The 230,686-nt window shown below is 71.7% G+C and carries 193 protein-coding genes and 2 pseudogenes; 100 read left to right on the forward strand and 95 right to left on the reverse strand.

Translation table 11 applies throughout. From position 1 onward, the window contains the following. Window positions 1-319: pseudogene (locus tag ACIO3O_RS09085) on the reverse strand (hypothetical protein); the annotation flags it as partial. Window positions 320-438: 119 nt separating this feature from the next. Beyond that, window positions 439-4,227: a S8 family peptidase gene (locus ACIO3O_RS09090; RefSeq protein ID WP_401743827.1), complete on the reverse strand. Its 3,789-nt coding sequence runs from the start codon at window positions 4,225-4,227 to the stop codon at window positions 439-441. A 156-nt stretch (window positions 4,228-4,383) separates the two neighbouring features. On the opposite strand from ACIO3O_RS09090, the gene ACIO3O_RS09095 reads away from it, so the two are divergent. Next, a complete protein-coding gene (locus ACIO3O_RS09095; protein WP_401743830.1) occupies window positions 4,384-5,379 on the forward strand; it encodes a helix-turn-helix domain-containing protein in 996 nt (331 codons plus the stop codon). A gap of 136 nt (window positions 5,380-5,515) precedes the next feature. Here the strand turns inward: ACIO3O_RS09095 and ACIO3O_RS09100 are convergent, their stop codons facing one another. Next, window positions 5,516-6,448, reverse strand: a complete 933-nt coding sequence (locus tag ACIO3O_RS09100) for a LysR substrate-binding domain-containing protein (RefSeq protein ID WP_401743831.1) — start codon at window positions 6,446-6,448, stop codon at window positions 5,516-5,518. Window positions 6,449-6,614: 166 nt separating this feature from the next. Here ACIO3O_RS09100 and ACIO3O_RS09105 point away from each other — a divergent pair, with 166 nt between their 5' ends. The 15 genes from ACIO3O_RS09105 to ACIO3O_RS09175 all read left to right on the forward strand — a co-directional run bounded on the left by ACIO3O_RS09105 (window position 6,615) and on the right by ACIO3O_RS09175 (window position 22,273). After that, complete coding sequence (locus ACIO3O_RS09105; protein WP_401743833.1) at window positions 6,615-8,057, forward strand: 2-hydroxymuconic semialdehyde dehydrogenase; 1,443 nt, start codon at window positions 6,615-6,617, stop codon at window positions 8,055-8,057. Beyond that, entirely contained in the window at window positions 8,054-8,872 is an 819-nt protein-coding gene (locus ACIO3O_RS09110) for a 2-keto-4-pentenoate hydratase (protein WP_401743835.1), read from the forward strand. The genes ACIO3O_RS09105 and ACIO3O_RS09110 overlap by 4 nt, the downstream gene beginning before the upstream one ends. After that, entirely contained in the window at window positions 8,869-9,642 is a 774-nt protein-coding gene (locus ACIO3O_RS09115) for a 2-keto-4-pentenoate hydratase (RefSeq protein ID WP_401743838.1), read from the forward strand. Before ACIO3O_RS09110 ends, ACIO3O_RS09115 begins: the two co-directional genes overlap by 4 nt. Further along, window positions 9,639-10,067: a RidA family protein gene (locus ACIO3O_RS09120; RefSeq protein WP_401743840.1), complete on the forward strand. Its 429-nt coding sequence runs from the start codon at window positions 9,639-9,641 to the stop codon at window positions 10,065-10,067. The genes ACIO3O_RS09115 and ACIO3O_RS09120 overlap by 4 nt, the downstream gene beginning before the upstream one ends. After that, window positions 10,064-10,681 (forward strand): 3-hydroxyanthranilate 3,4-dioxygenase, encoded by a 618-nt coding sequence (locus tag ACIO3O_RS09125; RefSeq protein WP_401743843.1) that lies wholly within the window; start codon window positions 10,064-10,066, stop codon window positions 10,679-10,681. The genes ACIO3O_RS09120 and ACIO3O_RS09125 overlap by 4 nt, the downstream gene beginning before the upstream one ends. Next, entirely contained in the window at window positions 10,678-11,727 is a 1,050-nt protein-coding gene (locus ACIO3O_RS09130; RefSeq protein ID WP_401743845.1) for an amidohydrolase family protein, read from the forward strand. The genes ACIO3O_RS09125 and ACIO3O_RS09130 overlap by 4 nt, the downstream gene beginning before the upstream one ends. A gap of 5 nt (window positions 11,728-11,732) precedes the next feature. Next, complete coding sequence (locus ACIO3O_RS09135; protein ID WP_401744464.1) at window positions 11,733-12,665, forward strand: acetaldehyde dehydrogenase (acetylating); 933 nt, start codon at window positions 11,733-11,735, stop codon at window positions 12,663-12,665. Continuing rightward, window positions 12,662-13,678, forward strand: coding sequence for a 4-hydroxy-2-oxovalerate aldolase (dmpG, locus tag ACIO3O_RS09140; protein WP_401743848.1), 1,017 nt, complete (start codon window positions 12,662-12,664; stop codon window positions 13,676-13,678). Before ACIO3O_RS09135 ends, dmpG begins: the two co-directional genes overlap by 4 nt. Beyond that, window positions 13,678-14,937, forward strand: a complete 1,260-nt coding sequence (gene kynU, locus ACIO3O_RS09145) for a kynureninase (RefSeq protein WP_401743850.1) — start codon at window positions 13,678-13,680, stop codon at window positions 14,935-14,937. The genes dmpG and kynU overlap by 1 nt, the downstream gene beginning before the upstream one ends. Window positions 14,938-15,055: 118 nt before the next feature. Further along, entirely contained in the window at window positions 15,056-16,828 is a 1,773-nt protein-coding gene (locus ACIO3O_RS09150) for a hypothetical protein (RefSeq protein ID WP_401743852.1), read from the forward strand. Window positions 16,829-16,860: 32 nt separating this feature from the next. After that, window positions 16,861-18,099: a branched-chain amino acid ABC transporter substrate-binding protein gene (locus ACIO3O_RS09155; protein ID WP_401743855.1), complete on the forward strand. Its 1,239-nt coding sequence runs from the start codon at window positions 16,861-16,863 to the stop codon at window positions 18,097-18,099. A gap of 52 nt (window positions 18,100-18,151) precedes the next feature. Then, complete coding sequence (locus tag ACIO3O_RS09160; protein WP_401743857.1) at window positions 18,152-19,081, forward strand: branched-chain amino acid ABC transporter permease; 930 nt, start codon at window positions 18,152-18,154, stop codon at window positions 19,079-19,081. Window positions 19,082-19,086: 5 nt separating this feature from the next. Then, window positions 19,087-20,784, forward strand: coding sequence for a branched-chain amino acid ABC transporter permease (locus ACIO3O_RS09165; RefSeq protein WP_401743859.1), 1,698 nt, complete (start codon window positions 19,087-19,089; stop codon window positions 20,782-20,784). Beyond that, window positions 20,781-21,560 carry an ABC transporter ATP-binding protein gene (locus tag ACIO3O_RS09170; protein ID WP_401743860.1) on the forward strand — a complete coding sequence of 260 codons (780 nt, stop codon included), beginning with the start codon at window positions 20,781-20,783 and terminating at the stop codon, window positions 21,558-21,560. Before ACIO3O_RS09165 ends, ACIO3O_RS09170 begins: the two co-directional genes overlap by 4 nt. Beyond that, the gene (locus ACIO3O_RS09175) at window positions 21,557-22,273 is read left to right on the forward strand and encodes an ABC transporter ATP-binding protein (RefSeq protein ID WP_401743863.1); all 717 of its coding nucleotides are present in this window, start codon (window positions 21,557-21,559) and stop codon (window positions 22,271-22,273) included. The genes ACIO3O_RS09170 and ACIO3O_RS09175 overlap by 4 nt, the downstream gene beginning before the upstream one ends. Here the strand turns inward: ACIO3O_RS09175 and ACIO3O_RS09180 are convergent. After that, window positions 22,255-22,812, reverse strand: a complete 558-nt coding sequence (locus ACIO3O_RS09180; protein WP_401743866.1) for a CGNR zinc finger domain-containing protein — start codon at window positions 22,810-22,812, stop codon at window positions 22,255-22,257. The two genes, ACIO3O_RS09175 and ACIO3O_RS09180, sit on opposite strands and share 19 nt — an antisense overlap. Before the next feature lie 56 nt (window positions 22,813-22,868). Between ACIO3O_RS09180 and ACIO3O_RS09185 the strand changes: the two genes are divergently transcribed. Next, window positions 22,869-23,612 carry an AzlC family ABC transporter permease gene (locus ACIO3O_RS09185; RefSeq protein WP_401743869.1) on the forward strand — a complete coding sequence of 248 codons (744 nt, stop codon included), beginning with the start codon at window positions 22,869-22,871 and terminating at the stop codon, window positions 23,610-23,612. Continuing rightward, window positions 23,609-23,926, forward strand: coding sequence for an AzlD domain-containing protein (locus tag ACIO3O_RS09190; protein WP_401743871.1), 318 nt, complete (start codon window positions 23,609-23,611; stop codon window positions 23,924-23,926). Before ACIO3O_RS09185 ends, ACIO3O_RS09190 begins: the two co-directional genes overlap by 4 nt. Here ACIO3O_RS09190 and ACIO3O_RS09195 read toward each other — a convergent pair. The 10 genes from ACIO3O_RS09195 to ACIO3O_RS09240 form a co-directional block, all read right to left on the reverse strand. Next, complete coding sequence (locus tag ACIO3O_RS09195; protein ID WP_401743873.1) at window positions 23,895-25,328, reverse strand: bifunctional transcriptional activator/DNA repair enzyme AdaA; 1,434 nt, start codon at window positions 25,326-25,328, stop codon at window positions 23,895-23,897. The genes ACIO3O_RS09190 and ACIO3O_RS09195 overlap by 32 nt on opposite strands. A 121-nt stretch (window positions 25,329-25,449) precedes the next feature. After that, window positions 25,450-27,303, reverse strand: coding sequence for a glycoside hydrolase (locus ACIO3O_RS09200; protein WP_401743876.1), 1,854 nt, complete (start codon window positions 27,301-27,303; stop codon window positions 25,450-25,452). Then, window positions 27,300-28,739, reverse strand: a complete 1,440-nt coding sequence (locus ACIO3O_RS09205; protein ID WP_401743879.1) for a sulfatase — start codon at window positions 28,737-28,739, stop codon at window positions 27,300-27,302. Before ACIO3O_RS09205 ends, ACIO3O_RS09200 begins: the two co-directional genes overlap by 4 nt. Before the next feature lie 118 nt (window positions 28,740-28,857). Beyond that, entirely contained in the window at window positions 28,858-31,221 is a 2,364-nt protein-coding gene (locus ACIO3O_RS09210) for an alpha-L-fucosidase (RefSeq protein ID WP_401743881.1), read from the reverse strand. Then, complete coding sequence (locus ACIO3O_RS09215) at window positions 31,218-34,274, reverse strand: glucoamylase family protein (protein ID WP_401743883.1); 3,057 nt, start codon at window positions 34,272-34,274, stop codon at window positions 31,218-31,220. Before ACIO3O_RS09215 ends, ACIO3O_RS09210 begins: the two co-directional genes overlap by 4 nt. Further along, window positions 34,271-35,158 (reverse strand): carbohydrate ABC transporter permease, encoded by an 888-nt coding sequence (locus tag ACIO3O_RS09220; RefSeq protein WP_401743886.1) that lies wholly within the window; start codon window positions 35,156-35,158, stop codon window positions 34,271-34,273. Before ACIO3O_RS09220 ends, ACIO3O_RS09215 begins: the two co-directional genes overlap by 4 nt. After that, window positions 35,155-36,123 (reverse strand): carbohydrate ABC transporter permease, encoded by a 969-nt coding sequence (locus ACIO3O_RS09225; RefSeq protein WP_401743889.1) that lies wholly within the window; start codon window positions 36,121-36,123, stop codon window positions 35,155-35,157. The genes ACIO3O_RS09220 and ACIO3O_RS09225 overlap by 4 nt, the downstream gene beginning before the upstream one ends. A gap of 2 nt (window positions 36,124-36,125) precedes the next feature. Next, window positions 36,126-37,400 carry an extracellular solute-binding protein gene (locus ACIO3O_RS09230; RefSeq protein ID WP_401743891.1) on the reverse strand — a complete coding sequence of 425 codons (1,275 nt, stop codon included), beginning with the start codon at window positions 37,398-37,400 and terminating at the stop codon, window positions 36,126-36,128. 342 nt (window positions 37,401-37,742) lie between these two features. Continuing rightward, on the reverse strand, window positions 37,743-38,825 hold the full coding sequence (rsgA, locus tag ACIO3O_RS09235) for a ribosome small subunit-dependent GTPase A (protein WP_401743894.1): 1,083 nt from the start codon (window positions 38,823-38,825) through the stop codon (window positions 37,743-37,745). Between the two features lie 331 nt (window positions 38,826-39,156). Continuing rightward, on the reverse strand, window positions 39,157-39,699 hold the full coding sequence (locus tag ACIO3O_RS09240) for a CGNR zinc finger domain-containing protein (protein WP_401743895.1): 543 nt from the start codon (window positions 39,697-39,699) through the stop codon (window positions 39,157-39,159). 56 nt (window positions 39,700-39,755) lie between these two features. On the opposite strand from ACIO3O_RS09240, the gene ACIO3O_RS09245 reads away from it, so the two are divergent. Then, window positions 39,756-40,970, forward strand: coding sequence for an MFS transporter (locus ACIO3O_RS09245; protein WP_401743898.1), 1,215 nt, complete (start codon window positions 39,756-39,758; stop codon window positions 40,968-40,970). Here ACIO3O_RS09245 and ACIO3O_RS09250 read toward each other — a convergent pair. The 3 genes from ACIO3O_RS09250 to ACIO3O_RS09260 form a co-directional block, all read right to left on the reverse strand. Continuing rightward, the gene (locus ACIO3O_RS09250; RefSeq protein ID WP_401743901.1) at window positions 40,954-41,700 is read right to left on the reverse strand and encodes a hypothetical protein; all 747 of its coding nucleotides are present in this window, start codon (window positions 41,698-41,700) and stop codon (window positions 40,954-40,956) included. The two genes, ACIO3O_RS09245 and ACIO3O_RS09250, sit on opposite strands and share 17 nt — an antisense overlap. 538 nt (window positions 41,701-42,238) lie before the next feature. Then, on the reverse strand, window positions 42,239-43,501 hold the full coding sequence (gene dhbC, locus ACIO3O_RS09255; protein WP_401744466.1) for an isochorismate synthase DhbC: 1,263 nt from the start codon (window positions 43,499-43,501) through the stop codon (window positions 42,239-42,241). Window positions 43,502-43,577: 76 nt separating this feature from the next. Then, window positions 43,578-44,417 (reverse strand): 2,3-dihydro-2,3-dihydroxybenzoate dehydrogenase, encoded by an 840-nt coding sequence (locus tag ACIO3O_RS09260; protein WP_401743902.1) that lies wholly within the window; start codon window positions 44,415-44,417, stop codon window positions 43,578-43,580. 99 nt (window positions 44,418-44,516) lie between these two features. Here ACIO3O_RS09260 and ACIO3O_RS09265 point away from each other — a divergent pair, with 99 nt between their 5' ends. The 3 genes from ACIO3O_RS09265 to ACIO3O_RS09275 all read left to right on the forward strand — a co-directional run bounded on the left by ACIO3O_RS09265 (window position 44,517) and on the right by ACIO3O_RS09275 (window position 46,575). Beyond that, complete coding sequence (locus tag ACIO3O_RS09265; protein ID WP_401743904.1) at window positions 44,517-44,951, forward strand: hypothetical protein; 435 nt, start codon at window positions 44,517-44,519, stop codon at window positions 44,949-44,951. A 116-nt stretch (window positions 44,952-45,067) separates the two neighbouring features. Continuing rightward, on the forward strand, window positions 45,068-45,727 hold the full coding sequence (locus tag ACIO3O_RS09270; RefSeq protein ID WP_401743905.1) for an SAM-dependent methyltransferase: 660 nt from the start codon (window positions 45,068-45,070) through the stop codon (window positions 45,725-45,727). Window positions 45,728-45,912: 185 nt separating this feature from the next. Then, window positions 45,913-46,575 (forward strand): phosphotransferase family protein, encoded by a 663-nt coding sequence (locus tag ACIO3O_RS09275; RefSeq protein ID WP_401743906.1) that lies wholly within the window; start codon window positions 45,913-45,915, stop codon window positions 46,573-46,575. A 19-nt stretch (window positions 46,576-46,594) separates the two neighbouring features. Here ACIO3O_RS09275 and ACIO3O_RS09280 read toward each other — a convergent pair whose 3' ends face one another. Continuing rightward, window positions 46,595-47,590, reverse strand: coding sequence for an NAD-dependent epimerase/dehydratase family protein (locus ACIO3O_RS09280; RefSeq protein ID WP_401743908.1), 996 nt, complete (start codon window positions 47,588-47,590; stop codon window positions 46,595-46,597). A 273-nt stretch (window positions 47,591-47,863) separates the two neighbouring features. Between ACIO3O_RS09280 and ACIO3O_RS09285 the strand changes: the two genes are divergently transcribed. Further along, window positions 47,864-48,259, forward strand: coding sequence for a VOC family protein (locus ACIO3O_RS09285; protein ID WP_401743911.1), 396 nt, complete (start codon window positions 47,864-47,866; stop codon window positions 48,257-48,259). Here the strand turns inward: ACIO3O_RS09285 and ACIO3O_RS09290 are convergent. Then, window positions 48,196-48,978, reverse strand: a complete 783-nt coding sequence (locus ACIO3O_RS09290) for a helix-turn-helix domain-containing protein (protein ID WP_401743913.1) — start codon at window positions 48,976-48,978, stop codon at window positions 48,196-48,198. The genes ACIO3O_RS09285 and ACIO3O_RS09290 overlap by 64 nt on opposite strands. A gap of 129 nt (window positions 48,979-49,107) precedes the next feature. Here ACIO3O_RS09290 and ACIO3O_RS09295 point away from each other — a divergent pair, with 129 nt between their 5' ends. Then, window positions 49,108-49,506, forward strand: coding sequence for a CU044_2847 family protein (locus ACIO3O_RS09295; protein WP_401743915.1), 399 nt, complete (start codon window positions 49,108-49,110; stop codon window positions 49,504-49,506). Between the two features lie 344 nt (window positions 49,507-49,850). On the opposite strand, the gene ACIO3O_RS09300 is transcribed toward ACIO3O_RS09295, so the two are convergent. Together ACIO3O_RS09300 and ACIO3O_RS09305 are read right to left on the reverse strand one after the other, a co-directional pair. Beyond that, window positions 49,851-50,054, reverse strand: coding sequence for a hypothetical protein (locus tag ACIO3O_RS09300; protein ID WP_401743918.1), 204 nt, complete (start codon window positions 50,052-50,054; stop codon window positions 49,851-49,853). A gap of 561 nt (window positions 50,055-50,615) precedes the next feature. Continuing rightward, window positions 50,616-51,830, reverse strand: coding sequence for a YihY/virulence factor BrkB family protein (locus ACIO3O_RS09305; RefSeq protein WP_401743920.1), 1,215 nt, complete (start codon window positions 51,828-51,830; stop codon window positions 50,616-50,618). 17 nt (window positions 51,831-51,847) lie between these two features. Between ACIO3O_RS09305 and ACIO3O_RS09310 the strand changes: the two genes are divergently transcribed. Beyond that, window positions 51,848-53,482 (forward strand): acyl-CoA dehydrogenase family protein, encoded by a 1,635-nt coding sequence (locus ACIO3O_RS09310; protein WP_401743921.1) that lies wholly within the window; start codon window positions 51,848-51,850, stop codon window positions 53,480-53,482. A 43-nt stretch (window positions 53,483-53,525) separates the two neighbouring features. Then, the gene (locus ACIO3O_RS09315) at window positions 53,526-54,104 is read left to right on the forward strand and encodes a GNAT family N-acetyltransferase (protein ID WP_401743924.1); all 579 of its coding nucleotides are present in this window, start codon (window positions 53,526-53,528) and stop codon (window positions 54,102-54,104) included. 9 nt (window positions 54,105-54,113) lie between these two features. On the opposite strand, the gene ACIO3O_RS09320 is transcribed toward ACIO3O_RS09315, so the two are convergent. Continuing rightward, window positions 54,114-54,365 carry a hypothetical protein gene (locus tag ACIO3O_RS09320; protein WP_401743926.1) on the reverse strand — a complete coding sequence of 84 codons (252 nt, stop codon included), beginning with the start codon at window positions 54,363-54,365 and terminating at the stop codon, window positions 54,114-54,116. Window positions 54,366-54,501: 136 nt separating this feature from the next. On the opposite strand from ACIO3O_RS09320, the gene ACIO3O_RS09325 reads away from it, so the two are divergent. The 12 genes from ACIO3O_RS09325 (at window position 54,502) to ACIO3O_RS09380 (ending at window position 65,604) form a co-directional block, all read left to right on the forward strand. Further along, the gene (locus ACIO3O_RS09325; protein WP_318299652.1) at window positions 54,502-54,585 is read left to right on the forward strand and encodes a putative leader peptide; all 84 of its coding nucleotides are present in this window, start codon (window positions 54,502-54,504) and stop codon (window positions 54,583-54,585) included. Between the two features lie 154 nt (window positions 54,586-54,739). Continuing rightward, window positions 54,740-56,446: a nitrite/sulfite reductase gene (locus ACIO3O_RS09330; RefSeq protein ID WP_401743929.1), complete on the forward strand. Its 1,707-nt coding sequence runs from the start codon at window positions 54,740-54,742 to the stop codon at window positions 56,444-56,446. Continuing rightward, window positions 56,443-56,625: a hypothetical protein gene (locus ACIO3O_RS09335; protein ID WP_401743932.1), complete on the forward strand. Its 183-nt coding sequence runs from the start codon at window positions 56,443-56,445 to the stop codon at window positions 56,623-56,625. Before ACIO3O_RS09330 ends, ACIO3O_RS09335 begins: the two co-directional genes overlap by 4 nt. Beyond that, window positions 56,622-57,329 carry a phosphoadenylyl-sulfate reductase gene (locus ACIO3O_RS09340; protein WP_401743935.1) on the forward strand — a complete coding sequence of 236 codons (708 nt, stop codon included), beginning with the start codon at window positions 56,622-56,624 and terminating at the stop codon, window positions 57,327-57,329. Before ACIO3O_RS09335 ends, ACIO3O_RS09340 begins: the two co-directional genes overlap by 4 nt. Continuing rightward, the gene (cysC, locus tag ACIO3O_RS09345; protein WP_401743937.1) at window positions 57,311-57,901 is read left to right on the forward strand and encodes an adenylyl-sulfate kinase; all 591 of its coding nucleotides are present in this window, start codon (window positions 57,311-57,313) and stop codon (window positions 57,899-57,901) included. Before ACIO3O_RS09340 ends, cysC begins: the two co-directional genes overlap by 19 nt. Next, window positions 57,898-58,833, forward strand: coding sequence for a sulfate adenylyltransferase subunit CysD (gene cysD, locus ACIO3O_RS09350; RefSeq protein WP_401743939.1), 936 nt, complete (start codon window positions 57,898-57,900; stop codon window positions 58,831-58,833). The genes cysC and cysD overlap by 4 nt, the downstream gene beginning before the upstream one ends. 2 nt (window positions 58,834-58,835) lie before the next feature. Continuing rightward, window positions 58,836-60,167, forward strand: coding sequence for a sulfate adenylyltransferase subunit 1 (locus ACIO3O_RS09355; RefSeq protein ID WP_401743941.1), 1,332 nt, complete (start codon window positions 58,836-58,838; stop codon window positions 60,165-60,167). 213 nt (window positions 60,168-60,380) lie between these two features. Continuing rightward, window positions 60,381-61,499 (forward strand): aliphatic sulfonate ABC transporter substrate-binding protein, encoded by a 1,119-nt coding sequence (locus ACIO3O_RS09360; protein ID WP_401743944.1) that lies wholly within the window; start codon window positions 60,381-60,383, stop codon window positions 61,497-61,499. Window positions 61,500-61,557: 58 nt separating this feature from the next. Next, window positions 61,558-62,379 carry an ABC transporter ATP-binding protein gene (locus tag ACIO3O_RS09365; RefSeq protein ID WP_401743946.1) on the forward strand — a complete coding sequence of 274 codons (822 nt, stop codon included), beginning with the start codon at window positions 61,558-61,560 and terminating at the stop codon, window positions 62,377-62,379. Between the two features lie 349 nt (window positions 62,380-62,728). Beyond that, window positions 62,729-63,607: an ABC transporter permease gene (locus ACIO3O_RS09370; protein ID WP_401744468.1), complete on the forward strand. Its 879-nt coding sequence runs from the start codon at window positions 62,729-62,731 to the stop codon at window positions 63,605-63,607. Between the two features lie 7 nt (window positions 63,608-63,614). After that, window positions 63,615-64,379, forward strand: a complete 765-nt coding sequence (locus tag ACIO3O_RS09375) for a sirohydrochlorin chelatase (RefSeq protein ID WP_401743949.1) — start codon at window positions 63,615-63,617, stop codon at window positions 64,377-64,379. Window positions 64,380-64,710: 331 nt separating this feature from the next. Beyond that, window positions 64,711-65,604 carry a GyrI-like domain-containing protein gene (locus ACIO3O_RS09380; protein WP_401743951.1) on the forward strand — a complete coding sequence of 298 codons (894 nt, stop codon included), beginning with the start codon at window positions 64,711-64,713 and terminating at the stop codon, window positions 65,602-65,604. Here ACIO3O_RS09380 and ACIO3O_RS09385 read toward each other — a convergent pair. The 6 genes from ACIO3O_RS09385 to ACIO3O_RS09410 form a co-directional block, all read right to left on the reverse strand. Further along, window positions 65,594-66,145: a DUF1697 domain-containing protein gene (locus ACIO3O_RS09385; RefSeq protein ID WP_401743953.1), complete on the reverse strand. Its 552-nt coding sequence runs from the start codon at window positions 66,143-66,145 to the stop codon at window positions 65,594-65,596. The genes ACIO3O_RS09380 and ACIO3O_RS09385 overlap by 11 nt on opposite strands. A 162-nt stretch (window positions 66,146-66,307) precedes the next feature. Continuing rightward, window positions 66,308-67,492: a S8 family serine peptidase gene (locus ACIO3O_RS09390; RefSeq protein ID WP_401743955.1), complete on the reverse strand. Its 1,185-nt coding sequence runs from the start codon at window positions 67,490-67,492 to the stop codon at window positions 66,308-66,310. A 302-nt stretch (window positions 67,493-67,794) separates the two neighbouring features. After that, window positions 67,795-69,036 (reverse strand): macrolide family glycosyltransferase, encoded by a 1,242-nt coding sequence (locus ACIO3O_RS09395; protein WP_401743957.1) that lies wholly within the window; start codon window positions 69,034-69,036, stop codon window positions 67,795-67,797. A gap of 77 nt (window positions 69,037-69,113) precedes the next feature. Next, window positions 69,114-70,433, reverse strand: coding sequence for an ABC transporter substrate-binding protein (locus ACIO3O_RS09400; protein WP_401743959.1), 1,320 nt, complete (start codon window positions 70,431-70,433; stop codon window positions 69,114-69,116). Beyond that, window positions 70,433-71,266: a carbohydrate ABC transporter permease gene (locus ACIO3O_RS09405; protein WP_401744470.1), complete on the reverse strand. Its 834-nt coding sequence runs from the start codon at window positions 71,264-71,266 to the stop codon at window positions 70,433-70,435. The genes ACIO3O_RS09400 and ACIO3O_RS09405 overlap by 1 nt, the downstream gene beginning before the upstream one ends. Before the next feature lie 17 nt (window positions 71,267-71,283). After that, the gene (locus ACIO3O_RS09410; protein WP_401743962.1) at window positions 71,284-72,234 is read right to left on the reverse strand and encodes a carbohydrate ABC transporter permease; all 951 of its coding nucleotides are present in this window, start codon (window positions 72,232-72,234) and stop codon (window positions 71,284-71,286) included. A 195-nt stretch (window positions 72,235-72,429) separates the two neighbouring features. On the opposite strand from ACIO3O_RS09410, the gene ACIO3O_RS09415 reads away from it, so the two are divergent. Continuing rightward, window positions 72,430-73,296 carry a phosphotransferase enzyme family protein gene (locus ACIO3O_RS09415; protein ID WP_401743965.1) on the forward strand — a complete coding sequence of 289 codons (867 nt, stop codon included), beginning with the start codon at window positions 72,430-72,432 and terminating at the stop codon, window positions 73,294-73,296. Between the two features lie 79 nt (window positions 73,297-73,375). Here ACIO3O_RS09415 and ACIO3O_RS09420 read toward each other — a convergent pair whose 3' ends face one another. Together ACIO3O_RS09420 and ACIO3O_RS09425 are read right to left on the reverse strand one after the other, a co-directional pair. Next, entirely contained in the window at window positions 73,376-74,116 is a 741-nt protein-coding gene (locus ACIO3O_RS09420; protein ID WP_401743967.1) for a 3'-5' exonuclease, read from the reverse strand. 114 nt (window positions 74,117-74,230) lie between these two features. Then, window positions 74,231-75,475 carry an SAV2148 family HEPN domain-containing protein gene (locus tag ACIO3O_RS09425; protein WP_401743968.1) on the reverse strand — a complete coding sequence of 415 codons (1,245 nt, stop codon included), beginning with the start codon at window positions 75,473-75,475 and terminating at the stop codon, window positions 74,231-74,233. Between the two features lie 308 nt (window positions 75,476-75,783). Here ACIO3O_RS09425 and glgX point away from each other — a divergent pair, with 308 nt between their 5' ends. Next, window positions 75,784-77,916 (forward strand): glycogen debranching protein GlgX, encoded by a 2,133-nt coding sequence (gene glgX, locus ACIO3O_RS09430; protein ID WP_401743971.1) that lies wholly within the window; start codon window positions 75,784-75,786, stop codon window positions 77,914-77,916. Here the strand turns inward: glgX and ACIO3O_RS09435 are convergent. Next, a complete protein-coding gene (locus ACIO3O_RS09435; protein WP_401744471.1) occupies window positions 77,876-79,102 on the reverse strand; it encodes an MFS transporter in 1,227 nt (408 codons plus the stop codon). The genes glgX and ACIO3O_RS09435 overlap by 41 nt on opposite strands. Before the next feature lie 162 nt (window positions 79,103-79,264). On the opposite strand from ACIO3O_RS09435, the gene treY reads away from it, so the two are divergent. Further along, entirely contained in the window at window positions 79,265-81,670 is a 2,406-nt protein-coding gene (gene treY / locus ACIO3O_RS09440) for a malto-oligosyltrehalose synthase (protein ID WP_401743973.1), read from the forward strand. Window positions 81,671-81,775: 105 nt separating this feature from the next. Here the strand turns inward: treY and ACIO3O_RS09445 are convergent, their stop codons facing one another. Both ACIO3O_RS09445 and ACIO3O_RS09450 read right to left on the reverse strand, forming a co-directional pair. Continuing rightward, window positions 81,776-82,216, reverse strand: coding sequence for an SSI family serine proteinase inhibitor (locus ACIO3O_RS09445; RefSeq protein ID WP_401743975.1), 441 nt, complete (start codon window positions 82,214-82,216; stop codon window positions 81,776-81,778). A 150-nt stretch (window positions 82,217-82,366) separates the two neighbouring features. Next, complete coding sequence (locus tag ACIO3O_RS09450) at window positions 82,367-82,915, reverse strand: DUF1707 and FHA domain-containing protein (protein WP_401743978.1); 549 nt, start codon at window positions 82,913-82,915, stop codon at window positions 82,367-82,369. A 113-nt stretch (window positions 82,916-83,028) separates the two neighbouring features. Here ACIO3O_RS09450 and ACIO3O_RS09455 point away from each other — a divergent pair, with 113 nt between their 5' ends. The 3 genes from ACIO3O_RS09455 (at window position 83,029) to ACIO3O_RS09465 (ending at window position 86,889) form a co-directional block, all read left to right on the forward strand. Continuing rightward, window positions 83,029-83,973: a GNAT family N-acetyltransferase gene (locus ACIO3O_RS09455; RefSeq protein WP_401743980.1), complete on the forward strand. Its 945-nt coding sequence runs from the start codon at window positions 83,029-83,031 to the stop codon at window positions 83,971-83,973. 62 nt (window positions 83,974-84,035) lie between these two features. Beyond that, window positions 84,036-85,799 carry a malto-oligosyltrehalose trehalohydrolase gene (gene treZ, locus ACIO3O_RS09460; RefSeq protein WP_401743982.1) on the forward strand — a complete coding sequence of 588 codons (1,764 nt, stop codon included), beginning with the start codon at window positions 84,036-84,038 and terminating at the stop codon, window positions 85,797-85,799. Between the two features lie 85 nt (window positions 85,800-85,884). Continuing rightward, window positions 85,885-86,889, forward strand: coding sequence for an aldo/keto reductase (locus ACIO3O_RS09465; RefSeq protein ID WP_401743985.1), 1,005 nt, complete (start codon window positions 85,885-85,887; stop codon window positions 86,887-86,889). Between the two features lie 48 nt (window positions 86,890-86,937). Here ACIO3O_RS09465 and ACIO3O_RS09470 read toward each other — a convergent pair whose 3' ends face one another. Together ACIO3O_RS09470 and ACIO3O_RS09475 are read right to left on the reverse strand one after the other, a co-directional pair. Further along, window positions 86,938-88,032: a LacI family DNA-binding transcriptional regulator gene (locus ACIO3O_RS09470; RefSeq protein ID WP_401743987.1), complete on the reverse strand. Its 1,095-nt coding sequence runs from the start codon at window positions 88,030-88,032 to the stop codon at window positions 86,938-86,940. Further along, on the reverse strand, window positions 88,029-92,351 hold the full coding sequence (locus tag ACIO3O_RS09475) for an NEW3 domain-containing protein (protein WP_401743990.1): 4,323 nt from the start codon (window positions 92,349-92,351) through the stop codon (window positions 88,029-88,031). The genes ACIO3O_RS09470 and ACIO3O_RS09475 overlap by 4 nt, the downstream gene beginning before the upstream one ends. A gap of 299 nt (window positions 92,352-92,650) precedes the next feature. On the opposite strand from ACIO3O_RS09475, the gene ACIO3O_RS09480 reads away from it, so the two are divergent. The 5 genes from ACIO3O_RS09480 to ACIO3O_RS09500 all read left to right on the forward strand — a co-directional run bounded on the left by ACIO3O_RS09480 (window position 92,651) and on the right by ACIO3O_RS09500 (window position 100,437). Next, window positions 92,651-93,997: an ABC transporter substrate-binding protein gene (locus tag ACIO3O_RS09480; RefSeq protein ID WP_401743992.1), complete on the forward strand. Its 1,347-nt coding sequence runs from the start codon at window positions 92,651-92,653 to the stop codon at window positions 93,995-93,997. A 14-nt stretch (window positions 93,998-94,011) separates the two neighbouring features. Beyond that, window positions 94,012-95,013 (forward strand): carbohydrate ABC transporter permease, encoded by a 1,002-nt coding sequence (locus ACIO3O_RS09485; RefSeq protein WP_401743995.1) that lies wholly within the window; start codon window positions 94,012-94,014, stop codon window positions 95,011-95,013. Beyond that, entirely contained in the window at window positions 95,010-95,894 is an 885-nt protein-coding gene (locus tag ACIO3O_RS09490; protein ID WP_401743998.1) for a carbohydrate ABC transporter permease, read from the forward strand. Before ACIO3O_RS09485 ends, ACIO3O_RS09490 begins: the two co-directional genes overlap by 4 nt. Before the next feature lie 87 nt (window positions 95,895-95,981). Next, window positions 95,982-97,259, forward strand: a complete 1,278-nt coding sequence (locus ACIO3O_RS09495) for a glycosyl hydrolase (protein WP_401744001.1) — start codon at window positions 95,982-95,984, stop codon at window positions 97,257-97,259. Between the two features lie 148 nt (window positions 97,260-97,407). Continuing rightward, the gene (locus ACIO3O_RS09500; RefSeq protein WP_401744004.1) at window positions 97,408-100,437 is read left to right on the forward strand and encodes an alpha-mannosidase; all 3,030 of its coding nucleotides are present in this window, start codon (window positions 97,408-97,410) and stop codon (window positions 100,435-100,437) included. Window positions 100,438-100,511: 74 nt separating this feature from the next. Here the strand turns inward: ACIO3O_RS09500 and ACIO3O_RS09505 are convergent, their stop codons facing one another. The 4 genes from ACIO3O_RS09505 to ACIO3O_RS09520 all read right to left on the reverse strand — a co-directional run bounded on the left by ACIO3O_RS09505 (window position 100,512) and on the right by ACIO3O_RS09520 (window position 104,547). Continuing rightward, window positions 100,512-101,240 (reverse strand): HEAT repeat domain-containing protein, encoded by a 729-nt coding sequence (locus ACIO3O_RS09505; protein ID WP_401744007.1) that lies wholly within the window; start codon window positions 101,238-101,240, stop codon window positions 100,512-100,514. Between the two features lie 49 nt (window positions 101,241-101,289). Beyond that, window positions 101,290-101,847, reverse strand: coding sequence for a chloramphenicol phosphotransferase CPT (cpt, locus tag ACIO3O_RS09510; RefSeq protein WP_401744010.1), 558 nt, complete (start codon window positions 101,845-101,847; stop codon window positions 101,290-101,292). A gap of 92 nt (window positions 101,848-101,939) precedes the next feature. Continuing rightward, window positions 101,940-103,199 carry a cytochrome P450 gene (locus ACIO3O_RS09515; protein ID WP_401744012.1) on the reverse strand — a complete coding sequence of 420 codons (1,260 nt, stop codon included), beginning with the start codon at window positions 103,197-103,199 and terminating at the stop codon, window positions 101,940-101,942. A gap of 19 nt (window positions 103,200-103,218) precedes the next feature. Continuing rightward, entirely contained in the window at window positions 103,219-104,547 is a 1,329-nt protein-coding gene (locus ACIO3O_RS09520) for a glutamine synthetase family protein (protein WP_401744473.1), read from the reverse strand. A gap of 376 nt (window positions 104,548-104,923) precedes the next feature. Here ACIO3O_RS09520 and ACIO3O_RS09525 point away from each other — a divergent pair, with 376 nt between their 5' ends. The 8 genes from ACIO3O_RS09525 to ACIO3O_RS09560 all read left to right on the forward strand — a co-directional run bounded on the left by ACIO3O_RS09525 (window position 104,924) and on the right by ACIO3O_RS09560 (window position 112,673). After that, complete coding sequence (locus tag ACIO3O_RS09525; RefSeq protein WP_189823314.1) at window positions 104,924-105,112, forward strand: ferredoxin; 189 nt, start codon at window positions 104,924-104,926, stop codon at window positions 105,110-105,112. 7 nt (window positions 105,113-105,119) lie between these two features. Then, entirely contained in the window at window positions 105,120-106,379 is a 1,260-nt protein-coding gene (locus ACIO3O_RS09530) for an NAD(P)/FAD-dependent oxidoreductase (RefSeq protein WP_401744014.1), read from the forward strand. Further along, the gene (locus ACIO3O_RS09535; RefSeq protein ID WP_401744016.1) at window positions 106,376-107,182 is read left to right on the forward strand and encodes an acetoacetate decarboxylase family protein; all 807 of its coding nucleotides are present in this window, start codon (window positions 106,376-106,378) and stop codon (window positions 107,180-107,182) included. Before ACIO3O_RS09530 ends, ACIO3O_RS09535 begins: the two co-directional genes overlap by 4 nt. A 63-nt stretch (window positions 107,183-107,245) precedes the next feature. Next, a complete protein-coding gene (locus ACIO3O_RS09540) occupies window positions 107,246-108,718 on the forward strand; it encodes an aldehyde dehydrogenase (protein WP_401744017.1) in 1,473 nt (490 codons plus the stop codon). A gap of 2 nt (window positions 108,719-108,720) precedes the next feature. Then, window positions 108,721-109,659: a 3,4-dihydroxyphenylacetate 2,3-dioxygenase gene (locus ACIO3O_RS09545; RefSeq protein ID WP_401744019.1), complete on the forward strand. Its 939-nt coding sequence runs from the start codon at window positions 108,721-108,723 to the stop codon at window positions 109,657-109,659. Further along, window positions 109,652-110,500: a fumarylacetoacetate hydrolase family protein gene (locus ACIO3O_RS09550; protein ID WP_401744020.1), complete on the forward strand. Its 849-nt coding sequence runs from the start codon at window positions 109,652-109,654 to the stop codon at window positions 110,498-110,500. Before ACIO3O_RS09545 ends, ACIO3O_RS09550 begins: the two co-directional genes overlap by 8 nt. A 6-nt stretch (window positions 110,501-110,506) precedes the next feature. After that, on the forward strand, window positions 110,507-111,970 hold the full coding sequence (locus ACIO3O_RS09555) for an APC family permease (protein ID WP_401744021.1): 1,464 nt from the start codon (window positions 110,507-110,509) through the stop codon (window positions 111,968-111,970). Between the two features lie 127 nt (window positions 111,971-112,097). Further along, complete coding sequence (locus ACIO3O_RS09560) at window positions 112,098-112,673, forward strand: MarR family winged helix-turn-helix transcriptional regulator (RefSeq protein ID WP_401744023.1); 576 nt, start codon at window positions 112,098-112,100, stop codon at window positions 112,671-112,673. A gap of 22 nt (window positions 112,674-112,695) precedes the next feature. Here the strand turns inward: ACIO3O_RS09560 and ACIO3O_RS09565 are convergent, their stop codons facing one another. Both ACIO3O_RS09565 and ACIO3O_RS09570 read right to left on the reverse strand, forming a co-directional pair. Next, window positions 112,696-114,231 (reverse strand): FAD-dependent monooxygenase, encoded by a 1,536-nt coding sequence (locus ACIO3O_RS09565; RefSeq protein WP_401744025.1) that lies wholly within the window; start codon window positions 114,229-114,231, stop codon window positions 112,696-112,698. Window positions 114,232-114,720: 489 nt separating this feature from the next. After that, window positions 114,721-115,620: an NAD(P)-dependent oxidoreductase gene (locus ACIO3O_RS09570; RefSeq protein WP_401744027.1), complete on the reverse strand. Its 900-nt coding sequence runs from the start codon at window positions 115,618-115,620 to the stop codon at window positions 114,721-114,723. A gap of 136 nt (window positions 115,621-115,756) precedes the next feature. Here ACIO3O_RS09570 and ACIO3O_RS09575 point away from each other — a divergent pair, with 136 nt between their 5' ends. After that, complete coding sequence (locus tag ACIO3O_RS09575; protein WP_401744029.1) at window positions 115,757-116,074, forward strand: ArsR/SmtB family transcription factor; 318 nt, start codon at window positions 115,757-115,759, stop codon at window positions 116,072-116,074. Window positions 116,075-116,081: 7 nt separating this feature from the next. Here the strand turns inward: ACIO3O_RS09575 and ACIO3O_RS09580 are convergent, their stop codons facing one another. Beyond that, on the reverse strand, window positions 116,082-116,672 hold the full coding sequence (locus tag ACIO3O_RS09580) for a TetR/AcrR family transcriptional regulator (protein WP_401744031.1): 591 nt from the start codon (window positions 116,670-116,672) through the stop codon (window positions 116,082-116,084). A 316-nt stretch (window positions 116,673-116,988) separates the two neighbouring features. Between ACIO3O_RS09580 and ACIO3O_RS09585 the strand changes: the two genes are divergently transcribed. From ACIO3O_RS09585 to ACIO3O_RS09605, 5 genes are all read left to right on the forward strand, one after another. After that, complete coding sequence (locus ACIO3O_RS09585; RefSeq protein ID WP_401744474.1) at window positions 116,989-120,903, forward strand: amino acid adenylation domain-containing protein; 3,915 nt, start codon at window positions 116,989-116,991, stop codon at window positions 120,901-120,903. A gap of 37 nt (window positions 120,904-120,940) precedes the next feature. Beyond that, the gene (locus ACIO3O_RS09590; protein ID WP_401744033.1) at window positions 120,941-121,174 is read left to right on the forward strand and encodes a tautomerase family protein; all 234 of its coding nucleotides are present in this window, start codon (window positions 120,941-120,943) and stop codon (window positions 121,172-121,174) included. A 306-nt stretch (window positions 121,175-121,480) separates the two neighbouring features. Beyond that, on the forward strand, window positions 121,481-122,227 hold the full coding sequence (locus ACIO3O_RS09595) for an arylmalonate decarboxylase (RefSeq protein ID WP_401744034.1): 747 nt from the start codon (window positions 121,481-121,483) through the stop codon (window positions 122,225-122,227). A gap of 57 nt (window positions 122,228-122,284) precedes the next feature. Beyond that, the gene (locus ACIO3O_RS09600) at window positions 122,285-123,520 is read left to right on the forward strand and encodes an MFS transporter (RefSeq protein ID WP_401744035.1); all 1,236 of its coding nucleotides are present in this window, start codon (window positions 122,285-122,287) and stop codon (window positions 123,518-123,520) included. 226 nt (window positions 123,521-123,746) lie between these two features. Then, complete coding sequence (locus tag ACIO3O_RS09605) at window positions 123,747-124,937, forward strand: serine hydrolase domain-containing protein (protein WP_401744036.1); 1,191 nt, start codon at window positions 123,747-123,749, stop codon at window positions 124,935-124,937. A gap of 98 nt (window positions 124,938-125,035) precedes the next feature. On the opposite strand, the gene ACIO3O_RS09610 is transcribed toward ACIO3O_RS09605, so the two are convergent. From ACIO3O_RS09610 to ACIO3O_RS09620, 3 genes are all read right to left on the reverse strand, one after another. After that, window positions 125,036-126,304, reverse strand: a complete 1,269-nt coding sequence (locus tag ACIO3O_RS09610) for an MFS transporter (protein WP_401744037.1) — start codon at window positions 126,302-126,304, stop codon at window positions 125,036-125,038. Window positions 126,305-126,382: 78 nt separating this feature from the next. Then, window positions 126,383-127,120, reverse strand: coding sequence for a gamma-glutamyl-gamma-aminobutyrate hydrolase family protein (locus tag ACIO3O_RS09615; protein ID WP_401744039.1), 738 nt, complete (start codon window positions 127,118-127,120; stop codon window positions 126,383-126,385). Next, window positions 127,117-128,604, reverse strand: coding sequence for an aldehyde dehydrogenase (locus tag ACIO3O_RS09620; protein ID WP_401744040.1), 1,488 nt, complete (start codon window positions 128,602-128,604; stop codon window positions 127,117-127,119). Before ACIO3O_RS09620 ends, ACIO3O_RS09615 begins: the two co-directional genes overlap by 4 nt. 339 nt (window positions 128,605-128,943) lie before the next feature. Here ACIO3O_RS09620 and ACIO3O_RS09625 point away from each other — a divergent pair, with 339 nt between their 5' ends. Next, the gene (locus ACIO3O_RS09625; protein WP_401744041.1) at window positions 128,944-131,109 is read left to right on the forward strand and encodes a GTPase-associated protein 1-related protein; all 2,166 of its coding nucleotides are present in this window, start codon (window positions 128,944-128,946) and stop codon (window positions 131,107-131,109) included. A gap of 165 nt (window positions 131,110-131,274) precedes the next feature. Next, window positions 131,275-137,220, forward strand: coding sequence for a DUF5979 domain-containing protein (locus tag ACIO3O_RS09630; RefSeq protein WP_401744043.1), 5,946 nt, complete (start codon window positions 131,275-131,277; stop codon window positions 137,218-137,220). A gap of 77 nt (window positions 137,221-137,297) precedes the next feature. Here the strand turns inward: ACIO3O_RS09630 and ACIO3O_RS09635 are convergent, their stop codons facing one another. The 5 genes from ACIO3O_RS09635 to ACIO3O_RS09655 all read right to left on the reverse strand — a co-directional run bounded on the left by ACIO3O_RS09635 (window position 137,298) and on the right by ACIO3O_RS09655 (window position 139,701). Beyond that, on the reverse strand, window positions 137,298-137,801 hold the full coding sequence (locus tag ACIO3O_RS09635; RefSeq protein ID WP_401744044.1) for a lamin tail domain-containing protein: 504 nt from the start codon (window positions 137,799-137,801) through the stop codon (window positions 137,298-137,300). A gap of 182 nt (window positions 137,802-137,983) precedes the next feature. After that, on the reverse strand, window positions 137,984-138,499 hold the full coding sequence (locus tag ACIO3O_RS09640; protein ID WP_401744045.1) for a stress protein: 516 nt from the start codon (window positions 138,497-138,499) through the stop codon (window positions 137,984-137,986). Window positions 138,500-138,550: 51 nt separating this feature from the next. Then, window positions 138,551-139,072 carry a stress protein gene (locus tag ACIO3O_RS09645; protein ID WP_401744047.1) on the reverse strand — a complete coding sequence of 174 codons (522 nt, stop codon included), beginning with the start codon at window positions 139,070-139,072 and terminating at the stop codon, window positions 138,551-138,553. 218 nt (window positions 139,073-139,290) lie between these two features. After that, entirely contained in the window at window positions 139,291-139,422 is a 132-nt protein-coding gene (locus ACIO3O_RS09650; protein WP_401744049.1) for a hypothetical protein, read from the reverse strand. Window positions 139,423-139,491: 69 nt separating this feature from the next. Further along, entirely contained in the window at window positions 139,492-139,701 is a 210-nt protein-coding gene (locus ACIO3O_RS09655; protein ID WP_401744051.1) for a hypothetical protein, read from the reverse strand. 159 nt (window positions 139,702-139,860) lie between these two features. On the opposite strand from ACIO3O_RS09655, the gene ACIO3O_RS09660 reads away from it, so the two are divergent. After that, window positions 139,861-140,928, forward strand: a complete 1,068-nt coding sequence (locus tag ACIO3O_RS09660; RefSeq protein ID WP_401744053.1) for a LuxR family transcriptional regulator — start codon at window positions 139,861-139,863, stop codon at window positions 140,926-140,928. Between the two features lie 39 nt (window positions 140,929-140,967). On the opposite strand, the gene ACIO3O_RS09665 is transcribed toward ACIO3O_RS09660, so the two are convergent. The 4 genes from ACIO3O_RS09665 to ACIO3O_RS09680 form a co-directional block, all read right to left on the reverse strand. Beyond that, a complete protein-coding gene (locus ACIO3O_RS09665; protein ID WP_401744054.1) occupies window positions 140,968-141,834 on the reverse strand; it encodes a biotin-dependent carboxyltransferase family protein in 867 nt (288 codons plus the stop codon). Continuing rightward, a complete protein-coding gene (locus ACIO3O_RS09670; protein WP_401744056.1) occupies window positions 141,831-142,508 on the reverse strand; it encodes an allophanate hydrolase subunit 1 in 678 nt (225 codons plus the stop codon). The genes ACIO3O_RS09665 and ACIO3O_RS09670 overlap by 4 nt, the downstream gene beginning before the upstream one ends. A 59-nt stretch (window positions 142,509-142,567) precedes the next feature. Beyond that, a complete protein-coding gene (locus ACIO3O_RS09675; protein WP_401744476.1) occupies window positions 142,568-143,317 on the reverse strand; it encodes a LamB/YcsF family protein in 750 nt (249 codons plus the stop codon). A 101-nt stretch (window positions 143,318-143,418) separates the two neighbouring features. Further along, complete coding sequence (locus tag ACIO3O_RS09680; protein ID WP_401744057.1) at window positions 143,419-144,090, reverse strand: GntR family transcriptional regulator; 672 nt, start codon at window positions 144,088-144,090, stop codon at window positions 143,419-143,421. Window positions 144,091-144,316: 226 nt separating this feature from the next. On the opposite strand from ACIO3O_RS09680, the gene ACIO3O_RS09685 reads away from it, so the two are divergent. Beyond that, complete coding sequence (locus tag ACIO3O_RS09685) at window positions 144,317-145,021, forward strand: hypothetical protein (protein ID WP_401744059.1); 705 nt, start codon at window positions 144,317-144,319, stop codon at window positions 145,019-145,021. 56 nt (window positions 145,022-145,077) lie between these two features. Continuing rightward, window positions 145,078-146,628 (forward strand): protein kinase, encoded by a 1,551-nt coding sequence (locus ACIO3O_RS09690; RefSeq protein ID WP_401744061.1) that lies wholly within the window; start codon window positions 145,078-145,080, stop codon window positions 146,626-146,628. Here ACIO3O_RS09690 and ACIO3O_RS09695 read toward each other — a convergent pair. The 6 genes from ACIO3O_RS09695 to ACIO3O_RS09720 all read right to left on the reverse strand — a co-directional run bounded on the left by ACIO3O_RS09695 (window position 146,603) and on the right by ACIO3O_RS09720 (window position 151,262). Further along, window positions 146,603-147,421 (reverse strand): alpha/beta fold hydrolase, encoded by an 819-nt coding sequence (locus ACIO3O_RS09695; RefSeq protein ID WP_401744062.1) that lies wholly within the window; start codon window positions 147,419-147,421, stop codon window positions 146,603-146,605. The genes ACIO3O_RS09690 and ACIO3O_RS09695 overlap by 26 nt on opposite strands. A 196-nt stretch (window positions 147,422-147,617) precedes the next feature. Beyond that, the gene (locus tag ACIO3O_RS09700; protein WP_401744063.1) at window positions 147,618-147,872 is read right to left on the reverse strand and encodes a Rieske (2Fe-2S) protein; all 255 of its coding nucleotides are present in this window, start codon (window positions 147,870-147,872) and stop codon (window positions 147,618-147,620) included. Then, entirely contained in the window at window positions 147,873-148,712 is an 840-nt protein-coding gene (locus ACIO3O_RS09705) for an iron-containing redox enzyme family protein (RefSeq protein ID WP_401744065.1), read from the reverse strand. A 70-nt stretch (window positions 148,713-148,782) separates the two neighbouring features. Beyond that, on the reverse strand, window positions 148,783-149,619 hold the full coding sequence (locus tag ACIO3O_RS09710; RefSeq protein ID WP_401744067.1) for a dihydrodipicolinate synthase family protein: 837 nt from the start codon (window positions 149,617-149,619) through the stop codon (window positions 148,783-148,785). Next, a complete protein-coding gene (locus tag ACIO3O_RS09715; protein WP_401744069.1) occupies window positions 149,606-150,118 on the reverse strand; it encodes a DUF6190 family protein in 513 nt (170 codons plus the stop codon). The genes ACIO3O_RS09710 and ACIO3O_RS09715 overlap by 14 nt, the downstream gene beginning before the upstream one ends. After that, a complete protein-coding gene (locus tag ACIO3O_RS09720; protein ID WP_401744070.1) occupies window positions 150,108-151,262 on the reverse strand; it encodes an aminotransferase class I/II-fold pyridoxal phosphate-dependent enzyme in 1,155 nt (384 codons plus the stop codon). The genes ACIO3O_RS09715 and ACIO3O_RS09720 overlap by 11 nt, the downstream gene beginning before the upstream one ends. Before the next feature lie 297 nt (window positions 151,263-151,559). Here ACIO3O_RS09720 and ACIO3O_RS09725 point away from each other — a divergent pair, with 297 nt between their 5' ends. The 4 genes and pseudogenes from ACIO3O_RS09725 to sucB form a co-directional block, all read left to right on the forward strand. Continuing rightward, a complete protein-coding gene (locus ACIO3O_RS09725; RefSeq protein ID WP_401744072.1) occupies window positions 151,560-152,231 on the forward strand; it encodes a GntR family transcriptional regulator in 672 nt (223 codons plus the stop codon). Beyond that, window positions 152,228-152,971 (forward strand): DsbA family protein, encoded by a 744-nt coding sequence (locus ACIO3O_RS09730; RefSeq protein WP_401744073.1) that lies wholly within the window; start codon window positions 152,228-152,230, stop codon window positions 152,969-152,971. The genes ACIO3O_RS09725 and ACIO3O_RS09730 overlap by 4 nt, the downstream gene beginning before the upstream one ends. 259 nt (window positions 152,972-153,230) lie before the next feature. Next, the gene (gene aceE / locus ACIO3O_RS09735; RefSeq protein WP_401744075.1) at window positions 153,231-155,912 is read left to right on the forward strand and encodes a pyruvate dehydrogenase (acetyl-transferring), homodimeric type; all 2,682 of its coding nucleotides are present in this window, start codon (window positions 153,231-153,233) and stop codon (window positions 155,910-155,912) included. Between the two features lie 17 nt (window positions 155,913-155,929). Then, window positions 155,930-157,318 (forward strand): annotated as a pseudogene (gene sucB / locus ACIO3O_RS09740) (2-oxoglutarate dehydrogenase, E2 component, dihydrolipoamide succinyltransferase); the annotation flags it as partial. Between the two features lie 106 nt (window positions 157,319-157,424). On the opposite strand, the gene msrB reads toward sucB, so the two are convergent. The 4 genes from msrB to ACIO3O_RS09760 all read right to left on the reverse strand — a co-directional run bounded on the left by msrB (window position 157,425) and on the right by ACIO3O_RS09760 (window position 160,746). Then, window positions 157,425-157,832: a peptide-methionine (R)-S-oxide reductase MsrB gene (msrB, locus tag ACIO3O_RS09745; RefSeq protein WP_401744077.1), complete on the reverse strand. Its 408-nt coding sequence runs from the start codon at window positions 157,830-157,832 to the stop codon at window positions 157,425-157,427. Between the two features lie 23 nt (window positions 157,833-157,855). Continuing rightward, window positions 157,856-159,253 (reverse strand): UDP-N-acetylmuramate--L-alanine ligase, encoded by a 1,398-nt coding sequence (gene murC, locus ACIO3O_RS09750; RefSeq protein ID WP_401744079.1) that lies wholly within the window; start codon window positions 159,251-159,253, stop codon window positions 157,856-157,858. Between the two features lie 46 nt (window positions 159,254-159,299). After that, a complete protein-coding gene (locus ACIO3O_RS09755; protein WP_401744081.1) occupies window positions 159,300-159,770 on the reverse strand; it encodes an indole-3-glycerol phosphate synthase in 471 nt (156 codons plus the stop codon). 202 nt (window positions 159,771-159,972) lie between these two features. Beyond that, window positions 159,973-160,746 carry a pyrimidine reductase family protein gene (locus ACIO3O_RS09760; RefSeq protein ID WP_401744083.1) on the reverse strand — a complete coding sequence of 258 codons (774 nt, stop codon included), beginning with the start codon at window positions 160,744-160,746 and terminating at the stop codon, window positions 159,973-159,975. A 36-nt stretch (window positions 160,747-160,782) separates the two neighbouring features. Here ACIO3O_RS09760 and zapE point away from each other — a divergent pair, with 36 nt between their 5' ends. From zapE to ACIO3O_RS09790, 6 genes are all read left to right on the forward strand, one after another. Next, the gene (gene zapE / locus ACIO3O_RS09765; RefSeq protein ID WP_401744084.1) at window positions 160,783-161,892 is read left to right on the forward strand and encodes a cell division protein ZapE; all 1,110 of its coding nucleotides are present in this window, start codon (window positions 160,783-160,785) and stop codon (window positions 161,890-161,892) included. Between the two features lie 41 nt (window positions 161,893-161,933). Further along, window positions 161,934-162,359, forward strand: coding sequence for an OsmC family protein (locus tag ACIO3O_RS09770; RefSeq protein ID WP_401744085.1), 426 nt, complete (start codon window positions 161,934-161,936; stop codon window positions 162,357-162,359). Between the two features lie 123 nt (window positions 162,360-162,482). Continuing rightward, entirely contained in the window at window positions 162,483-163,889 is a 1,407-nt protein-coding gene (locus tag ACIO3O_RS09775) for an alkaline phosphatase PhoX (RefSeq protein WP_401744087.1), read from the forward strand. A 174-nt stretch (window positions 163,890-164,063) separates the two neighbouring features. Further along, window positions 164,064-164,297: a hypothetical protein gene (locus ACIO3O_RS09780; RefSeq protein WP_401744089.1), complete on the forward strand. Its 234-nt coding sequence runs from the start codon at window positions 164,064-164,066 to the stop codon at window positions 164,295-164,297. Window positions 164,298-164,327: 30 nt separating this feature from the next. Beyond that, on the forward strand, window positions 164,328-165,509 hold the full coding sequence (locus ACIO3O_RS09785) for an SPFH domain-containing protein (RefSeq protein WP_401744091.1): 1,182 nt from the start codon (window positions 164,328-164,330) through the stop codon (window positions 165,507-165,509). A gap of 292 nt (window positions 165,510-165,801) precedes the next feature. Further along, window positions 165,802-166,692 carry a polyphosphate kinase 2 family protein gene (locus ACIO3O_RS09790; protein WP_401744092.1) on the forward strand — a complete coding sequence of 297 codons (891 nt, stop codon included), beginning with the start codon at window positions 165,802-165,804 and terminating at the stop codon, window positions 166,690-166,692. On the opposite strand, the gene ACIO3O_RS09795 is transcribed toward ACIO3O_RS09790, so the two are convergent. Then, complete coding sequence (locus ACIO3O_RS09795; protein WP_401744094.1) at window positions 166,679-167,149, reverse strand: GNAT family N-acetyltransferase; 471 nt, start codon at window positions 167,147-167,149, stop codon at window positions 166,679-166,681. The two genes, ACIO3O_RS09790 and ACIO3O_RS09795, sit on opposite strands and share 14 nt — an antisense overlap. Window positions 167,150-167,224: 75 nt before the next feature. Between ACIO3O_RS09795 and ACIO3O_RS09800 the strand changes: the two genes are divergently transcribed. Continuing rightward, window positions 167,225-168,124 carry a polysaccharide deacetylase family protein gene (locus tag ACIO3O_RS09800; RefSeq protein ID WP_401744096.1) on the forward strand — a complete coding sequence of 300 codons (900 nt, stop codon included), beginning with the start codon at window positions 167,225-167,227 and terminating at the stop codon, window positions 168,122-168,124. Between the two features lie 18 nt (window positions 168,125-168,142). Here ACIO3O_RS09800 and ACIO3O_RS09805 read toward each other — a convergent pair whose 3' ends face one another. Genes ACIO3O_RS09805 through ACIO3O_RS09820 form a run of 4 tightly spaced genes read right to left on the reverse strand, consistent with a single transcriptional unit; the run spans window position 168,143 to window position 170,590 of the window. Then, window positions 168,143-168,295 carry a hypothetical protein gene (locus tag ACIO3O_RS09805; RefSeq protein ID WP_401744097.1) on the reverse strand — a complete coding sequence of 51 codons (153 nt, stop codon included), beginning with the start codon at window positions 168,293-168,295 and terminating at the stop codon, window positions 168,143-168,145. A 32-nt stretch (window positions 168,296-168,327) separates the two neighbouring features. Then, the gene (locus ACIO3O_RS09810) at window positions 168,328-169,011 is read right to left on the reverse strand and encodes an ABC transporter (RefSeq protein ID WP_401744099.1); all 684 of its coding nucleotides are present in this window, start codon (window positions 169,009-169,011) and stop codon (window positions 168,328-168,330) included. After that, window positions 169,008-169,901, reverse strand: coding sequence for an ATP-binding cassette domain-containing protein (locus ACIO3O_RS09815; protein ID WP_401744100.1), 894 nt, complete (start codon window positions 169,899-169,901; stop codon window positions 169,008-169,010). Before ACIO3O_RS09815 ends, ACIO3O_RS09810 begins: the two co-directional genes overlap by 4 nt. An 11-nt stretch (window positions 169,902-169,912) precedes the next feature. Beyond that, complete coding sequence (locus ACIO3O_RS09820) at window positions 169,913-170,590, reverse strand: AIM24 family protein (protein ID WP_401744102.1); 678 nt, start codon at window positions 170,588-170,590, stop codon at window positions 169,913-169,915. A 72-nt stretch (window positions 170,591-170,662) separates the two neighbouring features. On the opposite strand from ACIO3O_RS09820, the gene ACIO3O_RS09825 reads away from it, so the two are divergent. Beyond that, window positions 170,663-171,382, forward strand: coding sequence for an aminoacyl-tRNA hydrolase (locus tag ACIO3O_RS09825; RefSeq protein WP_401744104.1), 720 nt, complete (start codon window positions 170,663-170,665; stop codon window positions 171,380-171,382). Here the strand turns inward: ACIO3O_RS09825 and ACIO3O_RS09830 are convergent. Beyond that, on the reverse strand, window positions 171,372-172,424 hold the full coding sequence (locus ACIO3O_RS09830) for a hypothetical protein (protein ID WP_401744106.1): 1,053 nt from the start codon (window positions 172,422-172,424) through the stop codon (window positions 171,372-171,374). The two genes, ACIO3O_RS09825 and ACIO3O_RS09830, sit on opposite strands and share 11 nt — an antisense overlap. A 213-nt stretch (window positions 172,425-172,637) precedes the next feature. On the opposite strand from ACIO3O_RS09830, the gene ACIO3O_RS09835 reads away from it, so the two are divergent. From ACIO3O_RS09835 to ACIO3O_RS09855, 5 genes are all read left to right on the forward strand, one after another. Further along, entirely contained in the window at window positions 172,638-173,402 is a 765-nt protein-coding gene (locus tag ACIO3O_RS09835; RefSeq protein WP_401744477.1) for a DUF4142 domain-containing protein, read from the forward strand. Window positions 173,403-173,511: 109 nt separating this feature from the next. Beyond that, a complete protein-coding gene (locus ACIO3O_RS09840) occupies window positions 173,512-175,020 on the forward strand; it encodes a DUF692 domain-containing protein (RefSeq protein ID WP_401744108.1) in 1,509 nt (502 codons plus the stop codon). A gap of 7 nt (window positions 175,021-175,027) precedes the next feature. Further along, window positions 175,028-176,116, forward strand: coding sequence for a TIGR04222 domain-containing membrane protein (locus ACIO3O_RS09845; RefSeq protein WP_401744110.1), 1,089 nt, complete (start codon window positions 175,028-175,030; stop codon window positions 176,114-176,116). A 215-nt stretch (window positions 176,117-176,331) separates the two neighbouring features. Next, a complete protein-coding gene (locus tag ACIO3O_RS09850) occupies window positions 176,332-177,102 on the forward strand; it encodes a TIGR04222 domain-containing membrane protein (protein WP_401744112.1) in 771 nt (256 codons plus the stop codon). Between the two features lie 165 nt (window positions 177,103-177,267). Then, entirely contained in the window at window positions 177,268-178,893 is a 1,626-nt protein-coding gene (locus ACIO3O_RS09855; RefSeq protein ID WP_401744113.1) for an alpha/beta hydrolase, read from the forward strand. 91 nt (window positions 178,894-178,984) lie between these two features. On the opposite strand, the gene hemQ is transcribed toward ACIO3O_RS09855, so the two are convergent. Continuing rightward, window positions 178,985-179,731, reverse strand: coding sequence for a hydrogen peroxide-dependent heme synthase (gene hemQ / locus ACIO3O_RS09860; RefSeq protein ID WP_401744115.1), 747 nt, complete (start codon window positions 179,729-179,731; stop codon window positions 178,985-178,987). 4 nt (window positions 179,732-179,735) lie between these two features. Then, window positions 179,736-181,199: a protoporphyrinogen oxidase gene (gene hemG, locus ACIO3O_RS09865; protein WP_401744116.1), complete on the reverse strand. Its 1,464-nt coding sequence runs from the start codon at window positions 181,197-181,199 to the stop codon at window positions 179,736-179,738. A 214-nt stretch (window positions 181,200-181,413) separates the two neighbouring features. Here hemG and ACIO3O_RS09870 point away from each other — a divergent pair, with 214 nt between their 5' ends. The 4 genes from ACIO3O_RS09870 (at window position 181,414) to ACIO3O_RS09885 (ending at window position 187,054) form a co-directional block, all read left to right on the forward strand. Beyond that, entirely contained in the window at window positions 181,414-182,439 is a 1,026-nt protein-coding gene (locus ACIO3O_RS09870; RefSeq protein ID WP_401744118.1) for a DUF4349 domain-containing protein, read from the forward strand. 333 nt (window positions 182,440-182,772) lie between these two features. After that, window positions 182,773-184,302 carry an alpha/beta hydrolase gene (locus ACIO3O_RS09875; RefSeq protein WP_401744119.1) on the forward strand — a complete coding sequence of 510 codons (1,530 nt, stop codon included), beginning with the start codon at window positions 182,773-182,775 and terminating at the stop codon, window positions 184,300-184,302. Between the two features lie 9 nt (window positions 184,303-184,311). Continuing rightward, window positions 184,312-185,700 (forward strand): FAD-dependent oxidoreductase, encoded by a 1,389-nt coding sequence (locus ACIO3O_RS09880; protein ID WP_401744120.1) that lies wholly within the window; start codon window positions 184,312-184,314, stop codon window positions 185,698-185,700. A 211-nt stretch (window positions 185,701-185,911) separates the two neighbouring features. Continuing rightward, entirely contained in the window at window positions 185,912-187,054 is a 1,143-nt protein-coding gene (locus ACIO3O_RS09885; protein WP_401744121.1) for an abortive phage infection protein, read from the forward strand. Here ACIO3O_RS09885 and hemE read toward each other — a convergent pair. Then, complete coding sequence (gene hemE / locus ACIO3O_RS09890) at window positions 187,051-188,118, reverse strand: uroporphyrinogen decarboxylase (RefSeq protein ID WP_401744123.1); 1,068 nt, start codon at window positions 188,116-188,118, stop codon at window positions 187,051-187,053. The two genes, ACIO3O_RS09885 and hemE, sit on opposite strands and share 4 nt — an antisense overlap. A gap of 91 nt (window positions 188,119-188,209) precedes the next feature. Between hemE and ACIO3O_RS09895 the strand changes: the two genes are divergently transcribed. From ACIO3O_RS09895 to ACIO3O_RS09905, 3 genes are all read left to right on the forward strand, one after another. Continuing rightward, window positions 188,210-188,905, forward strand: a complete 696-nt coding sequence (locus ACIO3O_RS09895) for a DUF3000 domain-containing protein (RefSeq protein ID WP_401744124.1) — start codon at window positions 188,210-188,212, stop codon at window positions 188,903-188,905. 276 nt (window positions 188,906-189,181) lie between these two features. Further along, a complete protein-coding gene (locus ACIO3O_RS09900) occupies window positions 189,182-189,847 on the forward strand; it encodes a response regulator transcription factor (protein ID WP_189823049.1) in 666 nt (221 codons plus the stop codon). Window positions 189,848-190,094: 247 nt separating this feature from the next. Then, window positions 190,095-191,384: an HRDC domain-containing protein gene (locus tag ACIO3O_RS09905; protein WP_401744126.1), complete on the forward strand. Its 1,290-nt coding sequence runs from the start codon at window positions 190,095-190,097 to the stop codon at window positions 191,382-191,384. Between the two features lie 119 nt (window positions 191,385-191,503). Here the strand turns inward: ACIO3O_RS09905 and ACIO3O_RS09910 are convergent, their stop codons facing one another. The 6 genes from ACIO3O_RS09910 to ACIO3O_RS09935 all read right to left on the reverse strand — a co-directional run bounded on the left by ACIO3O_RS09910 (window position 191,504) and on the right by ACIO3O_RS09935 (window position 198,533). Beyond that, window positions 191,504-192,370: an ABC transporter permease gene (locus tag ACIO3O_RS09910; RefSeq protein ID WP_401744127.1), complete on the reverse strand. Its 867-nt coding sequence runs from the start codon at window positions 192,368-192,370 to the stop codon at window positions 191,504-191,506. Further along, the gene (locus ACIO3O_RS09915; RefSeq protein ID WP_401744128.1) at window positions 192,367-193,170 is read right to left on the reverse strand and encodes an ABC transporter ATP-binding protein; all 804 of its coding nucleotides are present in this window, start codon (window positions 193,168-193,170) and stop codon (window positions 192,367-192,369) included. Before ACIO3O_RS09915 ends, ACIO3O_RS09910 begins: the two co-directional genes overlap by 4 nt. Continuing rightward, on the reverse strand, window positions 193,164-193,916 hold the full coding sequence (locus ACIO3O_RS09920; protein ID WP_401744130.1) for a PIG-L deacetylase family protein: 753 nt from the start codon (window positions 193,914-193,916) through the stop codon (window positions 193,164-193,166). The genes ACIO3O_RS09915 and ACIO3O_RS09920 overlap by 7 nt, the downstream gene beginning before the upstream one ends. A gap of 26 nt (window positions 193,917-193,942) precedes the next feature. Beyond that, window positions 193,943-194,584: a papain-like cysteine peptidase gene (locus ACIO3O_RS09925; protein ID WP_401744131.1), complete on the reverse strand. Its 642-nt coding sequence runs from the start codon at window positions 194,582-194,584 to the stop codon at window positions 193,943-193,945. A 510-nt stretch (window positions 194,585-195,094) separates the two neighbouring features. Next, window positions 195,095-196,594 (reverse strand): glycoside hydrolase family 3 protein, encoded by a 1,500-nt coding sequence (locus ACIO3O_RS09930; RefSeq protein ID WP_401744132.1) that lies wholly within the window; start codon window positions 196,592-196,594, stop codon window positions 195,095-195,097. 727 nt (window positions 196,595-197,321) lie between these two features. Continuing rightward, window positions 197,322-198,533, reverse strand: a complete 1,212-nt coding sequence (locus ACIO3O_RS09935) for a hypothetical protein (RefSeq protein ID WP_401744133.1) — start codon at window positions 198,531-198,533, stop codon at window positions 197,322-197,324. 456 nt (window positions 198,534-198,989) lie between these two features. Here ACIO3O_RS09935 and ACIO3O_RS09940 point away from each other — a divergent pair, with 456 nt between their 5' ends. After that, window positions 198,990-200,213, forward strand: coding sequence for a thiolase family protein (locus ACIO3O_RS09940; protein ID WP_401744134.1), 1,224 nt, complete (start codon window positions 198,990-198,992; stop codon window positions 200,211-200,213). Next, window positions 200,210-202,342 (forward strand): 3-hydroxyacyl-CoA dehydrogenase NAD-binding domain-containing protein, encoded by a 2,133-nt coding sequence (locus ACIO3O_RS09945; protein WP_401744136.1) that lies wholly within the window; start codon window positions 200,210-200,212, stop codon window positions 202,340-202,342. Before ACIO3O_RS09940 ends, ACIO3O_RS09945 begins: the two co-directional genes overlap by 4 nt. 84 nt (window positions 202,343-202,426) lie before the next feature. Here the strand turns inward: ACIO3O_RS09945 and ACIO3O_RS09950 are convergent, their stop codons facing one another. Both ACIO3O_RS09950 and ACIO3O_RS09955 read right to left on the reverse strand, forming a co-directional pair. Then, window positions 202,427-203,161, reverse strand: a complete 735-nt coding sequence (locus ACIO3O_RS09950) for a polyprenol monophosphomannose synthase (RefSeq protein WP_401744479.1) — start codon at window positions 203,159-203,161, stop codon at window positions 202,427-202,429. Between the two features lie 167 nt (window positions 203,162-203,328). Beyond that, window positions 203,329-204,411, reverse strand: coding sequence for a sugar phosphate nucleotidyltransferase (locus ACIO3O_RS09955; RefSeq protein WP_401744138.1), 1,083 nt, complete (start codon window positions 204,409-204,411; stop codon window positions 203,329-203,331). Between the two features lie 211 nt (window positions 204,412-204,622). Here ACIO3O_RS09955 and ACIO3O_RS09960 point away from each other — a divergent pair, with 211 nt between their 5' ends. The 5 genes from ACIO3O_RS09960 to ACIO3O_RS09980 all read left to right on the forward strand — a co-directional run bounded on the left by ACIO3O_RS09960 (window position 204,623) and on the right by ACIO3O_RS09980 (window position 210,916). Next, window positions 204,623-205,081 (forward strand): GtrA family protein, encoded by a 459-nt coding sequence (locus tag ACIO3O_RS09960; RefSeq protein ID WP_401744140.1) that lies wholly within the window; start codon window positions 204,623-204,625, stop codon window positions 205,079-205,081. A 100-nt stretch (window positions 205,082-205,181) separates the two neighbouring features. Then, complete coding sequence (locus tag ACIO3O_RS09965) at window positions 205,182-206,792, forward strand: glycosyltransferase family 2 protein (protein WP_401744141.1); 1,611 nt, start codon at window positions 205,182-205,184, stop codon at window positions 206,790-206,792. A 4-nt stretch (window positions 206,793-206,796) separates the two neighbouring features. Beyond that, window positions 206,797-207,831, forward strand: a complete 1,035-nt coding sequence (locus ACIO3O_RS09970) for a glycoside hydrolase family 26 protein (protein ID WP_401744142.1) — start codon at window positions 206,797-206,799, stop codon at window positions 207,829-207,831. After that, on the forward strand, window positions 207,828-209,345 hold the full coding sequence (locus ACIO3O_RS09975) for a hypothetical protein (protein WP_401744144.1): 1,518 nt from the start codon (window positions 207,828-207,830) through the stop codon (window positions 209,343-209,345). Before ACIO3O_RS09970 ends, ACIO3O_RS09975 begins: the two co-directional genes overlap by 4 nt. After that, window positions 209,342-210,916, forward strand: coding sequence for a glycosyltransferase family 39 protein (locus ACIO3O_RS09980; protein WP_401744145.1), 1,575 nt, complete (start codon window positions 209,342-209,344; stop codon window positions 210,914-210,916). Before ACIO3O_RS09975 ends, ACIO3O_RS09980 begins: the two co-directional genes overlap by 4 nt. A gap of 10 nt (window positions 210,917-210,926) precedes the next feature. Here ACIO3O_RS09980 and ACIO3O_RS09985 read toward each other — a convergent pair whose 3' ends face one another. After that, a complete protein-coding gene (locus tag ACIO3O_RS09985; RefSeq protein WP_401744147.1) occupies window positions 210,927-212,087 on the reverse strand; it encodes a hypothetical protein in 1,161 nt (386 codons plus the stop codon). Window positions 212,088-212,146: 59 nt separating this feature from the next. Here ACIO3O_RS09985 and ACIO3O_RS09990 point away from each other — a divergent pair, with 59 nt between their 5' ends. Next, window positions 212,147-212,551: an NTP pyrophosphohydrolase gene (locus ACIO3O_RS09990; RefSeq protein WP_401744149.1), complete on the forward strand. Its 405-nt coding sequence runs from the start codon at window positions 212,147-212,149 to the stop codon at window positions 212,549-212,551. 38 nt (window positions 212,552-212,589) lie between these two features. Here the strand turns inward: ACIO3O_RS09990 and ACIO3O_RS09995 are convergent, their stop codons facing one another. The 13 genes from ACIO3O_RS09995 to ngcE form a co-directional block, all read right to left on the reverse strand. Next, on the reverse strand, window positions 212,590-214,020 hold the full coding sequence (locus tag ACIO3O_RS09995; RefSeq protein WP_401744151.1) for a glycosyltransferase family 39 protein: 1,431 nt from the start codon (window positions 214,018-214,020) through the stop codon (window positions 212,590-212,592). 427 nt (window positions 214,021-214,447) lie between these two features. Next, on the reverse strand, window positions 214,448-215,893 hold the full coding sequence (locus ACIO3O_RS10000; RefSeq protein WP_401744481.1) for an amino acid permease: 1,446 nt from the start codon (window positions 215,891-215,893) through the stop codon (window positions 214,448-214,450). 301 nt (window positions 215,894-216,194) lie between these two features. After that, entirely contained in the window at window positions 216,195-218,120 is a 1,926-nt protein-coding gene (gene dxs, locus ACIO3O_RS10005) for a 1-deoxy-D-xylulose-5-phosphate synthase (protein ID WP_401744153.1), read from the reverse strand. Between the two features lie 252 nt (window positions 218,121-218,372). Then, on the reverse strand, window positions 218,373-219,689 hold the full coding sequence (locus tag ACIO3O_RS10010; RefSeq protein WP_401744155.1) for a sugar ABC transporter permease: 1,317 nt from the start codon (window positions 219,687-219,689) through the stop codon (window positions 218,373-218,375). Beyond that, complete coding sequence (locus tag ACIO3O_RS10015; protein WP_401744157.1) at window positions 219,686-220,465, reverse strand: ATP-binding cassette domain-containing protein; 780 nt, start codon at window positions 220,463-220,465, stop codon at window positions 219,686-219,688. The genes ACIO3O_RS10010 and ACIO3O_RS10015 overlap by 4 nt, the downstream gene beginning before the upstream one ends. Window positions 220,466-221,010: 545 nt before the next feature. Next, window positions 221,011-222,096, reverse strand: coding sequence for a sugar ABC transporter substrate-binding protein (locus ACIO3O_RS10020; RefSeq protein WP_401744159.1), 1,086 nt, complete (start codon window positions 222,094-222,096; stop codon window positions 221,011-221,013). 120 nt (window positions 222,097-222,216) lie between these two features. Further along, window positions 222,217-223,449, reverse strand: coding sequence for an ROK family protein (locus tag ACIO3O_RS10025; RefSeq protein WP_401744160.1), 1,233 nt, complete (start codon window positions 223,447-223,449; stop codon window positions 222,217-222,219). Window positions 223,450-223,682: 233 nt separating this feature from the next. After that, window positions 223,683-224,561, reverse strand: coding sequence for a carbohydrate ABC transporter permease (locus tag ACIO3O_RS10030; protein WP_401744162.1), 879 nt, complete (start codon window positions 224,559-224,561; stop codon window positions 223,683-223,685). After that, the gene (locus tag ACIO3O_RS10035; protein WP_401744163.1) at window positions 224,561-225,508 is read right to left on the reverse strand and encodes a carbohydrate ABC transporter permease; all 948 of its coding nucleotides are present in this window, start codon (window positions 225,506-225,508) and stop codon (window positions 224,561-224,563) included. Before ACIO3O_RS10035 ends, ACIO3O_RS10030 begins: the two co-directional genes overlap by 1 nt. 95 nt (window positions 225,509-225,603) lie before the next feature. Continuing rightward, on the reverse strand, window positions 225,604-226,887 hold the full coding sequence (locus ACIO3O_RS10040) for an extracellular solute-binding protein (RefSeq protein ID WP_401744165.1): 1,284 nt from the start codon (window positions 226,885-226,887) through the stop codon (window positions 225,604-225,606). 270 nt (window positions 226,888-227,157) lie between these two features. Next, window positions 227,158-228,048, reverse strand: a complete 891-nt coding sequence (locus tag ACIO3O_RS10045) for a carbohydrate ABC transporter permease (RefSeq protein ID WP_401744166.1) — start codon at window positions 228,046-228,048, stop codon at window positions 227,158-227,160. Between the two features lie 19 nt (window positions 228,049-228,067). Next, a complete protein-coding gene (locus tag ACIO3O_RS10050) occupies window positions 228,068-229,072 on the reverse strand; it encodes a carbohydrate ABC transporter permease (protein WP_401744168.1) in 1,005 nt (334 codons plus the stop codon). 63 nt (window positions 229,073-229,135) lie between these two features. Then, the gene (gene ngcE / locus ACIO3O_RS10055; protein ID WP_401744170.1) at window positions 229,136-230,572 is read right to left on the reverse strand and encodes an N-acetylglucosamine/diacetylchitobiose ABC transporter substrate-binding protein; all 1,437 of its coding nucleotides are present in this window, start codon (window positions 230,570-230,572) and stop codon (window positions 229,136-229,138) included. Window positions 230,573-230,686: the final 114 nt, after the last annotated feature.

The following is a 230,686-nucleotide window of genomic DNA, read 5'->3' on the forward strand; positions in this document are numbered from 1 at the left end:
GAACGTCCGGCGAGGCGTCCCGGGGGACGACCGGGGGGACCTCCGGCGAGGTGGCTTGTGGGGGCGCGTCCGGGGGCGGCGGTGCCGCAAGGGGTTCCGGGGGTTCCCAAGGGGCCCTGGCCCTGGGTTCCTTGGGGACCGGGCGGGGCGGCTCGGGCTCCGCGGCGTCCCGCGCCGGACCAGCGCCCGGGGTCGAGTCGAAGTGGTCGTCCACGGTGTGGCCCGTCGGTGCCGGGCCGGTGTCCGGAGCTGCCTCGTCGTACAGCCGGTCCCACCAGTCGTCCTCGGCGCCGGTGCGCCGCTCCCCCTGCTGACTCATGCCCCTATTGTCCACCGCTGAGGCGATTCGGAAACGGGGCAGGGCGAAAAAAGGGGTCCGCCGGGCAACCCCACCCCCCACGGGAAGGATGCCCGGCGGACCGTTCTCGGCCCGGCGCGCTAGCGCACGTCGTAGGCGCGGGTCACGAGCTGGGTGACGGAGTTGCCGCGTGCGTCCGTCAGTTCGGTCTTGAGGGTGACCTGCTTGCCGGTGGCCCCGGCGTGGTCGACCACGGCCGTCCAACTCCCGCCGGAGCGCGAGGTCTTGGCCTTGGTCCAGGTCTTGCCCTCGTCGTACGAGTAGGACAGCGCGGCCGAGGTGAGCGCGCCCGGGGTGTAGCCCGCGTGGCCGGAGGCGGTGAGGGCGATCCGCTGCCCGTTCGCGGCGGGGAGCGTTTTCAGGGCGTCCTCGGGGATGCCGTAGCGCGGGAAGATGATCGGCAGCGGCACCGAGTAGGCGCTCTCGTCCAGCTGGGAGGTGAACTTCCAGGTGGTCTCGACGGCCGTCGAGCGCTGCCACACGTCGGCGGGCATCCCGAACTTCATGCCCTGCTGGCTGAGTTCGTACGTCCCCTTGGCCGCCGGGATCTCGAAGACGCCGCTCGGCCAGCCGGACTCGCCGATGACCTCACCGTCGCGCTTGAGCCGCAGCGAGCCGATGTCGCCGAACCCGCCCTGGATCGCCCAGTGTTCACGGTCGCCCCACATGGCGTCGGCGAACCCGATGAGGTTGCCCTGCCGTTCGGCGACCAGCACCTCCTTGCCCGCGTCGTCGCGGGGCGCGGTCGGGGCGACGACCCCTCCGTACCAGGACTCGGTGAGCTTCTGGCCGGAGCGCAGCACCCGGTGCGGGGAGACCATCAGTTCACCGAACGGGAAGCTGCTCATCACCGTGCGGCCCCAGCCGGAGCCGTCCGCGCTGTAGAGCTCGGTGCGGGTGCCGGGGGCGGGCACCGGGTCGGCCATCGAGGAGGTGAAGATGCGGGTGCCGTTGGGGCGCAGCGCGTCGACGGAGTCGATGAAGTCGCTCCGGACGCCCATGGACCCGGTGGTGTTCTGCACGGTGGCCAGCTCGCGGTCCGACGTGCGGTAGTTCCGGGTGGAGTTGAGCGGGCCCTTCTCCTGGAAGGCGAGGTTGTAGACGTACGGGCTGCGGGCGGTGCCCTGCCAGTCGAGCGTGACCGCGCCCTGGACGAGACGGCCCCTGAGGTCCTTGGCCTCGGTCGTGGAAACCGCGAGGACGGGGACGGCCGTGCCTCCGCCGAGACCCACGCCCGGGTACCAGGTGCCGGGCGACGGCCGGTGCGCCAGGACGGCGACGGCCCCCGCGGCCCGGGCGTCCTCGGCGAGGGCGGTCAGGTTGGGGCTGTCGTCGGGGACCTCGACCAGGGCGATGCGGCCCTTGACGCCGGCCGCCTTCAGCTCCTCGGGCGTGCCCTTGCCCGCGTCGACCAGGGCCGCGCTGCCCCGGCCGTCGAGGTTGCCTGAGCCGACGCCGCCGGTGACGGCGTGCAGGGCGGGGCCGCCCCTGACCTTGAGGCTGTTCAGCAGCGGCGCGTACAGCCGCCAGTAGCTGCCGAACTCGAAGTCGCCCTTGGTGGCGCGGCCCTGGATGTCGGCGTAGTAGGCGGGGACGTTGCGTCCGGCGCTGAGGGTGCCGGAGTGCCGCCAGGTGTTCTTCCAGGAGCGGTCGAAGGCGAGGGTGGTGCCGCGCCGCTCGCCGGGCCGGTCGGTCGCCACCTTCAACTGGTGGGCCTTGCGGGCGTCGAGGACGACGGTGGTGTCCTTCTTCAGCTCCAGTTGCGGGTGGGAGAGGTAGCTGAGCGAGCCGATGCCCTGGCCGGTGGCGTCACCGGCGTCGGGGGTGGCGACGTAGGAGGAGAGGAAGTACGAGCCGGGGCGGACCTCGTAGCGCTGTTCCGCCTGGCCGTCGTTGTAGCGGATCTCGCCGCTCTCGTCGTCGGTGCCGATGACGTCGAGGGTGCTCGGCCCGGTGGCGGGCTTGCCGCTGCGGTCGATGACCTTGACGCGCAGGGTGACCGTCTCGGGCTGGACGTGCAGGGCGAACGGGGTCGAGACGCGGACGCCGCCGCGTGCGGTGGCCAGGACGCGGCCCACGACGTCGCCGTACTGGCCGCGCTCCAGGCGGGCCGACGGGTCGAGGGTCAGCGGGACGGTGACGGTGGCCTTGGCGGGGACGGTGATCCGGTCCTTGCCGAGGCGGGCGACCCGGGAGGTGATGCGGGTGCCGTCGTTGCCGGTGGGCGCCTGGACGGCGAGGTCCAGGGTGACCGGCTTGTCGGTGACGTTGGTGTACGGGACGTCGACGGTGGTGCGGTCGCTGCTGTCCTGCGGCCAGTTGAAGGTGCCGCCCTGGAGGGCGGGCGCGCCGGTGACTCCCGGGTTCAGGGCCGCCTTCACGTCGAGGCGGCCGCCGCCGGTCTCGCGGGCGTCGCCCTTGCCGACCTCGGCCGAGGAGACGAGCGCGGCCTTGATCTGCTGGGCGGTCCAGTCCGGGTGGGCCTGCTTGAGGATGGCGGCGGCGCCCGCGACATGCGGGGTGGCCATCGACGTACCGGACATGGACTGGTACGCGTACACGCCCCGGCCTCCGGCCGCCGCGGCGGAGATCGCGACGCCGGGGGCGGCGATCTCCGGCTTCAGGGTGTGGCCGGCGACGGTCGGGCCGCGGCTGGAGAAGGGGGCGGTGGAGTCGTCGCGGTCGACGGCGCCGACGGTGAGGACGCCGGGGGCGCAGCCGGGCGAGGAGACCGAGTTGCGGCGCGGGCCGAGGTTGCCCGCGGCAACCACGAAGAGTGTCTGCGTGCTCTTCGCGAGCTCTTCGGCGGCGATGCTCAACGGGTCGGTGCAGTCGGTGGGTTCGGGGCTGCCGAGGCTCATGGAGACGACGTCGGCCTGCTGGTCGACGGCCCACTGCATGCCCGCGATGATCCACGACTCGGCGCCGGAGCCGCCGTCGTTGAGGACCTTGCCGTTGAGGAGCTGAGTGCCGGGGGCGACGCCCTTCTTCTTGCCGCCGCTCGCCGTGCCCGAGCCGCCGACGGTGGAGCTGGTGTGGGTGCCGTGGCCCTGGACGTCGCCGGTGTCGGGCGAGTCGGTGAAGTTCTGGGCGGCGGCGATCCGGCCCTTGAGGTCCGGGTGCTCGGCGTCCGCGCCGGTGTCGAGGACGGCGACCTTGGTGCCCTTGCCGTCGAACCCGGCGGCCCAGGCGGCGGGGGCGTTCACCTGCTTCGTCGACCGGTCGAGGGTCGCCTCGACCTTGCGGTCGAGCCAGAGCTTGGTCAGGTCGGAGGCGGCCCGGGAGCGGGTGTTGGTGACGTCCGCCCAGAAGTCGGCGGCCTTGGCCTTGTCGGCCTTGAGGGCGACGCCGCCGACGGCGGGCAGGGCCGGGCCGCGGGTGGCGGCGCGGGGGGTCGCGGGGAGCGCGCGGGCGACGTTCACGGACTTGTCATAGACGGCGATCAGCGGCAGGACCTTGGCGTGCGCGTCGTCGTAGCCCTGGCGGATCAGCCCGGAGACGTTGAAGAGCTCCCGGTCGACGCGGCCGGAGGCGAGGGCCTCGGCGGCGGACTCGGGGAACACGTACAGGTCCTTGTCCGGGCCTGTCGTACGGGTCTGGACGAGCGGGGTGCTGCCGTCGGGGCGGGGCAGCGCGGTCGCCGCGCCGGACCCCGAACTCCCTTGCCGCACCAGGATCTTGTCGCCGGTGACGAGGGTGACGACGGCGGACGCGTCCTTGCCTCCGCCCGCCTTCGCACTGCCGGTGATCGGTCTCTTGCCGGACGCCGGGTCCGTGGGCGCCGGGGCGGCCACGGACGGGGCGACCGCGGTGACGGCGAGGACGGCGGCGGTCGCCGCGCCCAGGGCCGTGCGCGATATCGGACGCATTGTGCTCCCCAAGTCGGTCCGGCCCCGGGGGTGATGGCCGGTGGCGACAGGTTGGCAGAGGGGCAGGTGGTGCAGGGATGATGTGGTGAGGCGGGTTTGTGCCGTGGCTCATTCCCGCCAGACGAGTCATGGAAGGTGCGAAGGGGGACTGCTGAGGTGCTGGGTGCGATAGGGCTGGACGAGGCGCAGGAGGCGACGTACCGGACGCTGGTCGCGGTGGGTGCGGCCGAGGTCGGGGACCTGGCGCACCGGCTGGGGGTCGGCGAGGCGGCGGCGGAGCGGGCGCTGCGGCATCTGGAACGGCAGGGGCTCGCCGCGCAGGCCTCCTCCTCCGGTTCCTCCGGTACGCAGCGGTGGGTGGCGGCACCGCCCGGGGTGGCGCTGGGCGCCCTCCTGACGCAGCAGCGGCACGAGCTGGAGCAGGCGGAGCTGGCGGCGGTGCTGCTGGCGGAGGAGTATCGGGCGGAGGCGGCCGAGCCCGCGGTGCACGACCTGGTGGAGGTCGTGACGGGGGCGAGCGCGGTGACGCACCGGTTCGCGCAGTTGCAGCTGGGGGCGGTGGAGGAGGTGTGCGCGCTGGTCACCGGGCGGCCGGTGGCGGTCACGGGGTACGACAACGCCGCCGAGGAACGGGCGACGGCGCGTGGGGTGACGTATCGCGTGGTCATCGAGCGGGAGGTGCTCACTCTGCCCCGGGGCCTGGTCGAGCTGACGGCAGCGCTGGCCCGGGACGAGCAGGTGCGGGTGGTGGACCGCGTCCCGACCAAGCTGGTGATCGCGGACCGGTCGCTGGCGATGGTGCCGCTGACGGGGCGGGACGCGGAGCCCGCGGCGCTGGTGGTGCACGCGAGCGGGCTGCTGGAGTCGCTGATGGGGCTGTTCGAGGCGGTGTGGCGGGACGCGCGGCCGGTGCGGCTGGGGATGGGGGCGGGGACGGACGTGGAGGTGGTGGCTCCCGGGCCGGACGGGACGGACCTGCAGATTCTGTCGCTGCTGCTGGCGGGGATGACCGATGCGAGTGTCGCCAAGCAGTTGGAGCTGGGGTTGCGGACGGTGCAGCGGAGGGTGAAGGGGTTGATGGAGGTGGCGGGGGTGACGACGAGGTTGCAGCTGGGGTGGCATGCGTACGAGAGGGGCTGGGTGGGGCGGTAGGTGCAGGTGGGTGGGTGGTTGCTGTTCATGCCGGGGCAGGCCCCGAACCCCTGCACGGGCTGCGCCCGCGCGTCCTCGAACGCCGGACGGGCTCAACTGCCTCCCCGAGCACCGGACGGGCTGAATTCCGGCTGAGTCACCGCCCCGCCAGTGCCAGCCGCAGGGCGCCCGCCTCCACGTCGAGGGCGGTGAGCAGGGCCACCAGGCCCGGGGTGCGGATGCGGGCGGCGGCCTCCGTGGTGCCCACCGTGCGTCCCACCGAGGGGAGTTCGACCGGGAGGGCGACCAGGCGGTCGTCGTCGCGGAGGACGAGTTCCGGGAGGGCGGCGACCATGTCCGTGGAGACGAGGAGGGTGCGCATCGTCAGGATGGAGGTGCATTCGACCCGGTTCGGAGGGAGTTCCAGGCCCTGGGTCTCGAAGACGGCTGCCAGCTCCTGACGGAGGGCCGTCTGTTCGAGGGGGAGGATCCAGGGGTGGCCGACTGTGTCGGCGAGCGTGCCGGCCGGGCCCCGCAGCAGGGGGTGGCCGGTGCGTACCGCCAGGCGGATCGGCTCCCGGTAGAGGGCCCGTTGGCGCAGGCGGCCCGGTTCCGGGGTGGGGCCGACCCGGCCCACGATCACGTCCAGGTCGCCCGCCAGCAGCGCCGGGTGCAGCACGTCGAAGGTTCCCTCGCGGACGACGACGGTGAGGTGCGGGCGTTCCGCCTTCAGGCGGGCGACGGCGCGCGGCAACAACAGGTTCGCGCCCGCGAGCAGCGTGCCCACCGTCACCGTGCCCGCCTGGCCGTCCCGCAGGCCCGTCAGGTGGTCGCCCGCGCGCCGGACCTCCGCGATGACGGCGCGGGCGTGGCCGACCAGCGCGTCCCCGTACACCGTCGGGCGCATTCCGCGCGGTTCGCGGTGGAAGAGTGCGACGTCCGCCAGCTTCTCCAGCTCGCGCAGGGTGCGGGTGGCGGCGGGCTGGGTGAGGTGCAGGGATTCGGCCGCCCTGACCATCGTGCCGTGCTCGGCTATCGCGGCGAGAAGTACCAGATGCCGGAATTTCAGCCGGCCGTCGAGCAGGTCCATCTGTCGGCTCCTCGTCCCCTCACCTGGTGTCATACCCGTTCTGGTATGGCAGTTGCCCGTTCCGGCATTGGCTCGGCATATGTGACCTGGCTCATGATGCACACGCAAGGAACCGGACACCAGAGGCAGGTTTGCCGGGAACGCCAGGAACAGGGAGGTCACGACGGTGAGTTCACCCGCAGGGCAGGTGCGGAGGGTGCGGCACTACACGGCCGGACGGTTCCACTCCGAGGGAGCGTCCTTCCCGCTGGTCGACCCGGTGGACGGGCGCGAGGTCGGACAGGTCCCGGAGGCGGACGCCGCGACCGTCGACGCGGCGGTACGGGCCGCCCGCGAGGCCCTGGCCGGGCCGTGGGGCGGGTGCTCCCCCGCCGACCGGTCCCGGGTCCTGCACCGGATCGCGGACGGGATCGAGGCCCGCTTCGAGGAGTTCGTCGCGGCGGAGTGTTCCGACACCGGCAAGCCGCACGAGCTGGCGGCCTCCGTCGACATCCCGCGCGGCATCGCCAACTTCCGTGCCTACGCGGACCTTTCGGCGTCCCGCAGCGAGCAGTCCTGGCACACCGAGACCCCCGACGGGCGGGGCGCGCTCAACTACACCGTGCACAAGCCACTGGGTGTCGTCGCGGTCGTCGCCCCGTGGAACCTGCCGCTGCTGCTGCTGACGTGGAAGGTCGCCCCGGCGCTGGCGACGGGCAACACCGTCGTCGCCAAGCCCTCCGAACTCACGCCCTCCACCGCCGAGTTGCTCGCCGAGGTGATCGACGCGGCAGGAGTCCCCGCCGGGGTGTTCAACCTCGTGCACGGGCACGGCGCGGACGCCGCCGGGGCCTGGCTGACCGCGCACCCCGGGGTGGACGCCATCGCCTTCACCGGCGAGTCCCGGACCGGTAGCGCGATCATGCGGGCAGCCGCCGATCACCTCACCCCGGTCTCCTTCGAGTTGGGCGGCAAGAACGCGGGGCTCGTGTTCGCCGACGCCGATCTGGAGCAGGCCGTCGAGGGGACGCTGCGGTCCGCCTTCACCAACAGCGGCCAGGTGTGCCTGTGCACCGAGCGCGTGTACGTGGAGCGGCCCGTCTTCGAGGAGTTCGCCGCCGCACTCGCCAAGGGCGCCGAGTCCGTGGCGTACGGACCCATGGTCTCGGCCGAGCACCGCGACAAGGTGACGGGGTACCTCGCGCAGGCCGCCGCGGACGGTGTCGTACGGGCGGGTGGTGACGCCCCCGTCTTCGGGGACGCGCGCGACGGCGGGTTCTGGGTGCGGCCGACCGTGCTGACCGGGCTGCCGGAGGACCATCCGGCGGTACGGGAGGAGATCTTCGGGCCTGTCGTCCACCTGGCCCCCTTCGACACCGAGGAGGAGGCCCTCGCCCTGGCCAATGCCGGACCGTACGGGCTGGCCGCCACCGTGTGGACCGGCGACCTGAGCCGCGCCCACCGGGTCGCGCCCCGTCTGGACGTCGGCATCGCCTGGGTCAACACCTGGAACCTGCGGGACCTGCGCACCCCCTTCGGCGGGGTGAAGGCCTCCGGGATCGGCCGCGAGGGCGGCCACCACTCCCTCGACTTCTTCTCCGAGCCGATGAATGTGTGCGTGAAGATATGAGTGACCACGAGCCCGCGAAGGAGATCGTCGAGGCCGCCGACCGGCTGGAGGAGGCCCGTCGCACGGGTGTTCCGGCCGCTCCGGTGCGGGACCTCCTCCCGGCCGGTGACGTCGGTGCCGCCTACGCCGTGCAGAGCCTGACCACCGAGCGGCGGCTCGCCGCCGGGCGTCGGATCACCGGGTGGAAGATCGGGCTCACGTCCGCCGCCGTGCAGCGCCAACTCGGTGTGGGTTCGCCGGACTTCGGGGCTCTCTTCGACGACACGGCGTTCCCCGACGGCGCGGACATCCCGGTCGGCGCGGTGCTCCAGCCGCGTGCCGAGGTGGAAGTCGCGCTGGTGCTCGGCGCGGACCTGCCGCACGAGCGGAACACCGTCGCGGACCTGCTGCGGGCGACCGCGTTCGCGCTGCCCGCGATCGAGGTCGTCGGCAGTCGCATCCGCGACTGGGACATCAGCCTGGTCGACACCGTCGCCGACAACGCGTCCAGCGGCGTGTACGTCCTGGGCACCCGGCCGGTCGGCCTGGACGCCCTGGACCTGCGGACCGCCGGTGCGGTCCTGGAGCGGCGCGGGGAGCCCGTGTCGGTCGGGGCGGGGGCCGCCTGCCTGGGCAATCCACTGAACGCCGCGCTCTGGCTGGCCGACACCCTGGCCGGGCTGGGGCGTCCGCTGCGGGCCGGGGACACCCTGCTGACCGGGGCGCTCGGGCCGGTCGTGGACGTGATGCCGGGCGATGTGGTGGAGGCCCGGATCGAGGGCCTGGGCACGGTACGGGCCGCGTTCGCGGCGAAGCCGGAAGGAGAGGGCGCATGAGCGGCACCCGGCTGAAGGAGTTCGCGGCGGCGCTGGACGAGGCCGCCCTCACCCGCAGCACCCTCGCGAGCGGCAGCAGCGGTCTCACCGGGGTGGACGAGGCGTACGAGGCCCAAGAGGCCCTGGTCGCACGACAGTTGGGACGCGGTGCCCGGCTCACCGGGTTCAAGCTGGGCTTCACCAGCACGGCGAAGATGCGGCAGATGGGGGTGCACGACCTCATCCACGGCCGGATCACCGACCGGATGCGGATCGCCGACGGCGGGACGTTCGACGCGGGGACGCTGATCCACCCGCGGGTCGAGCCCGAGGTGGCGTTCCTGCTCGGCGGGCCGCTGGGACCCGACACCGTCGACCCGCTGAGCGCCGTCGCGGCCGTCGCCCCGGCGCTGGAGGTCATCGACTCGCGGTACGACGGGTTCACGTTCTCGCTGCCCGAGGTGATCGCGGACAACACCTCCGCCGCCGGATACGTCCTCGGACCGTGGCGCGAGCCACTCGAACTCGCCGACCGGGGCGTCCTGTTGGAGATCGACGGCCGTCTCGTGGAGGCCGGTTCGACCGCCGCGATCCTCGGCCACCCGCTGCGCGCCCTGGCGGCCGCCGCCCGGCTGGCCCCGCGCGGCGTCCTCGACGCCGGGACGGTGGTCCTGGCGGGCGCGGCCACCGCCGCCGCCCCGCTGCCGCCCGGCGTGCACGTCCGGGCGACGGTGTCCGGGCTGGGCACGGTCGGCTTCAGCACCGTACGCACACCTCGGGAGGAAGCGTGATCGTCGACGGCGCCCCCGTCCCCCGGGGCAGCTTCCCGCACCTGCGCCGCGCCGGTGACTTGGTCTTCGTCTCGGGTACGAGTTCCCGGCGGCCCGACGGCACCTTCGCCGGGGCCCGGATCGACCCGATGGGCGTCACGGACCTCGACATCCGCGAGCAGACGCGGGCGGTGCTCGACAACATCGGGCGGCTGCTCCGGGCCGCCGGAGGAAGCCTGCGCGACCTGGTCTCCGTCACCACCTACCTCGTGAACATGAACGACTTCGGCGGCTACAACGAGGTCTACGCCGAGTACTTCGACGCGTCGGGCCCGGCCCGCACCACCGTCGCCGTCCACCAACTCCCGCACCCGCAGCTGCTGATCGAGATCAGCGCCGTGGCCCACCTGCCCCGCACCTCACTCCCCGAGGAGTCCCCCGCATGAGCAGCAGCAGCCCGATGAGGAAGTCGCCGTCCGCGCCGTTCAACTTCCGCTCCTGGATCGACGAGCACCAGCACCTGCTGAAGCCGCCGGTCGGCAACGTCCAGGTGTGGCAGGACGCCGACCTGATGGTCACCGTCGTCGGCGGCCCCAACCGCCGTACGGACTTCCACGACGACCCGATCGAGGAGTTCTTCTACCAGCTCAAGGGCAACATGGTGCTGCGCGTGATGGAGGAGGAGGGGGCGCCGCCGCGCGACATCCACATCCGCGAGGGCGACGTGTACCTGGCCCCCGCGCACCTGCGGCACTCGCCGCAGCGGCCCGAGGAGGGCTCGATCGGCCTGGTGGTCGAATTCGCCCGCCCCGAGGGCTCGTTGGACGCCTTCGAGTGGTACTGCATGAACTGCCACCACCTGGTGCACCGCAGCGAGGTGCAGCTGAAGTCGATCGTGGACGACCTGCCGCCGGTCTTCAACGCCTTCTACGGCGACGACGCGGCCCGCACCTGCCCGCACTGCTCGGCCGTGCACCCCGGCAAGGACTGGCCGGACGCCCTGCGCCCCACCACCGCCCTGCCCGGTGGCGGTCTCCCCGACTCCGAAGAGCGCGCATGACGACCGCCCACGGGGGGCCCGTGGTCGACGTGCACGCCCACGTCTTCCCGCAGATCTCCCGCACCGAGTCCCGCCTCCTCCAGGACACCGAAGGACCCTGGCTGCGGTCCGACGGCACCGACGGCCCCGGCCAGGGCATGATGATGCGCGGCTCGCACGAGTACCGGCCCGTCCGGCGCACCCTGTGGGACCCGGCGACCCGCGTCGCCGACCTGGACCGGCTCGGCGTCGACATCCAGGTGCTGTCCAGCACACCGCTGCTCTTCGGGTACGACGCGGACGCGGACCGGGCGGCCGACTGGTGCCGCATGGTCAACGCGCGGCTGCTGGAGTTCAGTTCGTACGATCCCCAGCGGCTGCCCGCACTGTGCCAGGTGCCGCTCCAGGACACCGAGGCGGCCTGCGCGCTGGTCACCGAGGCGATGGCGCAGGGCTTCCACGGCGTGCACATCGGCAACCACATCGGCGAACGCGACCTGGACGACGGCGCGGTCGTGGAGTTCCTCACCCACTGCGCGCACGAGAACGCGGCCGTCCTCGTGCACCCCTGGGACATGCCGGGCGGGCCGCGCGTGGAGCGGTACATGCTCCAGTGGCTGGTCGGCATGGCCGCCGAGACCCACCTCACCATCCTGTCGATGATGCTGTCGGGGACCTTCGAGCAACTGCCCACCTCCCTGCGGCTGTTGTTCGCGCACGGCGGCGGCAGCTTCCCGTACCTGCTGGGCCGGGCGGACAACGCCTGGCAGCGCAGGGACCTGGTGCGGGCGGACAGCCCGCAGCCCCCGTCGGCGTACACCGACCGCTTCAGCGTCGACTCGGCGGTCTTCGACCAGCGGGCGCTGGAGCACCTGGTCCAGGTGATGGGCGCGGAGCAGGTGCTGCTCGGCTCCGACCACCCGTTCCCCCTCGGCGAGGCCGAGATCGGCAGGCTGGTGCGGGAGAGCACGCTCAGCGACGCCGAGAAGGCGGCCGTGCTGGGCGGGAACGCGGTGCGCTTCTTCGATCTCGTACGTCATCGGGTGGGACAGGAGGCCGTACGGTGACCGCACTGCAAGCCGCCGTCATCGGCTCCGGCAACATCGGCACCGACCTCCTCATCAAGATGATCCGGGGGTCGGGGGCGGTGACCGCCGCCGCGATGATCGGCATCGACCCGGAGTCCGACGGGCTCGCCCGCGCCGCCCGGCTGGGGGTCGCGACCAGCGCGGACGGTGTCCGGGGGCTCATCGCCCTGGACGGCTTCGACCGGATCGACGTCGTCTTCGACGCGACCTCCGCCGGGGCGCACCACCACAACGCCGCCGCGCTCGCCCCGTACGGGAAGCGGCTGATCGACCTCACCCCGGCCGCCATCGGCCCGTACGTGGTGCCGTCGGTGAACCTCGACGCCCACCTCGGCGCGCCGAACCTGAACATGGTGACGTGCGGCGGGCAGGCCACCGTGCCGGTCGTCGCGGCCGTCTCCGCGGTGACCCCGGTGGCGTACGCGGAGATCGTCGCCTCGATCGCCTCGCGGTCGGCGGGGCCCGGCACCCGGGCCAACATCGACGAGTTCACCGAGACGACCGCGCGGGCGCTGGAGCAGGTCGGCGGGGCGGTGCGGGGCAAGGCGATCATCGTGCTGAACCCGGCGGAGCCGCCGCTGATGATGCGCGACACCGTGCACTGCGTGGTCGGCGACTGCGACACGGACGCGGTGGCGGACTCGGTGCGGGCGAAGGCGGCGGAGGTCGCCGCGTACGTGCCCGGGTACCGGCTGAAGCAGGAGCCGCAGTTCCGGAAGCTGGCGGCGGGCGACCCGCTCGCGAAACTGGCGGGGCTCGCCGGGGGCGGGGTGCTGGTCTCCGTGTTCCTGGAGGTGGAGGGCGCCGCCCACTACCTGCCCGCATACGCCGGGAACCTCGACATCATGACGTCCGCCGCACTCCGCACCGCCGAGCGCCTGGCCAGTACGGCCCGCACCACCGGGAGCCCGTCATGACACGCGTGTACGTCCAGGACGTCACCCTGCGGGACGGCATGCACGCCGTGTCGCACCGGTACACCGTGGATCAGGTCCGCACGATCGCCGCCGCGCTGGACGCGGCCGGGGTGGACGCCGTCGAGGTCGCGCACGGCGACGGGCTCTCCGGGGCCTCCGTCACGTACGGGCCCGGGGCGCACACCGACTGGGAGTGGCTGGAGGCCGCCGCGTCCGTCCTCACCCGGGCGAAGCTGACGACGCTGCTGCTGCCGGGCATCGGCACCGCCGACGACCTGCGGCGTGCGCACGGGCTCGGGGTCGCCTCGATCCGTATCGCCACGCACTGCACCGAGGCCGACGTCGCCGCCCAGCACATCGCGCTGGCACGGGAGTTGGGGATGGACGTCTCCGGCTTCCTGATGATGTCGCACATGGCGGAGCCGGTGGAGCTGGCCCGGCAGGCGAAGCTGATGGAGTCGTACGGGGCCGCTTGCGTGTACGTCACGGACTCGGGCGGGCGACTGACCATGGACGGCGTCCGGGAGCGGGTGCGCGCCTACCGGGACGTGCTCGACGACGCGACGCAGATCGGCATCCACGCCCACCACAACCTCGCGCTCGGCGTCGCCAACAGCGTCGTCGCCGTCGAGGCCGGCGCGTACCGCGTCGACGCGTCGCTGGCCGGACAGGGCGCGGGGGCGGGCAACGCCCCGCTGGAGCCGTTCATCGCGGTCGCGGACCTGATGGGGTGGGAGCACGGCTGCGACCTGTTCCCGCTGATGGACGCGGCGGAGGAGCTCGTACGGCCGACGCAGGACCGACCGGTGCGGGTGGACCGGGAGACGCTGACGCTCGGGTACGCCGGGGTGTACTCCAGCTTCCTGCGGCACGCCGAGACCACCGCCGCCCGGTACGGGCTGGACACCCGCTCGCTGCTCGTGGAGGCGGGGGCCCGCCGGATGGTCGGCGGGCAGGAGGACCTCCTGACGGACATCGCACTCGATCTCACAGCGGCCAAGGGAGGCAACTGATGGATGTCACACAGCAGTTGAAGGAGTTCACGGCGCGGGCCGAGGCACTGGACGCGGCCGACCCTCTCGCCCACGTCCGGGAGCGGTTCCTGCTTCCCGAAGGCGTCGTCTACCTCGACGGGAACTCGCTCGGCGCGCTCCCGGCCGCCGTGCCCGAGGCGCTGACGGACGCGGTGCACCGCCAGTGGGGCACCGACCTGATCCGGTCGTGGAACGACAACGACTGGTGGAACGCCCCGCTGCGGGTCGGCGACGCGGTGGGCGCGCTGATCGGGGCGGCCCCGGGGCAGGTCGTGGCGAGCGACTCGACGAGCGTGCAGCTGTACAACGCGCTGGTGGCGGCGGTACGCCTGCGTCCCGGGCGGAGCCTGCTGCTCACCGACCCGGACCACTTCCCCACCGACCAGTACATCGCCGACTCGGTGGCCCGGCTGCTGGGCGTCGAGGTGCGGCGGGTGCCCGCCCGGGAGGCCCGCTCCGTGCTGGCCGCCGAGGGCTTCGACGTGGCGGTGGCCGCGTACGCGCCGGTCGACTACCGGACGGGCGAGGCGTACGACATGGCGGCACTGACCGCCGCCGCCCACGAGGCGGGTGCGCTGATGCTGTGGGACCTGTGCCACGTAGCGGGCGCGCTGCCGGTGCAACTGGACGCGATCGGGGCGGACTTCGCGGTCGGCTGCGGTTACAAGTACCTGTCGGGAGGTCCGGGCGCGCCCGCCTTCCTGTACGTCGCCGAGCGCCACCAGTCCTCCTTCGACCAGCCGCTCACGGGCTGGCACGGGCACGCCGACCCGTTCGGGATGCACGGCTCGTACACCCCCGCGCAGGGCATCGCCCGCGCCCGGATCAGCACGCCGCCGCTGCTGTCGCTGCTGGCCCTGGAGGCGGCGCTGACCGCGTACGACGGGGTGGAGATGGCGGCGGTGCGCACGAAGGGCCTCGCGCTCACCGGGTTCTTCCAGGAGTGCGCGGACGTCCTGCTCGACGGCTTGGGCTTCACCGCGGCGACCCCGCGCGAGCCCGAGCGCCGGGGCAGCCAGATCGCGCTGCGCCACCCGGAGGCGTACCCGCTGGTGGCGGCCCTGGTGGCGCGCGGCGTCATCGGTGACATGCGGGCGCCGGACCTGCTGCGGTTCGGGGTGAACGCGCTGTACGTGTCGTACGCCGACGTCCTCGACTGTGTCCGGCAGTTGCACGAGATCGTCAGCACCGGGGAACACCGGGAGCCGCGCTTCCAGCGGCGCTCCACCGTGACCTGATCCACCCCGTACCGGTCAGGGGAGGCGACCTCGTGCCCCTCCCCCGGCCTTCCGCACCCTCGCACCATCCCTTTCCTCCGCTTTTGTACCCCCTTGGCCTTTCCGGAAGGACCGTCGGATGCGTCTCCCCCGTCACACCCCCGTCAGGGTCGCCCTGGCCGCGACCGCCGCTGCCGCCGTCACGGCGACGCTGCTCGTCCCCACCTCGGGGGACGCGGTCGCCGCCGCCCCCGCCGACCCGAACATCCCCACCGTCTGCGAGGACAAGCGGCCCGAGCCGGTCGACCCCAAGTCGTACGGGATGCAGCTCGACAAGAGCTTCCTGCACCCTGCCCTCACCCCGCTGGACGAGGAGCACCCGCACCCCTTCCCGGGGCGCAACGCCGCGTACGACACCACGTCGTACAGCAAGAACATGAAGGTCGAAGCGGCCTACGAGGGTGCGGACTTCACCCCGGACTACTTCCACACCTGGCAGAACGTGGTGGACTTCCACGGCCGCCGCTACCTCTTCCAGTACGACCGCTCCGAGGGGCGCGTCTACGACGTGACCGACGTCAAGAAGGTCACGGTCGTCGAGAAGCTGACCCGCGCGGACGTCGGCGGCGACGAGTCGAAGGCGAGCAAGGACTGGGCGGCCGGGGACTACTGGGGCGGCTCCACCGTCCAGTGGAACAAGAAGCTGAACGCCTATGTGATGGTGGTGAGCTTCGAGGACAAGCGGCAGATCAGCGAGCTGACGGACGAGCCGGGCCAGGACAAGTACGGGAACCCGGACGGCGTCGCCGAGCTGCGCGCGAAGAAGGGCCTGAAGGGCTTCAAGGTCTACCGGCTCGACGGCCCGCGCAAGAAGGACTGGAAGCTCCTGGCCACCGTCTCGACGGACTCCACCCAGCGCGACCCGCTCAACAGCGACCTCAACAAGCCGCAACAGGGCTCGGGTTCGCTGGACGTGCCGTACTGGACCGGCGGGAAGTACATGTTCCTCGCGGTCGCACCCAATGACGCGTACGCCAACAACGAGTACCCGACGAACCTGCACTCGGCCGGCTACCAGTCCTGGGACATGTCCGACCCGGCTCACCCGAAGCTGCTCGACACCTGGCACCTGCCGGGCCAGGTCACCGGCGAGTCCGCCGCGTACAAGAAGAACCCGCGGTGCGGGAACCGGACGAGCTGGCTGGGCGCGCGGATGCCGCTGTTCGTTCCCAAGTCCCCCGAGCAGGGCGGGCGTTACGCGTTCGCGGTGCAGGGCGGGCTGGGGCTCACCGTGCTCGACATCTCGAACCCGGCGAAGATGAAGACCGTCGGCCATCTGGACCTGCCGCCGTCGGTGGCGGGCACCGAGGGCGACAACGTGGACGTGTCGCAGTACGAGAAGACCGGCATGGTGTACGTCTCCGGCTACCCCCTCACCGAGGACTGTTACGAGCCGTACAAGGAGATCTTCCAGGTCGACGCCAAGGACCCGGCGAACCCCCGGATCGTCGGCCGTCTCCCCCGCCCGACCCCGCCGAAGTCGGCCTCCTTCACCGACTTCTGCCAGCGGCGCGGCAGCTTCGGCCCCAAGCGGACCGGCTACTACACCAACCCGGGCAAGCACGACGCGGGCGTTCTGAGCTACGGCTTCTACAACGCCGGTGTGCAGTTCTTCGACGTGACGAAGCCTCAGAAGCCGGAGATCGAGGCGTACTTCGTGCCGAAGGCATACGGCAAGGACACCCCGGAGTACGCGTACGGCAACCAGACGCACGGCGTGTACGTCGAGTGGGACCGCAACATCGCGTGGGCGCTCACCAACCACGGCATCTACGCCCTGTCCGCCCCGAAGGTGCTCGGCAAGCCGAACCTCGGGCGGCCGGACGCCCCCTTCCGCAACAGCCAGCCGTAACCCTCCTCCTCGTCGACAAGGACGTGACTCCCATGCGCAGAAGCACGGTCGCCCTGCCCGCACTCGCCCTCTGTTCCACCCTGGTTCTCTCCGCCTGCGGCACCCGCTCCGAAGCCGGTGGTGCGGCGGGCGGCGCGTCCGGCGGCACCACCACCGTCGTCATCGGCTTCGACGGCCCGCTGACCGGCGACCTCTCCGCGCTCGCCATCGGCGCGAAGAACGCGGCCCAGCTCGCCGTCGACCAGGCCAACAAGACCCAGGCCGTGCCCGGTGTGACGTTCACCCTGAAGTCGCTGGACGACCAGGGCCAGCCCGGCACGGGCCAGCAGAACGCCACCGCACTGACCGGCGACAAGCAGGTGCTCGGCGTGGTCGGCCCGCTGAACTCGGGCGTCGCCAAGTCGATGCAGATGATCTTCGAGCAGGCGAAGCTGGCCGTCGTCTCCCCGGCGACCACCAGCCCCGGCCTCACCCAGGGCGACAACTGGGCCAAGGGCACCAAGGAGCGCCGCTTCACGACGTACTTCCGCACCGCGACCACGGACGCCGTGCAGGGCCCCTTCGCCGCCCAGCACCTGCACGACACCCTCAAGCTGACGAAGGTCTTTGTCGTCGACGACAAGAAGGCGTACGGGGCGGGCCTGGCGGCGACCTTCACCGACGAGTTCAAGAAGCGCGGCGGGCAGGTCGTGGACACCGACCAGATCAACTCGGGCGAGAAGGACTTCTCCTCGGTGATCAACAAGATCAAGAGCTCGGGCGCCCAGTTCGTCTACTACGGCGGCGAGTACCCGGACGCGGGCCCCCTGACGGGCCAGCTGAAGAAGGCGGGCGTGAAGATCCCGCTGGTCGGCGGCGACGGCATCTCGGACGCCAACTTCATCAAGCTGGCGGGCGGCGGCGCGACGGGCGACTTCTGTACGACGGTGGGCGCACCCCTGGAGTCGGGCGCGGCGGGCAAGACCTTCGCCGAGGCCTACAAGGCGGCGAAGTTCAAGGACCCGTACGGCGCCTACGGCGGCTACGCGTACGACTCGGCGACCACGCTGATCGAGGCCGTGAAGGCGGTCGCCGCGGCGAACGGCGGCAAGGTGCCGGCCGACGCCCGCGCCAAGGTCACCGAGGCGGTGCAGAAGGTCGCCTTCGACGGGGTGACCGGCAAGGTCTCCTTCGACGAGTTCGGCGACACCACGAACAAGCAGTTGACGGTCAATCAGGTGAAGGACGGCGCGTGGGCGCCGGTCACCAGCGGCACCTTCACCGCCAAGTAACGCTCCCTTTCTCCTCGTTCACCTCTCCCACGGATTCCACGGAGGCGTTGCAGTGCACGAACTGCCGCAAACGCTGGCCAACGGCCTTCTGCTCGGCTCGATGTACGGGCTGATCGCGATCGGCTACACGATGGTCTACGGCATCGTCCAGCTCATCAACTTCGCCCACGGCGAGGTCTTCATGACCGGGGGCTTCGGCGCCCTCACCGCGTTCCTGATGCTGCCGAGCGGTGTGTCGTTGTGGCTGGCGCTGCCGGTGATGCTGCTCGCCGCCGTGCTGGTGTCCACGTCGGTGGCGGTCCTCGCGGAGCGCCTCGCCTACCGGCCGCTGCGCGGGTCGTCCCGGCTGGCGCCGCTGATCACGGCGATCGGTCTGTCGATCGCCATCCAGCAGATGGTGTGGGCCTGGTACCCGGACGCCAAGCAGGCCCGGACCTTCCCGCATCTGCCGGGCGGGCCCTACGAGGTGGGTCCGGTCACCGTCCAGACCGGGGACGTGTTCCTGGTGGTGGCGGCCGTCCTGTCGATGCTGGCGCTGATGTGGTTCGTCCGCAGCACCCGCACCGGCCGGGCCATGCAGGCCACCGCGCAGGACCCGGACACCTCGCGGCTGATGGGCATCAACACCGACCGGATCATCGTCACCGCGTTCGCCATCGGGGCCGCCTTCGCCGCGCTGGCGGCCGTCGCGCACGGGCTGCGGTACGGGCAGGTGGACTTCCGGATGGGCTTCATCACCGGGCTGAAGGCGTTCACGGCGGCCGTGCTGGGCGGGATCGGTTCGATCCAGGGCGCGATGCTGGGCGGTCTCGCGCTGGGTCTGGCGGAGGCGCTGGCCGCCGGTTACGTGAAGTTCCTGCCGGGGCTCGATCTCTTCGGGGGCGGGGCGTGGGCGAACGTGTGGGCGTTCGTGCTGCTGATCGTGGTGCTGCTGATCCGGCCGCAGGGCCTGTTCAGCAAGTTGACGGCGGACAGGGCGTGAGGGGGATGAACACGGTGACACGACTGACCGAAACGGCCCCGGCGACCCCGGCGGCCCCCGTCGCGCCGAAGGCCAGGACCGCGGCTTCGGCCCGGGTGCTCACGGGGGCGGGCGGGGTGCTGACCATCGCCTCCACCCTGGTGGCGTGGACCTGGACACCGGCCTTCCCGGGCGACCTCACGGTCAACGGGTGGCCGGGCGGGCTCCAGGTGCTGACGCTGGTGTCCGGGCTCCTCACGGTGCTGGCCTCGCTGGGCGGATACGGGGTGCGGGGCTTCCGGTGGGCGGTTCCCGCCGGGGCGACGACCGCGCTGCGGCTCTTCGCGCTGAGCGGCCTGGCCGTCACGTGGTTCGCCGTCGGGGCGATCTCCTGGACGCTGGGCGGCACGATCAACGTGGAGCCCGGCGGCTGGTTCGCGGCGGTGGCCTCGGCGGTGCCGGTGGCGGGGGCGTTCCTGCTGCCGCAGGACGCACGGGAGCCGTCGAAGCCGCGTCAACTGCCCTCCTGGGTGGAGCTGTTGCTGATCACGGGGGCGGCGGGCGGCGGGCTCCTGGTCTTCACGTACGGGATCGGGACGGACGGCGAGCTGTTCGCCGGGTTCCTGATCACGGCGGGGTTCGCGGCGGCGGGACTGGCCAAGGCCGGTCTCCTCGCCCGGCTGACCGGGCTGACGGCCCGGCACCGTACGGCAGCGGCCGGGGCGACGCTCGTGGCGGCCGTCGCCTTCCCCTTCACGGGCTCCGACGAGACGTACATGTCGGTGGGCGTGAACATCCTGATCTTCGCGACGGTGGCGCTCGGCCTGAACGTGGTCGTGGGCCTGGCCGGACTGCTCGACCTCGGATACGTCGCCTTCCTCGGCGTGGGCGCGTACACGGCGGCGCTGGTGTCCGGCGCGTCGGCCTCCGCGCTCGGCTTCCGTCTGCCCTTCTGGGCTGCGGTGCTGGCGGGCGGCTTCGTCTCGATGCTGTTCGGGCTGCTCATCGGGGCGCCGACGCTGCGGGTGCGCGGCGACTATCTGGCGATCGTGACGCTGGGCTTCGGCGAGATCTTCCGGATCGCCGTGAACAACCTCGACGGGCAGTCCGGCCCCAACATCACCGGCGGCCCCGGCGGCATCCCCAACATTCCCGACCTGTCCCTCTTCGGCTTCGACTTCGGCGCGACGCACATGGTCGCCGGGGTGCAACTCGGCCGGTTCGCCAACTACTTCCTGCTCATGCTGCTGGTCACCGCCGTGGTGGTGGTCGTCTTCCAGCGCGTCGGGGAGTCGCGGACCGGGCGGGCGTGGGTGGCGATCCGGGAGGACGAGACGGCGGCGACCGCGATGGGCATCAACAGCTTCAAGCTGAAGCTGATCGCGTTCGCGCTGGGCGCGGCACTCGCCGGTGTCGCGGGCACGGTGCAGGCGCACGTGTCGTACGCCGTGGTCCCCGACCCGTACCAGTTCGCGGGCGCGGTGCCGCCCAACTCGGCCTTCCTCCTTGCGGCCGTCGTCCTCGGCGGAACGGGCACGGTCGCGGGCCCGCTGATCGGGGCGGCACTGCTCTACCTGATCCCGATGAAGCTGCAATTCATGCAGGACTACCAGCTGATGGCGTTCGGCGTCGCGCTGATCCTGCTGATGCGGTTCCGGCCGGACGGACTGGTCGCGGACCGGCGCAAGCGCATGAACCACGACGCGGCGGGAGCCACGGCATGAGCGACGAACTCGTACTGGACGCGACCGGCGTCACGATGCGCTTCGGCGGGCTGACCGCCGTGCGCGGGGTGGACCTGAAGGTCGGCGGCGGTGAGATCGTGGGCCTGATCGGCCCGAACGGGGCGGGCAAGACCACCTTCTTCAACTGTCTTACCGGCCTGTACGTCCCCACCGAGGGAACGGTCCGCCACCGAGGCACGGTCCTGCCGCCCAAGCCCCACCTGGTGACGAAGGCGGGCATCGCCCGCACCTTCCAGAACATCCGGCTGTTCGCCCACATGACGGTCCTGGAGAACGTCCTGGTCGGCCGCCACACCCGCACCAAGGAGGGCCTGCTGTCGGCCCTGGTACGGGGCCCCGGCTTCCGGCGCGCGGAGGCGGAGTCCCGCGAACGCGCCCTGGAGCTCCTGGAGTTCACGGGTCTGGCCGCCAAGGCGGACCACCTCGCCCGCAACCTCCCCTACGGCGAGCAGCGCAAGCTGGAGATCGCCCGGGCCCTGGCCAGTGACCCGGGGCTGCTCCTCCTGGACGAGCCGACCGCCGGTATGAATCCCCAAGAGACGCGGGTCACCGAGGAGTTGGTGTTCGCCATCCGCGACCGGGGCACCTCGGTCCTGGTCATCGAGCACGACATGCGCTTCATCTTCAACCTCTGCGACCGGGTCGCCTGCCTGGTGCAGGGCGAGAAGCTGGTCGAGGGCACGGCCGACGTCGTACGGGGCGACGAGCGCGTCGTCGCCGCCTACCTGGGCACCACGGAAGGGGCCGCCGCGTGACCGCGCTGCTGGAGGTCGAGGACCTCCGCGTCTCGTACGGCAAGATCGAGGCCGTGAAGGGGATCTCCTTCCGGGTGGACGAGGGCCAGGTCGTCACCCTCATCGGCACCAATGGCGCGGGCAAGACAACCACGCTCCGCACCCTCTCCGGCCTCCTGAGGCCGACCGGCGGCCGCATCGTCTTTGACGGCAAGCCCCTCTCCGGGGTCCCCGCGCACAAGATCGTGGCGCTGGGCCTCGCCCACTCCCCCGAGGGCCGGCACATCTTCCCGCGCCTGACCATCACGGAGAACCTCCAGCTCGGGGCGTTCCTGCGCAACGACAAGGAGGGCATCGCCCGGGACATCCAGCGGGCGTACGACCTCTTCCCGATCCTCGGCGAACGCCGTAAGCAGGCCGCGGGCACCCTCTCCGGCGGGGAGCAGCAGATGCTGGCCATGGGGCGGGCGTTGATGTCCCGCCCCAAGCTCCTGATGCTGGACGAGCCCTCCATGGGCCTCTCCCCGATCATGATGCAGAAGATCATGGAGACGATTCGGGAGCTGAGGTCCACGGGTACGACGATCCTGCTCGTCGAGCAGAACGCGCAGGCGGCGCTCTCCCTCGCCGACCAGGGCCACGTCATGGAGATCGGCAGGGTGGTCCTGTCGGGCACGGGCGAGCGCCTGTTGCACGACGAGTCCGTCCGCAAGGCCTACCTGGGCGAGGACTGAGCGCTCCGGGCGTAGTGGCGGCGCGCCCGGTCCCGGTTGCCGCAGTCGCCGGAACTGCACCAGCGGCGGTTGCCCGCACGGGTCCGGTCCAGGTAGAACCAGCCGCAGCCGGGCCCCTGGCACCGGCCGATCCGTTCGAGGTACGGCCCGGCCAGCAGCTCCTCGGCCAGCAGGGCCAGCGCGTCGTCCAACCCGGCGGGCCGCCACCGCAGGGGCAACTCCGCGGGTACATCCGCCCGTTGACGCGCCCGTACGATCGCCCGGCTCAGCTCCTGCCAGGGGCCGGGCGGCAGCGGGCCGACGCCGTCGACCAGGGCGTCCAGGACCTCCCCGAGCGCACCGCGCAACTCGGTGAGACCGCCGGCCCCCTGGACCGGCGCGTCGATTCCGGCCTTCGCCGCCCACAGTATCCACTCCTCGACGCCCGTCACGCGCTCCACGCGGCGGGCGTCGTCGGTGCGCCAGGCGACGGTGTTGACGAAGTCGAGGGCGGGGTGTCCGGCGATGAACTGGGGTTCGGGGCTGTCGAGTTGGGTCACTTCGTCATGGTATCGCTCTAACAGGCTCGGCGCTATTAGCTTGTTAGGGTGGGGGGATGAGCGATTCACCTCGCAAGGACACTCCACAGCCGGACCCGGCCGCACCCGTCCCCCGGAAGGACCCCGACGCACCGCGCACCCGCTTCCGGGCCGGGGTGCGGGTCGGGGCCGGGTTCGGGGCGGCGTCGTTCCTGCTGGCGCTCAGCTTCGGGGCGGTCACGCAGGCGCAGGGGTGGGGGGTCGTCGTGCCGATCGTCTGTTCGGCGGTGGTGTTCTCCGGCTCGGCCCAGTTCGCCCTGGTGGCGACGCTCGCGAGCGGTGGGCCGGGGTCCGCCGTGGCTGCCGCCGCGATGATCAACAGCCGGTTCCTGCCCATGGGCATCGCCGTCGCGGGCGACCTGCGCGGCGGACGGCTGCGGCGGGCCTTCGAGGGCCAGGCGGTGGTGGACGCGTCGTGGGCGGCGGCCCACCGGGGCGGCGGGCGCTTCGACCGGTCGTTCCTGTTCGGGGCGACGCTCGCGCAGTGGCCGCCGTGGGTGGCGGGCACCGTGCTGGGTGTCGTGCTCGCCCCCGACGCGAGCCTCCAGCACACGCTGGGCCTGGACGTCCTCACCCCCGCGCTCTTCGCCGCGCTCCTCCTGGACGAGCTGCGCAAGGACCGCGACAACCGCCTCCCCGCGCTCGCGGGCGCACTGCTCGCCGCCGTCCTGATCGCGTTCCTGCCCACCGGGCTCGCCCTGATCGGTTCGGGGCTGGCCGCGCTGATGGGCCTGTGGCACCGGAAGGGAGCCCCGGTATGAACCCCACCGTCCTGTGGACCGCCGTCGCGGCGGTCGCCCTGGTGAGCTTCGTCTGCAAGGCGGCGGGCCCCGCCGTCCTCGCGGGCCGCGAACTCCCCGACCGGGCGCGCACGGTGATCGCCCTGCTGGCCCCCGTGCTGCTGGCGGCGTTCGTGGTCGTGGAGATCGCGGGCCCGGGCTGGTCGGGTCTCGACCCCGCGGTGCTGGCGGGCCTGGCCGCCGTGATCGGGCTGCGGCTGTGCCGGGTGCCGTTGGCGCTGGCGCTGGTGGGGGCGGTGGTGGTCACCGCGCTGGTGCGGGCCCTGTGGGGGTGAGGCGGGCGGCGTCCAGGGCGAGGTGCCGGGTGGCGTACGAGCGCCAGGGGCGCCAGGTCCCTTCGTCCGGCGAGTCCGGGAGCGCCACGTCCGGGTCGCCCAGGGCGCGCATCCGGATGAGGGCGGCGGTCCGGGCGTCCAGGTCCGGCACGGCCTCCAGTGCCCGCGCCGTCTCCTCCCGGTCGGCTCCCGGGTCGAGGCGTACGGTCCCGGCCGCGAGCGCGCGGGCGAGCGGCCCCGCGTCGGGCTCGCCGGTCAGGGCGTCCGGCGTCGGGAAGAGCAGGTCGAGAGTGCCGCAGGGGTGCGGGTGCGCCTGACCGTACGCCTCGGCGAGCACGGCGGCCCGCTCCCGGCCGACCCTCAGCCGTACCGCACACTCGTCGGGATCGGCGGCCCCCGGTGAACGGAGACCGGGGCGCGCCTCCACGAGGCGGGTGAGCCGGGGGTCGCTGCCGAGCCGTTCGTCCACGGCGTACGGGTCGGCGTCCAGGTCGAAGAGGCGGCGCAGGCGCTGCACGGCGGTGGTGAGGTCGCGCAGGTCGGAGAGGCTGACCCGGGCGTCGAGCCAGCCGGGGTGCGGGGCCTCGTCGACGGAGACGACGCCGGTGCCGTGCGGCAGGCTGAGGGTGCGGCGGTAGGTGCGGGCGCCGGGCTCGCCCAGCATCTCCTCGACCCGGGGCACGACCTCGGCGGCCAGCAGGTCGAAGGTCTCGCGGGCGGCGTAGGGGCCCCGGTAGGCGAGGCGGAGGGGGATTCCGGCGACGAGGGGGTGCGGGGCGGCGGCAGTGCTTCCGGCCAGCCGGGTGCCCCGCTCGGCGCGCAGTGCGCTCGGGGTGCGGGCGTAGATCCCGCGCACCGTGTCGTTGAACTGGCGCACGCTCGCGAAGCCCGAAGCGAAGGCGATGTCCGTGACCGGCAGCCCGGTCGTCTGGAGGAGGACGCGGGCGGTGTGGGCGCGCTGCGCCCGGGCCAGGGCGATCGGCCCGGCCCCCAGTTCCGCCGTGAGCTGCCGCTGCACCTGGCGGGCGCTGTAGCCCAGGCGGGAGGCCAGGCCCGGGACGCCCTCCCGGTCGACCACCCCGTCGGCGATCAGCCGCACCGCCCGGCCGACGGCGTCCGCGCGCACGTTCCACTCCGCCGAGCCCGGCACCGCGTCCGGGCGGCACCGGCGGCACGCCCGGAAGCCGTTGCCCTGGGCGGCGGCGGCCGTGGGGAAGAAGCGCACGTTGGCCCGCTTGGGCGTGACCGCCGGGCAGCTGGGGCGGCAGTAGATGCCGGTGCTCGTCACCGCGAAGAAGAACACCCCGTCGAACCGGGCGTCGCGGCTGCTCACGGCCTCGTAACGGGTGTCGTCCCGGGCGTCTTCCCGGTGGTCCGCCCGGGTGTCGTCGGCAGCGTTCATGCCACCCAGTGTGCGCCTCCCCCGCCCCCCGTGCTCGCGGGATTCGGACATCGAGCCCGGGGGAACGGCGAGCGGCTCCCGGGGGACCAGCGAGCGGCCCTCCGGGGGAACGGCGAGCGGCTTACGCCTCCGGAATCAGCTCCACGTACGACACCCCCGGCATCGGCAGCTCGAAGACGACCGGTCCACCCCCGTGGGTCCGCTCCTCCTCCAGCTCGTCCAGCACGTTGGCCGCCGTCAGCGCGTCCCACTCCTCGCCCTGCGGCCAGTCCGCGCTGCTGTGCTCGCGCCAGACCGCCTGGATGTTGGAGTGCTGCTCGTCGATGCGGTGGTGGACGAGGCGGTAGGAGACCCCTTCCCGGAGCCCCGCCACCTCCAGCTCCACCGTCCGCGTCAGCTCGGGCGCCCCGAAGGCCTGCGCCTGGTTGAGGGTGCCGTTCCAGACCAGCACCCCGATGCGGCCGTCGTCGTGCCGGGCCGCCCAGGCCTCCACGCCCGCCGTGTCGCCGCCCACGGAGGCGGCCAGCTCGTGGTCGCCGAGCCGGTTCACCAGGTCCAGCGCCCAGTACCGGGGCTTGCGCAGGTTGCCGACCGTGAGCAGCCCGAACCCGCCGTGGAAGAGGCGGGGCGGGGTGCCCAGCTCCTCGAAGTGGTCGGACGCCACCCAGTGCGCGAGCGCGTCGAGGCGTCCGGCGGAGGACTTCATGCCGTGCAGCAGGAAGGTCGCCCCGAAGGGCCCGTCGCCGATGCCGTGGAAGTGGGTCGGGGTGGGGCCCCACTCCGTCCACCAGATCGGCACGTCCCCCTTGCCGTACTGCTCAAGGACCGGCCGCCAGTCGAGGGGGGCGTTGCCGTACGTGTGCGTCGTGACGAAGTCGAGCGCCGCCCCCGACTCCCTGACGTGGGCGAGGAGTTCGCGCACCCAGCCGTTGGCCGCACTGGACGGGCCCCCGACCCGCAGGCCGGGGTCGACACTCTTCACGGCGGCCGCGGTCACGTCGTACAGCCGGAAGAACTCCTCGGGCGTCCCCGACCAGAACACTTCGAGGTTGGCCTCGTTCCACACCTCGAAGGCCCAGTGGTCGCGGACCTCCTGGAGGCCGTAGCGCTCCACGAGGTGCCGGGTGAGGGCGGCGACGAGGTCGCCCCACCGCTCGTACGACTTCGGCGGGGAGACGATCGCCTGGTAGCCGAAGACGGTCTTGGCCGGGTCGGACGCCAAGTCCCGTGGCATGTAGCCGATTTCGACGATCGGGCGCAGGCCGATGGCTCGTATCGAGTCGTAGACGGCGTCGACTCCCGTGAAGTCGTGCACGGGTTCGCCGTCGACCTCCCGGTACACGCCGAGGTCGTCGCAGAGGATCGCGTGCGCGCGGACCGTCTCGACGCCGATCTCGTCGTGGACGACGCGCAGCGCCTCGGTCAGTTCGGCGCCGACGGGGCGCCCGCCGGTCGTGTCCTCGCTCAGCGAGTACGAGAGGTGCTCGGACCCGATCATGTGGCGCCAGGGGCGCGGCAGTTGACGTGTCGTCACATCGGCCCGTACGGAAACCGACGCCTGCGGCGGCGTCGTGGGCACGATGGCCGCGGCCGCCGCGATCGGCGGGCAGAACGGGCCCGTCACGTCCATCGCCCCGACGGCCGCCACGATGTAGCGCACCGTCTCGCCCGGGACGAGCGCCGTGTCCACGAAGCACGGGGAGGGCACCTGCGGCACGTCCACGTCACGCTGCTTGGTGGTGACGAAGTCCCCCGCCCCGGCGGCCCGGTGCACCAGGTAGCCGATCGCACCCTCGACGGGTTCCCATTCGAGCGTGACGTGCCCGGCCCCGGCCCGCATCCGCAGGCCCTGCGGGGCGGCCAGCTCGACGGCAGGGACCGGCGTCACACCCCCGGACGGTTTGTAGATCCGCTCCCGCCAGTCGCTGTGCGCCGCTTCGTGTGAAGCTTCGTGCGCCTCCTCGACGGTCGTCACGCGCGCTCCCCCGCCACGTACGGCTTGTCGCCGATCTCGGCCTGTACACGGGCGAGTTCGGCCTCCAGCTCGGCACGCGCCTCGGCGTACGCGGGGTCGTCGTAGACGCTCTTCATCTCCCACGGGTCGTTGTGAAGGTCGAAGAGCTCCCACTCGGGCTCCATGACCTTGTCGGAGGTGCCGGGCAGGCCCAGGCCGTCGGCGTAGTAGTAGACCAGCTTGTACCGGTCGGTGCGCACCCCGTAGTGGGCCCACACGTGGTGGATGCCGTCGTCGTGCTCCCAGTAGCGGTAGTACACCGACTTCCGCCAGTCGCCCGGGAGTTCACCCTTGAGCAGCGGGCGCAGGGACTCGCCCTGCATGCGCTCGATGGCGGGGACGCCCGCGTAGTCCAGGAAGGTCTGCGCGAAGTCGACGTTCATGCACAGGGCGTCGCTGACCGACCCGGCCTCGATCTCCTTCGGGTAGCGGATCACGAACGGCATCCGCAGCGACTCCTCGTACATGAAGCGCTTGTCGTACCAGCCGTGGTCGCCGAGGAAGAAGCCCTGGTCGGAGGTGTAGATGACGATGGTGTCCTCGGTGAGGCCCTTCGCGTCCAGGTAGTCGAGCAGCCGCCCCACGTTGTCGTCGACGGAGGCCACGCAGCGCAGGTAGTCCTTGATGTACGTCTGGTACTTCCACAGCGCCTGCTCGTCCTGGGTCATCCCGGGCGGCAGCAGCTTCTTCAGGTCGTCCATCCGCAGGTGGTCGGCGACCCGCATCTGGGCCTCGCGGGCGGCGGTGGCCCGCCCCGAGTAGTCGTCGAAGAAGTTCTCGGGGACGGCGAGGTCGCCGTCGGTGTACATGTCGAGGTGCTTCTCGTCGGGCTCCCAGTTACGGTGCGGTGCCTTGTGATGGACCATCAGGAAGAAGGGCTTCTCCTCGTCGCGGCCGTCGAGCCACTCCTCGGCGAGGTCCGTGATGATGTTGGTGGCGTAGCCGGGGATGACCCGCTGACTGCCGTCCATGTCGATGAACACCGGGTTGTGGTACCGGCCTTGGTCGGGGACGACCGTCCAGTGGTCGAAGCCGCGCGGGTCGTGCTGCTCGCCGTGCCCGAGGTGCCACTTGCCGACGATGGCGGTCTCGTACCCCGCGTCCTGGAGCATTCCGGCGACGGCGGGCTGGCGCGAGTCGAACTCGGTGGAGAGCGTCTGCACGCCGTTCACGTGGTTGTACGTGCCGGTGAGGATGGTCGCCCGGCTGGGCGCGCACAGGGAGTTGGTGCAGAAGCAGTTGTCGAGGCGCATGCCGCCCTCGGCGATGCGGTCGATGTGCGGGGTCTCGTTGATGTTGCTGCCGTACGCGCTGACGGCGTGCGCCGCGTGGTCGTCGGCCATGATGAACAGGATGTTGGGGCGGCGGCCCCGGCTGGTGCTGTGCTGGTCGGACACGGTGCTCTCTCTCACGGGACTGGGGAGGGGGTGCGGGTGGTACGGAGGGGCTGTGCGGGTGGTACGGGGAGCCCGCCCCCGGTGTCGGCCGGGTGCAGGCTCCCCACTGCGGGGCGTGTCACTTCTCGGCGGTGAGCCCCCACAGGTGCAGGTTCACCCGGGCGTTGTTGCCGGTGGGCCTGGCCAACGTCACCGAGCGGACCTCCTTCGCCGGGTCGACGGCGAGGGAGTGCAGGTTGATGTACGGTCCCGTGCCCTTGGTCCCGTCCGCGTTGTAGCGGTAGGTGGCCTTCACGGCGACCGGCAGCCCGCCCGCGCTCAACCAGTCGGGGAAGGCCATGGGGATCTGCTGGGTGCTGCCGTCCGCGTACGTCACCGTGGCGGACGTCTTCCCGCCGCCGCCGAACGCGGCCGACGCGAGCAGGTGCAGCTTGCGGTACTTGCCCGGGGTCACCGGGATGCTCTGGCCGGACAGCACGACGTTGTTCTTGGTGCCGTCGGTGGTGGCGGGCCAGGTGAAGGGGACGCGCTGCGGGGTCTGGAAGACGCCCGCCTTCGGCAGTTCCTCGGCCGGATACGTCGATCCGGCCGTGTCGAAGTTGCCGTCCTTGGGGTTGCCGGCGGTGGCGATGCCGTCGTTGTCGTAGAGGGCGGACAGGTCGGTGCGGGTCATCTCGCCGAGCACGGACAGCGCCGACGAGGAGTCGAACCGCTTGCCCCGCACCTGGGTCTCGACCTTCACCCGGTAGTCCCCGGGTGCGACCGTCCTACCTACGGTGACCTGGGCCTTCAGGGTGACGCGGGTGTGTGCGTCCAGGGCGGGCGTCGTCAGCCACACGGGCTTCGCGCCGGGCACCGAGACCTTGGCGAGGCCGCCGGGGAGGTGTTTGTCGCCCCGGTTGGCGACCTCGACGGGCACGGTGATCCTCTCGCCCTGGTTCGCGGTGACGGCCGGGGTCTGCACGCCGAGCAGCATGGCCCGGTCCGCCCGGTAGCCGGGCCTGGCGATGCGGAAGGTGTAGGCGTGCGCGCCGGTGTCCTTCAGCTGCGAGGTGTCGATGCTGAGCGAGCCGTCGGCGTTCTTCGTCCACTTCAACGCCTTGCCGCCGCGGTCACCGACCAGCCGGATCTCGTCGTGCGCCCCGAGCGGCACCTGCGCCGTCAACTTCAGTTCCGCACCGGGCCATTTGAGTGCGGTGGCGTAGAACGCCTCCGGCTGCGTGGTGAACCGTACGGGCACATTGGCGCCCTTGTCCTCGGCCTGCGTCCAGTAGCGGGAGCCGTAGATCGCCTCGCCGTTGACCTTGAGCCAGGCGCCGAGGTCGCGGACCCGTTCCTCCTGGGCGGGGTCCATGCTGCCGTCGGCGCGCGGGCCGAGGTTGAGCAGCAGGTTGCCGTTCTTGGAGACGACGTCGACGAAGTTGGAGATCAGCGCGGCGGAGGTCAGATAGTCCTCGGGCCGCTCGTTCTCGTTGTAGCCGTAGGACTGGCCGAGGCCCCGGCTGGCCTCCCACTTGGCGGTCTTGATGTCGGGTTCGACGGAGTATTCGGGGGTGGTGAAGTCGGCGGGCACGTTGGTGCCGCACCGGTCGTCGACCGCGACCTCCTTCGGCTTCCTGCGGTTCTTCGCCTGGTTGAAGTAGTAGGCGTTGAACTCCTCGCTGTTGTTGACGTTCTCCAGGCCGATGTCGCACCAGATCAGGTCCGGGTCGAACCGGTCCACCAGCTCCTTGAGCTGCGGGAACTGATGGTCCTTCACATAGTCCTTGACGGGTTTGTACCCGGTGTACGGCAGCGGTTCCTTCGTGTACGGGTTGCGCGGCGCGCCGTCCCCGAACCAACCCCCGCCGATCTTGGGCATGTTGGGGTGGAACCACTCGGGCATCGAGTAGTAGAAGCCGTTCTTGAGCCCGTAGCCGCCCTTCTTGTTGGTCTCCACCAGCTCCTTGACGAAGTCCCGGCCGGGGCCGAGCTTCACCGTGTTGCGGTCGCTGGTCGCGGTGTCCCAGAGGGCGACGCCGTCGTGGTGCTTGGTGACGAGCGTGTAGTACTTCGCGCCGCCGTCCTTGAAGAGGCCGAGCCACTTCTTGGCGTCGAAGGCCGGGGCCTTCCACTCCTTGACGAAGTCGTCGTAGTTCTTGGCAGTGCCGTACTTCTCCTTGTGGTGGAGCTGCGCCGGGCTGTTCGGCCGGTTCATCTCCTTCCAGTACCACTCGGAGTACGGGGAACCGGCCGGCCAGCCGCCCTTCACGGCCCAGGCGGGGATCGCGTAGGCCCCCCAGTGGATGAAGATGCCGAGCTTGGCGTCGTTGAACCACTGCGGTACCGGGTGCGTGGCGAGGGAGGCGTAGGTGGGCTGGTAGTCGGGGGTCTTCCCGACGCCGGGCCTGCCGTGCCCGGCCGGGTTCGCCTGGACGGCCGTCGGTGCGGCCAACGCGAGGGCGGCGAGTCCCGCCACCACGGCCGCGTAGCGCTTCCTCACGAGTGCGACTCCCACTTCTCCAGGCCGAGCAGCGGCTTCAGTACGGTCGTGGCCTCACCGGCGGCGAAGTAGCCGCGCAGCTTGTCGCCGGTCAGGGCGTTGCCGAAGGAGGCGAGCAGCATGCCCTGGTCGAGGGAGAGGTAGCGCTGGGAGACCTTGCCGGACTTGACCGCGACGGCGTCGTAGAAGCCGCCGGGTCCGTACGCGTCGAAGTTGGCGCGCAGCTTGGCGAGGTTGTCGAGCGCCGCCCTGGGCTCGTACCGGTAGGCGAGGGCGGCGGCGTGCGGGGTGACGACGCCGTCTCCGTACGCGACAGGGGCGGGCTTGCCCTCCCTGCACCCCTCGAATCCGCCGTCGACCTGCGTCTTCTCCTGGTCGGAGGTGTAGCCGTCGGCGGCCATGCCGATCGCGTCGACGCCGTACTCGCGGTAGCCCCCATTCGGGTTGTTCGACGGCGAGAAGCCCCAGTACCCGTACTTGGCCTCCTCCATCCCATGGGCGATCTGCGCCTTCACGAAGACGGGGTGGTTCTTGCCCCAGCTGTTCGGGGCCCACGTGTCCTCGGGCACCACCAGGTCGTTCATCAGCTCCTCGAACATGGAGCCGCCCCAGTTCGGCATGAGCTTCATGCCGCGGTAGCTGTACGTGCCCTCGAAGACGGGGGCGCCGAGGTACGTCTGCGTGGTGCCGGTCGGCTTCTGCTCCTGCCAGGCCCAGGCGCAGGTGGGCGCGAAGCCGCGGTTGCCGCCGAAGTAGTGCACGGGCGGGATCTGCCCGGAGGCGATGCCGACGTAGGAGACGATGCGGGTCTCGCCCATCGCGCCGTAGTTGTGGCAGGTGTACTGGACGTTCGGCTTTCCGTCGCCGGAGTAGTTGCCGGGGACGGTGCAGGTGCCGTCGGTGGGCTTGGTGGGCCAGAAGCCGCCGCGCATGAGGCCGGCCGGGCTGCCGGGGGTGGCGTCGACGTTGTTGTAGAAGTACGTCCACTTCATGCGGCCGAGGATGCTCTGCGCCTGCGTCGTGGCCTCGGGGACGGCGGTGCGCACGACCATGAGCGCCGAGGCGAGCCAGGCGTTGTCGACACTGGACAGGAACGGGCTGACGACGTTGCCGTTCTCCGGCCAGGTCGTCAGGGTGTGGCCGGTCTTGGGGTCGAACCAGTTGTAGTACATGCCGGACGGCTCGTGGTGGTCCATCGTGGCGAGCGTCCCCAGCACCTTCTGCACCCGGGTGCGCGCGTCGGCGGCGGTGATCAGGCCCAGGTCGCGGGCGGTGACGGCGCCCCACAGGTACATGCCGATGTTGGTCGGCGAGGTGGTGGCGCTGCGGCTGCCCGCGCTCAGGTCGCCGCCGATGTTGTCGACGGGCAGCCCGGTGGCGGGCTCGACCATGGCGGCCATGGACTTCCAGGTGTCGACGGCGTACGCCCGTACGGTCGCGGTGTCGTCCTCCGTGAAGGAGGGCGCCTTGCGGTCCTGGCTCGCGAACCGCTCCCGGGAGATCACGTCCTTGATCCGGTGCACGCCGGCCCGGTCGCCGCCCCGTACGAAGCTGTCGCGCAGCGTGTCACCGGCGAGGGCGTTGCCGAGGGCGGCCATCACCATGCCCTGGTCGAGGGTGAGGTACTCGCGGGAGACCTTCTTGGACTTCACGGCGACGGCGTCGTAGAAGCCGCCGGGCCCGTAGATGTCGAAGTCCTTCCGCAGCTTGGCCAGGTTGTCGAGGGCGGCCCGGGGTGCGTAGCGCAGGGCCAGGAAGGAGGCGTGCGGGGTGACGACGCCGTCGCCGTACTTGGCCGGCAGCGGCTTGCCCTCGCGGCAGCCCGCGAAGCCCGGGTCGCGGGTGGTCTTCTCCTGGTCGGAGGTGTAGCCCTCGGGGTCCATGCCGATGCCGTCGACGCCGTACGCGCGGTAGCCGCCGGCCGGGTTGTTGGACGGGGAGAAGCCCCAGTACCCGTACGTGGCCTCGTCCATCCCGTGCTCGATCTGGGACTTGACGATCAGCGGGTGGTTCTTGGCCCAGCTCTGTCTGCCCCATTTCTCCTCGGGGAGGAACAGGTTGGGCATCATGGCCTCGAACATGGAGCCGCCCCAGGCGGGCATGACCTTCATGCCCCGGTAGTCGTAGGCCCCTTCCCAGACCTTCACACCGTCGTACGTGCGGTACGCACCGGTCGGCTTGGTCTCCTGCTTGCACTCGGTGTCGGCGAAGGACCGGTTCTGACCCCAGTAGGCCTGCCTCGGGACCTGCCCCAACGCCATGGCCACGTACGTCACTTGGCGGGTCTCGCCGAGCGCGCCGTAGAAGTGGCAGGTGAAGCCGACGCCGCGCGCCTTGACGGTGCACACGTTGGGGGCGGTCTCGGTGGTGTAGAAGCCGCCGCGCATCAGGCCGCCGCCCTTGTTGGCGCCGGCGGCGTTCGCCTCGTAGAACCAGCGGAAGTCCATGCGGTCCAGCAACGGGCGTATCTCGCGCCGGAGTTCGGGGAAGGCGTCCTTGACGACCATCAGTCCGGTGGCCGCCCACGCGTTGTCGACGCTGGAGACGAAGCGGGCCTCGGGGGTCGCGTCGCGCAGCCCGCCGGTGTACGGGTCGTACCACCGGTAGAACATGCCGGAGCCGCGGTGGTAGTCGAGCCTGTTCAGTGCCTTGAGGGTGCGCTGGACACGGTCGCGGGCCCGGGAGCGCGAGATGACGCCGCTCTTCCAGGCGGCGGTCGCGCTCCAGAGGTACGTGCCGAACGGTGTCGGCCCGGTCTGGTGGACCCGGTTGGTGAGGTCGCCGTTCAGGGAGCTGGCGGGCAGCCCGGTCTCCGGGGAGATCAGGGCTTCGAGGGATTTCCAGGTGTCGGCGGCGTACCCCTTGAGGGTCACCCGGTCCTGGTACGTCAGGACGTTCGGGTCGACGGGCCGCTTGGCGTCGGCCGCGTCCGGGGTACGGGCCTGGGCGGCGGGCGGGGCGCTCAGGCCGGTGAGGGCCACGGCGCCGGCGAGGGCGGCGGCCAGCAGCAGTCTGAGCCGGCCGGGTCTGCGGAGGTGTCGCGATCTGGTCACTTGAGTCCCGTCGTAGCGATGCCTTGGACGAAGTGGCGCTGGAAGTAGACGAATACGGCGATGATCGGCAGGACGAGCATGGAGGCGCCCGCGAGGAGCAGGCCGTACTCCGCGTTCTGGTGGTCGAGCGAGTAGAGCGCGACGCCGACCGGGAGGGTGTACATGTCCTCGCTCTGGGCCACCACGAGCGGCCACAGGAAGCTGTTCCAGGAGGCGAGGAAGGTGAGCAGGCCGAGCGTGGCCAGCGCCGGGCGGCACAGCGGCAGGATGATCCGGAAGAAGATCCGGAACTCCCCCGCGCCGTCCACGCGTCCGGCGTCGATGAGGTCGTCGGGCAGGCCCTGGATGAACTGGCGCATCAGGAAGACGCCCATGGGGGCGGCGAGCCCGGGCAGGATGATGCCCGCGTAGCTGTCGACCAGGCCGAGCGAGGCGACGACCACGAAGGTCGGCACGAGCAGGGCGATGCCGGGGATCATCAGCTTCGACATGACGAGACCGAAGATGATCTTCTTGCCGGGGTAGTCGATCTTCGCGAGGGCGTAGCCGAGCATCGAGCAGAACAGCAGGTTGCCGAGGGTGGTGACGGTCGCGACGAAGACGCTGTTGAAGAAGAACTGCGGGATGTCCAGCTTGTCGAGCAGGACGCTGAAGTTGTCGAAGGTGGGTGCCTCGGGGAACCAGGTGGGCGGGGAGGCGTAGATCTCCTTCTGGGTCTTGAAGGCGCTGAGCACCATCCAGACGAAGGGTGCGCAGACCACCACCAGACCGGCCACCAGGACCACGTACACCCAGCGCTGTCCCCGGTAGGGCCGGTCGGGGGTGACCTCCTGCGGGGGCCGCTTGCCCGTGTCGATCCGCAGGGACGTGGCAGGCGCGCTCATTCTTTCTCCCGCAGCAGCCGGAACTGGACCAGGGTCAGCAGGGCGATCAGGAGGAACAGCACGTAGCTCATCGCGGCGGCGTAGCCGTACTGGCCGGTGCCGAAGGCCTCGTAGATCTGGTAGGCGATCGAGGTCGTGCTGTTCAGGGGTTCGCCCTGGGTCATGACGAAGGGCTCCTCGAAGAACTGGAGGTTGCCGATCATCGAGATGACGACCATGAAGAGCATGGTGGGCCGCAGCATCGGCAGTGTGATGTGCCGGAAGGCCTGCCACTTGGTGGTCCCGTCGAGGGTGGCCGCCTCGTACATCTCCTGGGGCACGCCCTGGAGGCCGGCCAGGAAGATGACCATGGCGAAGCCCATGTGCCGCCAGACGGCCATGGCGATCAGGGCGGGCATGGCCCAGGTGGTGGAGTTCAGCCAGTCGGGTCCGTCGATGCCGACCCAGCCGAGGACGGTGTTGATCAGGCCCATGTCGTCGTTGAGGAGGTAGTTCCACACGACGGCGACGGCGATGATGCTGGAGACCACGGGCAGGTAGTAACCGACCCGGAAGAAGGTCTTGAAGCGGGCGATGCCGGAGTTGAGGGCGACCGCCAGGGCCAGGCCGCACACGAGGGTCAGCGGGACGCTGACGGCGGTGAAGTAGAAGGTGTTGCCGACGGCTTTCCAGAAGACGTCGTCGGAGAGGATGCGGGAGTAGTTGTCGAATCCCGCCGGATCGACGGCGAGCGGGTCGCGCAGGTCGGTGGAGCGCATGTCGGTGAAGCTGATCGCGACGGAGGCGATCACCGGCACCAGTTCGAAGAGCGCGTACAGGACGAGGAAGGGCAGGGAGAACACCCAGCCCGCCACCGCCCGGCGGGAGCGGGCCGACCCGGCCCGTACCCGGCGGCCGCCCGCCGGCCGCGACGCCGGGGCGCCGGTGCGGCGCTCCCGGGTCCCGGCCGACATGGTGGAGGTCATGATCAGGCGCCCGTTCCGATGCCGTCGGCCTTCTTCTGCATCTCCTTGGCGGCGTCGGCGGGCGACAGTCCGCCCTTGACGACCTTCTCGACGGTGGCCTCGATCATCTTGTTGACCTCTTCGAAGGTCTGGATGGCCGGGGGCGCCTTGGCGTCGGTCATCTGCTTGCCGAAGGCCGCGTTGTTCGGGTTCTCCTTGAGCGGTCCCGACTCCCAGGCGGTGGGCACGCTGGGCAGGTCCTTCTGGATGTCGTACCAGGTCGACTGGACCTTGGGCTCGGTCAGCCAGTTGACGAACTTCCAGGAGGCGTCACGGTTCTTGGCGGACTTGAAGACCGCGAGGCCCGCGCCGCCCGCGAAGGAGGTGCGCTTGGCCGCGCCCGCCACCTGCGAGACGGTGAACTCCTTCTCGAAGCCCGCGCCGCCCAGCTTGGCGAACTGGGTGACCATGTAGGGGCCGTTGATGTAGTAGGCGAGCTGGTCCTTGGTGAACCAGCGCTCCGGGTCGCCCTCGGCGAACGCCTTGGGGGCGATCTTCTCCTCGAAGAAGGACTTGTAGTACGTGAGCGCCTTGACGTTCTCCGGGGTGTCCAGGGTGAACTTCTTGTGGTCGGCGTCCATGATGTCGCTGCCCTGCTGCCAGATCAGCGGCAGCAGCACCTGGCCGGAGCCGAGGCCGCCCGGCGGAATGAACAGGCCCCACTTGGCGCCGCCCTTGGTCTGCGCCGCCTTGGCCGAGGCCTTCAGCTCCTCCCAGGTCTCGGGGGCCTTGGTGATGCCCGCCTTGGCGAGGATCTTGTTGTGGCCGTAGAGGGCGCGTACGTCGACGTACCAGGGCACCGCGTACATCTGGTTGTTGACCGTCATCGGCTCCACCGACGCCGGGAAGAACTTCTTCTGGTCGACGATCGCCGGAACCGGGTCGAGGGCGCCGGTCTTGGCGAACTCCGCCATCCAGGTCGTGCCGACCAGCGAGATGTCGGGGGTCTTGTTGGCGGCGATGGCACCGGCCAGCTTGTCGTGCGCGGCGCTCCACGGGATCGCGGTGACCTTGATCTTGGTGCCGGGGTTGGCCTTCTCGAACTCCGCCGCCAGCTTGGGCAGGTTGTCGCCCTCGCCGCCCATCGCCCAGACGGTGATCTCGCCCTTGGCCGCACCCGCCGCGACGTCCTTGGCCTTGTCGTCCTTGCCGGTGTCGGACCGGCCGCACCCGGTCGCGGTGAGAGCGGTGGCCGCGACCAGGGCGGTAGCGAGGGTGATCAGCTGACGACGTCTCACGCGGAGCTCCTTGAGTTGTCCGACAAATCGGAGGGTGCGACAAGTTGGAAGCGCATACAAGTGGCTTTACAGCCGTTCGGGGCGCGAGTTTGGCACCGAGTGGTCGGACCTGTAAAGACTTTTCACCGGCCTGACATCCCGGGGACACAGACCCGTGCACGGGCGCACCCGGCCGCCAACACGACGAAGGGGGCACCGAGTTGCCTCGATGCCCCACTCAACTGCCGAAGACCGCACGCGTCTTCCGTGTGCGACGTGCGTTTCTGCTATGCACCACCCGCGAGTTGGCCTATGGCCATGCGCGGAGTCAGCCGCTCACCGGGCGACGGTCACCGGAAACGCTCACCGGACGCGCTGGCCGCGCTTGATGGCGGCGTTGGTCCGGCCCTCCGCGCCCATCTGCTTCCAGTTCTTGAGCATCTCCTGGCGCAGCCGGGCGTCGGTCTTGGCGACGATGCGCCGGTTCTCGCGCATCAGCTTGCGCCAGCTCTCCAGCCGTCGCTCGGGCAGCGCCCCGTCCTCGATCGCGGCGAGCACGGCGCAGCCCGGCTCGGCGACGTGCCCGCAGTCGTGGAAGCGGCACTCCTCGGCCAACTCCCCGATCTCCGAGAAGACCTGGCCGACCCCGGCCTCGGAGTCCCACAGCCCGACACCGCGCAGACCGGGGGTGTCGATGAGGACTCCCCCGCCGGGCAGCGCGAGGAGGTTGCGGGTGGTGGTGGTGTGCCGGCCCTTGCCGTCGACGTCACGGGCGGCCTGGACCTCCATCACGTCCTTGCCGAGCAGGGTGTTGGCGAGCGTCGACTTGCCCGCGCCGGACGCGCCGAGCAGCACGCTGGTGCCGTCGGCGACGATCGCCCCGAGGACGTCGAGGCCCTCCCCGGTGGTGGAGCTGACGGCCAGCACCTGGACGCCGGGCGCGGTGGTCTCGACGTCTTCGACGAGGTACGAGCGCCCGGTGGCGTCCGGGACCAGGTCGCACTTGGTCAGGACGACCAGCGGCTGCGCCCCCGACTCCCAGGCCAGGGCGAGGAAGCGTTCGATGCGCCCGAGGTCCAGCTCGACGGCGAGCGAGACCGCGATGATCGCGTGGTCGACGTTGGCGGCGAGGATCTGCCCCTCGGACCGCTGGGAGGAGGTGGACCGTACGAACGCGGTACGGCGCGGCAGCAGCGCCCGGATCAGCCGCGGGTCACCGGCGGGCTCGACGGCGGCCCAGTCGCCGGTGCAGACGACCCGCAGCGGGTCGTGCGGGGTGACCAGCGCGGTGTCGGCACGGATCAGCCCGTCGGCGGTGACGACGTCGGCCTGCCCCCGGTCGACCCGTACGACCCGGCCGGGCAGCAGGCCCTGCTCGGCGTACGGGGCGAACTCGGCCTCCCACTGCGCGTCCCAGCCGTACGGCTGGAGCGGGTGCGAGGACACGGAAGCGTGGAGCGAGAAGGTGGAGGACTGCGAAGAAGCAGCAGAAGACAAGGTGGGACCCTTCAAGGACGGCCCCGGCACCGCGTTCACGGACGCGGAAAGTGAGTGATCAGCCGGAGGCCACGGAGGTGGTGGGGAGAACGAGCTTCCGAGTGCGCGCGGCACCCATGACGACGACGGCAGCCATCGGGCCCACCTCCTGCCTTGCTTCGACCGAATGTCCGGCAGCGCTGAGCGCCGCCGGAGGAACAGGCTGAACCATAACCACACCCTCCGGCGGCACGCCACCGATTTTCCCGACGACCTCGGCGCGCCACCTCAGCGCACCGCCTCAGCGCACCGCCTCGGCGCGGGCCCTGCGGTGGGCCGCGACGCGTTCGCGGGTGGCGCAGCGGCGGGAGCAGTAGCGGCGTTCGGGGCCGCTGCCGTGGGCGAGGTAGACGTGCGGGCAGGACGGGGAGGAGCAGAGTCCGCCCGGGGGCGCCTGCCGGTCCCAGAGCAGCACGGTCAGGGCGAGCACCGAGGAGGCCAGGAACCACTCGCCCCACGGGGCTTCGTCGTCGCTGTCCAGGTGCGGGTGCCATCCGCCGGAGCCGTCGTGCGAGGTGAGCCGCAGCCGCCCCCGGACGTCGCCCAGCAGGCCGTTGAGGGTGACGGCGGCGCTGTCGACGTCGACGGCGGCGAAGACCTCGCGCAGCGACAGGGCCGCCGCACGGAGATCGGCGAGGTCGTCCCCGCGGATGCCGAGCGGCTCCAACTCACCGTATTCCACGAGGACTTCCCTCACGGCCTTGAGCACGGCGGCCTCCTCGCCCGCCGCACACAGCACATTGATCAGGGCCACGGTCCGCCGGGCGGTGTGCATCGACAGCATCCGCCAAATGTAACGCAACTAGCACTACTTTCCGTTACGTGCGTAACGTGCCCGCCATGCCGAAGCGTTACCCGCCGGGCCGCTACGCCGCCGGGGCGACCCTTGCCCGCACCGGCGACGAGACGTCGGGCCCCGCCCTCCTGCTGCTCGCCCTGGCCGTCACCGGTTCGGCGGCGGCCGCCTCGTCCCTGCTGGCCGCGCTGACGGTCGCGGCGGCGCTGGGCGGCCCCCTGTTCGGGGTACTGCTCGACCGGGCCCGCCGCCCGGGGCGTCTGCTCGCCGGGGCGCTCGCGCTGTACGCGGCGGGGCTGCTGGCGGTGCTGCTGGCGCTGGGCCGGACGCCGGACGCGGTTCCGCTCCTCCTGGCCGCCGGGACCGGACTCCTCGCCCCGGCCCTCTCGGGCGGCTGGACCTCCCAACTCCCGCACGCCGTCGGGGAATCGAACCTCGCACGCGCCAACACGCTGGACGCGATGACCTTCGACGCGGCCGCCCTGGCGGGCCCGGCGCTGGCCGCCGGAGTCACGGCGCTGGCCGGGGCGAAGGCTTCCCTGGCCCTCGCGGCGGCGCTGATCGCGGCGGCGCTCCCGGTGGCGTGGCGCATCCCCGCACCGCCGTACCGCCTCCCCGCACCCCCGGACCGTCCGCGCACCGGCCCGTCCGCCGTCGCGGGCCTCGCCGCCGGATTCCGGGTGCTGCTGCGCCGCCGGGCGCTGGCCGGGGCGACGGCCGTGTCCGTGCTGTCCTGCGCGGGCGAGGGCGTGTTCGTCGCGGTGACGCCGCTGCTCGGATCGCTGGCCCTGGGCGGCGCGCACCGAGGTGCCCTGCTGCTGTCCCTGTCGGCCGTCGCCGCCCTGGCCGCCAACGCCGTACTGGCCCGCCGACCGCTCCCGCTGCGGCCGGACACCGTGCTCGGCCGGAGCGCGGCGCTGCTCGCGGTCGCGATGCTGCTCGCCGCGACGACGTACCCCGCGCCGGTCCTCGTGGCCGCCGTGCTGGCGGGCTGCGCGACGGGCCCGCAGCTCACCGCGCTCTTCGCGATACGTCACCGGGAGGCCCCCGAGGGGCTGCGCGGCCAGGTGTTCACGACCGGGGCCAGCCTGAAGATCACCGGATTCGCGCTGGGCGCGGCGCTCGCGGGCCCGCTGGCCGCGCGATCCGTCCCGGCGGCGCTGCTGGCCGCCGCCGCGTTCCAGATCCTGGCCGCGCTGGGAAGCCTTCTCGTACGGGCTCGTACGGGTCGGCTCGTACGTGTCAGAGGTGACGGGTGAGCACCTGCGCGACCGTGTCCAGGGCGGTGTGCAGCTCCAGGTGGTCGTGGGCCTCCAGGGTGGTGTCCAGCAGCGGGTTGTCGGAGGTGAGGGTGGTCAGCCCGGTCCCCTCCTCGCTCCCCAGCGTCACGGTGAGGGTCTCGCCGGACTGGAGGGCGAGCGTGACGGTCGCACCCGTGGGCAGCGGCTGGAGGAAGGCGATCTCGGCGTCGGTGCGCCCGGTCTGGGCGCCGAGGCGGCGCGGGGTGCTGCGGGACGCACGGTAGACGTGGGAGTGGTGCAGGGCGATCTGGAGCCGGTCGGAGAGCTCCTCGGCGGTCTCCTCGCGGTCGGCGTCGGAGAGTTCGTCGAGCAGCAGGGCGGCGATCGACCGGTACGCGATGGCGAGCTGCCAGCTGACGGTGGTGAGGGGGCCCGGGTCGTGCGTGTCGTGCACGAGCGGCCCGAAGGCGTCCTCGGCCTGCCGGGCCACCAGCTCGACGGCTTCCGGGCCGACGCGCTCGGGGCGGGGGGCGGGGAGGGCGTCGGGGTCGCGCCAGTCGATGCCCCGGGCGGTGAGGTCGGCGTAGACGGTGTCCCGGTCCGCCCCGGAGACGGAGGCCAGCTCGACGACGTTGCGGGTGCCGGTGCGCCAGGCGCGGTCGATGAGTTCGGCGCGGTTGGCGTCGGTGCTTTCGCTCAGTGCGGCGAGGGCATTGAGCCGGTCGGAATCCATACCAGATGCGTTCATAACGGTCACGGTAGGCGCGAGCGGCCCCGGGATGCGGCACCACCACACCACGGACCCCGCGTGGCGGGCGGGTCGCCCAAGGGGCGGAACCTGGCCCGCCGGCGGCAGAACGTGGCCCACCGGCGGCGGAACCTGGCTCGCCGACAAGGAGCGCCCCTTCAGGGGCGCGGGGAACTGCGCGAGCAACCACCCACCCAGCCGCGCGGCAAGCGCTTTAGGGAAAGGGGCGGGACCGGGGCGAAACCCGGGGGTCCGGGGGCGGAGCCCCCGGCCCGAACAGCAACCCGGCACCGGCGTGCAGGCAGGGGGCGGAACCGGGCCGGGCCCGTATCGGGCGGGCCGCCCCCTTGCCCGCCCGTCCCGCCCCCGGGGGGCGGCCCCGCCGCCCAAGGGGGCAGGGGGAAGAGGCGGAGCCCAAGGGCGGGCGAAGAGGCGGAGCCCAAGGGGACGGGGGTGCCGACCAGGGAGGCATGGCACCGCCCAGAGGGAGGCAGAGTGCCGCCCCAGAGGTCCGGGGCACCCCGCCCCCCGGCCATCCCTACTCCGCCCCCACCGCGTGCAGGAACGTCCGGAACTTGGCGCCCGTCTCCGCCGTCTCCGCCTCCGGCTCGGACGCCGCCACCACGCCCGCCCCCGCATACAGCCGCAGCGTGCGCTCCTCCGCCTCCGCGCAGCGGATCGTGACGACCCACTCCCCGTCGCCGTCCGCGTCGCCCCACCCGATCATCCCGGTGAAGAAGCCCCGGTCGAACGGCTCGGTCTCCGCGATGACCTGACGCGCCGTCAGGGTCGGCGTGCCGCACACGGCGGGCGTCGGGTGCAGCGCCGAGGCCAGCTCCAGCGCGGAGGCCGCACCCTCCTCGGGCAGCGTGCCGGTGACCGTCGTCGACAGGTGCCACATCGTGGCGGTGCGGATCAGCGTCGGCTTCGCCGGGACGTCCAGCGACGTGCAGTACGGAGCCAACGCCCCGTGCACCGCGTCGACGACCACCGCGTGCTCGTGCAGGTCCTTCGCCGAGGCGAGCAGCGCCGCCGCCCTGCGCACGTCCTCCGCGAGGTCCTCGCTGCGCGGGGTGGACCCGGCGAGCGGGTTGGCCACGACCTTGTTGCCCCGCCGCGAGACCAGCAGTTCGGGGCTGGCCCCCAGGAGCGTGCGCCCCTCACCCGTACGGACGGCCCCGTCGGCCTCGATGCCGGTCGGCAGCGCGAAGGTGTACCCCGACGGATCCCGCCGCGCCAGCCGCTGGAGCATCACCGGCAGGTCCAGCGGCGCGTCCGCCGTCAGCTCCAGAGTCCGCGCCAGCACGACCTTGCTGAACTCCCCCCGCCACATGCGGTCCACGACGGCGGCGACCCCGGCCCCGTACACCTCGGGCTCCGGCACCGGCCGCACCTGCCAGGTCGTGGCGGCGGGCAGGTCGGCCGGGAGGGCTATCAGCGGGTCGTTCGCGAGCGGCGGCGCGTCCTGCACGAACTCCGGGACCGCGAGGGCGGCGGGCGCGCTCTGGTCGAACGGCACCGCGCCGATGACGATCGGGCGGGGCTGCCCGTCGCGCCGGGCGGCCGCCAGGGTCTCGGCGACCCGCTCGCCCAACGGCGCTTCCCCGTGCGGGACTTCACGCGCGGGGCCGTCGGACAGCAGGGTCCGGGTGGGGGTGGCGAGGAAGCGCGCGCCGGGGGTGTACGCGTCCAGTAGTGCGGTGGCCGCACCGACGGCGGGGTGCGCCGCCTCGGCGGAGCGGCTGTGGCGCGGGACCGGGACCGCGGCGGTGGTGGTGGCGACTTCGGGTGCCGTCGACACGGTGTCCACGGGTTCTCCAATGCTCGTGAGGATGTGGGGGCGGAGCCAGAGAAAGGCGTCAGCGGGGAGGGGCGGGTCAGCGCAGGGTCGCGCCGCCGTCGACGTAGATGTCCTGCATGGTGATGTGGCGCGCGCGGTCGGACGCCAGGAAGAGCACCGCGTCCGCGATGTCCTCCGGCTGGGCGATCCGCCCGAGCGGTATGCCGTTCTTGTACGAGGCCAAGTCGCCGTCGATCAGGGCGCGTTCGGCGTCGGGGCGGCCCTCGCCCATGCCGCGCAGCATGGGGGTGTCGGTGGAGCCGGGCGCGACGACGTTGCAGCGCACCCCGCTGCGGGCGACCTCCAGGCCGAGGCACTTGGTGAACATGGCGGCGGCGGCCTTGGAGGCGGCGTACGCGGCCATGCCGGTGCGGGGTATCCCGGCGGCGTTGGAGGCGACGGTGACGATGCATCCCCGGCGGCGCCCGGCCATGAGGGCGGCGGCGGCGCGCGAGGTGTGGAAGACGCCGGTGGTGTTGACGGCGAAGGTGTCGGCCCAGTCGCGGTCGGTGAGCTCGGTGGCCGGGGAGATCCGGAGGATTCCGGCGACGTTCACCAGCAGGTCGAGCGGCCCGAGTTCGTCCTCGACCCGGGAGACGACCGCGTCCACGGCCGCCGCGTCGGTGACGTCCAGCGGGTACGCCACCACACCTCCGGGGCCGGTCCCGGGGGCCAGCTCCGCGGCCAACGCCTCGACGCCCTCCGGTGTCCGGTCGGTCGCGGCGACGGTCGCCCCGCGCGCTGCCAGGGCCCGCACCACCGCTTCACCGATGCCCTGCCCCGCACCGGTGACGAGCGCGACACGGCCGGCGAATTCGCCCCGCCCCCCGAACTCGCCCGGGGCGGACGGTGATTGCGACGGTATGTGCTCAGGCATGCAAAGTCCTCCCGGAGTCTTGTTAGGTGAGCCTAACCTAACGCACGATGAAGATCGACAACACCGGGGCCTGACAAAAACTTAGGCTAGCCTCACCTTATGACCGCCCGGCGTGCGGGCACCACCGGGGTATCCGCCACCTCCGGTCAACTCCCGGCCGAAAAAGCCCCAGTGGGCATACCGGACACACAGGGCACAGACACATCAGACCGGAACAGACCATCTTGGTCGGCGGACCGCTGCGGGCGGCGGGTCCAGGTCCCGTCGGGCTCCTTCTGGTGGCCGGACACGGACCCGGCGCGAGAGCCGAAGTGGCTGGCGGCCGAGTTCGCACGGACGGACCGCCGCCCCGGGGTGCGCTTCCGGCTGGAGGCGGGGGCCCAGGAGTGGATGCTCCGGCACGAGAACCGCCGGATGCTCAACGCGCCGCCGACGGGCGGCCACGACGTCACGTACGGCGAGTTCAACGGCGGCCACGACGACGCGTGCCGGAGGAGCGGTCCGGCCGACGGACCCGCCCGCCTCCTGGCCTGACGCCCGCTTTGCCGTTCCGGCAAGAACCTTTGCCGGAACGACAGGGGCGGGCGGACGCTGTCGGTCGTAACGGAGAACGACCGACAGCACCCCCTTCGCCGGAGGAACGATCACTCATGACACCTGTTGACGACACGTCCGAGGCCACCTCGAACCCGACGGAATCCGCGGAATTCTGGGACGGTCGCTACGCCGAGAGCGACCGCGTGTGGAGCGGGAACCCGAACGTGGTCCTGGTCCGGGAGACCGCCGACCTGACCCCCGGTCGAGCCCTGGACCTGGGCTGCGGCGAGGGCGCGGACGCGGTGTGGCTGGCGCGGCAGGGCTGGGAGGTGACGGCGACGGACATCTCCCGGGTGGCCCTGGAGCGGGCGGCACGGCACGCGGCGGAGGCAGGCGTCGCCGACCGGATCGACTGGCAGCGGCACGAACTCGGCAAGACCTTCCCCGCCGGTGAGTTCGACCTGGTCTCCTCCCAGTTCCTGCACTCGCCGACGGAACTGCCCCGGGAGGAGATCCTGCGCCGGGCGGCGTCGGCGGTGGCCCCCGGCGGCCTGCTCCTGATCGAGGGCCACTCGGGCTGGCCGTCCTGGCAGCCCAACCCCCACCCGGAGGTGCACCTGCCGTCGCCGGACGAGGTCGTGGAATCCCTCCGCCTGGAGGAGGGAGCGTGGGACGTCCTCGTCTGCGCCGAACACGACCGCAAGCAGCTGACCCCCGACGGCACGGAGGCAACCCGCACGGACTCGACGGTCCTGATCCGCCGCCACCGCTGACCACGCAACCCGAAGTCTGCGGGCCCTGCCGGGTGGGGTCGGCCGCCACGGGCCGATCCCTCCGGTAACCGGCAGAGCGGCCGCAGCGAAGGCCGCGAGGGTCCCTGCCGTACGTCGGGCGACGCCTCATCTGGGCGTCAACCCGTCTCCCGCCCCCCGATACGAAAACCCGTGCGGCCTCCCGCATGAGCAAAGCTGAGCCCATGGAACTGCTGCCGCACGGACACACCAACCACACCACCCACCACGCCGGTGTCGTCACCAAGACGTACAAGGGCAGGGACGCCCAGCGCCGGATGGAGCGGGAGGCCGCCGCCCTGTGCGGACTGGAGACGCTCGGGGCGGTGCTGCCGGTGCCCCAGTTGATCGGCTGCACCGGGGAGAGCCTCAGCATGACCTTCCTGGAGGGCGTGCACGGCCAGGACTTGATCGAGGCGGGCTGGGCGGAGTCCGTACTGCGCACCTGCGGTGCGGCGCTGCGGGCCGTCCACTCGGTGGACGCCGTCGAGGTGTTCCCCCGGGCGAGGCCCGGTTCGGTCCTGGTGCACGGCGACTTCGGACCGAACAACATGCTGCTCTCCGACGACGGCTCCCAGCTCACCGCACTGCTCGACTGGGAGTGGGCGCACGCGGGCGACCCGGTGGAGGACCTGGCGTGGTGCGAGTGGATCGTGCGCACCCATCACCCGCAGTGGGTGGCCGCGTTGGAGGGATTCTTCGACGCGTACGGCGCGCGCCCCGGCTGGGAGGTGCGGCACCGGGCGATGACCGCCAGGTGCCGCGAACTCGTGGACTTCCAGCCGCACCGGGTGGGTTTGCTCATCGACACGGAGAGCTGGACGGAGTGACCCGACCCCCGGGCCCGCGTCAACCTCCCAGCGCCGCAAGCACCTTCGCCTCGACGTCCGGGTCCAGCCCGACCACCGGCCGGTCGGGGCGCTGCGGCGCCACCCCGCCGAGCGTGCCGAGCCACGCCCAGGTGTCGGCCACCGTCTGCGCCACGGGTCGGCACCGCAGCCCGGCGGCGACCGCCTTGGAGACGTCGGCCCGGTGGATGGCGTCGTGACCCTCGCCCGGCGGCACCCACACCGGCAGGTGCAGCCAGGGCTCGACACCGTGGGCGAGGATCAACGCGGGCTCGGCCCAGCGCAGTTCGACGCCGCTCGCGCCGGTGGCCCGCACGCAGGCCGCCAGCAGTTCGCCCATGGTGGTGTGCCCCTCCGGCGAAACCAGCAGGTACGGGCCGGACAGGCCGCGCTCGGCCGCGTCCAGCATCCAGACCGCCATGTCCCGGGCGTCCACGTACTGGAGGGGGAGGTCGCGAGGTCCGGGGGCCAGCACCGGGCCGCCGCGCGCGATGCGGTTCAGCCACCACGGCAGGCGGCCGATGTTCTCGCCGGGGCCCAGGATCAGCCCGGCCCGCACCAGCAGGCTGCGGTCCTCGCCGAAGACCTCGACGGCGGCCAGCTCCCCGCCGCGCTTGAGGTGCGCGTACCCCTCGTCGCCGGGCTCCACCAGGGCCCCGTCCTCCCCCTGGTGCGGCGGCACGGGGTCGGCGTACACGGAGCGCGAGGACACGTACACATACCGCTCGGCGTGCCCGGCGAGCAGCTCCGCCGCCGCGCGGACGGCGGCGGGCGCCCCCGACCACGTATCGAGTACGACGTCCCAGCGGGCCCCGTCGCGCACCGCACCGGCGAGCGCGGCGAGGTCGCCGAGACGGTCGCCGTGCAGGGCGGTGACGCCGGGCGGCGGCGCGTGGGTGCCCCGGTGGAAAACGGTGACGTCCCAGCCCCGGGCGAGTGCTTCCTCGCTGACGGCGCGGCCGACGAACTCGGTGCCGCCCAGTATCAGTAGCTTCATGCGGCCGATCATGCCCCGGGAGCCGGGACGGGGACCCGGCCGCACACTGCGCCCACAGCGGAACGGGAGTTCCCGCCGTCCCAGGTGACCCCGTGGCGGGTCTCCGCCGGCGGGCGGAGCGCATCCGGGACCGCACGTCCCCAGACCCGCATGTCCCCAGGCCCGCACGTCCACACGCCCCCAGGCCCACACGTCCCCAGACCCACACGTCCACACGTCCACACGTCCGAATTCTTCAAGATCCGGCCGCGCGGACCGGGTTACGTTTCCCCCATGACTCCTCGATTCGACTCCATCAGCCTGGTCACGGCCGACCTCGCCGCCTCCCTCGCCTTCTACCGCCGCCTCGGCGTCCCGGTGCCCGACGGCGCCGAGTCACTGCCGCACGTGGAGGCCCACCTGCCCGGCGGACTGCGCCTGCTGTGGGACACGGAGGACGTGATGCGCTCCATCGACCCCGACTGGAAGAAGCCGGAGGGCGGCGACCGGACCGGCCTCGCGTTCCGCTGCGACGACGCCGCCGACGTGGACGCGACGTACGACGACCTGATCTCCGCCGGGTACACCGGCAGCATGAAGCCGTGGAACGCCGAGTGGGGCCAGCGCTACGCCGTCGTGCTCGACCCGGACGGGCTCGGGGTCTCGGTCTTCGCCGACGACCTGGCCTGACGCGCGGCCGTCATCGCCGTGTAGGCGCGCAGCGTCATCCCCGCCAACTCCCGCGTCTCGCGCGCCAGATGGGCCTGGTCCGCACAGCCCGCCCGGTGTGCCGCCTCCGCGAACGGCGTTCCTTCCCGTACGAGTCCCAGCGCACGCTGCAACCGCAGCACCCGGGCCAGGGTCTTGGGCCCGTACCCGAAGGCGTCGAGGGAGCGGCGGTGCAGCTGCCGGGCGCCGAGCCCGACGGCGTCGGCGGCCGCCCCGACCGTGGCCCCGGCCTCAAGACCTGCCGCGACCGCCCGGATCACCGGGTCCCACGGCCCGGTGTCGGCGGCCCTGCGCAGCGCGAACTCCTCCAGCGCGCCCAGCGGGTCGGGCGCTTCGGCGGCCCGCTCGGCCGCATCCCGCGCGGCCCCCTTCTCCCACACCTCGTCGAGCGGAACCCGCAGGTCGCGCAGGGCGTGTGCCGGTACGCCGAGGAAGGCGGCCCCGGTCCCGGGCGCGAAGCGGATTCCGGCGAACCGGCCGCCGGGGCTGTCGGACGTCCCGTGGGCGCGGGTGTCGGGGCCCGCGACGATCAGCCGTCCGTCGACCAGGACGAGGTCCATGCAGCCGTCGGGCAGCACCGGGTACGCCGCCGCGCCGGGGGCGGGGGCGGGGTCGGCTTCACGCCGCCAGAGGACCGCGCCGTCCAGCAGCGACGGTCGCTCCTGATAGGTGCCGGGCATGCCCCCAGGCTACGTCGCACCCCTGTGCCCCGCCGCCCGGCGGGGCTGATCCGCTGGCACTCGTACCCGCGCTCGGGGACAATGCGGTACACCTGACACCGCACAACTGACGTGATCGCGGGGGCTGTTGTGAGCGAGCTGATGCAGTTCAAGACGGAGGACGGCGGGAACGTGGTCGTCGAGATCGACCACGCACCGCGCGGAGCCACCCTGGTCTCGCGCCGCGACAACCTGCTGGACGCGGGCCGCAGCTTCAGCGACGCCCTGGAGGGCATCCGCACGGCGGCCGAGTCCGCGCTGCGGACCTTCCGGGGCGGGGCGCTCAGCCCGGACGGCGTGGAGCTGGAGTTCGGCGTGAAGCTGACGGGCGAGGCGGGGGCGGTGATCGCCAAGACCTCGATGGAGGGGCACATCACGGTCAAGCTGGCGTGGGGCTCGAAGGTGGCGGACCCGTCGGCGGCGGACCCGACGGGTGCCGCCGGTACGGGTGCCACGCCCCCCGGTGCTCCCGGGGCCGCCACCCCGTGAGCAGAGCCGCCGCCTCCCCCGCCGCCTGGCACGTACGCGTCGAGCACGAACGAGCCCCCACCGGCTCCGGTTCCCTGGTGTCCGACCGGCACGAGCTGACCTGTGCCCATGTCGTGCACGGGCTGAGCGGGTCGAGCTGGTCCTCCCGGGCTGCCGCGAGGCCTCGGTCGGGGCGACGGTGGTCGAGCGCGGGCCGTGGTCAGGACACGACCTCGACCCCGGTGACGTGGCCCTGCTGGAACTGGACACCCCGGTGGACGGCCTGGCCCCGGCGGTGTTCGCCGGGCTGGAGGACCCGTACGCCAGTCCGCCGCCCAACTGGCCTCGTACGGCTTCCCGTACGGCTACGACAAGGACGGCGTGCTCAGCGAACTCCGCACGACATCACGGCAGTTGATCGCGGGCCAGTGGACGCAGGTGAAGTCCTGGTCGTCGTACGGCCAGGAGCTGACCGGCGGTTTCAGCGGGGCCGCCGCGTTCCTGGAGGGCAGCGGGGCGGTCGTCGGGATGATCTCCGCGAGCAGTGGCCGGACCCGGGTCGGCCGCATGATCCCGGCGCGCACCCTCGCCCGCCATCTGCCGCGCTCGGCCGAACTGGTTCCCACCCGGGGGTACGACGGGGACAGCAAGCGGCGGCTGCGCACGCTCGTCGAACGCGCCGCCGCGACGCCCCCTCGGGGTGATGTCGCCTACGACCTGGGCGCGTTGCTGCGCGGCGCGACCGGAACGCTCGGCATCGCCATGCCCCCGGACGGGCCGCACACCCTGTGGGAGGCGGTCTGGTACCTGCTCTCGGAGGCCCCGCCCCGGCCGGACGCGCTGCCGCTCGCGGAGTTGACGGTGCGGCTGGCGGACCTCGTGCCGGACCCGGGGTCGAGCAGGGGCTGCGGGGGTGGGCGCAGGAGCACCGGGCGGACTTCCGTGACACGGCGGGGATGGTCGCGCCGGTGCGGGCGTCCGCGCCGGTACGCGTGCCCGGCCCGCGCCCGTCGCGGCCCCGGCCCCGCCGGCCGCCGGGCGGCGCTGGTCGCCGATCCTCGTGGAGATCGAACGCAGCGGCGCGGGCCGGGGCGCGCTGCTGGTGGAGGTGTCGGCGTACCGGGACGGAACTACTCCCCCCGCTCCCTCTCCCCCGCCCTCTCCCGCTGCGCATGCAACCGCCCCTTCACATCGTCCGGCGGCAAGAACCGCGACCACCGCTCCGGGAACTCCGACGGCATGTCCGGGTTGGCCCCCGTCCACTGGCCCTCGCCGTCGTCCCCGTACGCCTCGTCGTCGTCCTCGTCCCGCACCCAGCCCGCCTGTGCCTCCAGCTCCGCCGCCCGGGCCCGCGCTATCACCGCCGCGGCCTGAGCGGTCCGCAGCCGGTCGTTGTCGGCGCGGGCGGCGGCGGTGGCGACGGACGGCCAGACCCGGTCGATGGCCGCGTTCACCGCAGCGCCCACCAGCACGGCGAAGGCGGACACCCCGATCCACAGCAGGACGGCGATCGGGGCGGCCAGCGAGCCGTAGATCGTGCCGCCCTCGACCGTGCTCGTGACGTAGATACGGAGCAGAAAGCTGCCCAGCACCCACATCCCCAGCGCTATCAGCGACCCGGGCACGTCCTCCACCCAGGGCGACCGCACCGGCACGGACACGTGGTAGAGCGTGGTCAGGAAGACAACCGACAGCACTATCACCAGCGGCCAGTACAGGACGGAGATGACCTCCGTGCCGAACGGCACCAGCTCCACCACCCGGTCCGGCCCCACCACCATCAGCGGCAGCACCACCGCGCCGATCAGCAGCGCGACGACGTACAGCAGGAACGCCAGCAGCCGCGTCTTCACGATGCCCCGGTGGCCGTCGAGGCCGTACATGACCGTGATGGTGTCGATGAAGACGTTGACGGCGCGCGAGCCGGACCACAGGGCGATCGCGAAGCCGATCGAGATGACGTCCGGGCGGCCCTCCCGGGTCACGTCCTCCAGGAGCGGCTTGGCGAATTCGTTGACGCCCCGGTCGGAGAGCACCGCCTGCGAGGCGTTGAGGATGTTCCGCTCGATCGACTGGACGGTCTCCGTCGCCGTCCAGTCGTCGATGTAGCCGAGCAGGCCGATCAGGCCGAGGAGGAGCGGCGGCAGGGACAGCAGCGTGAAGAAGGCGGCTTCGGCGGCGAGGCCGAGGATGCGGTACTCGACGCAGGAATTGACGGTGTCCTTCAGGAGCAGCCAGGCCAGCTTCCGCTTCGACACGTTCCGGTAGAGGGCCCGTGCACGGTGGAGCCGGTTCTCCTTGCGGTGTTTCCGCGGCCGTTCGGGTGTTTCTTTTGCTGCCTGCACCTCCTTACCGTATCCGCATGGCAGCCACCACCCACACAGTGACCAATCAGGCCCCGCCCCTGGTGGGGTACGACGTCTACGGCGCGGACCGTGCCCTCACGGAGGCGGTCGAGCGGCATGTCGAACCCGCTCTCCTGGAGGGCGTACGGGAGGAACTCCACGCCCTCGGACAGGCCGCCGGATCGGCGCAGGCCCAGGAATGGGGGGCGCTGGCGAACGAGAACCCGCCGACGCTGCACACCCACGACCGGTACGGGAACCGGATCGACGAGGTCACCTTCCACCCCTCCTGGCACCGGCTCCTCGGGCACGCCGTGTCGTCCGGTCTGACGAACGCCTGGGGTCGCCCGAACGGGCACGTGCGACGGGCCGCCGGGTTCCTGGTGTGGACGCAGGCGGAGGGCGGGCACGGCTGTCCGGTGTCGATGACACACGCCGCCGTGCCCGCGCTGCGTGCCGATCCGGCGCTGGCGGCGGTGTGGGAGCCCCGGCTGACTTCGTCGGTGTACGGACAGGAGCTGCTGCCCGCCTCCCAGAAGCCGGGGGCGCTCTTCGGCATGGGCATGACCGAGAAGCAGGGCGGCAGCGACGTACGGGCCAACACGACCCAGGCCCTGCCCACGGGTGTCGACGGCGAGTACACGCTCACCGGGCACAAGTGGTTCTGCTCCGCCCCGATGTCCGACGGCTTCCTGGTGCTGGCGCAGGCGCCCGGCGGGCTGAGCTGCTTCCTCGTACCGCGCGTGCTGGAGGACGGGACGCGCAACACCTTCCGCATCCAGCGCCTCAAGGACAAGCTCGGCAACAAGTCGAACGCCTCCAGCGAGGTCGAGTTCGACGGGACGTGGGGGCGGCTGGTCGGCGAGGAGGGGCGCGGGGTGCGCACCATCATCGGGATGGTCGCGGCGACCCGGCTGGACTGCGTGATCGGCTCGGCGGCGCTGATGCGGCAGGCGGTCGCGCAGGCCACGCACCACGCCGCGCACCGCAGCGCCTTCGGCGGCGAGCTGATCGACAAGCCCCTGATGCGCAACGTCCTGGCCGACCTGCACCTGGAGTCGGAGGCGGCGACCGCCCTCGCGCTGCGCCTGGCGGCCGCGTACGACAGCGACAGCGAGCAGGACCGGGCGCTGCTGCGGCTCGCGGTCCCGGCGGCGAAGTACTGGGTGACCAAGCGGTGCACGCCGGTGGCGGCGGAGGCCCTGGAGTGCCTGGGCGGCAACGGCTACGTCGAGGACTCGGGCATGCCGCGCCTGCTGCGCGAGTCGCCGCTGAACTCCATCTGGGAGGGCTCGGGCAACGTCCAGGCCCTGGACGTCCTGCGCGCCCTCCAGCGCGAACCGATGGCGCTGAACGCCTTCCTCACCGAGGTCGGGCAGGCGCGCGGCGCCGATCACCGCCTGGACGGGGCGATCAAGAACCTGCTGACCGAACTGGCCGACCTGGACGGTATCGAGGGGCGGGCACGCCGTCTCGTGGAGCGGATGGCCCTCGTCCTCCAGGGGTCGCTACTGGTGCGGTGGGCGCCCTCGGAGGTCGCGGACGCGTTCTGCGCCTCACGTCTGGGCGGCGACTGGGGAACGGCCTTCGGCACCCTGCCGGGCAGCCTGGACCTGGGGGCGGTGGTGGAGCGGGCGCGACCGGAAGCGTAGCCCCCGCTTCTGGCGGACGTGGGAGGCGTGATTCTCTGACGGTATGAGCACCGTCGACGTCACCACCTGGTCCCTCGAACAGACCTCCCCGGACGATCTGCGCCCGGTCCCGCCCCCGCCCGGCGACGACCTGCGGATCGTCCGGGCCGAGGTCGCCTCGCCCGAGCTGAGCCGCTTCCTGTACACCGCCGTCGGCGGCGACATCCGCTGGACGGACCGCCTGCCCTGGTCGTACGAGCAGTGGCGGCGTGCCGTGGACCGGCCCGAGGTCGAGACCTGGGTCGCGTACGACAGGGGCACCCCGGCCGGATACGTCGAGCTGGAGGCCCAGGACGAGGGCGCGGTGGAGATCGTCTACTTCGGGCTGATCCCGGCGTTCCGGGGGCGGCGGATCGGCGGTCACCTCCTCTCGTACGGGATCGAGCGCGCCTGGGACCTCGCCGAGCGGCACCCGGACCGGACGCCGACCAAGCGGGTGTGGCTGCACACCTGCTCCAAGGACGGGCCGCACGCGATGGCGAACTACGAGCGGCGCGGGTTCAGGCTCTTCGACACGACGGTCGAGGCGGAGCCGGAGGTGGCGAACCCCGGTCCGTGGCCGGGGGCGTTTCCGCAGGTCTGAGCGGGCCGCTCAGTGCGGGGGCGGGTCGGGCTCGCGGTCGAGCGCGGCGACGGGGGTGCTCCACCACGTGGAGCAGGCCGCGCAGCAGCAGGGCGGGATGCGGGTGGGGTCCCTGGAGGCCCCCTTCCCCTGCCGGGCCTGCGCCCACTGGAGCACGCCGTGCCGCGGCACCATCGTCGCGCCCGCACCGGGGACGCCGAGGACAACGGTGAGCCGGGCGCCGTCCTGGCGAGCAGCGAACTCCCCTGGAACACCGCGCATGTGCGGGTACAGCAGGATATGACCGGGGACCCGATCCAGAGTGACCCAGAGCACACCGTTTCGACAGGTGAGACCAAGTGGTCCACATAGTGGATAGTGGTGGACTGGCCCGAGATCCCCGTGCCACGCTTCCGTCATGTCTACAGCTGGAGTTGCCTTGATCAGTCGGCGTCACGTCGACCTCGGCCGCATGTCCAGCGCCATCTGTCCGGCCTGCTGACAGCCCAGCACTGCCGCACCCCCTTTCGCGTTTTCCGCACCCCCGCGCCCCGCATGTCTGCGCACCCCCGCGCCCTTTCTGCGCGAGTGTGCAGGTCAGAGCCGCCTGCCCGAGAATTCCACGCAGCCCCCGCATGCCCGAAGGACGTACCGCCATGTCTGCCACCCCAGAGAAGCCCGCAGCGGGTGCTGCCGTCACCGCCCGCCGCAAGGCCGGACGCCACCGTGGCGAAGGCCAGTGGGCCGTTGGGCACCACACGCCCCTCAACGGCAACGAGCAGTTCAAGAAGGACGACGACGGTCTCAACGTACGGACGCGTATTGAGACGATCTACTCCCAGCGCGGTTTCGACTCCATCGACCCCAACGACCTTCGCGGGCGCATGCGTTGGTGGGGGCTGTACACGCAGCGCAAGCCCGGGATCGACGGCGGCAAGACCGCGATCCTGGAGCCGGAGGAGCTGGACGACGAGTTCTTCATGCTGCGGGTGCGCATCGACGGCGGTCGGCTGACCACCGAGCAGCTGCGCGTGATCGGGGAGATCTCGCAGGAGTTCGCGCGGGGCACCGCCGACCTCACCGACCGGCAGAACGTCCAGTACCACTGGATCCGCATCGAGGACGTGCCGGAGATCTGGCGCCGCCTGGAGGCCGTGGGGCTGTCCACGACCGAGGCGTGCGGCGACACCCCGCGTGTCATCCTCGGCTCGCCGGTCGCCGGGATCGCGGTGGACGAGATCATCGACGGCACGCCCGCGATCGACGAGATCTACCGCCGGTTCATCGGCAACCCGGACTTCTCCAACCTGCCGCGCAAGTTCAAGTCGGCGATCTCCGGTTCGCCGCAGCTGGACGTGGCGCACGAGATCAACGACATCGCGTTCGTCGGCGTCGAGCACCCCGAGCACGGCCCCGGCTTCGACCTGTGGGTCGGCGGCGGGCTCTCCACCAACCCCAAGCTGGGTGTACGGCTGGGGGCCTGGGTCTCCCTGGAGGACGTGCCGGACGTGTACGGCGGCGTCATCGGCATCTTCCGCGACTACGGCTACCGGCGGCTGCGCAACCGCGCCCGGCTGAAGTTCCTGGTCGCCGACTGGGGCCCGGAGAAGTTCCGGCAGGTCCTGGAGGACGAGTACCTCAAGCGCACGCTGGTCGACGGGCCCGCGCCACAGCAGCCCAAGGGGACCTGGCGCGACCACCTCGGTGTGCACCAGCAGAAGGACGGGCGTTTCTACGTCGGCTTCGCACCCCGGGTCGGGCGGGTCGACGGCTCCACGCTGACGAAGATCGCCGAGCTGGCGGACGCCCACGGCTCCGGGCGGCTGCGTACCACCGCCGAGCAGAAGATGATCGTGCTCGACGTCGCCGAGGAGCAGGTCGAGTCGCTGGTGGCGGGGCTTGAGTCGCTGGACCTGAAGGTCACGCCTTCGCCGTTCAGGCGCGGCACGATGGCCTGCACCGGCATCGAGTTCTGCAAGCTGGCGATCGTCGAGACGAAGGCGCGCGGCGCCTCCCTCATCGACGAACTGGAGCGCCGCATCCCGGAGTTCGACGAGCCGCTCACCATCAACATCAACGGCTGCCCCAACGCCTGCGCCCGTATCCAGGTCGCCGACATCGGCCTCAAGGGCCAGCTGGTGCTGGACGCCGACGGCAACCAGGTCGAGGGCTACCAGGTGCACCTGGGCGGCGCGCTCGGCCTGGAGGCCGGGTTCGGGCGCAAGGTCCGCGGCCTGAAGGTCACCGCGGCCGAGCTGCCCGACTACGTGGAGCGTGTGCTGACCCGCTTCCAGGAGCAGCGCGAGGACGGCGAGCGCTTCGCGACCTGGGCGACGCGTGCGGCGGACGGGGACCTGTCGTGAGCGAGCGCGCGGCCCCCTTCCACTGCCCGTACTGCGGCGACGAGGACCTGCGGCCCAACGAGACCGGGCACGGGGCCTGGGAGTGCCACTCCTGCAACCGGGCCTTCCAGCTGAAGTACCTGGGGCTGCTCTCCCGGGGTCTCACCGCGAACAACTCGACGGAAGGGGAAGGGATATGACAGTCGTTCAGGACAATGTTCAGGGCGACCTGCGCGCGCTGGCCGAGCAGGCCGGACGCGACCTCGAAGACGCCTCCCCGCTCGACATCCTGACGTGGGCGACCACCACCTTCGGCAGCCGCTTCTGCGTGACGTCCTCCATGGAGGACGCGGTCGTCGCCCACCTCGCCTCGCGCGCCCTGCCCGGCGTGGACGTCGTCTTCCTCGACACCGGCTACCACTTCGAGGAGACCATCGGCACCCGCGACGCCGTGGACGCGGTGATGGACGTCAATGTCATCACCCTCACGCCCCGGCAGACCGTCGCCGAGCAGGACGCCCAGTACGGGCCGAAGCTGCACGACCGCGACCCCGACCTGTGCTGCGCGCTGCGCAAGGTCAAGCCCCTTGAGGAGGCCTTGAGTTCGTACGACGCGTGGGCGACCGGGCTGCGCCGCGACGAGTCCCCGACCCGGGCGAACACCCCGGTCGTCGGCTGGGACGAGAAGCGCCGCAAGGTGAAGGTCTCCCCCATCGCCCGCTGGACCCAGGACGACGTCGAGGCGTACGTCGCCGAGCACGGCGTCCTCACCAACCCCCTCCTGACCGACGGCTACGCGTCCGTCGGCTGCGCCCCCTGCACGCGCAGGGTGCTGGAGGGCGAGGACGCCCGCGCCGGACGCTGGGCCGGACGCAACAAGACCGAATGCGGGCTGCACGGATGACGGACAGTCGCAGCAGTCAGACCCCTCAGGAGAACACCGTGACCGGAGCCACCGTCTGGCTCACCGGCCTGCCGAGCGCGGGCAAGACCACCATCGCGTACGCGCTCGCCGAAAGGCTGCGCGCCGAGGGCCGCGCGGTCCAGGTGCTCGACGGCGACGAGATCCGCGAGTTCCTCTCGGCGGGCCTCGGCTTCAGCCGCGAGGACCGGCACACCAACGTCACGCGGATCGGTTACGTGGCCGAACTCCTGGCCCGTAACGGCGTGTTGGCGCTGGCCCCGGTCATCGCCCCGTACGCCGACAGCCGGGAGGCCGTCCGCAAGCGGCACCAGGCGGAGGGCACCGCCTACCTGGAGGTGCACGTGGCGACGCCGGTCGAGGTGTGCTCCGTACGCGATGTGAAGGGCCTGTACGCCAAGCAGGCGGCCGGGGAGATATCCGGGCTGACCGGCGTGGACGACCCGTACGAGGCGCCGGTCGAGGCGGACCTGCGCATCGAGTCGCACACCCAGTCCGTCGACGAGTCCGCGGCGGCGCTGCACGCGCTGCTCACCGAGAGGGGTCTGGCGTGACGACCACCGCAACCACCGACGAGGGTGTCGACAGCCCCTTCGCGCTCAGCCACCTCGACTCCCTGGAGTCGGAGGCGGTGCACATCTTCCGCGAGGTGGCGGGCGAGTTCGAGCGGCCGGTGATCCTCTTCTCCGGCGGCAAGGACTCCATCGTCATGCTGCACCTGGCGCTGAAGGCGTTCGCCCCGGCGGCGGTCCCCTTCTCGCTGCTGCACGTGGACACCGGGCACAACTTCCCCGAGGTGCTGGAGTACCGGGACCGGGCCGTCGAGCGGCACGGGCTGCGGCTGCACGTGGCGTCCGTACAGGACTACATCGACCGCGGTGTGCTGCGCGAGCGGCCCGACGGGACCCGCAACCCGCTCCAGACGCTGCCGCTGACCGAGAAGATCCAGGCGGAGCGCTTCGACGCGGTCTTCGGCGGCGGACGCCGCGACGAGGAGAAGGCGCGCGCCAAGGAGCGGGTGTTCAGCCTGCGGGACGAGTTCTCGCAGTGGGACCCGCGCCGCCAGCGCCCCGAGCTGTGGCAGCTCTACAACGGCCGCCACGCGCCCGGCGAGCACGTCCGGGTCTTCCCGCTCTCCAACTGGACCGAGCTGGACGTCTGGCAGTACATCGCCCGCGAGAAGATCGAACTCCCGCAGATCTACTACGCGCACGAGCGTGAGGTCTTCGCCCGCAACGGCATGTGGCTGACCGCCGGCGAGTGGGGCGGCCCCAAGGAGTCCGAGCCGGTGCAGACGCGGCTGATCCGCTACCGCACCGTCGGCGACATGTCCTGCACCGGCGCGGTCGACTCGGACGCCACCACGCTGGACGCCGTCATCGCCGAGATCGCCGCCTCCCGGCTCACCGAGCGGGGTGCCACCCGCGCCGACGACAAGATGTCCGAGGCCGCGATGGAAGACCGCAAGCGCGAAGGGTACTTCTAGACATGACCACTGTGGCAGAGCAGTTGAGCACCACCACCCTTCTTCGCTTCGCGACCGCCGGGTCCGTGGACGACGGCAAGTCGACCCTGGTGGGGCGGCTGCTGCACGACTCGAAGTCGGTGCTGACCGACCAGCTGGAGGCCGTCGAGCACGCGTCGCGCAACCGGGGTCAGGAGACTCCGGACCTGGCGCTGCTGACCGACGGGCTGCGCGCCGAGCGCGAGCAGGGCATCACCATCGACGTGGCGTACCGCTACTTCGCGACGGCCCGCCGCCGGTTCATCCTGGCCGACACCCCCGGGCATGTGCAGTACACCCGGAACATGGTGACCGGCGCGTCGACGGCCGAGCTGGCCGTCGTCCTGGTGGACGCCCGCAACGGGGTCGTCGAGCAGACCCGGCGGCACGCCGCCGTCGCCGCCCTGCTGCGGGTCCCGCACGTGGTGCTGGCCGTGAACAAGATGGACCTGGTGGACTACGCGGAGCCCGTCTTCGCCGCCATCGCGGAGGAATTCACCGCGTACGCGAGCGAGTTGGGCGTCCCGGAGATCACCGCGATCCCGATCTCGGCGCTCGCCGGGGACAACGTGGTCGAGCCGTCCGCGCACATGGACTGGTACGGCGGGCCGACCGTCCTGGAGCACCTGGAGACGGTCCCGGTCGCGCACGACCTGACCGCCTGCCACGCCCGCTTCCCGGTCCAGTACGTGATCCGCCCGCAGTCCGCCGAGCACCCGGACTACCGGGGCTACGCGGGCCAGATCGCGGCCGGGGCGTTCCGGGTCGGCGAGCAGGTGACCGTACTGCCGTCGGGACGGACCTCGACCATCGAGGGCATCGACGCGCTCGGCGAGGCCGTCGACATCGCATGGGCGCCGCAGTCGGTGACGCTGCGGCTGGCCGACGACATCGACGTCTCGCGCGGCGACCTGATCGCCCCGAGCGCGGACGCGCCCGCGCCGACGCAGGACGTCGAGGCGACCGTCTGCCACGTCGCGGACCGCCCGCTGTCGGTGGGGCAGCGGGTGCTGCTCAAGCACACCACCCGCACGGTCAAGGCGATCGTGAAGGAGATCCCGTCCCGGCTCACCCTGGACGACCTCTCCCAGCACCCGGCTCCCGGGCAGCTCGTCGCCAACGACATCGGGCGGGTCGTGGTCCGCACGGCCGAGCCGCTCGCGCTCGACGCGTACGCGGACTCGCGGCGCACCGGCTCCTTCCTGTTGATCGATCCGGCGGACGGGACGACGCTCGCCGCAGGCATGGCGGGCCGTTCCTTCGCCACCACCGCAGCGGTCGACGCCGTTGCCGACGAAGAGGGTTGGGACTTCTGATGACCATGGTCGACGTCTACGCGACGTTCGCCAAGGAGGGCGGCCGGATAGGCAGCGGCACCCTCGGCAGCGGACAGGGCGGGGTCGGGCGATGTGCGCGATGACGTACATCCGCGACGCCCACGGCACCACCGGTGCATCCAGCACCTCCTTCCGCACTTCTCTCCGCATGCGAGCAAGCGTGCACAAACGAAGACCCGAGGACCCATCACCATGACTGCCTCCCGCACCACCCTGCGCCGTTCCCTGGCCGCGGCCGCCGCGCTGCCCCTGCTGATCGCCGCGCTCGGCGCCTGCGGCTACGGTTCCGAGGCCAAGAAGGACGACCCAGGCAAGGCCGCGCCCGTCGCCAAGGGCGAGAAGATCGGCGGCCTGGACGAGGTGAAGATCGGCTACTTCGCCAACGTCACGCACGCCACCGCTCTGGCGGGTCTTCAGGAGGGCCTGTTCCAGAAGGAGTTGGCCGGCACGAAGATCAAGACCCAGGTCTTCAACGCGGGCCCCTCCGAGATCGAGGCGCTGAACGCGGGCGCGATCGACATCGGCTGGATCGGCCCCTCGCCCTCCATCAACGGCTTCACCAAGTCCAAGGGCCAGAACCTGCGCATCATCGGCGGCTCCGCCTCGGGCGGTGTCTCCCTCGTCGTGAACGACAAGAAGATCAAGTCCCTGGACGACCTCAAGGGCAAGCGCATCGCCACCCCTCAGCTGGGCAACACCCAGGACGTGGCGCTCCTGAACTACCTGTCGGAGAAGGGCCACAAGGTCGACGCGAACACCGGCAAGGGTGACGTGACCGTGGTCCGCCAGGACAACAAGGAGATCCCGAACTCCTTCAAGTCCGGCGCCATCGACGGGGCCTGGGTGCCGGAGCCGACCGCCGCACGGCTGGTGGACGCGGGCGGCAAGGTGCTGCTGGACGAGAAGAAGCTGTGGAAGGACGACAAGTTCGTCATCACGAACATCATCGTCTCGCAGAAGTTCCTCAAGGAGCACCCGGACGCCGTCGAGGCGATCCTGCGCGGCTCGGTGAACACCAACACCTGGATCAAGGCCAACCCGGACAAGGCGAAGGCCAGCATCAACGCCCGGCTCAAGCAGGACTCCGGCAAGGAACTGCCCGCGAACATCCTGGAGCAGGCGTTCAAGAACGTCGACGTGATCGACGACCCGCTGGCCTCCACCCTGCGCGACGAGGCCCAGCACGCGGTGAAGGCGGGCCTGCTCAAGGACCCGCTGCTGGACGGCATCTACGACCTGCGTCCGCTGAACAAGGTCCTCAAGGCCGCGGGCAAGCCCGAGGTCTCCGACGCCGGTCTCGGCGTCAAGTAGCCCTGCCCGTACCGCAGTTCAGCCCGTAGCTACCCCCAGCCCCCAGGAGGTGAGACCCATGGCCAGCACACTCGTCAAGGACGGTACGGCAGCCGCTCCGGTCGCCGACAAGGCCTCGGCACCGGCCTCGTCGTACGCCGCGCGCATCGACCATGTCTCGAAGTCGTTCGGCCGGCCCGGCTCGGCCCGTCAGCTCGTCCTGGACGACATCAGCATCGATGTCGCCCCGGGCGAGTTCGTGACCCTCCTGGGGGCTTCCGGCTGCGGGAAGTCCACCCTGCTCAACCTGGTCGCCGGGCTCGACAAGCCGTCGGCCGGCACCATCGACGTACCGGGCGGACGTCCCGCCCTGATGTTCCAGGAACACGCCCTGTTCCCCTGGCTCACGGCGGGCAAGAACATCGAACTCGCCCTGAAACTGCGGGGCGTGGCGAAGTCGGACCGCAAGCCCGAGGCGGAGCGGCTCCTGGAACTCGTACGCCTCAAGGGCGCGTACGGCAAGCGGGTGCACGAGCTCTCGGGCGGCATGCGCCAGCGCGTCGCCCTGGCCCGCGCACTGGCCCAGGACAGCCAACTCCTCCTGATGGACGAGCCGTTCGCCGCACTGGACGCCATCACACGGGACGTCCTGCACGAGGAGCTGACCCGCATCTGGGCGGAGACCTCGGTGTCCGTCCTGTTCGTCACGCACAACGTGCGCGAGGCGGTACGGCTGGCGCAGCGCGTCGTCCTGCTGTCGTCGCGCCCCGGACGGGTCGCCCGCGAGTGGGCCATCGACCTGCCGCAGCCGCGCCGCATCGAGGACGCTGCGGTGGCCGACCTGTCCGTAGAGATCACTGAACAGCTGCGTGGGGAGATCCGCCGACATGGCCAGCACTGAAACGACTCGGGCCGCGGGGGGTACGGGAACGGCTCCGGCCGCCGGAGGCCCGGCAGGGACCCCGCCCGCCGACGACACGGACACGCCTCCGGCCGCCGCGGACACGGGTACCGCGGGGCCCGGTGCGACGGCCGGGGCCTCTGACGCCCGGACGTCCGCCGGGGCCGCCGACGACGCCCACGCCGAAGGCACCGGCACCGGCACCGAGGGCGGCACGGGCGACGGGGCCTCGGGCACCGGCTCGGTCGTCGCATCCGCCGCACCCACCGCATCCGCGTCGAACGCCCGGCACGCCGGGGCCGCAGCGGCCACGAAGTCCGCCGCGCCGCAGCAGGGCTCCGTCCTCACCGTGAAGAAGCCCAGCTCCGTCGAGAGCCTGGCCGGGCTCGAAGCCGGGCTGGACGCGCTCGACACCGCTCCCGCCCGTGAGCGCGTGGGTCTGGGCCGTATCGTGCTCGCCAAGCTGGTACCGCCGCTGATCGCCGTCGCGCTGGTCCTCACCGTCTGGCAGTTCGCCGCGGCCTCCGACTTCAAGCCGGACTACGTCCTGCCGGGTCCGCTGGACGTCTGGAAGTCCGTCCAGACGATGTGGCTCGACGGCACTCTCATCGGCTACATCTGGACCAGCATCTCGCGCGGCGCCCTCGGCTTCGTGGTCGCCGTCGCGATCGGCACACCGCTGGGCCTGCTGGTGGCGCGGGTCAAGGTGGTCCGGGCGGCGATCGGCCCGATCCTCTCCGGCCTCCAGTCGCTGCCCTCGGTGGCCTGGGTGCCGGCCGCGATCATCTGGTTCGGGCTCACCGACGCGACGATCTACGCGGTCGTGCTGCTCGGCGCGGTCCCCTCGATCGCCAACGGCCTGGTCTCCGGCGTCGACCAGATCCCGCCGCTGTACCTGCGGGCGGGCCGCACCCTGGGCGCGCGCGGCCTGGACAGCGTCCGCCACGTGCTGCTCCCTGCCGCCCTGCCCGGCTACCTGGCCGGTCTCAAGCAGGGCTGGGCGTTCTCCTGGCGTTCGCTGATGGCCGCCGAGCTGATCGCCAACTCGCCGGACCTCGGCACGGGTCTGGGCCAGCTGATGGAAAACTTCCGCGTCAACAGCGACATGTCCGGCGTCCTCGCCACGATCATCCTCATCCTGATCGTCGGCATCGGTATCGACCTGCTGTTTTTCTCGCCCCTGGAACGCCGTGTGCTCCGCAGCCGCGGCCTCCTCGTCAGGAGCTGATCCCACCGTGTACGCCGCTTCCTCCCCCACCCTCCTGCTCATCGCGCACGGCAGCCGCGACCCGCGCCACGCGGCGACGGTGCACGCGCTGGCGGAACGGGTGCGGGAGCGGCAGCCGGGCACCCGGGTGGAAGTCTCCTTCCTGGACTTCAACACCCCTCCCGTCCCGGCCGCCCTCAACCGCCTCGCCCGCGCGGGGGTCCGCGACGTCGTCGCCCTCCCGCTCCTGCTCACGCGTGCCTTCCACGCCAAGGCGGACATCCCGGCGGTGCTGAACGAGACCGCCGCCCGGCTGCCGCACCTGCGCATCACGCGCGCCGAGGTGCTGGGCCCCTCCCCGCTCCTGCTCAGCGCCGTGGAGCGTCGTCTGTACGAGTCCGGGCTGCGGCCCGACGACAAGAGCTCGACCGGGGTCGTCCTGGCCTCGGCGGGCTCCACCGACCCGGAGGCGATCGCAGTGATCGCTGAAATCGCGCGGGAGCTGCGGGACGCCGGTTGGCGTTCCGTGCGGCCTGCGTTCGCCTCCGCGGCACTTCCCCGCACGGAGGATGCGGTACGCGCCCTCCGTGCGGCCCCGGGTGTGTCCCGGGTGGCCGTCGCCCCGTACGTCCTGGCCCCCGGCTTCCTGCCGGACCGGATCGCGCGGGGGGCCTCGCTCGGCGGGGCCGACGTCCTGGCCCCCGTCCTGGGCGACTGCCCGGAGGTGGCCGACCTCGTCCTGACCCGCTACGAGGCGGCGGCCCGCGCCACAACCACCCTCACCGCAGCCTGACCCGCGCCCGGCCCGCTTTCGCCCCGGTGGGAGTTGCTGTTCCTGATGGGGCTACGCCCCTCACCCCCTGCCCGGCTCCGCCGCGCGTCCTCAAACGCCGGACGGGCTGAATGGCTGGCCAGAACTGCCCGTTCCGGGCGAGGGAGGCACCCTAGGGGCGCGGGGAACTGCGCGACCAGCCACCCACCCACCCGCACGGAACCGTCACCCCGGCACCGGGTGCCGACCCGACCCCGCCCAGTCCCCCCCGACCATTCCGGGCACAGGATGTCGGGTGCGGCAGGCTTGCCCGTCCCTACCGTGGACGACGTAACGAGGAAGGAGTCCCGGGGTGCTGGAACGGCTCAATGAGGCCATGGAACGCGTCGAGACACAGGTCACGCAACAGGCCGAGGTCGATGTCCCCGAACTGGCCCGCATCGCGGCCACCTCGGAGTACCACTTCCGGCGGCTGTTCTCGGCGCTGGCGGGGATACCGCTGTCGGAGTACGTCCGGCGCAGGCGACTGACCCTCGCGGGGGCCGAGGTGCTGGACGACCGGCGGACCCTGCTGGAGATCGCCGTGCGGTACGGGTACGGCTCGGGCGAGGCCTTCGCCCGGGCGTTCCGCGCCATGCACGGCGTCGGCCCCGGCGAGGCCCGGCGGACCGGCGCGGTCCTGCGGTCGCAGCCCCGGATGTCCTTCCGGCTCGTCGTCGAAGGGAACAGCAGCATGGAATACCGCGTGGTGGAGAAGGACGCCTTCCGGGTGGTCGGGAAGAAGGCACGGGTGCCGCTCGTGCACGAGGGGATGAATCCGGCGATCGGCGACTTCATCCGGAGCATCGACAAGGGGGTGATGGAGCGGATCAAGGAGTTCTCCGACCAGCAGCCGGAGGGGATCGTCGGCGTGAGCGACGACCTCGCGGGCAGCCGGGCCGAGGGCACCGAACTGGACTACTACCACGCGGTGGTGAGCGGTTCGGCCGATGTCCCCGCGGACCTGGACGTGCTGGAGGTGCCGGCCGGAACCTGGGCGGTGTTCGCCAGTTCCGGGGCGTTTCCGCAGGCACTTCAGTTCCTGTGGCGGGACGTGTTCACCGAGTGGTTCCCGTCGAATCCGTACCGCAGCAGGCCGGGACCGGAGATCCTGCGGACCCGGCTGAACGCGGACGCCACCCGGGCGGAGGCGGAGCTGTGGATTCCGGTGGAGCGGGAGGAGACCGGCGCGGGGCTCAGGCAGTGAGTTCGACCAGTTTCACCACCGTGTTCCAGTTGCGGCTGGTGACCGTGAGGCCCTTGTTGAGCGCGGGTTTGGCGAGGGCCTCGGCGAGTTTGGAGCGGCCCAGGCCGTTGGGCGCGTAGAGGTAGAGGACGCGGTCGCCGAGGCGGAATTCCTCCGGGAGGTACGCGGCGGGGTCGAGGCCCGCGTAGCGCTCGGCATCGAGCGGGGCCGAGGCGAAGTTCGCGTGGAGTTGCCTGCCCTCCAGTTCGGCGGCGGGGAAGGGGCAGGCGTCCGCGACGGCGCTCAGGTAGGCGTGGTCGCGGACCAGGCAGGCGACGGTGAAGCCGAAGCGCTTCTCGATCGCCTTCTCCAGGTCGCGGGCGAGGGCGTCCTCGGAGGCGGCGGAGTCCGTGGTGAAGGCCGCGTTTCCGCTGGCGAGGAGGGTGCTCACGTCCGTGTGCCCCAACTCCGCAAGCAGCTCTCGCAGTTCCGCCATGGGGAGCTTCTTGCCGCCGCCCACGTTGATGCCCCGCAGGAGAGCCGCGTACCTCTTCGTCTTCATGGCACGACGATAGGTGGTGCCACTGACAATCGGCCGCTCATCTCCGCCGGGGCCCCGGCCGGAGACGGCGATCGGCCGCCGCGCCCCGTGGGGGAAGAGCGCGGCGGCCGAGGGCGGGCGGGACGAGGTGGGGCTCGCCCCGCTCACCAGGAGGAGGGGTTCCTACTCGACGACCTTGAGGAGCTTGTTCGCGGTACCCGGGGAGGCGTTCGAGATCTTGTCCGGGGTGGCGCCGCCGGTCAGCGCCTCGGCGACCTGGGCGGGGGTGGCGTCCTGGTGTCCGGCCAGGTAGACCGCCGCCGCGCCGACCACGTGCGGGGTCGCCATCGACGTGCCCGAGATGGTCTTCGTACCGTCGTCGCTGTCGTTCCACGACGAGGTGATGTCCGAGCCGGGGGCGTAGAGGTCCACCAGCGAACCGAAGTTGGAGAAGCTGGACTGGGTGTCGCCCTCGGCGGAGGAGGCGACGGTGATGGCCTCCGGGACGCGGGCCGGGGAGTAGTCCTTGGCGTCGCTGGCGTCGTTCCCGGCGGCGACCGCGAAGGTGACGCCGGAGGCGATGGCCTTGCTGACGGCCGTGTCGAGGGCCGGGTCGGCGCCCCCGCCGAGGCTCATGTTGGCGACCGAGGGGCCCTTGTGGTGGGCGGTGACCCAGTCGATGCCCGCGACGACCTGCTCGGTGGTGCCGGAGCCCGAATCGTCCAGAACGCGGACAGCGACGATCTTCGCCTTCTTGGCGACGCCGTGCGCGGTTCCGGCGATGGTGCCCGCGACGTGGGTGCCGTGGCCGTTGCCGTCGTCCGCGTTGTCGTCGTTGTCGATGGCGTCGAAGCCGGAGGAGGCGCGGCCGCCGAAGTCCTTGTGGGTGACGCGCACCCCGGTGTCGATGACGTACGCGGTGACGCCCTCGCCCGCGCTGTCGGGGTACGTGTACTTCTTGTCGAGGGCGGTGTCGGCCTGGTCGATGCGGTCGATGCCCCAGGACGGCGGGTTGTCCTGGGTGGCGTCGGCGTGGAACTTCTTGTTCTGGACGACCTTGGCGACCGCCGGGTCGGCGGCGAGCCGCTTGGCCTCGGTGATGGTGAGGCCGGAGGCGGAGAAGCCGTTGAGGGCGGAGTTGTAGTTCCGCCTGAGTTCGCCGCCGTAGGTCTTGGCGAGGGCCTTCTTGTCGGCCTTCTGGTCGAGCATCACGATGTAGCTGCCCGCCACCGCGCCCTCGGCATTCGCGCCGTAGACGGCGCCTTCGGCGGGTGCCGCACCCGCCGTGGGGGCGGAGAGGGCGGACATGCCTGCCACGGCGGCGACGGTGGTTATCGCCGCGATCAGCTTGGTCTTGTTCATGGCCATGAAGAGGGGTCTCCTCGCCATTCTTCTGTGGGGGGAATGTGTGGGGGTGGCCCCCAAGGACCGGAAGTCCTCCGGGGGTTGGGTCGAAACACTGGCGGATTGACGGCGTCAGATCAAGACCTCCATACGGCCGTAATCCATTAAACAAAAATCCGTAATCAAAAATGGGGACAGTGCAGGCCGAGTCGGACGTACTCCCAACTGGCCTTACTTCAAAGTCAGTTAACGCCTTCACAAAAAGCCCGCCCCTTGCGAATGTCGCACGGGACGGGCTCCTTCATTTCTTTTCTTCATCTCCGCATTTACGGAAGTTCGGCCTCAATGAGGTCGGCGGCGCGGCGGGTGCCGCCCTCCTTGGCCATGTCGGCCGCGATGTCGGCGAGCTTCCGGGCGACGTCGGGGTCGGAGACGAGCAACTGGGCGGTACTGCGGAGGAGTTCGGCGGTGGCGTCCTCGGTGTCGATGCGCCGGGCGACGCCGAGCCCCTGGAGCATGTCGGCGTTGCCGAACTGGTCGACGGCCTGCGGGACCGCGATCATCGGCGTACGGGTGGCGAGGCCCTCCTGGCTGCCGCCCGCGCCCGCGTGCGTGACGAACAGGTCGGCCTGCTGGAGGATGGCCAACTGCGGCGCCCAGCGCGTCACTTCGACGTTCGCGGGGATCTCGCCGAGCTCCGACTCCTGGACGAACTTGCCGATCTGGAGCACCAGGCGCCAGCCGGGCAGGTCGCCGAAGGCCTTCAGGCACTCGCGGTAGAAGGCGGGCTGCTTGGTGAAGGAGGAGCCGAGGGAGACCAGCACGACCTTCTCGGCGTCGGCCGGGCGGTGCCACTCCCCCTGGTCGGCGCGCTCGCCCTGACAGGCGCCGACGAAGGTGTGGACCGTCTCGTCGACCCGGTCGGCGTTCGGCTGGAGCGCCTTGGGGATGAGGACGAGGGAGCGGGTGGGGGCGATGTACTCGAAGAAGCTCTTGGCCGGCATGTCGTTCTCGCGGAGCCAGTCCCGGAAGCCGTCCAGGTAGGCCCGCCCCCGCTCGGTCGCCAGGAGCGCGTCCTCCATGGGCTTCTGGTACTCCTCCGCATACCCGTCCCAGGCGACCAGGTTCGGCGAGAGGGAGATCACGGGGACGCCCCAGCGGCGGGCGAGGATCGGGGCCGGATAGCCGCTGATGTCGTGCAGGACGAGGTCGGGCTCGTCGCCCTCGAGGGCCTCGGCCACCTGCGGCAGGGACTGGATGCCGTTGTCGAGGAACGGCTGGAGGTTGTCGACGAGTTCGGTCCCCCACGCCTCCGGATCGGCGCCTTCCTCGGGGAGCGTCGAGGTGTAGACCACGGGCTCGGCGCCCGTCGCGGCCACCTTCTCCGCGTACGACGCGGGGATCGCGTAACTGACGCGGTGGCCGCGCGCGACCAGCTCGCGGATGACGTCGAGGCTCGGGTTGACGTGCCCGGGCTGGGCGATGGAGTACATGAGGATGTGCGCGGCAGCACGAGGCGTGGCGTTCATGCCGGTACCGTAGGCGAGACGACACGTCTCGTGCAACATCTTTTGCGGAACGCGCTGCTCCCGGAACGCTGCCGGTCCGCTCCCGGGCCGCTCCCGGGCCGCTCCCGGGCCGCCGATCAACGCTGATAGCGGGCGAGCACCAAGTTGCCGTCCTTCTCCAGGCGTTGACGGAGTTCGGCGGCGTCGATGGCGCCGCTGTAGAACTCCTGGTAGGCGGGCGTGGCGACCTTGTCCTTCCACTCCGGGTAGCCGCGCACCTTCTGCGCGGGGGCCGAGCGCAGGTGCGCGGCGAGGGCGGTGCCGGTGGCCCAGCCGTCCTTGGGGGTGTGCAGGGAGGGGTCCTTGAGGGCCTGTGTGCCGGTGGGGAGCATCCAGTCGCCCTGGGCAAGGCGGGCCATGTTGTCCGGGGCCAGGAAGAAGTCGATGAACGCGACGGCCTCCTTCTTGAACGGGCTGTCCTCGGCGACCGACAGGGTCTGCGGGCTGACGCCCTGGGTGAGCCCGTCCTTGCCCGCGGGGGCCGGGAGCACCGTCCAGGGGAAGCCCTCGGGGGCCTGCTGCGCGATCTGCTGGCGGTAGGAGAAGCCGAGCGGGACCATCGCGTACTTGCCGCCGAAGAAGCCGGGGAGGGTGTCGGAGCCGCCCATGCCGAGGGTGGCGGCGGAGGCGGAGCCGTCGGTGTTGACCTGGTCGTGGACGGTGCCGGGGACGACCAGGTCGGCGTCGGTGAAGCGGATCGCGGCCTTGCCGTCGTCGCCCTGGCGGAAGAGTGCGCCGCCCGCCGACAGGCCCAGGTTGAGGGTGGCGGAGACCGGTTCCTTGAGCGGCCAGGCGACGCCGTACTTGCCCTTGCCCATGTCGGCGGTCAGCTTCTTGGTGACCTGCCGGAACTCCGCCCAGGTCCACGGCTGTTCGGGGGTGGGGAGGCGGACGCCGGAGGCCTTGAGGAGCTTCTCGTTGGCCATCAGGACGCGGGGTTCCTGGAGGAAGGGGACGCCGTACACCTTCTTGTCGAAGGTGGTGGTGTCCCAGCTCTGCTGCGGGATGTCGGCCTTCAGGCGGGCGGGCAGCAGCTCCGTCAGGTCGGCGAGGTAGCCGCCGTAGGAGAAGTCGGCGAGGTCGTCGGAGGCGTCGTGGATGATGTCGGGCGCCTCGCCGCCCTCGAAGGAGGTGAGGAGCTGGTCGTGGACGCTGTCCCAACTGCCCTGGACGTATTCGACCTGGACCGTGGGGTGTGCGGCGTTCCACTCCTTCACCAGTTGTCTGTTGATGTCGACGGACTCCTTCTGCCAGGCCAGCGACTGGAAGCGCAGATGCACCACGCCGTCCTTGTCGGGGCCGCGCCCGGCCGCCGAGCAGCCGGTGGCCAGCAGGGCCGCCGCCGCGACGACGGCGACGAGTGTGCGGGGTGTCCGGGGTGTCCGGGGTGTGCGCATCAGCTCTTCACCGCCCCCGCCAGCATGCCGCCCGTGATCCGTTTCTGGATGATCGCGAAGATCACCAGCGAGGGGAGGGTGGCGAGGAAGGCCGCGGCGGCCAGCGGCCCGAGGTCGGCCGCGCCCTCCGCGCCGATGAAGTGGGTGAGGACGACCGGCAAGGTCTGCTTCTCCGGGGACTTGAGCAGGACGAGCGCGAAGAAGAACTCGTTCCATGCGGTGATGAACGCGAACAGCGCGGTGGCGACCAGTCCGGGCATGAGCAGCGGCGCGGTGACGGAGACGAGCGTACGGACGCGGCTCGCGCCGTCGACGGCGGCGGCCTCCTCCAGCTCGCGCGGGACGGCACGGACGTACCCGACGAGCATCCACAGCGCGAAGGGCAGCGACCAGACGACGTACACCATGATCAGCCCGGGCAGCGAGTTGATCAGGTGCAGGTTCTTCAGGATCAGGAACAGCGGGATGATCACCAGCACGAACGGGAACGCCTGGCTGACCACGACCCAGCCGGTGGCGGCGGTGGTGAGCCTGCTGCGGTGCCGGGCCATCACGAAGGCCATCGGGGTCGCGATGACGACGGCGATCAGGGCGGCGGCGAGCGCGGCGAGCAGGCTGTTGCCGGCGGCTTCCAGGAGGGGCTGTTCCTCGAAGGCCTGCCGGAAGTTGTCCAGACTCGGATCCTTGGGAATCCAGGTGGGGTGCAGGTCGCCCAGCTCGCGCGGGGACTTGAAGGCGGTCGAGATCAGCCAGAGGAACGGGAAGGCGAGGAAGACCAGGTAGGCGAGGAGCGCGAGGTACTGGCCCGCGCGGGCGGCCGGGCGGGTGCGCATGGGTCCGGAGGTGAGGCTCACTTGTCGCCTCCCTTGAGTCGTCCCGCCAGGAAGACGGCGAGGAGCACGGAGATGACGGCGACCATGACGCAGCCCATCGCGGCGGCGTAGCCGAACTGCCCGTAGCGGAAGGCCTCTTCGTAGGCGAAGAGCATCGGCAGCCGGGTGCGTCCGCCGGGACCGCCGCTGGTCAGGACGTACACCAGGGCGAAGGAGTTGAAGTTCCAGATGAAGTTGAGTGCGGTGATGGACAGCGCGATGGGCTTCAGGGCCGGCCAGGTGACGGCGCGGAAGCGGCGCCAGGCCCCGGCGCCGTCGAGGGCGGCGGCCTCGTGGAGTTCGTGCGGGGTGTTCTGGAGTCCGGCGAGCAGGGCGACGGTGGTCTGCGGCATGCCGGCCCAGATGCCGACGAGGATCACGGCGGGCAGGGCGGTGGCCAGGCCGGTGAGCCAGTCGCGGCCCTCCCCGAGGCCGAGGCTGCGGATCGTCTCGTTGAGGATGCCCGCGTCGGGGTTGTAGACGAGTCGCCACATGATGCCGACGACGACCTCGGGCATCGCCCACGGGACGATCGCGAGCGCCCGCGCCAGCCAGCGGAAGCGGAGGTTCTGGTTGAGCAGCAGGGCCAGGCCCAGGGCCAGCAGGAACTGCGGGATCGTGACGCCGACCGCCCAGAGCAGGCCGATCCGGAAGGAGTCCCAGAAGAGGGTGTCGTGCAGCAGGTCGGTGAAGTTGAGGGCGCCGATCCACTGGGTGGGGGCGGTGCGGCCCGACTGGGAGTCGGTGAAGGCGAGGGCGATGCCGTAGAGCAGCGGGCCGACGCTGAGGATCAGGATGGGGATGAGGGCGGGCAGGACCAGGAACCAGGTCCCGAAGTCGGGCCTGCGGCCGCCGCCGCCCGGCTCCCGCTGTCTCGGTGTCCCCCTGCCCGGTTTCCCCGACTGCCCCTGTGCGGTCGCCAGTGTCACGGATGCGGCTCCTTCGGGCAGTGTGCTCACTTCGGGCGTTTTGTACCGATCTGGCCGTCCAGCGGCATCCGTCATCGTGCTGACGCCCCGTGGGTTCGTCAAGCCAACCTGCACGGATGCGAGACTTTGTCGGATTCGCCGCCGGAAGCACACCGGCCGGACGCACACCACCGGGCACACGGGAGAAGCACGACGATGGACGAGAAGCGCGCACGCGAGGTGCTGGAGGCCACCGGTCTCGGCGCGGGGGCGGAACTGGTGTCCCTGGGCGAGAACGCGGTGTTCGCGGTGGAGAACCCCGATGGTTCCTTCGTGGCCAAGGTCGGCCGGGGCTCCCCGGACCTGGCCGCCCGCGCCCGGCGCGAACTGGCGGTCGGCGCGTGGCTGGCGGACGTCGGCGTCCCGGCCGTACGGCCCGCCGCCGAGAAGCCGTGGCTGGTGGACGGCCACCCCGTGACGCTGTGGCACCGGCTGCCCGACGCCGTACGTCCCTCGGAGCCGCGGGACGTGGCCGAGCTGCTGAACCTGGTGCACGCGCTGCCCGCCCCGCCGTTCACGCTGCCGCCCCGGGACCTGCTGGACGGGGTCGAGCGGTGGCTGCGGCTCGCGGGCGACGCCATCGACCCGGAGGACGCGGTGTATCTGCGGGGCCGCCGGGACGGTTTCGCCGCCTCCGCCGCCGCGCTCGTCCCGCATCTGCCGCAGGGCCCGATCCACGGGGACGCGCTGCCCCGCAATGTGATGGTCGGTCCCGACGGACCGGTCCTGGTCGACCTGGAGACCTTCTCCTCGGACTTCCGCGAGCACGACCTGGTGGTGATGGCGCTCTCGCTGGACCGCTACGGGCTGCCCGAGGAGCGGTACGACGCCTTCGTCGCCACGTACGGCTGGGACGTGCGTGCGTGGGACGGCTGGACGGTGCTGCGCGGCGCCCGCGAGACGGCGAGCTGTGCCTGGGTGGCCCAGCACGCGCCGACCAACCCGAAGGCGCTCGCGGAGTTCCGCCGCCGCGTGCGCTCGCTGCGGGACAACGATCCGCAGGTGCGCTGGTACCCGTTCTAGAAGGTCGCCGGCCGGTCCGCGACGTCGGCGGTCCCGGTCTTGGCCCCGGGCTTGGCCTCGGTATCGGCCCCGGCCCCGGTCAGCTCTGCGCGGTGGCCGGGCTCGGGGCGCGCAGCGGCCAGGTGGGGTCGATGACGGCATCGGCGGTGCCCTTCTTCCGGAGGAACTCCTGGAAGCCGGTGGCCCAGTCCGCGTACCACCGCACCTGTTCCTGGTGCAGCTCCGGCAGGGCGAGTCCGGCGATCGTGGGGTGCCGCTCGGCTATCGCGATCGCCACCCGCACGGCCGCCAGGGCGTCCGCCGACGCCTCGTGCGCCCCGTCCAGCTCCACTCCGTACTCCACACAGACCGCTTCGAGGGTGCGCTTGCCGCGCCGGTAGCGGTCGACGGCCCGGTCGATGGTGAGCGGGTCGACGACCGGGCCGATGCCCTGCTCCCCCGTCAGCGCGGCGAGCCGGTCGCCCAGCGCGGGCAGCCCGTGCCGGGCCAGTTCGGCGGAGAGCAGCGTCAGGTCGAAGGCCGCGTTGTACGCGACGACCGGCACGCCCCGCGCCCAGTGCTCGACCAGCACGTCGGCGACCTCGTCCGCGACCTCGCGGGCCGGGCGGCCCTCGGTGCTCGCGCGCTCGGTGCTGATGCCGTGTATCGCCGTGGCCTGGGCCGGGATTCTGATGCCGGGATCGGCCAGCCACAGCCGCCGCTCCACGACCTCCCCGCCCCGCACCTCCACGACCGCCGCGGTCACGATGCGCGACTCCAGCGGCTCCGTGCCCGTGGTCTCCAGGTCGAAGCCGATCAGCGATTCCCCGTGCCATCCCATTCCTGGGCCTCCTTGAGTGTTCTCCCCCAACGGAGAACAACCCTCGCACGCAGCACTGACAATCGGCCTCGAAGATCGTTCCCGCAGGGTCTTCCGCGAGGTCTGCCGTGCAGGTCAGGAGACCGGCCGCGAGTCCGTCCAGACCGATTCGAATTCCTCGCGGTACGTCTCGAAGAGCCCTGCCTCGGTCTCCTGGCCGTGCCGCACCACCCCGTCGCGGCCGCCCCGCCCGCCGCCGCGCAGCACGAGCACGGGGGCCTCCATGCCGCGCGCCCGCCGCAGGTACGACTGGACGACGGCGAGGCCGCCGGGCCCGTCGCCGTCCACGAGGTAGGCGGTGAAGCGCGGAGTCTCGTCGAAGACCTGGATCTGGAAGGCCCCGGGGTCGCGCAGGCTGGCCCGCACCCGCCGCATGTGCAGGATGTTCATCTCCACCGACCGGCTCAACTCGCCCTTGCGCAGGCCCAGTTCCCGTTCGCGCCGCTTCACCGAGCTGCTGGCCGGGTTGAGGAAGAGCAGCCGCACCCGGCAGCCCGCCTCCGCGAGCCGTACGAGTCTGCGCCCGGAGAAGTTCTGCACCAGCAGGTTGAGGCCTATCCCGATCGCGTCGACGCGCCGGGCCCCGCCGAAGAGGTCCTCGGCGGGCAGCTGCCGTTGGAGCCGCACCCGGTCGGGGTGCACGGAGACGACGTCGGCGTAGCGGTCGCCGACGAGGTCCTCGACGGCGTCGACGGGCAGCCGGTCGGCGGACGGCGCGCCGGAGCCCGCGCCGAGGATTTCGAGCAGCCGCGCGGAGGCCCGTTCCGCCTGTGCGAGGACGGTCTCCGACAGTGCGCGGTTGCGGGAGACGACGTTGCGGGTGACCTCCAGCTCGTCGAGCGCCAGCTCGACGTCGCGGCGGTCGTCGTAGTACGGCTCGAAGCAGGGCCAGTGCTGCACCATCAGCTCGCGCAGCTGCGGCAGGGTGAGGAAGCTCAGCACGTTGTCGTCGGCGGGGTCCAGGAGGTACCCCTTGCGGCGGCTCACCTCGCGCACCGCGACGGCGCGCTGCACCCACTCCTGTCCGGCGGGCCCGGCGGCGGCCACCACCCACTCGTCGCCGTGGACGGGCTCGTACACCGGGCGCAGCACGGCGGCGACGACGGCGCGCATGCGCTGTTCGACCAGATTGAGCCAGATGTAGGCGCGGCCCGCCCGCTGGGCGCGCGTACGCACCTCGCTCCAGGCGTCCGTGCCCCAGTCCAGTTCCGCACCGATCTCCATCGGTCGCGCGAGCGAGACCGCACCGGGCGGGATGTCGCCCGAGCCCCCCTCGTGACCCGTGTCACCTGGGGGTAGCTCCAGCCCTCCCGAGCTCACCCACGCACCGCCTTCTGCCTGCTTTCGACTGTTGTCCGCCTGCTCTCCGGCCTCCGCCGACGATCAAGGAAGGGTACTCCGGGAGGGGCGACCGGTGCAGCCGTTCCCCCAGACGGCCACAACCGCCCGGCGATTGGCCCGCATTGGGGCACGATTCGGGGGAAGATCTGACGCTACGGCACCTCGTTCGTCCGTCGCTCGTCCGTCCTTGCTCGTCCGTGCTCGTCCGTGCTCGTCCGTGTCCCCGTCGCTCGTCCGTCCCCCCGTCGTTCCGCACCACCCGGATCAGAAGTGGAAGAGTCGATCGCATGCAGGTCTGGCCGGGAGAGGCTTATCCCCTGGGCGCCACGTACGACGGCGCCGGAACGAACTTCGCGGTCTTCTCGGAGGCCGCCGAACGCATCGAGCTGTGCCTGCTGCACGACGACGGTTCGGAGACCGCCGTCGAGCTGCGGGAGTCGGACGCGTTCGTACGGCACGCCTACCTGCCCGGCATCATGCCGGGCCAGCGCTACGGCTACCGCGTCCACGGCCCGTACGACCCCTCCCAGGGGCTGCGGTCCAACTCCGCGAAGCTGCTGCTCGACCCGTACGCGAAGGCGATCAGCGGGGAGATCGAGTGGGGCGAGGCGGTGTACGGCTACCACTTCGGGAAGCCGGACGAGCGCAACGACCAGGACTCCGCGCCGCACACCATGACCTCGGTGGTGGTCAACCCGTACTTCGACTGGGGCGACGACCGGCCGCCCCGCACCGCCTACCACCACACCATCCTGTACGAGGCGCACGTCAAGGGCCTCACGATGCTGCACCCGGACCTGCCCGACGACCTGCGCGGTTCGTACGCGGCTCTGGCGCACCCGGCGATCATCGACCACCTGGTGGAGCTGGGGGTGACGGCGCTGGAGCTGATGCCGGTGCACCAGTTCGTCAACGACCACCGGCTGGTGGACGCGGGCATGAACAACTACTGGGGCTACAACACCATCGGTTTCTTCGCCCCGCACAACAGCTACGCGTCCTGGGGCGACCGGGGCGAACAGGTGCTGGAGTTCAAGACGGCGGTCAAGGCGCTGCACGAGGCGGGCATCGAGGTCATCCTCGACGTGGTCTACAACCACACGGCGGAGGGCAACCACCTGGGGCCGACGCTGTCGTTCCGGGGGCTCGACAACCCGTCGTACTACCGCCTGGCGGACGACCCGAAGTACTACATGGACACCACCGGCACCGGCAACTCGCTGTTGATGCGCTCGCCGCACGTCCTCCAGCTGATCATGGACTCGCTGCGGTACTGGGTGACCGAGATGCGGGTGGACGGTTTCCGCTTCGACCTCGCGGCGACGCTGGCCCGGCAGTTCCACGAGGTGGACCGGCTGTCGTCGTTCTTCGACCTGGTGCAGCAGGACCCGATCGTGAGCCAGGTGAAGCTGATCGCCGAGCCGTGGGACGTCGGCGAGGGCGGCTACCAGGTGGGCAACTTCCCGCCGCTGTGGACGGAGTGGAACGGTAAGTACCGTGACACCGTGCGCGACATGTGGCGCGGCGAGCCACAGACGATAGCGGAGTTCGCGGGCCGCCTGACGGGGTCGTCGGACCTGTACCAGGACGACGGGCGGCGGCCGCTGGCGTCGATCAACTTCACCACCTGCCACGACGGGTTCACGCTGCACGACCTGGTGGCGTACAACGACAAGCACAACACCGCCAACGGCGAGGGCAACCGGGACGGCGAGAGCCACAACCGCTCCTGGAACTGCGGTGCGGAGGGGTCCACCGACGACGGCGAGATCCTGGCGCTGCGGCAGCGGCAGATGCGCAACTTCGTGGCGACGCTGATGCTCTCGCAAGGGGTGCCGATGCTCAGCCACGGCGACGAGTTCGCGCGCAGCCAGGGCGGCAACAACAACGCCTACTGCCAGGACAACGAGATCTCCTGGGTGCCGTGGCCGGGCCCCGACGAGGAGGGCCACAAGGCCGAGGACGGCACCCTGTTGCAGTTCACGCGCGCCATGGTGGCGCTGCGGCGCGACCATCCCGTCTTCCGGCGCCGGCGCTTCTTCCACGGGCGTCCGGTGCGCGGCACGCAGGACGAGCTCTCCGACATCGCGTGGTTCACGCCGGAGGGCGAGGAGATGACGCAGGAGGACTGGGAGGCCGCGCACGCCAAGGCGCTCACGGTGTTCCTGAACGGGGAGGCGATCTCGGAGCCGGGCACGCGCGGCGAGCGCATCGCGGACGACTCGTTCCTGCTGATGTTCAACGCCAGCGCGGAGACCCTGGAGTTCCGGGTGCCGGTCGACCACGGGCAGCAGTGGGAGGTCGTGGTGGACACCGCGCGGGAGGACGGGGTGCCGCCCGGCACCGGCGCGAAGCTGGACGCGGGCGAGCACCTCACGCTCATCGGCCGGTGCTTGACGGTGCTTCAGCGTCCCGCGTGACGCCTTTCGCGACGGCGGTACGTTCCCGGCCCGCCCGGGGGCGTACCGCCCAGGACAGAGCCGCGCACAGGACGGCTGCCCCGATCACCACCGCGAAGGCGGCGGGCGGGCCGCTGGACTCGGCGAGGCGGCCGGAGAGCGCCAGGGCGAGCGCCTGGCCGCCGACGATGCCGCTCATCAAGTACGCCATGGACTCGGCGAGCCTGCCCGCGGGGACGGCGCGTTCGGTGAGCCCGAAGATCGTGATCATGTTGGGGGCGTAGGCGACGCCGAGGACGACCACGACGACGTACAGCGGCCACAGCTGCGACACGAACAGCAGCGGCACCGAGAGCACCACCAGGGCGCCGGTGGCGATCCGCCAGCGGGTGCTCAGGGCCACGCTCGCCGGGACGGCGGCCATCGAGAACCCGGCGACGGCGCTCATGACGCCCATGGCGGCGTACACCAGGCCCGCCTGCTCCGGCCTCCCCAGGTCCTCGGTGAGCGCGGTGATGCCCGCCTGGGACGCCCCGAACATGGCGCCCTGGAGGGCCATCGCGAGACGCAGGGCGTACACCTGACCGGTCAGCCTCGTACGTTCGCCGGACGTGGTGTGCGCGGTAGGGCGTAGCAGGGACGCCGTCGGATGCAGTGCGAACCACGTACCGCATACGGCGAGGAGTCCGGCGGCGACGAGCAGTGCGGCGGCGGGGTGCGCGACGGCGACGGCGAGGCCCACCAGGGCCGGTCCGAGGACGAAGGTGACCTCGTCGAGGGTGCCCTCGAAGGAGAGCACCGTGCCGATGAGCCGGTCGTCGGCGCCCTTGCGGCGGGCGAGCGCCAGGGTGCGGGTGCGTGACATGGGGCCGATCTGCGGCACGGACGCGCCCGCGACCACGGCGATCAGGGCGAGCGGCAGGGTCTCCAGGCGGGCGAGCGCGGCGAGCACCAGGGCGGTGACGGCGACGGCGTTGAGGAGGGTTGCGCCGAGCACCACGAGGCGCTGTCCGCGCCGGTCGGCGGCCCGGCCCAGCAGGGGGCCGCCGACGGTCTGTCCGGCCGCCAGGGCGCCGCCGACGAGTCCGGCGGTGCCGAGGCTGCCGCTGGTCTCGGCGACCAGCAGCAGGGTGCCGAGCTGGCACATGGCCAGGGGGAGCCTTCCGAGGAAGGACACCAGGGGCAGTACAGGGCCGGTGAGCGCCATCGCCTCGCGATAGCTCTTCCGGTACGTCCGCAGAGCGCCTGAACCTTCCCTCTTCTTCGGTGTCTCGGTCTCTGAAGCCATCAGGCGAAATTAGCCCCGCCGCGACGAGCGGACGCATGGGTCGATGACACAGAAGCCCCGAATGCGGGTACGTACGTTCGCATGACGCCGACCTCCACCTACCGCCTCCAGTTGCAGCCCGACTTCCCCTTCTCGGCCGCCGAGGAAGCGGTGCCGTACCTGGCCGCCCTCGGGGTCTCCCATCTGCACCTGTCACCGGTGCTGGAAGCAGTGCCCGGCTCCACGCACGGGTACGACGTGGTGGACCACGCACGCGTGCGCGCGGAGCTGGGCGGCGAGGAGGGCCTGCGGGCGCTCTCCCGCACGGCCCGCGCGCACGGGCTCGGCCTGGTCCTGGACATCGTCCCCAACCACATGGCCGTGCCCGCCCCCGAGCACCTCAACGTGCCGCTGTGGGAGGTGCTGCGGGAGGGTCCCGCGTCGCCGTACGCGGGCTGGTTCGACCTGGACTGGGAGGGCGGTGACGGCAAGATCCTGCTGCCGGTGCTGGGCGGCAGGCTCGGCGAGGAGCTGGAGCACCTGTCCGTGGCGGACGGGGTGCTGCGCTACTTCGACCACGCCTTCCCGCTGCGCGAGGGCACCGAGAAGCTGCCGCTGCCGGAGCTGCTGGACGCCCAGTGGTACCGGCTCGCCTGGTGGCGGCTGGCCCGTACCGAGCTCAACTACCGGCGCTTCTTCACCATTTCGGACCTCATCGGGGTGCGGGTGGAGGACCCGGAGGTGTTCGCCGCCTCGCACGCGAAGATCCTCCAGCTGGTGCGCGAGGGCGTCGTGGAGGGGCTGCGGATCGACCATCCGGACGGTCTCGCCGCCCCCGGCGACTATCTGCGGCAGTTGGCTCGGGCCACGGAGGAGGCCGTGGGCGGGCCGGTCTGGACGGTGGTGGAGAAGATCCTCACCGGCGACGAGCGGCTGCCCGCCGACTGGCCGGTGGCGGGCACCACCGGTTACGACGCCCTGCACAGGATCGACGGATTGTTCAACGATCCTACGGGCGCCGATGAACTCACCGAGCTGTACCGGGCGTTCGCCGACCCGCCCGGCGACCGGGGCGGCTACTGGGCGGCCACCGTGCGCCGCGCCGCCCACCGGGTGCTCACGCACGAACTGGCCGCCGAGACCGCCTACCTGGTGCGCGCGGCGGGCCGGATCTGCGCCGCGGACCCGGCGCTGCGGGACCACGCCCCCTGGGCGCTGCACAGTGCCCTGCACGAGCTGTTGGTACGGATGCCCGTGTACCGCCCCTACGTCGCGGCGGGCGGCCCCACGCCGGAGGAGGCGGAGGCGACCCTGCCGCCGGAGGCGGTGCGCGAGGCGAAGGCGGCGTTCTCCGTGCCCGAGGAGGCGTCGGCGGTGGACGTCGTACGGGAACTGGCGCTGGGGCGGCTGGGGTCGGGGCCCGACCACCGGGCGTTCTGCGCCCGGTTCGCGCAGACCTCCTCGGCGCTGCGCGCCAAGTCGGTGGAGGACACCGCGTTCTACCGCTACACGCCGCTGCTGTCGGCGGCGGAGGTCGGCGGGGACCCGGGGCGGCCCGCGGTGTCGCCGGACGAGTTCCACGCGTTCTGCGGACGGCTGGCCCGGGACTGGCCGGGCACCGGCACCGTGCTGTCCACCCACGACACCAAGCGCAGCGCGGACGTACGGGCCCGCCTGGCGGTGCTGACCGAGTGCCCGCAGCGCTGGGCGGGCCTGCTGCGGCGCTGGGCGCAGACGGCCGCTGCCCCGGACCCGCACGCCGCGTGGACGGCCTGGCAGACGGCCGTGGCCGTCCCGTACGCGGGCCCCGACCGGCTGGTCCCCGCCCTGGTGAAGGCGGCCCGCGAGGCGGGCCTGCACACCAGCTGGACCGAGCAGGACGCGGGCTACGAACAGGCTCTGGAGGCGTTCGTACGGTCGGGCCCCTGCGGCAGCGCCCAGTACGAGCTCGCGCTCTTCTCGCGCGAACTGACGCCCCACACCCGGGCCAATGCGCTGGGCGCCACGCTCGTGCAGCTCACCATGCCCGGTGTGCCGGAGCTGTACCAGGGCACGGAGGGCGAATACCTGGCGCTGGTGGACCCGGACAACCGCCGCCCCGTCTCCTACGACCCGCGCACCCTCGACGACGCCCCCGCGGGCGTCACCCTCGCCGAGGAGAAGCTGCACCTGACGGCGACCGCCCTCACCCTGCGCAGGGAGCGCCCGGAGGTCTTCGGCGACAGCGCCACGTACACCCCGCTGACGGCCTCGGGGCCCGCCGCCCGGCACTGTGTCGCGTTCACCCGCTCCGGGGAGACGGTGACGGCGGTGACCCGGCTGTCGCTGCGGCTGGCGGAGGCGGGCGGCTGGCGGGACACGGTGCTGACGCTCCCGGCGGGCCGGTGGACCGACCGGCTGGGCGGCGGCCGGGAGTTCGAGGGCGCGGTGCCGCTCCTGGAGCTGTTCGCGGAGCGCCCGGTGGCGCTGTTGGTACGGGCACCGGGCGGCGCCCCGCAGCATTCCTGAGGCGCAGGGGCGCAGGGGCACAGGGGCATCGGAGCATCGGCAGTGGCTTCCGGGGCCGTGCGGGAGAGCGACGCTCCCGCACGGCCCCGAAGGACGGTTCCCGTGCTAGCGGCCCATGGTGAAGACGGAGCCGGTGGAGGCCTGCATGACACAGGCGTTGGGGAAGTTCTTGGCGAACACCATGCGGCGGCCGTCCCACATGCCGTACGCCATGGCCGTCACCGGCTTGTAGATCATCGGGCAGGCGACGTCGGCGCGCTTGATCTTCGTGATGTCGCCGTCGACGGCGGCGAGCTGCTTGCAGGCAGCGGCGGCGTTCTTGTGCCCGGCGTCCTGGGCGGGCGGACACTTCAGGAGGGTGCCCCGCACGTCGCCCATCACGTCCTCCCCCTCGACGACGGCGACGTACATCCAGTTGCCGGAGTGCTGGGCGGGCGTCTCCTGGGCGGTGGCGCCGCCCGCGGAGGCGAACAGGGCCGCGGAGGCGGCGGCCACGACGAGGGACCTGCGCAGGGTGCTGCGAACTGCGGTGCGTACTGCCGACATGGGTGTCACCGTTCTGTGCACGGGTGCCGCGCGGACGGTCGTCCGCGCCGGTGCGTGCATCGGCACGGTGACGGCGCACGTTGACCCGCGCTGGGCCGAACGGCCCACACCGGCGCAACCCGTCGCCGCGTACGGCTGTTGTGAGCGGTCTCAGGTGGCCGAGAGACGGAAGGACATGCGCCCGAAGCTGACCTGGTCGCCGTCGTTGACGACCGCCATGCCGGTGACCCGGCGGCCGTTGACACAGGTGCCGTTGGTCGAGCCGAGGTCGCGCAGTATCCACAGCCCGCCCTGGCGGAGCAGCTCCGCGTGCCGCCGGGAGACGGTCTCGTGGCTCAGCCGCAGCCCGTTGCCGATGTCGCGGCCGATCAGCAGCGGGGTGGGGCCGGGGTCCGGCAGCAGCAGTTTCGGCAGCCGTTCGGTCGTCCAGGCCCTGCGCAGCCGCACGGTGAAGGCGGAGGCCCGGCTCACCGCGCCGAACATCCGGCGGGACCAGCGGCCGTCGGTGTCGAGGTCGGCGGTGAGTATCGCGAGGTCGGCGGACTGCCGGGCGGCGAGGGCCAGCTCCATCCGCTGGAGGAACGTCTCGTGCGAGAGCTTGCCCTGGGCGGCGCCCTCACGGAGCACGGCCAGCGCACGGTCCCGTTCGGCGTCGGAGAGCCTCGCCGGGTAGGTGTGGGGCTCGTAGGAGGGCGTCACAGGAAGATTGTCGGGCCGATACGGCCAAGGTGTCCAGCGCGCCGGGAATTCTGGCATCGTGCACACGTCAGAACCGTACTGATCTGCGACAACACCCGGCTCAGGGAGCACTTTTGTCCGTAATATTCCGTCCGCTCGCAGGGCCCGAGGAACTCGACCTGTTCTGCAAGTTGTCCTACACGCTCGACCACGAGCTGGCCGACGATCTCGCCGAGGGCCGCCGGCTGCCGTCCTGGATGTGGGTCGCCGTGCGCGAGGACCGGGTCCTGGCCAGGATCTCCTGGTGGACCGGCACGAAGGGCGACACCCCGCAGGCCCTGGACTTCTTCGACCTGGACGACACGCTCGACGAGCCCGAACGCTCCGAGGTCGGCGCCGAGTTGCTGAGACGCGCCGCAGCGGCCGTCCTGCCGCAGGACGTCACCCAGTGGCCCGAGTACGGGCGCTACGTCCCGGGCGACTGGCACGACAACGCAGCGGACCGGGACGCCGTCGAGGCCCGCATGAACATCCTTCAGGCGTCCGGCGCGCGGCTGCTGGTGGAGCGGCTGCGCCTGGAGTGGCGTCCGGGAACCCCGGTCGCCGAGCCCACCGGGCGGCTGGTCTTCCGGCCGGTGCGCGACCGCGAGGACCTGCTGGCACTGATGACGCCGGTGATGGAGGGCACCCTCGACGCCCACGGACAGGCCGATCTCGCGGGCGGGCTGAGTCTGCGCGAGGCCGCCGAACTGCACTACGACGAGGAGCTCGCGCACTTCACGACGCCGCAGGAGTGGTGGCGCGTCGCCGAGCGCGCCGACACCGGTGAACCGGTGGGCTTCGTGGTCCCGGCCCGCAACAACTACCACCCGATCATCGCCTACATCGGCGTGCTGCCCGCCCACCGCGGCCAGGGCTACATCGACGAGCTCCTCGCCGAGGGCACCCGGGTGCTCGCCGCCGAGGACGTGCCGCGCATCCGCGCCGCGACGGACCTCGCCAACGTGCCGATGGCCAAGGCGTTCGCCCGTGCCGGTTATGTCAACTTCGAGCGGGCACTGAATATGACCTGGGGCTGACCGAGCTCTCCCCCGGACAGAGCCGCCCCCGAGCAGAGCTCGCCGACGAAGAGGGGCCGCCAGTGCTGTTCGACGTATGGGCGCCGCATGCGGAGGAACGGGTGACGCTGCACCTGCCGGACGCGGAGGTGCAGACGTACCCCATGGAACGCGATCCGGACCGGGACGGCTGGTGGACGGTGGGGGTGCAGGCCGCGCACCGCACTCCGTACGGCTTCTCGCTCGACGGGGGCCCGGTGCGGCCCGACCCCCGCTCGCGCCGCCAGCCGGAGGGTCCCGACGGCCCCAGCGCCGTCGTGGACCACGAGGCGTACACGTGGGCGCGGGAGTGGCGGGGGAGGTCGCTGTCGGGTGCGGTGCTGTACGAGCTGCACATCGGCACGTACACCCTCGAAGGCACCTTCGACGCGGCCGCGAAGCGGCTCGCGCACCTGGTGGAGCTGGGGGTCACGCACGTCGAGCTGATGCCGGTGTGCCCGTTCCCGGGGACGCACGGGTGGGGGTACGAGGGGGTGTCGCTGTGGGCGGTGCACGAACCGTACGGGGGCCCGGACGGCCTGAAGCGGTTCGTCGACGCGGCGCACGCGGCCGGGCTCGGGGTGGTGCTGGACGTCGTGCACAACCACCTCGGCCCGTCCGGCAACTACCTGCCCCTGTTCGGCCCGTACTTCACCGACACCCACCACACGCCCTGGGGCTCGGCGGTGAACCTGGACGCGCCCGGCTCCGACGAGGTGCGCGCGTACCTGCGCGAGAGCGCCCTGTCGTGGCTGCGGGACTACCGGATCGACGGGCTGCGCCTGGACGCCGTGCACGCCCTCGCCGACACCCGCGCGCTGCACTTCCTGGAGGAGCTGTCGGCCGCCGTGGACCAACTGGCGGCGGACACCGGGCGGCCGATGTTCCTGATCGGCGAGTCCGACCTCGGCGACCCGCGCACCACCGCACCGCGCAGCCTGAACGGGCTGGGGTTGCACGCGCAGTGGAACGACGACTTCCACCACGCCCTGCACACCGCTCTCACGGGCGAGTCCCAGGGCTACTACGCGGACTTCGCGCGAGCACCTCTGGAGGCGCTCGCGAAGACCCTCACGCGGGCGTTCTTCCACGACGGTACGCATTCGTCGTTCCGGGGCCGCGCGCACGGGCGGCCGGTCGACCGGACGACGACGTCCGCGCACCGCTTCCTGGGGTACGCGCAGACGCACGACCAGGTCGGCAACCGGGCCGTGGGCGACCGGCTGTCCGCCTCGCTGCCCCCCGGGCTGCTGGCGTGCGCGGCGGCGCTGGTGCTCACCAGCCCGTTCACGCCGATGCTGTTCATGGGCGAGGAGTGGGGGGCGCGCACGCCCTGGCAGTTCTTCACCGACCACACCGATCCGGAACTCGCGGAGGCCGTACGGACGGGCCGCCGCCGGGAATTCGCGGCGCACGGCTGGGCGGCGGAGGACATTCCGGATCCGCAGGACCCGCGCACCCGCGAGCGCTCCTGCCTGGACTGGTCGGAGCCCGACCGCGAGCCGCACGCCCGGCTGCTGGCCTGGTACCGGGAGCTGATCGCCCTGCGCCGTACGCACCCCGACCTGACCGACCCGGACCTGGCGGCGGTCCGGGTCGCCCACGCGGCGCACGGGGCGGGGAGCTGGATCGCGTACCGCAGGGGCGACGTGCGGGTGGCGGTGAACCTGGCACCGGACCCGGCGACCATCGGGCTCGGCCGCAACGGTCGTACCCGGGTGCTGGCGGCGTGGGAGCCGGTGCAGGCACCGGGACGGGACGGGGTGCTGGTGCTTCCGGCGCACTCCTGCGTGGTGCTGGGAAGCTGATCAACAGGACTGGCCGCAGCGACACTTGACCTCAAGTGCGCTTGAGTCCCTAAGGTTCCCGCTCACGGACCACGGAGGGGAATTCATGGAGCAGCGGAACCTGGGGCGCACCGGACTGCGGGTCAGCGAACTGTGCCTCGGCGCGATGACGTTCAGCGACGGGGACGGCGAAGCCGAGGCGCATCGCATCCTCGACACGTTCGTCGAGGCGGGCGGCACGTTCATCGACACCGCCGACATGTACGGGCGGGGCGTCTCGGAAGAGGTGCTGGGACGGTGGCTGAAGGGCCGCCGCCGGGACGACCTGGTGATCGCCACCAAGGTGTGGGCGCGCATGGGCGAGGGCGCCAACGACAGTGCCCTGAGCCGCAAGCACATCGTCTCGGCGGTGGAGGCCAGCCTGCGCCGGCTGGGCACCGACCACATCGACCTGTACCAGACGCACATGTGGGACCGGACGACGCCGATCGAGGAGACCCTGTCCACGCTCGACACCCTGGTGCGGGCGGGCAAGGTGCGTTACCTGGGCGCGAGCAACATCGCACCTTCGCAGTTGCTGAGGGCGCAGTACGTGGCGCGGGCGCACGGCTGGGAGCCGTACAGCTCGCTCCAGCCGCTCTACAACCTGATGCAGCGCGAGGTGGAGTGGGAGCTGGGGCCGCTGTGCGCGGAGGAGGGCATCGGAATCGTGCCCTTCAGCCCGCTGTCCGGTGGCTGGCTCACCGGCAAGTACCGGCGGGGGGCGACGGCGCCCGACGGTTCCCGTGAGGCCCGTCGGCAGAGCACCGCCGGTGACGGGTCGTGGGGCGAGCGGGACACCGAGGAGACCTGGCGGGTCGTGGACGCCCTTGTCGCGGTCGCGGAGGAGGCGGAGCGCACGCCGGGGCAGGTGGCGCTGCGGTGGCTGATGGACCGGCAGGCGGTGGCGGCGCCGATCGTGGGGGCACGCACGGCGGAGCAGCTCACGGAGAGCCTGGGGGCGGGCGGTTGGGCGCTGACGGCGGAGCAGGTGGCGAGGCTGGATGCGGCGAGCTCGCGGCCGGTGCCGTATCCGTACGACTGGATCAACGGTGTCGAGGGGCGGATCTGACACCCCTTGCGCCGGGTGCCGCCTCGGCGGGAGGCGGCACCCAGGGGGTCACTTCCGTGGTGGGCCCGTGCTCTCCCTCGGCTCCAGGTGCGGCAGTTCGCCCTGGAGGCTGCGTACGGGGGCTCCGTCGAGGACGGCGAGGAGTTCCTGCGCGGCGAGGCGGCCGAAGCCGGGGGTGTCGCGCACCAGGGCCGTCAGCCGGGGGTGGGTGACCCGGCAGAGCGCCGAGTCGTCCCAGGCGACGATGGACAGCTCCGAGGGGACGGAGACACCGCGTCCGGCGGCCACGGAGGCGCCCGCGACGGCCATCACGTCGTTGTCGTAGACGATCGCCGTGGGGCGGGTGCGCGGCGGCTCGTCGAGGATGCGGCGGGTGGCGGCGGCACCCTCCGCGTCGGAGTAGTCGGTGGCCACCGAGCGCACCTCGTCCTCGGTGAGGTTGCGGCGGGCGGCCTCCGCGCGCAGGGACACGATGCGCCGTTCCGTGTGTGCGAGGCCGCGCATTCCGGCGACGTGCACGATGCGGCGGTGGCCGAGGGAGTACAGGTGGTCCAGTACGGAGGCCATGGCGCCCGCGTCGTCGGCCCACACGTTGGAGACGGCCGGCGGGGTCTCCGCGTGGTGCCGGTCGGCCTCCAGGCCGCCGATGACGACGGCGGGCAGCCCCAGGGAGGCCAGCAGGGCGGGGCGGGGGTCGTCGACGCGGGGGTCGACCACCAGGACGCCGTCCACGCGGCGTTCGGCCCACCAGCGGCGCAGGACGGCCAGCTCGGTGTCGAGGTCCTCCACCACCTGGAAGAGCAGGGCCACTTGGCGGGCGGACAGCGCCTCCTGGATGCCGGAGACGAGCTGGAGGAAGAACGACTCGACGCCCAGGGTGTGCGCGGGCCGCGCGAGCACCAGCCCGGCGCACCCCGACCGCTCGCCGGAGAGCGCGCGGGCGGCGCTGTTGGCCTGCCAGCCCAGCTCCTCGGCGACCCTGCGCACCCTCTCGCGGGTGCCCGGGGAGACTCCGGGGCGGTCGTTGAGGGCGAAGGACACGGCGCTCTCGGAGACTCCGGCGCGGCGGGCGATGTCCTTCATGGTGGGTCTGCGCGCCGGACGGGGCCGGATGCCGTCACCGGACGCGGCAGCAGCGGTCATGGGGCGGGGGTCCTCTCGGGAGTGGGGTTCTGCCGAATCTGCGGAAGGGGTGCTTCCACCCGTACCACGGGTGCTTCCACCCGTACGTCGACGGCCGCGCTGTACGCGATGCGGCCCTGCCCGACCGCCTTGACCAGCACCCAGTAGCTGCCGGGTGCGGTGGTGACGGGCGGGTGCAGGGTGAAGCGGGCTTCGGCCGTGCCGTCCGGGGGGACGTCGACGACGCGCGAGCGGGGACCGGCCGACTGCCAACCACCGTACGGGGAGACCAGGATGGCCTCGCACCGCAGGTCACTGCGCAGGGTGTTCGACAGATGGACGGGCAACGGGACACTCTCCCCCGCGACGACACGGACCGTTCCTTCGGGCACGCTGACGGCGATCCCCGGCACGGGCAGCGCACTGTCACCGGCGACGGTGACAGTGAGGCTGTCCTCCACGGCGGTGCCGTCCTGGAACTCCGCCGTCACCCGCACCAGGTGGTCGCCCGCCGCCGCCCCGCCCGCAGGCTCCACCCGGAACGGGAGACGCACATGCCCGCCCGCGTCCAGGGCGACCGTCTGCGTCGTCCAGGAGGTCTGCCACCCAGCGGGCGCGTGCACGGTCACGGTGGCCTCGCCCGCCGGTCCCCCGGAGGCGACCGTCACCAGGTCGGGCGCGACCGTCACCGCGTACGGTGAGTCGCCCAGCGGCGCGGTGCCGGTGTTGTGCAGCCAGTACCTGCTGAAGCCCGGCTGCAACGCCTCCCTGTGCTCGACGGTGGAACCCGGCCCCTCCGGCAGGGTGAGGTGCAGGGTCGTCCACTGGTTGCCGCCGAGCGTCACCCGGTACGCACCGTCGCCGGCGTCGGGCGTCAGTTCCTGCTGCGGTACGTCGAGGAGGTCGGCCCGTGCCGCCCCGGCCACCGGGAAGGGCACCCGGACCGTGCCGGTGACCGTCCGCCCCTGTGCCTCCCTGAGACGTACGGCCACGCCTCCGTCGGCGGCGCGCTTGACGGTCTCGACCAGCAGCCCGTCCACCTCCAGGAAGCGCCCGGCACCGGGCTCCGCGCCCGTCACCCGTGCGGTCATCGGGGAGTTGAACTCCCGCCCCCTGCGCACCAGGTCGAGGTCCCGCCAGTCGCCCGCCCCTGACACCAGGGCATGCGTGAATGCGTGCGTCCAGTGCTGGAGCTGGAAGGAGCTGCCGTCGGGGGCGGTGCGGCGCGGCGGGTCCATCCACGCGCCGCTCGGCCGCCCGGTGCACGACCGCAGCAGCGAACTGTGCAACCGGCCCCGGGTGTCCACCGCGCACCCCGGTGTGCCGCGCACCAGGAGGGCGACCGTGCGGTCCTCGAAAACGGCATACTCCTGCGCCCCTTCCTCCGGCAGCGGATGCAGCGCCCCCACCTGGCGCTCGCGCACCACCGTGTCGGTGAACGACGCAAGGGTGCCCGCGAGCACCAGCACCGGAAGGTCCCGCACTCCCGTCAGGTCGCATCCGGGCTGCCAGGTCTCCCGCAGGGGCCGCAGCGCGGGCACCCACACCACCGGTGCGCCGCGCTTCACGGCGTCCGCGTAGGCCGGGTCGGCGGCGGCCAGCACGGCGGCGGTGAAGGCGTTGGCCTCGGGTCCGCCGAGGGCCAGCCGGAAGTCGGGGAGGCTGCTGTCGACGGCGAGGTCGCCCCAGCGGGGCCCGTCCGGGCGGGTGGGCGTGGTCGTCACGCCGAGTGCGCCCAGCGCCGTGACGCACTCCCGCAGCCCCTCGGGCGCTCCCGCGTCCGGCAGGACAATCTCGCCCGCGCCCAGCGCCCGCACTCCGGCCGCCGCTCCGTCGGGGCCGCTCAGCACCGCCCGGGTCATGGCGGAGAGGCCGAACCAGTTCAGGCACGGGGTGTCGAGGGTCCACGGGGCCCGGGTGTGGTCGGCGCCCGTGTCGGCCTCGGGGAACGCGAAGCCGCGCCCCACGGCCGCCGTGGCCGTCTCCGCGACGGGCTGCGCGCCGGGCACGTCCACGGGCAGGCGCAGCCGCAGGAGCTGGTCGCTGCCGGTGAAGTCCCGCACGAGGGTGTTCAGTTCGACCCTGTCCACGCCGTCCCACAGGGTGGTCGTCCGGGTCCACGCCACGGGCCCGGTGCGCCCCGAGGCGACGATGCGCGCCCCGATCGGGCAGCGCTCGACCCGCACCGCGTCGGCGGGCGCGGACTCCGAGGACTCCCCCGGCCCCTTGGGGAGCAGGTGCCAGGGCCCTTCCTCGAAGAAGGGGTGGGCCGGGTACTCGTCCTGGACGACGAGCGCGTCCACCTCCCCCGCCGTCAACAGCTCCTGTCCGTCGGCTCGTTGGGTGATCCGGCACAAGCCGCCGCCCCGGGTCGGGTCGGCTTCCACCTCGTACGTCTCGTTCCGTACGACGGGTGCCGCACCCGCGTCCACGGTCCACCCCTCGGACAGTCCCGTCTCATCACGGACCACCGACCAGGTCCGCCGCCCGAGCCCCGGCACGTCCGCCGCCAGGAAGGCGATGCTCACCGCGCCCTCCGGGGAGACCCCCTCCACCAGGACCGGGGAGAGCGCGCCCGTCTCGTCGCACAGGGCGAGCCGGTCGGCCCGCGCGGCGAGGCCGGGGAGGTCGACCCGTACGACATCCGTCCGCGTCCACGACAGCGCGTTGACGACGGTCACCGAGGGGCCGGCCGCCTCCGCCGAGGCACCGACCCCCTCCCCCACCAGGGCATCCAGCGCCAACCCCCGCACCTGGCCCGCCAGTTCGTGTGCCTCGCGCCAGGTCGGCAGCAGGTCGAGGTAGACCTGGTCGGAGAAGGTTCCGGTGACGGCGTCGTGGTGGGCGGCGTGCAGCAGGTGTCGCCAGGCCTTGTCGAGGGCGGCCTGCGGGTACGGGAGGCCGTCGCGCGCGTGGGCGAGGGCGGCCAGGGTCTCGGCCTCCTGGAGGAGGTATTCGGCGGCGCGGTGGGCCTGTTTCACGTCGGCGTACGAGACGTCCTTGCCGGTGTAGACGGGCCCCATCTCGCGCGTCACCGGCAGCGGAAGTTCGCCCCTGGACGTCAACTCGGCCCGGACGGCGGCGAAATGGTCACTGGGGGTCGCGTGCTCCAGCTTCGGCCAGGTGTAGCGCGCGGTCCACTCGCGCTGGACCGCGAGGCCCCACGGGTGCGGCCAGGAGAAGTCCGTGCCCATCGGGATGAGGACGTTGCGGGTGGTCGCGGAACGGCGCAGCAGCTCGAAGAGTTCGAGGAGCTTCGCGGCGGCGGCCTCCGCGTCCGGCTCGGCGTGCGAGAACCAGCCCGCCGAGTAGTGGGCGGGGAGGTAGTGCAGGAGCAGGCCGGGGCCGCCGCCGGGGCCGATCCACTCGTACTCGGAGGGCAGTTGCATGGCGGTCGGGGGCCGCAGCGCCGCGCCCCAGGTGTCCATCATCGGACCCCACTGGTGGTACGGGCCCCGGGCGAGGACCGCCGAGTCGAGGCCCGCGCCGGCCATCAGGGAGGGGAAGCCGGGGTCGTGGCCGAAGACGTCGAGCTGCCAGGCGGTACGGGGGTCGGCGCCGAGGGCGTCGCGGTGGAGGCGCAGGCCGTGCAGGGCGCTGCGGACGGTGGTCTCGGCGCAGGTGAGGTTGGTGGAGGGCTCGTTGTAGGTGCCGCCGACGATCTCCAGGTGGCCGTCCGCGATCAACTCCCGCAGCTCGTCCCGGTATGCGGGATGCGTGTCCCAGAACGGCTTGAGGTAGTCGACCTCCGAGAGGACGAAGCGGTACGAGAGGTCGTCGCGGGCCTGCTGGAGGTGCAGCGGCACGAGGGTGAAGGCGGGCACCCCGACGTACTCCCAGCCCTTGTCCGGCTCGCCCTCCCGGGCGGGGGCGTCCCACTGGGAGGTGTAGGCGGCCTGGGTGTTCCACCAGAGCGGGTCGTAGTGGAAGTGCGGAACCAGGCGGACCGTCCAGCCGGGTTCGGCGGCGACCAGGTCGCAGGGACGGGAGGCGAGGAGCCGCCCGTCCGGGGTGCTGACGCGGACGGTCGCGGGCAGGCGGGTGCCGGGGGACGCGCCGCACAGGTCGACGGAGACCTCAACGGTGTCGGACCGGGTGAACTCCCCTGACGGGGTCGGCAGTTCGGAGGCCGCATCCACCCCCGCATACGCCTCCACCGCGTCCGCGCGCAGCCATCGCGGGTGCGGCGTCTCGACCTGTGGACCCGCGAGTGAGACGACGAGGGGGCCGACCGGCCGGCTCCGCCGCAGTCCCACGCGTACCACCTGCAACGGATGACCCTCCGGGCCGGTGAAGAGGCTCGGTGTGTCCACCCCCGTGACCGTGACGCCGGTGCGCATGCCGTCCACCCGAACCCCCAACTCCGTACGCCAGTAGGCGAGTAGCAGCTAAACCGCATTAGCGGTCACGCGGCATTTGATGCGCACGCACATGTCACGCACTCCGGCTAAACCGCATGAGCGCGAAGAAGCATTACCGCTCCCGCCCTGCGGTGTCAACTCCCCACTCAACCGCTTTAGTCCAGCTCACAGCCGTACAAAAACCGACGCTGACCGACCTGTTGACGAATGCAGATCGCCCCCTCCATCGTGTGTTGCGCAATCCGGCAGCGCGGCCGGTGCGAAGAGGAGGAACGACGATGTCCCGTGGGCGCCTGTCCCGCATCTCCATCGCCACCGCCATGGCGGCAACCCTGCTGTCCACCGCCGCCTGCGGTCTGGGCGGCAGCGGCAATGACAACGATGCCAAGCAGCCCGAGAAGTCGGGCAAGGTGTCCGGCGAGATCAGTTTCCGCACGCTTCAGCTCAAGCCGACCTTCACCACGTACGTCCAGGGCGTCATCGACGCGTTCCAGAAGAAGTACCCGGACGTGAAGGTGAAGTGGGAGGACGTACCGGGCGACGGCTACAACGAGAAGCTGGTCGCGGACGCGCAGGCGGGCGCACTGCCGGACGTCGTCAACCTCAACACCGACTCCTTCCAACTCCTCGCCGACCGGGGCATGTTGGCCGATGTCGCCACACTGGACCCGGCGGTGCAGCAGGAGTACGTGCCGGGCGCGTGGGACCAGTACAAGCTGCCGGGCAAGAAGGGCGTGTTCGCGTACCCCTGGTACGTGACGCCGGAGATCCTCACGTACAACAAGGATCTCTTCGCGAAGTCCGGCCTGGACGTCGACAAGCCGCCGACGACGGTGGAGCAGTTCTTCGACTACGCGGAGAAGATCACCGAGAAGTCCGGCGGTAAGTACGCGGCCTTCATGGCCGACCCGAAGTCCCGGCTCCCCGGCGACTGGCAGAAGATGGGCGTGCCGGTCCTCAACGCGAAGAAGGACGCCTTCACCTTCAACACGCCGAAGGCCGTCGCGTGGGTCGAGCGGATGAAGGAGCTGTACGCCAAGGGCGCGATGCCCAAGGAGTCGCTCACCAAGTCCGACGACACCAGCCAGCTGTACGGGGCCGACAAGCTGGTCTTTGGCCCGGGTTCGCCCGGGTTCATCCGGGACGTCAAGGCGAACGCGCCGAAGGTGTACGCCAAGACGCAGGTGCAGAAGGCCGTCACCGGGGTGCTCGGCCACATCGGGATCTACACGCAGTCGCTGGGCGTCCGCAAGGACACCAAGTCCCCTGACGCGGCAGCCGAGTTCGCGAAGTGGGTCACGAACGGCCCCAACCAGGTCGCCTTCGCCAAGGAGGTCGCGATCTACCCCTCGAACGCCAAGGGCCTGGCCGACCCGTACTTCTCCGACAAGGGCGACGGCAAGGACCCGGAGACCCTGGCGCGGGCGCTCGGCGCGGAGGAGCTGAAGGAGGCGCAGCTCGACGCGAACACGCCGGTGGAGTGGACCAGCCAGATCGGTGACGCGGTGGTCCGCGAGATGCAGAAGGCCATCAAGGGCGAGGTGGACGCGAAGACCGCGCTGGCGAAGGCGCAGGAGGAAGCGAACAAGATCCTGGCCCAGCAGGCCCAGCAGAAGAAGAAGTAGGCGGCGGACGAGCCATGGCACAGATCGCTGGTACGGAGCGGGGCGCGGCCGCCGTCACGAAGGGCGTCGGCCGCGTTCCGGGCCCGCCGAAGGCGCGGGAGAGGCGCCGCCTGAAGAAGGAGACGGGCCAGGAGTCGGGGCTGGTGCACCGGCGGTGGTGGACGCCGTATCTCTTCCTGCTGCCGGGGCTGGTCCTGGTGGTGCTGTTCAGCCTGTGGCCGTTCATCAACACGGTCATCCTCTCGCTGACGGATGCTCAGATCCTGCGTGGCGGCGGGTTCGTGGGTCTGGACAACTACGTGCGGGCGCTTGGTGACGACACCTTCTGGCTGGCGCTGGTCAACAGCGTGGTGTACACGGTCGTGGTGGTGCCGTGCCTGGTGTTCCTGCCGCTGGCGCTGGCCGTGCTCGTACAGAAGAAGATCCCCGGGATCGGCTTCTTCCGGTCCGCCTTCTACACGCCGGTGATCGCGTCGGCGGTGGTGGTGGGGCTGATGTGGCAGTGGATTCTGCGCAGTGACGGCCTGGTCAACACGGTCTTCGAGAAGCTGCGGCTGGTCAGCGAGCCGGTGCCGTTCCTGACCGACTCCACGATGCTGCTGGTCTCGGCCATGATCGTGACCGTGTGGAAGGGCCTCGGTTACTACATGGTCTTCTACCTGGCCGCGCTCGGGAACGTGCCGACCTCGCTGTACGAGGCTGCGGCGATCGACGGGGCGGGGCCCGTGCGGCGGTTCTTCTCGATCACCGTGCCGACGGTGAAGCCGATGATGCTGCTGGTGGGGACCCTGTCGGCGATCTCCGCGCTACGGGTGTTCACCGAGATCTACATCCTGGGCGGCGAGAGCGGCGGCCCGGGCGGCGACTCCCGGACGCTGCCGTTCCTGATCCGGCAGGTGGGCCTGGGGTTCGCGGGCGAGACCGGGTACGCGGCGGCCATTTCGATTCTGCTGTTCCTGCTGACGCTGGTGTTCAGCGTGCTGGGGCACCGGCTGTCCAAGGGGGACGAGAGTTGAGCAGCACCACGGCCACGGCCGTCTCGGACGAGCCGGTCGCCCAGAAGCCGAAGAAGTACAGCAGGCGGGTGGTCGTCGGGCTGTCCGGCCGGTATCTGACCCTGTGCCTGATGCTGGTGGTGCTGGTCGGGCCGATCGTCTGGCAGTTCCTGACCTCGCTCAAGGGGCGCGGCGAGAGCGTGTACGAGGGGGTGCTGCCCAGCGATCCGACCCTCGACAACTACGCGCGCGTCGCGGAGGCGTTCCCGCTCTTCCAGTACGTCGGGAACACGCTGATCGTCGCCGCGCTGGCCGTCACCTCCAACTGCCTCTTCGCGGCGATGGGCGGATACGCGCTGTCGCGGGCCGGGTGGCGGGGGCGCAAGACCGTGTTCACGGTGCTGATCGCCACGCTGATGTTCCCCTTCGAGTCCGTGATGATCTCGATGTTCCTGACGGTGCGCGAGATGGGGCTGGTGGACACCCTGGTGGGTGTGTGGCTGCCGGGTGCGGTGTCCGTGCTGAACCTGATGATCATGCGGGCCGCCTTCCTCGCCGTACCGAAGGAGGTGGAGGAGGCGGCCGTACTGGACGGGGCCAACGAGTGGCAGCGGTTCCGGCGGGTGTTCGTGCCGAGCGCCAAGGGGGCGCTGGCGGTGGTGTGCATCACCAGCTTCATGGGGGCGTGGGACGACTTCCTGTGGCCGCTGATCGTCCTGACGAACAGTGACAACTACACGCTGCAACTGGGATTGAAGACGCTCGCCGGTGCGACGACGGTCAACGACCAGCGGCTGATCTCGGCGGGGGCGATGGCCGCGCTGCTGCCGATGCTGCTGCTGTTCTTCGCGTTGCAGCGGTACTTCTTCCGGGGGGTCGGGGAGGGGGCCGTCAAAACCTGACGTGCCGGGTGTCCTGACCTGTCTGCCCTGACCTGTCCGTCCTGACCTGTCTGGCCTGAACTGTCTTTGCTTGCAAGGGAATTGGGGATGTCGTACATGAACGCCGCCGTACCTCCGCGCCCACGATTCGGGGCCAACTACACACCGTCGGTCGGGTGGTTCCACCACTGGCTGGACTTCGACCTCGACGACGTGCGCCGGGACTTCGACTCGCTCGCGGCGCTCGGGCTCGATCACGTACGGGCCTTCGCCCTGTGGCCGGTGTTCCAGCCGAACCGGTCGATGATCCGGGGGCGGGCGGTCGAGCAGCTCGGGCAACTGGTGGACGCGGCGGGCGAACGGGGGCTCGATGTCGCGGTGGACGCGCTCCAGGGGCACTTGTCGAGCTTCGACTTCGTACCGACGTGGCTGACGACGTGGCACCGGCGGAACATGTTCACGGACGTGGACGTGGTGGAGGCCGAGGCGCGGTATCTGGAGACGCTGGCGTCCTCGCTGGCCGGGCGGTCGAACTTCATCGGCATGACGCTGGGCAACGAGGTCAACCAGTTCTCGGACCGGCCGCACCCCGATCCCGATCCGTGTACGTACGAGCAGGCCGGGCGGTGGCTGGAGCAACTGCTCGCGGCGTGCGAGCGGGGGGCGCCGGGGAAGCTGCACACGCACTCGGAGTACGACGCGGTGTGGTTCCAGCCGGGCCACCCCTTCACCCCGGCGCACGCCTCGCGGCTCGGGGGCATCACGACGATCCACTCATGGGTGTTCAACGGGACCGCCCAGCGGCACGGGCGGACGGGGGCGGCGACCGTGCACCTCGCGGAGTACCTGATCGAGCTGTCGCGGGCGTGGGCGCCGGTGGGGCGGCCGGTGTGGCTCCAGGAGGTGGGCGCCCCGGCGCCCCTGATTCCGGCGGAGCACGCGGCGGAGTTCCTGACGGACACGGTCGAGAACGCGCTGAGTTGTGAGGATCTGTACGGGGTCACGTGGTGGTGCTCACACGACGTGTCGCGGTCGCTGGCGGATTTCCCCGAGCTGGAGTACGGGCTCGGGCTGCTCACTTCGGAGCGGGAGGTGAAGCCGCAGGGCAAGGCGCTGGGCGAGCTGGCGGGGCGGGTACGGGCTGGCACTGCGCCCGGGCCGGTGCGCAGGACCACCGCGCTGGTCCTCGACGTCGGGGACGCGGAGACTGCGCCCGGGCGAGGCACGTGTGCGCCGGGCGGGGACTTCTACGAGGCGTGGGCGCGGTTGGCGGCGGACGGCGTACGGGCGGGGGTGGTCCTGGCGGACCGGGCGTCGGATGCGGCGCACTTGGAGGGGAGGGGTATTCGGGAGGTGGTGCGGGTGGGGGCTGTGGTCGGGGGGTGAGGGCGTAGGGGGTGCAGGGGCAGCGCCCCCTCCCGTACCCTCCTAGCCCCTTGGGCTCCGCCCCCGCCCCCCTCCACCCGAAAGGCCCCCGTACCCCCCGTACCCCTGTCCTCGTAGCCACCCCCTCCACACGTACGGAGTACCCCTCATGCACGACGACCGCAGCATCGTGGAACACCGCCTCCGGCGTGTGCTGCACGACCGCATCCAGCCCGCCGTTCATTCGCAGTCCGTTCCGCTCACCATCGAGCGCTGGGAGGCCCCGGGCGAGCCCGTGCCCGTCGCGGAGGGGCTGTCCGCCGGGTACGGTCCGGCCTCGGCCGGTGAGCCGTGGGGGCCGGCCTGGGGCACGACCTGGTTCCGGGTGACCGGGCGGGTGCCCGCCGAGTGGGCCGGGAGGACCGTCGAGGCGGTCATCGACCTGGGCTTCGACCGGAACATGCCCGGCTTCCAGTGCGAGGGCCTGGTCTACCGCCCCGACGGCGAGGCCGTGAAGGCGCTGAACCCGCGCAACGACTGGGTGCGCATCGGCGGGGAGCACGTCGAGGGCGGCGAGGAGGTGCTGCTGTACGTCGAGGCGTCCTCGAACCCGATCCTGGTCGACCACGCGCCGACGTACGAGGGCGACCGCCTGACGGCACGTCAGGACCCGCTGTACCGCATCGAGCGGATGGACCTGACGGTCTTCGAGACCGACGTCTGGGAGCTGGTGCAGGACCTGGAGGTCCTGGGCTCCCTCATGCACCACCTCTCCCAGGACGACGCGCGCCGCTGGGAGATCCTGCGCGCGATCGAACGCTGCCTGGACGCGGTCGACCTCACGGACGTCGCCGGCACGGCCGCCCGTGCCCGCACCGAGCTGGCGGAGGTGCTGGCCTCGCCCGCCACCCGGTCCGCGCACCGGATCAGCGCGGTGGGGCACGCGCACATCGACTCGGCGTGGCTGTGGCCGCTGCGCGAGACCGTGCGGAAGGTGGCGCGGACCTCGTCCAACATGGTCGCCCTCATGGACGACCACCCGGAGTTCGTCTTCGCGATGTCGCAGGCGCAGCAGCTCGCCTGGATCAAGGAGCACCGGCCGGAGGTGTTCGCGAAGGTCAAGAAGAAGATCGCGGACGGGCAGTTCGTGCCGGTGGGCGGCATGTGGGTGGAGTCGGACACCAACATGGTCGGCGGGGAGGCGATGGCCCGCCAGTTCCTGTACGGCAAGAAGTTCTTCCTGGACGAGTTCGGGATCGAGACCAACGAGGTCTGGCTGCCGGACTCCTTCGGATACACCGCCGCCATGCCGCAGTTGGTGAAGCTGTCCGGGTCGAAGTGGTTCCTGACGCAGAAGATCTCGTGGTCGCAGGTGAACAAGTTCCCGCACCACACGTTCTGGTGGGAGGGCATCGACGGCACGCGGGTCTTCACGCACTTCCCGCCGGTGGACACCTACAACTCCGACCTGGGCGGCGAGCAGATGGCGCACGCCGCCCGCAACTACCGGGAGAAGGGCCGGGGTTCGCGCTCGCTGGCCCCCTTCGGGTGGGGTGACGGCGGTGGCGGTCCCACCCGCGAGATGCTGGCGCGGGCGGAGCGGCTGCGGGACCTGGAGGGCTCCCCGAGGGTGACGGTCGAGAAGCCGTCGGCCTTCTTCGCCAAGGCGGAGGCGGAGTACCCGGACGCGCCGGTGTGGGCGGGCGAGCTGTACCTGGAGCTGCACCGGGGGACGTACACCTCGCAGGCGAAGACCAAGCAGGGCAACCGGCACAGCGAGTCTCTGCTGCGGGAGGCGGAGCTGTGGTCCGCGACGGCGGCCGTCCGGGTGCCCGGATTCGGCTATCCGCAGGTGGACTTGGAGCGGATCTGGAAGACGGTCCTCCTCCACCAGTTCCACGACATCCTGCCGGGGTCGTCGATCGCCTGGGTGCACCGGGAGGCGCGGGAGACGTACGCGCGGGTGCGGGCGGAGCTGGAGGCGATCACTCTCGCCGCGCAGACCGCGCTCGCGGGCGAGGGTTCGACGCCGCTGGTCTTCAACGCGGCCCCGCACGAGCGGAACGCGGTGGCGGGGATGGGCGCGGCGGCCACCCCGCAACGTACCGCCGAAGCCGTCACAGCGGCGGCCCGCGACGGCGGCTTCGAGCTGGCGAACGGTCGGCTGTGCGTCGTGGTCGACGCACGTGGGCTGGTCGTGTCGGCGTACGACGTCGAGGCGCGGCGCGAGGCGGTCGCACCGGGCCTGGCCGCGAACCTCCTCCAGGTCCACCCGGACTTCCCGAACATGTGGGACGCGTGGGACATCGACGAGTTCTACCGCCATAACGTGACGGACCTGACGGCGGTCGACTCCATTGAACTCACCATGTCCGGAGCCGACTTGGCGACGGTAACGGTGTCGCGCTCCTTCGGCGAGTCGACCGTCGTCCAGCGGCTCAGCCTGCGCGCCGGTGCGAAGGTGCTCGATATCGAAACGGATGTGGAGTGGCACGAGACGGAGCAGTTCCTGAAGGCGGCGTTCCCGCTGGACGTGAAGGCGGACCGGTCGGCGGCGGAGACGCAGTTCGGACACGTCTTCCGCGCGACGCACACCAACACCTCCTGGGAGGCGGCCAAGTTCGAGATCTGCGCGCACCGGTGGATCCAGGTGGAGGAGCCCGGCTGGGGCGCGGCGGTCGTCAACGACTCGACGTACGGCCACGACGTGACCCGTGATGTACGGGAGGACGGCGGCCAGACCACGACCGTCCGCCTCTCCCTGCTCCGCGCCCCGCGCTACCCGGACCCGGAGACCGACCAGGGCTCGCACCGCCTGCGCTTCGCGCTGGCGCCGGGGGCTTCGGTGACGGACGCGGTCCGCGAGGGTCACTGGATCAACCTTCCGGAGCGGACGGTGTTCGGTTCCGACGCGGGTGTCGCGCCGCTGTTCCGGGTCTCCGACGAACGGATCGTCGTGGAGGCGGTGAAGCTGGCCGAGGACGGGAGCGGGGATGTGGTCGTACGGCTCTACGAGTCGGCGGGCGGGCGCGCGGCGGGGACGCTGACGGTGGGCTTCTCGGCGTCCTCCGTCACGGAGACGGACCTGCTGGAGCGGGCGCTGCCGGAAGCCGGGGCGTATGAGCTCGGCGCCGGCGGCGAGGTGGAGGTGGCTCTGCGGCCGTTCCAGATCCTGACGCTGCGGGTGGCGCGAGGTTAGTACCCGGCGGGCGGGCCGGTCGGTGGGGGTTCCGCTGCGCGGCGGAATCGCACACCGACCGGTCCGCCGTGCGTCTACGCGCCGGCCCGCTGTCCCAGGATGTCGCGCAGGGCGGGATCGGCAGCCGCCTCGTCGTGCAGCGTCGTGGACAAGTGGGCCAACTGCTCGCGGCGCTCGGTTTCGCCGTCCGCCTCTGCGGTCAGGCGGGTGGCCCACGCCCTCCGCTGCTCCGCCCGGACCCCGACCGTCTCGTTGAACAGCGCGTACAGGGCGTACCACCGCACCGCGTCGCTGCTGTCCGTCGCCAGCTCCAACAGTGCTTCCAGGACCCACTGTTCGGTGGAATCCGGATCCGCCAGGTCCGGCAGGGCGGCGGCGACCGCGAAACGCATCGCCTGCTCGGGGTGGGCCCGGTGGGCGAGCACCAGGTCCAGGGCCTGCTGAGCCCGGTGGTGTCCGAGCACCGAGATCATCCAGCTCAGGACCCACGGGTCGGGCTCGTCCTCCAGCTCGCGCAGGACGACCGCGACGGTCTCCTCGGTGAAGGGGCGGCGGCCGTCGTCGTCCGGATCGCCCAGCTCGCGCAGTACGCGTGCGCCCAGCTCCCGTTCGTCGGGGTCGTCGCGTCCCAGCAGGTGTGCGGCACGGTCGAAGACCTCGCGGGTCGGACGCCCGTGCAGGGCGTCCAGGCAAGGCGTCGGGGCTTCCGCGTCCTCGCCCGCCTGCTCGCTCACCTCCGCGAGCGCTCCGGCGAACAGCTCGTCCGTCGTCCGGCGGGCTTCATCGGTTCCCCCGCGGTCCACTCGGCCCTCACTCGCCCCCGCACGCCGGTCCCCCATCCTGCTCACCCTCTCACTTCACCTGCGCCGCAATCCGTCGCGCGCACTCCATGGCCTCAGTGTGGGTGGTGTCCACCTCCAGGTCGTACCGCATCCCCCGATGCACCACCTCCGCCTGCCCCGCGGCCATTCCGCCGGCCCGGTCGCCTCGGGCGACCTCACGCCCCGCCGCCACGTCCGCGTCGCACCGGACCCCGACCCACAGCACCTCGACGTCCCCGCCGAGCGCGGCTTCCCACCGGTCCTGGCCGGCACCGCCCCCGAGGAAGACCTCGTCCACGACGACCCGTGCCCCCGCCCGCACCATCGCCACGACCCCGGCGGTCCACGCGTCCTGCAACCGCAGGAAGTCCTCCCCCACGGTCACGGTCCCGTCGGCCCCGATCACCAGCCCCCGCCCCGAGCCCGCCCCCTCCTCCTCGGGCTCGCGCAGCGACCGGGGAAGGAGGTCGACGAACAGGTCGGTGCCCACGGCCAGCCAGGGGTCCGGCAGCACCGCCTGCAAACAGCGGACGATGCCCGACTTCCCGGAGCTGGAACCACCGTTGAGCACGATCATCTGCGTCTTCACGGCGCCACCGTAGGGGACGGCCCGTCCGGGCGGCGACCGGATTGCCGGCCCGGCGGACCTGTTCGCCCCGCGAGGACTGCGCCGCTGACCGTTCAGACGAGGGTGACCTCCACCGGCAGCTTCTTGATGCCGTTGACGAAGTTGCTGCGGACGCGCGGGACGTCGCCCGTCAGGCGGATCGACGCGATGCGCGGCAGCAGCTCCTCGAAGAGGATCTGGATTTCGAGGCGGGCCAGGGAGTTGCCGAGGCAGAAGTGCGGGCTGCCCTTGCCGAAGGTGACGTGGTCGATGTTCGTGCGGGTGACGTCGAAGGTGTACGGGTCGGTGAAGACGTCCTCGTCGCGGTTGCCGGAGGCGAACCACAGGACGACCTTGTCGCCCGCCTTGATCTCCTTGCCGCCCAGGGTGGTGTCCTTCGTCGCCGTGCGGCGGAAGTGGTAGACGGGCGAGGCCCAGCGGAGGAACTCCTCGACCGCGCCCGGGATCAGGGCGGGGTCGGCCTGGAGCCTGGCGAGTTCCTCCGGGTGCTGGATGAGGGCCAGCATGGAGTGCGAGATGGCGTGCCGGGTGGTCTCGTTGCCCGCGACGACCAGCAGCAGGAAGTAGTTGTCGAAGTCGGTGGGGGTGAGCGGGACGCCGTCCTTCGGGGTCTGGTTGACCAGCAGGCTGACGAGGTCCGTGCCGTCGCCGCCCCGGCGCTCCTCGGCCAACTTCCGTCCGTACGCGAAGACTTCGAGCGAGGCGGGGCTGCGGAAGGGCAGGTCCCGGTACTTCTCGCTCTCGGCGGAGTGCAGCAGGACGTCCGCGTAGTCCGGGTCCGTGTTGCCGATGATCCGGTTGCCCCAGTCGATGAGCTGCTGGGTGTCGTCCTCGGGGATGTCGAGCATCCGGGCCAGGACGTTGATGGGGAAGTCGGCGGAGACCTCCTCGACGAAGTCGAAGCTCCCCTTGGCGAGGGCGGCGTCCAGGGTGCGGCGGGTCAGGACGCGCAGGAAGTCGCCGTAGGCGGCAACTGCCCTGGGAGTGAAGGGTTTTTGGAGGAGGCGGCGCATCGCCTGGTGGCGCAGGCCGTCGGTTTCCAGGAGGGAGCGGCGCAGGGCGATCTGGTCGTCGTCCACCTCCTCCAGGTTGGTGAAGCGGGTGGAGGTGTACGTCTCGGGGTCGCGGTCCACCGCGACGATGTCGGCGTGCTTGGTGACCGCCCAGAAGCCGCTGTTCGGGGCGGGTTCGGGCTGCCAGTGGACGGGGTCCTCGCGGCGCAGGGTCTCCAGCATCCGCCAGGGGGTCTCGCCGTCGAGGAACCTGTCCGGGTCGGCGAGGTCCACGGCTGACAGGGGCAGGGGTTCAGGCATGGCTCAGGGCTCCAGAGGCTCAGATGTGGTACGCGTACTCGCCGAACTCCCAGTCCGTGACGTGCTGTTGGAACCGCTCGACCTCGTTGCGCTTGTAGGCGAGGAAGGAGGAGGTGAACTCCTTGCCGAGGAGTTCGGTGAGCGGGCCGTCGGCGACCAGTGCGTCCAGCGCGGCGGTCAGGGACGCGGGCAGCTGGGGGGCCTTGCTGACGTCGTAGCCGTAGCCCTCCAGCGGGGCGGGGGGCTCCTCGCCCGCGCGAATGCCGAGGAGGGCCGCGGCCAGGGTGGAGGCGACGACCAGGTACGGGTTGGCGCTCGCGTCGCCCAGGCGCACCTCCAGGCGGGAGGCCGCGCCGCGCTCCGGCGGTATGCGCAGCATGGCGCTGCGGTTGTCCAGGCCCCAGTCGATCAGCCACGGGGCGAGGGTGTCGGGGCCGAAGCGCTTGTAGGAGTTGACGGTGGGGTTCTGGAGGGCGGCCAGCGCCGGGGCGTGCGCCAGGATTCCGGCGAGGGCGTGGCGGGCCAGGTCGGACAGGCCGTGCGGGGCGGCGGGGTCGTCGAAGGCGTTGTCGCCGGAGGTGTCGGAGACCACGGAGAGGTGGATGTGGAAGCCCGAACCGCCCTCGTCGTTGAAGGGCTTGGCCATGAAGGTGGCCAACTTGCCTTCCTTGCGGGCGAGTTCCTTGACGGCGGCCTTGAAGCGGAAGCCCCGGTCGGCGGCGTCGAGCGCCTCGGAGTGGTCGAGGTTGATCTCGAACTGGCCGCTGCTGTACTCGTGGTTGCCCGCCGTCACGCGCAGCCCGAGGTCGCGCAGGTGGCGGATCGTACGGAGCAGGTGGCGGTCGGGGTCGCCGCGCAGGCCCGCCGTGTAGATGTTGCCGGGGGCCTCGGCGTACCGGCGCCAGCCGGTGGGGGTGCCGGGGGCCTCCTCGCAGAGGAAGTATTCGAGTTCGGGGCCGACGACGGGGACGAGCCCGTGCTCGGCCCACGCGTCCAGCACCCGCTGGAGGACGCCGCGCGGGGACTCCGGGGCGCGCTCGCCGGTCGCCGGGTCGGTCGCCTCACCCAGACACCAGGCCACGCCGGGCTCCCAGGGCAGCGGGACGAGGGTGGAGAGGTCGGGCTTGACCAGGATGTCGGGCAGTCCGGCGTCCAGGCCGCCCGCGACGTCGACCGTGTCGCCGCGCGGGGAGGTGTGGTAGACGGCGCGGCAGAACGCCAGGCCGTGCCCGAGGGCCGAGGGCAGGTGCTCCACGAGGATGTCGCGGGCCCGGTCGGTGCCGAGGAGGTCCGGGAAGGTCACGCGTACGACGTCGATCTCGTGGCCCTGGGCGGCCAGCCGCTCCAGGGGCTCACGGGCCTGCGGCGGCAGCGGGGCGTACCGGGAGACGGCGGCCGGGACCGCAGGGGCGGACGCGGCCGCCGAGTGCGAGTGCGACGGGTACTGCTGAGCGCTCACCGGTGAATCCTCCATGTCGTTTGACTCCAAAAGATATGCAGGCCCCCGGTAGGGCACAAGAGGTGGGCGGCAACTTTCCTCACCTTCACACGGCCATCGGCCGACCGGAACACGACTGTTGACCGGCCGGGCTCGGGGGCTTAACTTGTTTGAACTCAAACGAGTTCACGAGCAGGTCCCCGCACCGCACCCCGTGCGTCCCACGGACGACCCCGGCTCGCGCTCTCACCAGCGGCATCACCACTTCTCCCGGGAGGCACGCCCCATGAAGGTCGTCGTGGACATGGACGTCTGTCAGGACCACGGTCAGTGCGTCTTCGCCTCCCCGGAGGTCTTCCGACTCAGCGACGAGGGACGGCTGTTGTACGTCGCCGAACCCGACGAGTCGCTGCGCGAGGACGTCGAGGACGCCGCGGACGTCTGCCCGCTCCAGGCCATCACCATCGAGGACTGACCCCCACATGAGCACTCTCGACCGCATCGTGGTCGCCGGGGCCTCCCTCGGCGGACTGCGCACCGCCGAACAGCTGCGCCGGGCGGGGTTCACGGGCGAGATCGTCGTCGTCGGCGACGAACCTCACATGCCCTACAACCGCCCGCCGCTCTCCAAGGAGGTCCTCGCCGGGAAGGCCGGCTTCGAGTCGCTCGCCTTCCGTCCGAAGGCCGCCGCCGGGGACGTGGTGTGGCGGCTGGGCTCGGCCGTGGCCTCGGCGGACCTCGCCGGGCGGACCCTCACCCTGGCGGACGGCGCGACCCTCTCGTACGACTCCCTGGTCGTCGCCACCGGACTGCGGCCGCGGCGACTGGACGTGCCGGGCCCGGTCGGGGGCCGGCACACGGTCCGCACCCTGGACGATGCCCGCGCCCTGCGCGGTGCGCTGCGGCCGGGGGCGCGGGTGGCCGTCGTCGGCGCGGGCTTCGTCGGCTGCGAGGTCGCCGCGACCGCACGGGGGCTGGGTGCGGAGGTGACCGTCGTCGACCCGGGACCGCTGCCGCTGGTGCGCGCGCTGGGCGAGGTGCTCGCGCGGGCACTGCTGGCCCGGCATCGCGCGCAGGGCGTGCGCTTCGCCCTCGGGCGTACGGTCAGCCGCTTCACCGGGACCGACGAGCAGGTGACGGGACTCGTCCTGGACGACGCCTCGCGGGTGCGGGCCGACGTGGTCGTGGAGGCCGTCGGGTCGCTGCCCAACGTGGAGTGGCTGGCGGGCAACGGGCTCGACCTGAGCGACGGCGTGCTCTGCGACGCGGCGCTGCGGGCGGTCGGGGCGCCTGCGGGTGTGGTCGCCGTGGGCGACGTGGCCCGCTTCCCCAACGCGCGGTACGACACGGTGGCCCGGCGCGTCGAGCACTGGTCGGTGCCGGGCGACAGCGCCAAGCACGCGGCCCGGACACTGCTCGGGGCGGAGCAGGAGGCCTTCGCGCCGCTGCCCTCGTTCTGGTCGGACCAGTACGCGGACCGCATCCAGTCGTTCGGCTCGCCCGGTCTCGGCGCGGGCGACGTGCGCGTGCTGGAGGGGGACCCGGCCGGGGACGTGCTGGCCGGGTACCACGACGCGGGCGGGCGGCTGGTGGGGGTCGTGGCGCTGGGCGGGGCCGCGGTGGTGGCCAGGGCCGCTTCCTACCGGGCCGAGCTGACCTCCCCTTCCGCCGAGTCGACCTCCCCCTCTGCTGAATCAACCGAACCTTCCTCTTCACCCGTAACGCAAGGAGCACTGGCGTGAGCACCGTTCGCGGCTACTTCCACCCCAAGACGGCGACCGGGTCGTCGTCGCTGATTCCGGCGCCGCCGTGGCAGTACTCCGGCGACCTGCTGACCGTCGAGTACCGGACGGACCCGGAGCGGGTGCGTGAACTCCTGCCGGAGCCACTGGAGTTGGCGGACGAGGACCCGGGTGCGGTCGCGCTGATCTGGGCGGACTGGCAGTCCTGCTCGGCGTCGCAGGAAGAGCTGCTCGACCCGGTGCGCGCGCAGTACAAGGAAGCGTTCGTGGTGGTGCGGTGCTCGTACCGGGGTCGGACGTACTCGCGGTGCGTCTACATCTGGGTCGACAAGGACTTCGCGATCGCCCGCGGGCTGCACCAGGGCTACCCGAAGAAGCTCGGCTCGATCCACCAGACGCGCCCGCACCCGTACGGTCCCGCGCCCCGGGTGGCGGCCGGGGCCCGGTTCGGGGCGACGCTCGCGGCGGCGGACCGGCGGCTGGCGGAGGCCACGTTCACCCTCCGCGAGGAGAGCGCCACCAACGGGTTCGTGAACGGGCACCCGATGATCCACCACCGGTGGCTCCCCTCGATCGAGAAGGGGAAGGGGCTGGCGCTGGACGAGCTGGTCGAGACGGGCGGCGCGTCCTTCGAGGCCGGTCCCGCCTGGGCCGCGGACGCGGAGCTCACGCTCTTCGACGCGCCGACCGAGGAGCTGTCCCGGCTGGAGATCCGCGAGCCGATCGGCGCGTACTTCCGCCAGGTGGGCGTCACGTGGGACGGCGGCCGACTGCTGGAGTCGGGAACGTCCGGGGCGGAGTGAACCCCGCGCCCACGGAAGCCGAGCAGCCCTCCTGACCACCCTCCCCCCTCCCAAGGAAGCCCCATGCCCCACACCACCACCGTCGCCAGTACTCCCATCGACACCCGGCACTGGATCAACGGCGTCCGCGTCGCGTCCGCCGACGGCGCCACCTTCCCCGACCACTCCCCCATCGACGGCACCGAGCTCGGGCAGATCTCGCGCGGCGGCAGGCCCGAGGCCGAGGCCGCCGTGGCCGCCGCCAAGGCCGCCTTCCCGGCCTGGGCCGCCACGTCGTACGAAGAGCGCGCCCGCATCCTGCACGCCATCGCCGACGGCGTCGAGAAGCGCCTGGAGGAGCTGGCCCAGGTCGAGACCCACGACAACGGCGCGCTCATCCGCTCGCACCGCCGGGGCGTCATGCCGCGCGTCGCCCACAACTTCCGCTTCTTCGCCGACTGGCTGACGAACGACCTCGGGCACCCCGACTTCGACACCAACACCCGCCGCAATCAAGTCAGTTGGGACCCGGCAGGACCCTGCGTACTGATCACGCCGTGGAACGCTCCGCTGATGATGGAGAGCTGGAAGGTCGCCCCCGCCCTCGCCGCGGGCAACACCGTCGTCCTCAAGCCCGCCGAGTGGTCGCCGCTGACCGCCTCCCTGCTCGCCGACATCGCCGACGGGGCCGGGCTGCCCGCCGGTGTGCTCAACATCGTGCAGGGGTACGGGGCCGAGGTCGGCCAGGCGCTGACCGAGCACCCCGACGTACGCCGCATCAGCTTCACCGGCTCCGTGCCGACCGCGCGCCACATCTCGGCGGCCGCCGCCGCGAACCTCACCCCGACCTCGCTCGAACTGGGCGGCAAGTCACCCCTGTTGGTGCTGGCGGACGCGGACCTGGACCTCGCCGTCGAGCTGGCCGTGGAGCAGTACGACAACGCCGGTCAGGTCTGCCTGGCGGGCACCCGGCTCCTGGTGCACGAGTCCATCGAGGCGGAGTTCACCCGGCGCTTCGTCGAGAAGGCGAGCGCCCTCGTCCAGGGCGACCCCCGCGACGCCGCCACCGACCTCGGGCCCAACATCCACCCCCGCCAGCTGGAGAAGATCGACGGCTTCGTGCAGCGCGCGCTCGCGGCGGGCGCCGAGGCCGTGATCGGCGGCGGGCCCAACACCGAACTGGGCGGCCTGTACTACCGGCCGACCCTCCTCACCGGCCTCGCCCAGGACGCCGAAGCCGTCCAGGAGGAGATCTTCGGCCCCGTCCTGACCCTCCAGACCTTCGCGGACGACGACGAGGCGATCGCGCTCGCCAACGGCACCCGCTTCGGTCTCGCCGCCACCGTCGTCAGCGGCGACCGCGACCACGCCGACCTGATCGCCCGGCAGCTCGTCGCGGGCACCGTCTGGGTCAACTGCTTCTACGTACGCGACCTGCGCGCACCCTTCGGCGGCTCCCGCCAGTCCGGGGTCGGCCGGGAGGGCGGCACCTGGAGCTTCGACTTCTACTGCGACCTCAAGAACACCGTCACCGCACAGGAATCAGGGTGGGCGTAAACATGGGTGAAATCGTCGGCGCGGGGCTGCTGTCCCACGTCCCCACCATCGTTCTGCCCGAGGAGACCCGCAAGGAGCTCAACGAGGGCCGCGAGATCAGCCTCGTCCCGGGCCTGCGCAAGCTGCGCGAGGAGGTCTTCGAGACGCTGGACTACGACACCGTCGTCGTCCTGGACTCGCACTGGGCGACCACCGTCGAGTACGTCGTCTCCGCGCAGGACAGACGTGCCGGTCTCTTCACCTCCGAGGAGCTCCCGCGCGGCATGTGCCGGATGCCGTACGACTACCCCGGCGACCCCGAACTGGCCCGCAACATCGCGAAGTTCGCCGACCGGCACGGCACCTGGATCACCCCGATCGACGACCCGTACCTGCCCGTGTACTACGCCACGATCAACCTGTGGAAGTACCTCGGCGAGGGGCTGCCGGACAAGAAGTGGGTGTCGATCGGCGTCTGCCAGACCGCCGACACCGAGGACAACCTGCGGCTCGGCCGTGCGCTCGCCGACGGCATCGCCGCCACCGACCGCAAGGTCCTCCTGATCGCGTCCGGCGCCCTGTCGCACACCTTCTGGTCCCTGCGCGAGTTGCGCGACCACGAGTCCAGCGACCCCAGCCACATCTTCACCGCCGGTGCCCGCGAGGCCGACTACGAGCGGATCGCCTGGTTCGAGCAGGGGCGGCACGACGAAGTCCTGCGCACGATGCCGGAGTTCTACCGGTTCAAGCCCGAGGCCCGCTTCGGGCACTACCTGATGATGGCCGGCGCGCTCGGCGAGGAGCGCTGCACCGCTCCCGGACGGCTGTTCAGCGCGTACGAGAACTCCGTCGGCACCGGCCAGGTGCACATCTGGTTCGACCGCCCCGAGGGCGGCTGGACCGCAACCCCCGCAACCTCCTCAACCTCTGCGAACACGAATCTGGAGACCTCCCATGCCTGAGTACCGCCGTATCCTCCTCGACGGTGCCGTCGTCCAAGTGGAGCGCCAGGACGACGAGTTGGTCTCCGCCGACGGCCGCCGCGTCAAGATCGACGACGTCCGTCACCTGCCGCCGGTCGTGCCGTCCAAGGTGATCGCCGTGCACCTCAACCACCGCAGCCGGGTGGAGGAGTTCCAGATCGACCTGACCCCCACCCCGACGTACTTCCACAAGCCGACCTCCGCGCTGAACTCCCACCAGGGCGCGATCGTGCGCCCCGAGGGCTGCAAGTACCTCAACTACGAGGGCGAGGTCGCGATCGTCATCGGGAAGACCGCCCGCAACATCTCCCCCGAGGAGGCCGGTGACTACATCGCCGGTTACACCATCGGCAACGACTACGGCCTGCACGACTTCCGCGACACCGACGCCGGCTCCATGCTGCGCGTGAAGGGCTCGGACACCCTGTGCCCGCTCGGCCCGGGCCTGGTCACCGATTGGGACTTCCGTAACAAGTACCTGCGCACGTACGTCAACGGCGTCGTCGTGCAGGACGGTTCCACCTCCGAGATGGAGTGGGACATGCACTACCTGGTCGCCGACATCGCCCGCACCATCACCCTGCACCCGGGCGACGTCCTGCTGTCGGGCACGCCCGCCAACTCCCGTCCCGTGCAGCCCGGTGACGTCGTCGAGGTCGAGGTCGAGGGCCTCGGCAGGCTGACGAACCACATCGTCACCGGCCCCTTTCCCGTCCGCGACGACTGCGGTGCGCAGCCCACCGAGTCGGAGGAGGTCGTCTCCACGGCCTTCGGCGGCGACTGGGAGTTCCGCGGCGTCCGCGCACCCAAGAGAGGCTGACCCGCCATGGCCTCGCAGCGGACAGAGACTTCGGAAGTTCCGGCACGTGGTGACGCGCCCCGCACGCTCAAGCGGGGCGCCCTGGGGGCCCTCGGCATCCTCTTCTTCGTCCTCTCCGCACAGGCCCCGCTGACCGGCATGGCCGGGGCCGCCCCGATCGCGATAGCCATCGGGAACGGCCCCGGCGTCCCGGCCGCGTACGCGGTGGCGGGCGGCATCGTGCTGCTGTTCTCCGTCGGGTTCGTCGCGATGGGGCGGTACGTCGTCGACGCGGGCGCGTTCTACACGTACATCGGCAAGGGGCTCGGCCGGACCACCGGCATCGGCAGCGCGGGCGTGGCCCTGCTCGCGTACAGCACCATCCAGAGCTCGATGTACGGGCTGTTCGGCGCGACCACCAGCAGGCTCTTCGCCGACTACGCGGGGCTGGACGTCCCGTGGTGGGTCTGCGCGTTCGTGACGATGGCGATCGTGCAGCTGCTGGGCGTGCTGGGCATCGAGGTGGGCGCGAAGGTCCTCGCGGTGTTCGTGCTCGCCGAGTTCAGCATCCTGCTGGCGTTCGGCGTGGTGACACTGCTCCAGGGCGGCGGACCCGAGGGGCTGAACGCGGGCGCCTCCTTCTCGCCGTCCGCGATGCTCGAAGGCGCGCCCGGTGTGGCGCTCGTCTTCGCGCTCGCCTCGATGCTCGGCTTCGAGGCCACGGCGATCTACGGGGAGGAGGCGCGCGACCCGAAGAGGACCGTGCCGCGTGCCACCTACCTGGCGGTCGCAGTGGTGACCTGCTTCTTCGCGTTCACCACGTGGATGCTGATCTCCTCGTACGGAGCGTCCACGAGCGCGGCGGCGGCCGGGAAGGCGCTGGCGGGCGGTGACGGGGCGGCCTTCGTGTTCGCCCCCGTGGCCGAGCAGTTCGGGGCCTGGACGAACGACGTCCTGCCCTTCCTCCTCGCCACCTCCCTGTTCGCCGGAATCCTCGCCTTCCACAACTCCGCCAACCGCTACCTCTTCTCGCTGAGCCGTGACGGCCTGCTCCCGCGCGGGCTGTCCGCCCTCAGCAAGCGGCAGTCGCCGTGGGCGGCCGGGGTCGTGCAGACCCTGATGGCGGCGGCGCTCGCGCTGCCGTTCGTGGTGCTCGGCAAGGACCCGGTGCTGACGATGTTCTCCTGGTTCAGCGGCGTCGCGGCCCTGGCGATCACGTTCCTGTACTTCCTGACCTCGGTCGCGGTGATCGTCTTCTTCCGCCGCACCCGGCAGGACACCCGGGTGTGGAACACGCTGATCGCCCCGCTCCTCGGGTCGCTCGGCATCGCGGGCGCGATCTTCCTCGTGGTCACGAACTTCCCCACCCTGATCGGCGGGGACGCGGCGACCGCGACCTGGCTGGCGGTGTCCGTCCCGGCGGCACTCGTGCTGTGCGCGGGCCTGTCCCGGCTGCCGTACGCGCGGCGCGCGGCCCGGCTCCGGGAGTGACCGGCACTCCTGGTACGGAGGCGGCGGCCGGGCCCCTGACCTGGGGATCCGGCCGCACGTACAATTCGGTGTCGAACCGATGTGGTGTCGAACGACCGAACCGCTAGGTGTGTCCGAAGGAGAGCCTGTGCCCGGCCAGCGTTCCATCATCGAGACCGAGAAGCTGGTCGAGTCCAAGCTCGGCGGCATCCCCATCCAGCACGAGCAGATGGCGGTCATCGCCAACATCCACCGCGCGGCCGCCGCCGTCCGGGGCCACTTCGAGAACTCGGTGCTGCGCGGCTCGGACCTCACCTGGACCGCGTTCGTGGTGCTGTGGGTGGTCTGGATCTGGGGCGAGCAGGAGACGCGTTACGTCGCCGAGGAGGCCGGGATCTCCAAGGGCACCCTGACCGGGGTGGCCCGCACCCTGGAGGGGCGCGGCCTGGTGCGGCGCACCGACCACCCCTCCGACGGCCGCCGGGTCCTGCTCAGCCTCACCGACGAGGGCGAGGCCCTGATGCGGCGCGTCTTCCCCGAGCTGAACGCCGAAGAGGCGTTCGTGGCGCAGCAGTTGGACGCGGACGAGTGCAAGAAGACGGCGGACGCCCTGCGCCGGATCGTCGTCCAGGTGGAGGAGCACGGCGAGGAGCGCCGCCGCGAGCTGCTGAACGGTGCGGAGCCCGCGCCGCGCCGCAGCGGGCGACGGGCCGCCAAGCCGTAACCCCCCTTGCCGGGGCGGGAGTTCAGGCCACCCGTTCCGCCCGTTGGCGCGCGGGCGCCGGACCGAACCACCGGTCGAGGGCTTCCGCCAGGCCCCCGGCATCCGGGCCCGCGCCTGCCGGTGCGGCCCAGGCGACGTAGCCGTCCGGGCGCAGGAGCAGTGCGCTCCAGGCGAGGGGCTCCGGGCCTGCCACTCGTACCGTACGAAGTCCCGGACGGGTCGCGGCGGGGTGCGCGGCGCCCTCCGCGAGGAGCAGCAACGGCTGTGCTTCGTCAAGGAGTTCGGCGACGGTCTGTCGGGGCCCTTCCTCCGTGGTGCAGACGTGGTTGGGCAGGAAGGTGCCCTCCAGGGGTGAGGCGTCGGAGGCCGTCTCCCGGTAGCGGATGCCCTGGCCGCTGACGATGTCGGCCAGTTCCTTCACCCGGGCGGGGTCGGCGAGCTGTGCGGTGATGTGGGCGCGCAGCGGGTCGTGCTCGGGGTGCGGGTTCATGACGGCGGCCTGGGTGCGGGTGTTGTCGACGACCTGCCGGCCCACCGGGCGGCGTTCGCGGGTGTACGTGTCGAGGAGTGCGGCGGGGGCGTCGCCCCGGGCCACCGCGCCGAGCTTCCAGCCCAGGTTGAAGGCGTCCTGGAGTCCGGTGTTGAGGCCCTGCCCGCCGAGCGGGGCGTGCACGTGCGCGGCGTCGCCCGCGAGCAGCACCCGGCCGGGGCCTGCGGAGCGGTAGGTGTCGGCGAGGCGGGTGAAGTCGCTGAACCGGGAGAGGTACGTCGCCCCGCGCATCGGCACCTCCCGGCCCAGCACGCGTGTCGTGGCCTCGTTCAACTCCCCGAACGAAACCGGCTGTTGCCGGTCCGGGAAGGGGTGGGTGAAGTCGTGGACGACGACGCGGCTGAGTCCGTACGGATTGACGTTGATCAGCGTCGCGCCCTCAGGGCCGTGCGCCCAGCCGCCGGGGGCGGTCACCGGGTCGAGGAGTTCCACCAGGGCGACGATGCCGCTGAAGGACGGCGGGGTGGTGGTGGCCGGTATCCCGGCGGCCTCGCGGACGGTGGAACGCGCGCCGTCGCTGCCGATGAGCCAGTCGGCCTCGATGCGGGAGCGGGTGCCGTCCTCGGCGAGGGTGTCGACCTCGACGCGGTCGGGGTGCTCGGTCAGGCCGGTCACCCGCACTCCGCGCCGGATCTCGGCACCGAGGGCGCGGGCCCGGGCCTCGAAGGCCTCCTCCAGCGCGGACTGCGACTGGTTGAAGATCGGCGGGCCCTCGGCGGTGGGAGTGGTGATCTCCAGGAGGGGCAGTCCGGCGAAGTGGAACCCGGTGCAGTGGTGGAGGTCGAGGCGCCCGGGCTCGGGAAGCCGCAGAAACCCCCGCCGGAGCAGGGACTGCACGCTGCGGGCGTGCAGGGTGCCTGCCCGTGGGGTGTCCCTGACCCGTACGTCCTGCTCCAGGACGATCGCCTCGACGTTCTGGAGGGCGAGCTCACAGGCCAGCAGCATGCCGACGGGGCCACCGCCCGCGATGAGGACTCGGGTGCGCTCGGGAAACCTGTCGATCGGCATGCGGGGCTCCTGCGTGGTCGTACGTTGTGGTGGGGTCGGGTGAAGGGGTGCGCGTGAAGGGGTTTACGTGGAAGGGCCCGCGTCAAGGGGCCGCCCCTGCGCCCCGAACCGAGGGCGCCCAGGGCTGGGCCCGCACCGGCCCGGACCGACGGGCCCAGCCGCCTGGTCCGGAGCGGCCGTACCGCTCGGCCCGCGAGGACGGCCGGGACAATCCGGCGCCCCGGACCGGTAACGGTCGGCTCGACCCGCCCCACCAGTCGGGGCGGCTCAGCGGCCCGGACCGGGAACGGTCGGACCAACCCGCCACACCGGCCGGGACAGTCCCGCCGCGCGGCCCCCTGACGGCCGGGGCAATCCGGCGCCCCGGACCGAGAACGGTCGGCTCGACCCGCCCCATCAGTCGGGGCGGTTCAGCGGCCCGGACCGGGAGTGGCCGGGCCGCCCCGCCGGCCGGGACGGGCCGGTGCCCTCCGGCCGAGGGAGGCCCGGTCAGGCCTGGGGGTCCGGGGCCGCGGCGGCGTCGAAGCTGGCGAAGTAGACGGCCGCCATGTCCTCCGCGCCGTGGCCCTGCTCGGACGCTCGGGCGAAACGGTCGCGGGCGGCTTCCGCACCGTCCAGGCGCAGGCCCGCGCGGCGGGCGGCCTCGGCGGCGAGGCGGGCGTCCTTCTCCGCGTTGTCGACGGTGAAGCTCGGGGTGAAGTCCTCGGCCAGGACGGCCCCGGACTTGCCCTGGAAGTAGCCGCTGTCCAGGGGGCCGCCGGTGATGACGTCGACGAAGTGCTTCGGGTCGACGTCGAGGCCCCTGGCCAGGGAGAGCGCCTCGCCGACGCCGTTGGTGAGGGCGATGACCCAGGTGTTGAGCACCAGCTTGAGGCGGCTGGCCGCGCCCTTCGTGCCGTCCTCGCCGACCCACACCGTGCGCGAGCCGATGGTGTCGAAGAGCGGCTGGACGGTCGGGCGCACGGTTTCCGGACCTGCCGCCAGGACGACGAGCTTGCCCAGTTCGGCGGGCTGGCGGGTGCCCTGCACCGGGGCGTCCACCAGGACGAGCCCGGCCTCGGCCGCGTAGGCGGCGATCGCGTCGATGTCCTCGCCGACGGTGCTGACCTGCACCCAGACGGTGCCCTCGGTCAGCTTCGGGGCGGCGGCGCGGACCGCCTCCAGGACGCGGGGGCCGTCATTGAGGACGGTGAGGACGACGTCGGCGCCGTCGACCGCGTCGGCCGGGGTGTCGGCGACGTGCACGCCGTGTTCGGCGAGGGCGTCGGCCTTGGCGCGGGTGCGGTTCCAGGCGCGGACGGTGAAGCCGCCCTGGGCGAGGTTGCGGGCGACGGGGGCGCCGATGATTCCGGTGCCGAGGACGGCGACGACCGGCCGGGGGGTGGTCATGTCAGACTCCTGGATTCACATGGGTTCACACGGGTTCACGCGCGAGGGGTTCGAAAATTTTCGTACCCAGCCACCATAGAGACCCCCCGGATATGCTGGCAACGCCCCCACGTGAACGCCGGATGAAAGGTCGCCGATGCCCGTACAGCTCTCCCACCCACCGCTCGGCGACGTCCAACTCGACGCCGTGTACGGCGCGTTGGCCGACCGGCACCGACGGCTCGTGGTGGTGCGGCTCGCCTCGTCGCCGGACGAGGAAGTCCCCTGTACGACCCTCGACGTACCGGGGTCAAAGTCCACCCGCTCGTACCACTGGAAGGTCCTCCGCGAGGCGGGCCTGATCGTCCAGCGCAGCACGGGCACCGGAATGCTGCTGCGGCTGCGCCCCGACTTCGAGGAGCGCTTCCCGGGGCTGCTAGAGAACCTGCTGAGGCTGGCGGAGACCGGCCGCTAGGGGCAGCTCAGGACGCGGGCGGCAGGATGCGGTCCACGAGGGCCGCCAGGTCGCCCCGGTCGGAGACCTTGCCGAGCACGCGCAGCCCGTACATCGAGTTGAGCAGGTAGAGCGCGCGGTCGCGGGGCGGCTCCGCCGCGTGCGGGAGCGATCCGTCGCGCACCCCCTGCTCGACGCAGACCGCCAGCGCCTGCGTCACGCGGTCGAAGGTGTCCCGGACGTGCTGGGTGACCCGGGCGTCACGGCCGGCCAACTCCATGGCGGAGTTGACCACGAGACACCCCCGGTGCGCGGGATGTTCCGCGGTCTCCTCCTCCACGACGCTCATCAGGACCGTGCGAATGCGGTCGCGCGCGGGGCCGTCGCCCTCTTCCAGGAGCGTCACCAGGCGGGTCGTCCACTCGGTGTCGTAGCGCTTCAGCGCCGCCTGGAACAGGCCGTACTTGCTGTCGAAGGTGTTGTAGAGACTGCCGCGGCCCAGACCCGTGCTGTCCACCAGGTCCTGGGCGGACGTGGCGGCGTACCCCTTGTCCCAGAAGGTGTCCATGGCCGCGTCCAGTGCTTTGTCGAGGTCGAAGCCCCGGGGGCGAGGTGACATAGCAGCAAGGTTAGCCGTTCTGGAACGATTGTTAAACTTCCATTGCGCAGAGTGCAATCGCCGCGGGAAGTGTGCTTGTCTCAGTCGCGCAGCTCGCCGCCCACCCCGTCCAGCACGGGGGAAGGGCGCGGGGGGAGGCCCGGAAACCGGGCACCGAAAGCGCTTCATCACTGGGGAGTACACCTTGCCTGGAGCACATCCCGCCGTACCTGACCGCGACCTCCGCACCACTCACCTCCGCACCGCCCACGAGGGCCGTGCCGAACGCGGCGCGCGCACCGAACACGGCGTCCGCAGCGAGCGCGGCGCACAGGACATCCGTCTGGAACACGCCTCCTGCCTGCCCGGCCTGCTGGAGCACCAGATCGCGCTGCGCCCCGACGCGGTGGCCGTGGTCAGCGGCGAGCAGCGGCTCACCTTCCGGGAGCTGGGACTGGCGAGCGGTCAACTGGCCGCGAAACTTCACCTCTTGGGCGTACGGACCGACGACTGCGTCGGTGTCTTCACGGAGCCCTCGCTCGACCTGATGGTAGGGGCCTGGGGCGTCCTGTTCGCCGGGGCCGCCTATCTGCCGCTCTCCCCGGAGTACCCGGAGGACCGGCTGCGATACATGATCGAGAACAGCCGCACCACCGTCGTCGTCACCCAGGAGCACCTGCGCGAGCGCCTCGCCGCCGTCGCCCCGGCGGGCACCCGCATCGTCACGCCCGACGAGGCCCGCGACGTCTCGACCGCCGACGTGCACCACTGCACGGTCAGCCCCGCCGCCCGCGCGCCCCGGTCCCACCCGGCCGCGCCCGGTCCCCGCCCCGACTCGCTCGCGTACGTCATCTACACCTCGGGCAGCACCGGCCGCCCCAAGGGCGTGATGATCGAGCACCGCAGCGTCGTCTCGCAGCTGCGGTGGATGCACACGTTCGGCCATCTCGGCAGCCATGTCTCGGTGTTGCAGAAGACGCCGATGAGCTTCGACGCCGCGCAGTGGGAGATCCTCGCGCCCGCCACCGGCGCGCGGGTCGTCGTCGCCCCGCCGGGCAGCTACCGGGACCCGGAGGCGCTGATCGCCGCGATCAACCGGTACGGGGTGACGACCCTCCAGGGCGTACCGACGCTCCTCCAGGCCCTCCTGGACACCGAGCGGTTCGGCTCCTGCACCTCATTGCACCGCGTCTTCTCCGGCGGCGAGGCCCTCTCCCGGCGGCTCGCCCGCGAGCTGCTGGCCGCGCTGCCGGACGCCTCGCTGGTCAATCTGTACGGGCCCACCGAGACCACCATCAACGCCACGGCCAACCTGGTCGACCCGGACTCGCTGGACGAGCCGGCGGAGGGCAACGGGACCGTCCCCATCGGGGTCCCCGTCGACAACACCCAGTGCTTCATCCTGGACGAGGAGCGCCACCCGGTCGGCATCGGCACGACTGGCGAACTCTACATAGGCGGCGTCCAGTTGGCGCGCGGCTACCTGCACCGCCCCGACCTCACCGAAGAGCGCTTCGTCCCCTCCCCCTTCATTCCCACCGAGCGTCTCTACCGCACCGGCGACCTGGCCCACTGGAACCCGGACGGCACCATCACCTGCCTCGGCCGGGCCGACAACCAGGTCAAACTGCGCGGCAACCGGGTCGAGTTGGACGAGATCGCGGTCGCCGTCGAGGAGCACACCTGGGTGCGCAGGGCGGCGGCGGTGGTCACTGACGACGCCCGCACCGGCTTCCAGAACCTGGTGGCCGTCGTCGAGCTGAACCCGCGCGAGGCGGCCCTGATGGACCAGGGCAACCACGGCGGCCACCACCAGTCCAAGGCCAGCAAGCTCCAGGTCAAGGCCCAGCTCTCGCACGCCGGGGTGCGCGACGCCGAGGACCTGCTCGACCTCGGTGTGAGCAGCGCGGACGTCCTCGAACTGCCGGGCCGCGACGGCACGGAACGCCAGCGTCGGGAGACCTTCGCCCGCAAGACGTACCGCTTCTACGACGGGGGCGAGGTGACCCGGGACGACCTGCTGGAACTGCTCGCCCCGCGCACCCCGGCCGTCGCCGCCTCCGGACGGGACCTCGGCGAGCTGACGTACGAGCAACTGGCGGACGTACTACGCTGGTTCGGCCCCTTCCGCAGTACGGAGCGGCTGCTGCCGAAGTACGCGTACGCCTCCCCCGGCGCGCTGTACGCGACCCAGCTCTACCTGGAGACCTCGGGTTTCGCGGGCATCGCGGACGGCATCCACTACCACCACCCCGTCGACCACACCCTGATCCGGATCGCGGGCCCCTCGGGGCTGGTCCCGGACACCGGGGCCACCGCGCTGCGCCTGCACTTCCTCGGCAAGAACCAGGCGATCCAGCCGGTCTACGCCAACAACATCCGCGAGGTGCTGGAGTTCGAGACGGGCCACATGCTGGGCGTCTTCGAGGAAGTCCTCCCGGAGTACGGGCTGACCGTGCGGCCCACCGGATTCCTGCCCGAGGTGAAGGACCTGCTGCGCGTCCCCGACGAGGACCACTACCTGGGCACCTTCGAGATCGTCCGCAACGACGGCACGCCCGCCGCCGACCCGACCGACATCTACGTCCAGGCCCATCCCGGGCGGGTAGCCGATCTGACGGAGGGTCATTACCGCTACAGAGGGGGCGAGTTGACACCCTTCTCCGCCGACCTCGTGCAGCGCAAGCACGTCATCGCGATCAACCAGAGCGTGTACGACCGGGCCTCTTTCGGGATCGCCGCCGTCAGCCGCGCCGCCGAACCCTGGCTCTCGTACATCGCCATGGGCACCAAGCTCCACCACCTCCAGCGCAACGGACTGGCGCTCGGCTTCATGTCGGCGGGCTACAGCTCCGAGTCCGGAAACCCGCTGCCCGCCTCCCGCCGCATCGACGAGATCCTCGCGGCCCAGGGCGTCGAGCGCGGCCCGTCCTACTTCTTCCTCGGCGGCCGGGTCAGCGAGGAGCAGATCCGCAGCGAGGGCATGTACGAGGACTCGGTGCACTCCAAGGGGCCCGCCGAGATCATCAAGGACGAGCTGGCGACCCTGCTGCCCGACTACATGATCCCCAACCGGGTCCTCGTCCTGGACAGCCTGCCGCTCACCGCGAACGGCAAGGTCGACGCGAAGGCGCTCGCCGCCGACGAGACGGTGCGCGCGGCGGGCAGCGACGCCCCGTACGTCGCGCCGGAGACCGTGCACGAGAAGTGGCTCGCCGAGGCGTGGGGCAAGGCCCTGAAGTACGAGGACCCCTCGACGGCGGACGACTTCTTCACCGCGGGCGGCAACTCGCTCGTCGCGGTCGCGCTCGTCAACCGGATCAACCGGGAGTTCGGCACCTCGCTGCCCCTGCAAGTCATCTTCGAGGCACCGAAGTTGGGGGAACTGGCGGCACGGATCGAGGCCGAGGGCACGGTGGGAGCCTCCGCCGTCTCCGCCGTCTCCTCCCGGCTGATCCGCCTGTACGACGACGAGTCGGCCGGTCTGCCGCCGGTGTTCTGCTGGCCGGGGCTCGGCGGGTACCCCATGAACCTCCGCCTCCTGGGCCGGGAGGCCGGGCTCGGCCGCAGCTTCTACGGCATCCAGGCGCACGGCATCAACGCGGGCGAGACCCCGTACCCGACGGTGCAGGAGATGGCCGCGGCCGACGTCGCCGAGATCCGGCGGGTGCAGCCCCAGGGCCCGTACCTGCTCTGGGGTTACTCCTTCGGGGCCCGGGTCGCCTTCGAGACGGCCTGGCAGCTGGAGCAGGCGGGGCAGGAGGTCTCGGACCTGGTGCTGATCTGCCCCGGCAACCCGAAGGTGCGGGCCGCCGAGGGCGCGCGGCACGGGCGGGAGTCCTCCTACGCCAACCCCGCGTACGTGACGATCCTGCACTCGGTCTTCGCCGGGGCGATCACGGGGCCGGAGGTCGCGGAGTGCCTGGCGGCGACGCACGACGAGGACTCCTTCGTCGCCTTCGTGCACGACCGCATACCCGCCCTCGGCGAGGAGCTGATCCGGCGGATCACCCGGATCGTCGCCGAGACGTACGAATTCGACTACAACTTCCGCGAGTTGACGGAGCGTCGGATCGCGGCGCCGGTCACGGTCCTCAAGGCGACCGGCGACGACTACTCCTTCATCGAGGACGCGACGGGCTACACGGTGTCGCCTGCGGCGGTGGTGAATCTGGCCGCCGACCACTACGAGGTCCTCAGGCCGAGGGGGCTCCCGGAGCTTCTCGCGGCCATCCGCAGCCGTCTCGCCTGATCCCCCCTTCCCTTCTTCCCCTCCCCTGGAGTCTGCTGTGCCCCACATCGACCTGAGTCACTTTCCCGCCGAGCTGACCGAGGAGCAGCGGGGCCGACTGGCGTCGGACCTCACGGCCGTGATCGTCGCGCACTTCGGAACGTACGAGGGGGCCGTCTCGATCGCCCTTCGGCCGGTGCCGCCGGAGGCCTGGGACGAACAGGTCGTCGACCCGCTCATCACTGGCCGGGGCCCGCACCTGATCAAGCCCCCGGCCTACAGACCGGCCTAGGCGGCCGGGCCCCGGTTCCGTGCGGGTGGATCGTGGCTGGTCGCGCAGTTCCCCGCGCCCCTGGATGGATGCCCTCCGGGCACCATCCCCCTCCCGGGCCCCCACCGCCGGGCGGCGAAGCCGCCCCCTCCCCTTCCCCCCCGCCCCCTTGGGCGGCGGGGCCGCCCCCCCCCGGGGGCGGGACGGGCGGGCAAGGGGGCGGCCCGCCCGACTCCGGCCCACCCCCGTTCCGGCCCTCTCGCCACCGGCCCACCCCGCCCCGCACCACCACCCCGCACCCCTCCCCCGTACACGAAAGGCCACCCCGTGCCCGATTCCCTCGGCCCCCGCCTCAAGGTCGGCGTCGTTCTTCCCTCCACCAACACCTCCGCCCAGCCGGAGATGGAGTCCCTCCGCCCCCACCACGTCACCAATCACACCGGCCGCATGCTCATCGGCGACGACTCGATGGTCGACGAACCCGGCTTTGACCACGTCATGCACAGCATCCGCCGCTCCACCGTCCCGGCCATCGAAAGCGTCGTCAGCTGCAACCCCGACGGCGTCGTCATCGGCGTCTCCCCGGAGAGCTACTGGGACGGCCCCGACTCCCACACCCGCGTCCTCGCCTCCCTCACCGAAGCCGCCGGCGGCCGACCGGTGATCATGAGCCCGGACGCCATCAAGGCAGCCCTGGACACCTACCGGGCCCGCCGGATCGCCGTCATCACCCCGTACCTGCCCGTCGGCGACGACTCCGTCAGCCGGTTCTTCAAGGACAGCGGCTACGACGTCGTCCGCATCCAGGGCCTCGGCGTGTCCAGCCCGGCCCGGATCTCCCACGTCTCGGAGGCCCAACTCCGCGACACCGTCCGGGACATCGACGGCCCCGACATCGAGGCCATCGTCCAGGTCGGCACGAACGTCGCCATGACCCGCCTCGCCGCCGTCGCCGAGACCTGGCTCGGCAAGCCGGTCATCTCCAACAACACGGTCCTGTACTGGCACGCCCTGCGGACCCTCGGCATCACCGACCACGTCCACGGCCACGGCTCCCTGCTCTCCGAGCACTGAGCCCCCCACCCGCCCACCCCACCCCGTCGCGCCGCCCGCGGCACCCTGGAGATCCTCGTGACCACCGAAACACCGCCCACGGCCACTGCCACAGCCACCACCACAGCCAGCGGTCAGGCGCCCGCGAAAGAGCGGCTCCCCGTCCTCAAGCTGCTCGCCTTCACCGCCGCGGGCTTCCTCGCGATCATGACCGAGACCATGCCCGCGGGTCTGCTCCCGCAGATCAGCAAAGGCCTGAACATCTCCGAGGGGCTGGCGGGTCAGCTCGTCACGCTGTACGCCATCGGTTCCGTCGTCGCCGCTATTCCGGTGATCGCCGCGACCCGTGCGATGTCCCGCCGCCCGCTGCTCCTCTACGCGGTCGGCTCGCTCTTCGTCTTCAACACCGTCACCGCGCTCTCCACCAACTACGCCGTCACCCTCGGCGCGCGCTTCATCGCGGGCATGGCGTCCGGCGTCATCTGGGGCCTGCTCGCGGGCTACTCGCGCCGCCTGGTACCCGAGCACCTCCAGGGCCGGGCCCTGGCGATCGTCGGTGTCGGGCAGCCGATCGCGCTGACCTTCGGCGTGCCGCTCGGCACCCTGCTGGGCTCGCTGTTCGGCTGGCAGGGCGTGTTCTGGATCATGTCGGCGGTGGCCCTGCTGCTGGTGGTCTGGGTGCGTGCCCTCGTCCCGGACTTCCCCGGCCAGGCCGCCGAACAGCGGCTGCCGATCCGCCGGATCTTCCTCACCCCGGGCATCCGCCCGATCCTGGCCGTCATCTTCCTGTGGATCCTGGCCCACAACATCCTCTACACGTACATCGCCCCGTTCCTCGCGAAGGCGGGCATCGGCGAGCGGGTGGACGCGATCCTGCTGCTCTTCGGTGCGACGGCCATCGCGGGCATCTGGTTCACGGGCCTGTTCGTGGACCGCAAGCTGCGGGTCCTCACCCTGGCCAGCCTCGCCGGGTTCGCGGCCGCCGCACTGATCCTGGGCATCGGCCAGAACTCCCCGATCGCCGTCATCGTCGGCGTCGTCGCCTGGGGCCTCACCTTCGGCGGCGCCCCGACCCTCCTCCAGACCGCCATCGCGGACGCGGCGGGCGACGGTGCGGACGTCGCCCAGTCCATGCTGGTCACCATCTTCAACCTGGCGGTCGCGGGCGGCGGCGTGGTCGGCGGCCTCCTCCTGGAGTCCTCGGGCGCGGGCACCTTCCCGTGGGTGCTGCTCGCCCTGGGCGTGGTGGCCCTGCTGGTCGTCGGCACCGCCAAGTCCCACGCCTTCAAGGCGGGCCGCCGCGGCGAGGCCTGACCACCGCCCGAACGGGCGTGTGCGGGAGAGCAAGCGTCCTCTCCCGCACACGGCCGGGGCCCTTGCCGGGTGTGTCGCATGCCCTTACGCAAGCCAGCTGTCGCCCCAACTCCCCTGACGCTGACCCCAGTTGACCTCCTCCCGCTGCCCGGATGGGCACCGGCCCGCGCGAACCGCAGGCTGGAAGCCGAAGCCACAGCCGCGCGACCGAGGAAGGTCACCCCCCATGCCGAAGCGCCCGCATCCCCGTCGAGTCCCCGCAGCGGCCGCCCTGCCCGCCTCCGCCCTGGCTCTGACGCTGGCCCTGACGGGCACCCTGACGGCGACCGCCGCACCGCCCGGGGCCGCGGCCGCCGCACCGCACCGAGCAGCCGCCGATCCGCTGCGCAGCGGCCTCGACCGGCTGGTGGACGTGACCGGCTACCCGGCCGCCCTGGCCGCGGCCACCGGCCGTGACGGGCGCACCCGCAGTCTGGCCGCAGGCGTCCGGGACCTACGCACCGGGGACAAGGCCCCGCTCGACGGACACATCCGGGCGGCGAGTGTCACCAAGTCCTTCACCGCCGTCGTCGTCCTGCAACTCGTCGGCGAGGGCAGGGTCGCCCTGGACTCTCCCGTCGACACCTACCTGCCGGGCCTGCTGCGCGGCGACGGGATCGACGGCCGCCGCATCACCGTGCGTCAACTGCTCCAGCACACCAGCGGGTTGCCCGAGTACGCGCTCTACATGGACGACCTGGTCGCCACCCGCCACCGCTATCACAACCCCCGCGCGCTCCTCGACCTCGCGCTCCGGCACCGGGCGACGTTCCCGCCCGGCAAGGACTGGCAGTACACCAACACGGACTACCTGGTGGCCGGGCTGCTCGTCGAGCAGGTCACCGGCCGCCCCGTGGGCGAGGAGGTCACCCGCCGGGTGCTCGACCGCGCCGGGCTGCGGAACACCTCCTTCCCGGTCGCGGGCGACCAGACGGTCCCGGGCCCGCACCCGCAGGGGTACGCCTCGACGAAGCCCGGCGCTCCCCTGCTGGACGTCACCGTGATGGACCCGTCGTCGGGCTGGGCCTCCGGTGCGCTGATCACCACCCCGAGCGATCTGAACCGCTTCTTCCGGGCCCTGCTCGGCGGCAGGCTGCTCAAGCCCGCGCAGCTCGCCGCGATGCGGACCACCGTCGCGGTCCCGGCCGAGGCGGGATACCCGAAGGGCACCCGGTTCGGGCTGGGCGTGGCCAGCAGGCCGCTGAGCTGCGGCGGTCTCATGTGGGGCCACGAGGGGGCCTACCTCGGCTTCGCGACCGCCCCGGCCGCGACCGACGACGGCCGCGCCGCCACCGTCGCCGTCACCGCCTACCCGGACGCAGCCCAGCAGGGCCGCGCCGACATCCAGCGCCTGCTGGACACGGCTCTGTGCACATGAGGGGTACGTGACGGGACGCACCCGTGCGGCACCGCCACGCACCGCGCCCCGTACCGGATCAACTCCGGTACGGGGCACAGCTGTTCATGGCTCACGCGTCAGCGCGTCCGCTTCACCGGAACCACCGCGAACGCCCCCGCCAGCGCGATCACCGCGGCCACCACGAACAGGCCCCGGTAGTCCAGCAGCGAGACCACCAGCGCGCCCAGCGAGGCGGCGACGATCTGCGGGAGGGCCGTGGCGATGTTCATGACGCCCAGGTCCTTGGCCGCGTCCTCCGGGTTCGGGAGGACCCTGTTGATCAGAGCCGTGTCGACGGCCGTGTAGACGCCGAAGGCGAGGCCGTTGACGATCGAGAAGATCATCATGCCCGTGTACGTCGGGGCCACGACCGGAATCGCCAGGGATATCGCCAGGCCCGCGCCCGCGACCAGGACGAAGACCTTGAGCCGGCCCACCCGGTCCACCAGCGGGGCGGCCAGCAGGGAGCCGACGACCGAGGCCGCGCCGCTGACCGTGAAGAGGACGCCCGCCGCGCCCACCGCGTCCTCGGGCGAGAGGCCCACGTAGTCCTGGAGGGCGAAGAAGAACAGGGCCGTGACCAGCCAGTAGCCGAGCATCATGAACATGCGGGCCAGGAAGACCCACCCGAAGTCCGGGTTCTTGCGCGGGTTGACCCACAGGCCCGCGAGGAACGTGCCCAGGCGGAAGGGCTCGCGGGGTTCGTTCCGGGAGTCGACGTCCGGGCTCAGCACGGCGAAGACGACCGCCGTGATCACGATCAGCGCCGCGATCAGGTAGTAGACGAACGGTCCCGCCAGCTCCGGGAACATCGCGAAGAGGGACGAGCCGACGAGCACGCCGAGGTTGAGGCCGACGCCCATCAGGGAGGAGACGAGGCCCATCTTCTCGCCCGGCACGCGGTCCGGGACGACGGCGGTCAGTGCCGCCTGGAAGCCGTTGAGGATCAGGCTGGTGCCCGCGTACGCGATGCCGAGCAGGGCGATCGAGGGCGCGTTGGCCTGGAGCAGGAGCAGTGCGCCGCCGCCGATCGCGCAGGCGACGAGCCACGGGGTGCGGCGGCCGAAGCGGGAGCGGGTGCGGTCGGAGAGCTGGCCGAAGAGCGGGTTGCCGACGGTGGCGGCGATGGTGCCCAGAAGGCTCGCGGTGGCGAGGGCGGCCGTGTCGGTGGCGCCGGTGATGCGCTGCACCTGGATCGGCAGCATGAACTGCGGGATCGCCGTCCAGATCATGTAGAGGACGAGGTTGGCGAGCGGGATCGTGAAGTAGAGCGGGCCCAACCTGAAGCGCCCCAGAGGCGCTTGGGGCGTTCTCGGGCGTACAGCGGTCTCGTCGTCGAGAGCCATGGCGGTGCCTTTCGGGGACGGAGAAAGGTGAAGGTGGTAAGGCAGGAACTGCCGCTTGCGCGGTGTACGGGTACGGGGTCAGGCCGTACGCGATGCGGCACGCACCAGCGCGTCGAACAGGCCCTGTTGGGCGGGGTCGCGCGGTGCGGTGTCCTCCGGGTGCCACTGGACGGCGGTGAACCAGCCCTGGGCGTGCGGGAGTTCGAGGGCCTCGATGGTTCCGTCCGAGGCGAGCGCGGTGGCGACGAGGCCGGAGCCGAGTGCGTCGACGCGCTGGTGGTGGTAGCAGGAGGCGTCCACCTTGTCGGCCCCGGCGGCCCGCGCGACGACCGAGTCCGGCGTCAGCGTCACCGGGTGGACGAGGTGCCGGTGCTCGTGCTCCGGGCCGCCCATGTCCTGCTGAAGGGTGCCGCCGAGGGCGACATTGACGACCTGGAGCCCGCGGCAGACCGCCAGCAGCGGCAGGCCCGCGTCGAGCGCGGCGTGCGCCACGGCCAGATCGAAGGCGTCCTGCTCGGCATCCACGTCGTACACGCTGTCGTGCGTGTCGTGCGCACCGTACGCCTGCGGGGCGAGGTCGCCGCCGCCCGGCAGCAGCACACCGTCGCACCGGGCGACACGCGCCGCCACCTCGGCCGGGTCCGCGACGCCGTCCGGGGCGTACGGATGCAGCATGAACGGCTCGCCCCCGGCCCTCCACACGGCGTCGACCAGGGCCCGCGCGGTGACCTCGGCGGCATACCGCAGGGCGGAGGTGGTGGCCGCGAACCGATTGGGCAGCCCGATCAACGGCCGTGCACCGGTGGACGTCCTCACAGCTGCACCCACGTCGTCTTGAGCTCCGTGTACTTCTCCAGCGCGTGCGCGGACTTGTCGCGGCCGTTTCCGGACTGCTTCATTCCGCCGAAGGGGACGGTGAGGTCGCCCTCCTCGTAGCAGTTGACCCAGACGGTTCCGGCGCGCAGGCGGCGGGAGACCTGGTGGGCGGTGGAGAGGTTCGCGGTCCACAGGCCGGCGGCGAGGCCGTACTCCGTGTCGTTGGCCAGCCGTACCGCTTCGTCGATCGTGTCGAAGGTGAAGACCGAGAGGACCGGGCCGAAGATCTCCTCGCGGGCGAGGCGGGAGTCGTGGGCGACCGCGTCGAAGACGGTCGGTGCGAGGTAGCTGCCGCCGGTCTCCTCGTGGACGCGGACGCCGCCGGTACGCAGCCGGGCGCCCTGCTCCTGACCTGCGGCGATGTGCTCCAGCACCTTCCCCAGGTGGCCCTCCCCGGCCAGCGCGCCCATCTCGGTCGCCGGGTCGAGCGGGTCGCCGACCCGCAGGGCCTCGGCCCGCGCCACGACCGCGTCGACCACCCGGTCCGCGACCGAGGAGTGCACCAGCAGCCGGGACGGTGCGGTGCACATCTCGCCCTGGTTGAAGAAGATGCCCCACGCGGCGGTGGCGGCGGCCTGCTCCAGGTCGGGGGCGTCCGGCAGCACGATGTTGGGCGACTTGCCGCCCAGCTCCAGCCAGACCCGCTTGAGGTTGGAGTCGGCCGCGTAGTGCAGGAAGTGGCGGCCCACGGCGGTGGACCCGGTGAAGGCCAGGACGTCCACGCCGGGGTGCAGCCCGAGGGCGCGGCCCGCCGTCGGCCCGTCGCCCGCGACCACGTTCAGCACGCCGTCGGGCAGTCCGGCCTCCGTGCCGAGCCGCCCGAGCAGCAGCGCGGTGAGCGGCGACAGCTCGGAGGGCTTCAGCACGACGGTGCAGCCCGCGGCCAGCGCCGGGGCGACCTTCCACCCGGCGAGGGTCAGCGGGAAGTTCCACGGCACGACCGCGCCGACGACCCCCGCGGGCTCGCGCGTCACGAGGGCGAGCGCGTCGGGGGCGGTGTGCGGCGCCTCGTCGGTGAGCTTGTCGGCCAGGCCCGCGTAGTACCGGAAGGTGTTGACCAGGGCGCGCAGTTCGATGCCGTACGCGTCCGAGATCGGCTTGCCCATCTCCAGGCTGAGCGTGAGCGCGAGGTCCTCGCGGCGTTCCTCGATCAGGTCGGCCAGCCGGAACAGGGCCCTCCCGCGCTCGCCCGGGGCCAGTCGCGGCCAGGGCCCCTGGTCGAAGGCGCGGCGGGCGGCGGCGACGGCGAGGTCGACCTCGGCCTCCCCCGCATCGGCGACACGTGTCAGCTCGCGGCCGTCGCGCGGCGAGACCACCGCGAAGGAGCCCCCGCCGCCCGCCTCCTCGCGCCCGTCGATGTGATGGCCGGTCGGATGCCGGAGCGCCTTGGCCCGCAGCAGCCAACTCTCGTACGAAATGTCCACTGTGGGGTACCTCCGGGGTTCGCGACGGGGTCGCCTGGGACGTCGGACCGGCGGGCAGCACCACCGCATTTCCATTTGAGTCCAAACGATAAGCGGACGGCGGCGGCGACCACAAGAGTCGGGACGAGTCCGTTTCCACCCCACTTACGAGCATGAAAATCCCGCAAAGCACAGCAAGCAGCGCCAGGATCTGCTGGTATGGGTCCGTCGCAGGGACGAGTGATCTTGGAGGTGCCCGCCATCGGCCCCGTGCCCCCCAGCACGACGTCCCTGTCGAGGTACGCCCGGCACGACACCCCCGTCGTCCCACCCACCGCACCAAGGGAGCGAGCGACCCGCATGAGCCTGGCCCAGCTTCACTACACCTCGGCCGCCGGGTTCACGGCGGTCAGCCCCGACGTCCCCCGCGACCTGCTCGACGAGGCGGAGGAGGTCCTCGCCGCGTTCCCCGCGCAGGCCTTCTCCCTCACCCAACTCTCCGACGGCAGCCGCCTGTTGAGCCGTACGACGACGGACCCGGAGACCGGCGGCGCGCACACCCACGCCGTCCATCTGCCCGCCGGGGACCGGCTGCCCGGCGGCGCGCTGCCCGTCACCGCGTGGGACTCGCCGCGCTGGGCGCCCGTCGCGCCCGCGCCGGGGAGCACGCCGGAGCCGCTGGACCTGCTCACTCCGGCCGCCGGGTTCTTCGACCGGGAGGGGCTCGCGGAGTTCGCGGCGGCGTGCGGGGCGCGGCTGGCGGGCGTACTGGCCGACGTGCGCGCCCTGTGCGAGGACCCGGGCGCGCAGCCGGTCGTCCTGGTGGAGGAGGACCCCGCGGACATCGCACGCTGGGTGGCCGTGGTGGGCGCGGCCCTGCCCCGCGAGCACGCACACGGGCTGACCTTCACGACGTACGCCGAACGCCCGGAGCACGCGCTCCAGCAGATCATCGGCACCTCCCCCGACGTGGTCTTCCCGGCGGCGGGCTTCCGCGTCCACCGGGCCGACTCCGGGTCCTCCGCCACGACCTCGGGCCCGCCCGGCGACGCGTGGGCCGCGGTGGCCGCGCAGGTGTGGCTGGCGGGCCGCCCCGAGCTGTTCAAGCGGGCGGCGGCCCAACCCTCGCTGACCGACGGCGAGTTCGAGGAGGGCCCGCTCGCCGCGACGGCGCTGAGCGCCGGGGTGCCGCTGGACTCGCTGGGCCGTACGGCCGCCGCCGCGTGGGCCGAGCAGCACGCGGACGGCCTCTCGGCGTCCGACTGGCCGACCCTGATCGGGGCCCTGTGCGCGCCGGTCCCGGGCTCGCGCCCCGACGGTGAACTCGACGCCCTGGCACGGCTCGCCGAGCGCGTCGACGGGAAGGTGCCCACCGAGATCCTGGCCCCGCTGGCGGCGCTCTTCGCGGCCGAGGACGACAACCCGACGGCTGTGCCGGAACTGGCCCGCCAGCTCGCCCACGAGCTGCTCGCCGACCCCGAGCGGGCCCGCAGCGCGGCGGTCCGGGAGGCGCTCGACCGTCACGCGGTACTGCACGCCCAACTCCTCGTACACCTCAATGACTTGGCGCCCGACAACCCCTTCTCGGTGGTGCGGCTGCTGCACACCGCCGACCTGGTGCGAGGCGTGCCCGACGGGCTGCCGCACCTGCGGATGTGCGCCGCGTACCCGCTGCCGGGGGCGTCCCGGCAGGGTTCCGCCGAGGACCGGGACTCCACGCTGCACACGGTGCTGCGGGCCGCCGGGGTGTCACCCATGATCGAGCCCCTCGTCCTGCGCACCGGCTTCCGGCTGGTGTGGCCGGAGAACCTCCTGCCCACCCCCCAGGAGGCCCGCTGGATCCTGGGCGAGACCGGCTCGGACGCGCACCGCACGGCGGGGACCCACCCGGAGCTGATCCGGGCCGCGCTCGAAGGTCCCGCCGACGACCCCGACGTCACCCCGCTCGCCGCCGACCTGATCCGCTGCTTCCCGCACGAGATCGACGCCCGGCAGCTGGGCGCGCTGCGGATGCTGGAGTTCGCGGAGTCCCTCGCCGAGGGGCGGGCGGGCGCGGGCCCGGTGGCCACCGCCCTGACCCTGCGCTCGGCGGCGCACCCGGTCGAACCACCGGTCCTCCGGCGGACGTTCGGGCTCGTCGCCCGGGACCTCCTCTCGGAGCAGCGACCGGTGGGCGAGCTCTCCGCCCTGGCCCGCTCGGGGGACCCGGACCTGATCGGCGCGTACGGGACGGTGGCCCGCACCGCCCCCCTCCTGGACCGGCTGCGCACGACCCCCTCCTACGCGGCGGACTGCTTCGTGGCGTGGACGTCGCACACGGGGGCGAGCCGCGTGTGGGACGACACCCGGGCAGCCCTGCTGGAGGAGGTCCTGCGCCCGGCGCTCCAGCACATGACGAGCCGTGAGGTCGCCTCCCTGCTGGACCACTTGGACCGCTCGGGCGGTACCCACGCCTCGGACTTCCGCGCCTGGCACAAGCCGGGCGGGACGCTGGGCCGCCTCGCCCGGCGCTTCGGGCGGCGGTAGCGACAGGAACCGCTCGGGGCGCACCCGCCCACCGGCGACGTGCGCCCCGTACCGCCAATCGGGCACGACACACCCCCGCCGCCCCGCAGATAAGTATGACAAACCATCCCTTATGTGACTCTTCGTCGGATTGTCGAGAACTGTCGACACCCCCGAGGAGCACACGTGCGGGAACGGATCATGCGGAGCGGGCCTGCCACGGCCGTCCTGCTGTCACTGGTGGCGGGCACCCTGGGCGCCACCGCCCCCGACGCCGCCGCACGCGCGGCCGAGGCCGACGTCGGGATCACCAAACGGGTCACCGGCGCGACGATGCCGCTGGAACCGGGCGGCGTGTTCTCGTACACGCTGACCGCCTCCTGCTCCTCCCTCACCACCGCCTGCGTGAACCCGGTGGTCGAGGACGTGCTGCCCGCCGACTTCGACATCACCTCGCTGCCGAAGTCGACCGACACCCGTACGGTCTCGTACGACGCGGCCACCCGGAAGCTGCGCATCGTCTTCGCCGAGCCGCTGCCCAGCCCGCCCGCGCCCGCCGGGTCCACGGGGCTGCCCGCCGGGGTCAGCCGCGAGGTGTCGATCGGCATGCGGGTGCCCGCCGAGACGACGCTCACCGACGGCGCGAAGATCCCGAACACCGCGACGATCGACGCCGACAACGCCGACCCGGCGTCCTCCTCCGCCGAGGTCACCGTCCGCATCCCGCGCATCGTGCGTCCCGCCACCACCAAGAAGTGGTCGCACAGCTCGACCGTCGCCCAGTCCGGCGACCATTCCACGATCACGCTGGGCGTCCGGAACGGCTCCTCGACCTCGGCCGACGTGACCGCGCTGACGGTCGGGGACACCACCCCGGCGACGTACGAGCACTTCGACGTGCGGGCGGTCGGCCCGGTCGACCGGTTCCCGGCGGGGGCCGACCGGGTGCGCGTGCTGGTGTGCACCAAGCCGACCAACACCCCTTGTGCACCGGGTGAGTTCGTGGCCGGGCCGACCGTCCCGGGCCCCGGCGTGCCGCTGCCGCCCGGCGTCGCCCCCGAGCGCATCACCGGCGTCAGGTTCGAGTTCACCGCCGCCTCCGGGGCGAAGCTCCCGTACGACGCGACCGGCGGTCAGGTCGCCCTGCACGTCAAGCTGCGCGACACCGTACGGTCGACCGGTCAGCCGCTGGCCCCGACGACCCGTCAGCAGGTGCGCAACTGCGCCTCGGTGAGCGCCCGTGACTCCAGCGTCGGCTGGGTGAACGGCCCCGAGGCCTGCGCCAACCACGACATCCTGCCGAACATCGCCACCGTGCAGGGCACCAAGAACTACTACTCCGACACCGACGGCAACTACCGGGAGGACGGGACCGCGATCATCGGGACGAAGCCGCCCGTGACGATGGTCGTCGGGGCCCGCAACACCGCCTCCTTCCCGGTCGCGACCCTCACCATCACCGAGCCCTCGACCTCGGCGGTCAGCGAGTTCGACAAGTTCGACGCGTCGAAGATGGCGGTGGAGTTCCCGGCCGGAGCGACCTCGGGCACGCTGAGCGTCGTCTGCCGGGACGGCTCCAGGCCCGCCCCGCTCCAGCTCACCCCGACCCCCGCCCAGCAGGGCTTCCCCAACACCGGCTGTCCGGCGGGCAGCCCGCCGAAGCAGTTCTCGATCACCTTCCGCGGCACGGACGCCAAGGGCAGCGGCAGCATCGCGCCCAACGCCATCGGCCGCCTCGCCATCCACGGCATCCTCAACGACAAGGCCGTCGCCCAGGACGCCGTCGACGGCGTCGCCAACTGCGTGGACGTCTCCGCCACCAACCCCGTCGACGGTTCGGGCTCCGGCTCCGGCACCGCCTGCCAGAGCCTGCGCCCGCAGAACCCGCGCGACGACATCCGCGCCTCCAAGTCGGCGGACAAGACGGAGATCCCGCCGGACACCCCGGTGACCTTCACCCTCGACCTCGCCAACGCGGGCACGACGGCGATGGACAAGCCCGCCATCACCGACCCGGGCGACCCGACCGCCGCCGGCAACCCCTTCGACGTCCTGCGCCTGACCGAGCTGAAGATCCGCTACCGGGAACCGTCCGGTCTCCCGGTGCTCCTTGAGGTGTACGACCCGACCGCCGCCCAGTGGGTCGCGTACGACGCGGCCGACACCGCCCTGCTGACCCGCGCGAAGGGCGTCCGGGCCCGGCTGGCGAACGGCAGCCTGCCGCCGAACGGCCGGATCATGGTCGACGTGGTCGCCGAGCGCAGGCCCGGCGTCGGCGAGGACGTCACCTTCCGCAACTGCGCGCAGATCACCTCGGGCGGCCGGGTGGTCGGCGGCAACGTCTGCACGGGCGAGGAGAACGTCACCAAGCCCGCCCGCAGCGGCGGGTCCATCCAGAAGACGATCTCGCCCTCGGTGGTCGCCAAGACCCTTCCCGGTGTCACCCGCCAGGAGCCCGACGTACGCCTTGAGGTGCGCAACACCGGCAACATCAACCTCAAGGAGATCGTCGTCACCGACGTCGACGCCGACTTCTTCGACGCCGCCGACTTCGTCCGCATCACCGGTGTGACCTTCCCGCCGGGGGCCGACCAGGTGCGCGTCGACGCGTGCACCTCGGCGTGCGGCGGGCCGTCCCCGACGTTCGTCAACGGCACGGTGACCGGCTCCACCACTCCCGGGCTGCCCGCCGGTGTCAACGCGGCCGACGTGCAGGGCCTGCGGTTCACGTTCTCGCACTCCAGTGGCGAGTACGTGCTGGTCCCCGGCCCCCCGCAGCGGCGCGGCGCCTGCCCGAACATCATCTGCTTCAAGGTCTCCGCCCGGCAGGACCTGCGCTCGGCGCCCGGCACCCCCATCCCCGAGACGCTCTCCGACACCGCGAAGGCCGAGGGGTCGAGCCGGCTCCAGCCGCCGGGCGGCACGTTCCCGTTCGGGGACAGCACCGCGACGCTGAAGGTGCAGGAGGGGCGCGGCAGGCTGGACGTGCAGAAGGGTCCCGACTCGCGCATCGGACCCGGTGAGACGGCCCCCTTCACTCTCACCGTCCGCAACAACGGCACCGGCGCGGTGAACTCCCTGGTCATCGCCGACCCGATGCCGGAGCTGCTGCGCTTCGACGAGGCGTACGCGGGCGACCGGGGGCTGCCGTTCCGGGTCACCTTCAAGGTCCCGGCCGGTACGCCGGAACCGCCCGCTCCGGTGTACGAGCCGACCCGCGACTCCAGCGGCCGGATCACCCACCTGCGCTGGCGCTTCCCGGACTGGGCGATGCTGCCGGGCGCGGAGATCAAGGTGACGTACCAGGTCAAGCTGGCTCCGGGCGTGCCCGGCGACTCCGTCGTGCAGAACTGGTTCGGTGCGGGCTCGGAGGTCAACAAGGACCTGGAGTGCCTGAAGAACTCACCGCGCGACGACGAGCGCGTGGACGACGAGACGCACTACGGCAAGGGCCGCTTCTGCACCACCTTCGCCGAGATCACCACCCTGCCCGGCACCGCCTTCGAGGCGAGCAAGTGGGTCGCGGGCAACCCCGACCTCGGCTTCTACAACACGGTCACCAAGAAGTACGTCGGCATCGGCTCGCCCGAATGCCCGGTGCTGAAGCAGGGCGGCAAGACGCACACCCAGTACCCGTGCATCGCCCTCGTGCAGCCCGGCGAGAACTTCGAGTACCTGCTGCGGGCCGTCAACTCCGGTACGGACGCGACGACCGAGGTACGGCTGCTGGACGTGTTCCCCTATCTGGGTGACACCGGTGTGCTGCTCGGCAACCAGAGCCGCGACACCCAGTGGAGCCCGCGCCCGCGTCTGACCGGCGCACCGCGGCTGACCGGCCCGGGCACCCTGGACACCAAGTACGCCACCGTCACCAACCCCTGCTCCGACCTGATCGCCACCCCGCGCCGCGACTGCGCCAAGGCGGACTGGAAGGCCGGGCACACTCCGGAGGCGACCGGCGTGGAGATGCGGGTCACCTTCAACACCGAACTGCCGCCCGGCGGCGAGGTGTTCGTGACCATGCCGATGTCGTCGCCCGTCGACCTGGACCGGCCCGGCAACCCGGCCGTCGCCTGGAACTCCTTCGCGCACTCCGAGACGGTCATCCAGAACGGCCGCAAGACGGACCTGCCGACCACCGAGCCGCCGAAGGTCGGCGTCGGGATGCGGTTCGGCAACCTGCGCGTCGACAAGATCGAGGTCAACCCTCCGGAGGGCATCACCCTCGGCCCGTACAAGGCGGGTTACCGCTGCACGGTGACGCCGGAGGGCGGTACTCCGCAGGTCGTCCGCGAGGGCGTCTTCGAGTTCACCCCGTACACCCCGATGTCGCTGGTCGGTGTGCCCGCGGGGGCGCGCTGCGAGGTCTGGGAGATCACCACGAACGGCTTCAAGAGCAACCGGATGGGCGCGGCGAACGCACAGGTCGTGATCATCACCCCGGCGACGCCCGACGAGCGCGGCGAGCACATCGAGATCACCAACACCTATGTGAACGCGGCCCTCAAGGTCCGCAAGAGGACGACGGGAGCGGCGGCCGACGAGTTCCAGCAGGGCCCCTTCACCGTGCGCGTGGACTGCACCTTCCGTGGTCAGCCGCTGCCCGGCTTCCCCAAGGACCTGGTCTTCCACGGCGACGGCGAGACCCCGCTCGACGGGCTGCCGAACGGCAGCCGCTGCACGGCGACCGAACCGGACCGGGGCGGGGCGAACGCGGTGGAGATCAAGGCGACCGACTCGTCCTCCGACACGGAGGCCGTGATCGGCTCGGTGCCGGACAAGACGGCGGGCCTGACGGTCACCAACGACTTCCCGACCGGCTCCCTCCGGGTCGTCAAGCAGGTCCGCGGCGCGGGCACCGCCTTCGCCGACCGGACCTTCCGCTTCCGGGTCCTGTGCTCCTTCAACGGCAAGGAGAACGCCGTCTCCCGTACGGTGACGGCCCGCGCGCCGGGTCTCACCGGCCAGGTCGACGACATTCCGGTCGGCGCACAGTGCACGGTCGAGGAGATCGACCCGGCGGGCGCGGACGACACTCCGCCGCCGGTCGGCCCGATCACCATCACCCAGGGCGGCCCCGTCCCCACGGCGGCCGTGGACTTCACCAACACCTTCTCGCTGGGCCACCTCACCCTCCGCAAGGAGATCGAGGGTGCCCCGGCGTCCGCTCCGTACGCGCAGGGGTACGAGTTCCGCGTCACCTGCATCCGTGAGGCGGAGAGCCCGGACGGCGATCCGGTGGTCGCGTTCGTGATCCGCAAGCGCTTCACCGTGAAGGCGGGCGAGACGCTGAAGGTCCCGGGCGACCTGCCGATCGGCGCGCGCTGCTGGGCCGAGGAGATGAGCGACGGCGGCGCGACGCACACGGACGTCGACCACGGCAGTCACGGCAGTGCGGTCGTCGTCACGAAGGACGCCCCGGAGGTGACGATCACCGCGAAGAACACGTACGAGACGGGCACGCTCCGCCTCGCCAAGAAGGTCATCGGCACCCCCGCGGGCCGCCCCTTCACCCTCGCCCTCTCCTGCACCCTGCGCACCAAGGACGGCAAGGACCTCCTCCTGGTGGACCGCCGCCGCTACACCTTCCCGGCGGCGGGCTCCCGCGAGGTCGACGACCTCGGCTTCCCGCTCCCGCAGGGCACCCGCTGCTGGGCGACGGAGCCGGACAACGGCGGGGCGACGCGCTCGGTGGTCGACCACGACACCCCGGCGAAGGCGGTCGTCGTCGGCGGCAAGGACTCCCCCGCCCTGACCATCACGGCGACCAACACCTTCACCCCGAAGCCGCCGCCGGCCAAGGCCCGCTTCACGGTCTCCAAGCAGGTGGTGGGCAACGGCCCCGGCCCGTTCTCCTTCCGGGCCACGTGCACGGCGCCGGGGTCCCGGGTCCCGTTCCTGAACGTGGACTTCACCCTCCAGCCCGGCCGCAGCCGGACCTTCACCGTGCCGGAAGGCTCGATCTGCTCCGCCCGGGAGACGAACGTGCCGCCCCGCGCGAAGGTGACGGTCCGCGACTCCGACCCGGGCACCCCGGGCGGAGCCACCGACGGAGTCGTCCGCGCCAAGGGCGACGCGTGGGTGCGCGTCACCAACACCTTCCCGTCGAAGCCGGTGAAGCCGAAGGGGTGACACCAGGCCAAAACGGGTCCCGCCCCCGCACCGGTTCGACCGGTACGGGGGCGGGACCTTGTCGCCGTCGGCTGACCTCAGTGACAGTTCACGCTCTCGGCCTTGGAGGCATGCCCCTTGCCCTTCCAAGAGCAGGAGTCGACGCTCTTGCCCTTGGCGTTGTACAGGGTCGCCGTCTCCTTGCCGCTGTTGTTCCAGACGTAGGCGGCCCGCCCCCGGTACCGGTGGTCCCAGTACACGTTGGTGGACGTGTTGCGCCCGCTGCCGGTGCGGAGCGTCACCGTCTTGCCCGCGCCGATCTTCAGCGAGCGGAAGGTGTACGTCCAGCCGTTCTTGTCACGGACCTTGTAGCCCTGGAGCTGGACGGCCGAGCGGCCCGCGTTGTGGATCTGGACGAACTCGGAGTTCCGGCTCGCGTTCGATCCCTTGTCCGCGCCGGGCCCGTTGTACTGGATGAACCCGAAGTGGACACCCCCCTGGTGCTTCGGCGCGGCAGCCGCCGGCGCGACCGCACCAACGAGAAGCCCGACCACCCCGGCGGCCACCGGGACGGCCATCCGTACGCCGTTCTTGCGAAGCATGCACAACCCCCATTCACAAGATCCACACTTTGTGGACTTCTGGAGAATATGCCACCACCGGCCCCCGCCCCAGTGGCGTGTTCACCGAATCGCGACCTCCGTCCGAGTCCGCGCCGAAGGCCCCGCAACTCCGGCGTCCGGAGCGCGGGGCCATTCGACTGCCCTGGTTCAGGCGGGAGTTGTCACCAGGAGCGGTTGAACTTCACGTGACCGCCGTTGCGTTCGAACCAGCCGTACATGCCCCAGTTGATCCAGCCGCCGTCACCGGTGTTCGTGAATTCGCCGTTCTCGAAGATCCACAGACCGTAGTAGATGTTGCCCCACTTGACGTTCGCGTAGATCTTGACGTTCGAGAAGCGGTCGTCGTAGCCCTGGCTCAGGTTGAACAGCATGACGTTGTGCCGGCCGCCCGATGCGTTGAAGGCCTTCTCCACGGCCTGCTGGACGAAGCTCCCTCGGTCGTCGGTGTTGATGCCTCTGAGGGCCTCGGCGACGGCGTTGCCCGAGCCGAGCTTGTCTGCGGAGACGGTGACCGTGACCCCCTTGCCCTGGATCGCGGCCTTGCCGGACGCGTCCGCCTGTGGGGCGACGCTGCTGACGGCGGCGGGGCGCTCGGAGGCGTGGGCGGGGAGTACTGCGGTTCCGGTGAAGGCGAGGGCGGTCAGGGCGAGGGTGGCGAGAGCGGTGGGACGGCGCATGACGGAACTCCTTGAAGAGGAAGGGAAAGCGGGGGGATGGGAGGGAGGGGGCTACCAGGACCGGTGGAAGGTCACGTTGCCGCCGTTGCGGTCGAACCAGCCGCGGAAGGCCCAGTTGATCCAGCCGCCGTCGCCGTGGTTGGCGAAGTCGCCGGACTCGAAGACCAGGACGCGGTAGGTGCCGTGGATACCGCTGACCTTCGCGTCGTACACCACGCCGCGGAGGTTGGTGGAGTGGCGGACGCTGTTGTTGATGACCATCACGTTGTAGCGCTCGCCGGCCTGGTAGAAGGAGCCCTCCATGAGGCTCTTCACGTAGCCCTCGCGGTTCTGCTTGCGCTCGATGGCGTCGGTGACGATGTTGATGATCTTCTGGGTGATGTCGAGGACCGCGGAGGCCACGTCGACCTTGGCCCCCTGGATGGTCATGTCCCCGGGGGCCGTGTGCTGGGCGACGGCGGGACGGGGTGCCGGTGCCTCGGCGGCGTGGGCGGCGGCGGAGGGCAGCAGGATGCCCGCGGCGACGACGGAGCTGACGACCAGGGTGGCGATGCGCTTGCTCTTCATGCTCATGACATTTCTCCTTCGATTCTTCTTCGGAGTCGAGTGAATTCGACGGGGAGTACACACGGGGTTCAGGGACTTCAGGGAGGCCGGAAAGGAAGAGCGGGACGAATTCAGGACCGGCGCAGGCCGAATTCAGGCATTGTCCCGCCGACTTCTCCCCTTACCTGGAGTACGACTGCTTCAATGGCACCGCTCTCGGGGTGCGGCCGCTCCGCGCGCTTTCGTCACCACGAGGTGCGGAAGTGCTCCGCCGCGTCCGTCCGCAGGCCGGGGGCACCGCGTTCGTACGGGGTGGCGGCGAGCCGGCGGGCCAGCAGGACGGCGCAGCATCCGGCGCACAGCAGGACCAGCAGCATCGGCCGCCGACCTGGGCGGGGGCCTCGACGTTGGCGAGACATCACGATTTCCAGGGAGTCGTACGGTGGCTAGAGGGGCTCGGGGCAGTGCGTCGCCGGGGTGTTCCACTCGGTGTCCCCCGGCTTGGCGGGCGGGCAGAAGGGGTCCGCGACGGAGGCCGTCGCGGAGACCGTCACGGAGGCCGCACTCACCGCCTGGGCCGAGGCGGTCGCCGTAGCTCCACCGGCGATGCCGACGGCCAGTGCGGCGGCGCAGAGGAATCGGGTGAGGTTCTTCATGGTGCCCTCCAGAGGGGGATTCGAATTCTCCGGGGAGAATCCGGCGGGTTTTCCTTTCCGGTGACTCAAGAATCCCCCGCACGGAACTCACGGTCCAGAAGCGTCGCCCCTCAACAACGTGCGTGGCAGGAAATGGAGGGGGAAATTTTGGACATAACCATGGGAACCGCCCCTGCGCCGGGTGTGCCGGACGGGGAATCCGACCTCGCCGACGACGAACTGCGGGTCTACCAGCACCTGTTGGAGCACGGACCGCAGTCGTCGGCCGCCCTCGCGGGGGCTCTCGGCACGACCGAGGACCGGGCGGAGGTACTGGCCGCCGGGCTGCTGCGCCGCTGTCTGGCGGCGCTCGACCCGGACGCCGCGGGGCCGCGCTGGCGGGCGGTCAGTCCGTACACCGCCGCGGCCGAACTGCTCGGCCCCGAGGAACACGTCCTGCACCGCCGCCTGGAGGACCTCGCCCGGGTCCGCCAACGGCTGAGCGCACTGATCCCCCTGTACGAGGAGAGCTCCCGGCGCAGCACGGACTCCGGCGCGATCGAGGTCGTCACGTCGCGCGACCGGGTCATGCTGCTGATCGGGGACGCGGCGGCCCGCTGCACCGAGGAGGTCCTGACGGTGCAGCCGGGCGGCGGACGTCCGGCGGGACACCTGGAACGGGCCCTGCCGCGCGATCTGGACCTGCTGCGCCGGGGTGTGCGGCTGCACACGCTGTATCAGCACACCGCCCGTTACAGCCCGAGCACCCAGGAGTACGTGCAGGCGGTGGTCGCGGCGGGCGGAGAGGTGCGCACGCTCGGGGAGCTGTTCCACAAGATGCTGGTCTTCGACGGCACCATCGCGTTCCTGCCGGTGTGGGACAACCCCGATGCGGCCGTGGTGCTGCGCGAGCCGTCGGCGGTGGCCTATCTGCGTTCGGTCTTCGCCCACGCCTGGGACCTCGCGGAACCCTTCGCCGCCTCGTACTCCGCCGCGACCGCGCTCCAGCTGCACACCTCGCTGGCGGGCAGCCTGGCGAGCGGCATGAAGGACGAGGTGATCGCCCGCCGCCTCGGCATGTCGCTGCGCACGTGCAGACGCCACGTCGCGGAACTCATGGCCGAACTCGGTGCCGAAAGCCGCTTCCAGGCCGGCTACCTGCTCGCCCTGCGCACCCACGCCCAGGACCCTGCGGTCTCGGCGCCGCCCGACGCCCCGCCCTCCCGCTCGGGGCCGGGCGGCGGCTGAGGGCGGATGTCTGCGCCGGGGCCCGCACCGAGGGCCCTCTCACCTGTCCCGGACGACGAAGCGGATCGGGGTGCCCGGGACCGCCTGGGCGGCCGCGGCGAGGTGTTCCTCGGGGACGACTCCGATCACGGGGTAGCCGCCCGTGACCGGGTGGTCGGCGAGGAAGACGACCGGGAGCCCGTCCGGAGGGACCTGGACGGCCCCCAACACCATTCCCTCGCTGGGGAGTTCGTCCTCCTTGATACGGATGAGGGTGGGCCCCTCGGTGCGCAGGCCGATGCGGTTGGCGGCCGGGGAGACGCGGTAGCCGGGCCCCGCGAGTGTGCGCAGCGACTCGGGGGTGAACCAGTCGTGGCGGGGGCCGGGCAGGAGCGGCAGGAGGAGTTCGCGGGGTGGGGCCTGCCAGGGGGCCGCGTCGGGGGCGGGCGGGGTGACGTGCGGTAGGCCCAGCGGGATTTCGGTGCCGGGGGCGAGGGGGGCGGGGCCGAGGCCGGAGAGGAGGTCGGTGGCCCGGCTGCCGAGGACGGGTTCGACGTCGATGCCGCCCGCGACGGCAACGTACGTACGAATACCCGCAGTTGGCCGCCCGATGTCCAGGAGGGCCCCGGCCGGGACGCGCACCGGGGAGCCCCACGCCACGGGGCGCCCGTCGACGCGTACCGGAGCGGGCGCGCCCGTGACGGCGACCGTGACGGGGGTGCGGGGGCGGAGGGCGACCCCGTCGAGGGTGGTCTCCAGGGTGGCGGCGTCGGCGGGGTTGCCGACGAGGCGGTTGGCCAGCCGGTGGGCGTGCACGTCGAGGGCGCCCGAGCGCGGCACCCCGAGATGGGCGTGGCCGGGCCGCCCCTCGTCCTGCACGGTGGTGAGGGCCCCGGCCCGTACGACATCGAGGGCGGCGGTGTTCACGTACGGGGCTCCTCGGTGACGCGGGGGGTGCGGGGGGCGCCGGTGACGCGGGTTTCGCTGGCGTCGCTGGTGTCGCAGGTTTCGGGTGTGAGCCGGACGCGGGTGCCGGGGGCGAGCAGGGCGGCGGGTTCGCGGCGGGGGTCCCAGAGGACGGCGTCCGTGGACCCGACGAGCTGCCAGCCGCCGGGGGACGAACGGGGGTAGACGCCCGCGTACTCCCCCGCGAGGGCGACCGACCCGGCGGGCACGGCGGTGCGCGGGGTGGCGCGGCGGGGCAGGTGGAGGGCCTCGGGCAGGCCGGTGAGGTATCCGAAGCCGGGGGCGAACCCGCAGAAGGCGACCCGGAGTTCGAGCTCGCCGAGGACGCCCGGGACCTGCTCGACCGGCAGGCCCCAGAGGCTCGCCACCTCCGCCAGGTCGGGCCCGTCGTAGCGCACCGGGATCTCGATCAACGGCCCCGCGTCGGGGGTGAGGGGCGGGATGCGCCAAGTCCGGATCTCGGCGGCGAGCGCCCGCGGGTCCTGGACCCCGTCGAGCAGCACGGTCCGCGCGGCCGGGACGACGTCCCGCACGGCGGGCAGCGTACCGGCGGCCCGCCGCCGGAGGACCTCGGCGTGGAGGGCCTGGGCGTGCGCGAGGTCGTCCAGCTCGACGAGGAGGGCATGGGGGCCCATGGGGAGGGCGTGGAGGGGCGAGGGTGCGCCACCGCACACACCCACGTCGGACACGCCGCTCACGCGAAGGCCCCCAACTCCACACCGGCACGCACCAGTTCGTCCCGGACGCGGACGGCCAGTTCCGCCGCGCCCGGGGTGTCCCCGTGCAGGCACAGGGAACGGGCCCGGACCGGGACCTTCTCACCGGTCAGGGCGACGACCTCGTGGGTCGTCGCCATCGCCAGCGCACGGGCGACCACCGCGTCCGGGTCGTGGATCACCGCCCCCGCCTCCCGCCGGGAGACCAGCGTCCCCTGCACGGTGTACGCCCGGTCGGCGAACGCCTCGGGCACGGCGGCCAGTTCGGCGTCGGCGACCGCCGCCAGAAGCTGCGAGCCGGGGAGCCCGAGGACCGGGAAGCCGCCCGCGAGACGCACCCCGGCGACGACCGCAGCGGCCTGCTCGGCGTCGTGGACGGTGCGGTTGTAGAGCGCGCCGTGCGGCTTGACGTACGCGACACGGGAGCCTGCCGCACGGGCGAACACCTCCAACGCGCCGACCTGGTACGCCACTTCGGCAGCCAGCTCCTCCGGCGGAACGTCCATGGCCCGCCTCCCGAAGCCCGCCAGGTCGCGGTACGACACCTGCGCGCCGATCCGCACCCCGCGCTCGGCGGCCAGCTCGCAGACCCGGCGCATGGTCGCGGGGTCGCCCGCGTGGAAGCCGCAGGCGACATTGGCACTGGTCACGACGGACAGGAGGGCCTCGTCGTCGGTGAGGGTCCACCGCCCGAACCCCTCCCCGAGATCGGCGTTCAGATCGATCACCCCCACCGCTTCGACGGGATCAACCGCATCGACCGAATCCGAATCCGAATCGGCCACGGTCACGGTCACCGGCTCGACCGTGTCGGGTGCATCGCTCATGGTCAGACCTCCGCGAGGGTCGTGAGGGTGTCGAGGATCAATTGACGGGAGTCGGCCAGGTACCCCTGCAACTCCCGCTCCGCCGCGTCGAGTTCCCCGGCGCCGATCAGTTCGGCGATGACTCGGTTGCGGCCGACGAAGGGTTCGTGGAGGTGCGCCGGGGAGGGCATCTCCTGGAACACCACGCGGAGTTCGGCGAGGATCGCGCTCATGCAGGCGTCGGTGCGCGGGCTGCCCGCCAGCGCGGCGAGCGCGCGGTGAAAGCGGATTCCGGCGTCGGCGACGCGCCCCCAGTCGCCGGTCGCGGCGGCGGCCTCGCCGTCGGCCACCGCGCCGAGCAGTTCGGCGACGCGCCGGGGCGGGGCCGCACCGGCGGCTCGTACACCTGCCGTCTCCAGCGCCAGTCGCACCGCGTAGATGTCGGCGATGTCCTCGGGGCCCGGGACCCGCACAAAGACACCCCGGTTGAACTCGTGCACCACCAGCCGCTCGTGCACCAGCAGCCGGAACGCCTCGCGGACCGTGTTGCGCGAGACGCCGTACGCCTCGGCGAGCGCCGCCTCGGGAAGCTGCTCGCCGGGCCTCAGACCGCCGTCGGCAATGCGGTCGCGCAGGGAGGAAGCCACGCGCTGGGCGGTTCCGACGGCGGAATCCACGCCTTCACCAAGCTTCATGGCCCCTCCTCGATCCTTCACCGCCGCCACGCCCACCGGGCGGCGACCCGGCGCCCGATTGTTGAGCAATACCTTACTTCCCTCCCGGCCCGTCGCCCCATGCACACGGCACCCCACCACCCCCGTGCGAGACTGCTTAATTGCATCGCACACACATCCCAACCCCACTGCCCCGTAACGGACTTCAGCGACGAGTCCCTCCAGCGGGACGACCAGAGGTGATCCCATGCGACCCTCCACCCCTCCACGGCATCAGCCCGTCCGCGCCGCAGTCGTCTCCGGCTACGCGCTCGCCACCACCGCGGGCCTCTTCCTCCTCAAGGGCAACTCCAGCACCGTCCTCCTCGCCGCCGCCTGGACGGTCGGAGCAGCCCTGTTCGCCGTACTCCTCCGCGAGCTGGGCGCCCGCAGAACCAGCGCGCTGGCGATGCTCTTCACCGTGGTCTGCCAGATCGGGGTGATACGCGACGCCGACACCGCCCGCGACCTCCTCACCCTCCGGCAGCGCGGCACGGAGATCACGGCGACGGTCGTCTCGGAACGCCGCGACCCCGAACAGGGACGCAGCACCCGCTACTACCACTACGTACTGCACCGGCTGGACGGCACCCGGGTCCTCGGCCCCGACCCCACCAGCACCGACGACCTCTACGACGTCGGCCACACAGTGACCGTCATCGAGGACACCGAGGGCGAACTCGCACCCCTCACCCCCGACCAGGCCGACGCCACGTCCAACATGCTTGCCGCCCTCGCCTGGGGCCTCGCCATGATCGGCCTCATCGCCTGGACGGCCTGGCGCCACTCCGACGCGGCACGCCACGGCCGCTTCGCCGACCTGCTCGAACCCGCCCCGGACGCCTCGCGCACGTCGGCCGCCCCGGTGGACCCGCCCGACGCTCCCCACCGCCCGCAGGACACAGTCGGGTAATTCGCCCATACGGTATTCTTTTCAGGCTTTTGCGCTGAATCTACTGAGGATCTTCCATGCCGGGCCCCACCCCACCCACCTCCATCACTCCTGCCGCCAAGGGCGACCCGAGGACGGTGGGGCCGTACCGGATCATCGGCCGCATCGGCGCCGGAGGCATGGGCGTCGTGCACGCGGGGCTCGCCCCCGACGGCACCCGGGTCGCGGTCAAGGTGATCCGGGCCGAGCTGGCGGGCGACAGCCAGTTCCGCGAGCGCTTCCGCCGCGAGGTGGAACTGCTGCGCCGGACCACCGGCCCCTTCCTGGTTCCGCTGCTGAACGCCGACGCGGACGCCGCGACTCCGTGGCTGGCCACCGCGTACGTTCCCGGGCCGACTCTGGCCGAGCACATCGCGACCCACGGCCCGCTGACCGGCGGTGCACTGTTCGGCTTCGCGGCCGGCGCCGCCCAGGCCCTGGTCTCGGTGCACTCCGCCGGTGTCACGCACCGGGACCTCAAGCCCGGCAACGTCATCCTCGGCCCCTACGGCCCCCGTGTCCTCGACTTCGGCATCGCCCACGCCCTCGACGAGACGAGCCTGACCCGCACCGGCATGTGGACCGGCAGCGCGGGCTGGTCGAGCCCCGAGCAGTACCGGGGCAAGCGGGTCGGGCCGCAGGGGGACGTCTTCGCCTGGGGTGCGCTGGTGGCCTACGCCGCCACCGGCACCCTGCCGTTCGGCACCGGGGCCCCCGACGCTGTGGCCTTCCGCATCCTTCAGGAGAACCCCGACCTCACCGGTGTACCGGAATCCCTGCGGCCGCTCGTGGCGGACGCCCTGGCCAAGGAGCCCGAGGAGCGGCCGACCGCCGAGGAACTGCTGCGCCGCAGCGCTCCGCTGTGGGGAACGGGAGCGACCGTCGTGGGCACCGCCGGGCCGCAGCACGAGGCGCCGACCGTGGCGGCGGCACCCGTGGTCGCAGGGCAGGTGCCGCACCCGATGCCGCCGATGCCGCCCGTGCTGCCGACGACGACCGTGGCCGAGGACCCCGCGTGGGAGCGGGCCCGGCTCGACGCCAGGAAGCGGCGGCTGACCCTGCTCGGGGCGGCGGGCACGGCGGTCGTGCTGCTGGCCGCAGGCGGCGGGTACCTCGCGGGCCGCGGGTCGTCCGTACCGGCGCAGAGCAGTCCTCCGCAGCCGGGGGTGACGACGGTGATCGAGAAGACGGTGGAGGCGGGGGTACGGAGCGAGGCGTCGGAGCCGTCGAAGGTGACCGGTGGGGAGCCGGTCTCCGCGGACGACGACGTTCGCTACGTGCTCGACGGCCGCCCCGCGGACAAGCCGGTCGCCGAAGTGCGGGTCGGGACCTGCAAGGAGCCGGTGGGCGACTTCGAGCTTTTCGAGTGCGAGGTCACGGTCAAGAGCCTGCTCGACAGGCGCGCCTCCTTCTCCGTATACGTGGAAGCGCTCGACTCCTCCGGCAACAGGACGGACGAGAGCATGCCGACCGTGTCCGACCTCGGACCTGGATCGACCGCGAAGGACCGGGCACTGTTCTCCCGGGACAAGGGCGCCTCCCCGAAGGACTCCGTCAAGATCCTCAAGGTCGACGCCTACACCCCCTGAGGCTGTCCCGGCTGTCTCGGCCGTCGAGGAAGTCGCGGACGAGGGGCGATGCGGTGGCGCGGAACTCTTCGAAATAGGCGTGGCGGGCGCCGGGGACGACATGGAGCCGGGCGCCGGGGATGCGATCCGCGAGGAGCGTGGCGTTCGCCGTGGGGTTGAGGAGGTCGTCACTGCCGTGGACGACGAGCGTGGGGGCTTGGATTCCGGGCAGGCCGTCCCATGCGTTGTGCCGGTTGCTCGCGGTGAGGTGGCCCCGTCGGGCGTGGGCGGGCATGCCCGGGTCGCCCATGGTCCGGTACGGGCCGGGGTGCGCGGCCAGCCACGCGGGGGTGTACATCAACTCCCGCAGGGCGTGGTGGGCCTCGGCGGGGTCCTGCGCGGCCAGAGCGCGTCGTACGTCGTCGCCGCGTTCGACGGCGTGCGGGCCGCCGGGGGACGTGCACCCGAGGACGAGTGCGCCCACCCGGTCCGGATGGCGGACGGCGAGTTCCTGGGCGACGCGTCCCCCCATGGAGGTGCCGTACACATGGGCCCGGCCCACGCCGAGTTCATCCAGGGCGCCGCATGCGTCCTGGACGAACCGGCTGATGCTGTAGGGCGTTGGTGGGGCGTCGCTGTCACCGGTACCGCGGTAGTCGAGCGTGATGGTGGTGTGGGACGTGGAGAAGTCGTCGCGCACGCCGTCCCACCAGTGGTGGTTGTTGGCCTGCCCCGCCAGGAGGAGCAGCGGCGTTCCCCGGCCCTGGACCTGGTAGGCGATGCGGACACCGTCCGAGGCCGGGAAGTGGGGCATGTCGGCCCTCCTTATGGGGCGTTGGCGGCCTCAGTGGGTACGGGCGTCTCCCGGGCCGTACCTCAGCACGGCGGGGCCCGGTCCGTGGTGGACGGGCCCCGCCGATCGTTCCTGCGGTGTCTCTGCCCGCGATGGGACGGGGCGAGAGGGACGAACCCGTACCTCACCGGACGGGGGAGGTACGCGGCCCCCGGCACTATCCCGTTGGCGACGGGGTGACTTCCCGGGTGCACAGGCGGCGGTCCGTGGGGCCGGTGATCGCCTCGCCGGTCTCCAGGGAGAAGCTGGAGTGGTGCAGGGGGCAGGTGATACGCAGGCGGGCTGCGTTCACGTAGCCGTGGGCGAGGAAACCGCGGCGGTGCGGGCAGCTGGCACCCACTTCGAATTCCCGGTCGCCCACCCGCACCCTGAGGGTGTCCTCGCCGACCTGCTCGATGCTGACGTCGCTCACTCAGGCCACCTTGGCCGCGGAGGCGACGGCCGCCTCGGTCGCTGCCCCGATGACCTCGCTGGCCATCTTGAACCCCGCCCAGACCTTGACCGGCTGAAGGTCGGCCTCGGCGTCGAACTCCCGTATCGCCACCTGGAGTTCCTTGGCGTGGAAGTGGTCGATGTGCAGGTGTTCGGTGTAGTAGCGGGCGCCTTGGAGGTCGAGCCGCTGTGCCGCCTTCGCGAAGCACTGGAAGGCGTAGAGGATGCTGGACTCCAGGTAGCAGAGCGTGCCGAGGAAGTATTCCGGGCGCGGCGCGCGGGCGGCGGCCCAGAAGAACGTGTTGACGTACGCGTACGTCTCCTCGTTCGTGCGGTCCAGGTAGTCCTCGACCTCCAGGGACATCCCCAGTTCGGTCATCAGGTCGCGGTAGATGTTGAAGTGCGCCTGGTCGAGGTTTCCGCAGCCGAACTCGTCGATGAGGACCCGGAAGACGGCCATCTTGGCCTTCTTGGGGAGCCGCCAGACGATGGGCAGGAAGGACTCGGACTCGGTGAGGCCGTCCACCGCGAACTGTGCGACGACCTCCTTGAACTGGTCCCGGTTCAGATCCTCCGCCATGACCCGCTCGAACTCCGGCGGGTCGGACTCCTCGGCCTTGAGCAGTTCCTTCATCTGCCGGCCGAGCGCCGCGCGGTCCGGCAGGTCGGGCGCGGCCGCTTCGATCTCGCGGACCCGGGAAGCGATCAGCCGGTCTTCCAGATCGAGCAGTTCGCGCAGTTCCTCGGGGCTGGGAATGGTGCGGTTGAGGACGAACAGACGGCTGCCGGCCGTCTGTTCCGTGCGGGCGTTCACGGTCACGGAAGGTCTCCTTCGCGAAGAGGGGGCAGGGGACGCGGGGCCCGGCGGACGGGCCGGGGCAGCCGCACGGTCAGTCGACGGGCAGGGCCGTGGTGATGACTCCGCGTCGGACCAGCTCCGCCTTGACGTGCAGGTACCAGTCGTCCGCGAGGAGCTGGTACTGCTCGGACAGCGCGTTGACCCGCTCCTGGGACTCTGCCGAGAAGTACGTCACCGCCGCCTGGCAGGCCCGAGGGTCGAGGTTGGCCAACGGGCCGACGAATCCCTGGACGCCGGGCACGTCGGCGATCTGGTGCTCCCAGCCCTGGAAGACCGGTACGGGCACCTCGTCGGCCAGCAGTTCCTTGGTGAACTGCACATCGCCGCTCGACTCCTTGACCCCGACGACGCCGGGCAGGGACAGCACCTCGCGCAGCTGGGCGAGGTCCAGCTCCATCTTGGACACCGCGTTCTCGTGGTAGACGACGACGGGCAGCGGGCTCTCGTCGACGATCTCCTTGAAGTGCTCGACGAGCGTGGGTCGTGGCCGCCCTTCCACCGGGAACGGCGGGGGTACCACGATCGCGTCGGCGCCGAGGGCCTCGGCGAGCACGGCCCGCGTCAGGATCTGCTCGGTACCGCCGACCTCGACACCGGCGAGCACCGGGGCGCCGTCGGCATGTGCGACGGTGAGGTGCACCATGTCGATCCACTGCTTGAGGGAGAGCTTCCAGCCCTCGCCGGTGCTGAGCGCGGGCATGTAGCCGTCGACGCTGCCGCGCAGGCTGTCGAGCAGGCGCACGACGCTCTGCTCGCACACCCGGTGCTCGGCATCGACGGGTGTCACCAACGGGACGACGGTGCCGCGCAGTTGGGTCAGCCGCGGTGCGCCGGCGAACCTCTGTCGGGTCGTGTCAGACTGCGGCATGGTCGACCTCCAGGGCCAGGGATGTCTCGTACAGGGCGTCGAGTACGCCCTGCGCGTCGTCGAAGTGCACGGGCCCGGTCTCCGTGCGCGGCGCGCGTACGGGCAGCCCGTGGGCGGCGAGGGCGAGCAGACGGGGGTTCACCGTGACGAGCTCGCCCCCGGTGGCGCGGACCGAAGCCAGCAGCATCTGCTCCCGTGGGGCCAGATCCGAGGCGACAGACGGCAGCAAGGCCAGCGTCTCGCGGTCCTGAGCGGTGTAGGCGCGCCGCCGGATCGGCATCAGGGAGTGCAGGACGTCCATGAAGGGGTAGTACGCGTCCTGCTCCTCGCGGCCGCGGCCCCACACCACGTCGTCGCAGCGTCCGACCTCCTCGTACGTCATCAGCACCGGTGTGCGCAGGTGCTCCGCGAAGAAGCGGGCGCACGCGGTCCGTACGTCGGGGTCCTTGCTGTGCATGCCCATGAACAGGGACGCGTCCACGTAGACGTCACGCGGCATAGCTGTCCACCGCCTTGCGCAGGCGGGCGAGGGACTGCGCGAACTCCTGGGGGTCGCGGGCCAGCGCGAGGCGGACGTAGCGCTCGCCGCGCTCCGGCTGATTCCAGTAGAAGTACGTTCCGGGCAGTACGTACACGTCGTACTGCGTGAGGTGCTTCTGGAGTTCGGTCGCCCTCACCTTCTCGTCGGTGATGCGGAACCAGGCGACGCTGACGTTGACGGCGGGGTCGATGTGTTCGAGGAGACTGCCCTCCAGGGTCTTCAGGGCGGTCTCGCGGTTGCGTGTGATGACGTCGCGGACCGAGGCCATGCCGTCCTCGATGGAGTCCTCGACGTAGCGGGCGAGGAAGTTGAGGACGAACGGCGAGACGTCGAGCAGCACGCTGGTGTGGATGTTGTACACGTCCTCGTGCAGGTCCTGGCTGCAGGTGAGCAGCGCGCACTTGGCGTCCTGCAGCGGCCAGGTCTTCCCGGTGTCCTCCAGGGCGAGGTAGCGCACGCCGGAGCCGTCGAGGAGTTCGTACAGGTCGAAGCGGCCGAAACGGGGGTCGGCGAGGGCGAAGGAGGCGAAGCACAGGTCGACGACGAGGAGCTTGTCGTGCTCGACGCAGTAGCGGACGACTTCCTCGAAGCCCTTGCGGCCGTGGCTGAGCAGCGAGAAGCCGGTGGGGTTGTTGGGGTCGACCAGGAAGAGGGCGTCGGTGGTGACGGTGTCGGACAGCCGGTCGTAGATGCGGTCGGCGTCGTGCAGGACGTCCTCGGGTATCGCCACCGGGTCCACGCCGACGTTGCGCAGGACGTCGGGCAGGTTGTCGAAGCAGGGCTCGATCAGGCTGATGCTGATGTCCTTGCGCCGCAGGTACATGCCGACGACCAGGGTGGAGATGGAGGCCGCGTACGAGAGCATCGTGGTGTCGACGCGGACGCTGTTCTGGCCGTGCAGCCGGAAGAAGACCTCCTTGAAGCGGTCCTCCAGGTCTGCCTGGCGGGTCTCCTCGGCTTCGTACCAGAGGGCGGGCAGCGCGGCGACGATCTCGCGCTGGCCGGTGGACTGCTGCTGGTGGGTGTGGGCGTCGGCGAGGTTGAACCGGGTCTTGAGGGCCTGGATCTCGTGCTGGGTGAGGTCGAGAAGCTGCTCGGTCACAGGACTCCTTGAGGAGTGGGGCGACGCCGAGGGGCCCGCTCGCGGTGACGGTGTACGCGCACTGCACGGCCGCGGATCGGGGGCGATGGCGTCGGTGTCGGGAGTTGTGGTCGATGTCTGCTCGGAAACGCGCGTCGTTCGCGTGGAGAAGCCGGGCCCGCACCCGGCTCGGCCGTACCAGGGTTCACCTCGGAGGGGTGGGGACCTGGCACGGCGAGACCACCGTGACGTACGTTAGGCAATGATCGATCATTGATCAAGTCCCCTATGCTGGCGCGCAGTTCTCCGGAGAAGCCCATGACAGACGAGAGAGCCACCGAATCCACGGCCTTCGCGTCCCCACTACGCCGCGTCCCCTTGAGCGAACTGGCCCGGCGGGCCCTGCTCGACGGGCTGCTGGACGGCCGCTGGAAGCCCGGAGACCGCATCATCGAACGCCAGGTCGCCGAGGAACTCGGCATCAGCCACGGCCCCATCCGCGAGGCGCTGCGCGACCTGCACGCCATGCAGCTGGTGGAAGCGGTCCCCAACAAGGGTGTGAGAGTGCGGGAGTTGACCCCCGACTATCTGGTCGAGGTCTATCCCGTACGAGCGGCCCTGGAGCGCCTCGCAGGCCAGCTGGCGGTGCGCCGGCTCGCCGGGGACGTCTCCGAACTCGAACCCCACCTGGAGCTCATGCAGCAGGCGGCACGGGACGGGGACACCGGGCTGCAGGTCCACTGCGCGGTCGAGTTCCACCGCGAGATCGTGCGGGCGGCCGGGAACCCCGTACTGCTGCGCCAGTGGGAGGCCCTGGCCATCGAGCTGTGGACCCGTCTCTCCCTGATGTGGCTGCGCACCGAGCTGCACGAGAACGCCGACGACCACATCGCCATCGTCGACGCCTTCCGGCGGCAGGACCCGTACGTGGGACGGCTGCTCGAACTGCACGTCCTCGAATACGCACACCAACCGACAGGAATGCCATGACCGACACCCCCACCGCCCCGTCCGCCACCCCGCCCACTGCCCCGTCCGCCACCGCACACCCGCGCGACCGGGTCGCCCCGGGCACCATCACCGTGTTCTCGGACATCTGGTGCTCGTTCGCCCACGTCGCGCTGTACCGGCTGCACACCACCCGGGCCGGGCTGGGACTGGCGGGCCGGGTCCGCTTCGACCACCGGGCGTTCCCCCTGGAGCTGTTCAACGGCGGCCCCAGCCCGCGCCCGGGCACGGACTCCGAGGTCGGCGGGGTCGCGCACATCGAACCCGAGGCCGGCTGGCAGCTGTGGCGGTCGCCCGACTGGAAGTTCCCCTCCTCCTCGCTGCCGGCCCTGGAGGCCGTGCAGCTGGCCAAGCAGCAGGGCCTGGAGGCCTCGGAGCGGCTCGATCTCGCGCTGCGGCGGGCCTTCTGGGCCGAGAGCCGGTCGATCGGAGCGCGCGCCACCGTGCTCGCCGTGGCGGAGGAGACGCCGGGCGTCGACGCGGATCCCATCGCCGAGGGGCTCGACGACGGGCGGGCGCGCTCCGTGATCACCGAGGACTTCGCATGCGCCCGTGAGCACCAGGTGCGGTGCAGTCCGCACCTGTACCTTCCGGACGGTTCCGACTGCGCCAACCCGGGGGTGACGGCCCGCTGGCACGGCGCGTACGGCACCGGCTTTCCCGAGGTCACGGCGAACGACCCGAAGATCTATGAGGAGTTGCTCCTGCGGGCGGCCGGGTGAACCGACGGCCGAAAATGATCGATCATCGCGCATTACCGGCCGGTAGGTGTTGACTGCACACATCTATGGCTCCTAAATTCTGGATCATGGAAACCAGCTTCCGCCATATGGAATAGCGGAAGCAGCGTCGTGGAGCGCGCGTCGCCGCTCCTCCACCCCGGCCGGACCACCCGCATATCCGGCCCTCCCATTGCCGGGCTGCCACGGGGCTCCGTGGCAGCCCGGATTCCCCACCCAGGAACGAGAAAGGGGACGATCCGTGTCCCAGCTCGACCAGCTTCCCGACAGGGACCCCTCCGAGGTCACCGAGTGGCTCCAATCGCTCGACGGCGCAGCCGAGTTCGGTGGCCCGCAGCGGGCCGCACAGATCCTCCAGCGTGTGAACGAGCACGCCCGCACCACCGGTGTCGACGTACCGCCGTTCCTGGAGACGCCGTACATCAACACCATCCCCACCGCCGCCGAGCCGCCCTACCCGGGCGACGAGGCACTGGAGGCGCGGATCACGGCGTGGAACCGCTGGAACGCCGCCGCGATGGTCACCCGCGGCAACCAGCGCGGCGGACTCGGCGGACACATGGCCACCTTCGCGTCGGCCGCCTGGCTCTACGAGGTCGGTTTCCAGCACTTCTTCCGCGGCAAGGAGGCCGACGGCTCCGGCGATCAGCTCTACGTCCAGGGGCACGCCTCGCCGGGCGTCTACGCCCGCGCGTTCCTCGAAGGGCGCCTGACCGAGGGGCAGTTGGACCGCTTCCGGCAGGAAGTCGGAGGGGACGGCCTGCCGTCCTACCCGCATCCGCGCCGCCTGCCCTGGCTGTGGGAGTTCCCGACGGTCTCCATGGGTCTCGGCCCGCTCTCCGCCATCTACCAGGCCCGCTTCAACCGCTACCTGACCAACCGCGGCATCAAGGACACCTCCGGCTCCCACGTCTGGGCCTTCCTCGGCGACGGAGAGATGGACGAACCCGAGTCCACGGCCGCCCTCGCCCTGGCCGCGCGCGAGGGCCTGGACAACCTGACCTTCGTCGTCAACTGCAACCTGCAGCGCCTGGACGGGCCGGTGCGGGGCAACTTCAAGATCGTGCAGGAGCTGGAGCGGCAGTTCCGCGCGGCGGGGTGGAACGTCGTCAAGTCCCTGTGGGGGCAGGCCTGGGACGGACTGCTGTCGCAGGACACCGAGGGCGCCCTGGTCCACAGGATCGGGACGATTCCCGACGGCCAGTTCCAGACCTTCGCGGCCCGCGACGGCGCCTACATCCGCGAGCGGCTCCTCGGCGCCGATCCGGCCCTCGCCCCCCTCTCCCAGCGTCTCAGCGACGCTCAGCTCGAAGAGATCGTCGGGACCTCGCGGGCCGGCCACGAGCCGCGCAAGGTGCACGCCGCCTACCGCGCGGCCCTGGCGCACAAGGGCGCACCGACCGTGGTCCTGGTCCAGACGGTCAAGGGCTGGACGCTCGGCCCCGGCTTCGAGTCGCGCAACGCCAACCACCAGATGAAGAAGCTCTCGGGCAAGGAATTCCGCGCCATGCGCGACCTGCTCGAACTCCCCATCCCCGACCGGGCGTTGGACGACTCCCTGGTCCCCTACTGGCACCCGGGGGCCGACTCGCCCGAGGTCAGGTACCTCCAGGAGCGGCGTGCCGCCCTCGGTGGCCCGGCCCCCGCGCGCAAGATCGTCCCGAAGCCGCTTCCGCTGCCGTCCGCGAAGCCCTTCGACGCCCTGAAGAAGGGGTCCGGCACCCAGGAGATCGCCACCACGATGGCGTTCGTACGGCTGGTCAAGGAACTGATGCGGGACAAGGAGACCGGCAAGCGGTGGGTTCCCGTCGTCCCCGACGAGGCGCGCACGTTCGGCATGGAGTCGCTGTTCCCCTCGGCCGGCATCTACTCCCCCGTCGGCCAGACCTATGACCCCGTCGACCGCGACCAACTCCTCTACTACAAGGAGTCCAAGGACGGTCAGATCCTCAACGAGGGCATCACGGAGGCCGGTTCACTGGCCTCGCTGACGGCGGCATCGACGTCGTACGCCACGCACGCCGAGCCGATGATCCCGTTCTACATCTTCTACTCGATGTTCGGATGGCAGCGGACGGCCGATCAGTTCTGGGCCCTGGGCGACCAGTTGGGCCGCGGCTTCGTCATCGGCGCGACGGCGGGCCGTACGACGATGACGGGTGAGGGCCTCCAGCACGCCGACGGTCACTCGCACCTGATCGCCTCGACGAACCCGGCGGCCGTCTCCTACGACCCGGCGTTCGCGTACGAGGTCGCGGTGATCGTCCGCGAGGGACTGCGCCGCATGTACGGACCCGAAGCCGAGGACGTCTTCTACTACCTCACCGTCTACAACGAGACCAAGATCCAGCCGCCCATGCCGGCCGGCGAGAGCGTGGAGGAAGGCATCCTGCGCGGCCTCTACCGCTACCAGGAGGCCCAGGACACCCCCGCCGACGCCCCGCGCCTGCAACTCCTGGCCTCCGGCACCGCGATCCACTGGATCCTGGAGGCACAACAGCTCCTGCGCGAGGACTGGGGCGTCGCCGCGGACGTGTGGTCCGCGCCGTCCTGGACCGAACTGCGCCGGGAAGCCCTCGCCGCCGAGGCCGAGAACCTCCGTGCGGACACCACGGGCACGGGCTCCGGGGACCGGGTGCCGTACGTGACGCGCGCACTGGCCGGGGCGCCGGGGCCGGTGGTCGCGGTCAGCGACTGGATGCGTGCGGTGCCGGACCAGATCAGCCCCTGGGTGGAGCAGGACTGGACGTCCATCGGCACCGACGGCTACGGCCTCTCCGACAGCCGCGCGAACGTGCGCCGTCACTTCGGCGTGGACGCCCCGTCGATCGTGGTCGCCGTACTGGCCGTGCTCGCCCGGCGCGGAGAGGTGAAGCAGGAGACCGTACGACAGGCCGCCGCGCGCTACGGAGTGGAAGCATGACCACGCAGAACGACGTCGTGACGCTGCCCGCGCTCGGCGAGTCCGTGACCGAGGGCACCGTCACCCGTTGGCTGAAGGAGGTCGGCGAGGAGGTCTCCGAGGACGAGCCGCTCCTTGAGGTCTCGACCGACAAGGTCGACACCGAGATCCCGGCCCCCGTCTCCGGCGTTCTCCTGGAGATCGTCGTCGCCGAGGACGAGACCGCCGAGGTCGGCGCCAAGCTCGCCGTCATCGGCGCGAAGGGCGCGGCCCCGGCCGCCGCCCCGGCCGCTCCGGCTGCCGCTCCCGCCGCTGCTCCCGCCCAGGAGGCCCCGAAGCAGGAGGCTCCGAAGCAGGAGGCCCCCGCTCCGGCCGCCCCCGCCGCCGCTCCGGCTCCGGTCCAGGCCGCGCCCGCCGCTGCCGCCCCGGCCGCTCCGGCTCCGGCTGCTCCCGCCGCCCCGCAGGCCCCAGCCGCTCCGGCCGCGACCTCGGGTGACGACGGTGCCTACGTGACCCCGCTGGTCCGCAAGCTCGCCTCCGAGAACGGCGTCGACCTGGGCCAGGTCAAGGGCACCGGCGTCGGCGGCCGCATCCGCAAGCAGGACGTCGTCGCCGCCGCCGAAGCCGCCAAGACCCCCGCCCCGGCCGCCGCCCCGGCTGCTCCGGCCGCCGCGTCCAAGGCCCCGGCCCTGGAGGTCTCCCCGCTGCGCGGCCAGACCGTCAAGATGACCCGCATGCGCAAGGTCATCGGCGACAACATGATGAAGGCCCTGCACAGCCAGGCCCAGCTCACCTCGGTCGTCGAGGTGGACATCACCAAGCTGATGAAGCTCCGCGCCGCGGCGAAGGACTCCTTCGCCGCCCGCGAGGGCGTCAAGCTCTCCCCGATGCCGTTCTTCGTGAAGGCGGCGGCCCAGGCGCTGAAGGCCCACCCGGTCGTCAACGCCCGGATCAACGAGGACGAGGGCACCATCACCTACTTCGACTCGGAGAACATCGGCATCGCCGTGGACTCCGAGAAGGGCCTGATGACCCCGGTCATCAAGGGTGCCGGTGACCTCAACCTGGCGGGCATCTCCAAGAAGACCGCCGAGCTGGCCGGCAAGGTCCGCGGCAACAAGATCACCCCGGACGAGCTGTCCGGAGCGACCTTCACCATCAGCAACACCGGCTCGCGCGGTGCACTCTTCGACACGGTCATCGTGCCGCCGAACCAGGTCGCCATCCTGGGCATCGGCGCCACCGTCAAGCGTCCCGTGGTCATCAACCACCCGGACCTGGGCGAGACCATCGCGATCCGCGACATGACCTACCTCTCGCTCTCCTACGACCACCGCCTGGTCGACGGCGCCGACGCGGCCCGCTACCTCACGGCCGTCAAGGCGATCCTGGAAGCCGGCGAGTTCGAGGTCGAGCTCGGCCTGTAAACCACGTCAAGGCTCCCCGCTGTACGACTGAGCCCCCGCCCGGAAGAGATCCGGGCGGGGGCTCAGTCGTACGGTCACCCAACACGTGCACAGGCGTGCGCCGGGATCAGTCCGCCTCCGGCGTCAGCCGCAGCGAGATCGAGTTGATGCAGTAGCGCTGGTCCGTCGGGGTCGGGTAGCCCTCGCCCTCGAAGACATGGCCCAGGTGGGAGCCGCAGCGCGCGCAGCGGACCTCCGTGCGGACCATGCCGTGCGAGGTGTCCGAGATCAGCTCGACCGCGTCGCTGTCCTTCGGGTCGTAGAAGGACGGCCAGCCGCAGTGCGACGCGAACTTGGTGTCGGAGCGGAACAACTCGGCGTCGCAGGCGCGGCAGGAGTAGACGCCGGTGGTCTTGGTGTCGGTGTACTCGCCGACGAAGGCGGGCTCGGTGCCCGCCTGGCGCAGGACCGCGTACTCGGCGGGGGTGAGCTCCTCGCGCCACTGCTCGTCGGGCTTCTCGATGTCGTACGCCATGGAAGGTGTCCCCTTACTTCTGCTTACTTCTGCGCCAGCCGGGCCAGGATCTTCGGGCCCAGGTCCGTCACGTCGCCCGCGCCCATGGTGAGAACCAGGTCGCCGGGGCGGGACATTCCCGCGATGACGTCGGGGATGGTGGAGGCGTCGGCGACGTGGGTGACGTCGGCGCCCGCGGCCTTCGCGGCGTCGATGATCAGGGCGCTGGTGATGCCCTCGATCGGGTCCTCGCGGGCCGGGTAGATGTCCAGGACGACGGAGGCGTCCGCGAGGGCGAGGGCATCGCCCATCTCCTTGCCGAGTTCCTGGGTGCGGGAGAAGAGGTGGGGCTGGAAGACGACCAGGAGGCGGGAGTCGGCTGCGGCGCCGCGCATGGCCTCCAGGTCGGCGGTCATCTCGGTCGGGTGGTGCGCGTACGAGTCGATGACCTGGACGCCCTGCTCCTCGCCCTTGAGCTGGAGGCGGCGCTTGACGCCGGTGTACTTGCCGAGGGCGGAGGCCAGGTTGTGCGCGGGCAGACCCAGGGCCACGCCCGCGGCGAGCGCGGCGACCGCGTTGTGCGCGTAGTGGGCGCCGGGCACGGAGACGGTGAAGGTGAGGAACTTGCCGTTCAGGAGGACCGTGACCTCGCTGGACAGACCGCGCGGGGTGATCTTGTGGACGCGGACGTCGGCCTGGGCGGAGTCACCGTAGGTGACGATGTTCAGCAGTTCCTCGCCGCGCAGGCGGGTGGCCAGCTCGACCGCGCCCTGCTGGTCGGCGTTGATGACCAGGGTGCCGCCGGGGACGATCTTGCGGGCGAAGGACTCGAAGGACTCGTAGATCTCGTCCATCGAGGCGTAGTTCGCGTGGTGGTCGAGTTCGACGTTGAGGACGATGGCGACCTGGGGGTCGTACTTCTGGAAGCTGCGGTCGCTCTCGTCCGCCTCGGCGACGAAGATGTCGCCCTCGCCGTGCAGGGCGTTCGTGCCGGGTCCGGCGAGGTCGCCGCCGATGGCGTACGAGGGGTCCAGGCCCATCTCGGTGAGCGCGACCGCGAGCATGGAGGTCGTGGTCGTCTTGCCGTGGGTGCCCGCGACGGCGATGGCGCGCAGGCCGTTCATCAGGGAGGCCAGCGCGTCCGAGCGGTGCACGACGGGGATGTCCAGCTCGGCGGCGCGGACCAGCTCCGGGTTGTCGGCGCGGATCGCGGACGACACCACCACACTGGTGGCGTCGTCCGCGAGGTTGCCGGACGCGTGGCCGATGTGCACCGTCGCGCCCAGCTCGCGCAGGGCCTCGGCGGTGCCGGACTCCTTGGCGTCGCTGCCCGCGACCTTCGCGCCGCGCTGGGCGAGGATCTTCGCGATGCCCGACATTCCGGCGCCGCCGATGCCGATGAAGTGCGGTCGGTCCAGGGCGGTGGGGATGCCGGGTGCCATGCGGTTCTCCGTACGTTAAGACTCGGGGCGGAAGGAAGGCCCCAGCCTATTCGCTGTGCGAGAAGAGCTTGAGCACCGGGACGCCGACCTTGTGACGCGCCCTGGACGCCCAGTCCCGGTGGAAGAACTCCTCCACGTAGTGCGGGGCCGTCAGGACGATCACCTCGTCCGCGCCCGTCTCCTCGACGACGGACTTCAGCAGGTCCAGCGGGTGCTTCTCGACCACCCGGCCCACCGCCTCGCTGCCCGCCGCGCGCAGCGCCGTCAGGGAGACGGCGAGGCCCTTCTCGGCGATCGGCCGGGCGTCGTCGCCCTCGGGCTCGTCGCCCTCGTGGACCGCCTCGTCCAGTTCGCCCAGGGCCACGTCGTCAATGGCTCTCAGCAGTACGTCGGCCTGATCGCCCCGTGGCTGCATCAGCACCACGAACGAGACCTGCTCGTCCCCGTGCAGGGTCGTGACGAACTCCACGTCGGCCGCAGTGAGGGGCTTCTCGATCATCAATACGCTCGTGAACATGTCGGGCGCCCTTTCTCCTTCTCTGGCCCTTGCGGACTCTGACCCTTGCGGACCCTGGTCCCATGGGGCTCTGCCCCCTTGCGGAAACCATCCTTCCCCGTGCGGGCACGGGTACCGCTGGGGTTAAGTGTGCCCACGGAGACCTAAGCGGAACGACAAATTCCGTCGTTTGTCAGCCTGCTGCAAATGATCACATGAGGCACTATTTCCGACGGTACTGGGTGAACAGGAACCCGGCCTCCTCCAGGATCGACGCCAAAGCGAAACGATCCGGAACCTCCAGCCCCGGTCCGTCCGCGATCCGCTGGGCCCGCCCGGCCGTGAGCATCGGGGAGAGCGTCAGGCACAGCTCGTCCAGCACCCCGTCGCCGACGAACTGGGCCAGCAGCCTCGGCCCGCCCTCGGTGAGCTGGCGCTTCAGGCCCTGGTCGGCCAGGGCCCGTACCGCCTTGTCCATCTCCACCCGGGCCCCGTCCCCCGCGACCAGCACCCGGGCCCCGGCCGCGCGGGCCGCGCGGACGCGCTCCGGCGGGGCCGTGGCGCCGGTCAGCACCAGGGTCGGGACCAGCGGCTCGGTGAACAGGGGCAGGGAGAAGTCCAGGTCCAGGCTCGCGCTGACCACCGCGATGACCGGCACAGGGCTCTGACCTGCGGCTTTCCGGCGCTCGGCGAAGGCCTCGCGGGCGCGGGCGGGCCGGTAGCCCTCCAGGCGTACCGTTTCCGCACCCACCACGATCACATCGGCCAGCGCCCGCAGGGTGCCGAAGATCCGCATGTCGGTGTCGGAGGAGATCGGCTGGGAGCGGCCGTCGTGCTGGGCCGCGCCGTCGAGCGTGGAGACCATGTTGGCGCGCAGCCAGACGTCCGCGTCCGCGGGGTACGCGTAGGCGTCGGCCAGCGCGTCCAGGCTCCACTCCCCGGCCCCTTCCGTCGCGGCGGCGGGTGTTTCGTCGGTCACAGGGAACAGGCGTCGCATGGGGGCAGTCTGGCACGGCACATAGAGTGGACGGTTGTGTCGTCCTCACAGTCGTCTCCGTCGAAATCCGCCGCTCAGGGCCCCAGCAGCCCCATAGCCGACGCGGCTCCCTTCTCGCTGACCGCCCGCGAGCCGCGGGTACCGGCCGACCGGCTGGTGGCCGAGATGGTGCCGCCGCCGCGCTTCGACTCCGTACGGTTCGACACGTACATCCCCGACCCGAAGCAGCCGAGCCAGCCCGAGGCGGTCCGGGTGCTGAGCGCCTTCGCGGCGGGGCTCGGGCCCGCGCCGGAGGCCCAGAAGCGGCGCTGGTTCGCGAAGAAGGCTCCGGCGAAGGCTTCCGGGCCGCGGGGTGTGTACCTGGACGGCGGGTACGGCGTCGGCAAGACGCACCTGCTGGCCTCCCTGTGGCACGCGACGCCCGCCGAGCCGCAGCTCAAGGCCTTCGGTACGTTCGTGGAGCTGACGAACCTGGTCGGCGCGCTGGGCTTCCAGCAGACCGTGGCGACGTTGAGCGGGCACCGGCTGCTGTGCATCGACGAGTTCGAGCTGGACGACCCGGGCGACACCGTGCTGGTGTCCTCGCTGCTCAGCCGCCTGGTGGAGAACGGGGTGGCGCTCGCGGCCACCTCCAACACGCTGCCGGGCAAGCTGGGCGAGGGCCGGTTCGCCGCCGCGGACTTCCTGCGGGAGATCCAGGGGCTGTCCGCGCACTTCCGGCCGCTGCGCATCGACGGCGAGGACTACCGGCACCGGGGCCTTCCGGAAGCACCGGCTCCGTACACCGACGAACAGGTCACGCAGGCCGCGTACGCGACCGGGGGCGCCAGCCTGGACGCCTTCCCGGCGCTGCTCGACCACCTGGCGAAGGTGCATCCGAGCCGGTACGGGGCGCTGACCGACGACCTGAAGGCGGTCTGCCTGACCGGGGTGACCCCGGTGCCCGACCAGTCGACGGCGCTGCGGCTGGTGGTACTGGCGGACCGGCTGTACGACCGGGAGGTGCCGGTGCTCGCGTCCGGGCTGCCCTTCGACAAGCTGTTCAGTGAAGAAATGCTGAACGGCGGCTACCGGAAGAAGTATTTCCGGGCGATCTCCCGGCTGACCGCCCTGGCGCGGGACGCGAAGGGGCTGGTGGCGCAGTAGGTTTTGGGTGTTGTCCGTTCCTCTCTGTGAAGGGTTTCACCATGGCCACCACCCGTAACGCGCACACCAACTGGGAAGGCAACCTGCTGGAGGGCAAGGGCGTTGTCACGCTCGACTCCTCGGGCATCGGCGAGTACCCCGTCTCCTGGCCGTCGCGCGCCGAGCAGGCGAACGGCAAGACCAGCCCCGAGGAGCTGATCGCCGCCGCCCACTCGTCCTGCTTCTCGATGGCCCTCTCGCACGGTCTGGCCGGCGCCGGTCACACCCCGACCCGGATCAACACCGCCGCCGCGGTGACCTTCCAGCCGGGCGAGGGCATCACCGGCATCCACCTCACCGTCGAGGGTGAGGTCCCGGGTCTGGACGAGGCCGGTTTCCAGAAGGCCGCCGAGGACGCGAAGGCCAACTGCCCGGTCAGCCAGGCTCTTTCGGGTACGACGATCACGCTGACCGCGTCGCTCGTCTGACGTAGCGGCGTACGTACGGCCGAGCCGTACGGAGGCTGTCGTGGCCCGCACGGTTCACGTGTCATCGGTTGCGTGATACACACGTGCGGGTCACATTCCTGTCCGCCAGCAGGGAGTTGCCTCATGTCATCGACACCGTCCGACGCATCACGACGTCAAGTCATCGCCCGCACCGGCGCGTTGGGTGCGGGCATCGCCTTCACCGGCGCGCTCTCCGAGGTCTTCGCCGGTACGGCCCTGGCCGGACCGCGCGGCGGCGGAGGGCACGGCCGCGCGGGCTACGGGCCGCTGCTGCCCGACCCCAAGGGCCTGCTCGACCTCCCCCGGGGCTTCCGCTACAAGGTCCTCTCCCGCGAGGGCGATCCGCTCAGATCGGGCGAGGGGACCGTACCCAGCAACCACGACGGCATGACGGCACTCCGGGGCCGTCGCGGGCGCGTGCACCTGGTGCGCAACCACGAGAACCGGCAGAGCGCGAAGTTCGCCGTGCCCACGGTCAAGGGCCTCACCTACGACCCGGCGGCCAAGGGCGGCTGCACCGCGCTCACCCTGGACGGGCGCAACAACGTGCTGGAGGAGCGTGTCGGCATCGCCGGTACGGCCGTCAACTGCGCGGGCGGGCCCACCCCGTGGGGCACCTGGCTCACCTGCGAGGAGAACGAGGAGAGGGCCGGGACCGGCGGCTACACCAAGGACCACGGCTTCATCTTCGAGGTCGACCCGGCGGACCCGCACCGCACCGGGGCGGTCCCGCTGACCGCGATGGGCCGCTTCCAGCACGAGGCGATCGCCGTCGACCCGAAGAGCGGGATCGTGTACGAGACCGAGGACGCCTTCGCGTTCCCGTTCGGCCTCTTCTACCGCTTCCTGCCCAAGAAGCCCTGCGGCGGGGTGAATTCGCTGCGGGCGGGCGGGACGCTGGAGGCCATGCGGGTGCCCGGCGTGCCGGACCTCTCCGCCGTCCACGAGCCCGGGCGGAGCTTCGGCGGGGTGGAGTGGGTGCCGGTGCCGGACCCGCTCGCGAAGGAAACCCCCGTACGGCTCCAGGACTTCGGCAAGAAGGGCATCACCCACGCCCAGAAGCTGGAGGGGTGTTACTGGGGCGGCCACGACGACAACGCCGTGTACTTCGTCTCCAGCTACGCCAAGACCAAGGAGGGTTCGCTCAAGGACCACTTCGGCCAGGTGTGGAAGTACGAGCCGAACCGGCGCCGTCTCACCCTGGTGGTGGTCTTCGGCCCGGACACCGACCACCAGCTCCCGGGCGAGTACCCGGACAACATCTGCCTCGCGCCCAGCGGCGGCCTGATGGTGTGCGAGGACGGCGACGGCGCGCAGCACGTCTTCGGCCTGAGCCGCAGGGGGCAGGTCTACCCGATGGCCCGGGGCCGCCAGAACATCGGCACGCCCGAGGCGCCGGAGTGGGGCGAGTTCGCCGGGGTCACCTTCTCGCCGGACGAGTCGACGATGTACGTCAACTGCTACACGCCGGGGACGACTTTCGCGGTGACGGGACCCTGGGACGACTGACCCGGGCAGCGGGAGAGGGGGCGTCGGCATGGGGTCGGCGCCCCCTCTCCCGTACCCCAACACCATGGATGCGTAAAGGAGTTGCCTCCGGGCGGTCCGGGGATGGGCCGGGCGGGCCCGGCAGGTCTATCGTCGGAGATCAGGACCGGGACACGGGATCGGGGGATCGCGGGGGTGGTGCGGGACGAGGCCGTGATCGGCTGTCCGGGGGAACTGCTCGTCGGCACCCGCGGCGCCGCGGGACCCGGCGAGATCCTGGTGCGGGTCAGGGGCGGTTCGGAGACCTTCCTCGCCTGGTCCGAGGAGCCGCTGCCCCGGGGCACGACCGTGCTGGTGATCGCCTCGCGCGGCGCCCGCCAGGTGGACGTCGTCGAGTGGGCCGACCCCCTGGACCTCCTGGACCTCTAGCCCGTACGGCAACTCACGAGGAGTACAGGGATGTTCGGTTACCGGGTACCCGCACCCGATCAGGCGATGCTGATCTCCGGCGGCAGGCGCGGACTGGGCGGTGCGCCGTTCCGTGTGGTCACGGGGCACGGGAAGTTCGTCCTGCCCATCTTCCGCAAGACGCGCTTCCTCACGCTGTCGATGTGCGAGGCCGAAGTCACCGAGAACTGCGTGACCCGGCAGGGCATCGCCCTGCACGTGCGTGCGGTGATCGCGTTCAAGGTCGGCAACGACACCGAGTCCATCGTCAACGCCGGTCAGCGCTTCCTCTCCGACCAGGACCAGATGTCCGTCCTGACCGGCCGGATCTTCGCAGGTCATCTGCGGTCCATCATCGGCTCGATGACGGTCGAGGAGATCGTCACGGAGCGGCAGAAGCTGGCGGCGGAGGTGCTGGACACCTCGAAGGTGGAGATGGCGCGGATCGGCCTGATCGTGGACTCGCTCCAGATCCAGTCCATCGACGACGGGGACGTCGGCTACATCGACGCGATGTCCGCCCCGCACAAGGCGGCCATCCAGCGCCAGGCGCAGATCGCGCAGGCGCAGGCCACCCAGGCCTCCGTCGAGGCGGAGCAGGTGGCGGCCCGCAACCAGGCGGAGTACGCGCGGCAGACCGCGGTGGTCAAGGCCGAGTACTCGGCGGAGGTGGACCGGGCGCAGGCGGGGCCGCTCGCGCAGGCACACGCACAGCAGGAAGTCCTGGACGCCCAGACCGAGTTGGCGCAGCGGGCGGCCCAGTTGCGGCAGCAGCAGCTGGTGGCGGAGATCGTGAAGCCGGCGGAGGCGGAGGCGGAGCGCATCCGGGTGCTGGCGGTGGCGGAGGCCGAACGCATGCGCATCCAGGCCTCGGCGGCGGCCTCGCACGACCGGGTCGCCCTGGACCGGATGCTGATCGACCAGCTCCCGCTGATCGTGAAGGAGGCGGCGGGCGGTCTCGCGGGCGCGAACGTGAACGTGCTGAACGGGGCGGACGGGCTGGGCGAGATCGCGGCCGGGCTGGTCAGCCAGGGCCTGACGATCCTGGACTCGGTGCGGCAGAACCTGAACTCGGGCGAGGACCGGGACAAGGGCGGCTCCGCGGACCAGCTGGCGCTTCCGGGGTTCCTGGCGGGGAAGGGTGAGCAGGGAGGTCGGCGTTCCCCGCAGGACGGCCCGGTCGACCTCGACTGAGCGGGACGGGTCGGCCGGCCCGGCCCGAGCGGGACGGCCGGGTCGGCCCGAGCGGGACGGCCGGGTCGGCCTCGGCCGGGCGGGGCGGCCTCAGCCGGGCGGGGCGGCCCGGACAGCCTCGACCAGGCGGGACGGCACGAGCGGCCGCGGCCGAGCGGGACGGCGCGGACGACGCGTGCGTCCGGACCGGCCGGAGATGCCCGCGGCCCCTTTCCGTCGCACGATCAGGAGAACCGCCCGGAGAACCGCCCCGAGAACCGCCCGCCGCGAGCCCGCCCGGACAAGGAGTTCCATGCCCAAGAAGGACAAGCACAAGCCGTCGCCCCCCTCCGTCCGCGACGCCCTCCGCGTTCCGGTCGGCGCCCCCGTCGACCTGTCCTCGTACGCCGCCGACGCCACCCCCCTCGGCCCGCGCGACAAGGAGCGGGGCGTCGCCGCCACCGCCCTCCTGGCCGACCCCCTCGCCGGTCTCCAGGAACGCCTGTACGCCGCCAGCACCGCGGGCGACCACCGCCGTCTCCTCCTGGTCCTCCAGGGCATGGACACCAGCGGCAAGGGCGGCACGGTCAAGCACGTGATCGGCCTGTTCAACCCGTCCGGCTGCCGCATCCGCGCCTTCAAGGCCCCCACCGAGGAGGAGCGCGCGCACTCCTTCCTCTGGCGGATCACCAAGGCGCTCCCGGAGGCGGGCGAGATCGGCATCTTCGACCGCTCGCACTACGAGGACGTCCTGATCGGCCGGGTCCGCGAGCTGGCCCCGCCACAGGAGATCGAACGCCGCTACGACCAGATCAACAACTTCGAGCGCTCGCTCACCGACAGTGGCGTCACGATCGTCAAGGTCTTCCTGCACATCAGTTACGAGAAGCAGCAGCAAAGGCTCCTGGAACGGCTCGACAACCCGGAGAAGTACTGGAAGTTCAACCCCGGCGACATCGAGGAGCGCGCCCTGTGGCCCGCCTACCAGGAGGCGTACGAGATCGCCCTGGAGCGGTGCTCCACCCCCGCCGCCCCCTGGTACCTGGTCCCCGCCGACCGCAAGTGGTACCGCAACTGGGCCATCAGCAGCCTCCTCCTGGAGCACCTGACGGCCCTCGACCCCCAGTACCCGAAGGCCGACTTCGACATCGAGGAGTGCCGCAGGCGGCTGCTCGCCGAGGCCCCCGACGTCACCGCAGGCTGAGCACCAGCTCCGGCCGGTCCCAGCGCACGGCGGGCGGGTTCGCCGGGACCGTGCCGACCGGCACCGCCCCCACGCTCCGGTAGAAGCCCTCTGCCGGGGGGTGCGAGACGATCCGCACCTCGCTCAGCCCCGCCTCCCGGGCGCGCCCGGCGAGGTGTCCGATCAGCAGGCGGCCGATGCCCAGCCCCTGCGCGGCGTCGGCGACGAACATCAGGTCCAGCTCGGGCGGGTCCAGGACGAGCGCGTAGAAGCCGAGGACCCGCCCGTCCGGCGACTCGGCGACGTACACCTCGTGGTGCTCGATGTAGTCGGGGCCGACCCGGTAGCCCTCGACCATCGACGCGTACGGGCCCTCGTAGGCGCGCGAGGTGCGGACGAGACGGGTGAGCCGCTTGGCGTCCTGCGCGGTGGCGCGACGGATACGGGCGGGCCCGTCCTGCGTAACGTGTGATCTCACTCCGAGAGTATTACCTGCGCGGGCCACGCCGTGCCGCAGCCGGACCCACGGGGAACGATCGGCTACTTTCCGTGAGTGACCATTTCTGTACGAAGAATGCTCGCGGCGGCCGTCCTGGGTGCGGTCCTGACCGGATGCGGGACCGGCGGCACCGGAAGCGGCGGCTCCGGAAGCGGTGGCTCCGGAAGCGGCGACGGTGCCGAGGCCCGCCGGTCGCCCTCCGCCTCCGTACCGTCTCCGTCGGCGACTCCCCCGCCCTCCCCCTCCCCCGTACCCACGGTCGCCGCCGGACCCGGCGGGCTCACGCCCGTGTTCGAACGGGCGCGGGGCAGGGGCGGCGAGAAGGTCGTCGCGCTGACCTTCGACGCGGACATGACCGCCGACCAGGGGCCCCGGGCGGCCCGCGGCGAGCACTTCGACCACCCGCAACTCATCGCCTCGCTGCGGAAGTGGAAGGTGCCCTCGACGGTGTTCATGACGGGGCGCTGGGCCGAGGAGTACCCGGACCAGGCGCGTTCCATCGGCACCGATCCGCTCTTCGAGATCGCCAACCACTCCTACAGCCATCACGCCTTCTCCGCCCCCTGTTACGGGCTGCCGACGGTCGAGCCGAAGGCGATGAAGGCGGACGTGGACCGGGCGTTCGCCGCCTTCCGCAAGGCCGGGGCGCGCAATGTGGTGCCGTACTTCCGCTTCCCCGGCGGCTGCTACGACGACCGCGCGCTGCGCAGCCTGGGGCCCGCGAAGGTGACGGCGGTGCAGTGGGACGTGGTCAGCGGCGACGCCTTCGCCACCGACGCGGACGCGGTGGCCGAGCAGGTGCTGGCCGGGGTGAGGCCGGGCTCGCTGGTGGTCATGCACTGCACCCGCAGCGCCGCCCCGACGACGGAGAAGGCGCTGCGCCGGGTGGTGCCGGAGCTGCGCAAGCGGGGCTACCGCTTCGTCAAGGTCTCGGACCTGATCGCGCGCCGCTGACGGAGCTCCACCGACCGCTCACCCGGAGCAGGCCGTGCGCTGGGCCTCCTGCCACTCGCAGACCGGGCAGTGCACGATCCCCCGGACCGTCTCCGGGTACTCGGTCGGCTTCCCGCACAGCACGCAGTCGGCCGTCGGGATCGGGTCGGCAGGCTGTTCGGAGGCGTCCATACCGAGGAGCCTACGCGGATACGAATGCGGGCTCAGCCCCTCCGCGAGCTGAGCCCGCACACCACTGCCCCGGCCGCCGCAGCCAGCAGCACCGCGACCGCGAGCGGCACGAGCGGCAGGGCCACCGCGCCCGCGTGCGAGCCGCCGACCAGGGCGTTCACCGTGAGGCGGGCCGGGGACCCGGCCGTGACCAGGGCGAGCAGGGTGCCGGTGGCGGTCAGGGCGATGCTCCAGCCGGTGCCGTGCAGCACCGGGCGGCTGCCGAGCGCGCCGACGGCGGTGCCGAGCAGGGCGCAGGTGAGGACGGCCAGGAGTCCGGCCCCGGCGGCGTCGAGCGGGTTGATCCGCACCTGCCCGTCCGTGTCGGCCCACTTGCTGACCAGCACCACGAACGCGGTGGCCGCGGCCCCCAGCGCCGCCGCGCAGCCGAACGCGGTGAGCAGCGCCGCCAGGTGCGCCCGGGCGGGCGAGGTGGCGGCCGCGGCGCAGTACCGGGCGGCGGGCGGCTCGCCCGTCACGCAGAGGCGGGTGAGCCAGGCGGCGACGGGGAGCAGGGCGGCCGCGCCGTAGCCGAGGGAGTCGAGGACCGGCTGCCCGCCCTGGACGCCGACGGCGACGAAGGCGGCGTAGAGGAGGACGGGGGCGAGCCAGCGCTGCGAACGGGCGAGGAGGGCGAGTTGGTAGCGGACGAGGGGGGCGAGGGCGGTCGTCGTCATGCTTGGCTCCTTTCCGGTGCGCGCCCTTCCGGGGCCTGTCGTTCCGCAGCAGGTGAGGCGTCCGGGGCAACTGCCCTGATGTGCCACGGGGGTTGGGAACCGAGCAGCACCCGCAGCACCCCGTCGGAGTGAACCGCGGGGACCGTCAGCGCCATCGCCCCGTCGGCGTCCGGTACGACGCGTGGCGCACCGGGCAGCCCGGCGGGCAGTGCCGCACCTCTCGGGCCGGACACGACGATCCGTACCCGCGGACCCGATTCGGCCTCCTCCGCCGGGGAGTTGACGCCCCGCAGCCCCAGCCCGGACACCTCGTGCGCCGCGTCCACCGCCCCGGCCAGGCGGCGCGGGTCGTGGTCGACGAAGGCGACTCTCGCCCCGGCGGCGACCCGTTCCGCGACGGCCCGGTCCAGCTCGCTCCTGGCGGCTTCGTCGAGGCCGGTCCACGCCTCGTCCAGGACCAGCAACTCCGGTTCGGCCATGAGGGCTTGGGCGACGGCGACCTTCTGGGCGGTGCCCTTGGAGAGTTCGGCGACGGGGGTACGGGCGTGGCCGTCCGCGCCGAAGCGCTCCAGCTGGGCGCGTGCCTCCTCGCGGGCTCGCGCCCGCCCCAGGCCGTGGATGCGGCCGAGGTGGACGAGGTAGCCGAGCGCGGTCAGCGGAAGCCCTCCGGGGAAGCGCTCGGGCACGTACGCGACCCGCTGCGGGCGGCCCTCGACGCGCCCCTCGGTGGGCGCGTCGATACCGGCCAGAATTCTCAACAGGGTTGATTTCCCGGTCCCGTTGGCCCCTTGGAGGCGGACCAGGGAGCCGGGGCGCAGCTCCAGGTCGACGCCCCGCAGGACCCAGTCGCCGCGCAGTCCGTACCGTCGTCCCACCCGTGACAGTCTCATCCGGGTTCTTCTCAGTTCGCGGTGGGCTTCGTCTGGGTCAGCTCGCTGGGCCGTACGATCACGAAGCCCTCGCCCTGGAGGACGAGCTGGACGGCTTCGCCGGAGCCGCCCCGGATCATCGACCCGACGGACTGCGAGCGGTGCAGCGAGGTGCTGAGCTGGGCGCTCCAGCCGACCACCGCGTCGGTGTCGACGTACACCGGCATGTTCCCGGTGACGGGGATGACGATGGGGTTGCCGTCGCAGATGACGGCGAGCTTGCCGTAGCCGGTGAAGAGGCTGTTGAAGAGGCCGCCGCCGGTCATTCCGGCGCCCTTCACCATCTTGATCTCGTAGCTGAGGGTGGCGTCGAAACAGAGCACGTTGCGGCCGTTGACGGTGAGGGCGTCGCCCTGGTCGAGGTCGACGATGAAGCAGTTCTGCGCCTCGTGCGCGAACCACGCCTCGCCCTGGCCGCGCACCGCCATCAGCGGCAGGCCCTCGCCGGTCACGGCGCGCTTGAGCATGCCACCGATGCCCTGGGCCTTGCGCTCGAACTGGAGGTTTCCCCGGTAGGCGATCATCGAGCCCTGGCGGGCGTGCATCTCGCCGTTGACGGCGTACTTCACCGACTTCGCGTTCTGGAGGGTCATGCCGGGGACGGTCGCCGGCTGGGCCATGTTCTCGGAGGCAAAAATGTCGCTCTTCATGCGGGTCATCCTCGCGCGCCGGGTTTTGGTCCGACAAGGAGTCCCACGTCACGCCCTGGCAAACTTGGCTCAATGAGCAGCAACGACACCTCCGGGGCACAGTCCGTGTCCGCCGCGCGCGACGCGGCGCCGCAGTTCGTCCTCCCCCTCGTGGTCCACATCGAGAAGACGGACCCGCCGACCCGCACGGACGCGCTGGAGACGGCGGCGCGGGCGGTCCTGACGATCCTGGCGGACGAGCGGTCGCTGACCGAGGACGGCGTCGAGGGCGAGTGGGCCCGGGTCATGCGGGACTGGCAGGACGCCCGGATCCGCAAGGTGGTGCGGCGGGCGCGCGGCGCGGAGTGGCGCAAGGCGTGCACGCTGCCGGGAATCACGGTCACGGGCAAGGCGGCCGAGGTTCGCGTCTTCCCGCCGGTCCCCCTCGACGGCTGGCCCAAGGAGCTGGCCAAGCTCCAGGTGTCGGGCACGGACCTGGACGACCCGCAGGACCCCGACTCCCCGGACCCCGGCGTTCCGGTCCTCTGGATGAGCCCCGACCTGGACATGTCGGCGGGCAAGGCGATGGCCCAGGCCGGTCACGGCGCGCAGCTCGCCTGGTGGGACCTGGCGGACGCGGACCGCACGGCATGGCGGGACACGGGCTTCCCGCTGTCCGTTCGGACGGCCTCCCCGCAGCAGTGGCGGGAGCTGACGGGGTCCGGCCTGCCGGTGGTCCGCGACGCGGGCTTCACGGAGATCGCCCCGGGCTCGGAGACGGTGATCGCGGACCACCCGGCGCTCAGGGCCTGACCGGCCGGGCCCACTGGGCGGCGCGGACCGTGCCCTCCTGGAAGGCGGTACGAGGCACGCTGATGCCGAGCGAGGTCTCCAGGGCGTGGAAGTAGATCTCGAACTCGGTCAGTTCGGGGTGGGCCAGCTCGGCCCGGCGGACGGCCCGGTTGAGGAAGTCGAGCGGGCCGCCGTGGACGTAGGGGGCGCGGCCCCGGTGGTACCAGATCAGTTCGATGACACCGTTCTCGTCGTCGGCGATCCGGCGGCCGTCCCGCATGAGGTCGAAGGTGTAGATGGCCTTCGCGGTACACGCGCTGAGGTACACCGATTCGGTGACGCCGAGCGTGCCGAAGCCCTGTCCTCCGGGTGACACCTCGTGGTTCAGGAAGAACACCCAGTCGCCCGCCTGCCCGAAGCAGAAGTGCTGCCACGCGTCGTCGGAGCTCCAGGCGCGGCCCATCGCCTTCTCCTTCGCGCGCAGGTCCGACAGCCGGAAGCCGTCGGCGACCTGGTCCGGGTCGGCTCCGAGGGCGAGGGCCACGTCGGCGGCGTCGAGGCCGTCACCCCGGTAGAAGTCCAGGCTGGTGTAGGGGTACTGGTCCTGCCAGCCGTCGGCGATCCAGGCGAGACCCTCCAACGGGTCGCCTGCGCAGCAGCCCTCGGGCGCCCCCTCGTCCACCGCGCGGAACCTCCTGCCCCACGCCGGGTCCACCCGGTCGAGCAGCTCGGCGCGAGAGGCGACGGCGTCCGTCCCGGTGCCGGTGCCGGGCGCTTGCGCGGCGTCCCGGCGGACCTGTATCCGCAGGGCGTCGTCCGCCGCGTGGTACAGGACCTCGTCCAGGTCGCGGCTGGTGAAGACCTCGCGGTAGGAGCCGTCCATGCCGCACACCGTGCCGTCGGGGCGCACGACCAGCAGGAGGCGTTCCTCCAGCTCCTGCTCGTGCTCCTCGTAGTAGTCGGGATCGGTCGTCGTCAGCGGCGGCTCGCAGGCACCGAGCGCGTCGCTGCGGTCGGCCAATTCCCGCCAGGCCCGGCGGATTACGTCTTCGGTGATCAACATGGCGCCGATTATGCGGGGCGGCACTGACAACGCCCTCCCGGCCCGCCCCCGCACCGCGTTCCCCTGAACATGTCGCGTGCCTCACACGTACTCACGAATGACCGCAAGTGGCTGAAGGATCAAGGCACTTGCCGGTTGATTCGTTCGCGTACCGCAGCACCACGCACAGCGTCCGGGAGAGATCTGCCCATGCCCCCCGCCCTCTTCGCCCTGTTGCGCCGGATCAACGGCACCGCGCTCGTCGTCACCGCCCTGATCGCCACGCTCGCCGCCCTCGCCTTCCCGGTCTGGTCGTACGCGGACCGCTCCGGCACCGGGCAGGCCAACCTCGCGGCGTCGTCCGTGCCCACCAAGTGGGGGCCGCTGTCGGCCGCCGACCGGGACCTGCTGGTGAAGGTGCGGCTGGCCGGGCTGTGGGAGCTGCCCGCCGGGCAGCAGGCCATCGAGCGGGCGCCCAGCCAGTCCGTCAAGGCCGCCGGGGACCACCTCGTCGTCGGGCACACCGACCTGGACGCCCGGGCCCGGTCGGTCGCCGCCCAGCTCGGCGTCGAGCTGCCCAACCAGCCGACCCCCGAACAGCAGGGCTGGCTGCGGGAGTTGACGGCGGCCACCGGGACGACGTACGAACGCCTCTTCGCGAACCTGCTGCGGCGCGCCCACGGCAAGGTCTTCGCGGTGATCGCCCAGGTCCGCAACTCCACCCGCAACGCCCTGATCCGGCAGCTCGCGGACGCCGCCAACCAGACCGTCCTGGACCACATCACCATGCTGGAGGCCACCGGTCTGGTCGACTTCGACGCGATCGCCAACGAGGCGGCGGGCAACGCCACCGCCAGCCCGACCGGCCCTCCCCCGCCCGTGCCCGGCGCGCCCGTCCCGGTGCCCCGCCCCGCCCGCCCCACCGGCACCCAGACCTTCACCTCGCTGCCGTCCGCGCCGACGGTCGGCGAGATCGGGAGCCCGGCCGCCCAGCCGTGACACGCGGGGGACGGAACCTCAAATCAACCTCTGAACGTCCCCCTTCCTGGATTCAGCGCCCCGTGACGGGGCCATGACCCCTGCACAGCACGCACCAAGGGGGACGGACATGGAACGCCAGGACCAGGGAACGAGGCTCGGCGTCGGCATCGGCTGGCGGCCGGAGATCGCCGACACCGTCGAGGCGCTGCCCGGCATCGACTGGGTGGAGGTGGTGGCGGAGAACATCTGCCCCGGCCACCTCCCCCCGTCCCTCCTGCGGCTGCGCGAGCGGGGCGCGTTGGTGATCCCGCACGGCGTCTCGCTGGGCATCGGCGGCGCGGACCGCCCCGACCCGGACCGCCTGGCCGCCCTCGCCGCGCGCGCGGAGGCGCTGGGGGCGCCGCTGGTCACCGAGCACATCGCGTTCGTACGGGCGGGGGGACAGCTGACCGCGTCCCGTGCCCTGGAGGCCGGGCACCTGCTGCCGGTGCCGCGCACCCGGGACGCGCTGCGGGTGCTGTGCGAGAACGTACGGATCGCCCAGGACCAGCTTCCGGTGCCGCTCGCGCTGGAGAACATCGCGGCCCTGATCGCCTGGCCGGGCGAGGAGCTGACGGAGGGCCAGTTCCTGGCGGAGCTGGTGGAGCGCACGGGGGTACGGCTCCTCATCGACGTCGCCAACCTGCACACCAACCGCGTCAACCGGGGCGAGGACCCGGCGCGCGCGCTGGACGAGCTGCCGGTCGAGTCGATCGCGTACGTCCATGTGGCGGGCGGCGTCGAGAAGGACGGCGTGTGGCACGACACGCACGCCCACCCGGTCACCGAACCGGTCCTGGAGGTCCTGGCGGAGCTGCGCTCGCGGGTGTCGCCCCCCGGCGTGCTGCTGGAGCGGGACGAGGACTTCCCGGGGGCGGCGGAACTCGCGGCGGAACTGGAGCTGATCCGGGGCGTCCTGGACGCCCCCCGCCTGGTGGGCGCGGGCGCCCCCGGGGCTGCGCGGCCCGGCCCCGCGCGCGAACCTGCCGTACGCCGACAGGCTGCTGCGCGCCGCCCGCAGGCCCCGTCCGCCGAGCCGACCCGCGCCGCCGGGCACGGGCCCGTCACCGGGACGCACACCACCGGCACGTCCCGCACCGCGGCACCGGCCACCACGGCGGTGCCGCCCGCAGCCCCCGCGCTCCCGGAGGGCGACGCCTCCGGGGGCCGCCCCGCGTCCAAGGACGCGGCCGACGCCGCCCGCAGTGGTCTTGCCCTCGCGCAGGCCTCGCTGCTCGAAGCGCTCGTCGCCGGCGGGCCCGTTCCCGAGGGCTTCGACGGGCCGAGGGTCCGGGTGCAGGCGCGGGCGCTCGTCGCCAAGCGGGCCGGGATCGTCGCCAAGGTGGCGCCCGAGCTGCCGCGCATCCTGGGCGGCGGGTACCGGCCCGCGTTCGTCGCGTACGCCGGGCGCCGTCCGCTGCACGGCGGCTACCGGCGCGACGCCCTGGACTTCGCCGAGCACGCCCTCGTGCACGCGCCCCTGACCCCCGCCCAGCTCCGCGAGCTCACGCACTGGTGGCAGGACCGCACCGACGCCCGCCCGCCGTCCCTCGCCACGCGCATCGCCCGCGCGGCGGCGGCCCTGGTCGGGAGGTGACGGTGCCGTGACGGAACCGTTCGTCCTCGCTCTCACCGTCCTCGTCTACTGCGCCGTCGCCACGTCCGGCCTGCTGCTGTGGACCACCGTGCGTCAGGCGCACCGCCAGTACGGTTCGGGGTCGCCCGGCGTCCTGGACCTCGTGGAGGCCGCGTTCCTGATCGGCGGGCCCGCCCGCGCCGTGGACACCGCCCTGACCGCCCTCAGCCAGGACGGGCGGATCAGCATCGGCGGGCCCGGCGTCGTCGTGGTGCACCACAGGACGGCCAGGGACGCCGTCGAACGTGCCGTGCTCCACGAGTACGACACGGCTCCCGACGGGTCCCTCGCCGCCCTGCGCCACGCGGCGATCCGCAACCCGGCGGTGCAGGAGATCGGCGACAGCCTGGCCGCCCGCGGACTGCTTCTGCCGCCGGACGTGAGCCGCCGCTGGAGCACCTGGGGCGGCGCCCAGGCGCTCCTGTCCCTGATCTGCCTCCCCTTCGCCCTGCTCGTCACGGCTTTCCAGCTGGGCCGTCCCGACGCGGGGGTGCCGTTCGTCGACGACTTCCCCTTTGTCCTTCTCGTCCTGCCCGCTGTCGCCTTCGGCGTGGTGACCGGCTTCCTGTGGTCCGTGCGCGCCAAGCGCCGGGTCACCGACCCCGGTCAGGCCTCGCTCCGCGCCTACCGCGCCGACCCGGCGAACGCGCTGACGCTCCCCCAGCAGGTCGCCCTCGTCGGCCTCCGTGCCCTCACCGACCCCGTGCTGCGCACCCACTTCGTCACGGCGGCCCGCCACCGCCCCTCCCCCAACCCGACGACCCCGTTCACGCCGGTCCCGGTGATGGTCTGGTGCGCCGCGAACGCGCCGGGCGGCGGCAACCCCGGCGCGGGATGCAGCGGATCCTCCGGCGGAGGCTGCTCGGGCGGTGGTGGCGACGGAGGCGGCGGGGCCTGCTCCGGCGGAGGCGGCTGCAGCGGTGGCGGTGGCTCGTGTTCCGGCGGAGGCGGCGGCGGAAGCTCCTGCTCCAGCGGCTCGGGAGGCGGCAGTTCGTGCTCCAGCAGCTCGGGAGGCGGCAGCAGTTGCGGAGGCGGTGGCGGAGGCAGCAGCTTCTGATCCCCCACGAAAGCCTCTGCCCCCCACGCAGCACGGTTTGCGGCACCGCCACCGGACCGCACCCGCTATCACCTCGCGCCCCTCCCCTGCCACCCCCGACCCAAATGCCCCACCGCACCGCACTTCCCCCACGCTCGGTCACGAATCAACAACAGACCGTCCACATCATGGACACGCCATAGCGACACCCCGTTCTCCTCGCGTAGAACTCCGCCATGTTCTGGCTCCCGCTCCTCGCCCTCGCCTGGGTCGCCGCCGTCGGCTCCTGCGCCCGGCTCGTCCGTGCCGCCACCGCCGTGGCCGCCGTGGACGGCCGCGCGCCCGACGTCCCGCCGTACGACGAGGAGTTGACGCTGCACGAGGCGGCCTTCCTGTGCGGCGGCCCCGACCGGGTGGCCGACCTGACCCTGCTGACCATGCACGCCGACCGCCGCCTGATGCTCGCGCACACCGGCTGGACCACCGTCGTCACCCCGCACGGCCACAACGCCCTGGAGCGCGCCGCGATCGGCGCGGCGGGACCCGAGGGCCAGTCCCGTACGGCGGCCGTACGCGCGGGGGTGGCCGCCACCGACACCGTCCATGCGCTCGCCGACCGGCTGATCGCGTCCGGCCTGGCCGTTCCCGTACCCCTCCAGCACGCCGTACGGCACGGGGTCCGCGCGGTGCGGAACGCGAGCGCGCTGATCCTCGCGCTGGCCGCCGTCGCCGCGCTCGCGCTGCCGCAGGACCCGTCCGACTCCGCCCCGGTCGCCGTGTGGTTCTCGCTGCCGCTGCTCCTGACGCTCGGCTGCCTCGCCGTCGCCCGCATCGAGGTCCACCCGTACACCCAGTGGGCGTCCACGGCGGGCCGCATCCGGCTGCGCGCCCTCGCGGGCGACGCGACCGAGGACGCGCAGCGCGCCCTGCTCACCGCCGTCGCCGTGTCGGGCGCCCGCGCGATACCGGACCCGGAGCTGCGCACCGCGCTGACCGGAGCCCGGTGATCACCGTTAAGCCCCGTTGACGCCCCCGTGGCGCAACGGGGTCAATGAGCCCGACACCGGACACCGGTGCTTTACATCGTCAACTGCCCTGCCAAGTATCCCTTTTGTCCAGTACGACAGCCGCCCGGTTCGCCACGCGGCCGGAACAAGGGATCAGGGATCGCCATGAGAGCACTAGCGCTGTACGGAGCCACCACCCTCGGCTCCCTGGTCCTGACCGCGCTGGCGACGGCCCCCACCGGCGCGGCCGCCTTCCCGCGCCAGTCCCCCGAGGCCCGCGGCGTCGCCCTGGCCGCCGAACGTGCACTGATCTCCGGGATGACGTTCGGCCCGTGCCCGGAGTCGGAGCAGCTGCCCGACACGGTGCGGTGCGCCACCGTCAAGGTCCCCCTCGACTACGCCAGGCCGCGGGGCAAGCAGATCGGACTGACCGTCAGCCGCCTGACGGCGCGGGGCAAGCACCCCAAGACCGGAAAGCCGGTGCCCCGCCAGGGCGCACTGGTCTTCAACCCGGGCGGCCCGGGCGCCTCCTCCATGTACTTCCCGCTGGTCGCCCAGATGCCGGAGTGGAAGAACATCGCCGCCGCCTACGACCTGGTGGGCTACTCCCCGCGCGGCGTCGCCCGCAGCGCCCCGCTGTCCTGCGTCGACCCCAAGGACTTCGCCGAAGCCCCCACCCAGGCGCCGGTGAACCCCTCCGAGTCGTACAAGAAGGAGCGGATCGCCCGGGCGAAGACGTACGCGAAGGGCTGCGCGGCGAAGGCGGGCGACGCCCTGCGCCACTACCACTCGCTCAACAACGTCCGCGACCTGGAGGTCCTGCGCGCCGCCCTCGGCGAGCCGAAGCTCAACTTCATGGGCGCGTCGTACGGCACCTACTTCGGCGCGCTGTACGCGACCCTCCACCCCTCCCACGTGCGCCGCATGGTCTTCGACTCGGCGGTCAACCCCGACCCGTCCCAGATCTGGTACCGCAACAACCTCGACCAGTCGGCCGCCTTCGAGGGCCGCTGGGAGGACTTCCGCACCTGGGTCGCCAAGCACGACAAGACGTACGGGCTGGGCGAGAGCGCCGAGGACGTCCAGCACAGCTACGCCAAGGTCCGTGCCGAGCTGGCCCACAAGCCCGCGGGCGGCACGGTCGGCCCCGGCCAGCTCCAGGCGGCGTTCCTGAAGGCGGGCTATTACGACGACGTGTGGGCGATGCGCGCCACCGCGCTCTCCCAGTACCTCAAGGGCAACCCGAAGCCGCTGATCGCGCAGGCGGCCCCGCGCCCCGAGGCGGCCCGGGACGACGAGAACGGCAACGCCGTCTACACGGCCGTGGAGTGCAACGACGCCCCCTGGCCGACCGACTGGAAGACCTGGGACCGCGACAACACGCGCCTGGCGAAGCGCGCCCCGTTCGAGACCTGGGACAACGCGTGGATGAACCTGCCCTGCGCCTACTGGACCCAGCCCCGGCAGCGGCCGGTGGACGTGCGGGTCGCGAAGGGGGCGCTGCCGCCGACCCTGATCCTGGCCGCCGAGCGTGACGCGGCCACCCCGTACAAGGGCGCCCTGGAGCTCCAGAAGCGGCTGCCCGGGTCGGCGGTGGTGACGGAGAAGGACGCCGGCACGCACGGCATCGGGGGCGGCGCGAACGCCTGCGTCAACAGCCACATGGAGACGTACCTGCTGACCGGAAAGACACCGGTGCGGCGCGCTGCGTGCGCGCCGCACCGGGAGCCGAACCCGGTGTCGCTGGACGAGCGCGCCCTCCCACTGCTGGGGATTCCGGCCGCCGTCTGATCTTCCGGGCTGGGGCGGTCCCCCTGGTGAATACGCACCAGGGGGGCCGCCAAGTCATGTGTTCCGTACGGGAGTCACTCGTACGGAAGGGTTACGCGAGGCCTGCCACGAGGTCCGCGACGCTCTTGCGGCGCCCGGTGTAGAAGGGCACCTCCTCGCGGACGTGCATGCGGGCCTCGGAGGCGCGCAGGTGACGCATCAGGTCGACGATGCGGTACAGCTCGTCGGCCTCGAAGGCCAGCAGCCACTCGTAGTCGCCCAGCGAGAACGAGGCGACGGTGTTGGCGCGCACGTCGGGGTAGCCGCGGGCCATCATGCCGTGGTCCTTGAGCATCCGGCGACGGTCCTCGTCGGGCAGCAGGTACCAGTCGTACGACCGCACGAACGGGTACACCGAGACGTAGTCGCGCGGGTTCTCGTCCGCCAGGAAGGCCGGGATGTGCGACTTGTTGAACTCGGCGGGGCGGTGCAGCGCCATGTTCGACCACACCGGCTCCAGGGCGCGCCCGAGCTTCGTACGACGGAACAGGTTGTACGCGGTCTGGAGCTCGTCCGCGGTCTCGGCGTGCCACCAGATCATGACGTCGGCGTCGGCGCGCAGGCCGGAGACGTCGTAGGTGCCGCGGACGGTGACGTCCTCGGCGGCCAGCTTGTCGAAGAGCGCCTGGACCTCGTCGGCGTAGCCGTCGCGGTCCTCCGGCAGCACGTCGCGCAGCTTGAAGACGGACCACAGGGTGTAGCGGATGACCTCGTTGAGGTCCTTGGCCTTCTTGCCCGCGTTCGGTGCCTTGCCGCCGTTGGCGGGGCCCTCGTTCGCGGCGTTCTCCTGAGCAGTCATGTGGCTATTGTCCCGTGCCGCCTGCCGTGCCCTCCACCAGGGTGGGCATGACCAAGATCTCTTCCGCGAGCGCGTCGGCGGCCCGCTGCCCGCTGCCGACGCAGGCGGGGATGCCGACGCCGTCGTACGCGGCCCCGCAGACCCGCAGTCCGGGCACCCGCGCGACGGCCTCCCGGACGCGGGCGACGCGCGCGAGGTGGCCGACGGGGTACTGCGGCAGCCCGCCGACCCACCGGGTCACCCGTGTCTCGACGGGCCGGGCGGCGAGCCCGGTGGCGGCCCCCAGGTCCTTCAGCGACACGTCCACGAGGTCGGCGTCGTCGCGGTGCAGGTGCTCCTCCTCCCCGTACCGCCCGACCGACGTCCGCAGCACGAACAGATCGGGGGAGCGCTCGCTCACCCACCCCCACTTGCGGGAGGAGAAGGTCGACGCCTTGATGGTGTGCCCGTCCACCGGCGGCACCAGGAACCCGGACCCGTCCGGCAGCACGTCCTCGACGTCCTTGCGGGCGAAGGCCAGGGTGACGAGCGCCATGGACGCGTACTCGACCTGCTGGAGCTCGGCGGCCGCCGCCGGGGAGACGTCGGCCAGCAGCGCGGACGCGGACCAGGCGGGCGCGGCGAGGACGACCCCGTCCGCCTGGATCGAGCCGGTGTCGGTGCGTACGGTCCACTGCCCGTCCGCCCTGGTCAGGGCGAGTACGGGAGTCTCGGTACGGATCTCCCCGCCCCGCGCCCGTACGGCGTCCGCGACGGCCCCCGGGAGGGTGCCGATGCCGCCGTCGATCCCCAGGAACACGGGCCCGGTCTGCTGCTGGGCGGCGGCCCGCGCCTGGATCTCCCGGACCCCCTCCAGCAGCGAGTCGTGCTGCTGCGCCGCCTCGAACAGGGCGGGCACCGCCGCCCGCAGCGACGTCCGGTAGACGTCCCCCGCGTACACCCCGCCGAGCAGCGGCTCGACGAGCCGGTCGACGACCTCGCGCCCGAGCCGGGCGGCGATGTACGCCCCGATGGCGATGTCGTCGCCGACCTCGGTGCGCGGCAGCGACCTGTCCTCCTCGATACGGGCGAGGCCTGCGGCGGAGAGAACGCCGCCGAGCACGGCGGGGTCGCCCGGCACGCCCATCACGTGCCCCTTGGGCAGGGGGGTCAGGGCTCCCCGGTTCCAGAGGGAGGCGGTGGCGGTGGACGGCGGCTGGAGCCGGTCGCCGAGCCCGACCTCGCGGGCCAGGGCGACGGCCTCGGGACGGCGGGCGAGCAGGGACTCGGCCCCGAAGTCGACGGGTGCCCCGGCGATCTCCCCGGCCTCCAGCTTGCCGCCGAGCCGGTCGGTGGCCTCCAGGAGGGTCACCCGGACCCCGGTGCCGGTGAGCCGGTGGGCGGCGGCGAGACCGGCGATCCCGCCTCCGACGACGACGACGTGCGGGGAGCGCGTGCTCGTACCGGTGCTGCTGTCCGTACCGTTCATGCGTCCACTGTCTCAAACGCCGCACCGCGTCCCGACCGTGACCTTCGAGTCCCGACCGTGACCGCTTCGGGGCCGCTTCGGGACCGGGAAACCGAAACCCGCGCGCCCACCCCACACGTCGAACCTGCAACATCCTTCACCACTTTTCGGGGGGACCGAGATGCGGGCAGCAACAGTGGGATCAGCAGGCGGCCGGACACGGCGGACGGCGCGGATGTCCATGATCGGGGCGGCGGTGGTCGCCGCGACCCTCGCCGTCGGCGGCTGCGGGGCGGGCGGCGGGGCCACCTCCAGCTCCGACGGCGGCGGCAAGGCGGCGGCCCCGGAGGCGGCGGCGAAGCAGCCGGGGGCCCAGCCGGGCGCGGGGACGGGGTCGGGGTCGGGATCAGGCTCGGGGTCGGGGGCGGGCTCCGGGTCGGGGGCGGACGCGGCGAAGCCGGGAGCCCCCTCCGCCCCCGGGCCGAAGGCCCCGGCGGCGCAGGTCCACGTGATCCGCACCGCGGAACTCCACATGGAGGTGAAGAGCACGGTCCAGACGCTGACCGAGGCGCGGGCCATGGCCGAGACGGCGGGCGGCTACGTCGGCAACGAGTCGACGGAACGCGACAACGGCGACCACATCTACTCCCGGATCGCCCTGCGCGTCCCGCAGGACAAGTTCTCGCAGACACTGGCCGAACTGGAGCGGAAACCGGGCAAGATCCTCTCCCGCAAGGCGGACGCGAAGGATGTCACGGGCCAGGTGGTGGACCTGACGAGCCGGATCAAGTCGCAGCGGGTGAGCGTGGCCAGGGTCCAGGAATTCATGGACCGGGCGACGAAGCTGAGCGACGTGGTCACGCTGGAGGCCGAACTCTCCAACCGTCAGGCCGAGTTGGAGTCCCTGCTCGCCCAGCAGAACACGCTGGCCGACCAGACGGGCATGAGCACGATCACGCTGGTCCTGACGGAGACCCCGCCGAAGAAGAAGGCGGGGGCGCCGCCGAAGGACGACGAGCCGGGCTTCGTGGACGCGCTGGGCGGCGGCTGGGACGCGTTCCTGACGACGGTGCGGTGGATCGCGGTGGTGGTGGGCGCGGTGGCCCCGTTCGCGGCGGCCCTGGCCCTCCTCTGGCTCCTCTGGCGCAAGGCGGTGTCCCCGCGCCTGCCGCGCAGGGCTCCGCGGGGGCAGACCCCGGCATTCCCGTCGTACCCGGCGGCTCCGGCCCCGCCGGAGGGCGAGGAGCGGGAGGCCAAGTGACCCGGTGCCGGACGCCTCAGCCCGTCGAGGGGGTACCCCCTGTTCGAGCGAAGCCGAGAACTTGGGGGAGTTTGAGGACGCGCGGCGAAGCCGTGCAGGGGGCGAGGGGCGTAGCCCCATCAGGAACAGCAGCCCACCACCCAGCCCCGCGGGTTTAGGTGAAGGGGCGGGGCCGGGGCGAAAACACCCCGGTGCCGGGTGCGGCACGGACAAGGCCCCGCCCCCGGCGGCCCCGCCCCCGGCGGCCCCGCCCCCACCCGGCCCACCCCACCTCGCCCCCTCCCTCCCCACCCCCGATGGTGGAAGCCCGACCCGCCCGAGGGAGCCCGCCGCATGCGCCTCACCCCCGCCCTGGCCGCCACCACCCTCCTCCTGACCGCCTGCGGCACCAGCACCAGCACCCCCACCGGCGACCCCATGACCCCCTTCCACGCCCAAACCCCCGACTGGACCCCCTGCCCCTCCCCCTCCGCCCCACCCGGCTTCCTCTGCACCACCATCAAGGTCCCCCTCGACCACTCCGCCCCGGACGGCGACTCCCTCGGCCTCTTCGTCACCCGCCGCCCCGCCACCGACCCCGCCTCCCGCATCGGCGCCCTCTTCGTCAACCCGGGCGGCCCGGGCAGCCCCGCCGCCCCGTACGCCTACGGGGCACCGGAGACCTTCTCCCCCGAGGTCGCCGCCCGCTACGACCTCGTCGCGGTCGACCCGCGCGGCGTCGGCGGCAGCAACCCGCTCCCCCCGTGCCTCGACCAGAAGGCGATGGACGCGTACACGGCGATCGACACCACCCCCGACGACGCCGTCGAGGCGGACCGCCTGCGCGCCTCCGCCCGCGCCTTCGCCGAGGCCTGCGGCAGGAACAAGAAGGCGGGCAGGCTCCTCCCGCACACCGGAACCCTGGACGTCGCCCGCGACATGGACATCGTGCGCCGCGTCCTCGGCGAGGAGAAGCTGCACTACTTCGGCCTCTCGTACGGCACCCTCATCGGCCAGGTGTACGCCGAGCAGTTCCCGGCCGCCGTCGGCCGCATGGTCCTGGACTCCAACGTCGACCCCGCCCTCCCCCTGGGCTCCCTGCTCGCCCAGCAGTCGGCCAGTATCGAGAGCGCCTTCACCCGCTACCTCACCTCCTGCTCCTCCCGGCCCACGTGCACGCTCCCCAGGAAGCCCGCCGACGCCTGGAAGAAGATCGACCGCCTCCTCTCGGACCTGGACGCACAGCCCGTCCCCGCCCTCCCCGGCCGCACCCTCACCGAGTCCGACGCCCGCCTGGCCGCCATGGCGGTGACCTACGCGCCCTCCGTCTGGCCGATGTTCGACGGCGCGCTCGCCCAAGCCCTCCGGGGCGACGGCGCACAGCTCCAGATGCTCGCCGACGCCACCAACGGACGCCGCCCGGACGGGAGTTACTCCGCCGACGCCAGTCCCGCGCACCTCGCGATCAACTGCGCCGACCACACCGAGTTCCGCACCCCCGAGCAGTTCGCCGCCGCCGCACAGGAGGCCCGCAAAGAAGCCCCCCACTTCGGACCGGCGAACGTCAACTCCTCGCTCCCCTGCGCCTTTTGGCCCGCACCCGCCTCGGCCAAGGCCCACTCGATCACCGCACCGGACACCCCCACCCTGCTCGTGATCGGCAACACGGACGACCAGGCGACTCCCGTCCAGTGGTCCCGCGCCGTCGCCGCCCGCCTCGCCGACGCCCGCCTGGTCACCAACGACGCCTCCGGCCACGGCGCGTACCACCGGAAGGCAGGCCCCTGCCTGATCCGGGCCGTCGACGCCCACCTCCTGTCCGGCACCGCCCCGAAGTCCCCCACCACCACCTGCCCCGCACCCTCCGTCAAGGCAAGGCCATAGCGTGTGCCCATGACCTCCACCCCACCCGAGACCCTGATCATCATCGGCGGCGACGCGGCCGGCATGTCCGCCGCCTCGCAGGCGCGCAGGCTCAAGGGCCCCGCCGAGCTCAAGATCATCGCGTTCGAGCGCGGCCACTTCACCTCGTACTCCGCCTGCGGCATCCCGTACTGGGTCGGCGGCGACGTGGCCTCCCGCGACGAACTCATCGCCCGCACCCCCGACGAGCACCGGGCCCGCGAGATCGACCTGCGCATGCAGACGGAGGCAGTGGAGATCGACGTCGAGAACCACCGCGTCAAGTCCCGCAACCTCAAGACCGGCAACGACGTCTGGACCTCGTACGACAAGCTCGTCATCGCGACCGGCGCCCGCCCGGTCCGCCCGCCGATCCCCGGCATCGACGCACCGGGCGTGCACGGCGTGCAGAACCTGGAGGACGGCCAGGCCCTCATCGACACCCTCGCCCGGACCGAGGGCCGCCGCGCGGTCGTCGTGGGCGCGGGCTACATCGGCGTGGAGATGGCCGAGGCCCTGATCAACCGAGGTTACGAGGTCACCCTCATCAACCGGGGCAAGCAGCCGATGTCCACCCTCGACCCCGACATGGGCGCCCTGGTCCACGAGGCGATGACCGGCATGGGCATCACGGTGGTCTCCGACGCCGAGGTCACCAAGATCCTCACCGGCACCGACGGCCGGGCCAACGGCGTGGCCACCGACGACGCCACCTACCCCGCCGACGTCGTCGTCCTGGGCATCGGCGTCACCCCGGAGACCACCCTCGCCGAGGCGGCGGGCCTCCCCCTCGGCCCGTCCGGCGGCCTGGTCACCGACCTGTCGATGCGCGTGCGCGGCCACGAGAACATCTGGGCGGGCGGCGACTGCGTGGAGGTCCTGGACCTGGTCTCGGGCCGTCTGCGCCACATCCCGCTCGGTACGCACGCCAACAAGCACGGCCAGGTCATCGGCTCCAACGTGGGCGGCGACTACGCCACCTTCCCGGGCGTCGTCGGGACCGCCGTCAGCAAGGTCTGCGACCTCGAAATCGCCCGCACGGGCCTGCGCGAGCGGGACGCGCAGGCCGAGGGCCTCCAGTTCGTAACGGTACGGATCGAGTCGACGAGCCGCGCGGGCTACTACCCGGGGGCATCCCTGATGACGGTGAAAATGACCGCCGAACGCCGCACCGGCCGCCTCCTGGGCGTGCAGATCGTCGGCCGCGAGGGCGCGGGCAAGCGCGTGGACATCGCGGCGGTGGCGCTCACCGCCCGGATGACCGTCGACCAGATGACCGCCCTGGACCTCGGCTACGCCCCGCCCTTCTCGCCGGTCTGGGACCCGGTCCTGGTCGCGGCCCGCAAGGCGGTGGCGGCGGTGCGCAAGGCGGGGGCGTAGCGCGGGGTGCGTAAACGCGGAGTGCGGGGCCGGGAGACGTCCGGCCCCGCACCGCCGACCAAGGTCGCAGCCCCGTAGACCTTCGGCCGATCCCGCCGACCGCCCGCCCCGGGCCACAGTGCGACGTACACGCACCTGACGTACACGCACGGAGCGTGCACGCACAGGACGCACACACGGACGCACACGCACAGGACCACGGGGAGACTCCATGCGCACCCACGGCATCAGCCGGGCGGCATTCCTGACCGGCACGGCAGCCACCGCCCTCGTGGCGGCGACCGGCCCGGCCGCCACGGCCGCCCGGGCCACCCCCGCACGGCCACCGGCGCGACACCGAGGCCTGACCCATCACGGGGTCGGTTACGAGATCGAGGACGGCGAGCACCCGGAGACCGGCTGGCACGCCGACCGGATGCGCCGCGACCTGCGTGTCATCGCCGACGAGCTGCACGCGAGCTCCGTCTCCCTGTTCGGCACGGGCGTCGACCGCTTCGCCGCCACCGCGTCCGAGGCCGCCGAGCGCGGTCTGCACCTGTGGCTCCAGCCCCGCCTCGCCGACGCCCCGCACGCCGACATCCTCGACCACCTCGCCGAGACCGGCCGGATCGCGGAACGCCTCCGCCGCCAGGGCGCACGCGTCGAACTCAGCGTGGGCTGCGAGTTCGTCCTCTTCGTCCCCGGCATCGTGCCGGGCGCGAACGCCGTCGAGCGGATCAAGAACCTCACCGAGGGAAACTACGACCCGCAGCAACTAGCGCGCAGGCTCCGGGAGTTCATCGCCCGCGCGGCCAGGACCGGCCGGTCCGTCTTCCACGGCCCGCTGACCTACGGGGCCGCGCACGAGGACGACGTCGACTGGCGCCTGTTCGACGTGGTCAGCATGAACTACTACGGCTACCACCCCCAACGCTCCGGATACCTCGCGGACTTGACGCCGTATCAGAAGTGGGGCAAGCCGGTGGCCGTGACGGAGTTCGGCTCCTGCACCTTCACGGGGGCGCCGGAGAAGGGCGGCATGGGCTGGGACTCGGTGGACTACACCAAGGACCCGCCGGAGATCGTCGGCGGCCTGGTCCGCAGCGAGCGCACCCAGGCCGCGTACCTCTCGGACCTGCTCGACGTCTTCGAGTCGCTGGACCTGTACGCCGCCCAGGCCTACCAGTTCGTGTCGCCGGACGCCCCGCACCGCCCGCACGACCCGCAGCACGACCTGGACATGGCGTCGTACGGACTCGTGAAACCGCTCTGGAAGAAGCGGGACCGGCCGACGGCGGCCTGGCACTGGGAGCGGAAGGAGTCCTTCCACGCCTTGGCCCGGCACTACGGCCGGGCCAAGGGGCGCAGGAGTTAGCGCGCGGTCCGCGTGTGGACGTACTCGACGAGCCGGGACAGCGCGTCCGGGTCCATCGACGGCAGTACCCCGTGCCCGAGGTTGAAGACGTGCCCCTCCAGGTCCTTCGCGGCGGCCAGCACCTCGTCCGTCTTGGCCATCACGGCCTCCGGACCGGCGAAGAGGACGGCCGGGTCCAGGTTGCCCTGGAGCGCCTTGCCGGGGCCGACCCGGCGGGCGGCCTCGTCCAGCGGGACCCGCCAGTCGACGCCGACGACGTCCGCACCGGCCTGGCCCATGAGGCCGAGCAGCTCGCCGGTGCCGACACCGAAGTGGATGCGCGGTACGTCGTAGGAGGCGACCGCGTCGAAGACCTTCGCCGACGCGGGCATCACGGACTTCACGTAGTCGGCCGGGGAGAGCGCGCCCACCCAGGAGTCGAAGAGCTGGACCGCCGAGGCGCCCGCCTCGATCTGGACCTTCAGGAAGTCGCCGGTGATGTGCGCGAGGCGGTCCACGAGGTCGGCCCACAGCTGCGGGTCGCCGTACATCATGGCCTTGGTGTTCTCGTGGTTGCGGGACGGGCCGCCCTCCACGAGGTAGCTGGCGAGCGTGAAGGGAGCGCCCGCGAAGCCGATCAGCGGGGTCTCGCCCAGCTCCTCCACCAGCATGCCGACCGCCTCGGTGACGTACCAGATGTCCTCGGGGGTCAGGTCGCGCAGCCGGTCCAGGTCGGCGCGGGTGCGGATCGGGTCGGCGACGACCGGGCCGACGCCCGGCTTGATGTCGAGGTCGATGCCGATGGCCTTGAGCGGGACGACGATGTCGCTGAAGTAGATCGCCGCGTCGACCTTGTGACGGCGCACGGGCTGGAGGGTGATCTCCTTGACCAGCTCCGGCATCATGCACGAGTCGAGCATCGGAATGCCCTCGCGCACCTTCAGGTACTCGGGCAGCGAGCGCCCCGCCTGCCGCATGAACCACACCGGGGTGTGCGGCACCTCTTCGCGCCTGCACGCCTTCAGGAAGGCCGAGTCGTACGTCTTGCTCTGCGGGCGGCCCGTGGGGGCTTCGTTGGCACTCACGTACCAAATCTTCGCACGCGCGCGGAAGCACTCGCCCCGGGCCGGGTGTCTCTCCCGCTGTAGAGGCCGCCTTCCGCCTACCCTTCCCCGCATGGCTCCGGCTCAGGGACGATTTTCAGATGACGCGCACGGTCACTCGCATGGCAGCAGCAACAGGGACGGCATGGAGGAGAACGCCGCCCCGCTCCCCTTTCGCCAGGCGGTAGACGCGCTGCGTGCCGCCCGGCTGCGTCCCGAGGTGGAGATCGACCCGACGAAGCCGCCGAAACGGCTCGCGCCCTATGCGTACGCGCTGGAGGCGGCGGCCGTCGACGGTGACGAGGACCTGGCCGACGGCCGCCTCGTCCTGCTCCACGACCCGGCCGGGCACGACGCCTGGCAGGGCACCTTCCGCCTGGTGACGCTGCTGCGGGCCGACCTGGAGCCGGAGATGGCCGCCGATCCGCTGCTCCCCGAGGTCTGCTGGTCCTGGCTGACCGGCGCGATGGACGCACGCGGCCTGTCGTACGGAGAGGCCAGCGGCACGGTCACCCGCGCCGGGTCGCACTACTTCGGGGGCCTCGCGGACCGCAGGCCGGCCACCCAGATCGAGATCCGGGCCTCCTGGACCCCGCGCGAGGGACTCGGCGGCGTACCGGACACGGCGTCCTACCTGGCGGCCTGGTGCGACCTGCTGTGCCAGGTCGCCGGGCTGCCGCCCGCGCCGGTGCACGGACCCGAATCCGGCGTGCAGAGCCTGCCGGGTGTGGTGTCCCTGCCCCAGCGGCGCGGCCCGCAACTGCCCTGACCTGGGGTGATAACCCGTCAGCGAACCACCCGGGGACCCCGCGCGGACCGTCCGCGGGCCCCACGACGGCTTGCTGACGGGGCGTCCGGAGGTCGCTCCCACCGGGGACCTTCTCGATCGCCCATCCGAATTGCCCGAAATGTTACTCATCAATTCGTGATCTTTCTCTAAAGCCGGGCGGGGTTGCTGCCGAAGGAGTCATTGACCCTTCCAGCACGGTTCGCCCCGGCTTGACCCCCATCAGCCGGTGCCTTCCGCCACTCCCCCGGAGGCCTGGTGTCCGTTCTCCTTGAGCAGCCCGCAAGCATTGGCGCCTACCGGCCGAACAAGCCGACCGCCATGGTCGTCGTGGCCGATCCGCGCGTACGCTCCACCGTCACCCGCCACCTGTGGGCCCTCGGAGTACGTGACGTCATCGAGGCGTCCTCCATCGCCGAGGCCCGGCCGCGCGTCGGTCACCCCCGCGACATCTGCGTCGCCGACGTGCACCTGCCCGACGGTTCAGGACTGACCCTCCTGTCCGAGACCCGCGCCGCGGGCTGGCCGAACGGCCTCGCCCTCTCCGCAGCCGACGACATCGGCGCCGTGCGCAACGCCCTCGCGGGCGGTGTGAAGGGCTACGTCGTCACCGGCACCCGCAACAACATCGGCCAGCACCCGGGCCGCCCCGGCGCCGCACCCATCGGTGCCGCCGCCGCCCGCATGCACCGCCGCCCCCCGGGCACCCCGAGCCACCCGGGCGGCTACCGGGAACTCTCCGGCCGTGAGGTCGAAGTTCTGAGACTCGTCGCGGAGGGCCAGTCCAACAAGGCCATCGGCGTCTCGATGGGCCTGTCCGCCCTCACCGTCAAGAGCCACCTGGCGCGCATCGCCCGCAAGCTGGGCACGGGCGACCGGGCGGGCATGGTGGCGGTGGCTCTCCGCACCGGAATCATCCACTAACCCCTCACCCTGCGGCACGGCTCCCTCGCCGGGTGAACCTCCAGGCACCCGGCGGGCCCGGGCCCGCGTCCTCCAGGCACCGGAGCCCGGCGGCGGAACGTTCCGCCGCCGGGCTCCGCCGCTTGTCTGCCGGGTTTTTCCGTTTGTCACGCGCCACGACGTTTGTCACGCACCACGACGGGCCCCTTCCGTACGCTCCCGTACGCTCCGTCGTCGTGCCGCTGTCATACCCCTATACCCTTGACAGGTGACCGACGCCCAAGAGACCGCAGCAGAAGCAGACCTGCGAACCACCGGGGGCGGCCCCCCGGACGACGTCGAACCGGCGCCGATCCCGCTGTTGGAGCCACGCGAGGGCATTCCGCCCGTCGTGGCGACGCAGGAGGCCCTCGACGAAGTGATCGCGGCATTCGCCGCCGGAACCGGCCCCGTGGCCGTCGACGCCGAGCGCGCGTCCGGCTACCGGTACGGGCAGAAGGCCTACCTCGTGCAGTTGCGCCGCGAGGGCGCGGGCAGTGCGCTGATCGACCCGGTGGGCTGCCCCGACCTCTCCGGCCTCGGCGAGGTGATCGCCGACGCGGAGTGGGTGCTGCACGCGGCGACCCAGGACCTCCCCTGCCTGCGCGAAATAGGCATGATCCCCACCAAGATCTTCGACACGGAGCTGGCGGGCCGCCTCGCGGGCATCCCGCGCGTGGGCCTCGGCGCGATCGTCGAGAACCTCCTCGGGTACGCCTTGGAGAAGGGCCACTCCGCCGTCGACTGGTCGACCCGCCCCCTCCCCGAGCCGTGGCTGCGCTACGCCGCGCTCGACGTCGAGCTTCTGGTGGACCTGCGGGACGCCCTGGAAAAGGAGCTGGACCGGCAGGGCAAGCTGGACTGGGCGCTCCAGGAGTTCCGCGCCATCGCCGAGGCCCCGCCCGCGCCGCCGCGCAAGGACCCGTGGCGGCGTACGTCCGGGATGCACAAGGTGCGCGGTCGTCGCCGTCTCGCGGTCGTACGGGAACTCTGGAACACCCGGGACGCGATCGCGCAGCGCCGTGACGTCTCCCCCGGCAAGGTGCTGAGCGACGCCGCGATCGTGGAGGCCTCCCTCGCGGTGCCCCTGAACGCGAACGCGCTCGCCGCGCTCCCCGGCTTCGGCCACCGGATGGGCCGCCGCCAGCTCGAACAGTGGCAGGCGGCGATCGACCGGGCCAAGGCGCTCCCCGACATCGAGCTCCCGCAGCCGGGCCAGGCGGTGGCGGGCCCTCCTCCGCCGCGCTCCTGGGCCGACAAGGACCCGGTCGCGGCGGCCCGCCTGTCCGCGGCGCGGGCGGCGGTCTCGGCGAAGGCCGAGGAGATCACCATGCCGCAGGAGAACCTGATCACGCCGGACACGGTGCGCCGGGTGTGCTGGGAGCCGCCGAAGCCCGCGACGCCGGAGAAGGTCGCGGAGGCGCTGGCGTCGTACGGGGCACGCCCGTGGCAGATCGAGCTGGTCACCCCGCTCCTGGTGGAGGCTCTGGCGGCCAGGCCCGCCCCGGCCGCGGAGTGAGCCGACGCCGCTCGCGGCGGCGCTCTGTGTGAAGCGCTCTGCGTGCAGCGCCCTACGTGAAGCGCCTGTACGTGCGTGAGGCCCCCGGTCCCCGTGACCGGGGGCCTCACGCGTTCCGCTCACGAATAGCGGGTCACCAGCCCCCTGCGCCGGAAGGTGCGGAGCATCCGGCGCAGGGCCAGCAGGCTCAGCAGGGTCAGTACGGCCGTGCCCCCGGCGGCCAGCGCGAACTCGCCCCACGGCATCGGCTGCCCGGAGGCCAGGGTGCGGCCGACGGCGAAGACGTGGGTGGTGGGCAGGACCTGCGCGACGGGCTGGAGGACCGTGGGCAGCGTGCTGACCGGGTAGAAGACGCCGGACAGCGGCATGACCACCGAGAGCGCACCCCACACCAGGGCCTCGGCCCCGCTGCCGTACCGCAGGACGAGCCCGACGACCAGGAGCGCCACCGCCCATCCCGAGGCCAGCAGCAGGGCGGCGACCGGGATCAGGCCGAGGCCCAGGCGCGTGACGTCGAAGGCGTACGCGGCGAAGGCGAGGGCGGCGACGGCCACGGTGCTGGCGGCGGTGCGCACGAGCGCGAACAGTCCGACGCCCGCGAGGTACTCCCAGTCCCGCATCGGGGTGGCAAGCAGCCCCAGCACGTTGCGCGACCAGGTCTCCTCCAGGAAGCCGGTGGCCAGCGAGATCTGGGTCTGGTGGACGAGGTGCCACAGGACGGTGCCGCTGAGCAGGTAGACGGCGACGGCGGTGGTGGCGCTCGGGGAGTTCCCGGCGGCCTCGGCGGCGAACAGCCCGATCGAGCCGTACAGCAGGGTGTCGACGAGCGGCCAGACGAGCACGTCGAAGAAGCGGTGGGGGCTGCGCTTGAGCACGAGCCAGTGCCGCCGGGCGACGGCCCGCACCCGGTGGGCGGAGGCGGCGGCCGGGGAGCGGAGGGCGGGGCCCTCGGTGTCCGGGGGCAGGCTGAGGGTGGAGCTGCTCATCGGGTGGCCGCCCTTTCTCGTTCACGGTCCTTGTCTTCTTGTTCACGGTCCTTGTCGCGCTCGGCGGCGAGGTGGAGGAAGACGCCTTCGAGGTCGTCGCGGCCGAAGCTGCGGGCGACGTCCTCGGGGGTGCCGTCGGCGGCGATACGGCCGGCGTGCAGGAAGACGACGCGTTCGCAGAGGCGCTCGACCTCGGTCATGTCGTGGCTGGTGACCAGGAGGGCGGTGCCGCGCTCGGCGGACAGGGCGAGCAGGGCGGTACGGACGCGCAGCGCGATGTCCGGGTCGAGGGAGGCGGTGGGCTCGTCCAGGATCATCAGGCGGGGCCGGTGCAGGGCCGCCTTGGCGATGCCGACCAGGGTGCGCTGCCCGCTGGAGAGCTGGGTGCCGATGGCGGCGGCGAGATGGCCGATGCCGAAGCGTTCCAGGGCCTCGGAGACCGCCGCGTGCGGGTCGCGCAGCCCGTACAGGTCGGCGTACAGACGCAGGTACTCCACGACCCTGACCCGGTCGGGCAGCGGGAGGTAGCCCGCGACGAAGCCGACGCCCTGCATGGCGCGGGCCCGGTCGCCGGGCAGCCGGTGCCCGAGGATCTCGACGCTCCCCGCGTCGGGCTCCACCGCGCCGAGGCTCATCAGGAGGGTGGTGGTCTTGCCCGCGCCGTTGGGGCCGAGCAGCCCGAGGCGCTCCCCGGCGCGCACGGTCAGGGAGACCCCGTCGACAGCACGCCCGCGCGCGTACTCCTTGACGAGGTCGCGGGCGACGAGGACCGGCGGGCGCGTGTCGTCGGGGGTCAGCACGTGGGCTCCAGGGCTTCCAGGGACCAGACGAGTTCGGCGCGCAGGGGGCCGGTGCGGGAGAGGAAGTTGCCGTGGTCGGCGGCGACCGGGGCGAGCTGGGAGCCGTAACACTGGGCGGCTGCCCTCTTGGCCGCCCACTGGGCGTCGTCCGGTACGAGGTGGTGGTGGACGGTGGTGTGGTGGGTGCGCAGCAGGTCCTGGTAGGCGAGGCCGCACATCGGGCTCTGCGCGAGGGCCTTGCTCGCGGACTCCGTTCCCCACTCGGGGAGGTGGCCGGTGTAGGGGAGGTCGGCGTAGACGCGGGGCGGTGGGGTGCCGAGTCCGGCCAGGACGCGGGTGGCGCGCAGCCGGACGTTCTCGTGGTCGGGCTGGTTGCTGCCGAGGGGGACCCAGACGTCGGTTCCGGCGGGGAGCCGGGCCAGGAAGGTGTCCAGGCCGGGGAGTTCGGGCCCGCTCGCGTACGGGCCGTCCGGATGATCCAGTACGACCTGATCGACGCCGAGCCTGGCGCAGGCGGCGGCGTCCTCGGCGAGGCGGGCGCGGTGCGCCTCGTGCGGGCTGGAGAAGCCGCAGGTGGCGTCCCACCAGGAGACGGGGGCGCCGGGGGCGGGGGCACCGCCGTACACGGTGACGACGGCGGTGGGCCCCGGCAGGCCGGCCAGGGTGGCGGCGAGGGAGAAGACGGCGTCGTCGAAGTGCGGGGAGAGGACGACGGTGCGCCAGGGGCGGGACGGAGTCTCGGGCATGGGGGTTCCTCCGGGGTGATGCGGGCTCAGGATGTGGTGGCGGGCCAGAGGGCGGCCGGGTCGAGGGCGGCGAAGACGCGGTCCCAGTCGGCGTCGGATCCCTGCCAGCGCCCGGGCACCTCGGGGACGGTGTCCCAGACGACGCCGGGCGGCAGGCCGGCCACGCTCTCGGGAGGGGTGCGGCGCAGCCAGAGCACGGCGAACCGGTGGCCGGGGTGCCGGTGCGCGAGCAGCTTCGGCAGCTGCGCCAGGTCGGTGTCGGTGAGCTCGTCGAAGGCGTCGTGGTGGACGTACAGCGCCCGCTCCGCGGACCGGGTCCGGGTGCGCCACCTGTCGGCGAGGTGCCGGAACTTCTGCTGTACGGCGGGTAGTTGGCGGTCGATGTCCTCCTGGGTGAGCCGCTCACCGGCTGCCGGGCGGAACTCGTGGAAGAAGCGGATGCCGGTCCCGCGGTCGTGCGCGCAGAGGCCGTCGCTGTAGGGCTCGGCGCTGCCGGGCAGCAGGACGTCGCGGAAGTCGGTGTCGAGGAGGGTGAGTACGGACGCGAAGTCGAGGTCGAGCCAGTCGAAGAAGTGGGCGCGCTCGGCGCCGGTGATGCGGCGGATCTGGTGGGTGGATTCGCAGTGGTAGCCGAGGCCGATGCAGGTGTCGTAGGGGGGTGGGGGCATGGGGGCTCCGGGGTGTGGGGTTGAGGGTGTGGCTGTGCTCGATCTGCGGCTCCGCCGCGCGGGGCGCCCCGTCAGGGGCGCGTGGCTGTGTTGCACGTGCGGCTCCGCCGCGCTGGGCGCCCCTTCAGGGGCGCGGGGAACTGCGCGACCAGCCACGACGCACCCGCACGGGAACCGTGCAATTGCCCCGCGGGTTTAGGTGAAGGGGCGGGGCTGGGGACCCCCTTGCCCCGGCGGGGCAGAGCTGCGGGTGCCCGGCACCGGGAGGCGAGCCGGGGCCCGGGCGGTGACGTGCACCCGGCACAGGAGCTGAGGCAGGGGCGGCACCCGGGTGGGCCGGGAGCGGGAGGGGCCGCCCCCTTGCCCGCCCGTCCCGCCCCCGGGGGGCGGCCCCGCCGCCCAAGGCGGCTAGGGAGAGGGGGTGAGGGGTGAGGCGGCCCCGCCGCCCAAGGGGGCTGGGGGAAGAGGGGAAGGGGGCGGCCCCGCCGCCCAAGGGGGCGGGGGGGATGGTCATGTGCGGAGGGGGGTGGTCCAGGGGACGCCCGTGAGGAGTTCTGCGGCGGCCATGGCGTTGGCGAGCCCGGCCCCCCGGGTCAGAAGCGTCGGCGCGTCCGGCAGCGGAACGGGCGCCAGGCCCATCTCGACGGCGATCAGCCCGGGCCGCCTCGCGCGCAGCGCGGCCAGGGTCTCCCGCTGCCAGGGGTCGCGTACGGCGTCCCGGACGACCACGACGACCGGCGCGTCGGGGTCGGCTTCGACCCCCTCGGGCAGAGTGATCCGGTGCGGGTCCGCGCCGGGCTCCACCTCCGTGGCGGAACCGAGCCTCCCGAGACGCTCCAGGCTCTGGGCAAGCCCCCAAGGGGCCTCCCCCACGGCGAGGTTGGCCCCCACGGCCAGCCGCAGGACGTGGACGGGGCCGGACACGGGAAGGTCGGGGAGCGCCGCGCCGGCCAGCGCCCGCCGGGCCGCGACCAGGCCGACACCGACGGTGGGCGCGGGCACGTCGGCGGTGGGACGCGGGGCGGCCCAGGCTCGTAGCGCCGCGATCCGGGCGGCTGCCTCCTCCAGGCGGTCGACCGTCAACTCGCCACCTACCAGGGCCCGTTCCACCGCCTCGTACACCTCGGGGAGGATCTTCTCGCCGTCGGTGGCGCCGAGCAGGACCAGGTCGACGCCCGCCGACCAGGCGAGGACGGCCGCCCCGCCGAAGCCCCAGCGGTCGAGGATCGGGGCCATCTCCAGCGCGTCGCTGATCACGACGCCGTCGTAGCCGAGTTCCTCGCGCAGCAGGCCGGTGACCACGCGGCGGCTCAGGGTGGCGGGGAGGTCGTCGACCTGGGGAATGCGTATGTGTCCGGTCATCACGGCCTTGGCGTCGGCGGCGAACCCCTCGACGAAGGGCGGCAGTTCGAGCGCGCGGAGTTCGTCGAGGGCGCGGGGGATGTCGGGCAGCCAGGAGTGCGAGTCGGTGCCGGTGTCGCCGTGGCCGGGGAAGTGTTTGAGGGTGGCGGCCACGCCGCGCCCCTGGAGGCCGGTCACGAAGGCACGGGTGTGGCGGGCGACGAGGTCGGGGGTCGCGCCGAAGGACCGTACGCCGATGATCGGGTTGGCGGGGCGGGAGTTGACGTCCGCGCACGGGCCGAGGCAGAGGTTGATGCCGGTGTCGAGGAGGTCGTCGGCGATGGCTTCGGCGACGCGGCGGGTCAGGTCGGGGTCGTCGACGGCGCCGAGGGCGTGGTTGCCGGGGTAGACGCTGCCCCGGTGGTAGTCGAGGCGGGTGACGTCGCCGCCCTCTTCGTCGAGGGCGATGAGGGCGTCGGGGCGGACGGCGCGGAGGGGGTCGACGATGTCGTCGCGGAGGGGGCCGCCGGGCGGGAGGAGGTTGGTGCCGAAGAGGCCGACTCCGGCGAGGCCCTGGTCGAGGGCGCGTTTGACCCAGTCGGGTGGGGTGCGGCCGTCGTAGGCGGGGAGGAGGCAAGCGTTCACCAGGGGGATGAGGGAGTTGTCCATTGGGGGTCACCTTTGGTGAGGGATGGGTTGGGAGGGGCGGCGCCCCGTCAGGGGCGCGCCGTCAGGGGCGCGGGGAACTGCGCGACCAGCCACGACGCGCCTGCACGGGAACCGTGCAATTGCCCCGCGGGTTTAGGTGAAGGGGCGGGGCTGGGGACCCCCTCGCCCGGCGGGGCAGGGCTTCGCGTGCCCGGTGCCGGGAGGCGGGCCCGGGGCCCCCTTGGACAGGCGTCCGGCACAGGGGTGGGCCCAGGGGCGGCACCCGGGCGGGCCGGGAGCGGGAGGGGCCGCCCCCTTGCCCGCCCGTCCCGCCCCCCGGGGGGCGGCCCCGCCGCCCAAGGGGGCTAGGGAGAGGGGGTGAGGGGTGAGGGGTGAGGCGGCTCCGCCGCCCAAGGGGGCGAGGGGAAGGGGGGAAGGGGGGAAGGAAGGCGGAGCCCAAGGGGCCGGGGCCGGGGGGAAGCAGACCCCCGGGGAGCCAGGGGAAGCGGAGGCCGGGGGCGTAAGAAGGCGGCGGCCCCTCAGCCCCGTGGAACCGTTCCCCTCAGCCCCATGGGACCGTCCCGCTCACCCCCGTGGGACCGCCCCCTCAACCCCGTGGGACCGTCCCGCTCAACCCCGTGGGCACCCCAGCCCCGTAGGACCGTTCCGCTCAACCCCGTGGGCCGCCAGCCCCGTGGGACCGTTCCGCTCAACCCCGTGGGCCCCCAGCCCCGTGGGACCCGCCCCCTCACCCCCGTGAGACCACCCTCCGGAGCACGACCCCCGTGCTGCCCCGCTTGCTCAGGTAGGCGCGTCCCCCGCACACCGCCTCCAGCGCGGGAGCCACCAGCACGGTCTCCTCCGCCTGGGTCCACCGGGAGGTCCCCGCCAGCCACGGGCGGACCCGTTCGGCGAGTGCGGCGGGTTCCAGGGCGAGGAGCACCAGGTCGGCGGGGAGGGTGTCGAGGAGGTCGAGGTCCTGCCCGTAGTAGAGCATCTCGATCAGGAGGTACGCGGAGCCCGGCAGCCGGGGTTCCGCCGCGAGCCCTTCGAGGGCGTCCGCGTGGACCCGTACGCCGTCGAAGCCGGTGTCGAGGTGACGGGCGAGGCGGTCGCGGAAGAGCGGGTTGGGCTCCGTCGCGTCGACCTCGTACCCCTTGGCGGCGAGCCGTGCCGTGAGGGCTCCCTCGCAGGCGCCCACTTCGACCAGCGGCCCGTCCCCGGGCGAGCGGTGCCGGGCGATCCAGGCGGTGGTGGCGTCCAGCCGGGCCCGTTCGTAGGGGGAGGTCTCGAACTCCCACGGGTCGGCGACTCCGGCGGCCTCGTCGTCGAGGCTGGCGAGCAGGGCGAAGAGGCCCTCGCGCTCCCGGGCCCCGTCCGTGGTGAAGAAGCGCTCGACGGCCGGGACACGCGCGGTGTAGATCATGAACTCGGGCGAGTCCGTGCTGAGCAGCGCCGCACAGTGCCGGTTGACGAAGTCGAGCTTCGCGGCAACCGCAGCGCGGCCCAGCGGGCGGTCCTCGTCGCTGACGAACTGGAGGTACGGGGAGTAGCCGACCGCGTGCCGCACCTCCAGCCCGTGGTCTCCCGCGGCCACGTCGCGTCCGATCCGGCCGCGGCTGCGCCGGTTGTCGGCGGGCGAGTGGGTCCAGACCCTGGCGGCCCGGCCCCCGGCGGCTTCGCGCAGCAGCCGGGACAGTTCCCCGGCGTCGGGCGGATCGTGGGGCGCGTCCGGTGCCCGTACGTGCGGGGCGAGGGCGGCGAGCCGGTCGGCGAGGGTGGTTCCGGCCGCCAGGTCGATCCACTGCCGCGTGTCGCAGCACAACACCCGGACCGCTCCGCCGGAAGGCCCCTCCGGGGCCGCCCGTCCGGAGTGTTCCCCGGCCTCCTGGTCCACCGAAGCGGAACCCCGGGTCACGGAGAGGAAGTCGAGGACGGCGTCCTCGGCCCGCAGCACCACCACTAAGTCCCTTGCAGGGAGCACGTCATGCACGGTCTATCCCATCGATAGGCACAGCACAGCCAAAAACGGCAGGTCAAAGCGACGCCGCACGTCCAGGACGGGCGATCTCGTGGCGAGCCTAAGCGCTACCGATCGGTATGGTCCAGACCAATTTTCCGGCCGCGAAAGGGAACCAACAGGCCCCAAAACCCGTACGGGTGAGCCGAGTCGGAATCCCCCGACAAGGGCCGGACCACCGATTCCCGCGCCCCGCCGCCCCCGACACACCAGCGACTTTCCGCCACCATCGACACCCGGCGCCCACCGGCACGGAATGTGACCTTCGCCGCTCCGGCCAGGAAGACTGGGCAGCATGGTTACCCGCAAGTAGCATGACGGTGTGCGGACCCGCCCACCTCGGTGTGTCCGCGTACCGGCAGCAGCACCACCCCGCACCCCGGAGGAGAGCCAATCGTGCCTCGTACCGTCAGGGACGTCGTCTTCGTCGACGGCGTCCGCACCCCGTTCGGCAAGGCGGGCCCGAAGGGCATCTACCACGAGACCCGGGCCGACGACCTGGTCGTGAAGGCGATCCGGGAGCTGCTGCGCCGCAACCCGGACCTCGACCCCGCGCGCGTCGACGAGGTCGCGATCGCCGCGACCACCCAGATCGGCGACCAGGGCCTGACCCTGGGCCGTACCGCCGGAATCCTCGCGGGTCTGCCGACCTCCGTCCCCGGCTTCTCGATCGACCGCATGTGCGCCGGCGCGATGACCGCCGTGACGTCCGTGGCGGGCGGCGTGGCCTTCGGTGCGTACGACATCGCTCTCGCGGGCGGCGTCGAGCACATGGGCCGCCACCCCATGGGCGAGGGCGTGGACCCGAACCCCCGCTTCGTCTCGGACAAGCTGGTCGACGAGTCCGCCCTGTTCATGGGCATGACCGCCGAGAACCTGCACGACCGCTTCCCGGGCATCTCCAAGCAGCGCGCGGACGAGTACGCGGTGCGCTCGCAGGAGAAGGCCGCGAAGGCGTACGCGGACGGCAAGATCCAGGCCGACCTGGTGCCCGTGTCCGTACGGCGCACCAACGCCGAAGCCGGTGAGACGGGCTGGGGCCTGGCCACCACCGACGAGCCGATGCGCCCGGGCACCACCCTGGAGTCGCTCGCGAACCTCAAGACCCCGTTCCGCCCGCACGGCCGGGTCACGGCCGGCAACGCCGCGGGCCTGAACGACGGCGCCACCGCCTCCCTCATCGCCGCCGAGGACGTCGCCCGCGAGCTGGGCCTCCCGGTCAAGATGCGCCTGGTGTCGTACGCCTTCGCGGGCGTCGAGCCCGAGGTCATGGGCATCGGCCCGGTCCCGGCGACCGAGAAGGCCCTCGCCAAGGCGGGCCTGTCCATCGAGGACATCGGCCTGTTCGAGATCAACGAGGCCTTCGCCGTGCAGGTGCTGGCCATGCTGGACCACTTCGGCATCCCCGAGAACGACCCGCGCGTGAACCAGTACGGCGGCGCGATCGCCTTCGGTCACCCGCTGGCCTCCTCCGGCGTGCGCCTGATGACGCAGCTGGCCCGCCAGTTCGAGGACCAGCCGCACGTCCGCTACGGCCTGACGAGCATGTGCGTCGGCTTCGGCATGGGCGGAACGGTCATCTGGGAGAACCCGCACTTCAACGGAGGCGACGACAAGTGAGCACCACCACCGCCGAGCTCCTGAAGGGCGCGGCCGAGCTGTTCCCCGACGAGGTCGTCACGCAGGCGCACGTACGCCACCTCGAACTCCCGGGCGGCGCAGGCAACTTCGCGCTGATCACCCTGGACAACGGCCTGGACCACACGAAGCCGACCACCTTCGGCCCGCAGTCCCTCGCCAACCTGAACGCCGCCATCGACCAGGTCGAGAAGGAGGCGGCCGACGGCTCCATCGTCGGCATCGGCATCACCGGCAAGCCGTTCATCTTCGCCGTCGGCGCGGACCTGAAGGGCGTCGAGCTGCTCGGCCGCCACGAGGACGCGCTCGCCATCGGCAAGGGCGGCCACGACGTGTTCCGCCGCCTGTCCCACCTGGCCGTCCCCACCTTCGCGTACTACAACGGTGCGGCGATGGGCGGCGGCGTCGAGGTCGGCCTGCACTGCTCGTACCGTACGGTCTCCACCTCGATCGCGGCCTTCTCGCTGCCCGAGGTCTTCCTCGGCCTGGTCCCGGGCTGGGGCGGCTGCGCGCTGCTCCCGAACCTGATCGGCGCCGACAAGGCCGTCTCGGTCATCATCGAGAACTCGCTCAACCAGAACCGCCAGCTCAAGGGCGGTCAGGTCTTCGAGCTCGGGATCGCCGACGCGATCTTCGAGGGCGCGGACTTCCTGGAGCAGTCCCTCATCTGGACCTCCGCGGTCCTGCGCGGCGAACTCCAGGTCCAGCGCCCGGAGATCGACCGGGGCGAGGGCTGGGACGCGGCCGTCGCGCGCGGCCGTTTCATCGCCGACTCCAAGGTGCACGGCGCGGCCCCCGCCGCCTACCGCGCCCTGGACATCATCGAGGCCGCCAAGTCCGGTGACCTGTCCGCCGGTTTCGACGCCGAGGACCAGGCGCTCGCCGACCTGATCATGGGTGGCGAACTCCGCAGCGGCATCTACGCGTTCAACCTGGTCCAGAAGCGCGCCAAGCGCCCGGCCGGCGCCCCGGACAAGAACCTGGCCCGCCCGGTGACGAAGGTGGGTGTCGTCGGCGCAGGCCTGATGGCCTCCCAGCTCGCGCTGCTCTTCCTGCGCCGCCTGGAGGTGCCGGTCGTCCTGACCGACATCGACCAGGAGCGCATCGACAAGGGCGTGGGCTACGTCCACACCGAGATCGAGAAGCTGCGCGGCAAGGGCCGCATCAACCAGGACAAGGCCAACCGCCTCAAGGCCCTGGTCACCGGCGTCCTGGACAAGGCCGACGGCTTCGCCGACGCCGACTTCATCATCGAAGCGGTCTTCGAGGAGATGTCGGTCAAGCAGCAGGTGTTCGCGGAGGTCGAGGCGGTCGCCCCCGCCCACGCGATCCTCGCCACGAACACCTCGTCCCTCTCCATCTCGGAGATGGCCTCGAAGCTCCAGCACCCCGAGCGGGTCGTGGGCTTCCACTTCTTCAACCCGGTCGCGATCCTCCCCCTCCTGGAGATCGTCCGCGGCGAGAAGACGGACGACGCGTCGCTGGCCACCGCCTTCGGTGTCGCCCGCAAGCTGAAGAAGACCGCCGTCCTGGTCAAGGACGCCCCGGCCTTCGTCGTCAACCGCATCCTGACCCGCTTCATGGGCGAGATCCAGAACGTCATCGACGAGGGCACCCCGGTCGCCGTCGCCGAGAAGGGCGTCGAGCCCCTCGGCCTGCCGATGTCCCCGCTGGTCCTCCTCGAACTGGTCGGCCCGGCCATCGGCCTGCACGTCTCGGAGACCCTCAACCGGGCCTTCCCGGACCGCTTCACGGTCTCGCCGAACCTGGCCGCCGTGGTCAAGGCGGGCAAGCGCGGCTTCTACGTGTACGATTCGGGCGCGCCGGTCCTGGATCCCGAGGTCGCCGCCCTCCTCCAGCAGGGCGACACGGTCCTCACCGAGGAGCAGGTCCGCACCCGGGTCATGGAAGCGGTCGCGCAGGAGATCGGCCTGATGCTCGACGAGGGTGTCGTCGCCGAGGCGCAGGACATCGACCTCTGCCTGATCACGGGCGCCGGCTGGCCCTTCCACCTGGGCGGCATCACGCCGTACCTGGACCGCGAGGGCTTCTCGGAGCGCGTGAACGGCAAGAAGTTCCTGGCGGCGGGCGTGGCGAGCGTCCCCGCGTAGTGCGCTGAAACCGCAGAGGGCCGTACGGAGTTCGACTCCGTACGGCCCTCTGTCGCGTCCGGTCGGCCGCGCGGGAGGAACAGGTCAGCCGCGCAGGCGCAGCTTCCACGGCAGAGCGGCCGACTCCAGCTGGACGGCCAGGCTCATCTTGGACACGCCGATCTGGCGCTCCTCGAAGTGGATGGGGATCTCGACGGCGGTGCAACCGGCGCGGACCGCCTGGTACTTGAGCTCCACCTGGAAGCTGTAGCCACTGCTGCGCACCTGGTCGAGGCGGACCGCGCGCACGGTGTCGGCCCGCCACAGGGCGAACCCGGCGGTGACGTCGCGCAGCCCGGTGCGCAGGACGGCGCTGACGTAGCGGTTGGCCCAGCGGGAGAGCAGACGGCGGTGCAGGCCCCACTCCTCGGCCAGCTTGCCGCCGCAGACGTAGCGGCTGCCGACGGTGAGCCCGGCACCGGTGGCCAGGGCGCTGCCGAGGAGCTGGGGGACGTACTCGACGGGGTGGCTGCCGTCGGCGTCCATCTGCAGGACGTAGGCCGCGCCGTCCTCGACGGCACGCGTCATGCCCGCCGCGTACGCCCGGCCGAGGCCGTCCTTGGTGGTGCGGTGCAGGACGGAGATCCGGCCCGGGTACTGCGCCGCGAGGTGCTCGGCGACGTCGCCGGTGCCGTCGGGGCTGTTGTCGTCGACCACCAGCAGACGCAGCCCGGGCAGGGCCAGGGCCATCAGGCGCTCGGCCATGCCGGGGAGGTTCTCGGCCTCGTTGTACGTCGGCATGACGACGGTCAGGGCGGTACGGGCCCATGCCTCGGGCATCGCCAGCGGCCTGCGCAGCGGGGCGGGGGCGGGCGCGGCGGGGGCGGGGACGGTGGCTGCCACGGTCCGGCTCTCTCTCTGTTCTGGGCTGGGTGCTCGGGGGGGGTGCGGCGGGGTCCGCCGGGGTGGGTGGGTGCGGCCGGGTCCGTGGGGTGCCGGCCGTGGGGTCAGCAGTCGGGGGAGAAGCGGATGGCGGCGTCCGGGATGCGGGCGTCGCACCATACGCGGGCGCCGTCGGTGAGCTCGTTGGCGGACCCCACCTCGGCGTCGTCGCCGACGACCGCGCCGGTGACGGTGGTGTTCCGGCCGACGGAGGAGCGGGCGCCGAGCAGGCTGTCGTACACCTGGGCGCCCTCCGCGACCCGGGCGCCGTCGAGCACGATCGAGCCCTCGACGACCGCGCCCGCCTCGATGCGGGCACCCGCGCCGACGACCGTTCCGCCGCCGAGTTTCGCGCCGTCGGCCACCTGGGCGCCGGGCAGCAGCAGGTACTCACCGGTCGGGCCCGGCAGGGCGGGCGAGGCGACGATGCCGCGTACGAGGTCGGCCGACGCCTTGACGAAGCAGGCGGGGCGGCCGAGGTCGAGCCAGTACGTACGGTCGACGACGCCGTGCAGCAGCGCTCCGGCGGCGAGGAGCTGCGGGAAGGTCTCGCGCTCCACGGAGACCGGGCGGCCGGCCGGGATGGTGTCGATGACCTCGCGCCGGAAGACGTAGCAGCCGGCGTTGATCTGGTCGGTGACGATCTCGTCCGGGTGCTGCGGCTTCTCGGTGAAGTCGAGGACCCGGCCGGTGTCGTCGGTGGGCACCAGGCCGTACTCGCGCGGGTCGTCGGCCCGGGTGAGGTGCAGCGTGACGGCCGCCCCGGCCCGCTGGTGGGCGTCGACCAGGCCCGCGATGTCGAGGCCGGTCAGGATGTCGCCGTTGAAGACCAGGACGGGGTCGGCGGGGCCCGAGGTCAGGGCGTCGGCCGCGCTGCGGATGGCGCCGCCGGTGCCGAGCGGCTGGTCCTCGGTGACGTACGTGAGACGCATGCCGAGTGCGGACCCGTCGCCGAAGTACGGCTCGAAGACCTCCGCGAGGTAGGACGTGGCCAACACCACATGGGTGACGCCCGCCGCCTTGGCCCGGGCCAACTGGTGGGCCAGGAAGGGCACTCCCGCGGCCGGAACCATGGGCTTGGGGGTGTGCAGCGTGACCGGCCTGAGCCGGGAACCCTTTCCTCCGGCCAGAAGTATCGCCTCAGTCATGCACGCCCGTCGCTCTCACAGTGGATCTTCAATTGGATCTTCCAGACACTCTGGAAACATCAACACCAAACGGACATAGCTTACGATAGTGAAACCGCGCCGAGTTCACCCGGCCCTTCCACGGGCCCGTCCGACAATGAACTCCCCCACTGGCGCCGGACCTTGACGATGGCCCATGAAGTACGGAATTCCGTGCGCCCGGAGTTGAATCATGAACAGCGGATCAGGAAGACACGCAGCCCCTGGAAGGCTGCGCTCCCTCACGGTCGAGGCAGCCAAGTTCGGCGCCGTCGGCGGGGTCGGGGTGATCGTCAATCTGCTGGTTTTCAACGTGCTGCGCACGCACACCGATCTGCCGGTCGTCCGGTGCGGAATCGCGGCCACCGCAGTCGCCATCGCCTGCAACTACCTGGGCTTCCGCTACTTCGCCTACCAGGACAGGCGCCACCACCGGCAGACCCGTGAGCTGCTGCTCTTCGCCTTCTTCAGCGCTGCCGGACTGATTCTGGAGAACGGCGTGCTGTACGCGGCGACCTACGGAATGGGCTGGGACACCCCCCTCCAGGGGAATGTGTTCAAGTTCACTGGAATTGCCGTCGCGACCCTTTTCCGATTCTGGTCCTACCGCACCTGGGTCTTCCGGACGCCCCCACTGGTCCCGGCCGCCTGATGACCAAAGACCCCCGCATCAGGGCCCTTGTCCAGGAATTCGATCAAGCACTTTCCATAAACTGGCCAGTCGCCCAGGAAAAGCCGGAGAACAACTTCGCATGACCATCAGGAAATTGCCTGCGTCGGGCCTGCTGCCACAGCCCCCCGACGACCGTGAGAAATACTCCTACGCCCGACGGCACCTGTGGGTCCTCACGTTCTTCGCCTTCGTCGGCGTGGTCTTCCTGGCGATCAGCCAGCTGACCTTCACCAGTTCCAGCCCCTGGTTCTGGCTCTTCGCGCCGTTCCTGGTCTGCGCCATCTGCCACTCGCTCATCTCGCTGCGGCTCGACGGCTTCAGCCGGGGCTTCGACATGCGCGCGCACCGCGCCCTGGTACGCGGCTGGCGCCCGGACACGTACCCCACCGTGGACGTGTTCCTGCCGGTGTGCGGCGAGCCGATCGAGGTGCTGCACAACACCTGGACGCACGTGCGCCGGATGGCCGGGAGCTACCCCGGCACGGTCACCGTGTACGTGCTCGACGACGGCGCGTCCCCGGAGCTCGCCGCGATGGCCCGGGACTTCGGGTTCCGGCACGGCACCCGGCCGAACCGCGGCTGGTACAAGAAGGCGGGCAACCTCCAGTACGGCTTCGGGATCTCCGAGGGCGAGCACATCCTGATCCTGGACGCCGACTTCGCCCCGCGCGCCGACCTTCTGCACGAGCTGCTGCCGTACATGGACGAGCCGGACACCGGCATCGTCCAGTCCCCGCAGTTCTTCCGCGTCCTGGACTCGCAGAACTGGATCGAGCGCGGCGCCGGCGCCACGCAGGAGTACTTCTACCGCTCCGTGCAGGTCTCCCGGGACGGCAAGAACGCCTCGATCTGCTGCGGCAGCTGCGCGCTGTACCGCCGCTCGGCCCTGGAGGCCAACGGCGGCACCACCCTGATCGAGCACTCCGAGGACATGTACACCGGCTTCGACCTGCGCGGTCTGGGCTGGCGGCTGCGCTACGTCCCGGTCGCCCTGTCCACCGGCGTCTGCCCGGACACCGCGGGCGCTTACATGAACCAGCAGTACCGCTGGTGCTGGGGTTCGCTCGCCCTGATCACGGACCGGAACTTCTGGAACGCACCGCTGCGGCTGGAGACCCGGCTCGCCTACCTCAGCGGCTTCTTCTACTACCTGACGACCGCGCTCGCCGTGTTCGCACTGCCGCTGATCCCGATCAGCCTGCTGGTGTTCGCACCGGGCCAGGTCGTCGCACGGGCCTCGTTCCTGCTGCTGCCCACCCTCTTCTACGTGACGATCGTGCAGCCCCTGTGGCACCGGGCGCCCTTCCGGCTCGAAGCCTGGGCGGTGCAGGCGATCCAGGGCTGGTCGTACGTCTTCGCCTTCTGGGACCTGCTGCGCGGACGCCACATGGGCTGGAAGCCGTCCGGCTCCAGCGGCGCCAAGCAGAACGGCACCCGCCGCTTCTGGCTCGGGCTGAGCCTGTGGAGCGGCGGCACCGCGCTGGTGTGGGTCGCCCTGGCCCTCTGGCGCACGCTCGACATGTACCCGCCGGACTTCGCGCTGCTGCTGGCCGCCGGGCTCTTCTACGCGGCGACCGTGGGCCGCGCGCTGGTCCAGCCGCACGTGGGCGAGCCCACCGGCGCCCAGCACCCCGCCCCCGTGCCCGCGCCGCTCCCGGCCCCCTCCCCGTCCCGCTTCCAGAAGGTCTGACGCCGTGCTTCCCTCCCGTATCCGCACCGCCCGCACGACGGCCGTGGTCGCCGCCGCCCTGCTGCTCGCCGCCACCGGGTGCACCACCTTCTCCTCCGAGGGCCGCGACCGCTACCAGTCCCTGGAGGCGGGGCCCGCGACGACCGCGCCCCCCACCGCCGCCGAGGAGACCCCGTACGACATCACACCGCTGCTCAGGCCCGCCGGGCAGAAGAAGTACCTCGGCATGGCCGCCGACGGTCTGCCCGGCTCCCTGAAGCCCCTGAAGACCTTCGCCCGGCAGGCGGGCAAGCAGCCCAACCTGGTCGGCTACTACGCCGCCTGGGGCGACCGCTTCGACGAGGGCAACGCCGCCGCCGTGTGGAACGAGGGCGCGCTCCCGCTGATCTCCTGGGAACCGCACAAGACCCCCCTCGCCGACATCGCGGCGGGCCGGGGCGACGACTACATCCGCACCTACGCCCGGGCCGTCCGCGAGCTGAACCTGCCGGTGGCGATCAGCTTCGCGCACGAGATGAACGGCGACTGGTACCCGTGGGGCACCAAGAAGACCACCCCGGCCGAGTACACCGGCGCCTGGAAGCGGATGCACGACCTCTTCGAGGAGGTCGGCGCGACGTCCGTGATCTGGGTCTGGACCCCCAACGTGATCAACCCGATGCCCTCGGTGAAGCTGAAGCCGTACTTCCCCGGTGACGACTACGTCGACTGGGTCGGTGTGATCGGCTACTACGCCCAGCACGGCGCCACCACCTTCGAGACGCTCTTCGACCCGACGCTGAAGCAGGTCCGCACCTTCACCCGCAAGCCGGTGATCATCCCCGAGACGGCGTCCGAGGGCGGGCAGCGCAAGCCGGCCGACATCAAGGACCTGTTCCGGGGCGTCGAGAAGCGCGACGACGTCATCGGCTTCGTCTGGTTCGACTACAACAAGGAAGCCGACTGGCGCATCAGCAGCGGCCCGCTCGCCCAGCGGACCTTCCGCGACGAGGCGCGCGGCTCCGAGGCGTTCGGCTTCGATCCGGGCAATCTCCGATGAGCCCCGACACCGTACGGCTGCGCAAGGCCGACATCGCCGCCGGGCTCACCCCCGCGTACACCATCCCCGTGGTGCCGCCCTCCGCGTGGACGGTCAACTCGCGGCGCAGCGTGCGCATCGGCCGCGTCCTGCTGCTGTGCGTCCTCGCCGTGCAGGCCGGGCTCTCCTCCCGGATGGGCGGCCGGGCCTTCCCCGGCGAGGCGCGCACCCTGGTCCACGGGCACCTCCAGCTCGACGCGTTCGGCTCGGTGCCGCTGGCCGACCCCGCCTCGGGGCTGCCGTCGCTGTACCCGGTGCTCGCCGCGCTCACCGACTCGGCGTTCGGCCTGACCGGCGTCCGCGTCCTGAGCCTGCTGGCCATGCTCGGCACGACCGCCTTCGTGTACGCGCTGAGCGCCCGCCTCTTCCGGGCGCGCGCCGCGCTCGGGGCGGCGGCCCTGTTCTCCGTCTGCGAGTCGACGGTGTTCTCCGGGTTCCTCGCGGACGGGGCGGCGCTCGGCCTGTGCCTGCTGGTCCTCGCCGGGTGGCTGGTGGCCCGGGGCGGCGGCGAACGCCCCGGCGCGGTGCTGCTCGCGGTGGTCCCCGCCGTGCTGTCGGCCGCCTTCGCGTGGGGCACGGTGCTGTTCCTGCCGACGCTGGTGGTGCTGGCGGCGCTCACGTGCCTGCCGGGCGGCCCCGGCAAGGCGGTGCTGCGGGCCGTGCTGTTCGCCGTGCCCACCGGGCTGCTGCTGTACGCCGGGGCCCTGCTGCTCACCGCCTGGGCCGGTCCCGGGCAGGCGCTGCGGCACGCGTCGGACACCCCCGCCGCGGTCCTCTGGGACATCGCCCAGTGGGGCGGTCTGGTCTTCCTGTGCGCCGTCGGCGGCGGCGCTGCCTACGTCCGCCGGGCGCGCCTGGCCGAGACGTCCTGGGCCCGCATCGCGGTGCCGGGCCGGGTCCGCCGGGTGCTGCTGGCGGTGCTGCTGTGCGCGAGCCCGCTGCTCGCGGTCGGCTACGTGCTGGTCACGCCGGGCGAAGCGGTCGCCTTCCAGAACCTCGGGTACGGGCTGGCGCTGGCCGCCCCGCTGGCCGGGCTCGGCCTGTCACGGCTGGTCGGCGCGCACTTCCGCAACCCCCAGCTGGGCATCCTGGTGTACGTCGCGGTGCTGGTGCTCGGCCTGGTGCGGGCGCACAACGCGTTCGTACCGCCGGACTCCACCCGGGCCACCGAGGCCCTCGCGAAGATCGTCACGGCCGACGGCCGCTACCTGGCCGACGAGCCCGCCGTACCCGCGTACTACCTGCGCGACAGGACGCGCGAGGCGCAGTGGGAGCGCACCGGCCGGACCGAGACGCCCCGGGACCTCGCGGCCGGCCGCTACGACGCGGTCGTGCTGTCGGGCCGCCCGGACTCCGCCGAGGACACCGCGCTCACCCGGTCCCTGCGCGCGAACCCCCACTATCGGCTGCTCACCGAGGACGCCTACGTCAGCGCCGCCGGGCCGAGCTCCTACCGCATCTGGATCAAGAAGTGACAGTCATCGACGCCGCCCGCCCCGCCGCGCCCGGGGAAGCTCCCGAGGAAGCTGCCGACCGGCCGCGCACCGCCGCCCGGAAGCTGCGCCGGACCGTCGCCGCCCGCCGGTCCGCGACGGTCGCGTTCCTGCTGCCCACGGCGGTGGCGCTGGCGTTCCTGCTGTACGGCATCGGGGACCGGCAGCTGTGGCAGGACGAGCACGCCACCTGGTGGGCGGCGATGCTGTCGTTCCCCGACCTGGGCACCCTCCTCAAGGGCGTGGATGTGGTCTTCGCGCCCTTCTACGTCCTGATGCACCTGTGGACGTCGCTGTTCGGCACCTCGGAGACGGCCCTGCGGCTGCCCTCGGCGCTGGCGATGGCCGCCGCCGCGGGTCTGCTGGGGCTGCTCGGCCGCCGGCTGTTCGACCTGCGCACCGGGCTGCTGGCCGGTCTGGTGTTCGCGGTGCTGCCGACGGTCACCCGGTTCGGCCAGGAGGCCCGCCCGTACGCCTTCGCCGTCGCGTTCGTCCTGCTGGCGACGCTGCTGCTGGTCCGGGTGCTGGACCGGCCCTCGGTCAAGGGCTGGGCGCTGTACGCGGCGTGCCTGCCGCTGGTCGGCTGGAGCCACCTGGTCTCGCTCTCGGTACTGGCGGCGCACCTGTGCGCGGTGCTGTCGGCGCGTCGTACCGGTGACCGCACGTCGGCCTGGGGGTTCTCCGGTTCGGTGCTGGTGGGGGTCTCCTTCGTACTGCCGATGGCCGCGCGCGGTTCGGGGCAGAGCGGCCAGATCTCCTGGAACAACCCGACCCTGCAGACCTTCCTCGCATTCCCCCGCGACGTCGTCGGCTCCTGGCAGACGGCGGTCCCTCTGCTGGTGCTGGGCGTCGTCGGCATGGCGCTGGCCGGGCGTCCGCGGGTGATGCTTGCGGTCTGGGCCCTGCTGCCGCCGCTGCTGACCTTCGCCACCGCCGACGTGCTGCGGCTCTTCTACTACCGCTATCTGCTCTTCACGCTGCCCGCCTGGGTGCTGCTGGCGGCGGTGGCGGTGTGCCGGCTGACCGGCCCGTGGTCCGCCCGTACCCGCAGGCAGCCGTTCGTCTGGCTGGGCTGGGTCCTGGCCGCCGCCGCGGCGACCGCCGTGCTCTGGCTGTCGCTGCCCGGCATGAACACGGCCCGGCAGGCTCAGCGGGACATCTGGTGGGAGCCGGACTACCGGGGCACCGCCCGGCTGATCGAACGTCAGCAGAAGCCGGGCGACGCCGTCGTGTACGGCGGGGCCACCTCCGGCACGATCGTCCGGCGGGGCCTGGCCTACGAACTCCGGGACGCCCCCCGGCATCCGGCGGACGTCCTGGTCTCCACCACCGCGCAGGAGGCGGGGGCCTTCGCACCGGCCGAGGCCGCCCCGCCCAAGAAGGCGCTGCGCGGTCACGACCGCGTCTGGGTGCTCACCTCCCCCGCGAGCGGCGATCCGTACACGGGACTGAACCCGGGGACGGTGTCGGTGCTGCGCAGTGGCTACGAACCGACGGCCACCCACCGGTTGAAGAACGTCACGGTGACGCTCTTCGAACGCTCCCACCGCTGACGCGAAGGGCTCAGACCCTCGCCCACGCCGCCAGCGAGAGCCCCTTCTCGTCCGTGCGCTGGCGGGCCACGTGCAGGGTGCCGTCCGTCGCGACGACCGCCATGACCACCCGGCCCGTCGCGTCCACCGCCAGGGCCGGCGGACCCACGCACTCCGGGCCCGTCGGCGTCCACCACAGGCCCTCGTCCTCCGCGAGGGTCCGGCACGCGGCCAGGGCGGGGCGGCCGTCGGCGGTGCGGTGGGCCAGGATCGTGCAGTCGTGGCCGTCGAGGGGCGCGCGCAGGGCCGCGAGCGGGGTGGCGGAGTCGGGCTCGCTGCCGTGGAGGAGGACCGGGGGCCGGTCCGGGTGGTGGGCGGAGACGGCGGTCGCGGGGTCCGGCTCCGCTGTCGTCCCGGTGTCCGGTCCGGATTCCGGAGGTGTGAGCGCGTAGTACGTGAGCTCGCCGTCCGTCGTTTCCAGGCCCGTCAGTGTGCCCGCCGACGCGGTGAAGGGCAGGGTCGTCGGCGCGGAGAACGCCGCGCCCGGGGTGGGCTGGGTCCAGTGCAGGGTCGCGTTCCTGGTCGTCACCGCCAGCAGGTCCACCCGGCCGGACGCGGTCGGGATCGCGGTCAGGGGGATCTCGCAGCCCGCGCCCTTCAGGTCCTTCCAGCCCTCCCACTTGCCGTTCGCCGCCTGGCGTCGCATCAGAACGCCGCCGTAGCCGTTGCGTACGAACACGTGCACCGCGCCCGCCGCGCCGACCGCGATCGCGGGCAGGCCCATCCGGGCCACCCGGGCCGGATCACCGTACGGATGGCTGCCGAGCGAGTACCAGGCGGCCAGCGGGCGGCCCGACTGGTACTGCGTCGCGTGGACGTACTCCACGCCGCCGTTCGCGCGCCGTCGGCGGCCCACGACGTGCACGAACCCGTCCGGGCCCTGTGCCACGGCCAGGCCTTCCGTGTCCGGTGCCGGAAAGACCTCCGGGCCCTGCCAGTCCGGCCCGCCCGGGCGGGTCTCGGTCCAGCGCAGCAGGGCGCCGTCGGCCGCTCCGTACGCGCTGAGCCGTCCGTCCTTGCCGCGCACCATCCAGCCGCGGCCCCCCACCGGGCCGGACGCCCGTCTTCCGGCCCCCGTCTCGCTCCCCAGCCCCATCGCCGCCCGCCCTGCCTTCCCCACAGTCCCGTTCATTTATTCGAGCCAAGGATAGGCGGCCGGTCCGACAGTGCCCGCCGTGGGACGCTGACCCCATGACGTCCACACCGCCCGTGCCGCCCGCCCCGCTGCCCCTGCTCGTCGTCGACGCGGCCAATGTCGTGGGGTCCGTGCCCGACGGCTGGTGGAAGGACCGGCACGGGGCGGCCGAGCGGCTGCGGGACCGCTTGCCGGTGTACGCGGACGAGGGCGTCGCCGGACGGCCGGGGCCGGTGGAGGTGGTGCTGGTCGTCGAGGGCGCGGCCAAGCGGGTCGATTCCGTGCCGGGCGTGCGGGTCGTCGCCGCCCCGGGCAGCGGGGACGACCGCATCGTCGAGGTCGTCGCCACGCGTGAGCCTGCCGGGCGGGACTGCGTCGTCGTCACCGCCGACCGCGAGCTGCGCCGCCGGGTCGAGGCGTACGGCGCCGAGTGCGTGGGGCCTCGTACCGTACGGGGCTGAGTTCCGCCGTTCCTCCTCCTCCCCCCCGCACCGGCCGGTCAGCGCGAGCGCGCGTACAGGACCGCCCCGTCCACCGTCGCCACCCGCTCGTACTCCTCGTCCAGGATGCGGCGGAGCGTCGGCATCCGGTCCGGGCCGTACGGCTGGCCCCGGGAGTCGTCGACGATCAGGGGCGGGCGCTGCTCGGCGAGTTCACGGCGCAGGACGGGCCAGCTGCCCTCGACGCCGTACCGCTCCCCCACCAGGGAGCCGTTGCGGCCGCCGCTGAAGTTCGTGAGGAGGCCGGCGGTCAGGTAGCGGCTCGCGGGGGTGCGGTCGGCCAGCCAGTACGTCTCGGGGTGCATGCCCCAGATCAGGACGGGGTCGTTGGCGGACGTACGGGAACGAATGGCGTCCGCGAGCCGCTGGGCGTGGCCGAGCTCGGGCCGGGGGGCGAGGAACCCCCAGGTCAGGAAGACCGCACTGGCGCAGGCGAGGGCGGTGAGCGCGCCGGTGGTCCAGCGGCGCGGCAGGGCCTGGAGGGCGGCGGTGCCGAGCAGGGCGAGGGGCGGCATCAGCTGGAGGTAGTAGTGCCCGAAGAAGTGGAATCCGGTCATGACGGCGACGACGGACGCCGCGAGCCACAGCCACAGGTCCGCGCCGGGCACCCTCCACCGTCGTACCAGAGGAACCAGCAGGCCCAGGCAGGCGGCGGCCAGGATGCCCGCGTTGCCGAGCCCCCGGCCGAGCGCATGCAGTCCCGAACCGGTCAGGTCTGCGTACGAACCGGAACCCGTGACCACCCAGAAGAGGAAGCGGGACGGCCCGGTGAGGAGGGCCACGGCGGCGACGGGGACGCCGAAGCCCGCGATCGTACGGACCAGAGCCCGGCCCCTCGTGGACGTGCTCCAGGCGAGCCACAGCACGGGCAGGAGTACCGCCCCGCCGGTCTGCTTGGCCAGGAAGGCCCCGGCGGCGGCCGCACCCGCCCAGACCCAGACCCTGCGGTCGGCGCACCAGACGGCGAGCGCGGTGAAGGGCAGGGTGAAGAGGCCGAAGGAGGCGGCCTGGGTGTCCTCGGGGTGCAGCCCCACGGAGATCAGCAGGAACCCGACCCCTGCCGTCACGCCTGCCCGGTCCCCCCACCTGCGACGGGCGAGGGAGGCGAGGAGGGCGGCGGTCGCGAAGAGGGCCAGGATCGCGAGGACCTTGAGGGGGACGAGGGAGTGGTCGCCGAAGAGGCCGAGGGCGGCTTCGTACAGCCAGGGAACGAGGGGCGGCTTCCGGTCGACGACGGTGTCGTACAGCACCCCGCCCTGCGCGAGCTGTCGCGCCTGCACGGCGAGGAAGCCTTCGTCGGGGTTCCAGAGGGGGTGGAGGAAGGAGGGGGCGCGGGTGAGGGCGGCGAGGAGGAGGAGCGCGGGCAGGAGGCGGCGCCAGTAGGGGTACGGGGCGGGGGCGGGGGCTGTGGACGCGGCCTCGGCGAGCATGCCCCCCAAGTTATCCGCCCTCGCCCGTCAACCACCCCGCAGGGCAGCGCCCCTTCAGGGGCGCGGGGAACTGCGCGACCAGCCACGACGCACCCGCACGGGACCGAGACCCACCACCGCCTGCACGGGACCCGCCCCCCTGCCCCCGCGGGTTTAGGTGAAGGGGCGGGGCTGGGGACCCCTTGCCCCGGCGGGGCAGAGCTGCGCATGCCCGGCACCGGGAGGCGACCCCAGGGCCCGGGCGGTGACGTGCACCCGGTATCGGGGCGAAGCCAGGGGCGGCACCCGGCTGGGCCGGTAGCGGAAGGGGCCGCCCCCTTGCCCGCCCGTCCCGCCCCCGGGGGGCGGCCCCGCCGCCCAAGGGGGCTGGGGGAAGGGGGCGAGGGCCCCCAGCACAAGAGGGCTACGGGCGCTACGGGGACGATGGCTACTTCGGCGCAGCCCCAACCCCCTTCCCCAGCCTGCTGTTCCGCCTCCCGTACACGAAGTACACCCCGATCCCGATCAGCATCCACACCCCGAACCGCAGCCACGTCTCCGCCGGCAGGTTCAGCATCAGCCACAGCGAGGCCAGGACCGACAGGGCCGGGATGAACGGCACCAGCGGGGTCTTGAAGGACCGCGGCAGGTCCGGCCGCTTGCGGCGCAGGATGACGACGCCCACCGCGACGACGACGAAGGCGAAGAGCGTACCGATGTTGACCAGTTCGGCGAGTTCGTCGATGGAGGTGAAGCCCGCGACGACCGCGACCAGTCCACCGAGCAGGATGGTGGAGCGGTACGGGGTGCCGAAGCGCGGGTGGACCTGCGAGAAGGTCTTCGGGAGCAGTCCGTCGCGGCTCATCGCGAAGAAGACCCGGGACTGACCGAGCAGCAGAATCATGCACACGGACGTGAGCCCCACCGCCGCACCGAAGCTGATCAGCCCCGCCCAGAAGGGATGCCCCACCGACTTGAACGCGTCCGCGAGCGGCGCGTCCGTGGACAGCTCGTTGTACTTCTGCATGCCGGTGACGACGACCGAGACCGCCACGTACAGCAGTGTGCAGATGATCAGGGAGCCGAGGATGCCGCGCGGCACGTCGCGCTGCGGCAGCTTGGTCTCCTCGGCCGCCGTGGCGACGATGTCGAAGCCGATGAAGGCGAAGAAGACGACGGCCGCCGCGGTGAAGATGCCCATCACACCGAAGGTGGTCGGGGTGAAGCCGAAGATCAGCTGGACCAGCGGGGCGGTGAGGCCCTCGCCGCCGTCGCTCGCCTTGGTCGGCGGGACGAACGGCTTGTAGTTGGCACCGGAGATGAAGAAGGCGCCGACGATGATGACCAGCAGGACGACGGTGACCTTGATGCCGACGATGACGCTGGTCACGCGGGAGGAGAGCTTCATTCCGGCGACCAGGATCGCGGTGATGACCAGCACCAGGATGCAGGCCAGCAGGTCGAAGCCGAACTTTCCGTCATGTGTTCCGGAGAGGAAGTCCGGGAGGTTGATGCCCGCCGTGTCGAGCAGGGAGCGCATGTAGCCGGACCAGCCGACCGCCACCACCGCACAGCCGAGCGCCAGTTCCAGGACGAGGTCCCAGCCGATGATCCAGGCGGGCAGTTCGCCCAGCGATGCGTAGGAGAAGGTGTACGCGGACCCCGCGACCGGGACGGTCGAGGCGAACTCGGCGTAACAGAGGGCCGCCAGGCCGCAGACCACACCGGCGACGACGAAGGCGAGGGCGACCGACGGGCCCGCCGTCTCCTTCGCGATCTTGCCGGTGAGGACGAAGATGCCGGTGCCGATGATCACGCCGACGCCGAAGACCGTGAGGTCGAGGGCGGAGAGGGACTTCTTGAGCGCGTGCTCCGGCTCTTCGGTGTCCCGGATGGACTGCTCGACGGTCTTCGTGCGGAAGACGCCGTTCTGCCTCGCACTCGATGAATCCGATGACCTTGCTGATGAACCCGTTGATCCTTGGTGTTCCGTGCTCACCGCAGCACCTCCGCCGGTCGGGCCGTCCCCACCTCTGAGTGGAGGGTCACCCGCAATCATCGTGATCATTCGTGCGGCTTCGCGACTGCGCGAACAGGTTTTCACCCGATGGGGCGAATGTACGAAAAAGTCCGGCCCGGAGGTTTCCCTCCGGGCCGGACACAGATGGTGCGAGCCCCGAAACAGGGCCTCCGCGTCAGTCGCGTACGGCCGCCTCCGCCGCCACCGAACGCTCCAGCCGTCCGTCGATCTTCGCGACCAGGCCGGTGACCTGACGGGCGATGTCCGGAGCGGTCAGCCCGATCTCGGCCAGCACCTCCTTGCGGGAGGCGTGGTCCAGGAAGACCGGCGGAATGCCGAAGTCGCGCAGCGGTACGTCCACGTCCGCGTCCCGCAGCGCCTGCGCGATGGCGGAACCGACGCCTCCGGCACGGGAGTTGTCCTCGACGGTGACGACGACCCGGTGCTGCTCGGCCAGCGGGGCCATCGCCTCGTCGACCGGCTTGACCCAGCGCGGGTCGACGACGGTGGAGGAGATGCCCTGCGCGTCGAGCAGCTCGGCGACCTCCAGGCACATCGGGGCGAGCGCGCCGACCGACACCAGCAGGACGTCCGGGCGGTCCCCGTCGGTGGTGGGCTTGCGCAGCACGTCCATGCCGCCGACCTTGCCGACGGCCTTGACCGCCGGGCCGACCGCACCCTTGGAGAAGCGGACGACGGTGGGGGCGTCCTCGACCTGGACGGCCTCGCGCAGCTGGGCGCGGACCTGGTCGGCGTCGCGCGGGGCGGCGATCCGCAGGGTCGGGACGACCTGGAGGATCGACATGTCCCACATGCCGTTGTGCGAGGCGCCGTCGGTGCCGGTGACCCCGGCCCGGTCCAGTACGAAGGTCACACCGCACTTGTGGAGGGCCACGTCCATCAGAACCTGGTCGAAGGCACGATTGAGGAATGTCGCATACACGGCGAACACGGGATGCAGGCCGCCGGTCGCCAGACCCGCCGCCGACACCGCGCCGTGCTGCTCGGCGATGCCCACGTCGTAGACCCGGTTCGGGAAGGCCTTGGCGAACTTGTCCAGGCCTACCGGCTGGAGCATGGCCGCGGTGATCGCGACGATGTCCTTCCGCTCCTTGCCGAGCTTGACCATCTCCTCGCCGAAGACCGAGGTCCAGTCGACGCCGGAGGAGGCGATCGGCAGGCCGGTGTCCGGGTGGATCTTGCCGACGGCGTGGAAGCGGTCGGCCTCGTCCGCCAGGGCGGGCTGGTAGCCGCGGCCCTTCTCGGTGAGGCAGTGCACGATGACCGGGCCGCCGAAGCGCTTGGCGCGCTGGAGCGCGGACTCCAGGGCCTCGATGTCGTGGCCGTCGATCGGGCCGACGTACTTGATGCCGAGGTCCTCGAACATGCCCTGCGGGGCGATGAAGTCCTTGAGGCCCTTCTTCGCGCCGTGCAGCGTCTCGTACAGCGGCTTGCCGACGACCGGGGTGCGCTCCAGGAACTCCTTGCCGCGGGCCAGGAAGCGCTCGTAGCCGTCGGTGGTGCGCAGGGTGGCCAGGTGGTTCGCGAGGCCGCCGATGGTGGGGGCGTACGAGCGCTCGTTGTCGTTGACCACGATGACCAGCGGGCGGTCCTTGGCGACGGCGATGTTGTTCAGCGCCTCCCAGGCCATGCCACCGGTGAGGGCGCCGTCGCCGATGACGGCGACGACCGCGTCGTCCTTGCCGAGCACCTCGTTGGCCTTGGCGAGGCCGTCTGCCCAGCCAAGGACGGTGGAGGCGTGGCTGTTCTCGATGACGTCGTGGTCGGACTCGGCGCGCGCCGGGTAGCCGGAGAGGCCGCCCTTCATCTTCAGCCGGGTGAAGTCCTGGCGGCCGGTGAGCAGCTTGTGCACGTAGCTCTGGTGGCCGGTGTCCCAGAGGACCCTGTCCTTGGGCGACTCGAAGACGCGGTGCAGCGCGATGGTCAGCTCGACCACGCCCAGGTTCGGGCCCAGGTGTCCGCCGGTCTTGGACACCTCGTCCACGAGGAAGGTCCGGATCTCCGCGGCCAGCTGGTCGAGCTGCTCCGGGGACAGCCGGTCCAGGTCGCGCGGTCCCTTGATGCGGGTCAGCAGGGCCACCCGTGCCTCCTTGCGGTTGAACTGGCTTGAGCTTTGGACGTTCGTGCCGATCTGCCGAGTCTAATGTTCCGCGCGCGGCGACGATCGGCGGGTTGTGCGACGTGCATCACCCGTACGGGTCAACATCTGCACAAACGTGCCCGGCACCGGGGTGTCGGTGCCGGGCGCATGAGGGTTTGACTGCTATGCGAGGCCGCTCGGACCAAGGGGGTGAACGAGGCGGCTCAGACCAACCGGGTGAACGGAGTGACGCTAAGCACGCCCCGCCGCCTTCTGGCTCCTGCGGGAGACGGAGTCCAGGACCACGGCCGCCAGCAGCACCGCACCCGTGATCATCGACTGGACCGCCTTGCTGGAGGAGCCCTCCATGTACAGGCCGGTCATGATCGACTGGATGACGAGGATGCCGAGCAGGGCCGACCAGGGGGTGCCCCGGCCGCCGAAGAGGCTGGTGCCGCCGATGACGGCCGCCGCGATGGCGAGCATCAGGGTGTCGCCGCCGCCGAGGTTGGAGTCGGCGACACCGGACTGGGAGGCGATGAAGAGGCCGCCGAGGCCGCCCAGGAAGCCGGAGATGGTGAAGACGGAGATCCTGATCCAGACGACGTTGATGCCCGCCCGGCGCGCCGCCTCGACGCCGCCGCCGACCGCGAAGACCTGGCGGCCGTAGGTGGTGCGGCGCAGCACGAAGCTGGCGACGACGACCACGCCGACGAAGACGGTCAGGCCGAGCGGCAGGCCGTCCTCCTGGTTCAGGACGTACGCGGCGACGAAGACGAGGACCGCGACGACACCCGTACGCAGCAGCAGCTCGCTCATCGGGCGGTGCGGCAGGTCCGCGACCTTGCGGCGGCGGTGCTCGTTCCACTGCGACCAGGCGTACCCGGCGACGGCGACGGTGGCCAGGCCGTAGGCGGCGGCGACGTCGCTGAAGTAGTAGTTGTTCAGGTGGTAGATGATGCCGCCGGAGATGTTGTTCAGGCTCAGGGTGTTCCCGAGGACGAACAGCTGCAGGCCGCTCCAGCCGAGGAAGCCCGCCAGGGTGACGACGAAGGCGGGCACGCCGATCCGGGCGAAGAAGAAGCCGTGCAGGGCGCCGATGGCGGCCGCGCCGACCAGGCCGATCAGGACCGCGAGGCCCTCGTTCATGTCCTGCTTGATGGCGAGGACGGAGCTGGCCGCGGCGGTGAGACCGGCCACCGAGCCGACCGAGAGGTCGATCTCGCCGAGCAGCAGCACGAAGACGATGCCGGTGGCGATGAGGCCGGGGCCGACGATGTACTGCGCGATGTTGCTCAGGTTCGACGGGTCCAGGAAGCGGCCCGAGCTGATCTGGAAGATCGCCCAGATCACGATCAGTCCGGTGACGACCGGTATCGAGCCGAGCTCACCGCCCTTGATCTTCCGCTTGAACTCGGTGAGGTACCCGGCGAAGCCCTGCTCGCGCACGAGGAGCCGGGGGTCGGTCGCGGGGATCGCACCTGCCGCGACCGTGGGATCGGCGTCCACCGGAGCGGGCTTCTGGGCCTTCGAGGGCTTCTGGGGCGGGGTGTTCACGGTGTCACTCACTTCACTGCCTCCGCGCCTCGCGCCTTGCGACGGGTCACGGCGTTGTCCGTGGCTCCGGTGATGGCGGCGATGATCTCTTCGTTGGTGGTGTCCTTGACCTTGAAGACACCGTTGTTGCGTCCGAGGCGCAGGACCGCGACCTCGTCGGCGACGGCCTTGACGTCGGCCATGTTGTGGCTGATCAGCAGGACGGCGAGGCCCCGCTCGCGCAGCCGCTCCACCAGGTCCAGGACCTGGGCGGTCTGCTCGACGCCGAGGGCGGCGGTCGGCTCGTCGAGGATGACCAGCTTGGGGTCGCCGACCAGCGCGCGGGCGATGGCGACGACCTGGCGCTGACCGCCGGAGAGCGAGGCGATCGGGATGCGGACGCTCGGGATGCGGATGGACAGGGTGTCCAGGAGCTCCTTGGCGCGCTTCTCCATGGCGACCTCGTCGAGCACCTTGGCCCGGCCGAGCTCGCGGCCGAGGAAGAGGTTGGCGACGACGTCGAGGTTGTCGCAGAGCGCGAGGTCCTGGTAGACGGTGGCGACGCCGAGGCCCTGGGCGTCGTGCGGGCGCCCGATGGAGACGGCCTTGCCGTCCCATTCGATGCTGCCCTCGTCGATGGGGTGCACCCCGGCGATCGTCTTGACCAGGGTGGACTTTCCGGCGCCGTTGTCGCCGACCAGGGCGACGACTTGGCCGGCGTGGACCTCCAGGTCGACGTCGGTCAGGGCCTGCACGGCTCCGAACCGCTTGGAGACTCCGCGTAGCGCGAGGACGGGCGCAGCGGACATGTGAACCATCTCCTTCGTCCGCCGGCAGGTGCGGCGGAGGGCCGCCGCAGCGGGTTCGCGTACGGCGGGATGGGGCGTGTGGGTGGGGGGCGGACGCGCGGCGGCCGCGCCGGGGCCCGGCCGCGTCCGGCGGGCGGACGACGACCGGGACCTCGTACGCGACCCCGGCACGACAGCCGGAGGCTGTACGAGCTGAGGCTGTACGGACGGATGCGGTACGTGCGGGAGCTGTACGGAGGAGCGCTGTACGGACGGGCACGGTGCGGACGGACGCCACCGAGGTACGGACGGACGCCGCGGCGGTACGGACTGCCGCCGCGGCGGCCCCGACGTGAGCCGGGACCCTGCGGACGCACGCCGTGGCCGTACCGGCGACATCCGTGACGGTACGGAGGCAGGCCCTGCGGACCGCGCCCGTACCGCCCCGGGAATCGCCGGGCGGGGCCGTCGTGCCCAGGGTCCCGGTCCCCTGTCGGAACCGGAAGCCCCCGGACCCGGGCCGGGGAAGCGGTCCCCCGGAATCCCGGCCTGCCGCTACGCCGCTGCTACTTGATGCCCGCGTCCGCGCACGGCTTGGCGAACTCCGCCTTGCAGATGTCAGCGGTCTTGTAGAGCTGGTCCTTGACGACCGTGTCCTTGATGTTGGCCTTGGTGATGACCGTGGCCTGGATCAGCTCCGCCGGGATGCCCTTGGTGCTGGGGCTGTCGATCGTGCCGGCCAGCGAGAGCTTCTCGCCCTTCAGCAGCTTCACCGCGACCTCGGCGGTCTTGTCCGCCTCCGGCTTGTACGGCTTGTAGATGGTGAAGGACTGCGTGCCGGCGAGGATGCGCTGGATGCCCGCGAGCTCCGCGTCCTGGCCGCCGACCGGGATGCCCTTGACGCCCGCCGACTGGAGCGCCGCGACGATGCCGCCCGCCATGCCGTCGTTGGCGGAGTAGACGGCGTCGAAGCCGTCCTTGCCCAGGGAGGTGATGGCGGTGCCCATCTTCTCGCCCGCGATCTTCGGGTCCCACTCGCCCGTCTGCTCGTAGACGACCTTCTTGACCTTGCCGTCGAGGACGGAGTGCGCGCCCTTCTTGAACAGCCCGGCGTTGGGGTCCGACTCCTTGCCGTTGATCATGACGACGCGGCCGTCCGCGGCCTTGGCGCCGAGCGCGTCGAGGATGCCCTGGCCCTGGAGCTGGCCGATCTTCTCGTTGTCGAAGGAGACGTACGCGGAGACCGGGCCCTGCGCGAGCCGGTCGTACGCGACGACCTTGACGCCCTTCTTGTCGGCCTCCTCGACCCACGCCTTGGTGGCGCCGGAGTCGACCGCGTCGAGGATGATGACCTTGACGCCGGAGTCGACGAGGTCGTCGAACTGCTGCTTCTGGGTCGCGACGGTCTCGGACGCGTTCTTGTAGTTGACCTTACAGTCGGAGCAGAGCTCGGTGACCTTGGCCTTGATCAGCGGGTAGTCGAAGGATTCGTAACGGGTCGTCTTGCTCTCCGGCAGGAGCAGGCCGATCGTCTTGTCGTCCTTCTTCTCGTCCTTCTTGCCCGAGCCCGCTTCGCCGCACGCGGCGAGGGACATCGTCATCACGGCGGCAGCGGTGACGGCTATGGCGGCACGACGCAGATGGGTCTTCACAGTCCAACCTCCCTGACGAGGCCGCGTCGTTGCGGCCGAGGTGTCTGGAAGTCAACTCGCGTGCCGCCATAGCGTCAAGGAGTAAACCCTTAACGAGATGACAACGGTGCCACTCGTTATCTAAGTGAAGGCAGGAGCCGAACGCTGGTCTGTACCAAGCGAGTTGACCGCCTGCGCCGCGTGCGCGCCGTCCAAGAGGGTCGAATCCCCCATTTCACTCAGTACCAGCGCCAGCGCGCCCAGCACCTCCGCCCGTCCGCCGAGCGCACCGGGCAGCACGCTCACGTGCCGTGCCGCGCTGGGGATCGCGTACCTGGAGACCGAGTCGCGGATCGGCCCGAGCACCAGCTCGCCGGAGTCCGCGAGATCGCCGCCGAGGACGACCCGGCTGGGGTTGAGGAGGTTGCAGAGGTTGGCGACGCCGCTGCCGATGTGACGGCCGACGTCGGCGATCACCCGGCGGCAGCCCGGGTCGCCCTCGCGGGCGAGCTGCACGACCCGCTCCATGGTCAGGTCGGGGCCGTGCGAGGGCATCAGCAGCGGCAGCACGTACCGGGCGGCCGTGAAGGTCTCCAGGCAGCCCCGGTTGCCGCAGCGGCACACCGGGCCGGACTCGTCGAGCGTGATGTGCCCGATCTCGCCCGCGGTGCCGCCGGGTCCCCGGTAGACGCGGCCGTCTATCACCAGCCCGGCGCCGACGCCGCTGGCGACCTTGATGTACGCCAGGTCGCGCACGCCGCGTCCGGCGCCCCAGACGAGTTCGCCGAGCGCCCCGAGGTTCGCGTCGTTGTCGACGTACACCGGAACGCCGAGCCGGGCGGAGAGCTCCTCGCTCGGGTTGATGCCCTGCCAGCCCGGCAGGATCGCGGTGGAGCCCAGGCGCCCGGACTCCACGTCGATCGGTCCCGGTACGCCCAGGCCCACCCCGATGACCTTGTCCTGGCTGATTCCGGTCGCCTCGATGAGGCGCTTCACCAACTGCTCGGCGCGGTCGAAGCCCTGCGCGGCCGAGGCGTCGACGTCCAGCGGCTCGGACTCCTCGGCGAGCACCTGGTGGGCCAGGTTCCCGACCGCCACCCGCAGATGGGTGTGGCCGAAGTCGACGCCGATGACCACGCCCGCGTCGCCGCTGAGCGAGACGCTGCGGGCCCGGCGGCCGCCCGCCGAGGTGGGGGTGACCTCGACCGTTCCGCCGTCCTTGAGCTCGCGCACGATGTTGGAGACCGTGGCGGCGGAGAGCCCGGTGCTTCTCGCGATCTCGGCCTGGGTCAGCGAGCCCGCCATGCGCACCGCGCGCACGACCCGCTCCAGATTGGCCCGGTGCAGAGACGTCTGCGACCCCGGAGTCTCCATCGACTCATCCACTCCCGATCCTGTCGGGCAGCGCGACGGCTGCCCGCTCCGGGGCCACGACCGTGGGGCCCCGCCGTTCTTCCAACATGTGAACCCTAAGCAGAGACTTTCCCGCCCACTCCCGTCAAGGCCTGGACCGAAGAGGGGCGAGATCACGCCGAAGCGCCCGCCGACGGGGGTCGGCGGGCGCTTCGTACGGCGGGACGGGGTCCGGTGGCCACTTCGTCCGGTGGCTACTTCACCGACCCGGCGGTCAGTCCGGAGACCACGTGCCGCTCGATGAAGGCGAACAGGATGATCACGGGGACGATCGCGACGACGGACGCGGCGAAGAGGTAGTTCCACTGCACCGTGTACGCGCCGATGAAGTTGTTGATGCCGACGGTGAGCGGCTGGCTGGCCGGGTCGGTGGTCAGGGTCAGGCCCATCGCGAACTCGTTCCACGTCGTGATGAACGTGAAGATGAGCGCGGTCACCACACCGGGCAGCGCCAGCGGCAGCGTCACCCGGATCATCGCGCCGAAGCGACTGGTCCCGTCCACCATGGCCGCCTCCTCCAGCTCCGCCGGGATGGAGCCGATGTAGGCGGTCAGGATCCACACCGCGAAGGCCAGGTTGAAGGCCGCGTTGGTGATGATCAGCGTCCAGACCGAGTTGAGCATGCCCAACTGGTAGAACTCGCGGTACAGACCGATCAGCAGCGCGGTGGGCTGGAACATCTGGGTGACCAGCACGAGCAGCAGGAAGATCTTCCGCCCGCGGAACTTCATCCGCGCCGTGTAGTACGCCGCCGGCAGCGCCACCAGCAGGACGAGCAGCGTGGCACCGCCCGCGACCAGCAGCGTGACCTGGAGGTTCTGCCCCAGCTCGGACTGTTTCCAGACCTCGATGAAGTTCGACCACTCGAAGTCGCTGGGCAGGTAAGTACGGTCGCGCAGCTCCGACTTGGGCCGCAGCGCCGTAATGATCATTTCGAGGTACGGGGCGAGGAAGAGCGCGGCCAGACCCCAGGCCACCACGGCGATGACCAGCGTGCGCGGCCGGAACGCACGCTTCGGGGGCTTGCCGGAGGGGACCTGCGTCTTCGACCGGGCGGCCGTAGCGGTGGCCATCAGTCCTCCTCGTTCCAGCGGCTGACCTTCAGGAAGATCAGCACGAGCACCACGACCAGGGCGAAGTTGACGACCGACATGGCCGCCGACTCACCGATGTCGGTCTCCTTCAGCTTGTACATGAACACCATCGAGGTGGACGTGTCGTAGCCCGGACCGCCCTGGGTCATGGCCCAGATGATCGGGAAGGAGTTGAAGACGTTGATCAGGTTGATGACGACGCCGATGAGGAACGCCGGACGCAGCATCGGCAGGGTGATGTACCGGTACGTCTGCCAGGTGCCCGCGCCGTCGATGCGCGAGGCCTCGTACACCTCGCCCGGGATGGTCTGGAGCCCGGCCAGCAGGGTGTACGTCGTGAACGGCAGCGACACGAAGATCGCGACCGCCATCATCCACGGCCAGGCGGTGGAGGACTCGCCCAGCCAGTCCTGCGGCCCGTCGATGAGGCCGAGGTCGATCATCACGGTGTTGAGCACGCCGGCGGTCTGGTTGAGCATCCACTTGAAGCCGATGGCCGTCATCAGCACGGAGGCGGCCCACGGCGCGATGAGCGCCCAGCGGGTGATCGTGCGGCCGGGGAACTTCTGGTTGAACAGCTGGGCGAGGGCCAGCGAGATGAGCATCGTGAAGGCGACGACGACGACCGTCCAGATGACCGTCCAGATCAGGACGGAGCCGAGGTCGGTCTCCTCGAAGAGCTTCTTGTACTTGTCCGTCCCGGCGCTGCCGCGCACCTTGCCGGAGATGGAGATGTTGAGGAACGAGGTGCGGACCAGCTCGACGACGGGCCAGACGACCACGAAGAGGATCAGCAGGATGACGGGCGCTATCCAGGGCAGCGGGCCGAGCCTGGCCAGTCCGCTGCGGCGGCTCACCGGCCTGGGGGCGCGCCCGCCCCGTCCCCCGCCGGTGGCGGCGGGGGACGGAGGGGCCTTGAGTGACACGGTTTCTCCTGGGAGGGAGTGCGAGGAGAGGAGTGCGGGGTACGAAGCCGAACGGGCCGCTGGGGCGCGTTACTTGAACGGGCCGCTGGGGCGCGTTACTTGACGGCCTTCGCCGCTTCCTCGGCCTTCTTCTGGAGGTCGTCCAGGACCGTCTTCGGGTCGTCGCTGGCCGCCTTGCCGCCGGTCTTCTTGATCTCGGCGGACACGACGTCCCAGGAGGTGTCGTTGACCGGGTAGAACTTGGCCGTCGGGAGCGCCGCGAAGAAGTCCTTCAGCTTGGCGTTCTTCGGGTCGGCCTGCATGGCCTCGGCGGCGTCCGTGGTGACGGGGATGAAGTTGTACATCGACGCGAACTTCACCAGGTTGTCCTTGGTGTAGGTGAAGTCGAGGAACTTCTTCACCGCGTCCTTGCCGGCCTTGCCGTCCTGGAAGGCCATCGTCCAGTCGCCGACGCCGAGGGTGGACTCCAGCGGGCCCGTCTTGCCCGGGATCTTCGCCATCCCGTACTCGACCTTGCCGTCCTCGGCCATCTTGATGACGCTCGGGTGGCCGTTCATCATGCCGACCTTGCCCGCCGCGAAGTCGGCGAAGGCCGTCTTGCGGTCGGTGGAGGCGGGGTTGGGGTAGGTCAGGCCGGGCTTGACCAGGTTGTCCTGGAGCCACTTGAACGTCTCGACGTTCTGGGCGCTGTTGATCGTGTACTTCCCGGCGTCGTCCTTGTAGCCGCCGCCGTTGCCCATCTCCCACATCAGGGTCTCGCCCTGGGTCTCCTCGGGGCCGAGCGGGAGGGCGTAGGGGATCTCCGCGGCCTTCTTCTCCTTGAGCTTCTTCGCCGCGTCGGCGACCTCGGCCCAGGTGGTCGGGGGCTTGGTGATGCCGGCGGTCGCGAACGCCTTCTTGTTGTAGAAGAACGTACGGGTGGAGGCGACCCACGGCATGCCGTACGCGACGCCCTTGACCTCGCCCGCCTTGGCGAAGCCCGGCGAGAGGTTGGCCTTGGTCTTGGGCGACATGACGTCGTCGACCTTGTAGAGCAGGTCGTCGGCGACCTTGTCGGCGTAACCGCCGGTCTGCAGGATGTCGGGCACGTTGCCGGACGCGATCATCGTCTTGACGGTCTTGTCGATGTCGGTCCAGTTGATGACCTGGACCTCGACCTTGTAACCGGAGTTGGCGGCCTCGAAGTCCTTGGCGACCTTGTCCCAGAACGGCTTGGAGGCGTCGGCCGCGGTGGTGCCGTAGTCGGCCGCGACCACCTTGATGGTCTTGCCGCCCTTGGCGTCGTCGCCCCCGCCGCCGTCACCGTCGCCACCGCAGGCGCTCAGCCCCAGTGCCATCACGAGCGTTGCCGCACCGGTGGCGATAACCCGATTCCTCATGCTTCCAACCCTTCGACATCAGCGTCGACTTGCTGCCTTCACCGGAGGTCGGCCCCCGGACCACCGGCCGGGTGAAGATCTCCCCCGCAGCGCCGTGGCACGGACACTACTCACGCCCCGCGAAGGCGCAATAGGTTTAGACCACTTTCGTGTCCAAGCCGAAACCAACGTTCAACAGGGTTCTTGAAGAAGTCACTTGGGGTACTTCCGACGTCACACGAGGTGCCGTCCGGTTACCCGAGGTACGCCTCGACTCCCCGGTGCCCCCGGCTACTTGAGGGCACCCGCGGTCAGGCCCGCCTGCACCTGCCGCTGGAAGACCGCGTACACGACGAGCACCGGCACCATGGCGATGGTCAGGCCCGCGAAGAGCGCGCCCCAGTCGCCCCGGTAGCCCTGCGCGACCGCCAACGAGGCGAGGCCCTGCGGGAGTACGTAGCTGGACTCGTTCTCGTTGTTGAGGAGGAGCGGCAGCAGGTACTGGTTCCACTGGCCGAGGAAGTTGAAGATGCCGATGCTCACCAGGCCGGGCTTGGCCATCGGCAGCATGATCTGGAAGAAGGTCCGGGTGTGCGAAGCGCCGTCCACCATGGCCGCCTCCTGCACGCCGGTGGGCAGCGTGCGGAAGAAGGAGGTCAGGAAGAAGGTGGTGAAGGGCAGCGAGTAGGCGACGTACGCGATGATCAGCCCGAGGCGGGTGTCCAGCAGCTGGAAGTTCTCCATGACCGCGAACAGCGGGACCAGCGCCAGGATGACCGGGAACATCATGCCGCCCGCGAACAGCAGGAAGACGGCCTTGTTGCCGGGGAAGGTGAACCGGGCGATGACGTACGCGGCCATCGAGCCCAGCAGCATGGTGCCGGTCAGCGAACCCGCCAGGATGATCAGCGAGTTGAGGGCGTACTGCCCGATGTGTGCCTGTGTCCACGCGTTGGCGAAGTTCGCCCAGTGGAAGGACGAGGGCAGCCCCATCGGGTCGTTGAGGATGTCGGACGAGGTCCGGAAGGCGGTGACCGCGACCCAGATCAGCGGGCCCGCGGCCATCAGCGTCCACAGGACCAGGAAGGCGTGCGAGAAGACGTTGAGGGTGCCGCCGCCCTCCTTGACCTTGATCTGCTCGGCCTTGGACTGACGGGTCTTGGCAAGTGTGCTCGTGCTCATGACGTGGTCTCCCCCGCTCCTAGTATTCGATCCGGTCGCGGTTGCCGATCCGCATGACGATCAGCGAGAACACCACGCTGAGCAGGAGGAGGACGACGCCGATGGCGGTCGCGTAGCCGAACTGGCCCTCACGGAAGCGCTCGTAGAGGAAGACCGGGGTCACCTTCATGGCGTGCGAGGGCATCATCACCAGCACGATCGCGAAGGAGTCCAGGGCCTGGATGCCCATGTAGACCCAGCCGGTGCGCACGGTGTCCCAGATCAGCGGGAGCGTCACCTTGAAGAAGGTGGTGCCCCGGCCCGCCCCGTCGAGCAGGGCCGCCTCGTAGATGTCCTTGGGGATGCCGCCCATGGCCGCCGAGAAGAGCACGACGTAGAAGCCGACGAAGCTCCAGCAGATCACGGTGAGCACGGCGATCAGCGCGAGGCCGTACTCGCCGCCGAGCCAGGCGGGGCCCTTGATGCCGACCAGGTCCAGACCGCCGTTGACCAGACCGGCGTTGGTGTTGAAGACCCGGCCCCAGACCACCGCGATGATGGCGACCGAGAGGACCTGCGGGAAGAAGTACACGACCTTGTAGAGCGAGGAGCCCGCGACGCCCGAGATGGCCTGGCCCTTACGGTGCCTGCCGCCCGCGGTGATCATGTACGCGAAGAAGATGCCGAGGACGAGCGTGACGACCGGGGCGATCACCAGCAGGGTCAGGCTGGTGGTCGTGGAGTCCCAGAACCGTTCGTCCTCCCACATTTTGACGAAGTTGTCGAAGCCGATGAAGTTGGCTATCGGCCCGCCCGACCAGTCCGTGAGCGAGTAGTAAATCGCCTGCACGAAGGGCGAGATGACGAATATCGCGTAGAAGGCCAGCGGAATCGCCAGGAATCCCGCGATGAAACGGTATTTGTCGAGCGTCCGGTACCTCCGGTCGTACCGGACACTCATCGGTGTGAATCGGGGCGGCAGAAGTATCGCCGCGAAGAACAACAGCCGGTTGGGAGGCTTCGCCGCCCGCTTCTCGATACTCATGCCGCTCCGATTTTCACCCGTTGCGCTCAACTAGCGGTGTTTCAGGCCGTCTTGCTCGACGTTTCAGGCCTTCTTGATCTTCGTGATGTCGGGGTCCTTGGCCACCCGGTCGGAAGCCTTCTGCATGATGTCGAGGGCTTCCTTGGTGCCGATGCGCCCCATCATGAAGTCGCCCATCACCTTGTCGTAGTCGGCGGTGAACAGCTCGCCGTACCACTCCTTCCAGAAGGGGATGACGATGTTGTCGCCGGCCGCGGTGATGGCCTTCTGGGAGCTGTCGGTGCCCGGCGGCAACTTCATGCCGTCGATGGCGCCCTTCAGCGCGGGGATGCCGCCGGTCTCCTTGAAGAGGTTGATGGACGCTTCCTTGCTGTACATCATCCGCATCCACTCCAGACCGCCCTGTACGTTCGCGGCCTTGGCCGGGACGATGAAGGGCTCGCCGGGCGGCGAGTACAGCGTGCCGAAGGGCAGCTTGTCACCGGAGGAGAGCGACGGGGTGGCACCGACGGTCATGCCGAAGCCCGCCGGGGTGGTGTCCTTGGCCTCGTTCTCCACCCAGGAGCCGTTCGGCACGAAGACGCACTTGCCCTTGGTCCAGGCGGTCTGCATCTCGGTGTGGGCCTGCGGGCCGTCGAAGCCGGTGAGGACGTACTTCTTGGCGACGAGCTCCTCGAACGCCTCGAAGACGGACTTCACGGCGTCGCTCTTCCAGCAGTTCGGCTCCAGGTAGTCCATCGCCTCGACGGTCTCCCGGCCGCCGACCTGCGCGAACATCGCGTACATCGAGAAGAGCATGTAGCGCGGGTGGCCGCCCGGGTAGCTCCAGCCGTGGATGCCCTTGTCCTTGGCCTTCTTGCAGACGGCCAGCATCTCGTCCCAGGTCTTGGGGTACTGGGACTCCAGGGTCTCCTCCAGCATCCGCTGGGAGTACCAGTTGCCGTACACCGTCATGGCGATGTTCAGCTGGTAACAGCCCTTGGTGCCGAAGGCGCCCATGGACTGCATCGCCGGGTAGAGGCTGTCGCGGACGGTGACGGACGGGTTGTCCCAGGAGGGGGCGTCCAGCATCTCGGTGAAGTCGGCGACCTGCTTGTTGGTCACCAGCTTGCCGATGTTCATCTGGTCGGCGCCGGAGTTGTTGATGACGTCCGCCGCCGGGTTGCCCCGGACGATCTTCGGCTGGAGCTGGGTGGCGATCTTCTCCGTGGCCTTCTGGTCGACCTTCGCCTTGGGGTGGTTCTTGGCGTACATGTCGGACACGAACTGGGCGTACTTGTCCTTGTATCCGCCGTTGAAGATGTACACCGCGAGTGCGGCGTCCTCCTTCACCCCGAGCGGGTTCTTCTTGGACTTCTCGCCCTTCTGGGGCTTCTCGTCCGTGCCGCCTCCACCGCCGGCGGCACAGGAACTCAGTGCGCCGATTCCGGGCAGCGCGAGCAGGCTCGCGGCCGCGGTCCGCTTCAGCACATCACGACGATTGACGTTGGTGGGTCCCATGCTCAAGTCCTCGCCTTCTCCAGGACTCAGGCGGTGTACCGGTACGCCCCCGTAAGGAATTCGCCTACGGCGAAGGGCCCCGCCACCGCGGTCAGCTGACTTGAATGACTCGTG

The organism is Streptomyces sp. NPDC087440, from assembly GCF_044744005.1.
In the GTDB taxonomy this organism is placed as follows: Bacteria; Actinomycetota; Actinomycetes; order Streptomycetales; family Streptomycetaceae; genus Streptomyces.

Bases quoted from the DNA above. Each gene is read 5' to 3' on its own strand.
- ACIO3O_RS09310 (WP_401743921.1), top strand. From the start codon at position 51,848: ATGGCAGCCACCACCCACACAGTGACCAATCAGGCCCCGCCCCTGGTG.
- ACIO3O_RS09290 (WP_401743913.1), bottom strand. From the start codon at position 48,978: ATGCCCGGCACCTATCAGGAGCGACCGTCGCTGCTGGACGGCGCGGTC.
- ACIO3O_RS09400 (WP_401743959.1), bottom strand. From the start codon at position 70,433: ATGCGCACACCCCGGACACCCCGGACACCCCGCACACTCGTCGCCGTC.
- ACIO3O_RS09465 (WP_401743985.1), top strand. From the start codon at position 85,885: ATGGAGCAGCGGAACCTGGGGCGCACCGGACTGCGGGTCAGCGAACTG.
- ACIO3O_RS09985 (WP_401744147.1), bottom strand. From the start codon at position 212,087: ATGAACGGGACTGTGGGGAAGGCAGGGCGGGCGGCGATGGGGCTGGGG.
- ngcE (WP_401744170.1), bottom strand. From the start codon at position 230,572: ATGGGACCCACCAACGTCAATCGTCGTGATGTGCTGAAGCGGACCGCG.
- ACIO3O_RS09760 (WP_401744083.1), bottom strand. From the start codon at position 160,746: ATGCGACGCCTGTTCCCTGTGACCGACGAAACACCCGCCGCCGCGACG.
- ACIO3O_RS09150 (WP_401743852.1), top strand. From the start codon at position 15,056: ATGCGTCTCCCCCGTCACACCCCCGTCAGGGTCGCCCTGGCCGCGACC.
- ACIO3O_RS09500 (WP_401744004.1), top strand. From the start codon at position 97,408: ATGCACGACGACCGCAGCATCGTGGAACACCGCCTCCGGCGTGTGCTG.
- ACIO3O_RS09930 (WP_401744132.1), bottom strand. From the start codon at position 196,594: ATGGACAACTCCCTCATCCCCCTGGTGAACGCTTGCCTCCTCCCCGCC.
- ACIO3O_RS09975 (WP_401744144.1), top strand. From the start codon at position 207,828: ATGAGCCCCGACACCGTACGGCTGCGCAAGGCCGACATCGCCGCCGGG.
- ACIO3O_RS09420 (WP_401743967.1), bottom strand. From the start codon at position 74,116: ATGGGATGGCACGGGGAATCGCTGATCGGCTTCGACCTGGAGACCACG.
- ACIO3O_RS09950 (WP_401744479.1), bottom strand. From the start codon at position 203,161: ATGCCCGAGGCATGGGCCCGTACCGCCCTGACCGTCGTCATGCCGACG.
- ACIO3O_RS09610 (WP_401744037.1), bottom strand. From the start codon at position 126,304: ATGGCTCTCGACGACGAGACCGCTGTACGCCCGAGAACGCCCCAAGCG.
- ACIO3O_RS09605 (WP_401744036.1), top strand. From the start codon at position 123,747: ATGCCGAAGCGCCCGCATCCCCGTCGAGTCCCCGCAGCGGCCGCCCTG.
- ACIO3O_RS09960 (WP_401744140.1), top strand. From the start codon at position 204,623: ATGAACAGCGGATCAGGAAGACACGCAGCCCCTGGAAGGCTGCGCTCC.
- ACIO3O_RS09195 (WP_401743873.1), bottom strand. From the start codon at position 25,328: ATGAACGCTGCCGACGACACCCGGGCGGACCACCGGGAAGACGCCCGG.
- ACIO3O_RS10045 (WP_401744166.1), bottom strand. From the start codon at position 228,048: ATGAGCACGAGCACACTTGCCAAGACCCGTCAGTCCAAGGCCGAGCAG.
- ACIO3O_RS09360 (WP_401743944.1), top strand. From the start codon at position 60,381: ATGACTGCCTCCCGCACCACCCTGCGCCGTTCCCTGGCCGCGGCCGCC.
- ACIO3O_RS09300 (WP_401743918.1), bottom strand. From the start codon at position 50,054: ATGCGGCCGACCCGGGTCCGGCCACTGCTCGCGGAGATCATCCCGACG.
- ACIO3O_RS09170 (WP_401743860.1), top strand. From the start codon at position 20,781: ATGAGCGACGAACTCGTACTGGACGCGACCGGCGTCACGATGCGCTTC.
- ACIO3O_RS09315 (WP_401743924.1), top strand. From the start codon at position 53,526: ATGAGCACCGTCGACGTCACCACCTGGTCCCTCGAACAGACCTCCCCG.
- ACIO3O_RS09190 (WP_401743871.1), top strand. From the start codon at position 23,609: ATGAACCCCACCGTCCTGTGGACCGCCGTCGCGGCGGTCGCCCTGGTG.
- ACIO3O_RS09695 (WP_401744062.1), bottom strand. From the start codon at position 147,421: ATGCCCCACTTCCCGGCCTCGGACGGTGTCCGCATCGCCTACCAGGTC.
- ACIO3O_RS09920 (WP_401744130.1), bottom strand. From the start codon at position 193,916: ATGCCCGAGACTCCGTCCCGCCCCTGGCGCACCGTCGTCCTCTCCCCG.
- ACIO3O_RS09570 (WP_401744027.1), bottom strand. From the start codon at position 115,620: ATGACCACCCCCCGGCCGGTCGTCGCCGTCCTCGGCACCGGAATCATC.
- ACIO3O_RS09405 (WP_401744470.1), bottom strand. From the start codon at position 71,266: ATGCGCACCCGCCCGGCCGCCCGCGCGGGCCAGTACCTCGCGCTCCTC.
- ACIO3O_RS09825 (WP_401744104.1), top strand. From the start codon at position 170,663: ATGAGCAGCAACGACACCTCCGGGGCACAGTCCGTGTCCGCCGCGCGC.
- hemQ (WP_401744115.1), bottom strand. From the start codon at position 179,731: ATGACTGCTCAGGAGAACGCCGCGAACGAGGGCCCCGCCAACGGCGGC.
- ACIO3O_RS09270 (WP_401743905.1), top strand. From the start codon at position 45,068: ATGACACCTGTTGACGACACGTCCGAGGCCACCTCGAACCCGACGGAA.
- ACIO3O_RS09225 (WP_401743889.1), bottom strand. From the start codon at position 36,123: ATGACCTCCACCATGTCGGCCGGGACCCGGGAGCGCCGCACCGGCGCC.
- ACIO3O_RS09850 (WP_401744112.1), top strand. From the start codon at position 176,332: ATGTTCTGGCTCCCGCTCCTCGCCCTCGCCTGGGTCGCCGCCGTCGGC.
- ACIO3O_RS09115 (WP_401743838.1), top strand. From the start codon at position 8,869: ATGAGCGGCACCCGGCTGAAGGAGTTCGCGGCGGCGCTGGACGAGGCC.
- ACIO3O_RS09830 (WP_401744106.1), bottom strand. From the start codon at position 172,424: ATGTTGATCACCGAAGACGTAATCCGCCGGGCCTGGCGGGAATTGGCC.
- ACIO3O_RS09805 (WP_401744097.1), bottom strand. From the start codon at position 168,295: ATGGACGCCTCCGAACAGCCTGCCGACCCGATCCCGACGGCCGACTGC.
- ACIO3O_RS09640 (WP_401744045.1), bottom strand. From the start codon at position 138,499: ATGCGCCGTCCCACCGCTCTCGCCACCCTCGCCCTGACCGCCCTCGCC.
- ACIO3O_RS09240 (WP_401743895.1), bottom strand. From the start codon at position 39,699: ATGCTGTCGATGCACACCGCCCGGCGGACCGTGGCCCTGATCAATGTG.
- ACIO3O_RS09325 (WP_318299652.1), top strand. From the start codon at position 54,502: ATGTCTACAGCTGGAGTTGCCTTGATCAGTCGGCGTCACGTCGACCTC.
- cysC (WP_401743937.1), top strand. From the start codon at position 57,311: ATGCGGGCTGCACGGATGACGGACAGTCGCAGCAGTCAGACCCCTCAG.
- ACIO3O_RS09855 (WP_401744113.1), top strand. From the start codon at position 177,268: ATGAGAGCACTAGCGCTGTACGGAGCCACCACCCTCGGCTCCCTGGTC.
- ACIO3O_RS09895 (WP_401744124.1), top strand. From the start codon at position 188,210: ATGGCTCCGGCTCAGGGACGATTTTCAGATGACGCGCACGGTCACTCG.
- glgX (WP_401743971.1), top strand. From the start codon at position 75,784: ATGCAGGTCTGGCCGGGAGAGGCTTATCCCCTGGGCGCCACGTACGAC.
- ACIO3O_RS10040 (WP_401744165.1), bottom strand. From the start codon at position 226,887: ATGAGGAATCGGGTTATCGCCACCGGTGCGGCAACGCTCGTGATGGCA.
- ACIO3O_RS09730 (WP_401744073.1), top strand. From the start codon at position 152,228: ATGACCGACACCCCCACCGCCCCGTCCGCCACCCCGCCCACTGCCCCG.
- hemG (WP_401744116.1), bottom strand. From the start codon at position 181,199: ATGAACGGTACGGACAGCAGCACCGGTACGAGCACGCGCTCCCCGCAC.
- ACIO3O_RS09415 (WP_401743965.1), top strand. From the start codon at position 72,430: ATGGACGAGAAGCGCGCACGCGAGGTGCTGGAGGCCACCGGTCTCGGC.
- ACIO3O_RS09550 (WP_401744020.1), top strand. From the start codon at position 109,652: ATGCCTGAGTACCGCCGTATCCTCCTCGACGGTGCCGTCGTCCAAGTG.
- ACIO3O_RS09445 (WP_401743975.1), bottom strand. From the start codon at position 82,216: ATGTCGGCAGTACGCACCGCAGTTCGCAGCACCCTGCGCAGGTCCCTC.
- ACIO3O_RS09220 (WP_401743886.1), bottom strand. From the start codon at position 35,158: ATGAGCGCGCCTGCCACGTCCCTGCGGATCGACACGGGCAAGCGGCCC.
- ACIO3O_RS09925 (WP_401744131.1), bottom strand. From the start codon at position 194,584: ATGCCCCCACCCCCCTACGACACCTGCATCGGCCTCGGCTACCACTGC.
- ACIO3O_RS09340 (WP_401743935.1), top strand. From the start codon at position 56,622: ATGACAGTCGTTCAGGACAATGTTCAGGGCGACCTGCGCGCGCTGGCC.
- kynU (WP_401743850.1), top strand. From the start codon at position 13,678: ATGGATGTCACACAGCAGTTGAAGGAGTTCACGGCGCGGGCCGAGGCA.
- ACIO3O_RS09995 (WP_401744151.1), bottom strand. From the start codon at position 214,020: ATGCTCGCCGAGGCCGCGTCCACAGCCCCCGCCCCCGCCCCGTACCCC.
- ACIO3O_RS09435 (WP_401744471.1), bottom strand. From the start codon at position 79,102: ATGGCGCTCACCGGCCCTGTACTGCCCCTGGTGTCCTTCCTCGGAAGG.
- ACIO3O_RS09580 (WP_401744031.1), bottom strand. From the start codon at position 116,672: ATGTCACCTCGCCCCCGGGGCTTCGACCTCGACAAAGCACTGGACGCG.
- ACIO3O_RS10030 (WP_401744162.1), bottom strand. From the start codon at position 224,561: ATGGCCACCGCTACGGCCGCCCGGTCGAAGACGCAGGTCCCCTCCGGC.
- ACIO3O_RS09165 (WP_401743859.1), top strand. From the start codon at position 19,087: ATGAACACGGTGACACGACTGACCGAAACGGCCCCGGCGACCCCGGCG.
- ACIO3O_RS09810 (WP_401744099.1), bottom strand. From the start codon at position 169,011: ATGACGACGACCGCCCTCGCCCCCCTCGTCCGCTACCAACTCGCCCTC.
- ACIO3O_RS09870 (WP_401744118.1), top strand. From the start codon at position 181,414: ATGTCCATGATCGGGGCGGCGGTGGTCGCCGCGACCCTCGCCGTCGGC.
- ACIO3O_RS09185 (WP_401743869.1), top strand. From the start codon at position 22,869: ATGAGCGATTCACCTCGCAAGGACACTCCACAGCCGGACCCGGCCGCA.
- ACIO3O_RS10015 (WP_401744157.1), bottom strand. From the start codon at position 220,465: ATGTCCGCTGCGCCCGTCCTCGCGCTACGCGGAGTCTCCAAGCGGTTC.
- ACIO3O_RS09990 (WP_401744149.1), top strand. From the start codon at position 212,147: ATGACGTCCACACCGCCCGTGCCGCCCGCCCCGCTGCCCCTGCTCGTC.
- ACIO3O_RS09670 (WP_401744056.1), bottom strand. From the start codon at position 142,508: ATGGGCCCCCATGCCCTCCTCGTCGAGCTGGACGACCTCGCGCACGCC.
- ACIO3O_RS09530 (WP_401744014.1), top strand. From the start codon at position 105,120: ATGAGCACTCTCGACCGCATCGTGGTCGCCGGGGCCTCCCTCGGCGGA.
- ACIO3O_RS09715 (WP_401744069.1), bottom strand. From the start codon at position 150,118: ATGCCGCGTGACGTCTACGTGGACGCGTCCCTGTTCATGGGCATGCAC.
- ACIO3O_RS09875 (WP_401744119.1), top strand. From the start codon at position 182,773: ATGCGCCTCACCCCCGCCCTGGCCGCCACCACCCTCCTCCTGACCGCC.
- ACIO3O_RS09515 (WP_401744012.1), bottom strand. From the start codon at position 103,199: ATGCCTGAACCCCTGCCCCTGTCAGCCGTGGACCTCGCCGACCCGGAC.
- ACIO3O_RS09625 (WP_401744041.1), top strand. From the start codon at position 128,944: ATGAGCCTGGCCCAGCTTCACTACACCTCGGCCGCCGGGTTCACGGCG.
- ACIO3O_RS09365 (WP_401743946.1), top strand. From the start codon at position 61,558: ATGGCCAGCACACTCGTCAAGGACGGTACGGCAGCCGCTCCGGTCGCC.
- dmpG (WP_401743848.1), top strand. From the start codon at position 12,662: ATGACACGCGTGTACGTCCAGGACGTCACCCTGCGGGACGGCATGCAC.
- ACIO3O_RS09575 (WP_401744029.1), top strand. From the start codon at position 115,757: ATGCCCGTACAGCTCTCCCACCCACCGCTCGGCGACGTCCAACTCGAC.
- ACIO3O_RS09280 (WP_401743908.1), bottom strand. From the start codon at position 47,590: ATGAAGCTACTGATACTGGGCGGCACCGAGTTCGTCGGCCGCGCCGTC.
- ACIO3O_RS09770 (WP_401744085.1), top strand. From the start codon at position 161,934: ATGGCCACCACCCGTAACGCGCACACCAACTGGGAAGGCAACCTGCTG.
- ACIO3O_RS09385 (WP_401743953.1), bottom strand. From the start codon at position 66,145: ATGAAGACGAAGAGGTACGCGGCTCTCCTGCGGGGCATCAACGTGGGC.
- ACIO3O_RS09690 (WP_401744061.1), top strand. From the start codon at position 145,078: ATGCCGGGCCCCACCCCACCCACCTCCATCACTCCTGCCGCCAAGGGC.
- ACIO3O_RS09650 (WP_401744049.1), bottom strand. From the start codon at position 139,422: ATGCTGCTGGTCCTGCTGTGCGCCGGATGCTGCGCCGTCCTGCTGGCC.
- ACIO3O_RS09955 (WP_401744138.1), bottom strand. From the start codon at position 204,411: ATGACTGAGGCGATACTTCTGGCCGGAGGAAAGGGTTCCCGGCTCAGG.
- ACIO3O_RS09540 (WP_401744017.1), top strand. From the start codon at position 107,246: ATGCCCCACACCACCACCGTCGCCAGTACTCCCATCGACACCCGGCAC.
- ACIO3O_RS09840 (WP_401744108.1), top strand. From the start codon at position 173,512: ATGGAACGCCAGGACCAGGGAACGAGGCTCGGCGTCGGCATCGGCTGG.
- ACIO3O_RS09965 (WP_401744141.1), top strand. From the start codon at position 205,182: ATGACCATCAGGAAATTGCCTGCGTCGGGCCTGCTGCCACAGCCCCCC.
- ACIO3O_RS09475 (WP_401743990.1), bottom strand. From the start codon at position 92,351: ATGCGCACCGGCGTCACGGTCACGGGGGTGGACACACCGAGCCTCTTC.
- ACIO3O_RS09755 (WP_401744081.1), bottom strand. From the start codon at position 159,770: ATGTTCACGAGCGTATTGATGATCGAGAAGCCCCTCACTGCGGCCGAC.
- ACIO3O_RS09260 (WP_401743902.1), bottom strand. From the start codon at position 44,417: ATGCCTGAGCACATACCGTCGCAATCACCGTCCGCCCCGGGCGAGTTC.
- ACIO3O_RS09390 (WP_401743955.1), bottom strand. From the start codon at position 67,492: ATGGCCATGAACAAGACCAAGCTGATCGCGGCGATAACCACCGTCGCC.
- ACIO3O_RS09470 (WP_401743987.1), bottom strand. From the start codon at position 88,032: ATGACCGCTGCTGCCGCGTCCGGTGACGGCATCCGGCCCCGTCCGGCG.
- ACIO3O_RS09645 (WP_401744047.1), bottom strand. From the start codon at position 139,072: ATGAGCATGAAGAGCAAGCGCATCGCCACCCTGGTCGTCAGCTCCGTC.
- ACIO3O_RS09725 (WP_401744072.1), top strand. From the start codon at position 151,560: ATGACAGACGAGAGAGCCACCGAATCCACGGCCTTCGCGTCCCCACTA.
- ACIO3O_RS09680 (WP_401744057.1), bottom strand. From the start codon at position 144,090: ATGAAGCTTGGTGAAGGCGTGGATTCCGCCGTCGGAACCGCCCAGCGC.
- ACIO3O_RS09790 (WP_401744092.1), top strand. From the start codon at position 165,802: ATGCCCAAGAAGGACAAGCACAAGCCGTCGCCCCCCTCCGTCCGCGAC.
- ACIO3O_RS09275 (WP_401743906.1), top strand. From the start codon at position 45,913: ATGAGCAAAGCTGAGCCCATGGAACTGCTGCCGCACGGACACACCAAC.
- ACIO3O_RS09710 (WP_401744067.1), bottom strand. From the start codon at position 149,619: ATGCCGCAGTCTGACACGACCCGACAGAGGTTCGCCGGCGCACCGCGG.
- ACIO3O_RS09250 (WP_401743901.1), bottom strand. From the start codon at position 41,700: ATGAACGCATCTGGTATGGATTCCGACCGGCTCAATGCCCTCGCCGCA.
- ACIO3O_RS09130 (WP_401743845.1), top strand. From the start codon at position 10,678: ATGACGACCGCCCACGGGGGGCCCGTGGTCGACGTGCACGCCCACGTC.
- ACIO3O_RS09815 (WP_401744100.1), bottom strand. From the start codon at position 169,901: ATGAGACTGTCACGGGTGGGACGACGGTACGGACTGCGCGGCGACTGG.
- ACIO3O_RS09320 (WP_401743926.1), bottom strand. From the start codon at position 54,365: ATGCGCGGTGTTCCAGGGGAGTTCGCTGCTCGCCAGGACGGCGCCCGG.
- ACIO3O_RS09775 (WP_401744087.1), top strand. From the start codon at position 162,483: ATGTCATCGACACCGTCCGACGCATCACGACGTCAAGTCATCGCCCGC.
- msrB (WP_401744077.1), bottom strand. From the start codon at position 157,832: ATGGCGTACGACATCGAGAAGCCCGACGAGCAGTGGCGCGAGGAGCTC.
- ACIO3O_RS09480 (WP_401743992.1), top strand. From the start codon at position 92,651: ATGTCCCGTGGGCGCCTGTCCCGCATCTCCATCGCCACCGCCATGGCG.
- ACIO3O_RS09090 (WP_401743827.1), bottom strand. From the start codon at position 4,227: ATGCGTCCGATATCGCGCACGGCCCTGGGCGCGGCGACCGCCGCCGTC.
- ACIO3O_RS10050 (WP_401744168.1), bottom strand. From the start codon at position 229,072: ATGAGTATCGAGAAGCGGGCGGCGAAGCCTCCCAACCGGCTGTTGTTC.
- ACIO3O_RS09635 (WP_401744044.1), bottom strand. From the start codon at position 137,801: ATGCTTCGCAAGAACGGCGTACGGATGGCCGTCCCGGTGGCCGCCGGG.
- ACIO3O_RS09485 (WP_401743995.1), top strand. From the start codon at position 94,012: ATGGCACAGATCGCTGGTACGGAGCGGGGCGCGGCCGCCGTCACGAAG.
- ACIO3O_RS09655 (WP_401744051.1), bottom strand. From the start codon at position 139,701: ATGAAGAACCTCACCCGATTCCTCTGCGCCGCCGCACTGGCCGTCGGC.
- ACIO3O_RS09565 (WP_401744025.1), bottom strand. From the start codon at position 114,231: ATGCCGATCGACAGGTTTCCCGAGCGCACCCGAGTCCTCATCGCGGGC.
- ACIO3O_RS09495 (WP_401744001.1), top strand. From the start codon at position 95,982: ATGTCGTACATGAACGCCGCCGTACCTCCGCGCCCACGATTCGGGGCC.
- ACIO3O_RS09555 (WP_401744021.1), top strand. From the start codon at position 110,507: ATGGCCTCGCAGCGGACAGAGACTTCGGAAGTTCCGGCACGTGGTGAC.
- ACIO3O_RS09785 (WP_401744091.1), top strand. From the start codon at position 164,328: ATGTTCGGTTACCGGGTACCCGCACCCGATCAGGCGATGCTGATCTCC.
- ACIO3O_RS09910 (WP_401744127.1), bottom strand. From the start codon at position 192,370: ATGAGCAGCTCCACCCTCAGCCTGCCCCCGGACACCGAGGGCCCCGCC.
- ACIO3O_RS09100 (WP_401743831.1), bottom strand. From the start codon at position 6,448: ATGGACCTGCTCGACGGCCGGCTGAAATTCCGGCATCTGGTACTTCTC.
- ACIO3O_RS09545 (WP_401744019.1), top strand. From the start codon at position 108,721: ATGGGTGAAATCGTCGGCGCGGGGCTGCTGTCCCACGTCCCCACCATC.
- ACIO3O_RS09155 (WP_401743855.1), top strand. From the start codon at position 16,861: ATGCGCAGAAGCACGGTCGCCCTGCCCGCACTCGCCCTCTGTTCCACC.
- ACIO3O_RS09820 (WP_401744102.1), bottom strand. From the start codon at position 170,590: ATGAAGAGCGACATTTTTGCCTCCGAGAACATGGCCCAGCCGGCGACC.
- ACIO3O_RS09110 (WP_401743835.1), top strand. From the start codon at position 8,054: ATGAGTGACCACGAGCCCGCGAAGGAGATCGTCGAGGCCGCCGACCGG.
- ACIO3O_RS09880 (WP_401744120.1), top strand. From the start codon at position 184,312: ATGACCTCCACCCCACCCGAGACCCTGATCATCATCGGCGGCGACGCG.
- ACIO3O_RS09685 (WP_401744059.1), top strand. From the start codon at position 144,317: ATGCGACCCTCCACCCCTCCACGGCATCAGCCCGTCCGCGCCGCAGTC.
- ACIO3O_RS10025 (WP_401744160.1), bottom strand. From the start codon at position 223,449: ATGGAGACTCCGGGGTCGCAGACGTCTCTGCACCGGGCCAATCTGGAG.
- murC (WP_401744079.1), bottom strand. From the start codon at position 159,253: ATGGCACCCGGCATCCCCACCGCCCTGGACCGACCGCACTTCATCGGC.
- ACIO3O_RS09525 (WP_189823314.1), top strand. From the start codon at position 104,924: ATGAAGGTCGTCGTGGACATGGACGTCTGTCAGGACCACGGTCAGTGC.
- ACIO3O_RS09285 (WP_401743911.1), top strand. From the start codon at position 47,864: ATGACTCCTCGATTCGACTCCATCAGCCTGGTCACGGCCGACCTCGCC.
- ACIO3O_RS09245 (WP_401743898.1), top strand. From the start codon at position 39,756: ATGCCGAAGCGTTACCCGCCGGGCCGCTACGCCGCCGGGGCGACCCTT.
- treY (WP_401743973.1), top strand. From the start codon at position 79,265: ATGACGCCGACCTCCACCTACCGCCTCCAGTTGCAGCCCGACTTCCCC.
- ACIO3O_RS09265 (WP_401743904.1), top strand. From the start codon at position 44,517: ATGACCGCCCGGCGTGCGGGCACCACCGGGGTATCCGCCACCTCCGGT.
- ACIO3O_RS09355 (WP_401743941.1), top strand. From the start codon at position 58,836: ATGACCACTGTGGCAGAGCAGTTGAGCACCACCACCCTTCTTCGCTTC.
- ACIO3O_RS09660 (WP_401744053.1), top strand. From the start codon at position 139,861: ATGGGAACCGCCCCTGCGCCGGGTGTGCCGGACGGGGAATCCGACCTC.
- ACIO3O_RS09330 (WP_401743929.1), top strand. From the start codon at position 54,740: ATGTCTGCCACCCCAGAGAAGCCCGCAGCGGGTGCTGCCGTCACCGCC.
- ACIO3O_RS09395 (WP_401743957.1), bottom strand. From the start codon at position 69,036: ATGTTGCACGAGACGTGTCGTCTCGCCTACGGTACCGGCATGAACGCC.
- ACIO3O_RS09125 (WP_401743843.1), top strand. From the start codon at position 10,064: ATGAGCAGCAGCAGCCCGATGAGGAAGTCGCCGTCCGCGCCGTTCAAC.
- ACIO3O_RS09885 (WP_401744121.1), top strand. From the start codon at position 185,912: ATGCGCACCCACGGCATCAGCCGGGCGGCATTCCTGACCGGCACGGCA.